The organism is Tamlana carrageenivorans (genome assembly GCF_002893765.1).
Lineage (GTDB): Bacteria > Bacteroidota > Bacteroidia > Flavobacteriales > Flavobacteriaceae > Pseudotamlana > Pseudotamlana carrageenivorans.
This window is the reverse complement of the sequence record NZ_CP025938.1, coordinates 3,590,930-3,821,615: the sequence shown is the minus strand read 5'-3', so window position 1 is coordinate 3,821,615 and position 230,686 is coordinate 3,590,930. Positions and strand designations below refer to the sequence as shown.

196 protein-coding genes (2 of these 196 cut by a window edge) are annotated in these 230,686 nt (G+C 34.4%); 85 read left to right on the top strand and 111 right to left on the bottom strand.

The window, feature by feature from the left end; genetic code table 11:
• Positions 1 to 589 carry the 5' portion of a 3-hydroxyacyl-CoA dehydrogenase family protein gene (locus C1A40_RS16790; protein WP_102996903.1) on the bottom strand. The gene continues 302 nt to the left of window position 1, outside the view, so the window shows 589 of its 891 coding nt (coding positions 1-589); the start codon lies at positions 587 to 589; the stop codon falls past the left edge of the window.
• On the bottom strand, positions 590 to 1,549 hold the full coding sequence (locus tag C1A40_RS16785) for a Gfo/Idh/MocA family protein (RefSeq protein WP_102996902.1): 960 nt from the start codon (positions 1,547 to 1,549) through the stop codon (positions 590 to 592).
• Between the two features lie 158 nt (positions 1,550 to 1,707).
• On the opposite strand from C1A40_RS16785, the gene C1A40_RS16780 reads away from it, so the two are divergent.
• Positions 1,708 to 2,349, top strand: coding sequence for a protein-L-isoaspartate(D-aspartate) O-methyltransferase (locus C1A40_RS16780; RefSeq protein WP_067145826.1), 642 nt, complete (start codon positions 1,708 to 1,710; stop codon positions 2,347 to 2,349).
• On the opposite strand, the gene C1A40_RS16775 is transcribed toward C1A40_RS16780, so the two are convergent.
• The 3 genes from C1A40_RS16775 to C1A40_RS16765 all read right to left on the bottom strand — a co-directional run bounded on the left by C1A40_RS16775 (position 2,346) and on the right by C1A40_RS16765 (position 3,719).
• Entirely contained in the window at positions 2,346 to 2,918 is a 573-nt protein-coding gene (locus C1A40_RS16775) for a hypothetical protein (RefSeq protein ID WP_102996901.1), read from the bottom strand. The two genes, C1A40_RS16780 and C1A40_RS16775, sit on opposite strands and share 4 nt — an antisense overlap.
• A gap of 53 nt (positions 2,919 to 2,971) precedes the next feature.
• Positions 2,972 to 3,430, bottom strand: a complete 459-nt coding sequence (smpB, locus tag C1A40_RS16770; RefSeq protein ID WP_102996900.1) for an SsrA-binding protein SmpB — start codon at positions 3,428 to 3,430, stop codon at positions 2,972 to 2,974.
• Between the two features lie 79 nt (positions 3,431 to 3,509).
• Positions 3,510 to 3,719: a dodecin gene (locus C1A40_RS16765; RefSeq protein ID WP_102996899.1), complete on the bottom strand. Its 210-nt coding sequence runs from the start codon at positions 3,717 to 3,719 to the stop codon at positions 3,510 to 3,512.
• A 306-nt stretch (positions 3,720 to 4,025) separates the two neighbouring features.
• On the opposite strand from C1A40_RS16765, the gene lpdA reads away from it, so the two are divergent.
• Both lpdA and C1A40_RS16755 read left to right on the top strand, forming a co-directional pair.
• A complete protein-coding gene (gene lpdA, locus C1A40_RS16760; protein WP_102996898.1) occupies positions 4,026 to 5,426 on the top strand; it encodes a dihydrolipoyl dehydrogenase in 1,401 nt (466 codons plus the stop codon).
• A gap of 225 nt (positions 5,427 to 5,651) precedes the next feature.
• Positions 5,652 to 6,272 (top strand): hypothetical protein, encoded by a 621-nt coding sequence (locus tag C1A40_RS16755; RefSeq protein WP_102996897.1) that lies wholly within the window; start codon positions 5,652 to 5,654, stop codon positions 6,270 to 6,272.
• Between the two features lie 365 nt (positions 6,273 to 6,637).
• On the opposite strand, the gene C1A40_RS16750 is transcribed toward C1A40_RS16755, so the two are convergent.
• The 4 genes from C1A40_RS16750 to C1A40_RS16735 all read right to left on the bottom strand — a co-directional run bounded on the left by C1A40_RS16750 (position 6,638) and on the right by C1A40_RS16735 (position 10,332).
• Positions 6,638 to 7,129 carry a threonine/serine exporter family protein gene (locus C1A40_RS16750; protein WP_102996896.1) on the bottom strand — a complete coding sequence of 164 codons (492 nt, stop codon included), beginning with the start codon at positions 7,127 to 7,129 and terminating at the stop codon, positions 6,638 to 6,640.
• 3 nt (positions 7,130 to 7,132) lie between these two features.
• Positions 7,133 to 7,906 carry a threonine/serine exporter family protein gene (locus tag C1A40_RS16745; protein ID WP_102996895.1) on the bottom strand — a complete coding sequence of 258 codons (774 nt, stop codon included), beginning with the start codon at positions 7,904 to 7,906 and terminating at the stop codon, positions 7,133 to 7,135.
• A gap of 93 nt (positions 7,907 to 7,999) precedes the next feature.
• Complete coding sequence (locus tag C1A40_RS16740; protein ID WP_102997251.1) at positions 8,000 to 9,355, bottom strand: DEAD/DEAH box helicase; 1,356 nt, start codon at positions 9,353 to 9,355, stop codon at positions 8,000 to 8,002.
• Between the two features lie 86 nt (positions 9,356 to 9,441).
• Positions 9,442 to 10,332, bottom strand: a complete 891-nt coding sequence (locus C1A40_RS16735) for an aldose 1-epimerase family protein (protein WP_102996894.1) — start codon at positions 10,330 to 10,332, stop codon at positions 9,442 to 9,444.
• 78 nt (positions 10,333 to 10,410) lie between these two features.
• Between C1A40_RS16735 and pabB the strand changes: the two genes are divergently transcribed.
• The 11 genes from pabB (at position 10,411) to xylE (ending at position 25,181) form a co-directional block, all read left to right on the top strand.
• Complete coding sequence (pabB, locus tag C1A40_RS16730; RefSeq protein ID WP_102996893.1) at positions 10,411 to 11,706, top strand: aminodeoxychorismate synthase component I; 1,296 nt, start codon at positions 10,411 to 10,413, stop codon at positions 11,704 to 11,706.
• Between the two features lie 79 nt (positions 11,707 to 11,785).
• Positions 11,786 to 13,099 (top strand): tRNA lysidine(34) synthetase TilS, encoded by a 1,314-nt coding sequence (gene tilS / locus C1A40_RS16725; protein ID WP_102996892.1) that lies wholly within the window; start codon positions 11,786 to 11,788, stop codon positions 13,097 to 13,099.
• Positions 13,100 to 13,105: 6 nt separating this feature from the next.
• Positions 13,106 to 14,731 carry an adenine deaminase gene (gene ade / locus C1A40_RS16720; protein WP_102996891.1) on the top strand — a complete coding sequence of 542 codons (1,626 nt, stop codon included), beginning with the start codon at positions 13,106 to 13,108 and terminating at the stop codon, positions 14,729 to 14,731.
• Positions 14,732 to 15,352: 621 nt separating this feature from the next.
• The gene (locus tag C1A40_RS16715; RefSeq protein WP_102996890.1) at positions 15,353 to 16,315 is read left to right on the top strand and encodes a YheT family hydrolase; all 963 of its coding nucleotides are present in this window, start codon (positions 15,353 to 15,355) and stop codon (positions 16,313 to 16,315) included.
• A gap of 100 nt (positions 16,316 to 16,415) precedes the next feature.
• Positions 16,416 to 16,871: a (2Fe-2S)-binding protein gene (locus C1A40_RS16710; RefSeq protein WP_102996889.1), complete on the top strand. Its 456-nt coding sequence runs from the start codon at positions 16,416 to 16,418 to the stop codon at positions 16,869 to 16,871.
• Between the two features lie 20 nt (positions 16,872 to 16,891).
• Positions 16,892 to 19,111, top strand: coding sequence for a xanthine dehydrogenase family protein molybdopterin-binding subunit (locus C1A40_RS16705; RefSeq protein ID WP_102996888.1), 2,220 nt, complete (start codon positions 16,892 to 16,894; stop codon positions 19,109 to 19,111).
• A 17-nt stretch (positions 19,112 to 19,128) separates the two neighbouring features.
• On the top strand, positions 19,129 to 20,151 hold the full coding sequence (locus tag C1A40_RS16700) for an XdhC family protein (protein WP_102996887.1): 1,023 nt from the start codon (positions 19,129 to 19,131) through the stop codon (positions 20,149 to 20,151).
• 4 nt (positions 20,152 to 20,155) lie between these two features.
• Positions 20,156 to 20,776 carry a nucleotidyltransferase family protein gene (locus C1A40_RS16695; protein ID WP_158651398.1) on the top strand — a complete coding sequence of 207 codons (621 nt, stop codon included), beginning with the start codon at positions 20,156 to 20,158 and terminating at the stop codon, positions 20,774 to 20,776.
• A gap of 183 nt (positions 20,777 to 20,959) precedes the next feature.
• Positions 20,960 to 22,453, top strand: a complete 1,494-nt coding sequence (locus tag C1A40_RS16690) for a xylulokinase (RefSeq protein WP_102996885.1) — start codon at positions 20,960 to 20,962, stop codon at positions 22,451 to 22,453.
• Between the two features lie 19 nt (positions 22,454 to 22,472).
• Positions 22,473 to 23,798, top strand: a complete 1,326-nt coding sequence (gene xylA, locus C1A40_RS16685; RefSeq protein ID WP_102996884.1) for a xylose isomerase — start codon at positions 22,473 to 22,475, stop codon at positions 23,796 to 23,798.
• Positions 23,799 to 23,801: 3 nt separating this feature from the next.
• Positions 23,802 to 25,181, top strand: a complete 1,380-nt coding sequence (gene xylE / locus C1A40_RS16680; RefSeq protein WP_102996883.1) for a D-xylose transporter XylE — start codon at positions 23,802 to 23,804, stop codon at positions 25,179 to 25,181.
• A 10-nt stretch (positions 25,182 to 25,191) separates the two neighbouring features.
• On the opposite strand, the gene C1A40_RS16675 is transcribed toward xylE, so the two are convergent.
• Positions 25,192 to 25,401, bottom strand: coding sequence for a hypothetical protein (locus C1A40_RS16675; protein WP_102996882.1), 210 nt, complete (start codon positions 25,399 to 25,401; stop codon positions 25,192 to 25,194).
• 977 nt (positions 25,402 to 26,378) lie between these two features.
• Entirely contained in the window at positions 26,379 to 27,401 is a 1,023-nt protein-coding gene (locus tag C1A40_RS16670) for a LacI family DNA-binding transcriptional regulator (RefSeq protein ID WP_102996881.1), read from the bottom strand.
• Positions 27,402 to 27,522: 121 nt separating this feature from the next.
• Here C1A40_RS16670 and C1A40_RS16665 point away from each other — a divergent pair, with 121 nt between their 5' ends.
• The 7 genes from C1A40_RS16665 to C1A40_RS16635 all read left to right on the top strand — a co-directional run bounded on the left by C1A40_RS16665 (position 27,523) and on the right by C1A40_RS16635 (position 36,457).
• Complete coding sequence (locus tag C1A40_RS16665; protein ID WP_102996880.1) at positions 27,523 to 29,817, top strand: FdhF/YdeP family oxidoreductase; 2,295 nt, start codon at positions 27,523 to 27,525, stop codon at positions 29,815 to 29,817.
• Between the two features lie 157 nt (positions 29,818 to 29,974).
• Positions 29,975 to 32,488: a nitrite reductase large subunit NirB gene (gene nirB / locus C1A40_RS16660; RefSeq protein ID WP_102996879.1), complete on the top strand. Its 2,514-nt coding sequence runs from the start codon at positions 29,975 to 29,977 to the stop codon at positions 32,486 to 32,488.
• A gap of 22 nt (positions 32,489 to 32,510) precedes the next feature.
• The gene (gene nirD, locus C1A40_RS16655) at positions 32,511 to 32,888 is read left to right on the top strand and encodes a nitrite reductase small subunit NirD (protein WP_067145862.1); all 378 of its coding nucleotides are present in this window, start codon (positions 32,511 to 32,513) and stop codon (positions 32,886 to 32,888) included.
• 24 nt (positions 32,889 to 32,912) lie between these two features.
• The gene (locus C1A40_RS16650) at positions 32,913 to 33,497 is read left to right on the top strand and encodes a DUF4202 domain-containing protein (protein WP_102996878.1); all 585 of its coding nucleotides are present in this window, start codon (positions 32,913 to 32,915) and stop codon (positions 33,495 to 33,497) included.
• A 10-nt stretch (positions 33,498 to 33,507) separates the two neighbouring features.
• On the top strand, positions 33,508 to 35,328 hold the full coding sequence (locus C1A40_RS16645; protein ID WP_102996877.1) for a sensor histidine kinase: 1,821 nt from the start codon (positions 33,508 to 33,510) through the stop codon (positions 35,326 to 35,328).
• 33 nt (positions 35,329 to 35,361) lie between these two features.
• A complete protein-coding gene (locus C1A40_RS16640) occupies positions 35,362 to 35,742 on the top strand; it encodes a RidA family protein (protein WP_102996876.1) in 381 nt (126 codons plus the stop codon).
• Positions 35,743 to 35,791: 49 nt separating this feature from the next.
• Entirely contained in the window at positions 35,792 to 36,457 is a 666-nt protein-coding gene (locus C1A40_RS16635) for a response regulator transcription factor (RefSeq protein WP_102996875.1), read from the top strand.
• 107 nt (positions 36,458 to 36,564) lie between these two features.
• On the opposite strand, the gene C1A40_RS16630 is transcribed toward C1A40_RS16635, so the two are convergent.
• On the bottom strand, positions 36,565 to 36,984 hold the full coding sequence (locus C1A40_RS16630; RefSeq protein WP_102996874.1) for a hypothetical protein: 420 nt from the start codon (positions 36,982 to 36,984) through the stop codon (positions 36,565 to 36,567).
• Between the two features lie 430 nt (positions 36,985 to 37,414).
• Here C1A40_RS16630 and C1A40_RS16625 point away from each other — a divergent pair, with 430 nt between their 5' ends.
• The 10 genes from C1A40_RS16625 to C1A40_RS16585 all read left to right on the top strand — a co-directional run bounded on the left by C1A40_RS16625 (position 37,415) and on the right by C1A40_RS16585 (position 52,956).
• Positions 37,415 to 37,696 (top strand): hypothetical protein, encoded by a 282-nt coding sequence (locus tag C1A40_RS16625; RefSeq protein WP_102996873.1) that lies wholly within the window; start codon positions 37,415 to 37,417, stop codon positions 37,694 to 37,696.
• On the top strand, positions 37,684 to 38,007 hold the full coding sequence (locus C1A40_RS16620; RefSeq protein WP_102996872.1) for a type II toxin-antitoxin system RelE/ParE family toxin: 324 nt from the start codon (positions 37,684 to 37,686) through the stop codon (positions 38,005 to 38,007). Before C1A40_RS16625 ends, C1A40_RS16620 begins: the two co-directional genes overlap by 13 nt.
• A 377-nt stretch (positions 38,008 to 38,384) precedes the next feature.
• Positions 38,385 to 39,875, top strand: coding sequence for an MFS transporter (locus C1A40_RS16615; protein WP_102996871.1), 1,491 nt, complete (start codon positions 38,385 to 38,387; stop codon positions 39,873 to 39,875).
• A 627-nt stretch (positions 39,876 to 40,502) separates the two neighbouring features.
• Complete coding sequence (locus tag C1A40_RS16610; protein WP_102996870.1) at positions 40,503 to 44,024, top strand: nitrate reductase; 3,522 nt, start codon at positions 40,503 to 40,505, stop codon at positions 44,022 to 44,024.
• On the top strand, positions 44,024 to 45,454 hold the full coding sequence (locus C1A40_RS16605; protein ID WP_102996869.1) for a rubredoxin: 1,431 nt from the start codon (positions 44,024 to 44,026) through the stop codon (positions 45,452 to 45,454). The genes C1A40_RS16610 and C1A40_RS16605 overlap by 1 nt, the downstream gene beginning before the upstream one ends.
• A gap of 331 nt (positions 45,455 to 45,785) precedes the next feature.
• Entirely contained in the window at positions 45,786 to 46,688 is a 903-nt protein-coding gene (locus C1A40_RS16600) for a DMT family transporter (protein ID WP_102996868.1), read from the top strand.
• Positions 46,689 to 47,119: 431 nt separating this feature from the next.
• A complete protein-coding gene (locus C1A40_RS16595) occupies positions 47,120 to 48,970 on the top strand; it encodes a DNA topoisomerase IV subunit B (RefSeq protein WP_102996867.1) in 1,851 nt (616 codons plus the stop codon).
• 174 nt (positions 48,971 to 49,144) lie between these two features.
• On the top strand, positions 49,145 to 49,291 hold the full coding sequence (locus C1A40_RS18250; protein ID WP_158651397.1) for a hypothetical protein: 147 nt from the start codon (positions 49,145 to 49,147) through the stop codon (positions 49,289 to 49,291).
• A gap of 3 nt (positions 49,292 to 49,294) precedes the next feature.
• The gene (locus C1A40_RS16590; protein WP_102996866.1) at positions 49,295 to 51,901 is read left to right on the top strand and encodes a DNA gyrase/topoisomerase IV subunit A; all 2,607 of its coding nucleotides are present in this window, start codon (positions 49,295 to 49,297) and stop codon (positions 51,899 to 51,901) included.
• Positions 51,902 to 51,912: 11 nt separating this feature from the next.
• A complete protein-coding gene (locus C1A40_RS16585) occupies positions 51,913 to 52,956 on the top strand; it encodes an endonuclease/exonuclease/phosphatase family protein (RefSeq protein ID WP_158651396.1) in 1,044 nt (347 codons plus the stop codon).
• A gap of 3 nt (positions 52,957 to 52,959) precedes the next feature.
• On the opposite strand, the gene C1A40_RS16580 is transcribed toward C1A40_RS16585, so the two are convergent.
• From C1A40_RS16580 to C1A40_RS16570, 3 genes are all read right to left on the bottom strand, one after another.
• The gene (locus C1A40_RS16580; protein WP_102997250.1) at positions 52,960 to 54,231 is read right to left on the bottom strand and encodes a carboxypeptidase-like regulatory domain-containing protein; all 1,272 of its coding nucleotides are present in this window, start codon (positions 54,229 to 54,231) and stop codon (positions 52,960 to 52,962) included.
• A 76-nt stretch (positions 54,232 to 54,307) separates the two neighbouring features.
• Positions 54,308 to 56,107, bottom strand: coding sequence for a cytochrome-c peroxidase (locus tag C1A40_RS16575; protein ID WP_102996864.1), 1,800 nt, complete (start codon positions 56,105 to 56,107; stop codon positions 54,308 to 54,310).
• 6 nt (positions 56,108 to 56,113) lie between these two features.
• A complete protein-coding gene (locus C1A40_RS16570; RefSeq protein WP_199287722.1) occupies positions 56,114 to 57,643 on the bottom strand; it encodes a PhoX family protein in 1,530 nt (509 codons plus the stop codon).
• 269 nt (positions 57,644 to 57,912) lie between these two features.
• Between C1A40_RS16570 and bshC the strand changes: the two genes are divergently transcribed.
• The 5 genes from bshC to C1A40_RS16545 all read left to right on the top strand — a co-directional run bounded on the left by bshC (position 57,913) and on the right by C1A40_RS16545 (position 65,252).
• Entirely contained in the window at positions 57,913 to 59,514 is a 1,602-nt protein-coding gene (gene bshC / locus C1A40_RS16565; RefSeq protein ID WP_102996863.1) for a bacillithiol biosynthesis cysteine-adding enzyme BshC, read from the top strand.
• A gap of 93 nt (positions 59,515 to 59,607) precedes the next feature.
• Positions 59,608 to 60,981, top strand: coding sequence for a pyridoxal phosphate-dependent decarboxylase family protein (locus tag C1A40_RS16560; protein WP_102996862.1), 1,374 nt, complete (start codon positions 59,608 to 59,610; stop codon positions 60,979 to 60,981).
• 62 nt (positions 60,982 to 61,043) lie between these two features.
• Positions 61,044 to 62,579 carry a glutamine-hydrolyzing GMP synthase gene (guaA, locus tag C1A40_RS16555; RefSeq protein ID WP_102996861.1) on the top strand — a complete coding sequence of 512 codons (1,536 nt, stop codon included), beginning with the start codon at positions 61,044 to 61,046 and terminating at the stop codon, positions 62,577 to 62,579.
• A gap of 291 nt (positions 62,580 to 62,870) precedes the next feature.
• Entirely contained in the window at positions 62,871 to 64,811 is a 1,941-nt protein-coding gene (locus tag C1A40_RS16550) for a PBP1 and LysM peptidoglycan-binding domain-containing protein (RefSeq protein ID WP_102996860.1), read from the top strand.
• Positions 64,812 to 65,024: 213 nt separating this feature from the next.
• Positions 65,025 to 65,252, top strand: coding sequence for a DUF3820 family protein (locus tag C1A40_RS16545; protein ID WP_102996859.1), 228 nt, complete (start codon positions 65,025 to 65,027; stop codon positions 65,250 to 65,252).
• Positions 65,253 to 65,268: 16 nt separating this feature from the next.
• Here C1A40_RS16545 and C1A40_RS16540 read toward each other — a convergent pair whose 3' ends face one another.
• Positions 65,269 to 65,508 (bottom strand): hypothetical protein, encoded by a 240-nt coding sequence (locus C1A40_RS16540; protein WP_102996858.1) that lies wholly within the window; start codon positions 65,506 to 65,508, stop codon positions 65,269 to 65,271.
• Positions 65,509 to 65,644: 136 nt separating this feature from the next.
• Between C1A40_RS16540 and C1A40_RS16535 the strand changes: the two genes are divergently transcribed.
• The 5 genes from C1A40_RS16535 to C1A40_RS16515 all read left to right on the top strand — a co-directional run bounded on the left by C1A40_RS16535 (position 65,645) and on the right by C1A40_RS16515 (position 74,210).
• Positions 65,645 to 67,600, top strand: a complete 1,956-nt coding sequence (locus C1A40_RS16535; protein ID WP_102996857.1) for a peptidylprolyl isomerase — start codon at positions 65,645 to 65,647, stop codon at positions 67,598 to 67,600.
• Between the two features lie 29 nt (positions 67,601 to 67,629).
• Entirely contained in the window at positions 67,630 to 68,457 is an 828-nt protein-coding gene (locus tag C1A40_RS16530) for a peptidyl-prolyl cis-trans isomerase (RefSeq protein ID WP_422395614.1), read from the top strand.
• On the top strand, positions 68,420 to 69,874 hold the full coding sequence (locus tag C1A40_RS16525) for a peptidylprolyl isomerase (RefSeq protein WP_102996855.1): 1,455 nt from the start codon (positions 68,420 to 68,422) through the stop codon (positions 69,872 to 69,874). The genes C1A40_RS16530 and C1A40_RS16525 overlap by 38 nt, the downstream gene beginning before the upstream one ends.
• A gap of 3 nt (positions 69,875 to 69,877) precedes the next feature.
• Positions 69,878 to 70,831 carry an AAA family ATPase gene (locus C1A40_RS16520; RefSeq protein ID WP_102996854.1) on the top strand — a complete coding sequence of 318 codons (954 nt, stop codon included), beginning with the start codon at positions 69,878 to 69,880 and terminating at the stop codon, positions 70,829 to 70,831.
• A 601-nt stretch (positions 70,832 to 71,432) separates the two neighbouring features.
• Entirely contained in the window at positions 71,433 to 74,210 is a 2,778-nt protein-coding gene (locus C1A40_RS16515; protein WP_102996853.1) for a bifunctional aconitate hydratase 2/2-methylisocitrate dehydratase, read from the top strand.
• Between the two features lie 122 nt (positions 74,211 to 74,332).
• On the opposite strand, the gene C1A40_RS16510 is transcribed toward C1A40_RS16515, so the two are convergent.
• Both C1A40_RS16510 and C1A40_RS16505 read right to left on the bottom strand, forming a co-directional pair.
• Complete coding sequence (locus tag C1A40_RS16510; protein ID WP_338418089.1) at positions 74,333 to 75,253, bottom strand: ISAon1 family transposase; 921 nt, start codon at positions 75,251 to 75,253, stop codon at positions 74,333 to 74,335.
• Positions 75,254 to 75,305: 52 nt separating this feature from the next.
• Entirely contained in the window at positions 75,306 to 75,665 is a 360-nt protein-coding gene (locus C1A40_RS16505; protein WP_102994345.1) for an ISAon1 family transposase N-terminal region protein, read from the bottom strand.
• A 281-nt stretch (positions 75,666 to 75,946) separates the two neighbouring features.
• On the opposite strand from C1A40_RS16505, the gene C1A40_RS16500 reads away from it, so the two are divergent.
• The 6 genes from C1A40_RS16500 to mazG all read left to right on the top strand — a co-directional run bounded on the left by C1A40_RS16500 (position 75,947) and on the right by mazG (position 88,901).
• On the top strand, positions 75,947 to 81,445 hold the full coding sequence (locus C1A40_RS16500; protein WP_199287721.1) for an alpha-2-macroglobulin family protein: 5,499 nt from the start codon (positions 75,947 to 75,949) through the stop codon (positions 81,443 to 81,445).
• Positions 81,446 to 81,472: 27 nt separating this feature from the next.
• Positions 81,473 to 83,797, top strand: a complete 2,325-nt coding sequence (gene pbpC / locus C1A40_RS18370) for a penicillin-binding protein 1C (RefSeq protein ID WP_338418056.1) — start codon at positions 81,473 to 81,475, stop codon at positions 83,795 to 83,797.
• 149 nt (positions 83,798 to 83,946) lie between these two features.
• The gene (locus C1A40_RS16495) at positions 83,947 to 86,214 is read left to right on the top strand and encodes an aconitate hydratase (RefSeq protein WP_102996851.1); all 2,268 of its coding nucleotides are present in this window, start codon (positions 83,947 to 83,949) and stop codon (positions 86,212 to 86,214) included.
• A 132-nt stretch (positions 86,215 to 86,346) separates the two neighbouring features.
• Positions 86,347 to 87,018: a Crp/Fnr family transcriptional regulator gene (locus C1A40_RS16490; protein WP_102997248.1), complete on the top strand. Its 672-nt coding sequence runs from the start codon at positions 86,347 to 86,349 to the stop codon at positions 87,016 to 87,018.
• Positions 87,019 to 87,086: 68 nt separating this feature from the next.
• Positions 87,087 to 87,965 (top strand): anti-sigma factor, encoded by an 879-nt coding sequence (locus tag C1A40_RS16485; RefSeq protein WP_102996850.1) that lies wholly within the window; start codon positions 87,087 to 87,089, stop codon positions 87,963 to 87,965.
• Between the two features lie 162 nt (positions 87,966 to 88,127).
• Positions 88,128 to 88,901 (top strand): nucleoside triphosphate pyrophosphohydrolase, encoded by a 774-nt coding sequence (mazG, locus tag C1A40_RS16480; protein ID WP_102996849.1) that lies wholly within the window; start codon positions 88,128 to 88,130, stop codon positions 88,899 to 88,901.
• On the opposite strand, the gene C1A40_RS18605 is transcribed toward mazG, so the two are convergent.
• Positions 88,898 to 89,050 carry an SsrA-binding protein gene (locus C1A40_RS18605; RefSeq protein ID WP_102996848.1) on the bottom strand — a complete coding sequence of 51 codons (153 nt, stop codon included), beginning with the start codon at positions 89,048 to 89,050 and terminating at the stop codon, positions 88,898 to 88,900. The genes mazG and C1A40_RS18605 overlap by 4 nt on opposite strands.
• 108 nt (positions 89,051 to 89,158) lie before the next feature.
• On the opposite strand from C1A40_RS18605, the gene C1A40_RS16470 reads away from it, so the two are divergent.
• Entirely contained in the window at positions 89,159 to 90,103 is a 945-nt protein-coding gene (locus C1A40_RS16470) for a calcium/sodium antiporter (RefSeq protein WP_102997247.1), read from the top strand.
• A 92-nt stretch (positions 90,104 to 90,195) separates the two neighbouring features.
• On the opposite strand, the gene C1A40_RS16465 is transcribed toward C1A40_RS16470, so the two are convergent.
• Complete coding sequence (locus tag C1A40_RS16465) at positions 90,196 to 91,218, bottom strand: glutamine synthetase beta-grasp domain-containing protein (protein WP_102996847.1); 1,023 nt, start codon at positions 91,216 to 91,218, stop codon at positions 90,196 to 90,198.
• 265 nt (positions 91,219 to 91,483) lie between these two features.
• On the opposite strand from C1A40_RS16465, the gene C1A40_RS16460 reads away from it, so the two are divergent.
• The 7 genes from C1A40_RS16460 (at position 91,484) to C1A40_RS16430 (ending at position 101,799) form a co-directional block, all read left to right on the top strand.
• On the top strand, positions 91,484 to 93,670 hold the full coding sequence (locus C1A40_RS16460; RefSeq protein ID WP_102996846.1) for a glutamine synthetase III family protein: 2,187 nt from the start codon (positions 91,484 to 91,486) through the stop codon (positions 93,668 to 93,670).
• A gap of 81 nt (positions 93,671 to 93,751) precedes the next feature.
• A complete protein-coding gene (locus C1A40_RS16455) occupies positions 93,752 to 94,930 on the top strand; it encodes an AIR synthase related protein (protein ID WP_102996845.1) in 1,179 nt (392 codons plus the stop codon).
• A 76-nt stretch (positions 94,931 to 95,006) separates the two neighbouring features.
• The gene (locus C1A40_RS16450) at positions 95,007 to 95,966 is read left to right on the top strand and encodes a DUF3078 domain-containing protein (protein WP_102996844.1); all 960 of its coding nucleotides are present in this window, start codon (positions 95,007 to 95,009) and stop codon (positions 95,964 to 95,966) included.
• A 309-nt stretch (positions 95,967 to 96,275) separates the two neighbouring features.
• Positions 96,276 to 98,831, top strand: coding sequence for an adenosylcobalamin-dependent ribonucleoside-diphosphate reductase (locus C1A40_RS16445; protein WP_102996843.1), 2,556 nt, complete (start codon positions 96,276 to 96,278; stop codon positions 98,829 to 98,831).
• A gap of 161 nt (positions 98,832 to 98,992) precedes the next feature.
• Positions 98,993 to 100,069 carry a peptide chain release factor 1 gene (gene prfA / locus C1A40_RS16440; RefSeq protein ID WP_068602025.1) on the top strand — a complete coding sequence of 359 codons (1,077 nt, stop codon included), beginning with the start codon at positions 98,993 to 98,995 and terminating at the stop codon, positions 100,067 to 100,069.
• Positions 100,070 to 100,162: 93 nt separating this feature from the next.
• Positions 100,163 to 100,987, top strand: coding sequence for an orotidine-5'-phosphate decarboxylase (gene pyrF, locus C1A40_RS16435; RefSeq protein ID WP_102996842.1), 825 nt, complete (start codon positions 100,163 to 100,165; stop codon positions 100,985 to 100,987).
• An 8-nt stretch (positions 100,988 to 100,995) separates the two neighbouring features.
• Positions 100,996 to 101,799, top strand: a complete 804-nt coding sequence (locus tag C1A40_RS16430; protein WP_102996841.1) for an ABC transporter substrate-binding protein — start codon at positions 100,996 to 100,998, stop codon at positions 101,797 to 101,799.
• Between the two features lie 193 nt (positions 101,800 to 101,992).
• On the opposite strand, the gene C1A40_RS16425 is transcribed toward C1A40_RS16430, so the two are convergent.
• The 4 genes from C1A40_RS16425 to purU all read right to left on the bottom strand — a co-directional run bounded on the left by C1A40_RS16425 (position 101,993) and on the right by purU (position 104,278).
• On the bottom strand, positions 101,993 to 102,190 hold the full coding sequence (locus C1A40_RS16425; protein WP_158651395.1) for a Lacal_2735 family protein: 198 nt from the start codon (positions 102,188 to 102,190) through the stop codon (positions 101,993 to 101,995).
• An 88-nt stretch (positions 102,191 to 102,278) separates the two neighbouring features.
• Positions 102,279 to 102,482: a Lacal_2735 family protein gene (locus C1A40_RS16420; protein ID WP_102996839.1), complete on the bottom strand. Its 204-nt coding sequence runs from the start codon at positions 102,480 to 102,482 to the stop codon at positions 102,279 to 102,281.
• A gap of 171 nt (positions 102,483 to 102,653) precedes the next feature.
• On the bottom strand, positions 102,654 to 103,376 hold the full coding sequence (locus C1A40_RS16415) for a DUF4197 domain-containing protein (RefSeq protein WP_102996838.1): 723 nt from the start codon (positions 103,374 to 103,376) through the stop codon (positions 102,654 to 102,656).
• A 47-nt stretch (positions 103,377 to 103,423) separates the two neighbouring features.
• Complete coding sequence (gene purU, locus C1A40_RS16410) at positions 103,424 to 104,278, bottom strand: formyltetrahydrofolate deformylase (RefSeq protein ID WP_102996837.1); 855 nt, start codon at positions 104,276 to 104,278, stop codon at positions 103,424 to 103,426.
• Between the two features lie 144 nt (positions 104,279 to 104,422).
• Here purU and C1A40_RS16405 point away from each other — a divergent pair, with 144 nt between their 5' ends.
• Positions 104,423 to 107,866, top strand: coding sequence for a methylmalonyl-CoA mutase family protein (locus C1A40_RS16405; RefSeq protein ID WP_102996836.1), 3,444 nt, complete (start codon positions 104,423 to 104,425; stop codon positions 107,864 to 107,866).
• 467 nt (positions 107,867 to 108,333) lie between these two features.
• On the opposite strand, the gene C1A40_RS16400 is transcribed toward C1A40_RS16405, so the two are convergent.
• Positions 108,334 to 108,729, bottom strand: a complete 396-nt coding sequence (locus tag C1A40_RS16400) for a hypothetical protein (RefSeq protein WP_067145954.1) — start codon at positions 108,727 to 108,729, stop codon at positions 108,334 to 108,336.
• 123 nt (positions 108,730 to 108,852) lie between these two features.
• Here C1A40_RS16400 and C1A40_RS16395 point away from each other — a divergent pair, with 123 nt between their 5' ends.
• Positions 108,853 to 109,296: an Lrp/AsnC family transcriptional regulator gene (locus tag C1A40_RS16395; RefSeq protein WP_102996835.1), complete on the top strand. Its 444-nt coding sequence runs from the start codon at positions 108,853 to 108,855 to the stop codon at positions 109,294 to 109,296.
• 62 nt (positions 109,297 to 109,358) lie between these two features.
• Here the strand turns inward: C1A40_RS16395 and C1A40_RS16390 are convergent, their stop codons facing one another.
• Entirely contained in the window at positions 109,359 to 109,736 is a 378-nt protein-coding gene (locus C1A40_RS16390) for a VOC family protein (RefSeq protein WP_102996834.1), read from the bottom strand.
• A 5-nt stretch (positions 109,737 to 109,741) separates the two neighbouring features.
• Positions 109,742 to 110,719: a YpdA family putative bacillithiol disulfide reductase gene (locus C1A40_RS16385; RefSeq protein ID WP_102996833.1), complete on the bottom strand. Its 978-nt coding sequence runs from the start codon at positions 110,717 to 110,719 to the stop codon at positions 109,742 to 109,744.
• Between the two features lie 100 nt (positions 110,720 to 110,819).
• Here C1A40_RS16385 and C1A40_RS16380 point away from each other — a divergent pair, with 100 nt between their 5' ends.
• Entirely contained in the window at positions 110,820 to 111,428 is a 609-nt protein-coding gene (locus C1A40_RS16380) for a DUF1684 domain-containing protein (protein ID WP_102996832.1), read from the top strand.
• A 164-nt stretch (positions 111,429 to 111,592) separates the two neighbouring features.
• On the opposite strand, the gene C1A40_RS16375 is transcribed toward C1A40_RS16380, so the two are convergent.
• Complete coding sequence (locus C1A40_RS16375) at positions 111,593 to 112,615, bottom strand: SRPBCC family protein (protein ID WP_102996831.1); 1,023 nt, start codon at positions 112,613 to 112,615, stop codon at positions 111,593 to 111,595.
• Positions 112,616 to 112,792: 177 nt separating this feature from the next.
• Between C1A40_RS16375 and C1A40_RS16370 the strand changes: the two genes are divergently transcribed.
• Positions 112,793 to 114,832, top strand: a complete 2,040-nt coding sequence (locus C1A40_RS16370) for a dipeptidyl-peptidase 3 family protein (RefSeq protein ID WP_102996830.1) — start codon at positions 112,793 to 112,795, stop codon at positions 114,830 to 114,832.
• A 252-nt stretch (positions 114,833 to 115,084) separates the two neighbouring features.
• On the opposite strand, the gene C1A40_RS16365 is transcribed toward C1A40_RS16370, so the two are convergent.
• Positions 115,085 to 115,270, bottom strand: coding sequence for a hypothetical protein (locus C1A40_RS16365; RefSeq protein ID WP_102996829.1), 186 nt, complete (start codon positions 115,268 to 115,270; stop codon positions 115,085 to 115,087).
• Between the two features lie 64 nt (positions 115,271 to 115,334).
• On the opposite strand from C1A40_RS16365, the gene C1A40_RS16360 reads away from it, so the two are divergent.
• Complete coding sequence (locus C1A40_RS16360; protein ID WP_102996828.1) at positions 115,335 to 115,721, top strand: pyrophosphohydrolase domain-containing protein; 387 nt, start codon at positions 115,335 to 115,337, stop codon at positions 115,719 to 115,721.
• A gap of 57 nt (positions 115,722 to 115,778) precedes the next feature.
• On the opposite strand, the gene C1A40_RS16355 is transcribed toward C1A40_RS16360, so the two are convergent.
• Entirely contained in the window at positions 115,779 to 116,846 is a 1,068-nt protein-coding gene (locus C1A40_RS16355; RefSeq protein ID WP_102996827.1) for a branched-chain amino acid aminotransferase, read from the bottom strand.
• Between the two features lie 135 nt (positions 116,847 to 116,981).
• Here C1A40_RS16355 and mnmC2 point away from each other — a divergent pair, with 135 nt between their 5' ends.
• Both mnmC2 and C1A40_RS16340 read left to right on the top strand, forming a co-directional pair.
• On the top strand, positions 116,982 to 117,686 hold the full coding sequence (mnmC2, locus tag C1A40_RS16350; RefSeq protein ID WP_102996826.1) for a tRNA (5-methylaminomethyl-2-thiouridine)(34)-methyltransferase MnmC2: 705 nt from the start codon (positions 116,982 to 116,984) through the stop codon (positions 117,684 to 117,686).
• Between the two features lie 244 nt (positions 117,687 to 117,930).
• The gene (locus C1A40_RS16340) at positions 117,931 to 118,833 is read left to right on the top strand and encodes a TIGR01777 family oxidoreductase (protein WP_102996824.1); all 903 of its coding nucleotides are present in this window, start codon (positions 117,931 to 117,933) and stop codon (positions 118,831 to 118,833) included.
• A gap of 116 nt (positions 118,834 to 118,949) precedes the next feature.
• Here the strand turns inward: C1A40_RS16340 and C1A40_RS16335 are convergent, their stop codons facing one another.
• From C1A40_RS16335 to C1A40_RS16245, 16 genes are all read right to left on the bottom strand, one after another.
• Entirely contained in the window at positions 118,950 to 120,143 is a 1,194-nt protein-coding gene (locus C1A40_RS16335) for an IS256 family transposase (RefSeq protein ID WP_102994202.1), read from the bottom strand.
• Positions 120,144 to 120,277: 134 nt separating this feature from the next.
• Complete coding sequence (locus C1A40_RS16330) at positions 120,278 to 121,396, bottom strand: ATP-binding protein (RefSeq protein WP_102996823.1); 1,119 nt, start codon at positions 121,394 to 121,396, stop codon at positions 120,278 to 120,280.
• Positions 121,397 to 121,634: 238 nt separating this feature from the next.
• Positions 121,635 to 122,087, bottom strand: a complete 453-nt coding sequence (locus tag C1A40_RS16325) for a hypothetical protein (RefSeq protein ID WP_102996822.1) — start codon at positions 122,085 to 122,087, stop codon at positions 121,635 to 121,637.
• 295 nt (positions 122,088 to 122,382) lie between these two features.
• Positions 122,383 to 123,561: a hypothetical protein gene (locus C1A40_RS16320; protein ID WP_102996821.1), complete on the bottom strand. Its 1,179-nt coding sequence runs from the start codon at positions 123,559 to 123,561 to the stop codon at positions 122,383 to 122,385.
• Between the two features lie 376 nt (positions 123,562 to 123,937).
• On the bottom strand, positions 123,938 to 124,159 hold the full coding sequence (locus C1A40_RS16315) for a hypothetical protein (protein ID WP_102996820.1): 222 nt from the start codon (positions 124,157 to 124,159) through the stop codon (positions 123,938 to 123,940).
• 10 nt (positions 124,160 to 124,169) lie between these two features.
• Positions 124,170 to 124,538, bottom strand: a complete 369-nt coding sequence (locus C1A40_RS16310) for a DUF2085 domain-containing protein (RefSeq protein WP_102996819.1) — start codon at positions 124,536 to 124,538, stop codon at positions 124,170 to 124,172.
• A 3-nt stretch (positions 124,539 to 124,541) separates the two neighbouring features.
• A complete protein-coding gene (locus C1A40_RS16305; protein ID WP_102996818.1) occupies positions 124,542 to 125,114 on the bottom strand; it encodes a DnaJ domain-containing protein in 573 nt (190 codons plus the stop codon).
• A gap of 1 nt (position 125,115) precedes the next feature.
• Positions 125,116 to 126,099 (bottom strand): hypothetical protein, encoded by a 984-nt coding sequence (locus tag C1A40_RS16300; protein ID WP_102996817.1) that lies wholly within the window; start codon positions 126,097 to 126,099, stop codon positions 125,116 to 125,118.
• A 1-nt stretch (position 126,100) separates the two neighbouring features.
• Complete coding sequence (locus C1A40_RS16295) at positions 126,101 to 127,189, bottom strand: tetratricopeptide repeat protein (RefSeq protein ID WP_102996816.1); 1,089 nt, start codon at positions 127,187 to 127,189, stop codon at positions 126,101 to 126,103.
• Complete coding sequence (locus C1A40_RS16290) at positions 127,190 to 127,666, bottom strand: hypothetical protein (RefSeq protein WP_102996815.1); 477 nt, start codon at positions 127,664 to 127,666, stop codon at positions 127,190 to 127,192.
• A 123-nt stretch (positions 127,667 to 127,789) separates the two neighbouring features.
• A complete protein-coding gene (locus C1A40_RS16285) occupies positions 127,790 to 128,794 on the bottom strand; it encodes an IS30 family transposase (protein WP_102994224.1) in 1,005 nt (334 codons plus the stop codon).
• 1,576 nt (positions 128,795 to 130,370) lie between these two features.
• Positions 130,371 to 130,658, bottom strand: coding sequence for a type II toxin-antitoxin system RelE/ParE family toxin (locus C1A40_RS16275; RefSeq protein ID WP_102996813.1), 288 nt, complete (start codon positions 130,656 to 130,658; stop codon positions 130,371 to 130,373).
• Positions 130,651 to 130,890, bottom strand: a complete 240-nt coding sequence (locus C1A40_RS16270; RefSeq protein WP_102996812.1) for a ribbon-helix-helix domain-containing protein — start codon at positions 130,888 to 130,890, stop codon at positions 130,651 to 130,653. The genes C1A40_RS16275 and C1A40_RS16270 overlap by 8 nt, the downstream gene beginning before the upstream one ends.
• A gap of 192 nt (positions 130,891 to 131,082) precedes the next feature.
• Complete coding sequence (locus C1A40_RS16265; protein WP_102996811.1) at positions 131,083 to 131,814, bottom strand: T9SS type A sorting domain-containing protein; 732 nt, start codon at positions 131,812 to 131,814, stop codon at positions 131,083 to 131,085.
• Between the two features lie 207 nt (positions 131,815 to 132,021).
• A complete protein-coding gene (locus C1A40_RS16260; RefSeq protein WP_102994224.1) occupies positions 132,022 to 133,026 on the bottom strand; it encodes an IS30 family transposase in 1,005 nt (334 codons plus the stop codon).
• Positions 133,027 to 134,990: 1,964 nt separating this feature from the next.
• Positions 134,991 to 135,233 (bottom strand): hypothetical protein, encoded by a 243-nt coding sequence (locus tag C1A40_RS16245; RefSeq protein ID WP_102996808.1) that lies wholly within the window; start codon positions 135,231 to 135,233, stop codon positions 134,991 to 134,993.
• A gap of 220 nt (positions 135,234 to 135,453) precedes the next feature.
• On the opposite strand from C1A40_RS16245, the gene C1A40_RS16240 reads away from it, so the two are divergent.
• Positions 135,454 to 136,332: an IS982 family transposase gene (locus C1A40_RS16240; protein WP_102996082.1), complete on the top strand. Its 879-nt coding sequence runs from the start codon at positions 135,454 to 135,456 to the stop codon at positions 136,330 to 136,332.
• Here C1A40_RS16240 and C1A40_RS16235 read toward each other — a convergent pair.
• The 10 genes from C1A40_RS16235 to C1A40_RS16190 all read right to left on the bottom strand — a co-directional run bounded on the left by C1A40_RS16235 (position 136,329) and on the right by C1A40_RS16190 (position 144,396).
• Positions 136,329 to 136,922: a hypothetical protein gene (locus C1A40_RS16235; RefSeq protein WP_158651394.1), complete on the bottom strand. Its 594-nt coding sequence runs from the start codon at positions 136,920 to 136,922 to the stop codon at positions 136,329 to 136,331. The genes C1A40_RS16240 and C1A40_RS16235 overlap by 4 nt on opposite strands.
• A 13-nt stretch (positions 136,923 to 136,935) precedes the next feature.
• Positions 136,936 to 137,475 carry a hypothetical protein gene (locus C1A40_RS16230; protein ID WP_158651393.1) on the bottom strand — a complete coding sequence of 180 codons (540 nt, stop codon included), beginning with the start codon at positions 137,473 to 137,475 and terminating at the stop codon, positions 136,936 to 136,938.
• Between the two features lie 414 nt (positions 137,476 to 137,889).
• Positions 137,890 to 138,075: a hypothetical protein gene (locus C1A40_RS16225; protein WP_158651392.1), complete on the bottom strand. Its 186-nt coding sequence runs from the start codon at positions 138,073 to 138,075 to the stop codon at positions 137,890 to 137,892.
• Between the two features lie 184 nt (positions 138,076 to 138,259).
• Complete coding sequence (locus C1A40_RS16220; protein WP_102996804.1) at positions 138,260 to 138,709, bottom strand: hypothetical protein; 450 nt, start codon at positions 138,707 to 138,709, stop codon at positions 138,260 to 138,262.
• A 2-nt stretch (positions 138,710 to 138,711) separates the two neighbouring features.
• The gene (locus tag C1A40_RS16215) at positions 138,712 to 140,799 is read right to left on the bottom strand and encodes a hypothetical protein (RefSeq protein WP_102996803.1); all 2,088 of its coding nucleotides are present in this window, start codon (positions 140,797 to 140,799) and stop codon (positions 138,712 to 138,714) included.
• Positions 140,800 to 141,012: 213 nt separating this feature from the next.
• Positions 141,013 to 141,336: a type II toxin-antitoxin system PemK/MazF family toxin gene (locus tag C1A40_RS16210; RefSeq protein WP_067145652.1), complete on the bottom strand. Its 324-nt coding sequence runs from the start codon at positions 141,334 to 141,336 to the stop codon at positions 141,013 to 141,015.
• On the bottom strand, positions 141,327 to 141,572 hold the full coding sequence (locus C1A40_RS16205) for an AbrB/MazE/SpoVT family DNA-binding domain-containing protein (protein ID WP_102996766.1): 246 nt from the start codon (positions 141,570 to 141,572) through the stop codon (positions 141,327 to 141,329). The genes C1A40_RS16210 and C1A40_RS16205 overlap by 10 nt, the downstream gene beginning before the upstream one ends.
• A 101-nt stretch (positions 141,573 to 141,673) precedes the next feature.
• Positions 141,674 to 142,636 (bottom strand): IS30 family transposase, encoded by a 963-nt coding sequence (locus C1A40_RS16200; protein ID WP_422395613.1) that lies wholly within the window; start codon positions 142,634 to 142,636, stop codon positions 141,674 to 141,676.
• A 258-nt stretch (positions 142,637 to 142,894) separates the two neighbouring features.
• Entirely contained in the window at positions 142,895 to 143,416 is a 522-nt protein-coding gene (locus tag C1A40_RS16195) for a ubiquitin-like protein (RefSeq protein ID WP_102996802.1), read from the bottom strand.
• Positions 143,417 to 143,517: 101 nt separating this feature from the next.
• The gene (locus C1A40_RS16190) at positions 143,518 to 144,396 is read right to left on the bottom strand and encodes an IS982 family transposase (protein WP_102996082.1); all 879 of its coding nucleotides are present in this window, start codon (positions 144,394 to 144,396) and stop codon (positions 143,518 to 143,520) included.
• A 598-nt stretch (positions 144,397 to 144,994) separates the two neighbouring features.
• Between C1A40_RS16190 and C1A40_RS16185 the strand changes: the two genes are divergently transcribed.
• From C1A40_RS16185 to C1A40_RS16110, 16 genes are all read left to right on the top strand, one after another.
• On the top strand, positions 144,995 to 147,040 hold the full coding sequence (locus tag C1A40_RS16185) for a transketolase family protein (RefSeq protein WP_102995529.1): 2,046 nt from the start codon (positions 144,995 to 144,997) through the stop codon (positions 147,038 to 147,040).
• A gap of 2 nt (positions 147,041 to 147,042) precedes the next feature.
• Positions 147,043 to 147,696: a fructose-6-phosphate aldolase gene (gene fsa, locus C1A40_RS16180; protein ID WP_102995530.1), complete on the top strand. Its 654-nt coding sequence runs from the start codon at positions 147,043 to 147,045 to the stop codon at positions 147,694 to 147,696.
• Positions 147,697 to 148,201: 505 nt separating this feature from the next.
• Positions 148,202 to 151,300: a SusC/RagA family TonB-linked outer membrane protein gene (locus tag C1A40_RS16175; RefSeq protein WP_158651391.1), complete on the top strand. Its 3,099-nt coding sequence runs from the start codon at positions 148,202 to 148,204 to the stop codon at positions 151,298 to 151,300.
• Positions 151,301 to 151,324: 24 nt separating this feature from the next.
• On the top strand, positions 151,325 to 152,890 hold the full coding sequence (locus C1A40_RS16170) for a RagB/SusD family nutrient uptake outer membrane protein (protein WP_102996800.1): 1,566 nt from the start codon (positions 151,325 to 151,327) through the stop codon (positions 152,888 to 152,890).
• A gap of 239 nt (positions 152,891 to 153,129) precedes the next feature.
• Complete coding sequence (locus C1A40_RS16165) at positions 153,130 to 154,689, top strand: alpha-N-arabinofuranosidase (RefSeq protein ID WP_102996799.1); 1,560 nt, start codon at positions 153,130 to 153,132, stop codon at positions 154,687 to 154,689.
• Positions 154,690 to 154,700: 11 nt separating this feature from the next.
• Entirely contained in the window at positions 154,701 to 156,350 is a 1,650-nt protein-coding gene (locus C1A40_RS16160; protein ID WP_102996798.1) for an arabinan endo-1,5-alpha-L-arabinosidase, read from the top strand.
• Positions 156,351 to 156,361: 11 nt separating this feature from the next.
• The gene (locus C1A40_RS16155; RefSeq protein WP_102996797.1) at positions 156,362 to 157,324 is read left to right on the top strand and encodes a glycoside hydrolase family 43 protein; all 963 of its coding nucleotides are present in this window, start codon (positions 156,362 to 156,364) and stop codon (positions 157,322 to 157,324) included.
• A 5-nt stretch (positions 157,325 to 157,329) separates the two neighbouring features.
• Positions 157,330 to 158,313, top strand: coding sequence for an arabinan endo-1,5-alpha-L-arabinosidase (locus tag C1A40_RS16150; RefSeq protein ID WP_102996796.1), 984 nt, complete (start codon positions 157,330 to 157,332; stop codon positions 158,311 to 158,313).
• Between the two features lie 44 nt (positions 158,314 to 158,357).
• Positions 158,358 to 160,736, top strand: a complete 2,379-nt coding sequence (locus tag C1A40_RS16145; RefSeq protein ID WP_102996795.1) for a glycoside hydrolase family 127 protein — start codon at positions 158,358 to 158,360, stop codon at positions 160,734 to 160,736.
• A gap of 85 nt (positions 160,737 to 160,821) precedes the next feature.
• Complete coding sequence (locus tag C1A40_RS16140) at positions 160,822 to 162,165, top strand: MFS transporter (protein ID WP_102996794.1); 1,344 nt, start codon at positions 160,822 to 160,824, stop codon at positions 162,163 to 162,165.
• Between the two features lies 1 nt (position 162,166).
• Complete coding sequence (locus C1A40_RS16135) at positions 162,167 to 163,114, top strand: family 43 glycosylhydrolase (RefSeq protein WP_102996793.1); 948 nt, start codon at positions 162,167 to 162,169, stop codon at positions 163,112 to 163,114.
• A 149-nt stretch (positions 163,115 to 163,263) separates the two neighbouring features.
• Positions 163,264 to 164,934, top strand: coding sequence for a ribulokinase (locus tag C1A40_RS16130; RefSeq protein ID WP_102996792.1), 1,671 nt, complete (start codon positions 163,264 to 163,266; stop codon positions 164,932 to 164,934).
• A 4-nt stretch (positions 164,935 to 164,938) separates the two neighbouring features.
• Entirely contained in the window at positions 164,939 to 165,640 is a 702-nt protein-coding gene (locus tag C1A40_RS16125) for an L-ribulose-5-phosphate 4-epimerase (protein WP_102997246.1), read from the top strand.
• A 21-nt stretch (positions 165,641 to 165,661) separates the two neighbouring features.
• Positions 165,662 to 167,155 carry an L-arabinose isomerase gene (gene araA / locus C1A40_RS16120; RefSeq protein WP_102996791.1) on the top strand — a complete coding sequence of 498 codons (1,494 nt, stop codon included), beginning with the start codon at positions 165,662 to 165,664 and terminating at the stop codon, positions 167,153 to 167,155.
• Positions 167,156 to 167,183: 28 nt separating this feature from the next.
• The gene (locus tag C1A40_RS16115; RefSeq protein WP_102997245.1) at positions 167,184 to 168,368 is read left to right on the top strand and encodes an aldose epimerase family protein; all 1,185 of its coding nucleotides are present in this window, start codon (positions 167,184 to 167,186) and stop codon (positions 168,366 to 168,368) included.
• Between the two features lie 54 nt (positions 168,369 to 168,422).
• A complete protein-coding gene (locus C1A40_RS16110; protein ID WP_102996790.1) occupies positions 168,423 to 169,988 on the top strand; it encodes a solute:sodium symporter family transporter in 1,566 nt (521 codons plus the stop codon).
• Between the two features lie 95 nt (positions 169,989 to 170,083).
• Here the strand turns inward: C1A40_RS16110 and C1A40_RS16105 are convergent, their stop codons facing one another.
• The 22 genes from C1A40_RS16105 to C1A40_RS16000 all read right to left on the bottom strand — a co-directional run bounded on the left by C1A40_RS16105 (position 170,084) and on the right by C1A40_RS16000 (position 188,879).
• Positions 170,084 to 172,006, bottom strand: coding sequence for a glycoside hydrolase family 97 protein (locus C1A40_RS16105; RefSeq protein ID WP_199287719.1), 1,923 nt, complete (start codon positions 172,004 to 172,006; stop codon positions 170,084 to 170,086).
• Positions 172,007 to 172,249: 243 nt separating this feature from the next.
• Complete coding sequence (locus C1A40_RS16100) at positions 172,250 to 173,266, bottom strand: glycoside hydrolase family 2 TIM barrel-domain containing protein (RefSeq protein WP_102996789.1); 1,017 nt, start codon at positions 173,264 to 173,266, stop codon at positions 172,250 to 172,252.
• A 39-nt stretch (positions 173,267 to 173,305) separates the two neighbouring features.
• Positions 173,306 to 174,268, bottom strand: a complete 963-nt coding sequence (locus C1A40_RS16095) for an IS30 family transposase (RefSeq protein WP_422395613.1) — start codon at positions 174,266 to 174,268, stop codon at positions 173,306 to 173,308.
• Between the two features lie 297 nt (positions 174,269 to 174,565).
• A complete protein-coding gene (locus tag C1A40_RS16090) occupies positions 174,566 to 175,012 on the bottom strand; it encodes a UPF0158 family protein (protein WP_068605347.1) in 447 nt (148 codons plus the stop codon).
• Positions 175,005 to 175,349 (bottom strand): DUF3024 domain-containing protein, encoded by a 345-nt coding sequence (locus C1A40_RS16085; RefSeq protein ID WP_068605345.1) that lies wholly within the window; start codon positions 175,347 to 175,349, stop codon positions 175,005 to 175,007. Before C1A40_RS16085 ends, C1A40_RS16090 begins: the two co-directional genes overlap by 8 nt.
• A gap of 292 nt (positions 175,350 to 175,641) precedes the next feature.
• Complete coding sequence (locus tag C1A40_RS16080) at positions 175,642 to 176,331, bottom strand: hypothetical protein (RefSeq protein ID WP_102996787.1); 690 nt, start codon at positions 176,329 to 176,331, stop codon at positions 175,642 to 175,644.
• Positions 176,332 to 176,333: 2 nt separating this feature from the next.
• Positions 176,334 to 177,215 carry a hypothetical protein gene (locus C1A40_RS18600; RefSeq protein ID WP_241910441.1) on the bottom strand — a complete coding sequence of 294 codons (882 nt, stop codon included), beginning with the start codon at positions 177,213 to 177,215 and terminating at the stop codon, positions 176,334 to 176,336.
• A gap of 166 nt (positions 177,216 to 177,381) precedes the next feature.
• Positions 177,382 to 177,738, bottom strand: a complete 357-nt coding sequence (locus C1A40_RS16070; protein ID WP_102997242.1) for a helix-turn-helix domain-containing protein — start codon at positions 177,736 to 177,738, stop codon at positions 177,382 to 177,384.
• Between the two features lies 1 nt (position 177,739).
• Positions 177,740 to 178,033 carry a type II toxin-antitoxin system HigB family toxin gene (locus C1A40_RS16065; protein WP_102996765.1) on the bottom strand — a complete coding sequence of 98 codons (294 nt, stop codon included), beginning with the start codon at positions 178,031 to 178,033 and terminating at the stop codon, positions 177,740 to 177,742.
• Between the two features lie 180 nt (positions 178,034 to 178,213).
• Positions 178,214 to 178,885, bottom strand: coding sequence for a hypothetical protein (locus tag C1A40_RS16060; RefSeq protein ID WP_158651390.1), 672 nt, complete (start codon positions 178,883 to 178,885; stop codon positions 178,214 to 178,216).
• A 229-nt stretch (positions 178,886 to 179,114) separates the two neighbouring features.
• Positions 179,115 to 179,546: a hypothetical protein gene (locus C1A40_RS16055; RefSeq protein WP_102996785.1), complete on the bottom strand. Its 432-nt coding sequence runs from the start codon at positions 179,544 to 179,546 to the stop codon at positions 179,115 to 179,117.
• A gap of 6 nt (positions 179,547 to 179,552) precedes the next feature.
• Positions 179,553 to 179,933, bottom strand: a complete 381-nt coding sequence (locus C1A40_RS16050; RefSeq protein WP_102996784.1) for a DUF7668 domain-containing protein — start codon at positions 179,931 to 179,933, stop codon at positions 179,553 to 179,555.
• A 221-nt stretch (positions 179,934 to 180,154) separates the two neighbouring features.
• The gene (locus tag C1A40_RS16045) at positions 180,155 to 180,661 is read right to left on the bottom strand and encodes a hypothetical protein (protein ID WP_102996783.1); all 507 of its coding nucleotides are present in this window, start codon (positions 180,659 to 180,661) and stop codon (positions 180,155 to 180,157) included.
• 31 nt (positions 180,662 to 180,692) lie between these two features.
• Complete coding sequence (locus C1A40_RS16040; protein ID WP_102996782.1) at positions 180,693 to 182,051, bottom strand: IS110 family RNA-guided transposase; 1,359 nt, start codon at positions 182,049 to 182,051, stop codon at positions 180,693 to 180,695.
• Between the two features lie 287 nt (positions 182,052 to 182,338).
• The gene (locus tag C1A40_RS16035; protein WP_102994224.1) at positions 182,339 to 183,343 is read right to left on the bottom strand and encodes an IS30 family transposase; all 1,005 of its coding nucleotides are present in this window, start codon (positions 183,341 to 183,343) and stop codon (positions 182,339 to 182,341) included.
• A gap of 207 nt (positions 183,344 to 183,550) precedes the next feature.
• Complete coding sequence (locus C1A40_RS16030; protein ID WP_102996781.1) at positions 183,551 to 184,135, bottom strand: hypothetical protein; 585 nt, start codon at positions 184,133 to 184,135, stop codon at positions 183,551 to 183,553.
• Between the two features lie 39 nt (positions 184,136 to 184,174).
• Positions 184,175 to 185,179 (bottom strand): IS30 family transposase, encoded by a 1,005-nt coding sequence (locus C1A40_RS16025; protein ID WP_102994224.1) that lies wholly within the window; start codon positions 185,177 to 185,179, stop codon positions 184,175 to 184,177.
• A gap of 216 nt (positions 185,180 to 185,395) precedes the next feature.
• Positions 185,396 to 185,674 carry an addiction module antidote protein gene (locus C1A40_RS16020; protein WP_102996780.1) on the bottom strand — a complete coding sequence of 93 codons (279 nt, stop codon included), beginning with the start codon at positions 185,672 to 185,674 and terminating at the stop codon, positions 185,396 to 185,398.
• 3 nt (positions 185,675 to 185,677) lie between these two features.
• Positions 185,678 to 185,977: a type II toxin-antitoxin system RelE/ParE family toxin gene (locus C1A40_RS16015; RefSeq protein WP_102996779.1), complete on the bottom strand. Its 300-nt coding sequence runs from the start codon at positions 185,975 to 185,977 to the stop codon at positions 185,678 to 185,680.
• 231 nt (positions 185,978 to 186,208) lie between these two features.
• A complete protein-coding gene (locus C1A40_RS16010) occupies positions 186,209 to 187,186 on the bottom strand; it encodes an AbiTii domain-containing protein (protein WP_102996778.1) in 978 nt (325 codons plus the stop codon).
• Between the two features lie 9 nt (positions 187,187 to 187,195).
• Positions 187,196 to 187,933, bottom strand: coding sequence for an abortive infection system antitoxin AbiGi family protein (locus C1A40_RS16005; RefSeq protein ID WP_102996777.1), 738 nt, complete (start codon positions 187,931 to 187,933; stop codon positions 187,196 to 187,198).
• A gap of 163 nt (positions 187,934 to 188,096) precedes the next feature.
• Positions 188,097 to 188,879, bottom strand: a complete 783-nt coding sequence (locus tag C1A40_RS16000; protein ID WP_102996776.1) for a hypothetical protein — start codon at positions 188,877 to 188,879, stop codon at positions 188,097 to 188,099.
• A 778-nt stretch (positions 188,880 to 189,657) separates the two neighbouring features.
• Here C1A40_RS16000 and C1A40_RS15995 point away from each other — a divergent pair.
• Positions 189,658 to 190,662: an IS30 family transposase gene (locus C1A40_RS15995; protein WP_102996775.1), complete on the top strand. Its 1,005-nt coding sequence runs from the start codon at positions 189,658 to 189,660 to the stop codon at positions 190,660 to 190,662.
• A gap of 49 nt (positions 190,663 to 190,711) precedes the next feature.
• Here the strand turns inward: C1A40_RS15995 and C1A40_RS15990 are convergent, their stop codons facing one another.
• The 6 genes from C1A40_RS15990 to C1A40_RS15965 all read right to left on the bottom strand — a co-directional run bounded on the left by C1A40_RS15990 (position 190,712) and on the right by C1A40_RS15965 (position 196,015).
• On the bottom strand, positions 190,712 to 191,176 hold the full coding sequence (locus tag C1A40_RS15990) for a GNAT family N-acetyltransferase (protein WP_102996774.1): 465 nt from the start codon (positions 191,174 to 191,176) through the stop codon (positions 190,712 to 190,714).
• A gap of 753 nt (positions 191,177 to 191,929) precedes the next feature.
• A complete protein-coding gene (locus C1A40_RS18365; RefSeq protein ID WP_194768792.1) occupies positions 191,930 to 192,082 on the bottom strand; it encodes a hypothetical protein in 153 nt (50 codons plus the stop codon).
• Entirely contained in the window at positions 192,066 to 192,653 is a 588-nt protein-coding gene (locus C1A40_RS15980) for an ATPase (protein ID WP_102996772.1), read from the bottom strand. The genes C1A40_RS18365 and C1A40_RS15980 overlap by 17 nt, the downstream gene beginning before the upstream one ends.
• A 350-nt stretch (positions 192,654 to 193,003) precedes the next feature.
• The gene (locus tag C1A40_RS15975) at positions 193,004 to 193,327 is read right to left on the bottom strand and encodes a hypothetical protein (protein ID WP_102088547.1); all 324 of its coding nucleotides are present in this window, start codon (positions 193,325 to 193,327) and stop codon (positions 193,004 to 193,006) included.
• A 308-nt stretch (positions 193,328 to 193,635) separates the two neighbouring features.
• Positions 193,636 to 194,106, bottom strand: a complete 471-nt coding sequence (locus tag C1A40_RS15970) for a DUF6169 family protein (protein WP_102996771.1) — start codon at positions 194,104 to 194,106, stop codon at positions 193,636 to 193,638.
• 739 nt (positions 194,107 to 194,845) lie between these two features.
• Positions 194,846 to 196,015 (bottom strand): restriction endonuclease subunit S, encoded by a 1,170-nt coding sequence (locus C1A40_RS15965; RefSeq protein ID WP_102996770.1) that lies wholly within the window; start codon positions 196,013 to 196,015, stop codon positions 194,846 to 194,848.
• Between the two features lie 251 nt (positions 196,016 to 196,266).
• Here C1A40_RS15965 and istA point away from each other — a divergent pair, with 251 nt between their 5' ends.
• Together istA and istB are read left to right on the top strand one after the other, a co-directional pair.
• The gene (gene istA, locus C1A40_RS15960; protein WP_102996769.1) at positions 196,267 to 197,820 is read left to right on the top strand and encodes an IS21 family transposase; all 1,554 of its coding nucleotides are present in this window, start codon (positions 196,267 to 196,269) and stop codon (positions 197,818 to 197,820) included.
• Positions 197,821 to 197,857: 37 nt separating this feature from the next.
• Positions 197,858 to 198,598, top strand: a complete 741-nt coding sequence (istB, locus tag C1A40_RS15955) for an IS21-like element helper ATPase IstB (protein WP_102994337.1) — start codon at positions 197,858 to 197,860, stop codon at positions 198,596 to 198,598.
• A gap of 65 nt (positions 198,599 to 198,663) precedes the next feature.
• On the opposite strand, the gene C1A40_RS15950 is transcribed toward istB, so the two are convergent.
• The 13 genes from C1A40_RS15950 to xerA form a co-directional block, all read right to left on the bottom strand.
• Positions 198,664 to 201,204: an HsdM family class I SAM-dependent methyltransferase gene (locus tag C1A40_RS15950; protein WP_102996768.1), complete on the bottom strand. Its 2,541-nt coding sequence runs from the start codon at positions 201,202 to 201,204 to the stop codon at positions 198,664 to 198,666.
• The gene (locus tag C1A40_RS15945) at positions 201,201 to 201,404 is read right to left on the bottom strand and encodes a helix-turn-helix domain-containing protein (protein WP_102996767.1); all 204 of its coding nucleotides are present in this window, start codon (positions 201,402 to 201,404) and stop codon (positions 201,201 to 201,203) included. The genes C1A40_RS15950 and C1A40_RS15945 overlap by 4 nt, the downstream gene beginning before the upstream one ends.
• 341 nt (positions 201,405 to 201,745) lie before the next feature.
• Entirely contained in the window at positions 201,746 to 202,069 is a 324-nt protein-coding gene (locus C1A40_RS15940) for a type II toxin-antitoxin system PemK/MazF family toxin (protein WP_067145652.1), read from the bottom strand.
• Complete coding sequence (locus C1A40_RS15935; protein WP_102996766.1) at positions 202,060 to 202,305, bottom strand: AbrB/MazE/SpoVT family DNA-binding domain-containing protein; 246 nt, start codon at positions 202,303 to 202,305, stop codon at positions 202,060 to 202,062. Before C1A40_RS15935 ends, C1A40_RS15940 begins: the two co-directional genes overlap by 10 nt.
• 216 nt (positions 202,306 to 202,521) lie before the next feature.
• Complete coding sequence (locus C1A40_RS15930) at positions 202,522 to 202,878, bottom strand: helix-turn-helix domain-containing protein (protein WP_102997242.1); 357 nt, start codon at positions 202,876 to 202,878, stop codon at positions 202,522 to 202,524.
• 1 nt (position 202,879) lies between these two features.
• Positions 202,880 to 203,173 (bottom strand): type II toxin-antitoxin system HigB family toxin, encoded by a 294-nt coding sequence (locus tag C1A40_RS15925; protein WP_102996765.1) that lies wholly within the window; start codon positions 203,171 to 203,173, stop codon positions 202,880 to 202,882.
• A 1,125-nt stretch (positions 203,174 to 204,298) separates the two neighbouring features.
• Positions 204,299 to 204,781 (bottom strand): DUF6169 family protein, encoded by a 483-nt coding sequence (locus C1A40_RS15920; RefSeq protein WP_102996764.1) that lies wholly within the window; start codon positions 204,779 to 204,781, stop codon positions 204,299 to 204,301.
• A gap of 2 nt (positions 204,782 to 204,783) precedes the next feature.
• Positions 204,784 to 204,933 (bottom strand): hypothetical protein, encoded by a 150-nt coding sequence (locus tag C1A40_RS18245; protein WP_158651389.1) that lies wholly within the window; start codon positions 204,931 to 204,933, stop codon positions 204,784 to 204,786.
• A 219-nt stretch (positions 204,934 to 205,152) separates the two neighbouring features.
• Entirely contained in the window at positions 205,153 to 206,223 is a 1,071-nt protein-coding gene (locus C1A40_RS15915) for a YaaC family protein (RefSeq protein ID WP_102996763.1), read from the bottom strand.
• A gap of 670 nt (positions 206,224 to 206,893) precedes the next feature.
• Positions 206,894 to 207,226 (bottom strand): helix-turn-helix domain-containing protein, encoded by a 333-nt coding sequence (locus C1A40_RS15910; RefSeq protein WP_102996762.1) that lies wholly within the window; start codon positions 207,224 to 207,226, stop codon positions 206,894 to 206,896.
• Positions 207,227 to 207,236: 10 nt separating this feature from the next.
• Positions 207,237 to 207,569 carry a type II toxin-antitoxin system RelE/ParE family toxin gene (locus tag C1A40_RS15905; RefSeq protein ID WP_102996761.1) on the bottom strand — a complete coding sequence of 111 codons (333 nt, stop codon included), beginning with the start codon at positions 207,567 to 207,569 and terminating at the stop codon, positions 207,237 to 207,239.
• A gap of 290 nt (positions 207,570 to 207,859) precedes the next feature.
• Positions 207,860 to 208,279: a hypothetical protein gene (locus C1A40_RS15900; RefSeq protein WP_102996760.1), complete on the bottom strand. Its 420-nt coding sequence runs from the start codon at positions 208,277 to 208,279 to the stop codon at positions 207,860 to 207,862.
• A 143-nt stretch (positions 208,280 to 208,422) separates the two neighbouring features.
• Positions 208,423 to 209,553 (bottom strand): site-specific tyrosine recombinase/integron integrase, encoded by a 1,131-nt coding sequence (xerA, locus tag C1A40_RS15895; RefSeq protein WP_102996759.1) that lies wholly within the window; start codon positions 209,551 to 209,553, stop codon positions 208,423 to 208,425.
• Positions 209,554 to 209,641: 88 nt separating this feature from the next.
• Between xerA and C1A40_RS15890 the strand changes: the two genes are divergently transcribed.
• Together C1A40_RS15890 and C1A40_RS15885 are read left to right on the top strand one after the other, a co-directional pair.
• Positions 209,642 to 210,034: a hypothetical protein gene (locus C1A40_RS15890; protein WP_102996758.1), complete on the top strand. Its 393-nt coding sequence runs from the start codon at positions 209,642 to 209,644 to the stop codon at positions 210,032 to 210,034.
• A gap of 124 nt (positions 210,035 to 210,158) precedes the next feature.
• Positions 210,159 to 212,669 (top strand): heavy metal translocating P-type ATPase, encoded by a 2,511-nt coding sequence (locus tag C1A40_RS15885; protein WP_102996757.1) that lies wholly within the window; start codon positions 210,159 to 210,161, stop codon positions 212,667 to 212,669.
• Between the two features lie 256 nt (positions 212,670 to 212,925).
• On the opposite strand, the gene C1A40_RS15880 is transcribed toward C1A40_RS15885, so the two are convergent.
• From C1A40_RS15880 to uvrA, 10 genes are all read right to left on the bottom strand, one after another.
• Positions 212,926 to 213,888: a D-2-hydroxyacid dehydrogenase gene (locus tag C1A40_RS15880; RefSeq protein WP_102996756.1), complete on the bottom strand. Its 963-nt coding sequence runs from the start codon at positions 213,886 to 213,888 to the stop codon at positions 212,926 to 212,928.
• Between the two features lie 305 nt (positions 213,889 to 214,193).
• A complete protein-coding gene (locus tag C1A40_RS15875; RefSeq protein ID WP_102996755.1) occupies positions 214,194 to 214,820 on the bottom strand; it encodes an outer membrane protein in 627 nt (208 codons plus the stop codon).
• A 117-nt stretch (positions 214,821 to 214,937) separates the two neighbouring features.
• Positions 214,938 to 215,612, bottom strand: coding sequence for a hypothetical protein (locus C1A40_RS15870; protein WP_102996754.1), 675 nt, complete (start codon positions 215,610 to 215,612; stop codon positions 214,938 to 214,940).
• Between the two features lie 335 nt (positions 215,613 to 215,947).
• The gene (locus C1A40_RS15865; RefSeq protein WP_102996753.1) at positions 215,948 to 216,253 is read right to left on the bottom strand and encodes a type II toxin-antitoxin system RelE/ParE family toxin; all 306 of its coding nucleotides are present in this window, start codon (positions 216,251 to 216,253) and stop codon (positions 215,948 to 215,950) included.
• Entirely contained in the window at positions 216,254 to 216,445 is a 192-nt protein-coding gene (locus C1A40_RS15860) for a hypothetical protein (RefSeq protein WP_241910440.1), read from the bottom strand.
• 139 nt (positions 216,446 to 216,584) lie between these two features.
• On the bottom strand, positions 216,585 to 217,055 hold the full coding sequence (locus C1A40_RS15855) for a hypothetical protein (RefSeq protein ID WP_102996751.1): 471 nt from the start codon (positions 217,053 to 217,055) through the stop codon (positions 216,585 to 216,587).
• A gap of 184 nt (positions 217,056 to 217,239) precedes the next feature.
• Positions 217,240 to 219,651 (bottom strand): alpha-ketoacid dehydrogenase subunit alpha/beta, encoded by a 2,412-nt coding sequence (locus tag C1A40_RS15850; RefSeq protein WP_102996750.1) that lies wholly within the window; start codon positions 219,649 to 219,651, stop codon positions 217,240 to 217,242.
• A gap of 171 nt (positions 219,652 to 219,822) precedes the next feature.
• A complete protein-coding gene (locus tag C1A40_RS15845; protein WP_241910439.1) occupies positions 219,823 to 222,579 on the bottom strand; it encodes a metalloprotease in 2,757 nt (918 codons plus the stop codon).
• A 180-nt stretch (positions 222,580 to 222,759) separates the two neighbouring features.
• Positions 222,760 to 223,449, bottom strand: a complete 690-nt coding sequence (locus C1A40_RS15840) for an LOG family protein (RefSeq protein WP_102996748.1) — start codon at positions 223,447 to 223,449, stop codon at positions 222,760 to 222,762.
• A 20-nt stretch (positions 223,450 to 223,469) separates the two neighbouring features.
• Entirely contained in the window at positions 223,470 to 226,325 is a 2,856-nt protein-coding gene (gene uvrA / locus C1A40_RS15835) for an excinuclease ABC subunit UvrA (RefSeq protein WP_102996747.1), read from the bottom strand.
• Between the two features lie 175 nt (positions 226,326 to 226,500).
• Here uvrA and C1A40_RS15830 point away from each other — a divergent pair, with 175 nt between their 5' ends.
• A complete protein-coding gene (locus C1A40_RS15830; RefSeq protein ID WP_102996746.1) occupies positions 226,501 to 227,025 on the top strand; it encodes a hypothetical protein in 525 nt (174 codons plus the stop codon).
• A gap of 112 nt (positions 227,026 to 227,137) precedes the next feature.
• Here the strand turns inward: C1A40_RS15830 and C1A40_RS15825 are convergent, their stop codons facing one another.
• The 4 genes from C1A40_RS15825 to C1A40_RS15810 all read right to left on the bottom strand — a co-directional run.
• Positions 227,138 to 227,497, bottom strand: coding sequence for a hypothetical protein (locus tag C1A40_RS15825; RefSeq protein ID WP_102996745.1), 360 nt, complete (start codon positions 227,495 to 227,497; stop codon positions 227,138 to 227,140).
• Between the two features lie 384 nt (positions 227,498 to 227,881).
• Complete coding sequence (locus C1A40_RS15820; protein ID WP_102996744.1) at positions 227,882 to 228,601, bottom strand: hypothetical protein; 720 nt, start codon at positions 228,599 to 228,601, stop codon at positions 227,882 to 227,884.
• A gap of 68 nt (positions 228,602 to 228,669) precedes the next feature.
• Complete coding sequence (gene ggt / locus C1A40_RS15815) at positions 228,670 to 230,352, bottom strand: gamma-glutamyltransferase (RefSeq protein ID WP_102996743.1); 1,683 nt, start codon at positions 230,350 to 230,352, stop codon at positions 228,670 to 228,672.
• Positions 230,353 to 230,686 carry the 3' portion of an acyl carrier protein phosphodiesterase gene (locus C1A40_RS15810; RefSeq protein ID WP_102996742.1) on the bottom strand. It continues 260 nt past the right edge of the window, so 334 of the gene's 594 nt are visible here — the last part of the coding sequence; its start codon lies beyond the right edge, outside the window — the gene reads right to left on this strand; its stop codon occupies positions 230,353 to 230,355.

Sequence of the window (230,686 nt, the reverse complement as noted above, 5' to 3'; positions counted from 1 at the left end):
TAAGCATGGGCATCAAAATGCGGTTGGCAACAAATCCAGGATAATCGTTGACTGCTACTGGTACTTTGCCCAAAGTTTCAGAAAGATCCATGATGGTTTTAGTAACCGAGTCGCTGGTATTATACCCGCGAATAATCTCTACCAACTTCATAATCGGTACAGGATTCATGAAATGCATGCCAATAACTCGCTCCGGGTTTGAAGTAGCCGCTGCAATTTGTGTAATGGAAATGGACGAAGTATTAGTGGCTAGAATGGCTGGTTCTAAGCTCGCTTCGTCTATGTCTTTAAATATTTTGAGTTTTAAATCTAAATTTTCGGTGGCCGCTTCAACGATTAAATCGGCTTTAGCAACACCTTCTTTTAGATTCGTAAAGGTTTTTATATGGTTTAGGGTAGCTGTTTTATCGGTTTCTGAAATTTTTTCCTTAGCAAGCATACGGTCCAAATTGGTGGTAATGGTTTGCATGCCTTTTTTTATGGCCTCAGGATTTACATCAATCAACTGTACATCAAAACCGCTTTGCGCAAAGGTATGTGCGATACCGTTGCCCATAGTTCCTGCACCTATAATTGCTACATTTTTCATCTAGAAACAATTTATAATTTGAGTAGCTACGCGAAGTGCTTCAGTGCCATCGTGTAACGAAACAATAGGTGTTTTATTGTTGTTTATAGCATCAGCAAAGGTTTCTAATTCGTCTAAAATCGAATTATTATCTGGAACCTCAGGGTTATCAAAGTAGATTTGTTTTTTAACACCTTCAGCATTTTGAAGAATCATATCAAAATCTCCAGGGTTTTCTGGAGCGTCTTTCATTTTTACCACTTCACATTTCTTAGTTAAAAAATCTACCGATATGTAGGCGTCTTTTTGAAAGAATCGCGCTTTACGCATATTTTTTAGTGAAATACGGCTAGCGGTTAAGTTAGCAACACAGCCATTTTCAAACTCCAACCTCGCATTAGCAATATCTGGGGTGTCGCTAATAACAGAAACGCCACTAGCAGAAATGTGTTTTACTTTGGATTTTACAAGACTAAGAATAATATCGATATCATGAATCATTAAGTCTAAAACCACGGGCACATCGGTACCACGAGGATTAAATTCTGCCAAGCGATGTGTTTCAATAAACATGGGCGCATTAATATCGTTTTTTGCGGCTATAAAAGCTGGGTTAAAACGCTCTACGTGCCCCACTTGGCCGCGTAAATTATTTTCGGCAAGCAGTTCACGAATGTGTTCGGCTTCCTCAACGGTATTGGTGATGGGTTTTTCTATAAAGATGTGTTTACCTTTGGCGATGGCCTTTTTGGCACAATCGTAATGCGAAAGTGTTGGGGTTACAATATCTACAACATCTACAGCTTCTATTAGGGCATCAATTGAGTTGAAAAATTTATATCCAAATTCGGCTTCAACCTTTTTACCATTTTCTTCATCGGCATCATAAAAACCAACAAGATTATATTTTTCAGATTGATTAAGAAGTCTTAAATGAATTTTACCTAGGTGTCCCGCACCTAGTACTCCAGCTTTTAGCATAATTTTTTAGGTTTTCAACAAAAATAAGATAATTAAAGTATGATACTGGGGATTTAAGTTTATTTTTTGGTCTGATAAAAAGTAAAAATAAAAATATAAAAAATGGTTTTGCACTTAAGCAGCTTCGCGTATTTTTGTAGACCAAACTCCCAACCAATTTGAAAGATACATACAGACATCAAGGTTTACGACAACAGCTTGTCAATGTTTTAATTAGCAAAGGCATAAAAGATCAAAATGTATTGAAGGCGATAGGAAATATTCCTCGTCATTTATTTATGGATTCTAGCTTTTTAGACCATGCTTACCAAGATAAAGCCTTTCCTATTGCGGCCGATCAAACCATTTCGCAACCTTATACTGTAGCTTTTCAATCGGAATTACTTCAAATAAAACGTGGCGATAAAATTTTAGAAATAGGCACCGGAAGCGGCTACCAAACAGCCGTTTTATGCGAGTTAGGTGCTAGGGTTTATAGCATTGAGCGTCAAAATGAACTGTTTAAGATTACCAGTCGTTTTTTACCAAAATTAGGATATCGTGCTAAAAAGTTAATTTTTGGTGATGGTTATATTGGGTTGGAGGAAGAAGCGCCTTTCGATGGCATTATTGTAACAGCCGGCGCTCCTTTTGTTCCTAAACCGTTATTGAAACAATTAAAAGTAGGAGGTAGGCTCGTGATTCCTGTGGGTGATGATGTGCAAATCATGACCATGTTTACCCGAAAAGGTCCAAAAGAATTCGAACAAGAAGAATTTGGAGAATTTAGATTCGTGCCGTTGTTAGAAGATAAAAACTAGATTTTTTTTCGAGGCGGCAAATAATCTCTAGGGATGAGGTTGCGATAAGTTTCATGGGTCCAATAAATATTGATAATCCACCAACGCTCTTCATCGTATAAAAGTTGAATGCTGTTAATGCCTCTTAAAAAAGGTTCTTCGTCTGAGGTTTTATGGTAGGCTTCAAACGTACTAAAGGCATGGGCCATATTGCCAAATATTTCAGTTTTTCTGTGAATTTCATTTTGGATGAAACCGTTGTTTTTAAACCAATCACTAGATTTTTTCTTGTATTCATCGGGTGATAAATATCCCACGTGGTAAACCCCCATTTTGTCTTTTCCGCAAGGAATTAATTTGGCATCTTTTTTAAATAAATACTTGAATTGTTTCCAGTTTCTAACCGTGTCCTTTTTAGCAGAAATGACTTTATAAAAACTTTTTATGGTGCCGTCAAGAGTTAACACGGCTTCTTTATCTATTTTGAATTCTACTTTTTTTACAGCAGTCGTATCGGTTTTGGTAGCGTCTTGGGCTTGTAAGCTAAATACTGTAGCAAAAACAAAAAGTAAGGATAGATTTTTTAGCATGAGGTTAGAATTGATTTTTTTATCCGCATCAAATTTAAAGCCAAAGGTCTGTACTACTTGTATATTTTTTTAACGCGGTCTAAGTTTCTTTTGTTATCGCGATCCTTAATTGTTTCACGCTTGTCGTATAACTTCTTACCCTTAGCTAAAGCAATATCGAGCTTAGCATACCCCTTATCGGTAATAAACATGCGCAAGGGAATAATGGTAAGCCCTGTGTTTTGAACTTCCTTTTGTAATTTTTTTAATTCCCTTTTGTTTAATAAAAGTTTGCGTTCGGCTTTGGGTTTATGGTTGTAGTAGGTACCATAAATATATTCCTCAATGGTCATATTAATCACAAAGAGTTCGCCTTTGTCATTAAATTCACAAAAACTTTCGGCTATAGACGCACGACTGTTTCTAATCGATTTTATTTCGGTACCCGTTAGCACTATGCCTGCTGTGTACTTGTCTAAAATTTCATATTGAAACCGCGCCTTTTTATTCTGTATGTTTATCTTTTTCTGCATGAAGCACAAAACTAAACAATTTTTAATTTGTGTCTTAAATATTGTGCGTTTTCATTGCATAAATTGTAATGGCTTTATTTTAATCGTTCATGGTAAAGCCTATTTTAAGCGTTACCTGCCAACGACCCACTTTGTCGTTTTCAATATTTCCTCGGGTGTTAGTCACCTCAAACCATCTTAAGTTTTGAATACTTTTTGAGGCTTTAGCTAAAGCATTAGAAACGGCATCATCGCTAGATGTGTTTGATGTTCCTACAATTTCGATAATTTTATAAATATGATCTTCCATGATATATGATTTATTTAAGGATTAATACTTGTAAAATATGAAAAAAACTGATGAATATGTTGTTTTTAAAGTTATAATAAAGAGATGCAACAATGTTTGTGTTAAAATATTAAGTTAATCACATACGAAAACGTTATAGAAATATTTTGGTATTTAGAATGATTATTAAGATAATTAGGAAAATTTATCAGCTTAAATTTAGAAATTGCCAATTCAACTTATAAACCCTTGTTTTTTATTGTTGAAGCGTAAAACATTCGTATTTTTGGTTCTGACATTAACTTAAGATAATTACAAAAATATATTATGAATTCATACGATGTAGCCGTTATCGGCTCGGGTCCTGGAGGATATGTAGCCGCAATACGTTGCGCACAATTAGGCATGAAAACGGCCATTATAGAAAAGTACGCAACCCTTGGCGGAACCTGTTTAAATGTGGGATGTATCCCGAGTAAAGCGCTTTTAGATTCTTCACACCATTATGAAGATGCCGTAAAGCATTTTGAAGAACATGGTATTGAAATTCCAGGTGACATTAAAGTGAATTTGGAAAAAATGATCGCTCGTAAACAAGCCGTTGTCGATCAAACTACAGGAGGTATCGATTTCTTAATGAAGAAAAATAACATCGATGTTTATCAAGGTTTAGGAAGTTTTAAAGATGCCACGCATATTACTATTGCTGGTGAAGAAACAACCGAAATTGAAGCTAAAAACACCATTATAGCTACAGGAAGTAAGCCATCTAGCTTACCGTTTATTAAACTAGATAAAGAACGTGTTATTACGTCTACCGAAGCTTTAAAATTAAAAGAAATCCCTAAACACTTAGTTGTTATTGGTGGTGGTGTTATTGGTTTAGAGCTTGGTCAGGTGTACAAACGTTTAGGTGCCGAGGTTACTGTAGTGGAGTATATGGACCGTATTATCCCAACTATGGATGCTGGTTTATCTAAAGAACTTAACAAAGTACTTAAAAAGGCGAAGTTTAAAATGAACTTGTCTCACAAAGTAAAATCTGTTGAAACCGTAGGAGACGAGGTTATTGTAAAAGCAGATAATAAAAAAGGCGAAGAGGTAGAAATTAAAGGGGATTACTGTTTAGTTTCTGTGGGGCGTCGTCCTTATACAGACGGTCTTAATGCTGAAGCTGCTGGTGTGAAATTAGACGAAAGAGGTCGTGTTGAAGTGAATGAGCACTTACAAACAAGTGCTTCTAATATCTATGCTATTGGTGATGTTGTTAAAGGAGCGATGCTAGCGCATAAAGCTGAAGAAGAAGGCGTTTTTGTTGCCGAAACTTTAGCAGGACAAAAACCTCACATCGATTATAACTTAATTCCAGGTGTGGTTTATACATGGCCAGAAGTTGCTACAGTTGGTAAAACTGAAGAGCAATTAAAAGAAGCTGGAGTGGCTTACAAGACAGGATCTTTTCCAATGCGTGCTTTAGGTAGAAGTAGAGCGAGTATGGATTTAGACGGATTTGTAAAAATCTTGGCCGATAAAAATACAGATGAAATTTTAGGGGTACACATGGTTGGAGCTCGTGCTGCCGATATGATCGCTGAAGCGGTTGTTGCTATGGAGTATCGCGCTTCCGCGGAAGACATCTCTCGTATGTCTCATGCGCATCCTACATTTACTGAAGCGATTAAAGAAGCAGCTCTAGCAGCTACTGAAGATCGTGCACTTCATATTTAATTTTTAGAGATTTTATTCTATCATACAAAACGAGGCAGTTTCATTGAAGCTGCCTCGTTTGTTTATGATGGAGTTTTCTATTGTTCACTACTCATAATAATTTATGAGCTGATTTATTTTGTTATATGTGATGGTTATTGGCAAGCTAAAAAAAATTAATAAGAAAAGAGAATTTAATATTTTGCATAAATCAATGTCACGTAACAAATTAATATATTTGATTCTATGAGTATACCTAATGTTCCAACCGACAACATTTATAAATTTTCCGCGATATTTGGATTGATAATTTTTGCAGCCTCAAATTATTTATATCAAGCATTCGATAGAAATATTCATGATGCTAAAATTCAAAGAGAATTATCTTATAATAAAAGAAGAACGGATAGTATCTTTTTAAATAATACTATTCAAATGTTTAACATGCGAATGGAAATGCTTAATAATAGATTAAAGAAAATATCAGAAAATAATCTTTATATTGAAGATATTTTGCCAGAAAATGCTGGAATTAAAAATGATTTTCTAGAAATACATAAAGTCTCTAAAGAATATGAAAATTCAATTATTGAGAGTTATAAGAGAGATACTGACTTAGAATATTCTAAAAATGAACAAAACAAATATAAAGTGTACGCTATTACATGCATGATTTTTGGTATTGTTCTAATCGCATGGGGGTTTTCTAGTTGGTACTTCAAGCATCAAATTTACATTGATGCAGAGGTTAAATGCAATGGTCAAACATTCAGAGATTTATTGAAGAATGCAAACAACAATTCTAAATCCAAGCCTGAACAAACTGACTCGAATGATGAAACTCCAATAGGTGAATCAATTAGCTAATTTCAACAATAATTATATTAGAATTTAAAAGTAGAACGGAATAGAGCCAGTCGCCAACAAGGTTTGTAATTAATGGCTAGTTCGAGTTTGTTTATGAAAATCTTATCAGAATTTATATTCGGTTTTATATGCTTATACACGCCACAAATCATAAACGAAACCGTTTGAAGAAATTTAAAAATGAGGAACTTTTAAAACTTAAAAGAAAATATTGTTATCGGAATTAGACTCAGAAATTAAACGGAATACCGACAATGAAATTCTGTCACCCTTGCAAAGGAATTTGGATTCTTATCTTAAATCAAAGGGCAAGTTGTTATTTTGTCAGCTTCGCAATTAATTGTTCATCACTGCTTTCAAATACCCTATTTCTTTCGCAACTGCTTAATACTCCCTTTATTCATTACTAGTAGAGGCAACGCCACTCCAAAAGTTAATCCTATTAATACATAAATCATTTTAAATCCGTGAGAAAACATGGCGTCTATGAGTAAAAGGCGCTTTTCGGGATCGGTTTCTACAAACACAAAATGCATTAAAGATAAAATGGTTTCATAGGCAAAATAACCGGGAATCATAGGAATCATGGTAGGAATAGAGAAAACTACTGGTGGATGATGAATTTTATGGGCGATAGGAATGCTTGCCCAGCCTACAAATGAAGCGGCTGCCAAACTAGCCAATGCAATATGATGACCATGGTGTAAAATGCTAAATTTGATTAATCCTGCTAAAAAACCTAAAATAAAAATGCTTAAAATGGTTTGTTTGGGTACGTTGAATAAAATACCAAAACCCACAGCGGCTACCCCAGACCAAAACGACACTTCTAATAAATGTAATAAAATTTCAGTCATACTTTAAACGCGGTTTATTGAAAAAATAGACATGGCCAAAAACAAACCTGTTGCAATGGCTAAGACGATCATTAGTCCAACTGCAAATCGAGCCAGTCCGTTTAAAATATTGTTTTCTAATAAATCGGTAAACGAATTGATTAGAGGCACTCCTGGAATTAAGAACAGGATGGAAGTGGCCAATGCGGTTTGTGGCTTAGCCCCAATATCAAATACAATACCCAATGAAGCCACTAACGAAGCCGTGAGTGAAGCCAAAAATATACGAACGTATAAATTGTAATGTCTTTTATGTACTTGTTGTGAAACAAATAGCCCTGTAAAAGCGCTCACAAAAGCGACGGTCATATTAAGGTAGTCGCCTTTAAAAATATTGCAAAACCCAGCAACAGCAAAACTTACAGCAATTAAAACGACAATGTTGGGGTATTTGTCTAAGCCTTTAATGCGTTCGATTTCAGTTGTTATTTTGTCGATGTCCCAGTCTTCGCGCTGTGCTTTCCAACTGGCTTTACTAATTTCCGAAATGGTTTTAAAGTTTATGGCATGCGGAGGTAAATTGAATACTCTGGTGTCGCTAACTTTAGAGGACTCATCCGTTAAGGTCATAATAATGGTTTTCTGATGAATCCATGTGTGAACCGTAAAGTTTAAAGCAGAGGCAAAACGATTAATACTTCTTTGTATTCTACTGGTGTTAGCTCCAGAAACCATTAAAAGAGATGCGATTTCTAAAAGTAAATAGGCAGTTTTAGCAAACTTTTCAGAATCTGACATACATTAAACGACGTTTATTTTGTGTAACATGACCTAGCTCTCTCTGTGTGTTTAGAAAAAGATAATTAAAGTTACAATAAATTAAGGAAAATGCTACTTTTTCTTATTGCGCTTATTGTAATTTTTATCGCCTCTAGTTTTAGGCTTTTTGTATTTAGCAGCGATTTTAAATTTATAAGAACCACCTAAATTTTCTTTAGAATTTTTAGCCGATTTCTCATGGAATGCAGGTCCAGGAGCATCCTCGTCTTTACGCTTTGTAGGGTTGTTGCGCTCTTTTATTTGCGGACGCTCTTCCTCAATAAGTTCTGTTGAAATTTGCACTTCCTCAGGCATTTCCAATACCGGAATTTGCATTTTCATTAAGCTTTCAATGGCTTCAATAGCATCCTGGTCTTTTTCAGTTGTAAAAACTAAAGCTTCACCCAAACGTTCAGCACGACCGGTTCTACCAATACGGTGCATGTAGTTTTCAGGATATTCTGGGGTATCAAAATTAATAACATGTGATACATTATCGATATCCAATCCGCGTGCCATCACATCGGTAGCAATTAAAATACGGTTGTGACCTTCTCTAAACTGTTCGATGCTTCGTAAACGGTAATTTTGCGTTTTGTTAGAGTGAATCACGCATAATTCTTCTTTAAAAAATTCGTCTAATTGCTCAAATAAACGGTCTGCCATACGTTTAAATGCCACAAAAATAAGCACCTTATTATACTGCTCGGTGTCTTGAAGTAAATTTGTAAGCAGGTTCACTTTTGTGTAAAAGTTAGGCACTTTGTAACGAACTTGATTGATGTTTTCTAGTGGTGTTCCTGAAACAGCAATGGATACACGTTCTGGATTTTTAAAGAAATCATTAATTAATAAATCCACATCCTGAGTCATAGTTGCCGAAAACATGATGTTTTGTCGGCGTTCCGGAAGAATATCGAAAATATTGATTAATTGGTGTCTAAATCCTAAGTCTAACATCACATCTACCTCATCAATCACTAATTTCTGAATGGATTTAAGTTGTAACACACGACTCAAAGCCAAATCGTATAAACGGCCTGGCGTGGCTACTAATATGTCTAAACCTTCGGCAATGGCTTGTTTTTGCGTGTTAATGTTGGTACCGCCATAAACCCCAAGCACACGATTATTAATGTATTTGGATAGTTTTTCAATTTCTTCAACCACTTGTACAACCAATTCACGGGTAGGCACTAATACTAAAACCCTCGGGTTTTCTTGTCTGGAATATTTTAAATTTTTTAAAATAGGCAACATGTAGGCAAAGGTTTTTCCTGTACCTGTTTGTGCGATACCAATCACATCTTTTCCTGAAGCCACCACATTAAAGGCTTGCTCTTGGATGGGCGTAGGGGTTGTAAAACCTAAATCATCAAGGGCATTATATAATGGTGTGTTTAAGTTTAAATCTTGAAAATTTGCCATAAAAAGAAGGTTTCCGTAATTATTGTGCCAACCAAACAAGGTTTTAGCGTACTATTTAGCTGGCAAAGTTACGCTTATTATTCTATTTATGTTAAATGCGTTGTGGCAATTTCAATTGAATAGCTTGCTAAGTAAGACTTCTGAGCTTCAAGTTTTATAATCCCTTCTTTGGATTTAAAATCCTGATTGGTGTTTTCATGGTCTGCAATGCCTAGCCATGGCTCGATACATACATAATCACCCGTAGGTTTTGCCCAAATGCCTAAATACGGATAGTCAGGGTAGCTAACCGTTAAAATGGGGCCATGATTCTTACTGTGCAATACTACTTTTTTAGATTTTAAATCTTTAAAAACTAGGGCATCGGCACGAAATAAATCATGAGTTAGCTGTAGTGTTTTTGTGTTTTTGAATATGGTTTTAGTTTTAGAAGAAATCAGTCCGTTTTCCATGTTAATCATATGGGTTTTGGCGTTTTCTTCTTGTTCAAATTCTAAGGTGTAATCCTCGTAATCGTCATTTTGAAAAACAGGACATTTAAAAGCAGGGTGTCCGCCAAGCGAGAAATATATGGGTGTGGAGTCCATGTTTTTAACCTCGTGCGTGAGTGTTATTTTGTTTGCCTCTAAAGTGTAGGTGAGAAAGAATTCAAACTTAAACGGATAGATTTTTAACGATTTTTCGCTGTAACCCAGTTTAAAAGTTAAGCTATTCTCAGATTGTTTGTGAAGTGTCACATCAGGGTTGTTTCTAACTAAACCGTGTTTTGGTAGCTGGAATGATTGCCCTTCAAACATATATGTGCCATCTTTTAAGGCGCCAATAATCGGAAATAAATTGGGCGCATAACTGTTCCAAATCTCAGGGTTCGCATCCCACATAAAGTCAGTTTGATGATTTTTAGCACGTATTTGGCATAATTCGGCACCTGTTTTTTTTACAGCGATTTCCAGGTATTCATTTTCTAAAGTAAACATGACAGATTATTTAAACTAAGTTACAAATCTTGCAATTTTTTAAGTATTCTAAGTAACTTTACAGCATAAATTTTAAGCTTGAGAACAAAACAAATTTATCATTTAGATGATGTTGCTTTATTTAAGGAAAAAGCCTTGCAGTGGAGTTTGCAATACGACGACTTGGTTTGGCTAGATTCTAATCAGTATGATGAAAAATATTCAAAATACGATGCGGTTTTAGCGGTTGATGCTTTTACCTGTATTCAAACCGATTATTTTCAGGCTTTTGAAAAACTGAAGGAATATCAGAGTTTAACTAAAGACTGGATTTTCGGGTATTTAACTTACGATCTAAAAAATGATGTTGAAGTACTCCAGTCTGAAAACTACGACGGCTTAGGGTTTCCCGATTTATACTTTTTTCAACCTAAAAAACTGTTTCTCTTTAAAGGTGAATCAGTTGAAATTCAATATTTAAAAGCAGTTGATGATGAGCTTGAAACCGATATAAAAGCGATTCATAAATTTGAAGACAAAAGTCAGGACAAGGCATCTGAAGCCCTAAAAATAAAATTACGCATTCATAAAGATGCTTACTGCGAGAAAGTGAATGCCATGCTAAAACATATTAAGCACGGTGCTATTTATGAAGCTAATTTTTGTCAGGAGTTTTACGCCGAAAACACGCAAATCAATCCATTAGAAACTTATAATAAATTAAATAGCATCTCCAAACCACCTTTTGCGTCTTTCATTAAAATGAACGATAAGTTTGTGCTAAGTGCCTCGCCAGAGCGTTACTTAAAAAAGGATGGTGTGCATGTCATTTCACAACCTATAAAAGGCACGGCTAAACGATCTAAGGATCAGGAAAAAGACGAACAGCTAAAAAGCGATTTGTCTAAAGACGAAAAGGAACGCAGCGAGAATATCATGATTGTCGATTTGGTGCGCAACGATTTATCTAAAACCGCCATAAAAGGCAGTGTAAAGGTTGAAGAACTGTGTGAGATTTATACTTTCGAGCAAGTGCATCAAATGATTTCCACGGTAACTTCAACGGTTGAAGCCACCACGCACCCAGTCGATATTATTAAGAGTAGCTTTCCAATGGGAAGTATGACGGGGGCTCCAAAAATTTCAGCCATGAAAATCATTGAAAATCTCGAAGAAACCAAACGCGGCGTCTATTCTGGAGCTATTGGTTATTTTACCCCGCAAAACGATTTCGACTTTAATGTGGTTATTCGAAGTATTCTTTATAACCAAAGTAATGGTTATGTGTCTTATTCGGTGGGAAGTGCGATTACAGCGAAAAGTGATGCCCTTCGTGAATATGAAGAGTGCTTGATAAAGGCTAAGGCGATGCGTACGGTTTTAGAAAAGCCATAATCATATGGGGTAAAGAGGTCGTTTTCTTTGCTAACCGATTAATCCACGAAATAATATTACAAGTTGTATATTTATTACCATGTTAGAAGGATTCAAAAAACACATTGAAAATCATTTTCATTTTTTAAAAGAGAAGAAGCTGCTTATCGCCATTTCAGGAGGTATAGATAGTGTGGTTTTAACGCATTTATGTGATAAAGCAGGGCTCAATATTACTTTGGCGCATTGTAATTTTAACTTGCGCGGAAAAGAAAGCGATGCCGATGAATCTTTTGTGAAACAATTGGCAGATAAGCTGAATTTAGAGGTTTTTATACAGCATTTTGATACTGAAAAATACGCCAAAGATGAAAAGCGTTCCATACAAATGGCAGCTCGTGAATTGCGTTATAATTGGTTTAATGAATTATCGGAACAATTGGGTTTCGACTATATTTTAACAGCCCATCATGCCGATGATAATTTGGAAACTTTTTTAATTAATTTCACCAGAGGAACTGGTATTGAAGGCTTAACAGGTATTCCCGAAGTCAACCAAAAGTTTGTAAGACCTTTATTGAAGTTTTCGAGTGCTCAGATCCACGTTTTTGCTGAGGAAAACCAGATCGCTTGGCGCGACGACAGTAGCAATGCATCGGTAAAATACCTCAGAAATAAACTACGTCATGAGGTGATTCCTATTTTAAAAGAAATCAATCCGAGTTTGTTAAATAGTTTTGAGAACACCCTTCATAATTTACAAGGCGCTTCCGATATTATTGATGAGTCTATTAATGATTTTCTGAGTAAAACGATTGAGAATATAGACGATACCACCGTAAAATTTAAAATTTCAGAATTCAAAAAAAAGGCACAACCTAAAGCCTTTTTATATGAAACCTTTAAAGATTTTGGTTTTACAGCCTGGGACGATATTTTAAATCTGCTGGATGCCGAAACCGGAAAACAAGTGCTATCAAATACATACCGCTTAATTAAGAATAGGGATCATTTATTGCTGAGCGATATAGCTCAAGATGCAACCGGAAATATTTCAATTTCAGAAGAAGAACAGTCTAAGAAAACGCCTTTTGGAACTTTAGTTTTCAGTCAGGTTGATGCCGTTTTGGAAACTTCACTAGAGGTGATTTATGTTGATCAAAACTTATTAAATTATCCTTTAACCTTAAGAAAAAAACAGGAAGGCGATGTGTTTTATCCTTTGGGAATGACGGGTAAAAAGAAATTGAGTAAGTATTTTAAAGACGAAAAAATGTCTTTGCTAGATAAAGAAAATGTCTGGTTGTTGTGCAGTGGAGACGCTATTGTTTGGGTGGTCAATAAACGCGCTGATAACCGCTTTAAAGTGACTTCAAAAACCACATCCATTTTAAAAATAGAAATTAAAAACTAAATCATTTTGAAACTACAAGGGCAGATTGTCGACATCCATCAAAAACGAATTTTTAAAGGGGAAATAACCTTCGAATCAGGAAAAATTATTTCTATAGAAGAAAAGGGTCATGAGGTGAATTATTATATACTTCCTGGATTTGTAGATGCTCATATTCATATTGAAAGTTCTATGTTGGTACCTAGCGAATTTGCAAAAATGGCAGTCGCTCATGGTACGGTTGCTACGGTTTCCGATCCGCATGAAATTGCCAATGTTTTAGGTGTTGAAGGCGTGGAATTCATGATTGAGAATGGTAAAAAAGTACCCTTAAAATTTAATTTTGGAGCGCCATCTTGTGTGCCAGCTACCAGTTTTGAATCTGCTGGTGCTGAAATTAATGCCGAAGACATCAAAAAACTTTTAGAGCTAGACGATATAAAATATTTAGCCGAAATGATGAATTACCCAGGGGTGATTTTTGATGATGAAGAAGTGCTAAAAAAAATAGCCTGGGCAAAGCATTTTAACAAACCTGTTGATGGCCATGCGCCAGGACTGGTTGGGGATAAATTAACCAAATACATTAATGCTGGAATTTCAACCGATCATGAAAGTTTTACCTATGAAGAAGGCTTAGAAAAGCTTCGAAAAGGGATGAAAATCTTAATTCGTGAGGGCAGTGCGGCCAAAAACTTCGACGCATTAATCGATTTGGTGCCTGAACATTTTGAAAATATGATGTTTTGTAGCGACGATAAACATCCCGATGATTTGATGCTTGGTCATATCAATCAATTGTGTGCTCGGGCAGTGAAAAAAGGCATGGATCTGTTTAAGATTTTACAAATGGCCTGCATAAATCCGGTTAAACATTATACCCTAGATGTGGGAACCTTGAAAGTTGGAGATGTAGCCGATTGTATCGTTGTTGAAGATTTGGTGAATTTTAAAACCCTCCAAACTTATATCGATGGGACTTTGGTGTTTAATGATGGCAGATCATTAATTTCGCCAGTTTCATTTGAAAATTTGAATAACTTCAACTGCGATTTAAAAGAAGTATCCGAGTTTAAAGTGATGTCTTCCGCAAAAGAAATACGTGTTATTGAAGCTTTAGAAGGGCAGTTAATCACGAATGAAATTATTGAATCTGTAACTATTGACAACGGAAATTTAGTTTCAAATACAGATAAAGATGTTCTAAAAATGGTGGTTGTTAATCGTTACCAAAATCAGCCTCCAGCTTTGGCTTTTATTAAAAATTTTAATTTAAAGGAAGGCGCTATTGCAGCTTCAGTTGGGCATGATTCCCATAATATTGTTGCAGTTGGTGTTAGTGATAAGGCCATTTGCAAAGCCGTTAATTTAATTATTGAACATAAAGGTGGTGTTTGTGCTGTTTCTAATTCAGATTCAAAAATTTTACCACTCCCAGTGGGAGGTATCATAAGCGATCAAGACGGCCAAACGGTAGGTAAAGCTTATGCCGAACTCGATAAAATGGCCAAACAATTAGGCAGTACCTTAAATGCACCGTATATGACGCTTTCTTTTATGGCTTTATTGGTTATTCCGTCGTTAAAATTAAGTGATAAAGGTCTTTTTGATGGAACGCATTTTAAGTTCGTTGATTTGGAAGTGGAAGGTTAAAAGGTTTTAAAGACTCAAAGTTGGATAGTTTCTTAGCCAACAGTCAACAGTTAAAAGTTTGTTTGAAAACGCATTGTCATTCGGACGAAAGGAGGAATCTTTAAGTGTCAAGCCTGAATTAGTTAATATTGGAGCTACAGAGCTACAGAGCTACAAAGTTTCAAAGTTGGATAGTTCCTGAGTCAACAGTCAAAGGTCAACAGTCAAAGATCAACAGTCAACAGTTAAAAGTTTGTTTGAAAACGCATTGTCATTCGGACGAAAGGAGGAATCTTTAAGGGCCAAGCCTGAATTAGTTAATATTGGAGCTACAGAGCTACAAAGTTTCAAAGTTGGATAGTTCCTGAGTCAACAGTCAAAGGTCAACAGTCAACAGTTAAAAGTTTGTTTGAAAACGCATTGTCATTCGGACGAAAGGAGGAATCTTTAAGTGTCAAGCCTGAATTAATTAATATTGGAGCTACAGAGCTACAAAGTTTCAAAGTTGGATAGTTCCTGAGTCAACAGTCAAAGGTCAACAGTCAAAGGTCAATAATCAACGGTCAACAGTTAAAAGTTGAAGAGTTTCATAGTTAATAATAAAAAGTTAATTTTACTTATATCTAATATCCAACAACCAATATGCCCATAATCGAATCCACATACAAACCTTCATTTCTGTTTAAAAACGGTTTCGTTTCAACGGTGTACTCTGGTTTATTTCGTCGTGTACAATTAACACAGGAGCGGGAACGCATTACTTTATGCGATGGTGATTTTCTTGACTTAGATTGGAGTTATGCTAAGGGGAAAACTGATAAACTCATCATTTTGCTTCACGGATTGGAAGGCAGTGGAAACCGACCGTATATGACGGGGGCAGCAAAGCTTTTTAATGAAAATGGTATCGATGCCGTTTGTGTGAATTTTAGAGGGTGCAGTGGTGAAACCAATTTGAAATTTAGAAGTTACCATTCGGGAGCTACCGAAGATTTGGTAGATGTGATTTCACATGTTTTAAACGAAAAAAAATATACCGACGTTTATTTAAAAGGCATCAGTTTAGGGGCAAACATGATTCTTAAATATTTAGGTGAACGCGAAGCAGTTCCTCAAGAAATTAAAGCGGCCATTGCTGTTTCGGCACCATGCTATTTATATGGTTCTGCCAAGGAATTGCATACCATCAAGAATAAATTATATCACGATAGGTTTTTGAAACACCTTTCCAAAGCCTTAAAAAATAAGCAAAAACGTTTCCAAGAAGATTTAAGTTTGGAGCAGATTGAAAGCATAAAAACCTTGTTCGATTTTGATAACATATACACCTCAAACGCTCATGGTTTTAAAAACGGATTAGATTATTACGAGCAAGCGAGCAGTTTGCAATTTCTTCCCAAAATAAAAACACCAACACTTATTATAAATGCTTTAAACGACTCGTTTCTTTCTCATGAGTGTTACCCCGTTAAAGAAGCTAAAAACAATCCGTTTTTACATTTAGAAATGCCTAAATATGGCGGGCATGTGGGATTTATTTCTAAAAAAAATGTGTATTACAACGAAAAACGGGCGCTGGAGTTTGTGCAAACTATGGTAAAATAGGTTGGTCTTTGGTTAATTTTATTACAGTTAGGTACCTGTTAATGTTATAAGTTAGCTTTTCTTAGTCTGTGATTTTTACTAACTTCAAACAAAAAGGAAAATGCCAACCTATCAGTTAAAAATAAATAGAAAAACCTATACCGTTGAAGCCGAGCTGGATACACCGCTTTTGTGGATTTTAAGAGATCACTTAAAACTTGTCGGCACCAAGTTTGGCTGCGGTATTGGGCAGTGTGGCGCTTGTACCGTACACATCAATGGTACGGCCACCCGTAGCTGTTTGTTAGAGGTGCCTTTTGCTGTAAATGTAGAAATTACAACCATTGAAGGCCTCTCCAAAGATGGTGATCATCCCGTTCAGCAAGCATGGAAAACCATGGATGTACCGCAATGTGGCTACTGTCAGGCAGGACAAATTATGACAGCTTCTGCTTTTTTACAAAGAAATCCGAATCCCACAGATGAAGAAATAAGAAACGCTATGCATGGTAATATTTGCCGTTGTGCAGCTTATAATAACATTGAAGAAGCTGTTAAATTAGCTTCAAAACAATAAATTTAACCAGTTCTAAAAACATGAAATCTTCAAACAAAAAAGTATTTAGTAGAAGGGCTTTTTTAAAATCTTCAGCATTAGCTAGCGGAGGTATGTTAATTGGTTTTAATTTGTTTCAAGCATGCAAAACAGATGCAGAGGTGCCTGTTGATATCAGTAAAATTCACTTTAACGATTTTAACGCCTTTATTAAAATTTCCGATGAAGGTATCGTTACCATATTTTCTCCAAACCCAGAAATTGGTCAGGGGGTTAAAACCTCCATGCCTATGATTATTGCCGAAGAATTAGATGTGGACTGGGAAAACGTTTATGTAGAACAAGCGCCTCTAGATACAAAAAATTACACGCGACAGGTTGCTGGTGGTAGCCAATCTATAAGGAGTTCTTGGGAGCCATTAAGACAAACGGGCGCTACAGCTAAACAAATGCTCATTAATGCCGCAGCAAAAGAGTGGCAGATTTCTCCCGAGGAATGTACCGCTAGATTGGGGGTTATTTCCAATCGAACAGGGGATACATTAGGTTACGGTGATGTCGTAAAACTTGCCGCAACCTTAGAGATTCCAGAAAATGTTAGCTTAAAAGATCCTAAAGATTTTAATATTATTGGTAAAGGCAAAGGGAATGTTGATGTCGATAAAATTGTAGTTGGCGAGCCTTTGTATGGTATGGATTATTCCGAAGATGGCATGCTTTACGCATCGGTTTTAAGGCCACCGGCATTCGGTCAGAAACTGGAATCTTATGATGCTTCTGAAGCTAAAAGATTGCCCGGTGTTGTCGATGTTATAACTATTGGGGAAAAATATAGGGCTTACAAAGCGGCCGGACACAAGAGTTGGGCAGCACAATTAAGCAGCAGTGATAAAGTCGTGGTTATTGCTAATACCACTTGGGATGCCTTTCGGGGTTTAAAAGCAATTAAAGCCAATTGGGTAGCGGAATCACCTTTAGAAAGTACCGAAGATTACGACGCTAAATTGTTAGCCTTGTTAGGAGGTAATAAATTCAATACCAGAAGGTCAGATGGTGATATTAAAAAAGCTTTCGCGGAAGCAGATAAAGTGGTAGAACGTACCTATGAGGCACCATACTTACCACACAACTGCCTTGAACCTATGAATTTTTTTGCACATGTTACCGATGAAAAAGTACGCCTCATTGGACCTACACAAACGCCTGAAGAGGCAGCAAAAAGTATCGCTCAATTATTGGAGCGGGATTTGGAAACTGTAGAGGTTAACATGACACGTATTGGTGGTGGTTTTGGAAGAAGGCTTTATACCGATTTTGTTTTTGAAGTGGCCGAAATTGCCGATACTGTTCGAAAACCCATAAAAATGGTATCTGCTAGAGAAAACGATATGACTACGGGAGTATACAGACCTGCGGTGAAATATCGCATTGCTGCAGCCATTAAAAACGGAAAAATTACAGGCTATCACCTTAAAGAGGCCTGTGCTAATGGCAGTATGTATGGTATTATTGCCGATTTTTTTCCAGCTGGCGCCATAGAAAATTATCAGGTGGATAGTGCAACCTATAAAAACAGTATTACCACCGGGGCATGGCGAGCCCCATACACGAATTTTTTGGCTAGTGCTGAACAGAGTTTTTTCGATGAATTGGCTCAGGAGTTGAACATAGATCGCATTCAATTACACTTAAATTTAATTCAAAATGTAAAAGGCACCCCAGACGAACGCATTCAATACAGTCCGGAGCGTCTAGAGGGCGTAATAAAATTGGTCGCCGAAAAAGCAAAATGGGGACAAACTAAACCAGGTGTTTACCAAGGTTTTTCAGTGTATTATAGTCATAATACCCATGTTGCCGAAATAGCTGAAATAGTTCTGGAACATGGCAATCCGATAGTTAAAAAAGTGACTTGCGCTGTAGATTGCGGCATTGTGGTAAATCCTACTGGGGCGTTGCAGCAAGCTAAAGGCGGGGTGATTGATGGTCTTGGGCATGCTATGTACGCCGATTTATCCTTTAAAGACGGCGTGCCACAATCCAATAATTTTAATAACTATCAATTAATAAGAATGGCAGAAACGCCAAAAGTTGATGTATATTTTGTAGAAAGCGATTTGGCACCAACGGGACTGGGCGAACCTACTTTGCCGCCCATAGGCGCAGCGGTTTCTAACGCCATATATGCCGCAACAGGAAAACGAATTTATAAGTTTCCGCTTATGAAACATTTTAATGAGCAAGAAAAGGTATTGAGCTAATTAACGGAAAGCATTTTATGACTCACGAATTTAAAAATATCGTAAAAGCAGCTGTCGAGGCGAAGGAATGCGGATTAAAATCGGTGTTAGCTTCTGTTGTAGATTTAGATGGTTCTTCTTATCGCAGGCCTGGGGTTAGAATGCTTATTACTGAAAACGGCACGCTCACAGGAGCGGTAAGTGGAGGTTGTGTTGAAAAGGAAATTGTTTTGCAAGCCGAGTCTATTTTTAAAACAGATATAGCAAAAATAATGACCTATGATGGTAGATACCGCCTGGGTTGTGAAGGTGTTTTGTATATTTTAATTGAACCATATGAACCGCATGTTTCTTTTGAAAGTGTTTTTAAAACTTGTTTAATGCTTAGAAAGTCTTTTCAGTTAAAATCGTATTACGAAAAAGAGGTGAAAATGTCAAAGGCCTTCGGAACTATGGTTCATATAGATGATGAAGTGTATCCTTTAAACCCTCGTTTGAAAAATCAGCAACTAGATAAGAAATCAATATTTAGTCAAACCATGCCGCCATGTTTTAAACTGATTATTATTGGTGCCGAACACGATGCTGTGCAATTGTGTAAATATGCGGCGTTAACAGGGTGGGAAGTAATTATCGTATCTAATATAAAAGAAAATAAATCAATAAAAGAATTTCCTAGTGCAGAAACCTTATGGGCAACAACACCTGAAACGGTAGATTTTAGTTTGGTAGATCAACAAACAGCTGTTGTGCTTATGACTCACAATTTCGCCTACGATTTAAGGTATTTAGTGGCACTTTCAAAATGTCATCCTAATTATATCGGTGTGTTAGGCCCAGCCAGACGACGAGAAGATTTGTTATCGCAACTTATGACTTACTGTCCCGAGTTGGATACCGAGTTTTTGGATTTAGTTCATGGTCCCGCAGGGTTAAATATAGGTTCTGAAACACCTCAAGAGATTGCTGTGTCTATTGTTTCAGAAATTTTAGCCATCACCAGGAATAAACATCCCATGTCCTTGAGTGAAAAACAGGGACGTATCCATCAAGAAAAATAAGGCTTTGCTTCAGTCAGATTCAAATATAGCCATCGTTGTTTTAGCTGCAGGGGAAGCTTCAAGAATGGGAAGTCCAAAGCAACTATTGTCGTGGGGTGAAGGGAGTCTTATTACACATGTGGTGCAACAAGCACTTTGTACGTCTTCTTCAGAAGTTATAGTGGTTCTAGGGGCGCATTTTGAGGCTGTTCATCATACCATCAGTGACTTTCCTATTACTATTTTACACAATCAAAATTGGCAAGCAGGACTTAGTGAGTCTATAGCCTGTGCTGCTCAATATCTTCTTAAAGAAAATAAAGCCTACCAAGGTGCGCTATTTCTATTAGCTGATCAACCTTTAGTGAGCTCAGAATATATAAATATGATGATTGAAAAATTTAAACCTCATCAAAAATGTATTTTGACTTCTACATACACTGATGGTAAAAAAGGGGTGCCCGTTCTGTTTGATGCGTGTTATTTTAAAGGCTTAATCGAATTATCTGCTCATAACGGCGCACATCATTTCATAAAAAATCAGGAGCTTTTTGTACAGTCGATTAATATGCCCTTTGAAAACTTGGATATCGATACCAAACAAGATTATATCACTTTATATCAGCGGTATTTCGGGTCTAAATAGCAGGCTGATTATAGAAGTTACGAAAACCTTTAAGTTATACTTGTTGGTTTATAATTGTTTGTTTTTTAGTAACTTATGTGTTTTTGGGTTTTCTCCAATTTTCTCGATTTTAGCTGTTTAAGTAGCAGTCAACGCTTCTTATAGCTAACTTTGAAACACTCCAACAACTAAACACATTATATTTTGTATTACTTAGGATACGATTTAGGAAGCTCATCTGTTAAAGTGGCCATTGTAGATGCTGCTACAGGACAACAAATTGTTTTATTAAACGAGCCTTCCAGCGAAATGGAAATATTAGCGCCAGAGTTAAATTGGGCAGAACAAGACCCCAATATGTGGTGGCATTACGTTTGTGCGGCTACAAAACGTGCTATAAAAGAAACGAAAATTGATGCTTCTAAAATTCAAGGTATTGGTATATCATATCAGATGCATGGTTTGGTTGTAGTTGATCAAGCTGGTGAGCCGCTTAGAAATTCAATTATTTGGTGCGATAGTCGTGCAATTGAAATAGGTAATAAAGCCTTCGGTGATTTAGGTACTGAAAAATGTACGGCCGATTTACTGAATTCCCCAGGGAATTTTACAGCATCAAAATTAAAGTGGGTGCATGATAACGAACCTGAGGTCTATGCTAAAATTTATAAGTATATGTTGCCTGGCGATTTTATAGCATCAAAATTAACTGGTGTTATAAATACGACTAAAAACGGACTGTCAGAAGGGATTTTATGGGATTATAAAAAGGATGAAGTAGCCAATTGGTTATTAGAATATTATGATATCGATACCGGGTTAACCCCAAACATTGTAGAAAACTTTACCGTGCAGTGTTTAGTGAACGAAAATGGAGCAGCAGACACAGGATTGCCTGTTGGAATTCCTATAGTTTACCGTGCTGGCGACCAGCCTAACAATGCCCTTTCACTAAACGTGTTTAATCATGGTGAAGTGGCCGCTACAGGAGGAACTTCCGGTGTTATTTATGCGGTAACCAATCAGAAAAAATCTAAAGAAGCCTCAAGAATAAATCATTTCGCCCATGTAAATTATACGAAAGAAAATTCCAATTTAGGGAAATTACTGTGTATTAATGGCGCGGGCATTCAATACCGATGGCTAAAAGATAATTTGGCTTCAAATACCTATGAAGCTATGAATGCGAAGGCTAGCGAGGTTCCTGTAGGAGCCGAGGGTGTTTGTATAATACCTTTTGGAAATGGTGCCGAACGCATGCTAAACAATAAAACCGTAGGTACGCAACTTTTAAATCTGAATTTGAACAAGCATCATGAAGGACATTTATGTCGCGCAGCGCTTGAAGGTATCGCTTTTTCTTTCGTTTATGGTATGGATATTTTGAAGCGTGATCATGCCGAAATTAAAGTCATTCGAGCAGGAAATGATAACTTATTTAGATCCGAAATCTTTTCAAATACCGTCGCTACATTAATTGGTCATGATATTGAAATTTACAACACAACAGGTGCCATTGGAGCCGCCAGAGCAGTAGGGTTAACTGACGGTGATTTTAAGAAATTTGGCGACCACATTACTAATAACGATCACGTGATGACTTACATACCCTTGGGGAATAAAGAGCCTTATGTTGAGGCTTATCATACATGGAAAAAACAATTAGAGCTTTTTTTACAAGAAAAAGAAAATAAATAAAAACTAAATTAATTTTGATATGGCAACTATTGGAAATACAGAATACTATAAGGGTATTGGCGAAATTAAATATGAAGGAAAGGAATCTGATAATCCTTTAGCTTTTAAATATTATAACCCAGAGCAAGTGGTGGCAGGAAAAACCATGCGCGAGCATTTTAGATTCGCTATTGCTTACTGGCATACCTTCTGTGGTACAGGTGGAGATCCTTTCGGACCAGGAACTTTAAATTTTCCTTGGGATCAACCAATCGATGCTATTGAAGCCGCAAAGGCTAAAGCTGATGCTGCTTTTGAGTTTGTTACTAAAATGGGCTTTGATTACTATTGTTTTCATGATGTAGATTTAGTGCGTGAAGGGAATTCATTTGGTGAATTGGAAAGCCGATTAGACACGATTACCGATTATTTAAAAGAAAAACAAGCTGCTTCTGGAGTGAAATTACTTTGGGGAACGGCGAACTGTTTTTCAAATCCGAGATACATGAATGGGGCTTCTACCAACCCTGATTTTAATGTGTTGGCGAGAGCAGGCGGACAAATAAAATTGGCTTTAGATGCAACCATTAAATTAAATGGTGAAAACTATGTGTTTTGGGGAGGTCGCGAAGGTTATATGAGCTTGTTAAATACCGATATGGGACGCGAATTAGATCATATGGGGCAGTTTTTAACCATGGCCAGAGATTACGCCAGAGCTCAAGGTTTTAAAGGAAATTTCCTCATTGAACCTAAACCCATGGAGCCTATGAAACACCAATACGATTTTGATACAGCAACGGCCATTGGTTTCTTAAAAGAATATGGTTTAGATAAAGATTTTAAAATAAATATTGAAGTAAATCATGCCACTTTAGCACAACACACCTTTCAACACGAAATTGCGGTTGCTGCTAAAGCAGGTATGCTAGGAAGTTTAGATGCGAACCGCGGGGATTACCAAAATGGATGGGATACCGATCAATTCCCTAATAATATTCAAGAAACAACCGAAGCGATGTTGGTGTTCTTAAAAGCTGGTGGACTGCAAGGTGGCGGTGTGAATTTCGATGCTAAAATTAGAAGAAATTCAACCGATTTAGAAGATGTATTTTTAGCACATATTGGTGGCGCTGATACCTTTGCTCGTGCTTTACTTACTGCCGATAAAATTATAAGTTCTTCGGCTTATGATAAATTAAGAACCGAACGTTACAGTTCATTCGATTCAGGAAAAGGTAAAGATTTTGAAAATGGAAAATTAAATTTCCAAGATTTATACAGCATTGCCAAAGAAAACGGCGAACTACCATTGCAAAGTGGAAAGCAAGAGTTGTTTGAAAACATTATCAATCAATACATCTAAGTCATGGGACATCACAAGTCGTTTATCTATATAGTAACACTTGTAGCAACGCTCGGAGGCTTGTTATTTGGTTATGATACAGCAGTCATCTCAGGAGCCGAAAAGTCTATACAGGCCTATTTAATAGATAGCCAGGGGTTAAGTTCTTTTTTACACGGTGTAACCGTTTCATCGGCATTAATTGGTTGTATTCTTGGTGGTGCCATTTCGGGAGTGATTTCGTCATCCTTAGGGAGAAGAAAGGCTTTAATTGTAGCGGGCATTCTATTCCTATTATCAGCCTTAGGCTCTGGTAATCCTGAATTTTTGTTCTTTGAAAAAGGTGTGCCTTCCATGGGATTGCTATGGATGTTTAATTTTTACAGAATTGTAGGTGGTATTGGCGTTGGTTTAGCCTCTGCTGTTTGTCCGATGTACATTGGTGAAATAGCACCTGCTGATATTCGAGGGAAACTGGTTTCTTTAAATCAATTTGCTATTATTTTCGGGATGCTTGTCGTTTATTTTGTGAATTGGGGTATTGCAGATGGGCAAACTACTGAATGGATTAATAATTTTGGTTGGAGATACATGTTTTTATCCGAAGCCATACCGGCTACTATCTTTGTTGTGCTCATGTTCTTTATGCCTGAAACGCCAAGATATTTAGCTTTTCAGCAAAAAGATGATAAGGCTTTGAAGATATTAACTAAACTGAATGGGGTTGAAAAGGGCAGAGAAATTTTATCTGAAATTAAAGGTTCACTAGCATCGACTTCTAAAGGCGAATTATTTTCTTATGGTAAAGTGGTTATCATCGTGGGTATTTTACTCTCTATTTTTCAGCAGTTTGTTGGAATTAATGTCGCCTTGTATTACGCACCTCGAATTTTTGAAAGTATGGGAGCGGCTAAAGATGCTTCGATGCTGCAAACCATCATCATGGGGTTAGTTAATGTTGTTTTTACGGTTGTAGCGATTATGACTGTAGATAAATGGGGCAGAAAACCATTGTTAATTACAGGTTCTATAGGTATGGCTATTGGTATGATTGCTATTTCATATTTAGCATTCCAAGATATCATAGGCATGGCAACATTGGTGTTTATTATAGTTTATACGGCTTCATTTATGATGAGTTGGGGCCCTATTTGTTGGGTGCTTATCGCAGAAATATTTCCGAATAAAATACGTAGCCAGGCTATTGCAATCGCCGTGGCAGCACAGTGGGCAGCAAACTTCTTTATCTCATCTACCTATCCGCCTATGATGGAGTTTAGTAGTGGAGGTACCTATCTGTTTTACGGTATTATGAGTATCCTTTCTGCAATTTTTGTTTGGAAAATGGTACCTGAAACTAAAGGGAAAACCCTTGAGGAAATGGAAAATGTTTGGGTAAAATAAAAGTATTAGGTTAGTGTTTGGTAAAAAAAGCTTCAACGATTTTTTGTTGAGGCTTTTTTTTAGTTTTTAAAAAAGGATAATCGGTATCCATTCGAGCTGTACCGATACCAAATAGGGGATGTGTGTCAATTATAGTATTCAATTTTGCATTTATTTTTACGCCTGTTTGGTAATCGGGGTTGGTTAAAAAGTTTCTACCAAAACCTACTAAGTCTACCAATTTTTCTCCTAATAAGGCATTAGTTTGCTCCGGAGTTTTGTTTCCTGTGACTATAATAGTATTCGTGAAATTTTCACGTAAAGTGACTCTGAAATCAGCGGGGATTTCAGGAGCATCATCCCAATCGAAAAGCTTTCTATTGCCAGATAAATCAAAATTACTTTTTTGAAACGCTTTCTACACGCTGCCTTTTTGTTCAAATTGCATGTTGGGTAATTCTTGAATGTCTCTCATAAACTCTTTAATATAGCTGCTGTCGTATTTTGTTACGGCGACTTCATGGTTAACCCTAGAACAGAATGATTTACAGTTTCTAACTTTGCGGTGGCTCCCCATGCGCTTTCTTTTAATTTGTTTCTTAATCCTCGATCTTGACCGACAACAAAGTGATAAGACTCAAATCCAAAAGAGTCAGTTTATTAATCATGGTTTAAGTTTTAAATGATAGGACAAAGCAACAGGGAGACTTAAAAGTTAATATTGTATAAATCCATTGTATGTTTGTATAATTATATGGTTATATGGTACAGCGTTTTTATATTACAAAATATTTTAATGTTATTGATTTTTATGTTGTTAGTTAATGGGATTGACCTAGGGGTAAGCTTTTTTTTTTTTTTTTTTTTTGAACTTACTATAGTGCTAAAAGGTTAGGGCCAACACTTGTTAAATGATAATATTGTGGATTATCAATCGGGTGATGTTTTCTTTTTAACGCTTAAAGATGAGCATGAATTTATTATTTCAGAAGCACAACCTTTGGTATCATCAAATTCACAGAGCAGTTGTTTCTTGAGAAATCTTCTTTTTCAACCAGTAGATATTGGCGTAAAAATTTAGAAACTGTTATTTTTCATTCAAATATTATAGCCGAAAACATAGTGCGTTATCAATCAGATAAAATCCAAATTAAAGGATTGTACCAGTCAATCAAGCATGTAATAAATAGTAACTCTCTATTTAATTGTTATGTGTTATCAGAATTGTTTGGTGCTTTCGCGTTCAATTAAGCTTGTTTTAATAATTTTGGTTTCACAAGGCTTCGGTAGGTCTTCATTTTCAATACGATCAATAAGCATTTTAGCAGCCGTTTCGCCAATGTATTTGCCATGCTGGCTAATAGCTGAAATGGAAGGAGAGAGGTGTTGCAGGAGTTTTCCGTTTGTAAAACAGGCAATAGATAATTCTTCAGGAATTTTATATGTCATACGTTTTACCAAATGCAGCACATTAACAGCGGCACTTTCTTCTAAACATAGCAAACCATCAATAGATTTATCGGCTAAAATAATTTTCATGACGGTATCAAAATCTTCATGATGCCCTATGCGCACAATTAAACGTTCTTCAATAGGTATATTAAAAGTTGTTAATGCTTTTTTGTAGCCTTCAACGCGTAGTTTGCCAACACTCAAATTATCGATAACCGAAACGAGGGCCACTTTTTTACAGCCTGATTTTATAAGATGACAGGTAGCGTGATAGGCACCTTCTAAATCGTTAACAATTACCTTGTCGCATTCTAATTCATCCGAAACACGATCGAACATCACCATAGGGACTCCTTCATTTAAGGTGTTTTTTAAGTGGGTGACATTCTGTTTTACCTGAGTTTCTTCAGCTAAAGAAATAATAATGCCATCTAGATGACCGTGCTTTAATAAATCGATGGTTTTCACCTCCTTTTCGTAAGACTCGTTAGAAATACAGGACACCAGTTGATAGCCTTTTTGGGAAGCAATGTGCTCGATACCCATAAATACTTTCGCAAAAAAAGTATTCATAATGTTTGGTATGACCACGCCTATAGTTTTCGTGTTTTTATTTAATAGATTTAATGCGGTTACATTAGGTTTATAGTGATGAAGTTTCGCGTATTCTTTTATTTTAGATTTAGTATTCGGACTAATCTCATGGCTGTCTTTTAGCGCTTTAGAAACTGTGGCTATCGAGACATTAAAGTTTTTAGCGATATCTTTTAAGGTAATTCTTTTTTTCATGTAGTAGAAAGGAAATAGGTGTACAATTTAGTACAATTATTTTTGATGATAACGAAGTCCATTCATTACTGTGTTATATTAATCATTTAAAAAAACGATATTTGAGTTAAATACAAGAAAAATGAGTTTATCTGCGAAAGAAAAAGCATTAACGCCCGAGGAGTCTAAAAACCTTAAAACCACAAAGCCACCAGTAAACAGCGTTGGTTTTGGTGGCATTGTGGCAGCCTTTAAACAAACATCAAAGTACATGAATCTTAAAGATACTTTTGTGTTGGCGAGAAAAATGAATCAGAAAGGAGGCTTCGATTGTCCGGGGTGTGCATGGCCAGATCCCGATGATGATAGGTCTTCATTAGGCGAATTTTGTGAAAACGGATTAAAAGCTATTGCTGAAGAAGCTCAAAATAAAACGATAGGTGCCGATTTTTTTAAGAAACACAGCGTTGATGCATTAGCCACATGGAGCGATTTTGAAATTGGAAAATCTGGACGATTAGCCGAACCGATGTTTCTTGCTGAAGGCGCCACTCATTATCAACCCATTTCCTGGGAAGACGCTTTTAATAAGGTTGGAGCGCATTTAAATGCTTTAGATTCTCCAGATGAAGCAGTCTTTTATACCTCGGGACGAACCACTAATGAAGCGGCTTTTTTATACCAGTTATTCGTTCGAGAATTTGGGACTTCTAATTTACCCGATTGCTCAAATATGTGTCATGAAGCGAGTGGGAGCGCCTTGTCTGAAACCTTAGGTATAGGAAAAGGCTCGGTAACTTTAGACGATTTATACAAGGCAGAATTGGTGCTAGTCGTGGGGCAAAACCCAGGAACAAACCACCCGAGAATGTTAACAGCTTTAGAAAAATGTAAAAATAATGACGGAAAAGTGGTGGCTATAAATCCGCTACCAGAAGCAGGATTAGTTAGGTTTACCAATCCGCAAAACCCTATAAAATTACTAACTGGCGGAACACAAATTGCCGATGTATTTGTGCCAATTACCATTAACGGTGATGTGGCTTTTTTTAAAGCCTTACTATTAAAATTATTAGAAGCTGAAGAAGAAAAAGGCGGTGTGTTCGATCGTGAGTTTATAAATACATTGACTAGTGGTTACGCCGATTTTATAGCCGATTTAAAAACTTATAATTTTGAAGCTTGTTTAGCGGCTTCAGGGGTTTCGTTAGATATTTTCAATCAGGTTTTTGATTTGGTTTTAAATAAAAAGAAAATCATTATTTGTTGGGCTATGGGACTTACCCAACATGAAAATGCTGTTGATAACATTCGCGAAGTTGTTAATCTTCTGCTTTTAAAAGGAAGTATTGGTAAAGAAGGTGCTGGAACCTGTCCTGTTCGTGGACATTCCAATGTTCAAGGCGATAGAACGGTAGGCATTTGGGAATCGGCACCTCAGGCTTTTTTAGATAAAATTGAAAATAAATATGGCTTCAAACCTAGCGCAAAACATGGCTATTCCGTTATCGAGGCCATAAAAGCCATGTACGAGAAAAAGGCCAAAGTGTTTTTTGGTTTGGGAGGTAATTTTATCTCGGCGGTACCCGATACTCTATATTCCGCGAAAGCGTTAGAAAACTGCAATTTAACAGTACATGTTAGTACTAAATTAAACCGTTCACACTTAGTAACAGGAAAGGAGGCACTCATATTTCCTTGTTTAGGACGTACCGAAAAGGATTATCAGAAATCGGGACTTCAAATTCAAAGTGTTGAAAACTCAATGGGTGTGGTGTCTTCAACTAAAGGTGTTTTAGAACCCTGCTCTAAAGATCTGCTCAGTGAAGTAGCAGTGGTTTGTGGTATCGCAAATGCCACTTTAAAGGAGCGCTCTAAAATTAATTGGTTAGCGTATAAAGATGACTATACTTTGGTGAGAAACGATATTGAAGAGGTCGTTGCTGGTTTCGATAGTTATAATAAGCGCTTAAATAATCCTTCAGGATTTTATTTGCCTAATGGTGCCCGTGTTAGAAAATTTAATACTTCTACAGGAAAAGCTAACTTTTCCATTAATAAAATGCCAGATTGGAAGTTAAAGGATGGCGAATTGGTAATGATGACCATACGTAGTCATGATCAATTTAATACCACGATTTATGGTTTAGACGATCGTTACCGTGGTGTATTTAACGACCGACGGGTTGTTTTTATGAACCGTGAAGACATGCAAGAACGGGGGTTAACCGAGCATCAGGTGGTTAATTTGAAGTCGGAATTTAACGGAATAACTAGAAAAGTACGTAGTTTTAAGGTTGTTGGTTACGATATTCCTAAAAATTGCTGTGCTACCTATTTTCCAGAAACGAATGTATTGGTGCCGCTAGATAGTTTTGCGCATACTGCGAAAACGCCCGCATCCAAGAGCATACGCGTCACAATTGAGATTCTTTAGGGTTTTCATCAAAACTCATCCTTTAATTTTCTTAAAAAGCAATTAATCGTAAATCAATTTGAGAAATCGACAATAATCGGCTTTCTACGAAAATTTCTTAGAAAAATACAGTGCAAAATAAGTATAAATACTTAGTTTTGTTTTCAAATACGTAATTATGAAACAAATTATTGTTGTTGGAAACGGAATGGTTGGTTATAAGTTTTGTGAAAAATTTGTAGCAAACGCTGAAAGTAAGGACTTTAAGATCACGGTTTTTGGTGAAGAGCCAAGACCAGCTTACGATCGAGTGCACTTAAGTGAGTTTTTTGAAAACCAAGATGCCGAAGCCTTAGAGATGGCTCCTAGGTCTTGGTATGAGGAAAACGGTATCGAGTTAGTGACGAGCGAGCGTGTCGTAGATATAAGTAGAGGTAAAAAAACAATTACAACAGTAAGTGATCGCGTATTTTCTTATGATTATTTGGTTTTAGCAACAGGATCGGCGCCTTTTGTACCACCAATTAAAGGAGTGGAGAAAAAAGGGGTTTTTGTTTATAGAACCATCGAAGATTTAGAAGGCATGTTGGCTTATGCTGCCGAGATTAAAGCTGAAAAACCAAGTGCTAGAGCAGCTGTTTTAGGTGGTGGTTTGTTAGGTTTAGAAGCAGGAAAAGCAGTTAAAGATATGGGCTTAGAGCCACATATTGTAGAGTTTGCAAATAAATTAATGCCAAGACAATTGGATTTGAGAAGTAGCCAAGTGCTGCAACTTAAATTGGAGTCTATTGGTTTAAACATACACTTAAGTAAAGCGACCAATCAAATTTTGGGTGATGATCGTATCACAGGAATGGAATTTGGCGAAGATGATGTTCTAGATGTTGATATGCTTGTTATTTCGGCAGGTATTCGACCTAGAGACGAGCTAGGAAAAACTTGTGGTTTAGAAATGGGTGTTCGTGGCGGCATTGTTGTAGATAACAAGATGCAAACGTCAGATCCTAATATTTATGCCATTGGTGAAATCGCCCTATATAATCAAATGATTTACGGTTTAGTAGCTCCTGGTTACGATATGGCCGAGGTTGCTGTAAATCAAATTATCGGGAATACCGAAAAATTAATGCCTGCAGACATTGATATGTCTACCAAACTAAAGTTAATTGGGGTAGATGTAGCGAGTTTTGGTGAGCCGTTTATGCCACCATCTAAAGGACATTCCATTATTTTTGAAAATAAAACACAGTATTTATATAAACGTATTAACGTGAGCCTAGATGGGAAATCACTTTTAGGAGGGATTTTAGTTGGTGATGCTTCAGATTATAGCATGTTACACCAAATCTACCTAAATGGTATGGCGATTCCAGAAGATCCTGCGCAATTAATCTTACCAGCTACCGAAGGTGGTGGTGCTTTTGGTGATGTGATGGATTTACCAGACGAGGCTCAAATATGTTCATGTGAAAGTGTTACTAAAGGTCAGATTTGTGGTGTTATTGAAAGCGGCGAGGCTAAAGATTTAGGAGATGTAGTGTCTTGCACTAAAGCAGGAACTGGTTGTGGAGGTTGTAAGCCTATGGTTAAAGATCTTACCGATGCTACCTTAAAATCACTGGGTATTGAAGTTAAAGATACCATTTGTGAGCACTTCGAATTAGGAAGGCAAGAATTATACGATATTATTAAAATTAAAGGGTATAGAACTTTTAACGAAGTGATAGATAACCATGGAACAGGTTGCGGATGTGAGCTGTGTAAGCCTCTAGTAGCATCGTTAATGGCTACGATTCATGCCGATACGGCCAATAAAGAATATGCTATTCAAGATTCAAACGATAGATTCTTAGCCAATATTCAACGTAACGGAACCTATTCTGTTGTACCACGTGTACCAGGAGGTGAAATTACTCCAGATAAACTTATTGCTCTTGGTCAGATAGCCAAGAAATACGATTTATATACTAAAGTAACAGGTGGTGTGCGTATCGATTTATTTGGTGCAACATTAAAACAGTTACCATTAATCTGGAAAGAATTAATTAGTCATGGTTTCGAAAGTGGTCATGCTTACGGTAAATCGTTACGTACTGTAAAAACATGTGTGGGCTCTACATGGTGTCGTTATGGTATGGATGAAAGTGTAAGTTTTGGTATCGAATTAGAAAACAGATACCGCGGTATTCGTGCGCCACATAAAATTAAAGGTGGAGTTTCTGGATGTATCCGTGAATGTGCTGAGGCGCGTGGAAAAGATTTCGGACTTATCGCTGTTGATGGTGGTTGGAACCTATACGTAGGTGGAAATGGAGGAGCAACGCCGCGTCACGCCGAACTTTTAGCTGAGCAAATCGATAATGAAACTGTTATTAAATATTTAGACAGATATTTAATGTTCTATATGAGAACCGCTAAGCCTTTACAACGTACTGCTGCATGGCAAGAGCGTTTAGAAGGTGGTATGGATTACTTAAAAGAAGTGATTATAGACGATAAATTAGGGATTGCTGAAGATTTAGAAAATGAAATGGAAACTCTAGTTAATAAGTTTGAGTGCGAATGGACACAAGCGGTTAATGATCCTGAAATGATGAAACGTTTCAATCACTTTGTAAATAGTGAAGACGAAGATGATAACTTGGTTTTTGTCCCTATGAGAGAACAAAAAATGCCAGAACCTTGGAATTAATAGTAATAAAATTTAAGTGAGTATGGAATTAGTTTTAGATAAATACGCAACAACCAAAGTAGAAGATGTCAAGGTTTGGTTTAAAGCCGCATCGGTAAACGATTTTCCTCAAGACGGAGGGGCTTGTGTGAAATATAAAGACAAGCAAATAGCTGTTTTTAATTTCGCAAAAATGGACAAATGGTACGCCTGCCAAAATGTTTGTCCGCATAAAATGGAAATGGTTTTATCACGAGGTATGATTGGTGATGATAAAGGAATTCCTAAAGTCGCTTGTCCGTTACACAAAAAAACTTTCTCGTTAGAGAATGGCGAAAATTTAAATGGAGATATGGATGCTATTGCTACATATCCAGTAAAAATTGAAGGAGAAAATGTGTATATTGGCTTTTCAGAATAATGAAAAGTAATATTATAAATACATATGAAGCCTACAAGATTTGAAACCGCAATAGCTTTAATAGATAAAAAAAACGCCGAAGATACTAATACATACCAAGTTGCAGGTATAGACTACCCTAAAGAATTGCTGTATTCACAGCGTATGACAAGGAAGTTATTGCAATTTAATCCTAATGCATCAAAGGCACTTCAAATCGCGGCAAGAGCACAACACATTTGCCGCTGGAAAATAGCAAGAGATGAGTACCCTATGGATCGTGTGGGGTATTTAAAATGGCGTGAAACTTTAAAGAAAATGCACGCCGAAATTACTGCTGAAATTTTAGAGCAAGTAGGCTACGATCAACAATTTATTGATAGAGTGTCTTTATTAATAAATAAAAAGCTCATTAAAAAGAATGAAGAAACTCAAATTCTAGAAGATACCATCTGTTTGGTGTTTTTAGATTATTATTTCGAAGAATTCGCAGCCAAACATGAAGACGAGAAAATTATAGATATTCTTCAGAAAACGTGGGTTAAAATGTCGGAGGATGGCCATCAAGCCGCACTGCAATTACCTTATTCAGAGAAAAGTCTTGAACTCGTTAAAAAAGCAATTTCATAAGATGTAATATATGACGAAGCACGGAAATTCATTAGACCAAAGTACGTTTGATAAATTAAGCCGGCTTTATATTATCGCTTTAAGCGCCATTGCAGTCTCTGTCATTGTTAGTCAAATTCTAATTCGAAACCACCTTTCAAATCAGGAAACAGATTCTTCGGTCATAAATGTAGCAGGGCGACAACGTATGTTAAGTCAGAAACTGACTAAAAACGTCGTGTCACTCACTTCAGAAAAATCGCTAGAAGGGCGGATAGCCTTAAAAAATAGAATAAAGGAAACGCTTAATGTTTGGGAGCTTTCGCATCATGCGCTTCAAAATGGTAATGATAGTCTAGGGCTTCCCGATACCAATTCGGCCGATGTAAAAGTCCGTTTTGCCGTGCTGAATCCGGTTTTTGATAAAATGCGTTTTGCCACGAAAACCATCATTTCAGAAATTGAAAAATCGCCCGAGTTAGACTTGTCTACATTAAATACCGAAGTAGACATTGTAAGAGATAATGAAGGTGATTTTCTCTTGATGATGGACGATATCGTAAATCAATACGATCTGGAGGCCGAGAAAAAAGTTGCTTGGTTACGTAGACTAGAATCATGGCTTACAGCGTTAACCTTACTCATATTATTGGCAGAATTTTTATTTATTTTTTGGCCTGCGGCGAAATCGGTGAGATCCACGCTTTCAGAGTTGTTGTATGCCGAAAAACGTGCCAAGAAAATGGCTTTTGATGCCGATGAACTTAGTTTAGCTAAAGAAAAATCCATTAAAGAATTGCGTGCTTTAAGTCGCGCTATGGATGATACCTTATTATTTGCTCGTATTTTACAAAATGGTCAAATCGTACATATGGGTAATAAGTTTTCACGCTTATTTGCCTATTCTAAACTTAACGATTTGGGCTTGTTTTGGAAAGTGTTGTCAACCGTAGAAAACGAACAGTTAATAATTGAAGAGTTAATTGTTAAGTCTAAAAAAACAGGTTGGCAAGGCGAAGTGAAGGCTACTACTAAAGACGGAAAAGATGTATGGTTGGAAATGGCCATCATTCCCTTTAGTCCTACCGAAGACAAATCGGAGTTACTCATTATTGCTTCCGAAATCACTGATAGAAAAGAAGCGCAACTGGAAATTGACCGACTTACTGCGGCGAGTTTCGAGGAGAAAATGAATCAGCAAAAAATCATTTCTAGTAAGATTATTGAAAATCAAGAAAAGGAGCAAAACCGTATTGCTAAAGATGTTCACGATGGCATAGGGCAAATGCTTACGGGATTAAAATATAATTTAGAAAGTATTGATACCACTGATGTGGAAAAAGCCACGGCTAAAGTTGAAAACCTAAAAATACTCGCTTCCGATATTATTAAAGGTATTAGAACAGCAACCTTTAATTTGACTCCGCCAGAATTAACCGATCATGGTATTGTACCCGCCATTACGAAGTTAACTCAAGAATTGGCTAAGCTTACAGGAAAACAAATTATGCTGTTTAATAAAACCGATTTTAATCAGCGTTTAGATTCTTTATCCGAAATTAATATTTACCGCATCACCCAAGAGGCTGTTAATAACGCGATTAAGTATGCTGAAACATCACATATTTTGGTGTCCCTGTCTCATAGTAAAGATATTTTGAGTATTGTTATTGATGATAACGGTATTGGTTTCAATCCGAGTAAGGTTAAAAACATCAAAAATGGTGATGGTGGTATGGGTATGACCTTTATGAGAGAACGCATTAAATACATTAACGGTCGGTTTTTTATAAATTCTGAACCAGGTAAAGGTACACGTGTAACGCTAAATATTCCATTAAAAGAGAAGTAAGAGGCGTTTTTATTATTTTATAGGTATAAAGATATGGAACGACGATTAATTAGTTCAAATTCCGATTTCGAAAATAAGATAGGCTATTCCAGAGCGGTGGTTAAAAATGGTTGGGTGTTTGTTTCAGGAACTACAGGATATAATTATGAAACGATGCGTATTAGTGATGATATTGTTGAGCAAACCGAACAATGTTTTGTGAATATCATAAAAGCATTAGAGGAAGCAGGGGTAAGTTTGAAAGATACGGTTCGAGTTACGTATATATTGCCGGAAGCAAAAGATTTTGAAGCCTGTTGGCCCGTTTTAAATAAGTATTTTGGCCACATAAAACCGGCAGCCACCATGTTTTCGGCGGGTTTGGCCGATGATAAAATGAAAATTGAAATTCAAATAACAGCACTAAAAGGATAAATACGTAGTTTTACTTAATTTTATTACTTTTGTGTTTTAATTAAAGGTTATGGATATTATTAATGTTGTGCTTGCCGATGATCATGTTTTGGTTAGGGATGGAATAAGAGCACTTTTAGAAGATCAATCTGGAGTAAAAGTGGTAGCTGAAGCATCAAATGGAAAGGAAGCTTTGGAGATTGTTGCTGAGACTAAACCACATGTGCTAATTGTTGATATTAGAATGCCCGAAATGAACGGTATTGAAGTGGTTGGTGTTATAAGTAAAACGTATCCTGATGTTCGTACTTTAGTATTATCTATGCACGATTCTGAGGAATATGTGTTAAAAGCCATTCAGGCTGGAGCCGATGGTTATCTGTTAAAAGGAGCCAGTAAAGAAGAGTTTATAAAAGCGCTGAATAATGTGGCGTCTGGTGGTAAATATTTTACCGGTGATGTGTCTGCAATCATTATGAATAATTTTGTTAACGGCAACACAAACGCTGCAGTAGTTCCAGAGAAAAAGGCTGTAAAAGATCCGTTTAAATTAACCAAGCGTGAAAAGCAAATACTTAATTTAGTATTGCAACTTAAAAACAATAAGGATATTGCTGAAGAACTTCAAATCAGCAAACGTACCGCTGAGGTACATCGTTTTAACTTGATGAAAAAATTGGAGGTTAAAAATTTGATGGAACTTAGTAATAAGGCTAAGGAATTCGATTTGGTATAAGTTTGGTGTAAACTTTTTAAAAATAGCAAGCGCTGCCTGTTATCTTGGTAGTTCAATGTTGCTAACTGCACATTAGAGGTTGCTTGGTAATTTATTGTTGGTAAAAGTTATTTTTTTTGATATTTATAACTGCAACCTTCAATACAAATGGGGCCACTCGTGGGTGAAACGATAAAGTAATCAGAATAAAATTCCAAATCATAAGTTATATAACCTTGTTCGTTTTCATATTCACTATTAAAATCCTGGCAGTTGTATTTCAGGAGTAATTTGTTTTCAATTATTGAAAAGGTTCCAGTAGTACATTCAGTAAATCTACTAGAAGAAAATGTTACGTTTTCCAAAAAATCAATGTCATGGCCGTTTTCAACATCTATCCAGTATTGGGGGCCACCAGCGCTTATGTATGCTTCCGTTAGTTCCCATTTACCGACTATCAAGGTTTCATTAGAAACAATGGGTTCATTCGATTTGGCGCAATTGATGAGAATTAAAAAAAGCAGTAAGAAACAATATTTGTATTTCATTTTAAGTATTTGTTTTGTAGATGAAGATTTTCAATAAAGGTTGCGTCTTAATTACTAATGATTCATTTGATTAAAACTACTAAATTCGATAATTTCAATTAAAATTCCCCGCTACCGCCAGTTTTCAACTGGTGGTCATCTAATAAGAACAAGATAAAACAGCCCTCCAAGTAGCGCAATTACCTACAGCAGATATAGTAAACCTAGTTATTAAATACAACGATAAACCCAATACAAGTCATGAATACGCCTCTAGCGTAAAGGAAGCAGCTGTTAAAATGGTAGAAACTCAAACCCCTATACCTGAAATATTAATGCTTTTCTTAAGTTTTTACAAAATGACATTATAACTTCGTACCAACAAGAGCATGACGATGTGTTTTTCTTGTTTGAAGATTGCGATGGTAGTTGTTAAAAACAATAAAAAGAAATGAAACAGAAATTGTATCTTTACAAGACTAAAATGAATATTACTATGGATTTACAAGCAGAAATAAAATGGATTGAAGCAGCACTGTCTGAATCTAAAGACCCAACATTTATAGCAGCTGTAAAGAATATGATAAAATCGATGCGTAAAGTAAAGGAAACTTTGTCCAAAGAACAGGCAAATGAGGACATGCTAATGGCAGAAGCAGAAGCAGATATAAAGTCAGTTCGTGTTTATAGTATTGAAGAGGCACATAAAATTGTGGATAATTGGGAGCTATAATCAAACCTGTAAAATGGACAAAAAGAGCTTTAAAGGATTTAAATAAAATATCGATTTTTAATGTGAAGCGTATGGGAAAACAAAAAGCCCTTGCGATTGCCCATAATATTATTGATGCCTCAAAAATATTAGAAAACACAGCATACGATTTTGAAAATATTGGCTCTGTGGACGAAGCGTTTGATCATTTAAAACTAGAGTACAGAAAGATATTTTACAAAAACTACAAAATTACCTACCGCAACGGCAAGACAAAAATATATATCACAAGGGTTTTTGATTCCCACCAGAACCCGAATAAAAACAAATGATATTCTCCGCTACCACCAGTTACAACTGATGGACATTGCAAAAAAAATACATTTACACCCCGATAGCGCGACTTTAAAGTGTAAGTCTGTGTTACATGGTTCAGGTAACTATAAGTTCGTAACGTTTTATTCTTTAAAAGTACGATGTTTTTATGTGATGCAGGCTTATTGTTTTCTTCTTAAATCTTAATATTTCCTAAATTAAATTGAAATTCCCCTTTTCTTTTAATGATTCTTCAATATCATTAAACTTAAATTGTCAAACTCATATTTCTGTTTAATTACGTAGTTTTAGATGTTTAAAATTAAGTATTTATACTTAATTTTGTTTCAGGAATTAGTTATATCTGTATTATAAATTTTAAACTATTATTGAAATGAATACAACTAAAGGTGCAAATAAAATACTCTTTATAAATACTTTAGCCTTTACTTTTTGCTTTGCAGCTTGGCTGTTAAATGGCATATTGGTGACATTTTTAGTGGACAATCAAGTTTTTGATTGGTCTGGTGTTGAAATAGGATGGTTAATAGGGATTCCTGTATTAACTGGTGCTATTTTCAGATTGCCAGCCGGAGTTTTAACCGATAAACTAGGCGGGAAGCCTTTGTTTACTGGTTTGTTGTTGCTATGTGCTGTTCCTATGTATTTGTTGTCTTATGCTAACGATTTTTGGTCTTTCGCTTTATGTAGTTTAGGTTTTGGAATTGCAGGTGCTAGTTTTGCCGTAGGTATTGCATTTTCATCGATTTGGTTTCCAAAGGAAAGACAAGGTATTGCCTTAGGGATCTTTGGTGCTGGTAATGCAGGGGCAGCGATAACTACTTTAGTAGGACCTAAACTTTTGGATTACTTAACCGATGGAAAAACCAATTTAGATGGTTGGAGAGAGATGCCTAAAATTTATGCAGCAGTATTGGTGCTTATGGCGGTTATTTTTTTCTTAACGACTAAAAATAAGAAGCCTGCTTCAAGTACTAAGAGCTTAAAAGGAATGATGGCGCCGCTTAAAAGTATCAGAGTGTGGCGTTTCGGCTTATATTATTTCTTAGTTTTTGGATGTTTTGTCGCTTTTGCTGGGTGGTTGGTGCCTTATTATACCAATGTATATGCTTTAGATTTGGCTACTGCCGGACTTTTAGCATCTTGTTTTAGTCTGCCTTCTGGGGTGATTAGAGCTTTTGGTGGTTGGTTGTCCGATCGCGTGGGTGCTAGAAAAGTGATGTATTGGGTTCTAGGGTCTTCTTTAATATTTAGTGCGATTTTAATCGTTCCTAAAATGGATATATATGCAGCCGGAAAAGGGATTATGGCTAAATCAGCAGGGACAGTTACAGACGTGAGTGCAACTTATATCGAAGTTAATGGTGTTAAATGTCCTGTGAAAAGTAAAACGGATAAATTGGCCAACGTCGATGAAGGCTTTCATATTTTTCCTGTGAAGGAGTCTTGGCAAGAGGTACTTGTACAAAAAGGTGATGAGGTTAAAAAGAAGCAGTTAATTGCTAAAGGAAACACACATATTTTCTTTCAAGCTAATTTGTGGATTTTTGCGATTATTGCGATAATTATAGGTTCTATTTGGGGTATTGGTAAGGCTGCTGTTTATAAGCATATTCCTGACTATTTTCCTGAAGAAGTTGGTGTTGTAGGTGGTATGGTAGGCGTTCTTGGTGGACTAGGTGGTTTCGTTTGCCCAATTTTATTCGGATACCTATTGGAAGGTACTGGGTTGTGGTCAAGTTGTTGGATATTAATGTTATTCTTATCAGCCATCTGTTTAATTTGGATGCATAGAGTGGTGCAAAAAATGGCCGATAAAGCAACGCCTCAACTGGTGGATAAGTTTGAAAAGGAAATGGAGTAAACGTTTAGGTTTTGTTAAGTATTTGTTATGTAGTGCTTTAGTAGGTAGCTTTTTGATATAATGATAAAACTTAAATAATTATTAGACGAATATTATAAAATCCGTAAAACGAGTATTCTTAAATTATTAATCTTACAAATTTTTCAGATTACTTAATTTTGATGCTTTAAATTAAGTATTTATACTTAATTTTACGATAACAGAGTTTGGATTTAGGCTTTGTAAATCAAAACATCTTGTTAAATCTGAAAAATTGAAAGTGTTAAGATTAACAAAACGGATTTTTGTATTTGATTAGTTAATAGTGATAAAGACTACTTAATTGGTAGTGTATACTACCGCGGTGTCTAATGGTTATTTCATAATTGGGGCCATATAGTGGTTGTGGCTGCGGTAGTTTTCTTTATCAATGGCAATGCTCTTAAAAAAAAATGAAAGTCATGTTTTGGAAATTGTTTAAACGCAATTTAAAATATATAACAGTGGCGATGTAAACCAACAAAATTGATGGTTTATTTTATTAAAATAATAAGATAAAGTGTCTTTTTTATAGGTATTCAGAATAATGAATTCAGTATTTGTTTTCTGAAATTAAAAATTATTATTTAGTATAAAATCTTTGTCTGAATGATTAAAAACGAAGTAAAAACAACGTGTTCATATTGTGGTGTAGGCTGCGGAATTATTGTTAAAAAAGACAGTAATAATAAGGTGCTTGTTGAAGGTGATAAGGATCATCCTGTTAACCGTGGCATGCTGTGTTCAAAAGGTATGAATTTGCACTACGTCGCTAACGACACCTCCGATAGAATTTTATACCCAGAAATGCGCTGGAGCCGATCGCACCCAAGAGAGCGTGTTAGTTGGGATGATGCCCTTGATCGAGCGGCAAGCGTTTTCAAATCCATTATAAAAAAACACGGTCCAGATAGTGTCGCTTTTTATGTTTCTGGACAGAGTTTAACAGAAGAATATTATATCGCTAACAAGCTTACTAAAGGTTTTTTAGGAACTAATAATATCGATACCAACTCCAGACTTTGTATGAGTTCGGCCGTAGTGGGTTATAAGAAAACTTTTGGTGAAGATAGTGTACCTATTTCGTATGCCGATATTGAGTTGGCCGATACCTTTTTAATATCAGGCGCGAATCCTGCTTGGTGTCACCCGATACTTTTTAGACGTATTGAAAAGCGTAAAGAGGATAATCCCAATGTTAAAATTATTGTGGTTGATCCGCGTAAAACAGATTCTGCTAATTTTGCCGATCTGCACTTACAATTGTTACCTGGTACAGATGTTATTTTATACAATGCCATCGCCAGATGCCTTTACAAAAGTGGTTTAATTGATGAAAAGTTTATCGCTCAGCATACCGATGGTTTTGCCGAGTATAAAGATTTAATTTTCCAAACTTCATTACGAAAAGCCTCAAGCTTATGTGGGGTTTCTGAAGATGATATAAGAAAAGCTGCCAAGTACATCGGACTTTCAAAAGGTTTTATCAGTATGTGGGCCATGGGGCTTAATCAAAGTGTGGTAGGTACTGATAAAAATGTGTCCTTATTAAACTTATCGCTTATTACAGGGCAGGTTGGAAAGCCAGGTGCAGGGCCATTTTCACTTACTGGGCAACCTAATGCAATGGGGGGTCGTGAAGTAGGAGGGATGGCGAATTTATTGGCAGTCCATAAGGATTTGATGAATGAAGAGCATCGTCGTGAGGTGGCTCAGTTTTGGGGGGTTGATCAAATTAATCCGAAACCAGGACTTACAGCTACCGAAATGTTTGACGCCCTTGAAAGTGGAAAATTAAAAGCCATTTGGATTGCTTGTACCAATCCGTTAGTGAGTCTTCCAAACTCAAACAGCATTGAACGTGCCATGAAAAACGCGAAGTTTGTTGTGGTTCAAGATATATCTCATAAATCTGATACCGTAGATTTTGCCGATTTAGTACTTCCAGCAGCCGCATGGCTTGAGAAGGAAGGGACGATGACGAATTCTGAAAGACGTATTTCATACCTGCCTAAAGAAATTGATGCGCCAGGGGAAGCTAGACCGGATGTTGAAATCTTTTGTGATTTCGCTCAGCGTATGGGCTTTAGAGGTTTCAATTTTAATAATGCTAGCGAAATTTATGATGAATACGCATCGATGACCAAAGGCACGAATATCGATGTGTCTTTCTTGAATTACGATCGATTAAAAAATGAAGGTACTTTTCAGTGGCCAGTTCCAGAATACAGACATCCAGGAACACCGCGATTGTTTGAGGATAAAAAGTTTTACACGCCTTCAAAAAAGGCACAATTCAATTTACCTAGCACCATTAAAAATACGTCGGTTCAGCCTAACGACGATTATCCGTTAATTCTTACCACAGGTCGTGTGCGTGATCAATGGCATACCATGACGAAAACCGGAAAGGTATCTCGTCTAAAAACACATTACCCAACACCTGTTTTAGAAATCAATCCAGTTGACGCCTTCTTAAATAAAATTAAAGATGGCGATATTACTGAGATTAAAGGTGAAAATGGTGAAGTTCGTGTGCGTGCAAAAATTACCGACACCATTAAAAAAGGTGTTGTTTTCTTACCGATGCACTGGGGTAAACAATTACAGAGTGATTTAAACCGCGCCAATAATTTAACCAATACGCATGTCGATCCGACATCGAAAGAACCAGATTTTAAATTTACCCGTGTAGCGGTTTCAAAATATAAAAAGCCTGTAGAAAAAATTATTATCGTAGGGGCTGGAGCAGCGGCATTCCGTTTTGTTCAAAATTATAGAGAATATAATGAGGTTGATGAAATTCATGTATTCTCCAAAGAGCCTAATTTGTTTTACAATAGGGTTTTATTACCAGAATATGTTACCGAAGAATTGACTTGGGAACAGTTGCTTAAAATTAAAGAATTAGAACTTGGTAAGCTAAATATTCATTTACATCCAGAAACGTCAATTACTAACATAGATAAAGAAAATAAACAGGTTACCGATAGTAACAATGAAACCCATAGTTTCGATAAGTTGATATTAGCAACAGGTAGTCGAGCGTTTATTCCTAAAGATGTTCAAATTGATTTACCAGGACGTTTTACTATGCGTAATAAAAGTGATGCCGATAGGTTTAAAGCTTATTTAGATGCTACCAATTTACCACCAGAAGAACAACATGTGGTTATCGTAGGTGGTGGTTTATTAGGTTTAGAGCTGGCTGCAGCCATGAAGCATAAAAACGCTAAAATTACCATTATCCAACGTGCTTCTCGACTTATGGAACGTCAGTTAGACAAAGTTTCAAGTAAGTTATTAGCTTTAGATGTGCAAGAGCGTGGTATTCAAATTTACTTTGATAACGAAGTAAGTACCGTTTTTGATGATGAAGATACCGGTGAATTAAACATCACATTAAAAAGTGGAAAATTTATTACAGCGAATGCTATTGTATATGCTATAGGAACCATTCCTAACGTGGAAATGGCAAGAGCAAACGGTATTTCTTGTAGTCGTGGCGTTAAAGTAAATCAGCATTTAGAGTCTTCTCACAAAGATATTTTTGCCATTGGTGAAATTGCTGAATACAATAACCAATTGTTTGGGATTACTTCGGCAGCCGAAGAGCAAGCGGGGATTCTAGCCAACTTTATTGCCGGAGATATTAGCTGCGCATATAACGGTTCGGTATTAATGAATATCTTAAAATTCAACGATTTAAACCTTTGTAGTATAGGTGATATTAGTGTGCCTGAAAACGATGAAAGTTATGAGGAAATCATCTTTACAGATATTAAAAAGCGCTACTACAAGAAGTGTATTGTTAAAGACGATTTATTAGTTGGCGCGGTTTTAATGGGCGATAAAAATGAATTTGCCGAATTTAAAACCATGATCGAGAGTAAAATTGAAATGGCCGATAAACGTAATACCTTGCTTAGAGGGGCTTCAAACGATACGCCTGTTATTGGTAAATTAGTTTGTTCTTGTAGTCAAGTGGGTGAAGGAAATATTGAAGAGGCCATTGCAAAAGGGTGTACCGACTTTACTGAGTTGTGCAGTAAAACAGGTGCTGGATTAGGTTGTGGAAGTTGTAAAACTGAAGTGCGTGAAATACTTCATAATTCAAAAGTGTTAGCATAATGGAAGAACCATATAGAATTAAGATAAATGGAGGTGTGTTGTCTCCAGGTGAATTAAAATATATTTGTGAAGCAGCCGAAAGTTTAGGCTTAGATGCGATTTCATTTGGTTCTCGCCAAGATATTATTTTTCCAGAGCAAATTGATGAAAGCAAATTCGATCAGTTTAGTAAAATCCAGTTTATAAAACCAAAACGCGATGGTATCCAGAATATCGCTTCATCTTATGTATCTGCCGAAATATTACCGAGTACCTCTTGGTTAACAAGTGACCGCTACCTGTATATTTTAGAGCAGTTTAAACATAAATTAAAACTAAGGGTTAATATTACCGATCCTAGACAACGACTAGTGCCTTTATTTACTGGAAATGTAAATTTTATCGCTTCCGATCATGAAGATTACTGGTATTTATATGTTAGACTTCCAGGTTGGAAAAAAACATTGATGTATCCTGCGCTTATTTATAGCTGGGATATGGATAAAATTGAAATCGCCATTGAAAATATTTTACAAGAGGAACCTGAAACCATTGAAACGGTTTTCGATTTGGTAAGTGATGCTGTCGATACGAATAATAGAACAGTTGATAAGCCGCTAGAAGTGCCTTTCTATCCTTTCCCTTATTATGAAGGGATGAATCGTATTGGTACCGATCGTTATTGGTTAGGCTTGTATTGGAGAAATAATCGCTATGATTTAAAATTCCTAAAGGCGATGTGTGAGCTGTGTTCGGATAATAAGATTGGTAAAATCTCGATCACACCATGGAAATCTTTTATCGTAAAAGGTATTCCGTTGAAAGCGAAATTACAATGGGAAAAGTTTTTAGGGAAATTCGGAATCAATGTGCGTCATTCCATGCTGGAAATGAACTGGCACTTGCCGGTAAACGATAGAGAAGCCTTAAATCTTAAAAAATACTTGGTGACTAATTTCGACCAAAATGATATTAGTACCTACGGACTCACCTTCGGAATTACAAGTTATGAAAGTGATACCTATAATTTTACCTCCATTGTTATTGAAAAAAACAAACAACCAGATATTATAGGGGATTTTAAAATTAGAGATACCTATAATTTATTATATGCTAAGAATTTCGATCCGAACACCCAACAATATATCATGCATGTTCAAGATGTAGATAAGGTGGAATTGCCTGGTTTATTAATGGAATTAAGTCAGTTGTACTTCGAACAATTAGGAACCGAACGCGAAGAGGAAGAGGTGAGCGTTATTAAAAAGGAACGTAGCGAAGAGGAGGTTTATCAATGTTCGGAATGTTTAACGGTTTACAATGAGATTTATGGCGATGTTACGCAGGATATTGCGCCTAACACCCCTTTTAAAAAATTAGAGGATACTTATGAATGTTCCCTTTGTGAGGCTCCTAAAAGTAGTTTTGAAAAGAAAGTATTAGTCAAATAGAATTTTTTTTAATCAAATATTATTGAAGTTAGTCTAAAAATTAAAAGAAATACTTTTGCTCGAATGCGATGTCTCGGATGCGTTTGATATGTTTTAAATATGCTTGGGTTTGTATTTGAAAAATCAACATTGACGCCAGAGATGTCGCATTATTTTTTAGAATAATTCACGGCGATTCTTCATGCAGCTGTTATTTATTTAAGGATTTAACAATTTTACTGCGTTTCTTTTTTTAGGGTATATAACTTAAAGTACTCTTTTTTATTCTTGAACATCGTATTTTCAGAAATTTCCTATAATTTCAAAAACTCTAGGTCGTTATTTTCGTTGTATGGAAACAACAAAAAAACAATTTTGGTACGGAGTGCTTATTGGTATTTTAGGGGTCGTCCTATTTTCATCAAAAGCGGTTATGGTTAAATTAGCCTATGGCTATCATGTTGATGCTATAAGTATTCTATTGTTAAGAATGCTGTTTTCTTTTCCTATTTATGTAGGTATTGCTATCGCTTATAGAAATAAAAACACTGAGGCCACTTTGGTGAAAAAGGACTATTTATGGTTGTGTTTTTTCGGTGTGGTGGGCTATTATTTGGCGAGTTACTTTGATTTCGTCGGACTTAAATATATTAAGGCGAGTTTAGAACGTATTATCTTGTTTTTATACCCTACTATCGTTTTAATTTTAAACCGTGTGTTTTTAAAAAGGCCTATCACTAAAATTCAGGCCATGGCTATCGCTTTAACTTACTTAGGCGTTGTGATAACGTTTTGGGATGAAGTAACTTTATCAGGAACTGAAACCTTCATCGGAGCGGCTTTTGTATTGCTTAGTGCGATTACATATGCCACTTATTTAGTAGGTAGCGGTTGGTTAATACCGAAATTTGGCGTGGTACAGTTTACGGCTTATGCCATGATGGTGTCGTGCATTTGTGTATTTGTGCATTACAGTTTGGTTTCAGAGGTGGATTTATTTAGTTTTTCATGGCAAGTGTATGTCTTAGGTTTTGTAATAGCCATGTTTGCAACGGTAATACCTTCGTTTTTAGTCTCTACGTCTATTAAAATGATTAGCTCATCAAACTTTGCTATTGTGGCGGGAATAGGGCCAATTTCAACCATCATATTAGCTGCGATCTTTTTAAATGAAATTTTAACGGGTTTACAGTGGTTTGGTGCTTTAGTGGTTATTGCTGGAATATTAATAGTGTCCTTAAAGAAAGGGAAGTGAGTTTTTAATATTGGTGTAAATCTTTAATTTAAACTGGTTTAAAAAGGATAACAGTCTTAGGGAAAAGTGTTTTTTAAGGCCTATCGAAACTTTATCGTAAAATTTGAAGTGAAGTACCTGTGAAATTTTAGGCTGTTTGAGCTAGGAAGGATTTTGGCATTTCACTGTTTTTAATGGCGAGTTCCTAAAATTTTGGGACAAACAAAAAATTTAGATAAAGTTTCGTAAGCCTAGATTTTTTTGATTCGTTTTTTTATCAATGAAATCGACATAGGAGATTCATGAACTCCTTAATTTGAAATTTAAACTGTGAAATAAAAAAATGAATAACTTAAAAATATTTTCATTGTTAATTACTTTGTTGCAATGCTGTTTTATTTTTTATTTGCTTGTGCTATATTAGCATCCTATCTTAACCACACCTCTTATTAATGGCAGAAAACTCTAACTATACCGAAGACAATATTCGTTCATTAGACTGGAAAGAGCATATTCGTATGCGACCTGGAATGTATATTGGAAAATTAGGTGATGGGTCTTCGCCAGATGATGGAATTTATATACTTCTTAAAGAGGTGCTCGACAACTCCATTGACGAGTATGTCATGGGAGCTGGAAAAACGATTGAAATTTCTATTCAAGGAACGAAAGTTACGGTGCGCGATTATGGTCGTGGTATTCCTCTAGGGAAAGTTGTAGACGTAGTTTCCAAAATGAATACTGGTGGTAAGTACGATTCCAAAGCCTTCAAAAAATCGGTGGGTTTAAATGGTGTTGGTACCAAAGCGGTTAATGCCTTATCCTCATTTTTTAGAGTAGAATCTACACGTGATAGTAAAAGCGCTTCCGCGGAATTCGAACAAGGTAACCTTATAAATGAAGAGTTTTTAGAAGAAACTTCGCGTAGAAAAGGAACCAAAGTATCTTTCATTCCGGATGATATCATTTTCAAAAATTATAAGTTCAGAAGTGAATATATAGTGAAAATGCTTAAAAATTATGTGTACCTAAATCCAGGTTTAACCATAGTTTTTAATGGTGAAAAATATTATAGCGAACACGGTTTAAAGGATTTACTGAGCGAAAATATTAATGATACCGATCGTTTATATCCTATCATTCATCTAAAAGGCGATGATATTGAAATCGCGCTTACTCATAGTAAAACGCAGTACAGTGAAGAATATCATTCATTTGTAAACGGACAAAATACCACTCAAGGTGGAACACATCTAAATGCTTTTAGAGAGTCGCTCGTAAAAACCATAAGAGAATTTTATGGTAAAAATTACGATGCTTCCGATGTAAGGAAATCGGTAGTAAGTGCCATTGCCATAAAGGTGATGGAACCTGTTTTCGAAAGTCAGACCAAAACAAAATTGGGGTCTACCGATATGGGTGGCGAATTGCCAACGGTAAGGACCTATATTAACGATTTCGTAAAGCGGTACTTAGATAACTATCTGCATAAAAATCCAGACACTGCCGATAAGCTTCAGCGTAAAATTTTACAAGCCGAGCGTGAGCGAAAAGAGTTATCGGGTATACGAAAGTTAGCTAAAGACCGTGCTAAAAAAGCCAGTCTTCACAATAAAAAACTAAGAGATTGTCGCGTTCATTTTGGTGACACTAAAAATCCAAGAAACTTAGAAACCACTTTGTTTATTACCGAGGGAGATTCGGCTTCTGGTAGTATCACAAAATCACGAGATGTAAACACTCAAGCCGTTTTTAGTTTAAAAGGGAAACCGCTAAACTGTTACGGGCTCACCAAAAAAATTGTTTACGAAAATGAAGAGTTTAATCTGCTTCAAGCAGCATTAAATATAGAAGAATCATTAGAAGATTTACGTTATAATAATGTAGTGATTGCTACCGATGCCGATGTTGATGGGATGCACATCCGTTTGTTATTGATAACATTTTTCTTGCAGTTTTTTCCAGAGGTGATTAAAGAAGGCCATTTGTATATCTTACAAACGCCTTTATTTCGTGTAAGAAATAAGAAAGAAACCATTTATTGCTATTCTGAAGAAGAACGCAAAAAAGCCATAGAAAAACTTAAACCAAAACCTGAAATTACTCGATTTAAAGGTTTGGGTGAAATTTCTCCAGATGAGTTTAAACATTTTATTGGGGAAGATATTCGTTTAGATCCCATTATGTTAGATCATAACATGTCTATCGAAGATTTACTAGAGTTTTATATGGGAAAAAACACACCGTCTAGACAGGAATTTATTATTGAAAACTTGAAAGTTGAGTTGGATATTATAGAGTAAGTTTAATCGAATTTTTATCCCTATTTTTATCAAATATAAAGGATGAAATCGTAATAAATTTTAGTTAAAATTATTTAAGTAAATTATCTTTAAATGTAACTTTGTTGCTGCTAAAAAAGATAAATTAATTTGTAAAATAATCCCTTTTTAGGGAAGCAAAAAAACTTAAATAAGATGTTATATACTAAGAAAGAAGATTTAGAAGTGGTACGTTCATACGAGTATCTATATGTACACCCTGCTATCGAACAAGTTGCAAGATTACAAGCACGTGGCGGTAGAGTGATGCTTAATGGCAAACCAAAACCAGTTAAAAAATAATTAATGATTGAAAACGGCGACGATTTAATTAACGAACAAGACGAACCTCAAGAAACCATTACCCGAGTTACGGGAATGTATAAAGATTGGTTTTTAGATTATGCTTCTTACGTTATTTTAGAACGTGCTGTTCCTGCTATTGAAGACGGTTTTAAACCCGTTCAGCGTCGTATCATGCATTCCATGAAAGATTTGGATGATGGACGTTATAACAAAGTAGCCAATATCGTTGGTCATACCATGCAATACCATCCTCATGGTGATGCCAGTATTGCCGATGCCATGGTTCAAATCGGGCAGAAAGATTTATTAATTGATACCCAAGGAAACTGGGGGAATATTTTAACGGGCGACCGTGCTGCGGCCTCCCGTTATATCGAAGCTCGAATTTCTAAGTTCGGGCTCGATGTGGTTTATAACCCTAAGATTACCGAATGGCAAGCGAGTTACGATGGCCGTAGAAAAGAACCTATTAACTTGCCCGTTATGTTTCCGTTGTTGCTGGCACAAGGCGGAGAAGGAATTGCGGTTGGACTTTCTACAAAAATATTACCACATAATTTTATTGAACTTATTGATGCTTCAATAAAACAATTACAAGGCAAACGCTTTACTATTTTACCTGATTTTCCAACAGGAGGCGTTGCCGATTTTTCAAATTATAATGACGGATTAAGAGGCGGAAAGGTGCGTGTACGTGCTCGAATTTCGCAACTCGATAAGAATACTTTAGTCATTACCGAAATACCTTTTGGAACCACAACATCTTCGTTAATCGATTCTATTTTAAAGGCGAATGATAAAGGTAAAATCAAAATTAAAAAGATTGAAGACAATACGGCGGCAGAAGTTGAAATTCTAGTGCATCTTCCAACGGGATTATCGCCAGATAAAACCATAGATGCCTTATATGCTTTTACAAGTTGTGAGTCGTCTATCTCGCCATTGGGTTGTGTTATTGAAGATAACAAACCTTTATTTATTGGTGTTACAGAAATGCTTCGTCGTTCCACAGATAATACGGTGCAACTTCTAAAACAAGACCTCGAAATTAAATTAGGTGAGTTTGAAGAACAATGGCATTTTGCATCCTTGGAGCGTATTTTTATTGAAAATAGAATTTATCGCGATATTGAAGAGGAAGAAACCTGGAAAGGGGTTATTTCAGCTATTGATAAGGGATTAAAACCACATATTAAACACTTAAAACGCGCGGTAACTGAAGACGATATTGTGCGCTTAACCGAAATTCGTATCAAGCGTATCTCTAAATTTGATATTGATAAAGCACAGCAAAAAATTGAAGCCCTAGAGGAACAAATTGCTGAAATTAAGCATCACCTGGCACACCTTACCGATTATGCTATCGCTTATTTCACTAGGCTTAAAAAGGAATACGGTGAAGGTAGAGAGCGTAAAACAGAAATTAGAGTTTTCGATGATGTTGATGCAACTAAAGTGGTGATTCGAAATACAAAACTTTATGTAAATCGTGCAGAAGGGTTTATAGGAACCTCATTACGTCGTGACGAATACGTTTGCGATTGTAGTGATATTGACGATATTATTGTGTTTACCAAACAAGGGGTAATGATGGTCACCAAAGTGGACTCCAAAACCTTTATAGGTAAAGACATTATTCATGTCGCCGTTTTTAAGAAGAAGGACAAGCGCACCATTTATAATATGATTTATCGCGATGGAAAAAGCGGCCCTTCCTATATAAAACGTTTCGCGGTGACTAGTGTAACCCGTGATCGAGAATACGATCTCACTAACGGTACTAAAGGGTCTACTTGTTTGTATTTTTCTGCAAACCCAAATGGAGAGGCAGAAGTGGTTACCGTATTGCTTCGTCAGGCGGGCAGTATTAAAAAGCTTAAATGGGATATCGATTTTGCCGATATTCTTATTAAAGGCAGGGTGTCTAAAGGTAATTTAGTTACTAAATATCCTGTAAAGCGTGTAGAACTTAAGGAAAAAGGCGTTTCAACCTTAAAACCTCGTAAAATATGGTTTGATGATACCGTTCAACGCTTAAATGTTGATGGTCGTGGCGAATTGATAGGGGAGTTTAGAGGGGAAGATAAACTACTTATTATCACGCAATCGGGCATGGTAAAAACGGTTACACCGGAAGTAACTATGCATTTTGATGATAATATGATTGTCATGGAAAAATGGCAGCCTAAAAAACCAATTTCGGTGGTTTATTACAATGGTGAAAAAGAATTGTATTATGTGAAACGTTTCGTAATTGAGCAAGAAGGTAAGGAGGAAATGTTTATTCCAGACGATCCAAAATCACAATTAGAAATCGTTTCAACAGATTGGCGTCCTATGGCCGAAGTTGTTTTTGCTAAAGAACGCGGAAAAGACCGTAAAGACAATCTAGAAGTCAATCTAGAGGAATTTATAGCCATTAAAGGTATTGGTGCTCTAGGTAACCAATTAACTAAGGATAAAGTGAATCAAGTGAATTTAATGGAACCATTGCCTTTTGAGGCACCCCAGGAGGTTCATGCCGATGATATAGAGGTGGTTGACGAAACTGAAGTGTCTGATTCTGAAAATTCTAAGGATGATGAAACCCAAACCAAATTATTCTAAAACAAAAACTTTTGAATCTCTTTAAAAGCACCTATGTCGTGCTTCGTAGTATTATTGCTATTGTAATACCGCTACTTCTTGTTTTTGGTTGTGTCATTACTCGGTATGTCGAGAATGTATGGTCTTTAATTTTTTCTGTTGTACTTCCTGTTCTTGTTGTTTTAAATGGATTCCTTTTTGTAGTATTTATTTTACTTAAATCGAAGCGTGCCTTTTTTTTAGGGTTTGCTTTAGTGCTATATAGTTGTACTCATGTGTTTTTTTTCAAATATAATTTTGATAATCAAAGTATAGAAACTGAGAATCTGTCTGTATTAACTTATAATGTGAGAGGCGGTGGTGGTGCTGGTCATACTTCCGATCGGACACAAATGAAGCCGAGAATTAAAGCGTTAACCAATTTTATCAATAATCAAGATGCAGATGTTGTCTTGTTTCAGGAGTCTTGGTCGGTACGGAAAAATAGCTTTGAAAACTACCCATATGTTTTCGTAGGAAAACGTCGCGGCATTAGCAAATCTTTACAAGTTATTCTGTCTAAGTTTCCCATTGTACATACGGGTTATATCGATTTTCCTAATACAGCTAATAATGCCATGTTTGCCGATATTCAATACAACGATGTGCTTATTAGAATTTACAACGTGCATTTGCAATCGTTTAGCATGGAAGTGGATTCTAAGTTTTTTACAAAAAAAAGCTTAGAGTCGGTTTACCCTAAAATAAATGTGGCGCAAAAAATGAAAAGCGCGCAAACCCAATTATTACTTGAAAATATAAAAGGCTTCCAAGGAAGACATATTGTAGCAGGTGATTTTAATACCACACCTTTTTCTAAAACCTATCATTCTATAAGTCAAGGTAGGCAAGACACCTTTCTCGAAAAGGGTTCTGGTTTAGGTGGTACTTATCACTTACTAGGATACCCCATGCGCCTAGATTATGTGTTGCCTGATAATAGTTTTCAAATAGTGGCTCATGAAAATTTCAATTTAAAATGGTCAGATCATGAGCCTATATTGGTTCAATTAACTGTTAACAAGTCATCAAATTAAAATCTAGGTTCGCTTCAACTGTTTCTGAATTTTTTTAATGGCCGATTGAATCGATTTTTCAGGCTCTATAATATTGTAAGCACCCCAAAATCTAGGATCTGAAAAGCCTGAAGCTTTTTCGGTTAAAATAGTGGTGGGTCTTAAAACCTGACTTCTATTTTTTGCTAGTTTCGACTCTGCAATTTCCCAATCTGTTACGGCCATTTCACTATTTAAGGTATACGTACTATTAAATAATTTGCCTTCCCAATCGACTTTAAAAGTTAATGAAATATTACTGTAAGCATAATGCCATTTACCATCCTTTGTTCTATAATTTACACGGTAAGCCGTTTCAATAGGGTAAACATCGGCTTTTCTTGGTTTTTTTCTAACAAACATTTCACTCGATAATACTTTGTTAGTTACATTTAAACTGTAAACCGCGTTTGTTAAGGCGTAGGTTTCGGCATCAATAAAAAGTTTACCGTAAAACAGTGGTGTTGTAATATCAGCCTTTTGTTTGAAGTTAATGACATATATTATACGCTCATTTATTTTTGTAGACTTATCAAAATTAAAGTCATACATAGGCATGGTTTCTGGGGTAAAAATGTATTCTGGATATTTAATCATATCGGTATACAAATTACTAAAAGGTCCGCCTTGTAATTTGAGAGCAATGGTATCCAACCTTTTGTAGTTTGTTGTTTTGCGTGCTTTCACCAATTCGATATAATCACTTTTTACATTATTATACGGTTGTTTATGGATTTGAACAACAGCTTCAGACAGTGAGGCGTTTTTTCTGCGCTTTTTTATAGTTTCGCGGTAAAATGCCGTCATTAAAGTGTTTTCATTACTATACAAACTACTCTTTTTGCTTAAACAATTTAAAACTACTGCTTCGGCTTTTTTAGGAGTGGTTAAAATTTGAACAACGTCTAAAGTGGTGTTAACGGGTTTCAGTTTTACTTTTAGGTGTTTTTCAAAATCGGAAATCGGAAGAACAATTTTTTCGTAGCCCAAGTAAGAGATGGCAATATGGCCATCAGCGTATGTTTTAGGTATTTTTAATGTGAAATGCCCGTCGCTGTTACTTACGGTGCTAATATTCGAGTTTTCGAGAACAATATCCGCAAAAATTAAATCATTATTCGTCTCTGCATCAATAACTTTGCCTTCAATTTCTTTGAAGTGTTCTTTAGTGTCGTCTTCCTGTGCAATTATGGTGTTTGCTCCAAAAAGGAAAAGAACAAACAACAAAAAGACAGGGGAATAGATTAGTTTTTTCATAGTTTCGTTTTTTGTGAAGGAACAAGGCCTAATATACGAAAAATTCATGTAAAAAACTATATTTCAATAAGTTGAGTTACTTAATAGCTTCGGTTTTTGATTGATCTGTGAGGGTTTTCATAAAAGCGATTATGGCATGTTGTTCATCTTCAGGCAATTCTAAGTTGTTAAACGGTAAGGTTTGATGTTCCAAATTAAAGCCAAATCCAACGCCACCTCCTTGGTTATAAAAATCTACTACTTCTTCCAAAGTCGTATATACACCATTGTGCATATATGGCCCCGTAAGTTCAATATTTCTAACAGTTGGAGTTTTAAAAGCACCTATGCGTTCTTTCCTTTTAAAGAGGTCGTATCGTCCTAAATCGTCGTCTAGCCCTTTGTTTTCCTTAGTTTCTGGAACGCCAATAATTTCCAATTCCGTGTCGGTGAAATTTGGAGGAACCGTACCGTTAAACATAGGTGGAAAATGACATGTAGCACAAGCCGCTTTACCCATAAATAAATTAAAACCACGTTTTTCTTCTGTGGTTAATGTATTTTCTTGGTTGTTAATGTTCTTGTCGAATTTAGAATCGAACGTATTCAAGGTTCTGATGTAGGATGCTATGGCGTGTCTTATATTGAAATCTTCTCGTTTGTTGTGGTAGAGCGTATCTAAAACATATTTATACTGTTTATCGCTTTTAACCCTTGTTATTATGGAGTCCATAGACATGTTAAACTCATCATGATTATTCACCACGCCAACGATTTGCCCTTCTAAACTGCCCACGCGTGCGTCGGTAAAGTACAATTGCTGATTAGAAGCATAGGTAAGGGTAGGGGTGTTTCTTTTTTGACGCTTATCAAAAGTGACACGTCCGTCTGTAAAAGCCTTGTCTTTAATATGGCAAGTGGCACAGGCCATGTTTCGATCTTTGGAAAGGTTTTTATCATTAAAAAGTTGTTTTCCGAAGGCTACTTTGTTTGCCAAATTGGTAGTATCACTTTTATAATCTGTAAAGAAATCCATATTAAGGGTTTCTTTTGTAAACAAAGACGTGAGTTCGTTGGATAAAGCGAGGTTAAAAGGAAAGCTTACTTGCCAATCGTTTTGTGTATCTACTAAAAGTTTCAACTGCGGATGAATATGATTTTTAATGAAGGCATAACGGTCAAAAGTATCGAAGTCGGCATTTAGAGCGGTTTTAGCCTTTTCTATAGCACCTAAAAGTGATTTATATAAAGTTTTCGAAGTGAATTTGCTTTCTGAAAGTTTTATAATAGCTTCTAAAGTTTCATACGTGAACTGACTTTCTTTTAATGATTGTCCTAAAACAGGTGAATCAAATCCTGTAATTCCTGTTGTAGCGATACGCACTATTTGGTTTCGTAATAGCCAAATAATATGATAATCTTTTAAGTTTATATGGGTGTTATGCTCTATCAGTTTTAGTCGACTACTGGTCATATTAACGATTTCAGCAATTTTGATTGTATCTATTGGGGGTTCATGAAGCAGTTCCTCAATCACTTGAAATCCAAATGGGTTTCTAATTTTTATATCGGTGGGGCTATCTTCATGAACTTGTAAAATGTTTGGCGCATTTATCGATTTGTAATTGTTTTGATCGACATACGCTAAAATAGGTTCGGCCAATTTAAAATACTGTCTCGCTTTTTTGTAGCTATTAATTTTATCATTCGTGTTTTCAAAAGTATTAATAGCATCTAGGTTTACAATACTTTGCTTTATGTTCTTTAAGTAAATCTGTTCAATGCCATTTTCTGTAGCTTTTGTGGTTTCACTTTTGCACGCTAGTCCGGATAAAAGCAAAAGACATATACCAAAAGTATATGCCTTTGCTCTTACTTGAATTAAGAATATCTTCATGTTTTTTTATCGCTCTAATCCTGTAATTGTGAATAATGTAGAACCTTCTTTTCTTGAGTTGTTTACCGAGTTTGCTGTGGGGTCTGTAAATGCAGAACCATCAGCAGGCTCCCAACCGTGGTTTTGAGTGATCACTATAAATGTGTTTTCGCCGTTGTTTACCACATCAGTAACGTCAATCATACCTGTAATTTCCCAAGTGTTAGTTGTCGTTCCATAACCAGCAGCTGCAGCAGCATCTTGATCACACTCTAAAACGGTTTTTAATTCACCAGTGTTTAAGTTGTACTGGTACATTTTAGCATACCCTGAAATATTAGCGTTTAAATAAGCGTATCCATTAGGATCTTCTTGAATGTAAGCATAATTTTCGGTAACAAGGATGTTGTCTGGAGAGTGGAAGCCATCTGCCTTTCCACCAACTTTATCGCCATCTAAAATACAAGTGATTTTCGCAGCTCCAGCTGGATCCGTTTCATTTAAAACCACCTTGTAAACACGACCTAATAATGACCCTTTCCCAACTAAGTCGGCTCTATCTCTTCCTGTAACACAAAAATAAATTTCTCTTTCAGCAGCAGCCGAACCACGTCTATAATCGATATCTTCTAACCTTGAGAAGCCCATAATGCCTTTAGCTTTCGCTTCAGCGTCTAATAGATCGATTTGTGTTTCGTTAAGTTCTACAAACTCGGCATCGTATTCAACACCTTCAGCCATATCCATTTCAAAATCAATACCAGCCGTTGTTACTTTTAATCCGTAAATCTGGCCACTGTCTAGGTTTCCTCGTTTTCCAACGTACATCCCTAATTGTCCAGAAGGTACCGAGTTATCAGAGTGATCATCACCTATAAAAACTACGGTTTTATCTGAATAAGCATCTTTTCCGAGAATAACAGCATTTTCGGTAGACCATTCACCTAAACTAGGCAGTAAGATAGCTGTGTCAGCATTGTCAGCAGATTTATATGGGTTAGTAGCAAAAACACCTTTTGAAGAACCTTCCCATTCTCCTCCAGATAGGAAAAGTGGTCCAAAACCATGTTCTTCAGGTGTGATTAAAGACCCCGAACATTGAGCCGTAAAAGCCGTAGCAAAAGCATTTACTATGTACTCACCATGCATAGGTTTTAAATCTTTGTTTAATCTAATTCTTGCAATAGCAAAATCGGCTTCAATGTTATTAATTAAAGTAAAAGTACCATCATTTTCAGCTAAAAGACCAGCACCATCTGCCATAGAACCGTAAACGAAATCTGGAGTACTTTCTAAAACATCTTCAGAAGACAAAATTGGAGTTACTTCAATTGAAGTGAAAGCGGACTCTACTTTTAAAAAGTTAGGTGTTCTTGAAGTTTCAAGCGGAATCAAGTCTTCAACCGAATAATCGGCGCCATCCTCACCGTCTTGACCATCTTGTCCGTTTGTACCGTTAATACCATCTTTTCCGTCTTCGCCATCACAAGCGACTAACACCGTACTCGTGGTTGTAAGTACTAATAAAAGCAGTAAAAGTTTAAATAAGTTTTTCATAATTAAAAATTGATAATTTGTTTGGTTTATGTTTCTATCAAATGTATTATGAGTGCACGGGAAACGTGTTAAGTGATTGATGTTGAATGTTTATCTTAGGGTTAGTTGAAAGTTAATAAGGTTAAGTAAGGATTAATACATTACTTAGACAAAGCTTTAAACGTTACCTCAGTATTAATTGGCGGTTAAGCCAAATAGAAGCATCTTAACTTAATTTTTAGATTTGTTAAAATAGAATAACAGTATATTTACGTGATTTTTTACTAAACATGCAGCATAAAACCCTTCCTTTTAATAAAACCGGCTATTTTTCATCATTAATTTGTGACTATTTAGCTGAAAGTGAAACATTACAGCCGTTTTATAACAGGTTTCCGAACTTGGATAATTTTAAACTTCAAATAGAAGAAAAAAGTAAATCCTTTAGTTTGGAGTCGCGACAAACTTTGGTTTCCGTTCTAAAAGGGCAATATAAAAACCTAGAAACGTCTAAACTGGTATTAAGTCAGATTGAATTGTTGCAAGCGGAAAATACCTTTACCGTCACTACAGGCCATCAATTAAATTTATTTACCGGCCCCTTATATTTCTTATATAAAATTGTCTCGGCCATAAACCTCGCTAAAACCTTAAAAAAGGAACACCCCGAAAGTAATTTTGTGCCTATATATTGGATGGCTACAGAAGATCATGATTTCGATGAAATCAACTATTTTAATTTTAAGGGAAAAAAAGTACAGTGGAATCGCGAATCCACTGGGCCTGTAGGCGAATTATCTACAGAAGGTTTACAAGCCGTTTTTGATGTTTTTTCAGAAGAATTAGGCTCTACGACACATGCCGAAACCATTAAGGAACTTTTTAAGAAGGCGTATTTGGATCATGGTAATCTAGCTGATGCAACCCGTTTTCTAGCCAATGCTTTATTTAAAGAGTATGGCTTGGTTATTTTAGATGCCAATAATGCACGTTTGAAAAGGGATTTTATTCCTTTTATGAAGGAGGAACTTTTTAACCAAGTGTCGTTTCAAGCGGTTTCTAAAACCAATGATGCTCTTACAGAAGCTTTTCAAGACTACAAAATACAAGTTAATCCTAGAGAAATAAATCTATTTTACATTGAAAATCAGTTACGAGAGCGTATCGTTTTTGAAGATGAGGTTTATAAAGTTTTAAACACAAACATCCATTGGAACGAAGCCGAATTGTTACAGGAATTAAATGAAAACCCTCAACGCTTTTCGCCAAACGTTATCATGCGTCCTTTATACCAAGAAGTCATTTTACCTAACTTGTGCTATATTGGTGGTGGCGGAGAATTAGCCTATTGGTTTCAGCTGAAAGGCTATTTTAATGCTGTTGATGTGCCTTTTTCCATGTTATTGTTGAGAAACTCTGTTTTAATTCAGACCGAAAATCAGCTTAAAAAATTAAATAATTTAGATATTTCTACCCAAGATTTATTTTTGAAGCAAAGTACCTTCATCAATAAAAAAGTACGTGAAATTTCAAATATCGATATCGATTTCTCTGCTCAGAAAAAACACCTAAAAGAACAATTTTTAGCTTTATACGATCTGGCCGAACAAACCGATAAATCTTTTTTAGGCGCTATAAAGGCTCAAGAAGTAAAGCAATTAAAAGGCTTAGATCATTTGGAAAAACGATTACTGAAAGCCCAGAAACGAAAATTATCCGATGAGGTTTTGCGTATGACCGACCTTCAAAATGCGCTTTTCCCTAATAAGAGTCTGCAAGAACGAAACACCAATTTTTCTCAATTTTATTTGGAGTATGGTGAAAAGCTTGTGCCTAGCCTTATTGCAAACTTGAATCCTTTAAGTGGTGCCTTTTCGATATTGACTTTATAGTTTTCTAAAAAGCTTTTCGATTAATTGCTGTTAAAATTTCACAGTTTCTAATGATAAGCTTAATTTTGGATTTTTATATAAAATATAACTTAAATGCATAAGATTGACTTTGATTTGGTAGAGATGACTATGGATACCATGAAATATGTTATCGATAGAGTGTCCTCTACAACCACTAAAATTGGAAAACCTAAAAAAGCTGAAGAATTAAAGGCCTTAGTAGGCGAAACCGTTACCGAAAAAGGAATTGGTGGCGAATATGCTTTTAAGTTGTGGCGTAAACATCTTGCAGGGGCTAATGTGCCTGTGGATCATCCTAGAAATTTAGCTTTTGTACCAGCATCGCCAACCAGAGCAGCCATTATGTTCGATTTAGTTACAGCAGCCTCTAGTATTCATGGTGCGTATTGGATGGAAGGTGCCGGAGGTATTTTTTGTGAAAACGAAGCCATGCGCTGGATGGTGTCTTTAACGGGTTTACCTGAAGGGGCTTTTGGTGTATTTACAAGTGGTGGAACCGCCGCAAACCTTTCGGCTATTGTAACAGCTCGTGAATATTGGCGTAATAGTGATGCCGAACATAAATCTCAAAAAGGACTTATTATAACCTCTATTGGTGCGCATTCTTCGGTGAAAGCCATGGCTAAAGTTGCCGATATCGATGTGGTTCTTGTTGATACCGAAGATTGTTTGGAAAAAGCAGCGTTACAAGATGCTATAAACAAATTATCGCCTTTAGAAAAACAGCGCTTATTTGCTGTTGTGGGGACTGGTGGGACTACAAATGCTGGAATTATTGATGATTTGGAAGGTATCGCTGAAGTTTGTGAACAAGAAAATTTATGGTTTCATGTAGATGCTGCTTACGGTGGTGGGGCTTTAATGGCCGACTCGGTGAAACACTTGTTTAAGGGTATAGAAAAAGCTGATAGTATTACTATCGATCCGCATAAGTGGATGTTCTCTCCCTACGATTGTGGTGCGGTAATTTATAAAAATCCAGAATTAGCAAAGGATGCGCATTCCCAGGAAGGTTCTTATCTGGATATTTTTAAAGATGAAGGCGCTCATGGCTTTAATCCAACCGATTATCAAATACAACTAACACGCCGGGTGAGAGGCTTGCCTTTATGGTTTTCTTTAGCCATGCATGGCACCGATCGTTATAAGCAAGCTGTAGAACGCGGTATAGAATTGGCACAAATAGCAGGACGTTTAATTGATGAGATGCCTCATGTTGAACTGGTAAGAGATCCTAGTTTGTCATGCGTTTTATATAGAAGAATAGGTTGGAATCCAGATGATTACAAACATTGGACTTACCAAAATCATGAATCAGGATTTGCTTTAGTAACGCCAACCAAGTGGAAAACGGCCGATACTTTTGAAACCGTTTCACGCTTTTGCTTTATTAACCCCGATACCACCGAGGAAGATATTCGCATGATTTTAGAAACCATGGCTTAAAAAAAACCTCAAAAAATTGGTTCGGTAATTCGTCAATAAAAAATCAATTCATATTTTTGCGCATGCAACATGATAAGGTACTAATTTTAGACTTCGGATCGCAATACACTCAACTTATTGCTCGTCGAGTTAGAGAACTCAACATCTACTCCGAAATACATCCATTTAACAAGATTCCAACCAATCTAGAAGAATACAAAGCAGTGATTCTTTCTGGTAGTCCAAACTCTGTAAGAGGTGAAGACGCCTTACATCCTGATTTAAAGGGGATAAGAGGGGTGAAACCAATGCTTGCCGTATGTTACGGTGCACAATATTTAGCGCACTTTTCTGGTGGCGAAGTGGCACCTTCAAATACGAGAGAGTATGGTCGTGCGAACTTGTCATTTATTAAAAGTGAAGAAGCATTTTTTCAAAATATCAGTCAAGGCAGCCAAGTGTGGATGAGCCATTCTGATACCATTAAAAAATTACCAGAAAATGGTGTGCTACTAGCAAGTACCACCGATGTTGAAAATGCTGCTTATAAAATTGAAGGTGAAACAACCTTTGCCATTCAGTTTCATCCTGAAGTTTACCACTCTACAGATGGTAAACAACTCTTAGAAAACTTTTTGGTAGGTATTGCAGGACTTAATCAAGATTGGACCCCTGATTCTTTTGTTGAAGAAACCGTTGAGGCCATACAAGCAAAAGTTGGCGGCGACAAAGTTGTTTTAGGGCTTTCAGGAGGTGTAGATTCTACAGTAGCTGCGGTACTATTAAACAAGGCTATTGGAGCTAACTTATACTGTATTTTTGTGAATAATGGCTTACTTCGTAAAAACGAATTCGAAAGTGTTTTAAAGCAATATGAAGGTATGGGACTTAACGTTAAAGGCGTTGATGCATCCGATAGATTTTTAGCCGCTTTAGCAGGAATTGAAGATCCAGAATTAAAACGTAAAGCCATCGGAAATGCTTTTATAGAAGTATTTGATGACGAAGCTCATAAATTAGAGGATGTAAAATGGTTAGCTCAGGGAACCATTTACCCAGATGTTATTGAAAGTGTTTCTGCAACCGGAGGTCCTTCAGCAACTATTAAAAGTCATCATAATGTTGGGGGATTACCTGATTTTATGAAACTTAAAATCGTAGAACCTTTAAGAGCTATTTTTAAAGATGAGGTAAGACGTGTTGGTGCTACCTTAGGAATCGATCCAGAATTACTAGGTCGTCACCCATTTCCTGGTCCAGGGCTAGGTATCCGTATTTTAGGCGATATTACAGCCGAAAAAGTACGCATCCTTCAGGAAGTTGATGCTATTTTTATCAACGGACTTAAAACTTGGGGACTATACGATAAAGTATGGCAAGCTGGCGCCATGTTATTACCTGTTAACAGTGTAGGTGTGATGGGCGATGAGCGTACCTACGAAAAATGTGTGGCACTTAGAGCTGTTGAAAGTACCGATGGAATGACTGCCGATTGGGTAAATTTACCATACGAGTTTCTTCAAAAAACATCAAACGATATTATAAATAAAGTAAAAGGTGTAAACCGAGTAGTTTACGATATTAGTTCAAAACCACCTGCAACAATTGAGTGGGAATAAAGATGATGACTGAAACCTTTAAATTTTGTGATTTAGGATTAAATACATAATTTTGGTTTCAGCATACTATATGAAAAAAGAGAGAGGCTGTACAAAAAGTAAAATTTTCGTCAACCTGAACTTGATTCAGGTTCTTATAACGACTGGTTATCAGTATGATGAGATTCTGAAATAAATTCAGAATGACGTGTTTAATACTTTTTAGACGGCCTCTTTTTTATTTACATTTAATGTAATTCGGCGTAGGTATTTACGTTTTACTATCTTTATATTAGCAGATAATAACAAACTATGAATAGAATATTATTAGTACTGGTTTTTGTATTGACATTTACAAGTGTTAAGGCTCAAAATTTTAGCACACATAACGTTAAAGAAGGTGAGACTGTTGAAAGTTTAGCCAAGCGTTATTCGGTTTCAACTTCAGGTATTTATAAGTTGAACCCGGATGCTAAAAGCGGTTTAAAAGCGAATACGATATTAATTATTCCTATTTCTAAAGCCGAAAAGCCTGAAACAACAACTACTGTTTCAAGAGTGTTTCAGGGTTTAAAACCTCACCGTGTTAAGCGAAAAGAAACCTTATATAGCTTGGCTAAAATGTATAATGTTGAGGAAGCCGATATCAAAAAATATAATACCTTTTTATACTCAAATCCGTTACGAAAAGGAGATAAGATTCAAATTCCTGTATATAAAACCGTAAAGGTCGTTGAAGAAGTGAAGCCCACTAAAAAATACATCGTATTACCTAAAGAAGGGAAGTGGCGTGTGGCTTATAAGTTTGGTATCACTTTAAAAGAATTGGAAGCGCTTAACCCAGATATGGGGGAGGTGCTAAAGGAAGGCCAAATTCTATTAGTGCCTAACCTTGACGAGTCGGAAGAAAAAGTTATCGATGAACAACAATATAGCTATTATAAAGTTTTACCTAAAGAAGGCTTTTACAGACTTAAAATAAAATTAGATTTAGAACAATCGGAATTAGAAGCGCTCAATCCTGGTTTAGCGGAAACAGGATTGAAATCTGGTATGATTTTAAAAATTCCGTTTTCTGAAGCAGTAGCTCCTATAGTGGGAGGTTCGGTAGCCGAAAAAGTAAATCTTGTGGATAGTATTTCTAATCGTAAAACAAAACACATTGCTGTGATGTTGCCTTTCCGATTAAATCGTGTAGATTTTGATTCTGTCTCACATGCAAAAAACAGCATCAAGAGTGATCCGTATCTAAATGCTTCTTTAGAATTTTATTCAGGGGTATTAGTTGCTGTCGATTCCTTGAAAAAACTTGGGATTTCTTTGAAACTTGATGTTTATGATACCAAGAATAGTGTTAGTGAGGTGACTAAAATTGTGGAAGATCATGATTTTAAAGATGTCGATGCTGTAATAGGGCCTTTAACTTCAATGTGTTTTGATAAAGTAGCTGCGGCTTTAAATGCCGATCATATACCGGTGGTGTCTCCTATAGGTTTAAATTTAAATTTACGTGATAATGTTTTTCAATCTCGTCCTTCAGATGAATTGTTAAAACAAAAAATCGTCAACTTTGTAAAAGCCGATACACTCAGTTATAATGTATTAATTGTATCCGATTCTAATTCTTCAGCTATTGCTAGAGATCTTAAAAATGATTTTCCTGCAGCCAATCATGTCGAGTCGAGAAAAGGTAAAAATGGTAAGGATGAGTTTTTTGCTACCCGAGAAGAAATTAGTAGAGGCCTTAAGCCAGGAAAAAACTATGTGTTTTTGGAAACTAAAAATGATGGATTTGCCTCAAACGTAACGAGTATTTTGGCTTCTTTAATTCGTAAAGAAAATACAGAAAATCAGCATCAAGCGGTTGATATTATCTTAGTTACTACAAACATTAATATGGCTTTTGAAAGCGACCAAATTAATAACAGTCATTTGTCTAAATTACGTTTTCATTTTGCAACGGGATTATTGGAGTATAACGAAAGTCAGTATAATTCTTTTGTAAAAACATATAACCGTATTTATAACACAATTCCTAATAAACGCGCCGTAAAAGGCTTTGATTTAGCTATGGATGTTGTATTGCGTTTGGCTTCTTCCAACGATTTGTACATGTCTACTATTAATGCCCCGCTTACAGAATACGTTGAGAATAAATTTGCATATAAAAAACAGCCTTTAGGTGGCTATTATAATGATTCGGCTTATTTGGTAATGCATGATAATTTAACCATAGTTAAAGTTCAGGACTAACAGTTTATAAATTAAAAAGAAAACGGTATAAAAAGTCAATAAAATTTGATTGGTTGGTTTGAGGAGCAGGTCGAACCCTCAATTTGTTTTCAATGAGTTAAAAAATGTTGACTTCGGGCTCCACGCGAGAATGCGTAGGCTATTCAGACCGCCTCTTTGTAGTATTCTATTTTAAGAATATAACCTTAAATTAACCAATTAGTTAAAATTATCATGGTACCCAATCAACAGTTTTTAATCGATTTAGCGCATACCAAAATGCCTTTTGGTAAATATAAAGATCGGTATTTAATCGATTTGCCAGAGTATTATGTAGTTTGGTATCACAGCAAAGGTTTTCCAAAAGGTAAATTGGGTCTTATGCTAGAGCAAGTTTACGAACTCAAATTAAATGGCTTGGAAGATATTATACGTAATATTAAAAAACAATTTCCAAAATAACTTAAAGTTACAGGGATTAATCTGGGGTGTAAACTTGGCCCCGATGTGGTTTTAAGGCATCTCGTATGGGCCTCATGTCACTTTCATCGACAACCAAAAAAGCAATACTGTGCATGTCGCTTAAGTTTGAAACGCCCGTAATAGGAATATCAAGGTTTTCAATTTTAATATATTCTTTTAAATGAATATTATGGTGTTTTGCAGTTTGTTCAGCATTTGGCCCGTGAAAATCCCAAATAAGTTTGAGTTTACGCATGTGAATAGTTTAAAAATTCAAAAGGTAAAAGTACATAAAAGGGATGAAATATATAGTCCTTTTAATCGTTCATAAAACAACTTGCAATCTAGGTTTATATTGCTATTTTTGTACCTTTTGAAAATAATTTGAATCTATGAAATTAAAATATTTTTTTTTATTTTTTTCTTCAATTATAGCCTGTAATACTTGGGCTCAATCTGCTGAAGAAGACGTTTTATTTACCGTAGGAGATGATCCTGTTTATGCTTCCGAGTTTATTAGAGTTTACCAAAAAAACTTAGATCTGGTTCAAGATGAATCACAAAAAGATGTTGATGAATACCTGAAGCTTTTCACAAATTATAAGTTGAAAATTAAAGAGGCTAGAAGTCAGGGGTTTCATGAAAATCCAGGTTATAAAAAGGAGCTCGAAAGCTATAAAAAACAACTTGCTAAAAATTATATTTCAGATCCTAAAGTTACAGATGAATTGGTTGAAGAGGCCTATCAGCGTATTACTCACGATGTAAATGCGAATCATATTCTGGTGAAAATATCTGAAGACGCAAGTCCTGCAGATACATTGGCAGCATACAATAAAATAGTAAAATTAAGAGCACGAACTGAAAAAGAAGGCTTTGAAAAAGTTAGAAAAGAAGTGCATAATGGCAAAACCATCTACGGAGAAGCTTTAGGTTATTTTTCTGGTTTTAAAATGGTTTATGCTTTTGAAAACGTGGCGTATAATACGCCTGTGGGAGCTACTTCTCAGCCTTTTAGAACCCAATTTGGATATCATATTTTACATGTTATAGACAAAAGAAAATCTGAGGGAGAACGTGAAGTAGGGCATATTATGATTGCAACTGGACCTGAAGCAAACGATTCTATAGTTCATAAAGCTGAAATAAAAATTAATGAAGTTTATGCTAAAATTAATCAGGGAGGTTCTTTTGAGGCATTAGCGAAGCAGTTCTCGGAAGATACCAGCTCGGCGGAAAAAGGTGGAAAATTACGCCCTTTTAGTCGCGGACAAATAAGTGTCGAAGCGTTCGAAAATGTCGCTTTTAGCTTAGAGAATGAAGGCGCAATTTCAGAACCCTTTCAAACAAAATTCGGATGGCACATTGTAAAATTGTATCGAATTATCCCTGTATCCGATTTTGAAACAATGAAAACAGAGCTTGCCGAGAAGGTGAAAAGAGATTCCAGATCAAAAATTATTGATCAGGCTTTAATTGACACTTTAAAGAAAAAATATGAAATTGATGACGAGCAAGTATCATTATCCTATTTTGAATCGATTTTAAACGATAATTATTTTAAAAATACATGGGTGCTTCCTAGCGATTTTTCTTCAGAAAAAGTTTTATTAAACATTAAAGAAGAGCAAATCTCTTATCAGAATTTTGGTGATTATCTTTTAAAAACACAACGTCAAACTAGAAGAAAAAAGCCTCTTAAAGACCTTGTAAAGGAAAAATATCAAGCGTTTTTAAAAGACCAATTAATGGCATATCAAGAGTCGCATTTAGAAACCGAAAATGAGGAGTATGCTTCAGTGGTTCATGAGTACAGAGACGGACTATTGCTATTCGAACTTATGGAAAATACGATTTGGAATACGGCTCAAACCGATTCTTTAGGGGTGAAAAAATATTTCGAAACACATCAGTCAGACTATATGTTCCCAGAACGTATCGATGCGGTAATTGCTTCGTCTTCTAAGAAAAAAGACTTAAAAACCGTTTCTAAATTATTAGAACAGCAGGAAAATGTGGAAACTATAAAGTCTGCCGTAAATAAAAACGGCGATGTAAATGTTATCTTTACATCAGGTGTTGTCGAGGCTAATCATCAAGGTTTACCTAAGGATTTCGAGTTTAAAAAAGGTGTTTCAAAAATATTTAAACACAATGATGCCTTTGTAGTGGTTCAGGTTAAAGACGTTTTTCCTAAAAAACAAAAAACATTTGAAGAGGCAAAAGGCTTGGTAGTTAACGATTACCAAACTTTAAAAGAAGAAAAATGGATAGATAGTTTGGAGAAAAAATATCATGTTAAAGTCAATCAGGACGTTTTCAAAAAAGTAAAAAATCAACTTAAATAAAAAAGGTGCACCATAGAATTAGCATAATATTGTTGGGGTTTTTAGTAGTTTCTTGTGGTTATTTTAACAAATCGGAAGAAATAGACGCCGTAGCTCGTGTTAATACCAGTTATTTATATCAGGATGATATTAAAGGCTTGGTTCCTGCTGGCGCTTCTAAAGCTGATAGCATCTTAATTATTCATAATTTCATTAACCGTTGGGCAACGCAAAAATTGCTCGTTGATGGTGCTATGGTAAATTTAAGTCAGGAAAAACAGGATGCTTTCAATAAACTTGTCGAGCAATATAAAAACGATTTGTACACCAAAGCTTATGTTGAAGCCTTAGTAAAACGCAGTATTGATACCCTTGTTACTATGGACGAGGCCGATACTTACTATGAAGAAAATAAAGAGGTTTTCAAATTAAATGAAGAACTTATAAAATTTCGATACATCCATGTTGATGAACACCTTATTAATTATAAAGAAATAAATGAGCGGTTCCAGAGATACTCCCAAAAGGATAAAAAAATGTTGGATTCCATCTCTATTCAATTTAAATCTTATTCCTTAAACGATTCGATTTGGATAAAGTTAAGTCAGGTGATTAACAAAATTCCAGCGGTAAATACTGAAAATAAAAACGAATTGTTAAAAAAATCTAATTTTATACAGCTCAAAGATTCATTAGGAGTATATTTGATGCAAATTAATGATGTTTTATTGCGTAATGATACGGCGCCATTAGAGTATGTTAAGCCCACTATTGATCAAATCGTGATTAATAAGCGAAAGCTGGAATTAATTAAAGAGTTAGAAAAAGATATCACAAAAGATGCCATTAAAAATAAACAATTTGAAATTTATAAATAATTTGAAGCATATATGGATTTTTAGCATGACTTTCCTTTTTGTAGGAGTTATGGCTGGCCAAGAAATAATTGAAGATAAAGTGCCAGAACAAGCTGTTACAAAGATAGATTCTATTAAAACTAAAAATGCAAAAAAGGTTGATGGTGTTGCAGCAGTGGTTGGCGATTATATCGTTTTAGATTCTGATATTAAAAAGGAAAGAGAGCAAGTTAAAGCTGCAGGAGGTTCGTTAGAAGGGGTAGATGATTGCGAATTATTTGGTTTAATGCTAGAGCGTAAGTTGTATGCACATCATGCCATTCAAGACAGTCTTCCTGTTTCTGATGCCGAAATTAGAAAAAATGTAGACTACCAGATCGAGCAGTTTTTACAGCAAACTAACGGATCTATGGAAAGACTTTTAGAATTCTATAATAAAGAGGATGAAAAAAGTTTTAGAGACGATATGTTTGAAATTAATAAGGCCAATGAGTTGGCAAATAAAATGCAAGCACATATTGTTGAAAATGTTGAAATAACCCCTGAAGAGGTTAGGACCTTTTTTAACAGCCTTCCAGAAGACGAACGTCCAACTTTTGGAGCCGAATTGAAAGTAGCCCAAATCGTTGCCGAGCCTCAAGTTTCGGAAGAAGAAAAACAAAAAATTATTGATCGTTTAAAAGGTTTTAAAAAGGATATTATTGAGAATGGTGCGAGTTTCCGATCGAAAGCCGTGTTGTATTCCGACGACCCTGGATCGGCAAGTAAAGGTGGTAAATATACACTGAACAAGAAAAAGCCTAAAATGGTGAAAGAGTTTAGACAAGTTGCTTTTTCTTTAGAGGAAGGTCAGATTTCAGAGCCCTTTGCAACCGATTATGGTTACCATATCATCATGCTTGAAAAAATTAGAGGTCAGGAATATGATGTCGCACACATTCTTTTAATCCCTAAGGTTTCTCAAAAAGCGATTGATGAAGCGAAAGAACGTTTAGAGAAAGTTAGAAAACGTATTATCGATGGAGATATTTCTTTTGCTGAAGCAGCAAAAGAAGTGAGCGATGAAAAGGAAACTAAGAATGATGGCGGACAGTTAATAAACCCAACAACACAAGATTATAATTTTGAACTAACCAGAATGGATCCCGAGTTGTATTCTCAAATTCAAAACTTAAAGGACGACGAAGTAAGTTTGGTTTTAAAAGAAGAGGATAGAACTGGAAAAGTAAAGTTTAAAATTTTGAAAGTAACCGATAGAATCGACGAACATAAAGCTGATTACGGTAGGGATTATTTAAAAATTAAAGAGTTAGCGCTAGATCAAAAGAAGATTAAAGCAATTGAAGAGTGGCAAGAAGAACATATTTTAGATACCTATATAAAAATTAGCGGAGAGTACAGGAATTGCGATTTTACTGGAAATTGGTTAAAAAAATAAAATATGTCAGACGTATTAGCACTAGAATCATTCGTTAAACAATTCAAAGATTTAAAAACTGAAATAGCTAAAGTTATTATTGGTCAGGATGAAGTTGTTACCCAAATTTTAATTTCTATATTTTCTGGTGGCCACGCTTTACTAATTGGAGTACCTGGATTAGCAAAAACCTTGATGGTAAATACCATTGCACAGACGCTAGGCTTGGATTTTAAACGCATTCAGTTTACGCCAGATTTAATGCCTAGTGATATACTTGGGAGTGAAGTGTTAGATGAAGATCGTCGCTTTAAATTTATAAAAGGTCCTATTTTTTCTAACATCATTTTAGCCGATGAGATTAATAGAACACCTCCTAAAACGCAGGCAGCATTATTAGAAGCCATGCAAGAACGCGCTGTAACTGTAGCGGGACATCATTATAAACTTAGTTTACCTTATTTTGTTTTAGCGACCCAGAATCCTATCGAACAGGAAGGCACTTACCCGTTACCTGAAGCGCAGTTGGATCGGTTCATGTTTGCGATTCATTTAGATTACCCTACTTTCGATGAAGAAGTTGAAGTCATTAAATCAACCACCACCGATAGCACGGTTAAATTGAATACCTTATTTACTTCAGAAGAAATTATCGGATTTCAACACCTTATTAGAAGAATACCAGTGGCCGATAATGTCATAGAATATGCCGTAGCTTTAGTGGGTAAAACCAGACCAAATTCTGATGCTGCTCCAGAATTAGTGAAAAAATATATCGATTGGGGAGCAGGGCCTCGTGCTTCTCAAAATTTGGTTTTAGCAGCCAAAACCCACGCCGCTATTAATGGTAAATTTTCCCCAGATATCGAAGATGTTCAAGCTGTTGCCTTTGGTGTTCTAAGACATCGAGTTATTAAAAACTACAAGGCAGAAGCCGAAGGAGTTTCCGAAGAACACATTATCAAAAGCTTATTTTAACCAATGTAAACCTTACTGGTTTTACTCTTGTTTTTATAAAGTGATAATATCTTATAATGCTCCCATTTACTTGTGGTTTACGCGAGTTAAATAAACAATTCCATTTATCTTTAAAAAACAGGTTTCTTTTTCGGTTTATTGATTTGTAAAATCTTCAATAAGTTATTTGGAGCAGTTTGTTATCTTTTTTAACTCTAAGAAGAGAGCGATAAAAAAAACAAAATAAAGGAGTTTCACTATATAAATCCCGTAGATAAGAATCGTCAAACTCGATTTAGGTTCTAAATCAAAAAAATAAAAATGAAATGGGTGTAACATTTTTATTAATTCGCTAATTATTTATGAGTATTTATGTCAAAAATTAAATGATTTCAAATAAATATGTCACAATAATAATTAGGTAGTATTACTTAAAGCATAAGAAGAATTCCTTTTAAAAATAAGCTTTTTATTTTGTATTTTGCGAAGCCTAAAAAAATAAATGGCCATGAGGTCGCTTGGTTTATTGTGTTTACAACGAATTCAAGTTCTACATATTAATAGTTTCAAAGCTGTTAAATTATGACCTACAAGTAATGCCAAACCAGATTAATTCTATTATATGAATACTTATACAGATTATCTCAAAGAGATTGAAGAAAGAAAAGAACAAGGTCTTCACCCTAAGCCAATAGATGGTGCAGAATTATTAAGCGAAATTATTGAACAAATTAAAGATGTCGATAATAAGCATAGAGAGGAATCTCTAAACTTTTTTATCTATAATGTACTACCAGGAACCACTAGTGCTGCTAGTGTAAAAGCTAAGTTTTTAAAAGAAATCATTCTTGGAGAGTCTGTTGTTAAAGAAATCACTCCTGCTTTTGCTTTAGAGCAATTATTGCATATGAAAGGTGGGCCATCAATTGAAGTGCTTTTAGATTTGGCACTTAGTGATGATGAAGCTATTGCTAAAGAAGCTGCGGAAGTTTTAAAAACTCAAGTTTTCCTTTATGAAGCTGATACGACTCGTTTAGAAGCTGCTTATAAAGCAGGAAATAGCATTGCTAAAGAACTTATTGAAAGTTATGCTAAAGCAGAATTTTTTACAAAGCTTCCTGAAGTTGAAGAAAAAATTGAAGTAGTTACTTTTATTGCCGGTGTAGGTGATATTTCTACCGATTTATTATCTCCTGGAGGTGATGCGCACTCAAGATCAGATCGTGAATTACATGGTCAATGTATTTTTGAACATAATAAAGCACAGCAAGAAGAGCTTAAAGCCTTACAAGCACAACATCCAGATAAACGTGTGATGTTAATTGCCGAAAAAGGAACCATGGGTGTAGGTTCATCGAGAATGTCTGGTGTAAATAATGTGGCTTTATGGACAGGTGTTAAGGCTAGTCCATATGTACCATTTATAAATATAGCTCCAATTATTGCTGGAACCAATGGTATTTCTCCAATTTTCTTAACCACTGTTGGAGTAACAGGAGGTATTGGAATCGATTTAAAAAACTGGGTTAAAAAGACCGATGCTGAAGGGAATGTTATCAAGGATGAAAATGGCGATCCTGTTTTAGAAGAAAAATACTCTGTAGCTACAGGTACAGTACTTACTGTTAATACTAAAGAGAAAAAATTATACCACGGAGACCAAGAATTAATTGATATTTCAGCGTCATTAACACCTCAAAAAGTAGAGTTTATTAAAGCTGGAGGATCTTATGCTGTTGTTTTTGGTAAAAAACTTCAAACGTTTGCATCTAAAGTTTTAGGTACAGACGTTATTCCGGTTTACGCACCATCAAAAGAGATTTCTATTGAGGGTCAAGGACTTACGGCTGTTGAAAAAATATTTAATAAAAATGCTGTTGGATCAACGCCAGGTAAAGTATTACACGCTGGTTCTGATGTTCGTGTTGAAGTTAATATTGTAGGGTCTCAAGATACTACAGGGTTAATGACATCGCAAGAATTAGAGATGATGGCAGCGACTATTATTTCGCCTATTGTAGACGGGGCATACCAATCGGGTTGTCATACCGCATCGGTTTGGGATAATAAATCGAAAGCGAACATTCCAAGGTTGATGAAATTCATGAACGATTTTGGATTGATTACAGCACGTGACCCTGAAAACAAGTACAAGCCAATGACCGATGTAATTCATAAGGTACTTAATGATATTACTGTTGATGACTGGGCTATTATTATTGGTGGAGATTCTCACACGAGAATGTCTAAAGGTGTGGCTTTTGGAGCAGATTCAGGAACCGTAGCTTTAGCGCTTGCAACAGGCGAAGCTTCTATGCCAATTCCACAATCGGTAAAAGTAACTTTTAAAGGTGAAATGAAACCGTACATGGATTTCCGTGATGTAGTGCATGCAACACAACAACAAATGTTAGCGCAGTTTGGTGGTGATAACGTATTCCAAGGACGTATTATTGAAGTACACCTAGGAACCCTTACTGCCGATCAAGCCTTTACATTTACAGATTGGACTGCAGAAATGAAAGCAAAAGCATCGATCTGTATCTCTGAAGATGAAACCTTAATTGAATCATTAGAAATTGCTAAGAGCAGAATCCAAATCATGATCGATAAAGGAATGGATAATAAATTAAACGTTCTTAAAGGATTAATTGCAATTGCTGATAAACGTATTGCCGAAATTAAATCTGGCGAAAAACCAGCTTTAGCTCCTGATGCTAATGCTAAATATTTTGCTGAAGTGGAAATTGATCTTGAAAAAATTCAAGAGCCAATGATTGCCGATCCAGATGTAAATAATGAGGATGTTTCTAAACGTTATACACACGATACCATCAGACCATTATCTTATTACGGCGGAACGAAGCAAGTAGATTTAGGTTTCGTTGGATCTTGTATGGTTCATAAAGGGGACATGCAAATTTTGGCTCAAATGTTAAAAAACATTGAAGCCTTACAAGGTAAAGTTGAATTTAAGGCACCATTGGTTGTTGCGCCTCCAACGTATAATATTGTAGATGAATTGAAAGCAGAAGGTGATTGGGAAGTGTTACAGAAATACTCAGGGTTTGAGTTTGATGACAATGCCCCTAAAGCTGAAGCGCGTACTAAATATGAAAATATGCTCTATTTAGAGCGCCCTGGTTGTAACCTTTGTATGGGTAACCAAGAAAAAGCTGAACCAGGTGATACGGTTATGGCCACTTCTACGCGTCTATTCCAAGGTAGAGTTGTAAAAGATTCTGGCGAGAAAAAAGGAGAGTCTTTATTATCTTCAACGCCGGTAGTAGTATTATCTACTATTTTAGGAAGAACACCTAATTTAGAAGAATATCAAGCTGCAGTAAAAGGTATTAACTTAACAAAGTTTAAACCATCAAGTAAATTGTTAGCAGTCTAATAATATATAAGTAATAACATAAAAAAAGCCTGAGTTTTTCGCTCAGGCTTTTTTTTGTATGGTTAATAGTCATTAGCCTTCATTTATTTTGGATCAAGAGCAAAAGTTGGGGGATTTTAGAATTAAGCAAAAATAGTAGTTAATCTATAGAGGAAGAATTTTACGTTTCTTACGCCTCTGAACTGTGCTCTAAAAGCCTTAATTTTAGCATTGAAAGCTTCTGCTGAAGCGTTGGTACTTCTATTATCAAAATAGTTTAGAATGTTTTGATAGTGAACAGACATGGTTCTGGATATAGTATTAAAGCTTTTAAAGGCTGCTTGTCTAACTTTTTCATCCCATTTAGCTAATCGTGTTAGTGCGGAAGTTTTATCCTGAGTATTGTTAAAAATCCAAGATAAGTTCTGGCATAGTTTGTATGCTTTTTCTATATCAGGATAGTGTTTAAATAGTATCACTGATCTTTTAGCTTGGTTTTCAGTCCACTTATTGCTTGGCTTATAGAGTAAATATCTTCCTCTTGCCAGTAGTTGTTTTAATGTATCTCCGTTTGGAAGTATTTCAGGTGTGTATTTTAAAGATTTACTTCTAGCGTCTTCTATGGCATCATTTTCAAAATCGATGGCTTCCCACCTGTGTTTTATTCTTATTTCTTGCAAAGCGTCCAATGCTAATTTCTGCACATGAAAACGGTCTATAACTAAGGAGGCATTGGGGAATGATTTTTTAACAATGAGTCCCATGTTTCCTGCCATATCCAGAGTCACTTCTTTAACTTTATTTCTTTGTTTTAAAGGAATTTCATGAAGTATTTTTATCACTGTTTCAGCTTTAGTTCCTTTAACTATAGCTACTATAGAGCCTTTCTTTCCTTTGGCATCTTTATTGGTTAAGATGGTGTAGAGTTCGCCATTGCAAAAAGCGGTTTCGTCAAGCGATAGGTAGCTTCCTAGATTCTCAGGGTACAATAGCCAATCTTTTGCATGGGCTTTTTGATCCCAAGATTTAAAATCACTTAAGTGATCTTTGTACTGGCGTTGCAGTTTCTTGCCGTTAACACCGTAGAAAAATCCAATGGTGTGGCAATCCGTAGCTTTAGTATGGACTAATTTCTTTTAAAAAATCAGCAAACTCGGCGGTCATCCGTGTTCCCTGTGCTACTAAATTCCAATCTCTATGAACCACTTCATTGGTTTGCTTATTCAGCCATCTGCGGCGTTTTATATGAAGGTAAACATTTTTACCTCGTATAGGGAAGTCTTGAACGGTAGCCTCAGAAAAGAAGCCTTTGGAATGAAGTTTAGTTCCATTAAATTCTTCGGGAATCGTGTTTAGTTCTGTAAAATAAAAATGTAGTGCTTCTCCTTTAATTTCGTGCTTGTCCAAATCAAAATACTTCATAAGTATTTCTGGAAGTAATAAATTGGCTATGGCTAATAATGAATCTGATGACATTAAAAATTTTTATTCAAAGATCTTCTTTTTTTAAATACTCCCCAACTTTTGTGCTTGATCCTTTATTTTTTAACTGTTATTAGGTTTTAAAGACTACAGTTTCCAATATATTTTCAAAATACTTATTGTTTTAATTAAGACAAAGTAGGTTTTTTCTTATTTTTGCAAACTTGTAAAATACATAGGTTTAAATGCTTATCATTTTGAAATAAAATAACAAGCTTCATTAAAGCTAATTGCCGTATTTTTAAAAACAGTTAACCCAAACTCAACCATAATTTATGAAATATTTTTCTTTAACCTTAGTGCTGGCTATTCTATTTTTTACTGGATGTAAAAACGATTCTAGTGTGTCTTTGAACAACATTCAAAAGTTTAAAGATCATATATTTGAAGTAACCACTGGAATTATTTCTACTAAATCTAATATTAAAGTGGTTTTAATAAACCCGATGAAAGATGTTTCTTCGGAAGTTGAGTTAGACAAAAGTATATTAAAAGTGGCCCCTAAGATTGCAGGTAAAGTTGTTGCACTGAACAATAGAACGATTTCCTTTATTCCAGAAAATAAATTTGAATCGGATACGAGATATACATTTACTTTAGATTTGGGAGCTATTCAGGATGTAAGCAGCGAATATGAGAATTTTGTTTTTGATGTAAAAACAATGAAGCAGGATTTTCAAGTGGTAACAAATAACTTAGAAAGTTATTCTAGAGATTGGCAATATTTAAACGGCACTTTAAGATCTAGCGATGTTATTCTAAAATCAGTAGCAGAAAAATTAATAACGGCTAAACTTAAAGGTAAAACCTTACCTGTAAAAATCCTAAATGAGAGTTTAGAGAACAATTATTTTAAATTTAAAATCGATAGTATCAGACGCTATGAAAAGGATAGTTACCTTGAAATAGAATGGGATGGTAGTGATTTTGATATCGATACTCAAGGTGATTATACCTTTAATGTCCCAGGTAAAAACAATTTTAAGGTTGTAGATATCAATGTTTTTGATGAAAAAAATAAATACATAGAAATTAATTTTTCCGATCCTATAAAAAAGAACTTTAACCTAGATGGTTTTATAACTATTGAAGGCAAAAAAGATTTGTCATTTTCATTTATTAACAATGTGGTTCGTGTTTATGTAGGTCATTTGGAAGAACCCAAAACATTAACCATTAAAAGTGGTATTATAAACCAATATGGATACAAACTAAAAACGTCTTTAACAAAGGAGGTTAGTTTTGAAGAAATTAAACCCAATGTAAAACTATTACAAAATGGTACCATTTTACCAACTTCGGAAAACCTTAAATTTAATTTTGAAGCGGTAAACTTAAGGGCTGTAGATGTTACTATTATTAAAATTTTTGAAGATAATGTATTGCAATTTCTTCAAAATAATAATTTAAGAGATAGCACCGAACTTTTGCGTGTTGCCAGACCCATAGCCAAAAAGACCATTAATTTAGCTAAATATAAAACCGATTTATCAAACTGGAAATCCTATTCAGTGGATTTAAAAAGCATCATCAATCCCGACCCAGGTGCTATTTATCGTGTAGAATTAAGTTTTAAAAAGCAATATTCTAATTATCAATGTGCAGGTGATGATACCAGCGAAATTGAAGAAACTGTTATTAACTACGATCAAGAAGCTCCAGAGAGCAGTAATTGGGATAGTTCCTATTATAATGAAGATAATGGAGGCTATAATTGGAGAGCATCCAATAATCCTTGCCAGCATTCCTATTACAGAAATAAAAAAGTTAGTACCAATCTATTATCGTCCAATATTGGTGTTATTATAAAACAAGGGGCAGATAATAATTACTTTTTAGCTGTAAGTGATATTATTACAACCAATCCCATTTCAGATGCCGAGGTTAAATTCTATAACTACCAGCAACAACTAATAGGGAAACAAAAAACAGACGCCGAAGGTAAACTTGTGTTTCCTATTACTTCAAAAGCCTATTTTGCAGTAGTTACAAAAAACAAGGTAAGTACCTATGTTAAGTTAAATGATGGAAATGCTTTATCTGTAAGTAAATTTGATGTTTCTGGAGCAGAATTAAAGCGAGGTTTAAAAGGTTTTATCTTTGGAGAACGTGGGGTTTGGCGACCAGGAGATACTTTACATTTATCCTTTATGCTCAATGATAGTAAAAACAAATTGCCCGAAAATCACCCCGTAAAATTAGAGGTTTTGGAGCCTTCAGGTGCTTTATATTTTTCAGAGATTAAAACCAAGGGATTAAATAACTTTTACAAATTTACAGTGCCCATTAATGATGATAGCTATACAGGGTCTTGGATGGCTAAAGTGAGTGTTGGTGGTGCTGTATTTACAAAAAAACTAAGAATAGAATTTATTAAACCCAATAGATTGAAAATCAAAACTTCAATCCTAGGCTATGTTTTAACCAATAAAGAGGTGCATGGAAATATCGAAGCGGTTTGGTTGCATGGAGCAAAGGCTAAAAATTTAAAGGCAGATGTTATTGTGACATACAAGTCGATAAAAACGAGTTTTAAAGCGTTTCCGAGTTATGTGTTTGACGACCCAACTAAAGTGTTTTCTGGAACAGAACAGCTGATTTTTAATAAAAATTTGGATGGTAATGGTAAGGGATTTGTAACATTTAGACCAAGCACAGGCACTAGTGCTCCGGGCTTATTAAAAGCAACTTTTGTGTCTAAAGTATATGAAGAAGGTGGTGACTTTAGTACCGATGCCTTTTCGACCGACTACGCACCCTTTGGTTCTTATGTTGGAATTTTAGCACCTAAGGGAGATGCTGCAAGAAATATGTTGCTCACCGATACCAAACATAAGTTTGAAGTGGCTACAGTTGATGCTTATGGAAAACCTAAAGCAATTAACGATTTAAAAGTGTCTATTTTTAAGGTAAACCATAATTGGTGGTGGAATGAAGATGAAGATAACTTATCGTCTTTCGATACAAGTTCGAGTAAAAATGAAGTGTTTTCAACAACGGTATCTACAAATTCAGATGGTAAGGCTGTCTTCGATTTTGAGCTAAAATATCCAGAATGGGGACGTTATTTGGTGTATGTTTATAATAATGATTCTGGACACTCAACAGGAGAAATGGTTTTTATCGATTGGCCAGGATGGGCAGGAAAGGCTCGAAAAGGAGATCCTTCAGCAGCAACGATGCTTACTTTTTCAACCGATAAAGAGCAGTATGAGGTGGGAGAAAAAGCGCTTGTTACTTTTCCTTCATCAGGTTCAGGAAGGGCTTTGGTTACCGTTGAAAATGGTACGGGTGTGATTAGTTCATTATGGATAAAGTCTAAAAAAGGAGATACGAAGTTCGAGTTACCAATTACGGAAGATATGACTCCCAATGTGTATATAAACATCAGTTCATTACAAAATCATAATAATACCCAAAACGATTTGCCTATTCGAACGTTTGGATTAAAGGGCATTCATGTTGAAAACCCTGAAACGAGACTCGAACCTAAAATTTCCATGCCAGATGTTTTAGCACCAGAAAAAGAGGTGGCTATCAAAGTTTTTGAGGCAAATGGCGCGGCAATGACCTATTCTATCGCTATTGTAGATGAAGGCCTATTAGATTTAACTCGATTCAAAACCCCTAACCCTTGGGATACTTTTTATCAAAAGCAAGCATTAGGTGTGAAAACCTGGGATATTTATGATGATGTTATTGGTGCCTTTGGAGGAAAAATTAATCAAGTTTTTAGTATTGGTGGTGATGATATGCTTCAAGCAAGTAAGAATAAAAAAGCAAATCGATTTAAGCCTGTCGTTATTTATCAAGGGCCGTTTAAACTAGATGCAGGTAAGAGTGAAACTCATAAAATCAAAATACCTAAATATATAGGGGCTGTTAAAACGATGGTGGTGGCTCATAATCCTGAAAAGGAGGCTTATGGTCATGCTGAAAAATCTACTCCAGTTCGTAAACCTCTAATGGTGTTGGCTTCTATGGCAAGAAAGGTGGTTCCTGGCGAAAAAGTTAGAATTCCAGTGACGATTTTTGCTATGGAAAATAAAATTAAAAGTGCCAATGTATACATAAAAGTTAATAATGTTTTTAAAGTAATTGGGAGGTCAACAAAAACAATATATTTTTCTGGTCCCGATGAAAAAATAGCATATTTTGATGTAGAAGTGCTTAAGGATGGAATTGGAAAAATTGATGTGAATGTTAGTGGACATGGTGAAAAAGCATCTTATAGTTTAGAGCTAAATGCCTATAATCCTAATCCAAAAACCATCGAATCTATAGGAGGTGTCATGCAACCTAATAGCTCACAAACATTTGAATTTAATACTTTTGGTGTATCAGGAACCAATGAGGTAAAATTAGAAGTTTCAGCTTTTCCTTCTATTGATTTTACCAGCAGAATAGCCTATTTAATTGCTTATCCTCATGGATGTGTGGAGCAAACAACATCTGCTGCTTTTCCGCAGTTATTTATTAATGATATTTTTAAAATTTCGGATGCCAAGAAAGATGAAACTCAAACAAACATTCAAATAGCCATAGATAAGTTATCTAAATTCCAAAAGGCCGATGGTGGCTTTTCATATTGGCAAGGTCAGAGTTTTGCAGATGATTGGGCTACTAGCTATGTTGGGCATTTCTTTTTGGAAGCTGAGAAAAAGGGATTTGTACTTCCTTTGGATTTCAAAACGAGATGGATAGACTACCAAGAAAAGGAAGCGAAGCGTTGGAGTGAGTCAGATAATCAATTGGCTCAGGCTTATCGACTGTATACGCTGGCATTGGCTCAGGAACCAGACAAATATTCTATGAATAGATTTCGTGAATTGGCCATTCAAAATACATTAAATGATGTGTCGAAATTACGATTAGCCGCAGCTTATGCTTTATCAGGGAAACATAGCGTTGCTAAAGAATTAATTGGAGATTTTGATATTCATCAAGCTTTGGACAGTATGGATATAAGTGAAACAAATTATGGCTCTAAACAGCGAAATTTAGCAATGATTTTAGAAACGTATATGCTTTTAGATGAACAATTAAAAGCCAAAACTATTGCAGATATTTTAGCAACCGAATTATCTGGTAATCAGTATATGAGTACTCAAACGACGGCATATTGTCTTCTGGCCATGTCCAAATACGCCAATTATGTCGGGAATAAGGGTATTGACTTAACGTACAGTTTTAACAGGCAAAAAATGCAATCTGTTAAAGCAGATAAAGCCTTAATACTTGAGGGTATTAAAATTAATAAGGAACATAATACCTTTAAAATTGAAAATAAAAATGATAATGTTATTTATGTAAGACTACTTAATATGGGGATATTACCTATTGGAAGTGAAAAGGTTATTCATAATAACTTGACTTCAGAAATAACTTTTACAGATAAATCTGAAAATCATATAGATATTACTAGCATCAGCCAAGGAACAAACTTTGTAGCCCATATCACATTAACGAATCTAACTTCAGCTAAAATAGATAACGTGGCGTTAAAAGCTCTTTTTCCTTCAGGATGGGAAATTATTAATACACGATTTAATACGGGAGCAAGTTTAAATTCTCAAATCACCCATGAAGATATTAGAGATGATCGTGTTAATTTTTATTTCGACTTAAATCCGAATCAAACAAAAAGGTTTAAAGTGTTATTAAATGCATCGTATTTGGGGAGTTATTATTTACCAGGGTTACAGGCAGAGGCCATGTATGATCAAAATTATTTTACCCGTGCAGAGGGGCAATGGGTTGAAGTAACGAAGTAAAGGATGTTAAGGCGTATCAAATATTTTTTGATTAAGAATAAATTTAAAGTACTAGTTTCACTGGTGGTCCTTATAGCGTATGTCTTTTGTTTACCAAATAAATTATTTGACAGTCCAACTTCTACAATTTTAGAAAGTCGTAATGGGGAGTTGCTCGGGGCTTTAATTGCAAATGATGGGCAATGGCGTTTTCCGAAGTTAGATTCGGTACCTGATAAATTTAAACATTGCATTACAACCTTTGAAGATGCCTATTTTTATAGGCATCCTGGTTTTAATCCTGTGTCAATGGTTAAGGCTTTTCAGGCCAACCTAAAAGCAGGCAAAGTTGTTAGAGGAGGGAGTACAATTACGCAGCAAGTTATCCGATTATCACGAAAAAATCAACCCAGATCTTATTTTGAAAAAGTTATAGAAATTATCCTATCCACCCGATTGGAGTTAAGAGATTCAAAAGTAACCATTTTAAACACCTACGTTTCAAACGCTCCATATGGCGGCAATGTTGTGGGCTTAGAAGCGGCATCCTGGCGCTATTTTAAAACATCTCCGCATAAACTATCTTGGGGGCAGTGTGCGTTATTGGCTGTATTACCCAATGCACCTAATTTACTTTATCCTGGAAAAAATTCTAACCAACTTATTAATAAAAGAAATGCATTATTAAAGAAATTATTTGACTCCGGAGTCATCGATCAAACCACCTATGAATTATCCATTGAAGAACCTGTGCCAACGAAACCTCAAAAGTTGCCACAAATAGCTCCGCATTTATTGCAAAAAATAGCAAAAACCCAACAAGGAGAACGTGTTATTAGCACTATAAATACGCATTTCCAAGAATTAACGCTTCAAATTGTCAACAGGCATCATAAGCAGCTAACACAAAATGGTATTCACAATATGGCTGTGTTAATTTTGGATGTAAAAAGTAAAAAAGTGCTTAGCTATATAGGAAATACAAATACAAAAAACCAGCACCAAAAAGATGTTGATATTATTCTCGCACCAAGAAGTACAGGTAGTGTTTTAAAACCACTTTTATATATGGCTATGCTAGATACTGGTGAGTTATTGCCAGAAACATTATTAGCAGATGTTCCAACTACGATTGGAAATTATAAGCCAGAAAATTTTAGTCTTAAATATTTGGGGGCTGTTTCAGCTAAAGAAGCGCTTGCTAGATCACTAAATATACCTGCAGTAAGGATGTTGCAGGATTTTGGTTTGACCAGATTTTATGATGTGTTACAAAAATTAGAATTGTCCCATATAAATAAAGGTGCAGATCATTATGGGTTGTCAATAATTCTTGGAGGTAGTGAATCAAGTTTATGGGATATATGCAATGCTTATGGCAACTTGGCAGGAACCTTAAATCATTTTAATGAAAATTCGAGTCAGTATTACACCAATGAATTTCAAAAGTCTGGTTTTTCCAGTGAATCTCATGCTAATTTAGGAAAATTAAATTTTGATAAGGCTGTTTTTAATGCTGGCAGTATTTATTATGGTTTTGAAGCGATGAAAGAACTAAATAGACCTAGTGATGATAATTCATGGCGTTATTTTGAGTCGGCTCAAGAAATCGCCTGGAAAACAGGAACCAGTTTTGGTAATCGGGATGCTTGGAGTGTGGGGTTAACATCAAATTATGTCGTTGGGGTATGGGTTGGAAATGCAGATGGTGAAGGTAGGCCTGGGTTAACGGGAGTTTCTGCAGCAGCCCCAGTAATGTTTGATGTGTTCGATGCTTTGCCAAAATCAGCATGGTTTTTAAAACCCATAGACGATTTGGTAGAAGCCAAGGTTTGTGATAAAAGCGGGCAGCTAGCCTCAGATATTTGTCCGGATACGATTAAACAAATCCCTGTAAATGGATTGGATAGTGGCTTGTGTATGTATCATAAGCTGGTTTATTTAAACCAAGATTGTACCTATAGAGTTAACGCTTCGTGTGAAAGAATAGATGATATGGTTAAAACCTCACAATTTGTACTACCTCCATTAATGGCTTGGTATTATAAAACTAATCATGCCGATTATAAATATTTACCGCCTTTAAAAATGGGCTGTGAAGGTGAAGAAACGCCTGTAATGGCGTTCACAGAGCCGTTAAATACCAATACCATAATTGTACCTAAGGGCATTTCAGGAGAAAGAAATAAAATTATTTTTAAAATAGTCCATACCAACCCGGAAGCACAAATTTATTGGTATTTGGATGATCAATTTTTAAAGGTAACCCAAAATTTTAATGAATTAGCCATCAATTTAACTTCAGGATATCGTATGGTTACTGCCTTAGATGAAAACGGGAATAGTATTGTTAAAAGAATCCGTGTGAAATAGGCAAGTCTTATGTTTTAAAATAAAGAGCGTCAAATAGTTAAGTAATACCGTTAAAAGTGGTTTCGATAAAGCAAAGGAAGCTTCTTTAATAATCTTTCTTTATTTCGTATATTGTAATATTTAATTAACCCAATATTAAAACAAATTTTATGGCATTTGATATAGACAGGATAAAAGGTGTTTACGAAAATATGGCAGTACGCGTAAATAAAGCTCGCGAAATTGTTGGTAAACCGTTAACGCTTTCAGAAAAGATTTTATATGCCCATCTTTGGGATGGTACGCCTACCAAGGCCTTTGGTAGAGGTAAGGACTATGTAAATTTTGCGCCAGATAGAATTGCTTGTCAAGATGCGACAGCGCAGATGGCTTTATTGCAATTTATGCAAGCAGGAAAAACTAAAGTCGCCGTGCCAACTACGGTACATTGCGATCACCTTATCCAGGCTAAAGATGGTGCTGAAAAAGACTTAAAACATGCTAATAGCGTAAGTAGTGAAGTTTTTAATTTCTTAGAATCGGTATCAAATAAATATGGTATTGGTTTTTGGAAACCTGGAGCAGGAATTATTCATCAAGTCGTTCTAGAAAACTATGCCTTTCCTGGTGGTATGATGATTGGCACCGATTCTCATACGGTTAATGCGGGAGGTTTAGGTATGGTCGCTATTGGTGTTGGTGGTGCCGATGCGGTAGATGTGATGGCAGGTATGGCTTGGGAATTAAAATTTCCGAAATTAATAGGAGTGAAATTAACTGGGAAATTATCTGGTTGGACGGCTCCAAAAGATGTTATTTTAAAAGTTGCTGAAATTCTTACCGTTAAAGGAGGGACAGGTGCTATTGTAGAGTATTTCGGACCTGGAGCAACGGCTATGTCTTGTACAGGAAAAGGAACCATTTGTAATATGGGAGCCGAAATAGGAGCAACCACTTCTACATTTGGTTACGATGAGTCCATGGAGCGCTATTTGCGTGCTACAGATCGTGCCGATATTGCCGACGCTGCAAATAAGGTTAAAGAACATTTAACAGGTGACCCTGAAGTTTATAATAATCCAGAGCAGTTTTTTGATGAAGTTATTGAAATTAATTTATCTGAATTAGGACCGCTATTAAACGGACCTTTTACGCCAGATTTATCTACTGAAGTTGGTGCTTCCATGACCGAAAAAGCTAAAGCCAATAAATGGCCTATAAAAGTGGAATGGGGCTTAATAGGGTCTTGTACCAATTCATCTTATGAGGATTTGTCAAGAGCATCTTCTATAGCTCAACAAGCCTTAGATAAAGGTTTGAAAATGAAGTCTGAACTAGGTATAAACCCAGGATCGGAGCAAGTGAGATATACCGCCGAACGTGACGGGATTCTTCAAGTTTTTGAAAATCTAGATGCCAAAATTTTTACAAATGCTTGTGGACCATGTATTGGCCAATGGGCGAGATATAGCGATCCGAAAAATGCACCTAAAAATAGTATCGTACATTCTTTTAATAGGAATTTCGCTAAACGTGCCGATGGAAATCCAAATACACATGCCTTTGTAGCCTCTCCCGAGATAACCGCTGCCATTGCGATTGCTGGTCGCTTAGATTTTAATCCGATTACAGATAAATTAATAAATGAAAATGGCGAAGAAGTCATGTTCGACGAACCTACAGGTTGGGAATTACCTCCAAAAGGATTTGCTGTTGAAGATAACGGGTATATAGAGCCCGAAGCAGATGGAAGTCATGTGGAGGTTGTGGTCAACGAGGATTCGGAAAGACTACAATTGTTAACACCTTTCGAACCTTTAGGAAATAACATTATGGGCGCGAAATTATTAATAAAGGCCTTCGGTAAATGTACTACAGATCACATATCCATGGCAGGTCCTTGGTTGCGATTCCGCGGACATCTAGATAACATTTCTAACAATTGTTTAATTGGAGCAGTTAATGCCTTCAACAAGAAGACTAATTTTGTTAAGAATCAACTAACTGGTGATTATGCTGGTGTTCCAGACACAGCAAGGGCATACAAAGCTGCTGGGGTAAAATCGATAGTGGTTGGTGATCACAATTACGGTGAAGGCTCTTCGCGTGAGCATGCAGCTATGGAACCACGACATTTAGGTGTGGCCGCTGTTATTGTAAAATCTTTTGCGCGTATTCATGAAACAAACTTGAAAAAACAAGGGATGTTAGGTTTAACTTTTGCAAATGAATCGGATTACGATTTAATTAAAGAAGACGATACATTTAACTTTTTAGATTTAAATGAATTTGCACCAGAAAAGCCTTTAACTTTAGAAATTGTCCATTCCGATAATTCTAAAGATACGATCTTGTTAAACCATACTTATAATGATGCGCAAATTGCCTGGTATAATGAGGGGTCTGCATTGAACTTAATTAAAAAGCAAAATGCCTAACCTCTTCATTTAAAACAGTAATTGACGCTGTTTTTATGATATGATTCATAACATTTCAAAAGATCATCCGAAAGGATGGTCTTTTTTGTAAGTAAAAACGCTTCTTTTCGTCAAAACATAAAAATAACTTTCATGGATAATTTTTGGTATTTAGACGACGTTAATGTTTTTAAAATTTTATGTCCGCATAAATTTAAAACCTTTAAGGATTGCCATAACTTTAACGTTTATAAACCAAAAGATTATATTTATTTTGAAGATGATCATTCTAATAAAATATTTTTAATCGAAAAAGGGAAAGTTAAAATTGGCTATTACACCTCAGATGGTCTGGAAGTCGTAAAAGCTGTTTTAAGAAAAGGAGATGTCTTTGGCGAAAAGGCAATCTTAGGAGAAGATGTTCGAAATGAATTTGCCCAAGCTTTAGATAAAGAAACCGTAATATGTTCTGTAAACGTTTCAGTGTTGCATGAACTTATGCGCGATAATAAAACATTTTCTTTAAAAATTTATAAACTCATTAATTTTAGAATTCGAAAATTAGAACGCCGGCTGCAGCTCTTGTTATTTAAAGATGTACGCACCCGGTTAATGGAATTTCTTCAAGAACTTTGTGAAGAATACGGCGTATGCTGCGAAAAAACAGGCAATATAAAAATATGTCACCCCTATACCCAAAAAGACATGGCTAGTTTAATAGGAACTTCTAGACCTACTATAAATTCAATTATGAATGAGCTAAGAGAAGAAAAACTTATTGACTTCAATAGGAATGAAATTTTTGTCTATAAAAAAGTGAGCTAATGTAAGCTAGCTAACTTTTTATCTTCTTTTTAGAGTTTAATTTTGAACTAAACTAAAAACATGAAATTATGATTAAGCCATTTAAACTTTTTGCCTTATTCGCTTTATCAATTGGTTTTACCAATTGTTCAAACGATGATGATAATACACCAAAAACATCCGATTTAACTTTAAACATTGAAGGCTTGGAAAACCTTGGAGATGATTACGTTTATGAGGGATGGATTATGGTTGATGGAACACCACAAACTACGGGGCGTTTTACAGTAAACGATAGTGGTGAGTTGTCGGATAACGATTTTGCTTTAAATGCGAACGACCTAGCAGAGGCTACAGCTTTTATTCTAACTATAGAACCTGCTGTTGGTGATGATCCAGCACCTAGTAAAACACACATATTAGCAGGAGATTTTAATGGAGCTCAAGGTGATTTAACCATTGCTCATGGTGCTGCCTTAGGTGATGATTTTAGCGGTATTTCAGGTAACTATTTCTTGGCAACGCCAACAAATAGTGATGATACTGATGAGAAAAGCGGATTATGGTTCTTAGACACTTCTTCAGGAAGTCCTGCGGCAGGATTGGATTTGCCTGTTTTACCTGAAGGCTGGAAATATGAAGGTTGGGCAGTTAAAGGACAACCAATTACAACCGGAACATTTTTAAAGGTTAATGAGATGGATGATTTTAAAGGTTTTAGTGGTCCCATGGCAGGCCCGCCATTTCCGGGAGAAGATTTTCTCGTAAATGCACCTGCAGGACTAACTTTTCCATTGGATTTATCGGGAGGAATAGCTGTGATTTCTATTGAGCCAGACCCAGATAACAGTCCAGCGCCATTTCTATTAAAGCCATTAGTTGGTAACATTTCCAGCAATGCCATGCAGCATGTAACTTATAATATGTCACCAAACTTAAGCTTTCCTTCCGGAACAGTTTCTAGATAAAATATTTTTTCTTTTAAATCTAGTAAAGCTGCTGTAATGGCAGCTTTATTTATTTCACCAGGTTTAAGTTTGTGTAGTGAAAGCGGTTTTAGTTTTTCCATTAAGGCAGAACAGGTGTTAAAAAAGGATATATAATCGTATTTTAGCTAAAAATAGTTACCTATGAATTCAAGAGAAAATCAACTTAAGGCTTTCGATCGTTTATTAACCATTATGGACGAACTTCGTGAGCAATGTCCGTGGGATAAAAAGCAAACCATGGAGTCTTTAAGACATTTAACAATTGAAGAAACTTATGAGCTTGGTGATGCCATTTTAGATCAAGATTTAGATGAGGTTAAAAAAGAACTGGGTGATGTGTTATTACATATCGTTTTTTACTCGAAAATAGGAAGTGAAACCAATGATTTTGATATCGCTGATGTTTGTAATACGATTTGTGAAAAATTAATTCATAGGCATCCTCATATTTATGGCGACGTTACAGTTGAAAATGAAGATGATGTTAAACGTAATTGGGAAAATTTAAAACTTAAAGAAGGTAAAAATAGTGTTTTAGAGGGCGTTCCAGATAGTTTACCTGCATTGGTAAAAGCGAATAGAATTCAGGAAAAGGTAGCTGGTGTAGGTTTCGATTGGGAGGCTCCTAATCAAGTATGGGAAAAAGTAGAGGAGGAACTTGCCGAATTTAAAGCGGAAGGGGAAAAAGGCGACCAAGAGGCTATGGAAAGTGAATTTGGTGACGTGCTTTTTTCAATGGTAAATTATGCAAGATTTTTAAAGATTAACCCAGAAAATGCCTTGGAGCGCACCAATAAAAAGTTCTCAAAACGATTTCAATATCTTGAAGAAAAGGCTAAAAGTTTAAATAAACCTTTAAAAGAAATGACCCTAGCCGAGATGGATGTTTTTTGGGAGGAAGCAAAAAACGTTTAGTCAATTGTCCGTTTTGTGACATACCATCGCCAACCTATAATGGCAAGCTGTAACTTATTCGCTTTTGAAATATCTAGCTGTTTTTTAGAGTAACTTGGTAGTACAGCCTTGTTTATCTTGGCTAAGATTTTAAAAAAATGTTTTTTCATAATTCAAAAGTAATCATAAATAAATTTATGCCTTATTAGTTTTATATGAATTGTGAGATACTTTAATTGGTTATAGGTATTATATTATATTCGCATAAAAATTATGATATGAGTATTCTATTGGTTGTTCTAGGTTTTATTTTGTTAGTGATTGGTGGCGAGTTTTTAGTACGTTCATCGGTGGCACTTTCTTTTAAATTTAATATTTCTAAAATGGTTATTGGAATGACGGTGGTGTCATTCGCAACCTCTGCTCCAGAATTACTAGTAAGTGTTCAAGCGGCTTTTTCAGGGTCACCGGCAATAGCCATTAATAACGTTATTGGGTCTAATATAGCTAATATCGGATTGGTATTAGGAATAACAGCTTTGGTGAGTACCATTGGGGTAGATCGTTCTTTTTACAGGCTTAATTGGCCCGTAATGATGGTTTTTTCAATGGCCTTATATTATTTTTTAAGTAATGATTTGGTGTTATCTATGTGGGAAGGTGGAGTGCTGTTTGCTGGGCTTATTTTATTTCTTGTGGTTTTAGTGAGGAGTGCTAGAAAAGATGTTGGTTCCGATGAAGTGGATGATACCCTAGCCGTAGTTTCAAATTTTAAGATTATAATCTGGTTATTAATTGGAGCTGCAGCGCTTTATTTTGGGAGTGAATGGCTTGTTGAAGGCTCTAAAGAAATAGCATTAGCCATGGGGATTAGTGAAGCTGTAATAGGTGTTTCCTTAATTGCAATTGGTACTAGTGTACCTGAATTGGCTGCTTCGGTTATTGCGGCTGCTAAACAAGAAAAAGCCATTTCTTTAGGGAATTTAATTGGCTCAAATATTTTTAATATTGGATCGGTATTAGGGCTAACCGCATTGGTAAAGTCTATTCCTGTAACCGCTCCTGAAATTCTTACCAACGACATTATATGGATGTTAGGTTTTGCTGCCATTTTGGTTCCGTTAATATTTCTACCTAAAAAACTTCAAATAAATAGAATAAAAGGGCTCGTTTTAGTGGGTGCCTACGGCGTGTTTATGTTTTTAATATTTACCAATAAATAATTCTTTATTTTTCATTAAGTCAAAAATAAAAGGCTAACATGATATCATGTTAGCCTTTTATTATGAACAAAACAATTGTTGTGTTGTTTGAATTAGATCTTAGCTGATTTTACAGTTTTGATAATTCTTGCAGCAATTTTGTATGGGTCACCGTTAGAAGCTGGTCTTCTATCTTCTAACCATCCTTTGTATCCTTTTTCTACAGCGATTAATGGAATACGGATTGAAGCACCTCTATCTGAAACTCCCCAAGAGAAATCTGTAATAGCAGCAGTTTCGTGTAAACCTGTTAAACGTTGGTCGTTAAACTCACCGTAAACTGCGATGTGCTCATCAACAACTGGACGGAAAGCTTCACAAATTTTTGCGTAAGTTTCTTTATCCCCACAAGTTCTTAATACATTGTTAGAGAAGTTAGCGTGCATACCAGAACCATTCCAATCCATATCTTTACCTAGTGGTTTTGGGTGGTATTCAATATAGTATCCGTATTTTTCAGTTAAACGGTCTAATAAATATCTAGCAATCCAAATTTCATCTCCTGCTTTCTTAGCGCCTTTAGCAAATAATTGGAATTCCCATTGTCCAGAAGCAACCTCTTGGTTGATACCTTCAAAGTTTAATCCAGCCTCAATACATAAATCAGCATGCTCTTCGACTAAATCTCTACCATGGGTGTTTTTTCCACCAACTGAACAGTAGTACATACCTTGTGGAGCAGGGTAACCACCAACAGGGAAACCTAATGGTAATTGAGTTGCTGTATCCATGATAAAGTATTCTTGCTCAAAACCAAACCAGAAATCATCATCTTCGTCATCAATAGTAGCTCTACCGTTAGAAACGTGAGGCGTACCGTCTGCATTCATAACTTCAGTCATTACTAACCATCCATTAACACGATCTGGATCTGGGTAAATAGCAACAGGAACAAGTAAACAATCTGAAGAGCCTCCTTCAGCTTGTCTTGTAGAAGATCCGTCAAAAGACCAGTTTCCTATTTCTTCTAAAGTTCCTTGAAAGTTTTCATGCTCTTCTACTTTGGTTTTACTTCTCATATTTTGAGTTGGGTAGTACCCATCTAACCAAATGTATTCTAATTTAATTTTTGCCATAATAATTATATAATAAATGAAATGTTAGTATTAATATCACAAATATAAATTTTTATGTATTTAATTGAAATTAATGGGGGTCTTTTAACTAAAGGGTGCTATATTTTTATTTATACCCTATTATTTTAAGGTATATTTAGAAAAAAGTTGAAATTTTTATTTAAATACTGAAAAAGTGTTAACAATAAAATTTTAGTCAGTTACTACATAATTGATAAAAGCTAACTATTTTTGTTTTTGTATTTATTTATCAAAGTTTTAAAAAATGTCGACACTTAGATTTCATGCTATAAAAGAATCACTAGCTTATAAACCTGTCAAAATTGAAGAGGTGGAGCGAAGATCTGAAATATTTGGTAAAAATGTATTTAACATGAAAACCATGCGTCAATACCTCACGAAAGATGCTTTTGTAGGTGTTGAAAATGCGGTGCAATTTGGGAAAAAAATTGACAGAAATATAGCCGATCAAGTAGCGTCTTCTATGAAAGATTGGGCGCTAGCGAAAGGAGTAACCCACTATACTCACTGGTTTCAACCTTTAACGGGGGCGACGGCTGAAAAACACGATGCTTTTTTTGAGACGGTTGGTGATGATTTGGCTATTGAACAATTTGGGGGATCACAATTAGTACAGCAAGAACCTGATGCGTCTAGTTTTCCAAACGGCGGTATTCGTAATACTTTCGAAGCAAGAGGTTATACGGCTTGGGATCCTACTTCACCCGCATTTATTTATGGAACAACTTTATGTATTCCAACTATTTTTGTGGCCTATACAGGTGAGGCTTTGGATTATAAAACGCCTTTATTACGAGCTTTGCAAGCTGTAGATACTGCGGCTACAGCCGTTTGTAAATATTTTGATAAAAATGTAAAAAAAGTAACCTCTTCGTTAGGATGGGAACAAGAGTATTTTTTGATTGATAAAACCCTAGCCGCCAGTCGTCCTGATATCATGTTAACGGGCAGAACATTGCTAGGGCATACCTCGGCAAAAGGACAACAACTAGACGATCATTACTTTGGATCAATACCTAATCGCGCATTAAATTTTATGCGTGAACTGGAAAAAGAATGTATGCTTTTAGGGATTCCTGTGAAAACACGACATAATGAGGTAGCTCCAAACCAATTTGAAGTCGCTCCAATTTTTGAAGAAGCGAATTTAGCGGTAGACCATAATTCCTTGTTAATGGATATTATGGGCAGAATTGCTTCTAAACATAATTTTAAAGTGCTTTTTCATGAAAAGCCTTTCGCTGGTGTAAATGGCTCTGGAAAACATAATAACTGGTCGCTTTCTACCGATACTGGTGTAAACTTACTCGCGCCAGGAAAAACGCCAATGAGTAGTTTACAGTTTTTAACCTTTTTTGTTAATACGATTAAAGCGGTTCATAAACACGAAGCCCTATTAAGAGCGGTGATTGCTTCAGCAAGTAACGATCATCGATTAGGAGCTAATGAAGCGCCTCCAGCCATTATTTCTGTCTTTATAGGAGAACAATTGAAAAAAGTGCTTGAAGAGCTTGAAGGTGTTACAAAAGGGAAATTATCACCTCAAGAAAAAACAGAACTTAAACTGAATGTGGTTGGTAAAATTCCGGATGTTTTATTAGATAATACCGATAGAAACAGAACCTCTCCTTTTGCCTTTACAGGGAACAAGTTTGAATTTAGAGCCGTGGGTTCTATGGCAAACTGTGGAAACCCAATGACGGTTTTAAATACCATTGTAGCAAAGCAATTAAAAGATTTTAAAAAAGAGGTTGACGCCTTAATAGATAAAAAGGACTTGAAGAAAGACGAAGCTGTTTTTAATGTGCTTCGTGAATATATCAAGTCTACCAAAGATGTTTTATTCGAAGGGAACAGTTATGGTGAGGCGTGGGAAGCTGAGGCTAAAAAGCGTGGTTTAAGCAATAGTAAATCCACACCCGAAGCATTAAAAGCAAGTATTTCAAAGGAAACCGTATCTCTGTTTAAGGAAATGAATGTGATGAGTGAAATTGAAACTAAAGCACGTTATGAGATTGAAGTTGAAGCTTATGTGATGCATATTCAAATTGAAAGTCGTGTCTTGGCAGATATAGCAAGAAATAATATTGTGCCTACAGCAGTGAAGTATCAAAATGTATTGATAGAAAACGTTAAGGGCTTAAAAGAAATCTTTGATAAAAATTTTAAAAATGTTGCTAGGGAACAAATAACGTTAATTGAAGAAATTTCAAATCACATTGAAGGCATTAATTCAAACGTCACTAAAATGATAGATGAGCGAAGAAATGCAAACAAATTACTAGAAATGGATAAGCGGGCAGAGGCATACAGTAAAAAGGTGATGCCTTTCTTTGATGAAATCCGTTACCATTGTGATAAATTGGAACTTCTTGTTGATGATGAAATTTGGCCATTAACAAAATACAGAGAGTTATTATTTACGAGGTAGTGTTTAAAACTTGTGAAATCCTGCTGTAAAAAGCGGGATTTTTTAATTCAAAGAAGTAAATTTGCAACACAATTTTATATTATGAGTCAAGAGGTTTCAAAAAGATACGCGCAGCGCGGGGTTTCTGCATCAAAAGAAGATGTACATAATGCTATTAAGAACATTGATAAAGGATTGTTTCCGAAGGCATTTTGTAAAATAGTTCCAGATTATTTAACTAATGATGAAGATTATTGTTTGGTAATGCATGCCGATGGAGCAGGAACAAAATCATCCTTGGCTTATATGTATTGGAAAGAAACTGGCGATGTTTCGGTTTGGAAAGGTATTGCTCAAGATGCCTTAATTATGAATATCGATGATTTATTATGTATTGGAGCTACCGATAATATCATGCTGTCTTCAACCATTGGAAGAAATAAAAATTTAATTCCAGGAGAAGTGCTTTCAGCAATTATTAATGGTACCGAAGAGCTGTTAGAAGATTTGAAATCCTTTGGAGTTACTATTCATTCTACTGGAGGAGAAACTGCCGATGTTGGTGATTTAGTGCGAACTATTATAGTTGATTCAACAGTTACCGCACGTATGAAACGCAGTGATGTGATTGATAATGCTAATATTAAGGTTGGAGATGTTATTGTTGGACTGGAAAGTTTCGGACAAGCAACTTATGAGAAGGAATATAATGGAGGTATGGGCAGTAACGGATTAACTTCTGCACGTCATGACGTATTTCATAAATATTTAGCTGAAAAATATCCTGAAAGTTTTGATGCTTCAGTACCAGAAGATTTAGTGTATTCAGGTGGGGTAAAATTAACTGATGCTGTTGAAAACGCGCCTATAGATGCAGGGAAACTCGTTTTGTCTCCTACGCGTACTTATGCGCCAATAATTAAAAAAATTCTTTCGGAATATAATAGCGATACCATCCATGGTATGGTGCATTGCTCTGGAGGTGCGCAAACTAAAATACTACACTTTGTAGATGAATTTCATATTATAAAAGATAATATGTTTCCAATTCCACCATTGTTTAAATTAATTCAAGAGCAATCAAAAACCGATTGGAAGGAAATGTATCAGGTTTTTAATTGTGGACATCGAATGGAATTATATGTGGCTCCAGAAGTTGCAGATGCTATTATTGAAATATCAAAATCCTTTAATGTGGATGCCAAGGTGATTGGTCGTGTTGAAGCTTCCAGTGATAAGAAGCTTACAATAAAATCAGAGTTTGGTGAGTTTACTTATTGATTCTTTTTTTGTGTGCGCTAAATGTGGAATAGTTGTTGATGAAATTAGGACTTGTATAATTTAATTTTAGCCTTTCATGAGAACTTCTGTCTTATTGATTACTTTATTTGTGTCTAATGTTTTATCAGCACAACCAGATTGGTTGTACATTGAAGAAGATAAAGATGATTATAAAGGTCCAGAATGGGTGCAAACAAATAAAGTAGCCTTAGATATTAATGAAGCTGTATTTGTTAACTGGAGTGAAGGGGGTACCAATTCTATTTCTGGTCTATTAGATTTTAAAAGTGTCCTTAACTACTCCGATAGTTATTACGTATGGAATAACGATGCGCATTTGCGTTATGGGATTAACAAGCAGCAAAAAAAGGAGGTTAGAAAAACAGATGATTTATTCGAAATCAATTCAAACTTAGGGTATAAACCAGACCAGGCTTCAGAGTGGTATTATATGGCCCGACTTAATTTTAGAACGCAATTAACAAATGGTTATACTGGGTCCAATGAGGGTGATCCAATTTCTAAATTTATGGCACCTGGCTACTTGTTTTTTGGTGGCGGAATGGAGTATAGTAAAAACAAAAAGAAGTTTTTATTATATTTTTCACCCTTAACTTTAAAAGCCACATTCGTTCTAGATGAAAAGTTAGCTAATGCAGGAGCGTTTGGTGTGACAGGTGCAGAATTTGATGATCAAGGCAATGTGGTAGTTCCTGGAGAACAATTTAGACGTGAGGTTGGTGTGTTATTAACGAATACTTACGAGAGGAAATTAGTAAAAAACATTAATGTAAAAAATCAAATTAGTTTGTATTCCGACTATATTAATAACTTCGGAAATGTAGATGTCGATTGGAGATTGGATTTCGATTTTAAAGTAAATAGTTTTGTTCGAGCTAATTTTGGAACTCATTTACGTTACGACGACGATGTAAAAACGTTAGTGCCTTCCGATGTAGAAGGGGAGTTTGATGAGGCTGGCGCCAAAGTGCAATGGAAACAGTTTTTAGGTGTTGGCGTGGCATTCGATTTTTAATTCAAATTCGAAGCGTTTTTTAATCGTTAAATATTGGTTTTTCAAGAGTAAATGGATGTGTCTTTCCTTGTATTTAGTGGGCGGTTTGCTAAATGAATGTTGTTCGGTTCTTTTTACTTGCATGTTAGTTTTGTTTTTAAAAATTGTTAACTTTCTTTTGTTGATAAATTTTTAAGTTGTTGACTGTTAGTGTGTTTGAGTATTTTTGTTGACAACTTTATGATTTGTGTCATGTTTTAAGTTGTATCTTTTTCTTTTATTTGTAAGCTGAAAAAAATATGTAATCCATCCTAATACTGCAAAAAATCCATGAACGAAAAACTAACAGAAGTACCCCAAAAAACATATACACAGGAAGAGGCCTTTCAGGCTGCTTTAAAGTATTTTAAAAATGATGATCTAGCTGCTCGTGTTTGGTTAAATAAATATGCTCTTAAAGATTCTGAAGGGAATATTTATGAGTTAACACCAAATGATATGCACAAGCGTATTGCTAAAGAAATAGCAAGTGTAGAGTCTAAGTATCCTAACCCATTATCGCAAAAAGACATATTCGATTTAATAAAGGATTTTAAATATATCGTTCCTCAAGGGAGTCCGATGGCAGGCATAGGTAATCCCTTTCAAATAGCTTCCTTGTCTAATTGTTTTGTGATTGGAAATGATGGAGAATCCGATTCATACGGAGGAATCATGAAAATAGATCAGGAGCAAGTACAACTTATGAAGCGCCGTGGTGGTGTTGGTCACGATTTGTCTCATATTCGTCCAAAAGGTTCTGCTGTTAAAAATTCAGCATTAACATCTACAGGAATTGTGCCTTTTATGGAGCGTTATTCAAACTCAACAAGAGAGGTTGCTCAAGATGGTCGACGTGGTGCTTTAATGTTATCAGTTTCTATTAATCATCCCGATTCTGAAGATTTTATCAATGCTAAATTGGAACAAGGTAAAGTAACTGGTGCCAATGTTTCGGTAAGAATTGATGATGAGTTTATGAAAGCGGTAAAAGATGGAAAGACATACACTCAAAAATACCCTATTTTTAGTGCAACCCCTAAAGTGTCAAAATCTATTGATGCTAATGCGCTTTGGAAAAAAATCGTTCATAATGCATGGAAATCTGCCGAGCCAGGTATTTTATTCTGGGATACCATTATTAACGAATCGGTGCCAGATTGTTATGCCGATTTAGGTTATAAAACAGTATCTACCAATCCCTGTGGTGAGATTCCTTTATGTCCTTATGATTCATGTCGTCTTTTAGCGATTAATTTATTTTCATATGTAGAAAATCCGTTTACTAGTTCTGCGAAATTCAATTTCGAATTGTTTAAAAAACACGTCGCAGCTGCTCAACGTATTATGGATGATGTTATTGATTTGGAGCTTCTTAAAATTGATAATATTCTTAAGAAAATAGATGAAGATCCAGAACAAGATGAAGTAAAAAGAACCGAGAAAAATTTATGGTTAAACATTCAGCGTAAAGCAGAAGAAGGCCGTAGAACTGGTGTAGGAATTACTGCCGAAGGTGATATGTTAGCTGCTCTAGGAATTAAATACGGAAGTAAAGAAGGTAATGCTTTTTCTTTAGAGGTGCATAAAACTATTGCTATTGAGGCTTATCGAGCATCGGTGCATTTGGCAAAAGAACGTGGTGCCTTTGGGATTTTTGATATAGAACGCGAGAAAAATAATCCATTCATTCAACGACTAAAAGAAGCCGATGATAAATTGTATTATGAAATGCTTGAATATGGTCGTCGTAATATAGCTTTATTAACGATTGCTCCAACAGGGACCACGAGTTTAATGACGCAAACAACCTCTGGTATTGAACCGGTATTTATGCCGGTTTATAAAAGAAGAAGGAAGGTAAACCCTAATGATAAAGATGTTCGCGTAGATTTTGTAGATGAAGTAGGGGATTCATGGGAGGAATATGTGGTTTTTCACCACCGTTTTAAGCAATGGATGGAAGTGACCGGTGTGGATACTAAGGTTAATTATTCACAAGATGAAATTAACGCCTTAATTAAAAAATCACCGTATTATGAGGCAACTTCTAATGATGTTGATTGGTTGAGCAAGGTGAGTATGCAAGGTGCTATTCAAAAATGGGTAGACCACTCGATTAGTGTAACTATTAATTTGCCAAACGATGTTTCGGAAGATTTAGTAGGAGAACTGTATTTAAAAGCATGGGAAGTCGGATGTAAAGGTGTTACTGTTTATAGAGATGGTTCGCGTTCTGGTGTTTTAATTTCTAATGATGAAAAGAAGAAGGAAGAAACCGAAGAAACTTTAACAGCATTTCCTACCAAGCGACCGCAGTCGTTAGAGGCCGATGTGGTTCGTTTTCAAAATAGTAAAGAAAAGTGGATTGCTTTTATTGGGATTATAGACGGGAAACCTTACGAAGTTTTTACAGGTCTTGCCGATGATGAAGATGGTATTTTAATTCCGCGTTGGGTAAACAAAGGTGTTATTATAAAGAATAGAGGGGAAGATGGTGTACGACGTTACGATTTTCAATATAAAAACGCTAGGGGTTATAAAACGACTATTGAAGGGCTGTCACATAAATTTAATCCTGAATTTTGGAATTATGCTAAGTTGATTTCTAGTACATTACGTCATGGTATGCCTATCGATAAAATTGTAGATTTAATTAACAGTTTACAATTGGATAGCGAGTCTATTAATACCTGGAAAAATGGTGTGGTGCGTGCCTTAAAACGTTATGTTGAAGATGGTACTAAAGCTAAAGGACAGAAATGCGATGCTTGTAAGTCTACAAACTTAATTTATCAAGAAGGTTGTTTGACTTGTAAAGATTGTGGCTCTTCTAAATGCGGATAGATTAATTTACTCTATAAAGTATTTTAAAAATGAAGAAAAGGAGGCTGTTTTTTAACAACCTCCTTTTTTGTTCAATGAAATCGACATAAATTTTAACCCCATTTCAAGGCATTGAAAATTGATAAATTATCGTATTTTTGACATCCAATTAAAAAAGGCAGATGTTAGAGAAATTACAAATAGTAAAGCAGCGTTTTGATGAGGTTAGTGATTTAATCATTCAACCCGATATTATTGCAGATCAAAAACGTTATGTCGAGTTAAATCGAGAATATAAAGATTTACGTATCCTTATGGGGAAACGTGAGGAATACATTGAGTTTACCAATAATCTAGCTGAAGCTGAAGAAATAATCGCCGATGGTAGTGATGCCGAAATGGTTGAAATGGCTAGATTACAGTACGATGAAGCAAAAGAAGGGATTCCTAAACTTGAGGAAGAAATTAAAGTGCTTTTAATACCTAAAGATCCTCAGGATACTAAAAATGCCGTAGTTGAGTTACGTGCTGGAACAGGTGGTGATGAGGCGAGTATTTTTGCCGGTGACTTATTTAGAATGTACACAAAATACTGCGAAAGCAAAGGTTGGAAGGTTGATACAGTAGATTTTAGTGAAGGAACCAATGGCGGATTTAAAGAAATTCAGTTTGAAGTTTCTGGAGAGGATGTTTATGGTACTTTAAAATTTGAAGCTGGCGTTCACCGTGTACAACGTGTTCCGCAAACAGAAACACAAGGTCGCGTGCATACATCAGCAGCAACTGTCATGGTTTTTCCTGAGGCTGAAGAATTTGATGTAGAAATTAATCCTAAAGATGTTCGTATCGATTTTTTCTGTTCATCAGGTCCTGGTGGTCAGTCGGTAAATACGACTTATTCAGCTGTGCGTTTAACACATATTCCAACAGGATTAGTGGCGCAGTGTCAAGATCAGAAATCTCAGCATAAAAATAAAGAGAAAGCTTTTAAAGTATTACGTTCGCGTTTATACGATTTAGAGTTGGCTAAAAAGATGGAGGAAGATGCCGCTTTACGTGGTACCATGGTAACCAGTGGTGATAGAAGTGCTAAAATTAGAACTTATAATTATCCTCAAGGACGTGTTACCGATCATAGAATTGGTTTAACACTTTACGATTTATCGAATATTGTTAATGGTGATATTCAAAAAATTATTGATGAATTACAACTTGCTGAAAACACCGAAAAGTTAAAGGCAAATAGTGATCAAATTTAGTGTAACCTCATACCATAAAAATTAATAGTATACGCTGTGTTTCTTAAAAAAAAGTCTTTGTGAAACACAGCGTATCTGTTCTAAATAAAAGTCATGACAACAAGTCAACTTATTCAGGAAATTAAAAGAAAGAAATCCTTTTTATGTATAGGATTGGATGTCGATTTAAATAAAATTCCGAAACACCTTCTGGAAGAAGAAGATCCTATTTTTGCCTTCAACAAAGCCATAATTGATGCGACGCATCATTTGTGCGTAGCGTACAAACCCAATACGGCTTTTTATGAAGCTTATGGGTTAAAAGGTTGGAAAGCTTTAGAAAAAACGATCAATTATTTAAATGAAAACCATCCTGAAATCTTTACAATTGCCGATGCGAAACGTGGTGATATAGGGAATACGAGTACGATGTATGCCAAAGCTTTTTTCGAAGATTTAGCCTTCGATTCGGTAACCGTAGCACCTTATATGGGCAAAGATTCCGTAGAGCCATTTTTAGCTTTTGAAAATAAGCATACCATTCTTTTAGCCCTAACATCCAACCAAGGGGCGTTTGATTTTCAAACCAAAACGGTTGATGGTAAAGAGGTTTACAAACAGGTGTTAGAAACTTCTAAAACCTGGGTAAATTCAGAAAACTTGATGTACGTGGTTGGAGCTACTAAAGCTGAATATTTAGTAGATATCAGAAAAATTATTCCAAACAGTTTCTTGTTAGTACCAGGAGTTGGAGCTCAAGGCGGAAATTTACAGGACGTTTGTAAATACGGTATGAATGACACTGTGGGGTTACTTATAAACTCATCAAGAGGTATCATTTATGCTTCAAATGATACTGACTTTGCAGCGTCAGCAGCCCAAAAATCTGAAGAACTTCAAAAGGAAATGGCTGATATCTTAGATGCGTCATCATTTTAAATGATGTCATGGAGTTTAAAGATCAACTGCATAGAGTAATTTCTTTAGAAGGGGGCTCTAAGCGAATCATTTCATTAGTGCCTAGTCAAACCGAATTGCTTTGTGATTTAGGTTTGCAAGATGCATTAGTGGGAATAACCAAATTTTGTATTCACCCCAAAGAGCTGCGTAAAAAGGTTACTGTTATTGGGGGGACCAAGCAAATTCATCTTGATAAAATCAAGTCACTAAATCCGGATATCATTCTTTGTAATAAAGAGGAGAATACTAAGGAAATTGTAGAAGCGTGTGAAGGTATTTGCAAGGTACATGTGTCCGATATCTATAATTTAGAAGATAGCTTAAATTTAATCGCACAATATGGCGCGCTATTTAATTGCCAATTAAAAGCGGAAAAAATTGTTGAAACTATTAAAGCAGAGTTTAATGAATTTCAAGACTTTGTAAAGGATAAACCTGTTGTTTCAGTTGCTTATTTTATTTGGAAATCTCCTTGGATGGCAGCCGCAAATCATACATTTATAAACTATTTATTGAACATAAATAAGTTTGAAAACATATTCGGTCACTTAGAAAGATATCCTGAAATAGAACCTAATAAATTAGATACCGGTAGAGCGCCTGAATTTGTCTTGTTATCCTCAGAGCCTTTTCCTTTTAAGGAAATTCATAAGAATAAGTCACAAGAAATTTTTCCCAAAAGTAAAGCTATACTTGTAGATGGGGAAATGTTTTCTTGGTATGGATCAAGGCTCATGGCGGCGTTTAAGTATTTTAAAACGCTCCGTTTAAATCTTCATACTCAACTTTAGTAGTATCTTCTACAAAGTTTGCAATTCTATTTTCTAATTGTTTTAAGCTGATTAATTTATTTAAATTAGGCTTAATTTTTCCTACGCGACAAAAGTGAGGGTTCATAACGTTTTAGTTTTTTTGTTTATATAAAGTACGTAATAAAAGACTGTACAGATGTTTTATTGAGGTTAATATAACAATAAATAATGATTATATCTTACAGTATATCAATTGATTTGAGTTTAAAAAGTTTAAACGATTTAATTCGTTAAGCAACTTAAGGGCTTTAAACTCTAAAATATCGCTCAGAGCAGCGTCCATTTGTCTAAAATTATAAGCTTGTTCCATAAGCTGTTTGTAAGTGTTTAATAATTTACTTTGTTGTGTTTTTATAAATGACGTATTCATGATGTTAAAATTTTAATTATAAATTAATGTATTAGCAATTTTAATGCCTCAAACATCTTTAAAAAGTTAAATAAATGGTAATTAAATGTTAGGTTATTGATTGCTGCTTTTCTCGATCTCTATATAGATATTTTAACCTGTTGAGTTTGTTTAGCAGTTTTATGGCGCGATATTCTGAAATATCACTAAGTTCTGAATCGGTTTGTCGAAAATTATACGCCTGCTCAACTAGAACCTTATAGTCTCTGTGGAGTTTATCTTGATGAAGTTTTATGGCGTCTAGACGTTTCAATGTTACAGGTTGATTTACAGTTGTTTAAATATACATCTTTTTTGTTTAAATTATAAAAAACCAACTAAAAAATTAAATGTATTTTAACTAAAATTTTAAGTGCATAAAAAAAACCGAATAAATTTTTATCCGGTTTTAAAATTATGAAGGGTAAATGGGTAATACAATATTTTAGCCTTGTAAAGCAAACACCTTCTTTAATAAATCTGTGGTTCTAGATGAGTATTGTGTTCTAATTTCTTTTTCTTCTACTTCAATCATCGTGAAAACACCTTTTAAAGCTTCACCTGTCACATAGTCGGTTAAATCGGGGTTAACGTCATCTGTAAAAGGAATACTGTTGTATTTGTTAATTAAATTAGACCAGATTTTATCGGCGCCTACTTTGCTAAAGGAATTTTTAATCACAGGATTAAATTTATTATACAAGGAGGTTTCTGTTTTAGAACTTAAGTATTGTGTTGCGGCATTGTCACTTCCAACTAATATGCTTTTAGCATCATTAAATGTAATGCCCTTTACAGCATCTACAAAGATGGGTGTAGCTTCCTTTACGGCATCTTCAGCAGCTCGGTTAAGTGCTTTTAGTCCTTCATCAGCGAGGTTTCCTAACCCTATTTTTCTTAGGCCATCATCAACCTTTTGTAATTCCTTTGGTAATAAAATTTTAACCATCTCATTTCCGTAAAAACCATTGGTTTGAGTAAGTTTTGATACTTGTTTTTCTATACCTAAATCTAAAGCTTGCCTTAAACCAGCAGCTATATCAGCGTTTCCAATAGTGCTGTTTGGAATATTGGTTTGTGTTTGAGGTAATTGCTTGGCTACTTCATGCAGTTCGGCACAAGCAGTTAGGTTTATTAACAAGGTAATGGCTAGAATTTTGCGTATCATATGTGATTGTTGTTTTAGAAAAAATGACGGGTTGAATTTGTATCCGTTTATGTGAAAATTACGGTCTTATTATTATAAACCATAACTTTTCTATTGGCGTGTAGTTTTACGGCGTTAGCAAGAACGACTTTTTCTAAATCACGCCCTTTAGCTATCAGGTCGGAAATAGCATGTGTATGCGATACGCGGGTAACATCCTGTTCTATAATAGGTCCTGCATCTAATTCTTCTGTGACATAATGGCTGGTGGCACCTATAATTTTAACACCTCGTTTGTAAGCAGAATGGTAGGGTTTAGCACCAATAAACGCTGGTAAAAACGAATGGTGAATGTTTATAATTTTATTTTGGTATTGATTGATCAGTTTGTCAGATACAATTTGCATGTACCTGGCCAATACGATAAAGTCTATTTTATGTTCTAAAAGTAACTCCAACTGTTTGTCTTCAGCCTCCTTTTTAGTTTCTTTAGTTACCGGGATGTGGTAGAAAGGAATGTTGAAATTTTTAGCGATATGCTCCAAATCGTTGTGGTTACTGATAATAAAAGGTATTTCCAGATTGAGTTCACCAGAGTTATACCTTCCTAATAAATCATATAAACAATGGTCGTATTTTGAAATAAATAAAGCCATTTTCGGCTTTTTCTCAGAAGAATAAATGCGCCATTTCATTTTAAAAGTTTCCGCTAGCTCACTTTTGAAATCAGTTTTAAAGTCTAGTGTAGAGAATGTATCAGAAACAAATTCACTTTCCAATCGCATAAAGAAAATATCTTGCTCCCGATCAACATATTGGTCGATGTAAACAATGTTACCCCCTTTATTCGCAATAAAATTTGTGATTGATGCAATGATATTTGGTTTGTCTTTACAATGTATTAATATGGTTATTTTATTCATTAGAATTTAAGCTTTAATGTTCAAAATTAGGTTAAAATTATAAAAGACTAAACTTAGAATATAGTTTTAGATAATATCAAGTAAATGGTTTAAAATTTTGATTATTTCGTAAATTGGCAGACTAAAATACGAGAATATTTACGAATGAACCAGCAAGCAATATACAAGCCAAAAAATAAAATTAGAATCGTAACTGCAGCCTCCCTGTTCGATGGGCATGATGCCTCAATAAACGTAATGCGTCGAATCATTCAAGCCACTGGTGTTGAGGTGATTCATCTAGGTCATGATCGCAGTGTTGAAGAAGTGGTTAATACCGCCCTTCAGGAAGATGTGAATGCTATTTGTTTAACCTCTTATCAAGGTGGTCACAATGAATATTTTAAATACATGTTCGATCTTTTAAAGGAAAAAGGTGCTGGACATATCAAGATTTTTGGCGGCGGCGGCGGCGTTATCTTACCTTCAGAAATTAAAGACTTAATGGATTATGGCATCACCCGTATTTATTCACCTGATGATGGCCGTGAAATGGGACTGCAAGGAATGATAAACGATTTGGTACAGCAATCTGATTTTGCGATTGGGCATGGGCTTGATGTACATTTAGAGGATATTCAAAGTAAATCGGTTAAAGATATCGCTCGTGTTATTTCTTCCGCTGAAAATTTTCCAGAAATAGCTAAAGCTACTTTAGATAAAATTCATTCTATAAATAAAACTTCAAAAACACCAGTTCTGGGAATTACAGGTACAGGAGGTGCTGGAAAATCTAGTTTGGTCGATGAACTCGTTCGACGTTATTTATTAGATTTCCCTAATAAAACCATAGGTATCATTTCGGTAGATCCTTCTAAACGTAAAACTGGTGGTGCGCTTCTAGGGGATCGTATTCGAATGAATGCCATAAATAGTGAGCGCGTTTATATGCGTAGTTTAGCCACAAGGCAATCCAATCTGGCGCTTTCTAAGCATGTAAATGAAGCCATTGAGGTTTTAAAAGCAGCAAATTATGATTTAATTATTTTAGAAACTTCGGGAATCGGACAATCAGATACCGAAATAATTGAACACTCCGATGTGTCACTTTATGTGATGACTCCCGAATTTGGTGCCGCCACACAATTAGAAAAAATTGATATGCTCGATTTTGCCGATTTAGTTGCCATTAATAAATTTGATAAAAGAGGCGCTTTAGATGCTTTACGTGATGTGAAAAAGCAATATATGCGTAATAATTTGCTGTGGGAGACGCCTCAAGAAGATTTACCCGTTTTTGGAACGATTGCCTCTCAGTTTAACGACCCTGGAATGAATACTTTATATCTGGCTATTATTAATAAGTTGGTTGAAAAAACAGAAGCAGATTTAAAATCAAACCTGGTTGAATCTCTAAGTAACAGTGAGAAAATTTTTGTAATTCCTCCTGCTAGAACCCGTTATTTATCTGAAATATCTGAAAATAATAGAGCTTATGATAAAAAGGCTAACGAACAAGTTGAAATAGCTCAAAAACTCTATGGAATTTTTAAAACGATTTGTACGGTAGTTGATGTTACTAAGAAAGAAGACGAACTATCTTTTATGGGAAAGTTGGGCCTCGGCCTCGATGAAGCTAATGTTTTAAAACTTGGCCCTGCTGAAAACCACGAGTTTTTAAAACTACTTATAGCCGAATTTGATCGCCTAAAAATGAATTTAGATCCGTTCAATTGGGAGATCCTAACGGGGTGGGATGCTAAAGTTAATAGGTATAAAAACCCTATTTATAGTTTCAAGGTGCGTGATAAAGAAATTAAAATTGAAACCCACACCGAATCCCTTTCGCATACTCAAATACCGAAGGTGGCATTCCCAAAGTACCAAGCTTGGGGTGACATACTTCGTTGGTGTTTGCAAGAAAACGTTCCAGGAGAGTTTCCTTTTACTTCTGGATTGTATCCTTTTAAAAGAAAAGGGGAAGACCCAGCGCGTATGTTTGCAGGCGAAGGAAGCCCAGAACGTACCAATAAACGTTTTCATTATGTAAGTCAGGGTATGCCAGCAAAGCGCTTGTCTACAGCTTTTGATAGTGTCACACTTTATGGAAACGACCCTGATATTAGACCAGATATTTATGGTAAAATTGGTAATGCAGGCGTTTCTATTTGCTGTTTAGATGATGCTAAAAAGTTGTATTCCGGTTTTAATTTGGCCGATGCTATGACCTCAGTGAGTATGACTATAAATGGCCCTGCACCCATGTTATTAGGATATTTTATGAATGCAGCCATAGATCAGCAATGTGAAATTTACATCAAAGAAAATGGTTTAGAGGATACTGTTGAAGCGAAATTAGAGGAATTATATAAAAAGGAAGCGCGTCCTAAATACAACGGTAGCTTACCTGAAGAGAACAACGGTTTAGGTTTGATGCTTTTGGGTGTAACAGGTGATCAGGTTTTACCTAAAGAAGTGTATCATTCTATTAAAGCCAATACCATTGCTCAAGTTCGCGGCACTGTACAAGCTGATATTTTAAAGGAAGATCAAGCACAAAATACTTGCATTTTCTCAACCGAATTTGCTTTGCGTTTAATGGGCGATGTTCAAGAGTATTTTATAGAGAACAATGTTCGTAATTTTTATTCGGTGTCTATTTCAGGCTATCATATCGCCGAAGCAGGAGCGAATCCTATTACCCAGTTGGCGTTGACTTTATCCAACGGCTTTACTTATGTGGAGTATTATTTAAGCCGTGGTATGGATATCAATAAATTTGGTCCGAATTTATCTTTCTTTTTCTCTAATGGTATCGATCCAGAATATGCCGTTATTGGTCGTGTAGCGCGTAAAATATGGGCAAAAGCCATGAAGCATAAGTATGGGGCTAATGAAAGAGCTCAAATGCTTAAATATCATATTCAAACTTCAGGACGTAGTTTACATGCTCAGGAAATTGATTTTAATGACATTCGAACCACACTTCAAGCCCTTTATGCGATTTATGATAACTGTAACTCCTTACATACCAATGCTTACGATGAAGCCATTACAACACCAACTGAAGAGTCGGTGCGTCGTGCCATGGCTATTCAGCTTATAATTAATAAAGAGCTTGGGCTGGCTAAAAATGAAAACCCCATTCAAGGTTCTTTTATAATTGAAGAATTAACCGATTTAGTAGAAGAAGCCGTTCTTGTTGAGTTCGATAGAATCAATGAACGAGGTGGCGTATTAGGAGCTATGGAAACCATGTACCAACGCAGTAAAATTCAAGAAGAAAGTTTGTATTACGAAACGTTAAAACACAATGGTGATTTTCCAATAATTGGTGTGAATACTTTTTTAAGCAGTAAAGGGTCTCCAACAGTTTTACCAGCAGAAGTTATTCGTGCTACCGAAGAAGAAAAACAACTTCAAATTAAAACGTTGAAGAACTTGCATGAAGCTCATAACACCACCGATTTGTTAAAGGATTTACAGCTAAAGGCCGTTCAAAATGAAAATATTTTTGATGCGCTTATGGAAGTATGTAAAGTTTGTTCTTTAGGAGAAATTACTGAAGCCTTATTTGAAGTCGGTGGCCAGTACAGACGAAATATGTAGTTTTTTAATATGTAATTCAAGGATTTGTTAATGGTTCTTTTTTGTGTTCTGTATTTTAACGGCTTAAAATCAGTTGTATAAGAGCCTTTTCAACCTTGTTTTTGACATTATAATACAAGTTATAGGAATTTAATAACGCTTAATCTAAAAATTAGGCGTTATTTTTTTGCTTTAACTATCTAAGTGTAAATTAATCTTCTAGAGCTATTTATTTAGTATTGTTTAACCCTAAAAACAATTTTATATTATGGAATGTACCCTCAAATACAAGTTTAAAAGGCGTTCAAAAAACTATTTAGATTGGTTATTTTATACGGTCAAATCAGAAAAATATCACTTAACTGAAGGCCATGTCTTAAATTCGAAAACAAAGTTTATCGCGTGATAGCATTACGATGAACATGAAAAAACGCTCAATAAATTTAAATTTTTTGAGCGTTTTTTATATAACCTAGAGGGGTTAAGTTCTATAATGTAAGCATCCAAGTGCTTTGTAGTTTTTTAAACTTTTTTAATTCACTTCTTAAAATCGGTAAAAAATCTTTTCCGTTACTGTTAGAACGTTCTAAACGATATGAATTTTTATAAAGCTTATTGGTTAATTTCCTTAAAGATTCAATATGCTTATATCTGCGTTCTGAATGTCTTTGTAATTCTGCGTTTAGAATTTCTGGAGCTAATGAAACAGATTGTTGAATAATATCTCCTGAAAAATAAATATGATGACTTTCACTACCATCTTGATTTAGAGAAGATAAGTCGCTATTTAAGTAAGAAGAAATGCTTTGAGACAGGGTGAAAATCTCCAAAGCTTTCTGGTAAATCGGTAATTCCGATAGATTTAGTGGGGTATTAGACGACATAATTATTTATTTCTTAGCATTTATTCAAAATTACTCACAACTCAGGAGAATCAACTTTAATCATTAAAGTAAAATTGTATATTTGCTTTAATTATTAATTAATTAGTGTTAAATTTCTTTTAAATGATAGTTGATAGTCTTAATCGAAAAATTTTAAAATGTTTACAGGAAAATGCAAGGCTTTCTAATGCCGAAATTGGAAGGCGGGTAGGTGTAAGTTCTCCCGCAGTTTCAGAGCGCATCAAAAAGATGGAAGACCTGGGTATTATAGAAGGCTACAAAACCATAGTTTCCCCTTTCGAGATCGGCTACCAACTTAAAGCGATTATCACCTTAAGAGCATTTATGGGGAAATTAAGACCCTTTTTAGATAAAGTAAAAACCTATGATGAGGTGATAAACTGTTACCGAATTACAGGCGATGAAAATATAGTGATGGAAGTGGTTTTGAAAAATCAAAAGCATCTAGAGACTTTTATAGATCAGTTGATTACTTATGGTGAATCTAAAACTCAAATTGTATTATCGAACGTGGTAAAACAAAAAGAAGTAACTCCTATTAAATAGAATTAAAGTTAGAGGGAGATAAAATATGAATATTGTTTAAATATTCACATAAAAAATCATGCCTATGCAAGGCGTCTTGGTGGATTTTTTCTGTTTTTACCAGCATGGTACAAAATAATACGGTTGCCATCTGGATCGTTAAGTTGGGCTTCTCGCCACAACCAAGACCTGTCTGTAGGCAGTTGGTTAAACTCCATGCCTTTATTAATTAAATATTCTACAGTCTCATCCAAGTTTTGTTCTTCAAAATAAACCATAATTCCAGAATTATCCGAAAGGCGTTCAACTTGGTGTATCGAGAAAGTTGCATCACCATCAGGACATTCAAACCTCGTGTATTTAGAATGTGTGAAAACAATCAACTTTAAGCCTAGCGTTTTATAAAATGCTACCGATTTTGCGACATTCAATGAGGGGACAGTAACTTGATTTAAATTCATAAGATTTATATGGATAGTGTTTCAAGATGTTTTGCGATGCGTCTGGCATGAACTCGAGAGTTTTCTATAAACCATTTATGGGTTTCGTTTCCTCCACAAACCACACCAGCCAAATAGAGGCCTTCAACGTTCGAAACCATCGTTTCTGCATCGTAATATGGTCTGTTTTTACCATCTTTTGAAAGCTTTATACCACTGCTCTCTAAGAGTTTAAAATTAGGCAGGTAGCCTGTTAATGCGATTACAAAATCGTTAGGTATAATTATTTCCTCATTAACGGTGTCGATAACCACCTCTTGCTCTTTTATTTCTTTAATAAAAGCGTTAAAATAAGCCGTAATACTGCCTTCTTCAATTCTATTAATAATATCTGGACGCACCCAGTATTTCACACGTTCCCCAATGCTTTCTCCTCTAATAACCATAGTGACACGTCCGCCTTTACGCCAAATTTCTAAAGCAGCATCTACAGCCGAATTGCTCGCCCCAACAACAAGAACATCTTGCAGTGCATATTGGTGTGCTTCTTTGTAATAATGAGTGACTTTCTTAAGATTTTCACCAGGAATATCAAGCATTTTAGGAATGTCATAAAACCCCGTGCAGACTATAGTGTATTTAGAAAAATATGTGGATTTGTCCGTTTTTATACTAAATTCATTAGGTTTTGTTTTTTCAATAGCAAGTACGGTTTCAAACAAATGCATGTTTAATTGATTTGAAGTGGTTACCCGCCTGTAGTACTCTAAAGCTTCATCTCTATTAGGTTTAGGATTATTACTTATAAACGGAATGTCATCAATTTCAAGTTTTTCTGAAGTTGAAAAAAACGTCATGTTTTTAGGGTAATTAAACAGCGAATTGGTTAAGGCTCCCTTTTCAATAACCACATAGCTCCAACCTCTTTTTTTACATTCTAATGCACAGGCGATGCCTATGGGGCCACCACCAACGATAATAATATCAAATTGATTTACTTTCAAAATATCCGTGTTTTTTAAATGCTTTTAATGTATCAAAACTATTTAAAACATTTGTAAATTGTATTTTTGAAAGGAAAAAATTTAGAAATAGTAAAGTCTAATGAAGAAATTAAAACTTGTTTTCCTTGGGGTTTTAGTCTGTTTGACAAGTTGCAACCAGAAAATACGACCTATAAAAGGGGATACGCCTTATCAAAGACAGCAAAATGCCGATTTTAAGGATGTAACCAAATCACCTTTAAAACCTAGTGACCTTAAAGTTTTTCAAGGCCTTGATTTTTTTAAGCACGATTCGACCTATAGGGTTCATGCCTATTTAAAGTGCACTCCGGATACGAAATGGTTTAAAATGAAAACGACTACAGATCGCCTTTCTGATGAGCGTATTTATGGGGTTTTATCTTTTGAATTAAAAGGGGAATCATTCAACTTAAACGTATACCAAGGGAAGGATCTCATGACTCAAGAAGGATTTGAGGATTATTTGTTTTTGCCTTTTTTAGATGAAACTAATGGGGTTGAAACTTATGGTGGTGGCCGTTATATTGATGTCAGGATTCCAACGGGAGATTCCCTAATAATTGATTTCAATAAAGCTTATAATCCCTATTGCGCTTACAATGAGGCTTATTCTTGTCCGATTGTGCCAAGAGAAAATTATCTAAAAACTAGAGTTGAAGCTGGCGTGAAAGCCTTTAAAAAGGATTAAAAATTTTTAATTAAAAAAACAAGATAAAGGACAAATATGCCTGCTATAGAGTTTTTTAATACATATAATTAAAGTTAATAAGGTGATTAAAAAGCTACATATAAAATTAGCTTCTAATGGCATCAAATGGAATATTTGTTTCTAAATTTCTGATTTTTTTTAATTTATTTCACGGCTATGTAGATTTCGGTAATCCATTCGGCTGGGTTTTCAGTATTACTTGGGTCGGTGAGGTATGCTTCAAGCATAGGGCCATTTTCAGTAAATTCGAAACCATTTTCAGGAATGTATTTCATGGCTGTATCCCATGCTTCTTTTAAGTTGTCGTAGCTGCCTTTTAAAGTCGTTTTAACAGCTTTAAATGATTCCATATGGCCTGTTAGAATATGATCTTCTGTAGTGATAACTCTTTCTGTAGTAGGAATACAACAAGAAAAGATAGCGGCATTATTTGCAACGTCCCATTTAAGATATTGAACAAAAGGCGCACCAGCCATTTTGATGTGGTGTTGCTTTGCAAAAGCACTAACTTTAGGCATCATGTCTTGCATTTTATTTGATATTTCAGAGATTTTGCATGAAGTTGTATTGTAAATGTAAAAGCCTCCTCCATGTTCTGTAATGCCATTTACCGTTACACTGTATTTTTGCATATCGGCTGTAACAATACTATCCAGTTTGAAAAGACCTCGCTCAAAATCTGGAGAAGTGTTTTCTTCAATAGAACCAGCAAAAGTGGTGTGCATTTTTGTCATAAAATCTTGTTTCCCTTGCATAGCCCAAGTTACTTTGGTGCCTTCATCTGTGTCTTCAAAAGACCAATTAATATCAGATTGGGATTTAAAAGGTTTAACGAAAGTTATTTTTTGTGAAATGGCTTTATTTTTATCAACCGAAATTGTTTTCATTTTGCCTTCGCCTAAAATCTCACCAGACCAAGAATATCCAGCATCAACGCCGGCAGTTTTATCTTCGTAAGTGAGGGTTGCGTGAGGTTCCTTTTCTATCCATGGCGAAAAGTCTGGCCAATTTTTATAGTCGTTAACTTTATTATACAGTAGTGAAGCGGGAGCTTTAATAATTTTACTTCTACTAAAACTAAATTCATTGGGTTGCACAGCAATATACATAGCTGTACCAATAAAAATAATTAATAAAAGTAAAAGAATGTATTTAAGTGCTTTCATTTGGTGTTGGTTTTCAATAAAAAATTAAATCAAAGATACTCAATTTAATTTTTTACTTTATAAATTCTTATTTTTGCGTCAAATTGATTATTCTTTTATAGGTTAAAGCTTAAAAAAGATTTTAATATTCGATGGTTTGTGGTAATATGATTTTAATTTCTAACTATATTTAATAAAATGCAACTAAAAACAATTTTAAGCTTGGCCTTAATAAGTACGCTCTTATGGGCTTGTGGCAATGAGAAGTCCCAAACCAGTATTCCTGAAATAACCGAAAAAAAGGAGGTTAAATTTGATTATAATGTAGAGCAATTTGCCGATATCAAAATTCTGCGTTATCAAATTCCAGGTTGGGAAAATTTAACACTAAAAGAGCAAAAGCTTGTGTATTACCTAACCCAAGCGGGTTTATCGGGACGTGATATTATGTGGGACCAAAACTACCGCCATAATTTATCGATTAGAAAAGCCTTAGAGAAAATATATACAACTTTTGAAGGCGATAAAACTACTGATAACTGGAAGGCTTTTGAGGCTTATTTAAAGCGTGTATGGTTTAGTAATGGTATTCATCACCATTATTCTAATGATAAGTTGAAGCCAGGTTTTTCTGCCGAATATTTAAAATCTTTACTGGAGGCTACACAAACATCTTTAGAAGGAGAAGCTTTTGCTGTTTTGTTTAATGATAAAGATGTCAAGAAAGTAAACCAAGCGAAAGGTGTAGATAATGTGGCGCTTTCTGCGGTAAACTTCTACGGACCTAATGTAACTAATACAGATGTTGAAAGTTTTTATAAAACAAAAACCTCACCAAACCCTGAAAAACCTTTGTCTTTTGGTTTAAACTCTCAGTTAGTAAAAGAAAACGGTGTGCTAAAAGAGCGTGTATTTAAATCAGGTGGTTTGTATGGTGAAGCTATCGATGAAATTATAAAATGGCTTGAATTGGCGCAAGGTGTAGCCGAAAATAAAGCTCAAGGGGATGCGCTTGGACTGTTAATTGAATACTACAAAACAGGAGATTTACAAACTTGGGATGATTATAATGTGGCTTGGACAGGTGCTACCGAAGGTAATATCGATTATATAAATAGTTTTATTGAGGTGTATAACGACCCATTAGGATATAGAGGATCATACGAGAGTATCATTCAAATTAAAGATTTTGATATGTCTCAAAAAATGAAAGTCTTATCGGATAACGCACAATGGTTTGAAGATCATTCAACGCTAATGGATGCTCATAAAAAGAAAAATGTTGTTGGTGTTTCATATAAAGTAGTAAGCGTTGCGGGCGAGGCAGGAGATGCTTCTCCTAGTACCCCTATTGGAGTAAATTTACCTAATGCAAACTGGATTCGTGCTGCTGTAGGTAGTAAATCGGTATCTCTAGGAAATATTATTAATGCTTATAACAATGCTGGAGGTTCAGAACGTTTAAAAGAGTTTGTAAACGATCGAGAAGAACTGGAACTAGAAGAGAAATACGGACAATTAGCCGATAAATTACATACGGCTTTACACGAGGTTATAGGACACGCTTCAGGACAGTTAAATCCTGGGGTTGGAGAAACTAAAGAAACTTTAAAAAATTATGCCTCAACTTTAGAAGAAGGGCGTGCCGATTTAGTAGGACTTTATTATTTATACAACCCTAAACTTCAAGAATTAGGTTTGGTTGACGATTGGAAGTCTGTTGGAAAAGCAGCTTACGATGGCTATATTAGAAATGGTTTAATGACGCAGCTTATTCGTTTAAATTTAGGTGACGATGTTGAAGAAGCGCACATGAGAAACAGACAATGGGTATCGGCTTGGGTTTTTGAAAAAGGTAAGGCTGATAACGTTATTGAAAAAATAAAAAGAGATGGTAAAACCTATTTCAATATTAATGATTACGAGAAATTACATGAATTATTCGGACAATTATTAAGAGAAACCCAAAGAATTAAATCTGAAGGAGATTATGCTGCTTGTGAAGCTTTAGTTGAAGGTTATGGCGTAAAAGTAGATCAAGAGATTCATGCTGAAGTTCTTGAGCGTAACAAACAGTTTACATCGGCTCCTTATAGCGGTTTTGTAAATCCTGTTTTAGTACCAGAAACAGATAATAATGGCGAAATCATAGCAATAAAAGTAACTCAACCAGAAAGTTTTGATGGTCAGATGTTGAACTACAGTAAAAACTACAGTTTCCTTCCTGAAGTAAACTAGAAGTTAATACATAAGTAAACAAAAAAACAGAATCTAAATCAAGGTTCTGTTTTTTTGTTTACACTAAATATGAGTAAAATGATATTAACAACAATAAGCGCACTTAAAATTAAAATAATGGTCATATTTGATTAGATTTTAGTGGTTTGCTATTAGATGGTATATTAGTAAAAAGGTTGCGTCTAAAATATTATTTTTTTTATAAATAAGTTAAATTTTTAACGATACTCTTGTTTTTTGAGGGATTGTATGCTATTTAAAAAAGAATTTAATAGCCGAAATAAAAGCGATAAAGGCAATAAAAGCAATAAGCATCCAGTAGCTTCCTGCGTAAAATCGCTTGTGTAATTTTAAGTCTTTTCTATAGGTATATGCAATAATGATTGCAAAAACGATAAAAAATAAAACACCGAAAATGATTTGACCTTTACTGAACATATGATATTTTTATGCAAATTTACGCATTTAACATGCATTTACTACCCAAATATAAAATCACATTATGAAAAATAAAATAGAAGCTGTAAAGGCGTTTCATACGGCCTTTAAAATTGGGCATTTAGAATCGCCAAAAGCAGATTTAGGTCAGGCTAAAAATAAGCTAAGATATAATCTAATGAAGGAGGAAAATGATGAGTATTTAGAAGCCGCTCAAAACAATGATCTTGTTGAGGTTGCCGATGCCCTAGGTGATATGCTTTATATTTTATGCGGAACCATTATTGAACATGGTATGCAGCATAAAATAGAAGAAGTTTTTGATGAAATTCAGCGCAGTAATATGAGTAAATTAGGAGAAGGAGGTGAGCCTATTTATCGAGAAGATGGTAAAGTTCTAAAAGGCCCTAATTATTTTAAACCTAATATCAAATCTATTTTAGAACAGTAATTTATTGGAATTTTAAATAAAAAAAAAGGTCTATTTCTAGACCATTTTTTTGTGTTATTACTTAACCTCATAGCGCCATCCAAATGGGTCTTCAGCTTTATTAGTTTGTATATCTGTAATACGCTTTTTCAAAAAGCTAGCGTAGGTATTGTCAATCTTTTCTATCTCATAATCTTCACCCTTATAACCAAATCCAGAAATAGGAGAAATTACAGCAGCGGTTCCTGCTCCAAACATTTCCTTAAGCGAACCATTTTTGGCAGCTTCAACCACTTCAGCTACGGTAAGTTTTCTAACTTCCACAGGAATGTTTTCAGATTCTGCTAACTCAATAATACTTTTACGGGTAATACCGTCTAGAATTCTATCGCTAGTAGGGCCAGTAATTAAAGTGTCGTTAATACGAACAAAAATGTTCATAGCCCCTGCTTCTTCAATATATTCGTGTGTATTATCGTCTGTCCAAATAACTTGTTGATAGCCTTTTTCTATAGCCAATTGCGTAGGGTAGAACTGTCCGGCATAATTACCACCAGCTTTTGCAAAACCAACACCACCATTAGCAGAACGCGAATACTTTTCTTCAATTAAAACCTTAACATCACCAGAAAAATAAGATCCTGAAGGTGCTGTACAAATAATAAATTTATATTCATCGGCAGGAGAAGCGTGGAATCCATTACCAGAAGCAAAAATAAAAGGTCTTATATACAAAGAACTTCCTTCGTTGGAAGGAATCCAATCTTTATCAACTTCCAATAAGGCTTTTAAACCATCCATAAAATAGTTTTCAGGAAGCTCAGGAATCGCCAAACGTTTTGATGAGATATTGATACGCTTAAAGTTATCTAGAGGTCTAAATAACCAGACTTTTTCATGAGCGTCTTTGTAGGCTTTCATACCTTCAAAAACTGATTGCCCGTAATGGAAAATTTTAGCAGAAGGATCTAAAGTAATACCTTGATAAGGAACTACTTTAGGAGCTTGCCATTTTCCATCTTTATAGTCACATTCAAGCATGTGATCAGAAAAAACATGTCCGAATTTTAAATTGTTAAAATCTACATCATTTATTTTTGTAGTTTCCGATTTTATAATCTCAATATCGTTGATTATAGCACTCATAGTCTCGTGTTTTTATGAGACAAATTTAAACAAATTCGTCTTTAAAAAATGCTATATTTACAACAAATCATGGATTCAATTATTTTTTTTGAGGCCAATTGATAAAAAAACCACTTTTTACTAGAAATTCTTAATTTGAAACGAGAAATTATAATTACTTCCGATGGTTCTTCAACCATTCATATTCCAGAATGGAATGAGCAATATCATTCAAAACATGGTGCCATTCAGGAGGCTTATCATGTATTTATAAAACATGGTCTTGAGTATGTTTTAGACAAATCGTTAACTTCTACAAAAGGTAAAAATATTGCCATTTTAGAGATTGGCTTCGGTACGGGATTAAATACACTGATTACCTTAGTAGAGGCTGAAAAAAAACAAGTTCCAATTGAATATTGTGGTGTAGAGGCTTATCCTATTTCAGATGAAGAAGTTAAGCATCTCAATTACGTTTCTGAATTACATATTGAAGAGAGATCAGACCTTTTTGAAGCCATTCATAACTCTAGTTGGGAAGAAAAACATAAGATTCAAGAGGGTTTTTCATTAACGAAACAAAAAAAGTTCTTTAAAGATATTACAGATTCTAACTTGTACGACCTCATATATTTTGATGCGTTCGGAGCGCGTGTTCAACCTGAATTGTGGACGGAAGCCATTTTCTCAATCATGTTTAATGCTTTAAAAGAGGGCGGTATTTTAGTTACCTATGCAGCCAAAGGTAGTGTGCGTCGTGCTATGCAAGCCGTTGGGTTTTTAGTAGAAAAGTTGCCTGGCCCTCCGGGAAAACGAGAAATGCTTCGAGGGGAGAAGTTGAAAGTGAAAAGTGAAAAGTGAAAAGTGAAAAGTGAAAAGTGAAAAGTGAAAAGTGAAAAGTGAAAAGTGAAAAGTGAAAAGTGAAAAGTGAAAAGTGAAAAGTGAAAAGAAGCTCCTTATAACACCCAAAATGTTAAATGGAATTTTTAAATTGACTATTGACTATTGACTATTGACTATTGACTATTAAACAATATTGTTAAACCTAATATAAATACAGGTCATTAGGTAGGGCCATTTTGTAATTTTGTAAAAAAAATAGAAGATGCGCGTTTTAATTACAGGGGCTACAGGTTTAATTGGTCAGGAAGTAGTAAAACTTTGTCACCAACAAGGTATAAAAGTAAGTTACCTTACAACGCGTAAATCTCAAATTTCTAAAGAAGAAAACTATAAAGGCTTTTATTGGAACCCTAAAACCTTGGATATAGATACCAATTGTTTTACCGATGTCGATACGATCATTCATTTAGCGGCAGCTCCCATTTCAAAACGTTGGACACCTTGTTACAAAAGGGAAATCTTAAAAAGTAGAACCGAAAGCACTAAATTATTAGTTAATAATTTAAAAGGAGAATCACATCACATTAAACAGGTTATATCTGCTAGCGCCATAGGAGTTTACCCAGATTCCATTACAAATTATTATGATGAAAATTATAAAACAAAACCAACATCATTTTTAAGTAAAGTGGTTTGTGCTTGGGAGCATGAGGTCGATGCTTTTAAAACTTTAGGGATAACGGTTTCTAAAATAAGAATTGGTTTGGTACTTTCTGATAAAGGTGGTGCTTTGCAAGAATTGGTGAAACCAGTAAATTACGGATTAGGAGCAGCTTTTGGTACTGGGAAACAATGGCAGTCGTGGATTCACGTTCACGATCTGGCTCAATTGTTTTTATATGTTTTAAAATATAGGTTGGAAGGTGTTTATAATGCTGTTTCGCCTAATCCTGTCACAAATAATGACTTGGTTAAGACCATTGCATCCATTCAGGAAAAACCATTATTTCTTCCTAATATCCCAAAAGCAGTCATGAAATTAGTTTTAGGGAAAATGCACACCATCTTGTATGAGAGTCAGCGTGTAAGTTCTAAAAAGATTGAGGATAAAGGCTTTTACTTTAAATTTCATCATTTAGAACCAGCATTATCCGATTTGTTATAAAATAAAAAAGCTACTCCCTGAAAAAAGAGTAGCTTTTTAGATTTATAGGGGAGTTTATCCAAAATTTTGTGTTTTTGAAAAATAATTTCAAAATTCATAGGTTAAAATAATATAGATTATAACCTGTTTGGAAAACAAATATACAATTGATTGTAAATTTGGCCCCATTTAAATCGTGTTTTCTTCCATTTTTTGCTGATGCTTTGAGCTGCTAAATATATGGATTTCAGTGCTGCATCATCATGAGGAAAGACTTTTTTGTTGCGTGTATATTTTCTTAAACTGGCATTAAAACTCTCAATGATATTGGTAGTATATATAAGTTTTCTAATCTCTTTTGGGTAGTTTAAAAACGCGGTCAAATTATCCCAATTGTTTTCCCAAGACTGTACGGCAGAGAGGTATTTATCTTCCCAATTTTGTTTAAAGACTTCGAAAGCCTCTAAAGCGAATTTCTCATTATCGGCTTGATAAATAGCTTTAATATCGACCATTATTGATTTACGGTCCTTATAGCTCACATATTTTAAAGAGTTTCTAATTTGATGTACGATACATATTTGACGTATACTACCTGGAAAAATAGCTTCTACAGCTTTATCTAATCCAGAGAGGTTATCCGAACACAGAAAGAAGATATCTTTTACGCCTCTAGAGCGCAGATCGTCTAAAATGGACATCCAAGCAGCTGCCTTTTCTGTCTCCACAATACTCATGCTCAAAATATCTTGTTGCCCTTCGGTATTCACCCCTAAAACTATCATACAGGCTTTAGATATTACCTTGCCTTCTTGACGTATTTTATAATGAATAGCATCTATCCAGACAATGGGATATACGTCTTCTAAAGGTCTATTCTGCCATTGTTTGATGTCTTCCAATAATTGATTGGTGATAATGGATACCTGTGATGTGGAATACTGCACTCCATAGGTACTTTCAATAAAATCAATAATATCGCTATTGCTCATACCTTTGGCGTAAAGCAGTTGAATACAATCTTCTAATTCTTGACTAATCGATTGATGTTTGGGGACAATAACAGGCTCAAAGCTCGCTTGACGATCTCTGGGGATTTTGATGCGTTGTTCGCCGTTATGAGTCTTGATAGTTTTCTCTGAGAAACCATTGCGCTGGTTGTTCTCAATTACAGAACCTCCTTTTTGAAACCCTAAGTGGGCAGTCATTTCTGCTTTTAAAAGTGATTCAATACCACGTTTAAGCAACTGTTCCTTGACCTGGTCAAAGTCCTCCTTGTTGCTGATTTTGCCGATCAAGGCGTCTAATTGTTTTTCTAAGTCTGAGTTCATAAAATAAAAATTTAAAAGTAAATTTTTTGCCTATGAATTTCAAAATCATTTTTAAACTAACTAACAGCAAAAACACAAAATAGTTTACAGTCCCAACTAGCCATTAATTATACACCGTGTTGTAAACCGGCATTTTAGATTGTTATAAATTCTCTAAAGTTAGTTCTATCAACTATTTCTTCATTTGCATTATATTCACTTACGAACGTTTTTGGTAATCTTATTTTTTTCTTCGCATTCCACTTAAATTCAAATCCGGTAATAATTCCATTATTTTCTTCAACTAAATCGACTTCTTGTTGCTGCTTTGTTCTCCAAAAATACATTTTGGTATAGGTGTTTTTGTAAGTATTTTGTTTATGTCTTTCTGATATCAAAAAATTCTCCCACAATGCGCCTGTATCTTGTCTAAGATTTAATGAATTGAAGTTTCCTAAAACCATATTTCTAACTCCATTATCATAGAAATAAATTTTCTTATTTTTTTTAATTTCATTCCTTAAATTTCTACTAAAACTGTCTAATTTAAATACTACGTATCCTTTTTGCAGTATGTCAATATAATTTGAAACAGTATTTTTATCGACACCAACAATTTGAGCGAGTTCATTGTAGTTTACTTCACTTCCCAGTTGTAAAGCAAGAGCTTGAACAAGTCTTTCTAAAACTTCAGGTTTTCTAATATTAGAATAAGCTAGTATATCTCTGTATAAATAACTGTTTACTAATTGTTTTAGAATTTCTTGTTCCTCGCCAGGATTATTTAAAACATCAGGATAGAAGCCATATAACATTCGGTTCTCGACTTGCTGTTCAGAAACAAGATATCCATGTTTGTTTTCAAGTTCCTCCCAACATATAGGAAATAATTCGTATTCCCATTTTCGACCCGTAAGTGGCTCATTAAGTTCTCTAGATAAATCAAAAGAGGATGATCCGCTTACCAATAGTTGAACATCTTTAAATTGATCTGTTATTATTTTTAGTGTTAATCCAATTCCAGGTATTCTCTGAGCTTCATCTATAAATATAATTTTATTAGAACCTATGATGCTTTTAATCTGTTCTGTGTTAGGATTACTTAAGATGCTTCTAACTGTTGGGTCATCAGCATCTAGGAAAAGGTGTTTTTTATCGTTTATTAATTTTCTAATTAAAGTTGTCTTTCCTACTTGTCTAGGGCCAATTAAAATGATAGCTTTTCCTTTACCTATTTTTTTCTCAATTTTATCTGATAATATTCTTTCATACATAACTTAAGCTTTGTTCAAATATATGAATAATAAAACATATTCACTAATAGTTATGTTTTTTAGTGAATTAAAATTGTATTTAGTAGAGTTTTTGCTTGTTTACAATGTGATTGTATATGAAAAGTAGCAGAATAAAGATACTCTTACTTTCATATTTTCAATAAAAAAAGTAGCTAAGCACAAACTTTGTAAATTGCACTTAGCTGCTATTTTTTATATATCGTGTTAGCAAAAGTGTTTACTCACAATTACTATTACAATTTACTGCGTTTTTGTAATCTTCTGCTGTGAAAGTAAATGATTCGTCAACGCCTTGATAAGCACAAATATTAATGGGGTTTCTATCTTCTCCATTACAGTTTTTAGAGTTAAAACTTTGGTGTTTAGTATTATCATAAATTACTCTAATAGAGTCTGTAACACTTCTACCACTTGGTTTTCCAAAAAAATCACTAAAATTATATCCTTTAGGAGGTGATCCATCTTCAAATTTTTTTGTCAACTCCTCGTTGTTTTGAAGTGTTATAGTATGAATTACTTCTCCAGGAGTCATACTATTACTATTAAAAGCATATATTTTTACTGGTACTCCACTTTTATTTTTGACCGTGTAAGTATAGGTTTCACCATCACTTAAATCTGTACAGGAAGCAAAAAATAAAATAATAACTAAATAAATAAATGTTCTCATATTACCAATTATTAAAAAGTTCGTCAATGTATTTGTTCGTTGGATTAGAAGGATTTTGTTGTTTGATATGTTCTTTCCATTCATTCCAACTATTGGTGTTGCTTAAACTATTTTCTATTTGTTTTATATTATAGCCTGACACTCTATCTTGAGGATATCCACTTCCATAGATTCTTTGATTGAAATTATCAATTAAGTCATAACCAACAGAAGTATAGTATGGTTGATAAATGGTGCCAAGACGTTGTCTGTTTTGATAATAATAAAAAAAACTAGAATGGCTTAAATAACTCTTTTATCTCAAATTAGTCAATACAATCTCTACAGTAGTAGCCCAAGTTTCCATAACACGTCTAGCATCTGCACCTGTAGGTCCAGGGTGGTCGCAACTTTCAGATGATGGTGTACATGGGCTTATCCAACCTTTCCAAGTTAGGTCTATATAAGCATCTCTATCAATATTTTTGTGTGAAGCATGTGCGAGTTCGTGAATAGTGGTACCATACACTAGATGAGAAGGGTCTCCCCAAGCCTTTAAAGAGATGTCTGAACCACCATAAAGCTTACGTGCTTCAGCATGTGAGGATTTTCCGTTAGCTTCCCGTGCTTTAATTGTAATTCTCCCTAAACCTCCTGTGTTAGAAGGTTTTCTTAATCCGTAATTATGTCTATAAAAATAGTCATGAGCAGCTAAAAAAATAGTTGCATAATACGCTTGTTTATCATCTTTAAGATTTAAATCCCAATTCCCTCGTTTTTTAGGGCCGTTGTATGTTGCACCATTAAGCAAACCGTCTTGTAGTGCAAAATAATGACGATCCCAATCGATACTGTAGTTGGCATCTCGTCTAAAACGACCATCGCAAGAATAACTACCGTCTGCTTTAACAAAGCCTCTGTGGGTCGTAAACCACCTTCTAGCTCTTACTTGAACGCCTTCAACACCAACAAATGTATTTTGTACATCATCCCATACTTTGATTTTACCTGCTGGTCTCCATTTGCTTGCCGAAACTTTTGAGCTTTTGTTATGTAATGCCATATCTAAATTATTGGTAATTCTTAAAGCTTCATCTACTAAGGAGTCAATCAAATCAGAAGAATATAACTTACCACTTGTTTTACCTTCTGTGCTATCAACGTTATCTTCATCAGGGATGAATAGATTAGCAATTAGCTCATATTCTACACCTTTAGGTAGTTTTTTATCAACAGGAATGGCACAATATTGGTAAGTTGGTTGGTCATCAGAAACTTCTGGGTCTCTATAATAGTAACCGATCTCAGTGATTTCATAATCTAGAGGATAATCATATAATACAAGGGTTGAATCTATTGCCAAAATATTGAGTTCTTCTTGATTTTTTGGTTTAAATCTTAGGTATAAATGTGTTGTAGTTATTTCAATGTCTTTAATAGAAGATAATTTTGAAGATGCATTTGACTTTTTTAGATTGTCTAATGCTTTTTTCATGTTTTCTACCGAATAAGGGTTTTCCTTTTTTTGCCAAGCTTAATTAAGCCCTCTGTTGATGCTTGTTTCATTGTTAGGGGAGTAATATCATCATCTTTTTGACACGAATAATTTAGTATTATGATTACAATAAATAATATTAATTTTCTCATTTTGTAGTTTATATTTCCTACAAATATAAAAGTTTTATTGTATAGTTAATAATCGACGTTATTATTTTTCCTACTTTTTTGCTAACGTGTTTGTATATGAGCCGTTGCGTGGTTTGGCACGAAACTTTGCAAGTACAAAACCAAGTTGGAAAATCCACGAGGATTTTCCAAAGTAGAACAGACCAAGCAATGGCTTATATACGGTGTTGGCAGTAGTTTTTTTATTAATTTCCAGCTCCAGCAACTGTCGCAATTATCTGAAGTACAATTCCTAATCCAATTCCCCATAATGCAGCGTGACAAGCCATTTTCGCTTTGTTTGGACTGTCACTTTTATTACTAAAGTAAATAATTGCTCCTGCTAATGGAATACAAAAAGATAAAACTTGTAATCCAGTACTTAATTTGTCGTTTGGATTTTCTTTTGGGTTCAGTTGTTCTGACATAGTTTAAAATTTAATTGATTAGTGTTAATATTTGGTTTCCTATATAAATTCCGATTATTGATACTAAAGACATTGTTCCAATTCCACTTAATAATCCAGTTATGAATCTTCTTGTATTATTACTCTCAATGTTAAAATATGCTTGAATAGTTCCGTCAATATATGTTGGAATAATTATTAAGATAGACCACAAAAGAGGGATTTTTATAAAGCCAAAAATAAAAAAAGGTAAAATACAATAACCTAAATTTATTCCTGTACATCTTGAACAAAGAGGGAATTGCTTGCCTTTCCAAAAGAAAGACCTTTCTGGTTTTTGGTGGCAAAAACTAAAATGTAAATTCGCTCCTTTAATTTTTATGTCTTTAATTCTTTTCATTGATTATTTATTGCCTAAAGCAAAAATTACTGCCAAAATCAAACCTACAAATACTCCTAAAACAGAAATACCACAAACTTGACTTGATTTTTTGTTATAGCCTTCGGCTCTATATTTAACAAACATAAATAAACCTACAATCGAGCCGACAACTGTGAAATTAGCAATAAATATCCAAGCTTTATCTTCAAATGCTAATTCAGTATTTTTCTTAATATTTGAAACTCTGCTTTTTTCAGCTTCTTCTTTTTTCTTTTGTTCCTGTTTTCGTTCTGTTTGTCTTTGGTTTGAATATGATGTATCTGTGTTTTTATATGTTGATTGTGATTGGCTATAATTTTCTTTTTGTTTGTTAGAAAAAAAAGAGTCATAAATCCTATCGTAATCGCTTTTCTTTTGCGAGTTTATTAAAACCTCATAAGATTCTTGTATTTCTTTGAAACGTTCTTCAAAATATTTGTCTCCATTATTTTTGTCAGGATGAAATTTTACTGCTAATTTTTTATAAGCTTGTTTAATTTCTTTATTATCTGCGTTTCTGTTTATCCCTAAAATCTGGTAATGATTTTTTATCATATTAAATTGGGAATTTTAATGAATTTGAAACTCGAAAAAAAACTGAACGCATATCATAAATGTCTTCTGGTTTACAGGTTGTTGTTAAAGTATAGATAACTCCATTTTTTATAAACATATAATTATTATAATACAAGGGTTCTTTGTCAATTACTTCTTTTGCAGTATAAGACATAAAGAAGCCTTTTGTGTTGTCAACAAAAACATTTCCTTTTTTTATAATTTTCATTTCAGAATACGGCATCATATTTATCCAAAAGTCATCAGATAATGACATCATATCATCGATTGAACCTTTCTCGTTTTTTGGTAATTTTTTTACGACAAGAACGATAGAATAACCCTTGTTGTTTACATACTTCAAATCAACATTTTTACCTACAATTTCTTCTTGACTATAACCTTTAGGTATTTCTATGGAATAAGAATACTTTGGACTTTTATGATAGAGTTCAAAAGAATTTATGAAAGTTGAGAATAAAGTATCTATTTCATTTTTGTTGGCAGTAATATTAAAAGTATATGCAAAACCATTACTTACAAAAATTGCTTGTTTATTAAATATATTACCAGTTGGTATTGTGTATTCTAATGCTTTAAAACCATAAATGTAAGGCTCTGAATATTCTATATTATTTGCATTAAGTTCCTTTTTATAGGTGTCTAAAAATTTAATTGAAAATAACCGTTTTTCTATGTCAGTTTTAAGTTCACTCAATTCGCCTTTTAGGTCTTTGATGGAAAAAGAATAAATTGATTCGTTGCTTTCTGAACTACAGCGATATGTGTAATAATTTTCTTGAGCATTGCTAAAATCCTTTTGTAATTTACAAGGCGATTCTATTTTGAAATAATAGTCAGAGAAAAATTGTTTGTTATCCTTTTCTTCAATCGAATTAGTGATTTCGGTTTTCTGTTCTTTCTCTTTGTCATTTCTACAAGAAAAAAACATTAAAGAAATTATAAAGAAGTATTTTATTTTCATATTAGTTGCAATATTCGTAAAAAATTGATTTTACATTCTGATTTCCTTCTTCAATAGCTTTTTTTAAATCTTCACATCCATCTTCTCCAATACTTAATTTGGCGATACCTCGATTCCCAAGAGCCATTCCTGTAAATTCTGTTTGGTAGTTGTCAAATTTAATTGTCATAGTAAAATCATAGATTGCTGTAGAGTATTTTTCCAGCATTAAATATGCAAAACCTCTATTATTATATGCTTTATAATAATCTGGACGAAATTCAATTGCTTTTGTATAATCAGCTATTGCTCCATTAAAATTGTCTAATTTTCTTTTATTTAAAGCACGATTATAATAAGCCTCCGATAATTGAAATTTATCTTCAATTGGATATGTATTTATTGCTAATGTGTAATTTTCAATTGCTTTGTTTATATTATTATTTGCTGATTGTTTTAATCCTTCATTATAGTATAAAACGGCTTGGTCGTGTTTTTTTAAATAATCCCTCATATTTGTTTTCATACCATTATCTTCAATTGAATTAATAATGTCAAGAAATTCTTTTTGGTCATATTTAAACTCATCAGCATACGTATAACATAAGATTTGAAGTGTAGCACTTTTGCCAACATAAAAACCAACCATTGCTATAAGATTGCCTTTAACATTTAAGTTTAAATCGTATGTGAAAATTAGTAGTTGTTTTCCTTTATCATAGTAGGTTTTTCCAATTTGAAGTTCCATTTTTACTTTATCTGTTTCTAAACTTTCTAAAACCTTATTGACACCAAATTTGTCCGTATAGAATTCCCTTAATTTTTCAATCTCATTTTCGTTGGTAGTTGTTGCATAGAAGTTTTTAAATAGAATATATGGATAGTCCATATCAGCATTTCCAATTTTTTGAAAACAAGCATCATATTGAATATTCCCTTTATATTCCATATAAGTTTTAATGAATTTTGTTTTTTCTTGTAAAACTTCTTTTGGTAATCTTTTCCAAGTCTTGTCGAATTTTACATTGAACCCAAGAGGGTTTTTATATATTGTTTGGCTTTGAGCCAAATATATTGTACATAGAAAAAGTAGTGTAAATAATGTTTTCATTTATTCGGTTAAAAATATAGTTTTAATGTAAATTCCTTCAGTATTAAATATTCGCCAATCTCCTCGATGATTAATTACTAAATACAATATAAGTTCATCTTTTAAGTCATATATGCCAAATGTTCTTTTATCCAACATTTTTAAGTAAGTAGTATCATTCCCATACTCATCTTCTACATAGATTCTATCAGGATATTTAATTTTTGGATTTACGTATGGTTCATTGTAAGTTTTTGGTGAATAGGTGTAATCAGTATAATAAAGTGTATTATAGTTGTTGTCCCGATTTATCCAGCCAGGTTTTCCTGTATATGGATTTGTGTTACCTACTGTTGAAAAATTATCATTTCTTGTACTATTTGGTGCTGTTCTGTAATGTGGTTGAACATATGTCCCATTTTTTTTATAATAGCCTTTAACTTTAACGTGATTGGAATTGGTCTGCGCAATTGAAGATAGGCAAAAGAATATTGCCAAAAAAAGAGTAATATTATTTTCTTAAATCGTGCTTTCAATTTTCGAATCTTGTGTTTTTATTAGTTATCTCGATGCTGCATTCAAGGTTCTAACGCAACAAACGTTGCTTTTTTTTGTATGAGTCTAAGCTACAATTTTTAGTTCTTTTATCATAACTTCATTAGGGGTTTTAAATCCAATAATTTTACGAGGTCTATTGTTTAATTTTTCTTGAATTTCGATGAATGTATTTAAGTCAATTTTGTTAAAATCTGTTCCTTTTGGGAGGTACCTTCTGATGAGTCCGTTAGTGTTTTCATTGGTACCTCTTTCCCAAGAAGAATAGGGGTGTGCAAAGTAAATTTTCATACCTGTTTTCTTGGTAATTGTTTCGTGTCTTGCCATTTCAATTCCATTATCGTAGGTCATAGATTTTTTGAATATGGGATCTAGTTTGTTAAGTTCTTTAGAAAACATTTTAGCAATTTCCTTAGAGTTCCTGGCTTTTAGTTTGATAATTAATGTATATCTAGATTTGCGTTCTACGATAGTTCCAATAGCCGATTTTTGATCCTTCCCAATCATTAAATCTCCTTCCCAGTGTCCGATTTCATTTCTTAGGTTAATATGCTCGGGCCTTAGGTCTATACTGACTTGGTTTAATATTTTAGATCCTGTTCTGCGTCTTTTTTTAGAGGGTCTACGTCTTGTTTTTTTGCGTACGAGGAGTTTAATTAGTTTTTTATTTAAACTAGCTTGAGGCTTTGCATATATGTACCTATAAATTGATTCGTGAGAAATAGACATTATAGGATCATTTGGGAATTCTTCTTTTAGTCTTCCAGCAATTTGTTCAGGAGTCCATTGTGATAATAAGCCCCTATAGACATAAATTCGAAGTCTAGGGTACTTAGATATTTTATCAATATTTCTTTTGTTTAGGTAATCATCTTTGGCGCACCAATGAGCTAGTTCTGCTGAGTATTTATCTCTATCTGTTTGCACCCATTTATTAACTTCTCTTGTAACCGTAGATCGAGCTCTGTTAATGGTTATAGCGATGTATGATTTATTCTTTTTTTCAGTTAAAAGAGTCTCAATCTGTATTCTTTCTTTAAGGGTAAGTCTACCTGTTTTTTTTCGTACCATAATTACAAATCTATTAATTTAGATTTGTTGCGTTAAGTTCTTGAATACGGAGATTTTTCTTTAAATTACTGCCAACGGTCTCGTGTATAATTAGTGGCGTTATTTAGCACGGAAGATAACAAATAAAAACCGAATAGAAAATCCGCAGGATTTTCGTAAGCTAGCTCGACCTAGCCATTAATTATACACCTTGTTGTTTACAGTGCAATTTATTTAACATTATATATTTAAACAACTTTAGAATTAAATCTTTTTTAAACGTCTTGCTTTACCGTACAGTTTTTATTTCGCTGCTCAGTAGGGTAGAATTGAGTAGTTTTAAGTGTCTGCTTTACGTTTTGTTTTGCCATGCAGCTATCAGTCCGCCGTACTGCTTGCGAATTGTTATGTGTCCGAAACCGTATGTGTGAGAAAAATTCCGATTTAATGTGTTTTGTTATGCCATGCAGCTTATCAATCCGTCGTTCTGCTTGCGAATTGTTATGTGTCCGAAACCGCAAGAGTGAGTAAATTCCGATTATTTACGTTCTGTTTTGCCGCAAAGTTTATCAGTCCGCCGTCCCGATTGCGAATTGTTAAGTGTCCAAAATCGGCTGAGTGATTTATCCGAAATATTATGAGTTTTTAGACTTAAACCACAATATTTTTTTTGGTAAAATTGAGTTATAGTTCTGTTTTGGAAACGTCGCGAAGCATTGTAAACAACGGTGTCGTGTATAATTAGTGGCGTAATTTAGCACGGAAGATAACAAATAAAAACCGAATAGAAAATCCGCAGGATTTTCGTAAGCAAGCTCGACCTAGCCGTTAATTATACACCTTGTTGTTTACAGTGCAATTTATTTAACATTATATATTTAAACAACTTTAGAATTAAATCTTTTTTAAACGTCTTCCTTTACCGTACAGTTTTTTAGTTGGCTGTTGAGAATAGTAGAATTAAGTATTTTAAGTGTCTGCTTTACGTTTTGTTTTGCCATGCAGCTTATCAGTCCGTCGTCTTGCTTGCGAATTGTTATATGTCCGAAATCGCAAGAGTGATAATTAAGTGTCTGCTTTACGTTTTGTTTTGCCATGCAGCTTATCAGTCCGTCGTCTTGCTTGCGAATTGTTATATGTCCGAAATCGCAAGAGTGATAATTAAGTGTCTGCTTTACGTTTTGTTTTGCCATGCAGCTTATCAGTCCGTCGTCCAGATTGCGAATTGTTATGTGTCCGAAACCGTATGAGTGAGAAAAATTCTGATTTATTCCGTTCTGATTTACCACACAGTTTATCAGTCCGCCGTCCCGATTACGAATCGTTATGTGTCCGAAATCGACTGAGTGATTTTACAGAAATATTATGAGTTTTTACATTTAAACCACAATATTTTTTGCGTAAAATTTAGTTGGAGTTGTGTTTTGGAAACGTCGCGCAGCATTGTAAACAACGGTTTTGTGTATGATTAGTGGCGTGTTTCAGCACCGAATTTAGTAAAAAAATCCGAATAGAATATTCCGCAGGAATATTCGTAAGTAGACTGAAACCAGCCATTAATTATACACGTTGTTGGCAACAGTTTTTTTAATTCAGATTATAGTTTTTCACTCAAATCTTGTCTGCCGACAATTGCCATTATTTCTACAATGTCCTCATTTACTTTAAAATAAATGCTATCAACTCCACAAACACAACGTCTGTAATCTTTTTTAATATAGTCAACCGATTCAAATGAAAAGGGTCTTTGTGCAATAATTTCAAAATATTTAAAAAATGATTCAAAGTATTTGTCCGCTTGAGTCATTCCAAATTTTTTTACACCGTAATGATGAATCCGTATCAAGTCATTTTTAGCTTCATTGCTTAATCTATATTTAGTCATTAAGTAAAGACTTTGATTGAGCTAAAATTTCATTTTTACTTTCACTTGTAAACCCGCTATTTTCGGCTTTCTCCAATTTAGCGCGAATCCAGTTAATTTCAACTTGTTGTTTTCGGGCTTGTCTAATTAAGTCATTTATTAATTCACTCTTACTTGAATACTCTTTTTTATCCACTTGAGTTTTTAGCCATTCATCGTTTGGCTTAGTGAATGATATACTTTGTCTTGCCATAATTCAATTATTTGATGTAAATATACACCAAATCCGAATCATCTCCAAATTGTTGCCAACGTTTATGTATATGGAAAGTTGCGTGTTTGCGTGCGAGGAATTTCTGAAGCAAATTCAGACGTAGCAAACGTGCAACGACCTTTGTTTAAGCCCAACAACAGCAATTTTTTATATACTTTGTTGTGTGTAGTTTTATTCTTTCATTACTTTTATATAAGCCCTTTCTCCGTTTACACCTAACAATTCTATAAAATAAATTCCAGCTGGTTGGTCAATTTCAAATTGAAAAAATGAAGATTGATTAATTTTTTTCAACCAAATAATCTGCCCAAGAGAATTATACAATTTAGCTTCAAATGATTTTTGAGTATTTCCAAAACTGATAGTGATTTCTTGGCTAAATGGATTAGGATAAGCTTTAATATCAGTTGAAAACAAATTTTTAATAATATTTAATATATAACAACCGCTTGTAATATTAGGCACACAGCTATATCCATCAGTAGTATTAGCTGTCCAACCACTACAAGGTGGTAAAGTGCTGTCTTCTGTATTATACGCTAATAAAAAAACACCGGTTGTGGATACTCCCGTACACTCGCTTACAAGCCAAAAACAACCTTCATTTCCACTTATCCATTCCCATCTTGTACCATTCCATCTAATAATATATCCTCTAGTAGCAGAAGTTACAGGATTACAGTCATTTTCTGTAGGAAAATCAGAACAATTAACATACGAAGACGAAGTGTAACTAGCCTTGCCATTATACATTTCATAGTAAGTGTATTCAGTAAATGCATTAGATGAATACACATAGTTAGAGCAATCACCGCCACTATTTCCGATAGTTATAGGGACTTGTGCTAAAATTGTGTTTAGTGTAAAAACAGATAAGCTAAAGTAGAGCAATAGAAATTTCATAAAGTTTTGTATTTGGTTAGATTAATTTTGTTCGTAAACAATATAATTTAAAAAGTAAAAATAATTTTTTTTCGATGTTTAATTGATTTAAAAGCAAGTATTATTAATCATTCTAATTTTCATCTTTTAGAGTTATCTAAATGGAGTAAGATTGATTGCTGCATTCAAGGTTCTAACGCAACAAACGTTGCTTTTTTTTGTATGAGTCTAAGCTACAATTTTTAGTTCTTTTATCATAACTTCATTAGGGGTTTTAAATCCAATAATTTTACGAGGTCTATTGTTTAATTTTTCTTGAATTTCGATGAATGTATTTAAGTCAATTTTGTTAAAATCTGTTCCTTTTGGGAGGTACCTTCTGATGAGTCCGTTAGTGTTTTCATTGGTACCTCTTTCCCAAGAAGAATAGGGGTGTGCAAAGTAAATTTTCATACCTGTTTTCTTGGTAATTGTTTCGTGTCTTGCCATTTCAATTCCATTATCGTAGGTCATAGATTTTTTGAATATGGGATCTAGTTTGTTAAGTTCTTTAGAAAACATTTTAGCAATTTCCTTAGAGTTCCTGGCTTTTAGTTTGATAATTAATGTATATCTAGATTTGCGTTCTACGATAGTTCCAATAGCCGATTTTTGATCCTTCCCAATCATTAAATCTCCTTCCCAGTGTCCGATTTCATTTCTTAGGTTAATATGCTCGGGCCTTAGGTCTATACTGACTTGGTTTAATATTTTAGATCCTGTTCTGCGTCTTTTTTTAGAGGGTCTACGTCTTGTTTTTTTGCGTACGAGGAGTTTAATTAGTTTTTTATTTAAACTAGCTTGAGGCTTTGCATATATGTACCTATAAATTGATTCGTGAGAAATAGACATTATAGGATCATTTGGGAATTCTTCTTTTAGTCTTCCAGCAATTTGTTCAGGAGTCCATTGTGATAATAAGCCCCTATAGACATAAATTCGAAGTCTAGGGTACTTAGATATTTTATCAATATTTCTTTTGTTTAGGTAATCATCTTTGGCGCACCAATGAGCTAGTTCTGCTGAGTATTTATCTCTATCTGTTTGCACCCATTTATTAACTTCTCTTGTAACCGTAGATCGAGCTCTGTTAATGGTTATAGCGATGTATGATTTATTCTTTTTTTCAGTTAAAAGAGTCTCAATCTGTATTCTTTCTTTAAGGGTAAGTCTACCTGTTTTTTTTCGTACCATAATTACAAATCTATTAATTTAGATTTGTTGCGTTAAGTTCTTGAATACGGAATTTTAGGTCAGAATTACACACAACGGTGTCGTGTATAATTAGTGGCGTAATTTAGCACGGAAGATAACAAATAAAAACCGAATAGAAAATCCGCAGGATTTTCGTAAGCAAGCTCGACCTAGCCGTTAATTATACACCTTGTTGTTTACAGTGCAATTTATTTAACATTATATATTTAAACAACTTTAGAATTAAATCTTTTTTAAACGTCTTCCTTTACCGTACAGTTTTTTAGTTGGCTGTTGAGAATAGTAGAATTAAGTATTTTAAGTGTCTGCTTTACGTTTTGTTTTGCCATGCAGCTTATCAGTCCGTCGTCTTGCTTGCGAATTGTTATATGTCCGAAATCGCAAGAGTGATAATTAAGTGTCTGCCTTACGTTTTGTTTTGCCATGCAGCTTATCAGTCCGTCGTCTTGCTTGCGAATTGTTATATGTCCGAAATCGCAAGAGTGATAATTAAGTGTCTGCTTTACGTTTTGTTTTGCCATGCAGCTTATCAGTCCGTCGTCTTGCTTGCGAATTGTTATATGTCCGAAATCGCAAGAGTGATAATTAAGTGTCTGCTTTACGTTTTGTTTTGCCATGCAGCTTATCAGTCCGTCGTCCAGATTGCGAATTGTTATGTGTCCGAAACCGTATGAGTGAGAAAAATTCTGATTTATTCCGTTCTGATTTACCACACAGTTTATCAGTCCGCCGTCCCGATTACGAATCGTTATGTGTCCGAAATCGACTGAGTGATTTTACAGAAATATTATGAGTTTTTACATTTAAACCACAATATTTTTTGCGTAAAATTTAGTTGGAGTTGTGTTTTGGAAACGTCGCGCAGCATTGTAAACAACGGTGTCGTGTATAATTAGTGGCGTAATTTAGCACGGAAGATAACAAATAAAAACCGAATAGAAAATCCGCGGGATTTTCGTAAGCAAGCTCGACCTAGCCGTTAATTATACACCTTGTTGTTTACAGTGCAATTTATTTAACATTATATATTTAAACAACTTTAGAATTAAATCTTTTTTAAACGTCTTCCTTTACCGTACAGTTTTTTAGTTGGCTGTTGAGAATAGTAGAATTAAGTATTTTAAGTGTCTGCTTTACGTTTTGTTTTGCCATGCAGCTTATCAGTCCGTCGTCTTGCTTGCGAATTGTTATATGTCCGAAATCGCAAGAGTGATAATTAAGTGTCTGCTTTACGTTTTGTTTTGCCATGCAGCTTATCAGTCCGTCGTCTTGCTTGCGAATTGTTATATGTCCGAAATCGCAAGAGTGATAATTAAGTGTCTGCTTTACGTTTTGTTTTGCCATGCAGCTTATCAGTCCGTCGTCTTGCTTGCGAATTGTTATATGTCCGAAATCGCAAGAGTGATAATTAAGTGTCTGCTTTACGTTTTGTTTTGCCATGCAGCTTATCAGTCCGTCGTCCAGATTGCGAATTGTTATGTGTCCGAAATCGCAAGAGTGATAATTAAGTGTCTGCTTTACGTTTTGTTTTGCCATGCAGCTTATCAGTCCGTCGTCCAGATTGCGAATTGTTATGTGTCCGAAACCGTATGAGTGAGAAAAATTCTGATTTATTCCGTTCTGATTTACCACACAGTTTATCAGTCCGCCGTCCCGATTACGAATCGTTATGTGTCCGAAATCGACTGAGTGATTTTACAGAAATATTATGAGTTTTTACATTTAAACCACAATATTTTTTGCGTAAAATTTAGTTGGAGTTGTGTTTTGGAAACGTCGCGCAGCATTGTAAACAACGTTTATGTGTAAGGAACGTTGCGGTTTTGTGTGCGAGGATTTTCCGCAGGAAAATCAGAGTTAGCAAAAAAGCAACAACCTTTCGGTTTAACTAAAATAAGCAATGTTTTTTACACGGTGTTGGCAATAGTTTTTTTTTGACTCAATTATGCTAATGAGTTTCCTAAACCCGAAATTACATGAATTATAACACAAGTAATTGCAAATATTTTACCAAAATTATTTTTTGAAAAAAGAGAAATTAGTCCAGCAACAATTGCTGGAATTAGTAATGCTCCTAATAATGAAGCTAAAAAATCAGACAGACGATTTGTGCTAAATCCATAAATTATTATTACATAAATGATTGCACTTATTAAGCCTAATATATATCCAGTTTTGTTTGTCATATTTAAATTTGTTCTAAATATTATTGTGTCGAGTTAATTATGTCATTTAATTTTTTTTCATCTTTTAAAAAATATAGATTTAAATATAGCTTGTCATAATAATCAGGATTTACATCATAAAACATTTTTGGTATAACCCGTTGTGCATTATGATTTAAAAGAAAAAAGTTGTTCATCTTACTGAAAATCAGTAAATTGATTTAATCACAAATCATTAATAATGAACAACTTGAGTGCAAATTACGAAAGAATATTGGAAGTATTAAGAAAAATATCGAAAGAACAACTTTTAAGTTATCAAAGACGACAACCAAAGCTTAGTGATTTAGAACTTATCAGCTTGAGTCTTACTGCCGAATTTATGGGAATAGATAGTGAAAATGACCTTTTTAGAAAACTTCCAGATTCCCTATTATCAAAAATAGAGAGAAGTGTCTACAATAGAAGAAGACGAAAACTAGTTAATAAGCTCAACAGTATCAGGTTAAGCTTAGCTTCCCATTTTAATGAATTTGAAGATTATTTTGTAGTAGATAGTATGCCTTTAGAAGTTTGTAAATTATCACGCAGTTCTCGTTCAAAGATTTGTAAAGAAAACACTTATGCATTTCCAGATAAAGGTTATTGTGCAGCTCAAAGTTCTAATTATTACGGTTATAAACTGCACGCTGTTTGTTCTGTAAATGGTGTCTTTCAAAGTATCGATTTGAGTCCAGCATCTGTACACGATATTAATTATCTTAAAGATATTAAGATGCAAATAAGCGATTGTACATTAATTGGTGATAAAGGCTATTTATCAACAGAAATACAGCTTAACTTGTTTGAAACCTGTAATATAACGCTAAATACACCTATGAGAAGCAATCAAAAAAATTACAAAGTACAGCCTTATGTATTTAGAAAAAAGAGGAAAAGGATAGAAACATTATTTTCACAACTTTGTGACCAATTTATGATAAGACGCAATTATGCTAAAACTTTTGAAGGTTTTAAAACAAGAATCGTAGCTAAGATAACTGCTTTAACAACTATTCAGTATATCAATAAGTTTATTTTTGGGAGAAACATTAATAATATTAAAATTAACATTATTTAAAATGCACAACGGGTTGGTATAAATAAATTAAATGTATAGTAGTAATTTCCTCTAACAGCTTGTTGCATTATACTAACGTTATCATATTCATATTCAGAATCTCTGACGGTGTGTTCAAACTTTCTTTTTAAAGATTTAACGTTTTTTATGTAAGTTTTCTTGAAAGAATAATTTTTAATATCTGTATTTAATTGACCAGTTATCATTTGGCTGAATTGCTCTTCCATGCCTTTAGGGTTTAAATCATATATTTCCCAAATATTCTTGCCAGGCTCAAAGGTGGTTTCAATAACATTAATAGTCATTCCTATTGCGCTATCTTTATCAAAAGTTCTTAAAATTGTATGTTCAGAAACGCCATAATCGGATACCCAATAATCAAGTCCATCGTAAGCGACGTTATATTTATAATTTGAATATATATTCTTAGTTTTGTCGAAATGTTCAGAATTATCTTCTAAAGAATTATTCTCTCTTTGAGTTTTATACGAATCTTCAAAAAGCTGTTCAGGGTTTAATTTATTGTTTACTTTATCTTTACAAGAGCAGAATAAAATTAACAAACTAATTATTGTTAAATTGAATTTCATTACTTTTTCGTTATTATTTAATATAAATTGAATTTTTGAACTTTTTAATGAATGGTAAATTTGTTTCAAAATCTTCAATTAGAGTTGTGCCTAAAATATTTATCATATTATTTTTGTAGAATGTAATCCAATTTATTTGTTTCTGAACATTTGCTCCTATTAATTGAACTTCTATAAATATTTTGTCGCTAAAAACAACTACCTTATATTCTAAAATTTCATTTATAGGATGCGGAAATATTTGACTAATAAATGATTTTATTGATTGCTCTGAATTAAAAAAATTTTCAGCATCTTGTTGCATTTTTGAAGGTATTGGTGTAGAGTAAATTTGTAATGCCGCTATCGGTTTAGAGGCAACAAATGAAATTACTAAATTTTTATTACCACCTTGCGATAAACTTTCATCACTCCGATTAAAGGGATAATTAGGCTTTTTAAATTGAAATTCAATATTATTTTTTGTTAATTTTATATTTTCTCCTAGTTTAAAATTTGATTGTCCAAACCCAACCATTGAAAAGCATAATAAAATAAATGTAATTTTTTTCATTCGTAATCGTGATTTTTAATTATTGCCAACGTTTAGGCTATGGTTAGTGCGGGGATTAAAAGTAGTGAACTTTCGATTAAGCACTTAGCCAAAACTTTTTGTTTTGTTTTATCTTTTTCTTTATAAAGCCAAATCAAAAGATTTGGCGGACTTCGTTTAAAGCTCTAAACTTTGGGTTAAGCACCAAAACCCGTATTAATTATAGCCATTGTTGGCATTTCGTTGTTTTTAATCCACTAAAATTTTTAATTCCGAGTATGAGTCGGCAAAAATTTCGTTTTATTTTTTTCCGTTTGAGCGGGAATTCTATAGCAGTTTTGAGTCATATTTTTATTCAGAGTTCTAATTTTAAATTCCGAAAACGAGCTAAATTCCGTATCCAGTTCGGTTAGTATAAACTTGCTCAAAATCCGATTATTTATTTTCTTTTTTATTTAAATCTCTAACACTAATTATCATTGCTAAAATCAAAAGAACATTTGAAACAATTCCGGAAAAAGGTCCATTTTTAAGATTACTAAAATCTAATTCAGATATATTTATGATTAAGAGAATTAATCCAGCAATCATAACAATATAAGCTCCTGTTTTTTTTGTCATTTTTATTTCTGTTTTTTTAAGTTCGATTGGTTTTCTCAATGAATGCCAACGGTTGGTTATATGAAAAGTAGCAGATTTATATGTGCTAATTTTCGGTTTAAAACAAAAATAGCAGAAAAGAACATACCTGTCGGTTTAACACTTAACTGCTATTTTTTATATAACGTGTTGTAGGCAGTATTTTTTAATTTCGATTAATTTTAACAAATTCATTTTTCAAATCTCCATATATAGAAAAAATTTCTTTTAATATTTCTTCAAGTTCTTCATACGATGAGTATTTAGGAATATTATAAATTTCTCTTTGAAAATTTGAGCTTAATATTTGAGCATAACCGTCAAATCTATTGTACATAATCCATTCATCATCTTTTAAATAATTAAAATGTGCTTCTACCAATCCACCATGAATAGTCAAAATTAAATCTAAAACATAATTTTTATATTTAAAAGAATACTTAAAAGTTCTATCCTTTGATGAATAAATAACGGTATCATCAATTGAATTTAAAATCTCTAAATATTTCTTTTTGTTGCTACCAGACATGCTGTTTTCAAAATTATTATGTTCTTCACATATTTTTTGATATCTATCGACAAAATTAATTTTTCTAAATAAAGGTTCTAAAATCATGATTATTCTGCTAAATATTTTATTCTTATGAGTACATTATTATCGACATTGAATTGGGTCAGTAATTGTTGAAATGTGGCACTATTTTCAAAAAATGATTTGTTTGACAACGGGATTTCTAAAAAATAATCCCCAGATAACTTTGTCCCTTTTGGTAGTTTGGTAGAGTTAATAACACTACCTTTTGGGTATTTGTTAATTAATTCCTGTAAATAACTTTTAAAGGTTTCAGGTTTAATGTCTGCCAACGTGGTTGCCTTTCTTGAAATAATTTCTAATCCCGGGATATATGAATCTAATCGTTTTCCTGTTTCCAAAACTATTTCATTATATGTATAAACAGTCCTTGCTTTTTTATTAAAATCATTCCCTCGTTTAAAAAGTACTTTAACTTCTTCCCAAGTTAGTTTTCTTCTTTTTTTATAGGAAAGGTCTCTGATTTCCTGTCCAACCTCGATAATGATTTCATCATCAAGAATATCGCCTTTTCTTAACGCTTCTTGTAAGAGGTCTTTAGCGCCTTCCACATAGTTGTCAAAATGTTGAATGGTTTCTTCTGTTAACTCTCTTACGGTTCTAGTAAAAACTTTATCTCCATTTTTAATAACAAATTTCCAGACTTTGCCAGTTCCTTTTCTAACTGGTTTTAATATTTTCCCACCCGGAATAAACCCAACAATCATAAAACCCGCTGTTTGTACTTTGCTTTGTTCTACACCGTCAAAGTCTTTACCGTCTATTAATATAATGGCGTCTTCAAGAGGTGTAGCGTAGCGCCCGACTATTTTGATACCATCCCAAAAGGCATCGAGCAGAAAATCGATATCAGCTTTGGGGTAATCAGGTTGAGGCAACCTGTATTCATAAAATAGGTCTGTGTGATAGCTATATATGTAATGATATCCATCATTGTTAACTTCTGTACTTGAAATTGAGTCAGGTATTTCTTTGTTGATTATTTTAGGGCCATCTGCTACGTAAAGTACCAACCCATTTTCAAGCAGGTACATTTTCTCTGTGCCAGCTTTAAATGGAACATCAGCCGATGCAATATATTTAAGGGGCATTCTATTTAAATAGGTTCCTGTTTTGCTAAAGTCCCATTGATAAGTTGTATAATATGTGTCATTTACCATCTCCAAGTCTAATCGCATTTTGGCCTCTGTGGTGGCTTCATCTGAGAACATTTCTAAAGTGAGAAAATTATATAATTGAAAAGCTACGCCCCCGTGTTTGTCAATCCATTGTCTTTGAGGTAAGTTTAGGCTAAGTTCCGACTTAACAGCGTCTATTTTAATCAATTCTTCTGTATCGTATGGCGAAGGTGTGGGCGAGGTGGTTGAGCCTCCCGAACCTCCATAGCTTGTTCCGCTTATGGTAACGGTAGCTGTATTGTTGTTGTAGTTGTAAGTAGTTTTGTCCTCCTCTTCATAATATACAGTTTCACAATATGAAGCGTCTAGTACCCAACCATAGTCAAATTCAATTAAATTACTGTCACCGTTTGTGAAATGTGAGCCAGTTCTAACATATTCATAGGAATAGATACAGACATAAGCCGATTTTGTTTTTGCAAAAAGGGAGTTGAAGACCAAATCGATGGGTTTCATCGAGGTCTTCAACGATAAAGAACTTAGGTCTTGGTTTTTAAACTCGTTTGCAGAATAATCGTATTTTACCAAATAGGCATCGTATTCGCCTTGGTCGTTGAGTTCGAATAGTACGTTAGTTATCTTTTCATCTGCACCCTGTACCAAAGGGAATGTATAGGAGTGGTAATCGTTATATGCAATGTAAGTAGCGGAATCCGTATATACCGTGAAGTCGTATTCTTTGTTGTAAATGCTTTTACCAGAGTATTTACCGGATTTATTTTCTAAGAGGTTGTCTTTGAATTCTTTTAGCTTTGAAACAAGTTTCGTATTATTTTCAAAATTCTTTTTTGAGTAATGTTTGAGTGTGAGAGTTGGTTCTTGGCTTTCAGCATTGGGGAGTTCTTCTTGAGGTTCATTTTCGCAGTTGGTAAGTAAAAGTCCGATTGCTAATAATGCTAATCCAAATTTTAATAGTTTCTTCAACTTGTTTTTCATAAGTTCCGTTGTTTAAATTTAATAAAAATGTTTCAATGTGGTGGCATATTGCCTACAACGGTCTCGTGTATGATTTGTGGCGTGATTTAGCATCGAATTTAACAAATAAAAACCGAATAGAATATTCCGCAGGAATATTCGTAAGCAAGCTCGACCTAGCCATTAATTATACACCTTGTTGCCATTAGTACTTTTTTTGTTCAAAATTTAGTTTTAATCAACAAAAGTTTCTCTAATAATATCTTTACAATTCTGTATTTCAGATTTCGATAATTGGTCAAAGGTTTTTAATATTCGAGATTTGTCAATTGTCCTAATTTGGTCGATTGCAATCATTCCTTTTTTTCCGCTGTGTTTTACTTTTATTCTGGTCGGATAATTTTTCAAGTTCGTTGTCATTGGTGCAACTACGATTGTTCTTAAAAACTTATTAATTTCATTTGGCGAAATAATTACACAAGGTCTTGTTTTTTTAATTTCACTACCAATTGTTGGGTCAAGATTTACCAGTACGATAGAATACTGTTCTAATTCCATTCCTCAAAATTTTCGTCCTCAAAAACATCATTGAATAATAATCGGTCGTCATTATTCTCACGCATTTCTTGAAAAGCTTTTTCCCAGTTTTTTCTCGGACTACTAATTGGTTTAAGGATTATTTGTCCTTTTTCCAAAATCATTTCAACTTTGTCTTTTATGTTATACTTTTCTAAAATAGTCTTACTTAAACGTAGACCTTTAGAATTTCCGATTTTTATAATTGCTGTTTCCATAACATTTTATTTGTAATTACAAAGTTAGTACAAACTATTCAGTCCGCAAAGGCTGCATTCAAGGTTCTAACGCAACAAACGTTGCTTTTTTTTGTATGAGTCTAAGCTACAATTTTTAGTTCTTTTATCATAACTTCATTAGGGGTTTTAAATCCAATAATTTTACGAGGTCTATTGTTTAATTTTTCTTGAATTTCGATGAATGTATTTAAGTCAATTTTGTTAAAATCTGTTCCTTTTGGGAGGTACCTTCTGATGAGTCCGTTAGTGTTTTCATTGGTACCTCTTTCCCAAGAAGAATAGGGGTGTGCAAAGTAAATTTTCATACCTGTTTTCTTGGTAATTGTTTCGTGTCTTGCCATTTCAATTCCATTATCGTAGGTCATAGATTTTTTGAATATGGGATCTAGTTTGTTAAGTTCTTTAGAAAACATTTTAGCAATTTCCTTAGAGTTCCTGGCTTTTAGTTTGATAATTAATGTATATCTAGATTTGCGTTCTACGATAGTTCCAATAGCCGATTTTTGATCCTTCCCAATCATTAAATCTCCTTCCCAGTGTCCGATTTCATTTCTTAGGTTAATATGCTCGGGTCTTAGGTCTATACTGACTTGGTTTAATATTTTAGATCCTGTTCTGCGTCTTTTTTTAGAGGGTCTACGTCTTGTTTTTTTGCGTACGAGGAGTTTAATTAGTTTTTTATTTAAACTAGCTTGAGGCTTTGCATATATGTACCTATAAATTGATTCGTGAGAAATAGACATTATAGGATCATTTGGGAATTCTTCTTTTAGTCTTCCAGCAATTTGTTCAGGAGTCCATTGTGATAATAAGCCCCTATAGACATAAATTCGAAGTCTAGGGTACTTAGATATTTTATCAATATTTCTTTTGTTTAGGTAATCATCTTTGGCGCACCAATGAGCTAGTTCTGCTGAGTATTTATCTCTATCTGTTTGCACCCATTTATTAACTTCTCTTGTAACCGTAGATCGAGCTCTGTTAATGGTTATAGCGATGTATGATTTATTCTTTTTTTCAGTTAAAAGAGTCTCAATCTGTATTCTTTATTCTTTCTTTAAGGGTAAGTCTACCTGTTTTTTTTCGTACCATAATTACAAATCTATTAATTTAGATTTGTTGCGTTAAGTTCTTGAATACGGACGATTATTCTCAAATGTGTGGTAACGTTTTGGGTATGAAAAGTAGCCTTTGTATTAGGCGACAATTTTGGTATACGCTAGTACTTTGGTTTATTGAATTAAATTTTGTTTTTAGAAATCAACTAGGCTATTTTTGATACCCAGTGTTAGCAAACGTTTTTATTCTTTTATGAATTTCAAGTTATTTCCATTATTAAATTTCAATAAATATACACCGTTGTTTAGGTTTTGTATATCAATACTTTTCTTATCAGATATTTCTCCTTTAGATATTTCTGTTCCCAAAAGACTAAAAATTGTATATTTTTCGATTTTTTTTAATCCTGAAATTTGTATAAAATTTCTTGAAGGGTTAGGGTATAAATTTAACTTATCACTACTTAATTCTATTTCCGAAATTCCAAGAGTAGAATATGTTAATTGAAGTGTACTTTCTTTTTGTATATTATAATCAATTAATGTTCGACCATCTTCAAGAATTACGTCATTAAATTTTAATACTTGATTATTAGGGGCAATTCCTTCTTTATCCTGAATTTTGGCTTTAATATTCTCAATCGTGTCATTAGGTTCAACCTCTAACGCGATTGTTTTACCTTCAGGGGTTTTTATAAAAATTTGCATTGCTTGTACATTGAATGATAAAAGCGTAAATAAGATTAGAGTGTAAATTTGTTTCATAATTTAATGTTATTTTACAAGGTTTATTTTTGAGGTTAGAATAATCGTTTAAAAGTGTAATTATACGATAAAACTAATAATTTATAAACCCGTTGTGCATTTTAAATAATGTTAATTTTAATATTATTAATGTTTCTCCCAAAAATAAACTTATTGATATACTGAATAGTTGTTAAAGCAGTTATCTTAGCTACGATTCTTGTTTTAAAACCTTCAAAAGTTTTAGCATAATTGCGTCTTATCATAAATTGGTCACAAAGTTGTGAAAATAATGTTTCTATCCTTTTCCTCTTTTTTCTAAATACATAAGGCTGTACTTTGTAATTTTTTTGATTGCTTCTCATAGGTGTATTTAGCGTTATATTACAGGTTTCAAACAAGTTAAGCTGTATTTCTGTTGATAAATAGCCTTTATCACCAATTAATGTACAATCGCTTATTTGCATCTTAATATCTTTAAGATAATTAATATCGTGTACAGATGCTGGACTCAAATCGATACTTTGAAAGACACCATTTACAGAACAAACAGCGTGCAGTTTATAACCGTAATAATTAGAACTTTGAGCTGCACAATAACCTTTATCTGGAAATGCATAAGTGTTTTCTTTACAAATCTTTGAACGAGAACTGCGTGATAATTTACAAACTTCTAAAGGCATACTATCTACTACAAAATAATCTTCAAATTCATTAAAATGGGAAGCTAAGCTTAACCTGATACTGTTGAGCTTATTAACTAGTTTTCGTCTTCTTCTATTGTAGACACTTCTCTCTATTTTTGATAATAGGGAATCTGGAAGTTTTCTAAAAAGGTCATTTTCACTATCTATTCCCATAAATTCGGCAGTAAGACTCAAGCTGATAAGTTCTAAATCACTAAGCTTTGGTTGTCGTCTTTGATAACTTAAAAGTTGTTCTTTCGATATTTTTCTTAATACTTCCAATATTCTTTCGTAATTTGCACTCAAGTTGTTCATTATTAATGATTTGTGATTAAATCAATTTACTGATTTTCAGTAAGATGAACAACTTTTTTCTTTTAAATCATAATGCACAACGGGTAGGTTTAATTTAAAAGAATCTTTATGATCTGTTTTTTTTTTTGAATAAGATATGAAGTATTAAACGCGTCATGGTATTGACTTAAAGTTGGGAGCGTGGGGTTGTTAGTTGATAATGTGCTGATTATTTGGGTTGAACAAATGGAATACAAAGGATTTAAGTCTTAAAAAATAGCTTTTCTGGAAATGTTAAATTACGTACTGTTTATTACGTATTAATAACTAAAGTTTATTTTTTTGATTGCGGTAAATTAGTGTTAATCTAATGAAGTGCTTGTAATTTTATGTGCTTTTTTTGGAAGGACTAGACAACGCGTTTGATTTATAAACTAAATAGTTGATTTTTTGTTTCCTGTTTAAATTAAATGTAAATAAATCATTTTCTTTAAGTTGAAATTATAAACTTTTTTTTTAAGTTAAATATTTTTTGCGTATCATTGCAAGTGTAAAAACAACACTTGTTTTTTGTGAAACTAAAAATTTCATTTTATAATACGTAAACTATAATTAAAAAATGAACAAACAAAATGATCAGCAAGCAGCAGATAATATTAGAGCATTAGCTGTTGCTATGGTAGAAAAAGCGAAATCAGGTCACCCAGGTGGCCCTATGGGTGGTGCAGATTTTATGCACATTTTATACTCAGAATTTTTTAATTATGACCCTACAGATATGGAGTGGCCTTTTAGAGACCGTTTCTTTATGGATGCTGGTCACTTGTCTACTTTAATGTATGCACAGTATTACCTTTTAGGAAACTATGCTAAAGATGATGTTGCTAATTTCAGACAATGGGGTTCTATCACACCTGGTCACCCAGAAGTTGATGTAAAACGTGGTATTGAAAACACCTCTGGACCATTAGGGCAAGGACACACGATGGGTGTGGGAGCTGCTATTGGTGCGAAGTTTTTACAAGCTAAATTTGGCGATTGGATGAACCATAAAGTTTATGGATTTATTTCTGATGGTGGTATTCAAGAAGAAGTTTCTCAAGGAGCAGGACGTATTGCTGGACACTTAGGGTTAAGTAACTTTATCATGTTTTTCGATTCTAACGATATCCAGTTGTCAACATCTACCGATGAGGTAACTACCGAAGATACGGCTATGAAATACGAGTCTTGGGGATGGAAAGTTGTTACTATCGATGGGCATAACCACGACGAAATTAGAAAAGCTTTAAAAGACGCTAATGCTGAAACTGAAAAACCAACCTTAATTATTGGTAAAACCATTATGGGTAAAGGTTGTGTAACTGCCGATGGAAGCATGTTTGAAGGTTATTGCGAATTACACGGTCAGCCCATTGGAGCTACTGGTGCCGATTACGAAAAAACATTAGAGAATTTAGGTGCAGATGTGAATAATCCATTTGAGATTTATCCTGAAGTAGCCGATTTCTATAAAAATATCATAGCTGAAAAAACAGCTCAGGCTGCTGAAAAGAAAGCAGAAATTAATACGTGGAGAGAAGCAAACCCTGCATTAGCAGAGAAATTAGACTTCTTCTTCTCTGGAGAATTACCAGAATTAGATTTTAATATTCCTCAAAAAGAAGGTTTGGCCACTAGAGCAGCGTCTTCTGCGGTTTTAGGATACCTTGCGGAAAACGTAGAAAACATGATTGTGTCTTCTGCCGATTTATCAAATTCAGATAAAACCGATGGTTTCTTAAAGAAAACTCACGCGATGAAAAAAGGTGATTTTTCAGGAGCCTTTTTACAAGCTGGTGTTGCCGAGTTAACTATGGCTTGTATAGCAAACGGATTAGCTTTACACGGTGGTATCATTCCAGTTGTTGCAACGTTCTTCGTGTTTTCAGATTATATGAAACCAGCCATTCGTTTAAGTGGTATTCAAGAATTGGGTGTTAAATATGTATGGACACACGATGCCTTTAGAGTAGGAGAGGATGGTCCAACACACCAACCAATCGAGCAAGAAGCGCAAATTCGTTTACTTGAAAAATTAAAAAATCATAGCGGAAACCCAAGTTTCTTAGCCTTACGTCCTGCCGATTCAGCAGAAACAAACGTGGCTTGGAAAATGGCGCTAGAAAATAAAAACACGCCTACAGGTTTAATCCTTTCTAGACAAGGTATTAAAGATGTTGCTCCTCAAGGAGAATCAAGATATCAAGAGGCTTTAGCTGCCGAAAAAGGTGGATATTTAGTGAAAGAAGTTGAAAACCCAGATGTGGTGCTTATCGCAAACGGATCTGAAGTTTCTACTTTATTAGCTGCTGCTGAAATTTTAGAAGCTGAAAAAGGCTTAAAAGTAAATATCGCTTCTGTAATTTCTGAAGGCGTTTTCAGATTACAATCTAAAGCATACCAAAACAGCGTGATCCCACAGGACAAACCATTATTTGGTTTAACAGCTGGTTTACCGGTGAACTTAGAAGGTCTTGTTGGTGCTAACGGAAAAGTGTTTGGAGTCGATCATTTCGGTTACTCTGCTCCTGCAGGTGTATTGGATGAGAAATTCGGATTTACAGGTGAAAATGTAAGCAACGAAGTATTAGAATATTTAAAAACAGCATACAAAACTGCATAATTATGAAATTTTTTATTGATACAGCAAACCTTGATGATATCGCTGAAGCACAGGCTTTAGGTGTTTTAGATGGGGTAACAACAAACCCGTCTTTAATGGCGAAAGAAGGTATTACAGGTGCTGAAAATATTTTAGCACACTATACAAAAATCTGTGATATTGTTGATGGTGATGTAAGTGCCGAGGTTATTTCAACCGATTTTGAAGGTATGGTAAAAGAAGGTGAAGCCCTTGCTGCTTTACACCCACAAATCGTGGTAAAACTTCCTTTAATTGCCGATGGTATTAAAGCTTGTAAATATTTTTCAGATAAAGGCATTAGAACGAACGTCACTTTAGTATTCTCTGCTGGTCAAGCTTTATTGGCTGCAAAAGCAGGTGCTACTTATGTGTCGCCTTTCATTGGAAGATTAGATGATATTTCTACAGATGGTTTAAACCTTATTGCAGAAATCAGACAGATTTACGATAACTACGGTTTCGAAACTCAAATTTTAGCAGCTTCAGTACGTCACACCATGCACCTTATTGATTGTGCAAAATTAGGATCTGATGTGATGACAGGACCATTATCGTCTATTAAAGGCTTATTAAAACACCCTTTAACCGATATCGGTTTAGCGAAATTCTTAGAAGATTACAAAAAAGGAAACTAAAATTTAGTACTTTTTTGAAGTGATATAAAGCTTCTCAAATTCAAGAAAACATCTTGAATTTGGGAAGCTTTTATTGGTTAAACTATTTTGGATTATTCAATTTATAACACAGGATGTTTTCTCACAATTGTTTTACATCAGGAACCTTTATTCGTTTAATTGCCCTGTAATCTCCAGTTTTGGGTTTCCTTGTTTTGAAGTTTTCCAATAAAGAGCTTATTTCATCCTGCTCAGGTATTATTTTTTTAAAATTAAAAAGTCTTTTAATATTTAGAATAAATTGAAAACTATTTTTTCAACTGTTAACTTAGTTTTATCAGTAGCTGAAACCAATAGACATCTTATTTTTTTTGGCCGTATAGAAGGCTGATTATAGGAATTATCAAAAAATAAGTGTTAATTAAACATTTATTGATAAAAATATTTGTTAATGTTAATTATTTGTTATTTATTTACAAATGTTATTTTTACACTTATAGCAATAACTAAACTAAAACTAAAAAGAATGATAACAACTAAATTTTTACCTATGAATTACAGGTGCTATTGGTCACCTAAAGACTGGTTACTAGCATTAGTATTTATGATTTTCTGTGCAAATTTAAATTTTGCGCAACAAAAAAAGACAATTACTGGTATAGTTTCGTCTGAAAATGAAGGATTGCCTTTACCAGGAGTTAATGTTTTAATTAAAGGAACAACTAATGGAACTGTAACCGATTTTAATGGAGGTTATACCATTAATGCATCAGCGAAAGACGTTTTGGTCTTTTCTTATTTAGGCTATTTGAATAAGGAAGTTCTTGTAGATGATAATAAGGCCGAAATAAATGTTAAGCTTAAAGAAGATTTAACGGCTTTAGAAGAAGTAGTCGTTGTAGGATATGGAACTAAGAAGAAATCAGATCTTACTGGTTCTGTGAGTGTTGTCGATGTAGATGATGCAAAGAAAACAATAACTTACGATGTTGCTAAAATGTTACAAGGTCAGGCACCTGGTGTAACAGTGCAATCATCTGGAGAACCTGGAGGGTTTGTTAATATTAAAATACGTGGAATTACTTCTTTTAGAAACAATAATCCATTATTTGTGGTAGATGGTGTGATTGTAGACAATCCTTACGATTTCGCAACAGGTGATATCGAGTCTATTCAGGTTCTAAAAGATGCGTCTTCTGCGGCTATTTATGGTGCACGTGGAGCCAATGGTGTGGTGATTATTACTACAAAAAAGGGGAGAGAAGGACAGTTAAGTGTTAGTTATAAAGTGACTACTGGTTTTCAAAGTTTACCAAAAAACAGGTGGTACGATTTAACAAATAGAGAGCAATACCAAGAATTGGTTAGAACCGCAGAAACAAATGCAAACAATCAAGGTTTGGGAGTAGCAACCTCGCCAGCAAACTATCCAGGTAACGCATCTTACATAGATGATATAGATACAGATTGGCAAAATGAAGCCTTTAAAACAGGTATTTTGGAAAACCATACATTAAACTTTAGTGGCGGTTCTCAAACATTAAATTATAATGTAAATGTTGATTATTTCAAAAATACAGGGTATTTAGAAACACCGCAAGCATACGAAAGATATACAGCAACCATGAACTTAAATGGAGAAAAAGGTAAGTTTACATATGGAGCTAAAATGTCGTATTCTTTATCAGATAAGGAGAGTTTTAACGAATATATTCAAGGTACTAGTTCTATTATTAATTTATTGCAAGCTATTCCAACGATGCCTGTTTACGACCCAAATAGATTAGGTGGCTATGGTGGTACCGATGGTATTACACAACGCGCTATTTCATTAAATGTTTTAGGTTTTAATAATTTGATTACTAACGAAAATAAAAGAAATCGTTTTATTGGAAATATATGGGGTCAGTATGAAATTGTTAAAGGTCTTAAATACAAATTAAGCGTTAGTGGAGACCGTACTAATTGGAGTAATAGATTCTATAATCCAGAAAGTGATCTAGGATGGTATTATGTCACTACGGCAGATGAAGCTCGTTTAGCTGTAGAAAGTGGCCATACAACAAGATCTATTGTAAATAACTTATTGACTTACGATTTTAATTTAGGTGAAAAAAATGTGTTTAGCTTACTTGCTGGTACACTACACGAACGTAATGACTTTTATAGATTAAATGCCGTAGGTACAGGATATCCAACCGGAACTATAGCGCATTTAGAATATGCAGATAATAGAGATGCATCAGAAAATGAATCTGTTGAAACCTATAAGTCTTACATTGGTAGATTGGATTACACCTTTGATGATCGTTACTTAGTAACATTTAATTTTAGACAAGATAAATCTTCTAAATTTGCGCAAAGAAATAATACAGGTAACTACTTCTCTGTATCTGGAGCATGGAAAGCCCATAACGATTTTAACTTACCTGATTGGTGGAATACTTTAAAAATACGTGGTGGTTATGGTCAGCTAGGAAATAATACTATTGGTTTGTATGAGTTTGCATTAAACTTAAACCCATTTGCTAGCTACAATTTCAATAATCAAATAGCAAACGGTACAACGGTTGTAAAAATTGTAGATAGCGATATTAAATGGGAAGATACTGAATCTTCAAACGTTGCAGCAGAATTTGGAATGTTTAATAATAGACTGCAATTTTCTGCCGAATATTTTATGAAACAGTCTACAGATTTATTAGCAGACGTTCCAATTCCTTATTCTTCTGGATCATTTCCAATTTTATTAACGACAAATGCTGGTACCATTAGAAACAAAGGTATGGAGTTTACGTTAAGCTATAGTGGAGGTAAGAAAGATTTTAGTTACAATATTTCAGGGAATTTAGGGACTTTAAAAAATGAAGTACTCAAAATTGGAACAGAGGATACACCAATTTCAGATGGAGCAGGTAGAACAGAAGTGGGACGTTCTGCAGGTGAGTTATATGTTTATGAAACCGACGGACTTTTCCAGTCCCTAGAGGATGTATCTAACCATGCTTTTCAATCTGGAGCACAACCAGGGGATGTTAAGTTTGTTGATCAATTAACAGTAGACACAGATGGTGATGGCATTCCAGATTCCGGCGATGGATTAATTACAGATGAAGATAGAACATTTAAAGGAACGGTAATTCCAAAGCTTAATTTTGGTTTAAATTTAAGCGCTAGTTATAAAAACTTCGATATATCTTGTTTCTTTCAAGGCGCTGCAGGACATAAAGTATACAATGGTTCTCGCCAAAACTTAATGTTAGGAGATTTGGTGAATAGCTCCACAGACATGTTAGATTATTGGACTCCTAATAATACAGATACTAATATACCGCGGCCTGTTATTGGAGATCCTAATGGAAATAATAGACTTTCAGATCGTTTTATTGAAGATGGAGATTATGTTAGACTTCAAAACTTAGAATTAGGCTATAACATCCCTATAAATACTAAAATATTCGAAAGAGCCAGAGTTTTTGCTTCAGGTCAAAACGTTTTCGTTATTACAAAATATAGTGGTTACGATCCAGATTTTATTAGTAACGGTTTGTTTAATAGAGGATTCGATTTTGGTTCGTTCCCTAACCCTAGAACTTTTGCATTAGGTATACAGTTAGACTTTTAAAAAAACTTGAAAATTTAGAAAATCATGAAAACAAAAAATATAATATATTCATTTGCTCTTGCTTCAGCTTTTTTAGCAACAAGTTGCGTGGCCGATGAAGACCTTAATCAAATAGATCCCAATTTTGAAACTGCAGATTCGTTTTGGGAAAATGAAACAGATGCTCTAGAGGGTGTAAATGCTGTATACGGAAGTTTATTAACCGATGGTTCTTATATGCGTAGTACCCCACTTTTATTAGATTTAAAGGGTGATGGTACGCGCAGTAATAGTCCATGGGGCGCCATGGCTAATGTGGGGCGCTTTAATACAAGTGTTGCCGATGCTTCTATTTATGGATGGGCTTTTGAAACATTCTATCAAGGGGTGTATAGAGCAAATCAAGTACTGGAAAATGTACCAGGTATCGACATGGAAGATCAAGCTTTAAAAAATAGAATTTTGGGTCAAGCTCATTTTTTAAGAGGATTATACTTTTTTCATTTAGTTAACTTATTTAAAAATGTGCCCTTGCCATTATCTAGTTTAGAAATCTATCATGAACAAAAAACACAAGAAGAAGGTTGGGCTCAGGTTATATCAGACTTTGAAGCTGCTGCTGGGTTGTTGCCAAATAATTACAACAATGTATCTGGGGCAGATCAAGGACAAGCAGGAAGAGCCACAAAGGGTGCTGCCTTGGCTTATTTAGGTAAAGCTCATTTATTTACAGCTAATTTTGCAGAAGCAAAAGTAGCTTTTGAGGCAGTTATTAACTCAGGTGAATATAGACTTGTGGATAATTATCGGGACAACTTTACCATGGTGAACGAAAATAATTCAGAGTCTATTTTTGAAGTTCAGTTTAGTAGAGAAGCTGGTGGTGTAGATTTAGGTTGGGGTGGCGCTCCAGCATCTGGCTGGGGTAAAACGTCTGCAAGGGCGATAACTTATGGACCTCCAACTTTTGGTTTTACCGATGTTCAGCCAACAAGAATCTTATTTGATGATTTTCATAAAGAAACCACAATCTCAGGTGAAGTAGATCCGCGTTTAGATGCGACCATGTTTTATAACAAACCAGGAGGCATGATGTTATATGGGGTTGATTTCGCTACGCATTATGGAGCAAATGAAACCTACTTAAATGACCTATTTGTTGCTAAATACCAAAATTCTGATGGCAGTAGAGCCGATGAGTATGATTGGAGATCTGGAATTAATGAGCGTATTATGCGTTATGCAGATGTATTATTAATGTATGCCGAATGTTTAAATGAACTGGGGCAAACCACTGCTGCATACGGTTACATTCAAGAAGTTAGAGATCGTGTTAATTTACCAGATTTAGCAAGTACAAAACCAAATATGACTCAGCAACAAATGAGAGACCAAATAGCACACGAGCGTTTCTTAGAGTTTGCTTTAGAAGGACACAGATTTGATGATATACGTCGTTGGGGATGGTTACAAGATTCTGCTAAACTCGAGTGGCTAAAATCTAGAGATCCTGAATATAATAGTTATGTGCCTGGTCGTGAATATTTCCCGATACCACAGTCGGAAATGGATAACAATCCTTTGGTAACGGATCAAAATACAGGATATTAATTTCAATGAGTTCGTTTATTTTAATGAGTTAGTTTTTCAAAAGGTAAGTGTTTCACTTGCCTTTTGTTTTTTGAGTTTATTTTATAAAAAACTACTAAAAAGATTAAATTTTATTGATGAGTCTTTTGCATATGTCAATTCCTTTGACTTTATTTGTAAGTGTTCAATACACACTTGTAAAAAATCACAATAATAGAATTGTTGTAAAAATGAATTTATAATAAATAAACTATAAGGTTATGTTTAAAATTAACACAAATGATTTAAAATATTTAGCAGTTTTTTGTATCGTTTCATTATTTGGAAATGCTCAGGATAAAAGCACTACAATTACTTTTAATCAAGACGAAAAAGCACCCGTAATTAGCAAACATATTTACGGCCATTTTGCAGAGCATTTAGGACGTTGTATTTATGATGGTTTTTTTGTTGGAGATACTTCAAAAATCGCAAATACGAATGGAGTTCGTAACGATATTGTTAAAGCTCTAAAAGATTTAAAAATACCTAATTTACGCTGGCCTGGAGGTTGTTTTGCCGATACTTACCATTGGAAGGATGGTATTGGGCCTCAAAAAGACCGTCCTACAATTGTAAACCAATGGTGGGGAGGAGTAACCGAAGATAATAGTTTTGGAACACACGATTTTTTAAACTTATGCGAATTGCTGGAAACCGAACCTTATGTTTCTGGTAATGTAGGTAGTGGTACTGTTCAAGAATTAGCCGATTGGGTACAGTATACAAATTTTGATGGTGTAAGCCCAATGAGCGATTTACGTAAACAAAATGGAAGAAAAGAACCTTGGAAAGTAAAATATTGGGGTATAGGAAATGAAGCTTGGGGTTGTGGCGGAAACATGACTGCTGAATACTATGCCAATGAATATAGAAAATACGCGACTTTTATTGCCGATTGGACAAACTCTGGTGGTTTAATGCGTATTGCTTCAGGAGCAAATAGTGATGATTACCACTGGACTGAAACTTTAATGAAAAACATTCCAAATCATATGCTTGGAGGTGTTGCTTTACATCATTATTCTGTAATCGATTGGAATAACAAAGGCGATGCCGTATCTTTTACAGAAGACATGTATTTTAAAACCATGAGCGAAGCTTTAGAAATGGAAGAACTTGTTACCAAGCATGCTGCCATTATGGATAAATATGATCCAGAGAAAAAAGTGGATTTAGTGGTTGATGAATGGGGTGGTTGGTACGCTGTAGAAGAAGGTACAAATCCTGGTTTTTTATATCAACAAAACACCATGCGTGATGCCGTTTTAGCAGGAGTTACACTTAATATTTTTAACAATCATGCCGATAGAGTTCGTATGGCAAACTTAGCACAATGTGTTAATGTTTTACAAGCTGTAATTCTAACCGATAAAGCTAAAATGATTTTAACACCAACTTATCATGTGATGAACATGTATAAAGTGCATCAAGATGCAAAGTTAATACCGTTAAAATTTCATTCACCAAAATATGAATTAAACGGAAAATCACTTCCTGCAGTATCTGTTTCAGCTTCAAAAGACACATCTGGTTTAGTACATATTTCAATGGTAAATATCGATGCTAATAAAGCCAATACTATCAATTTAGATTTAGGCGCTTTAGGAGTTAAAAATGTAACAGCATCTATAATTACTTCAGATAAATTACAAGATTATAATGCTTTCGATAATCCAAATCATATTGTTATTAAGAAGTTAGATAACGCTAAAATTAAAAAAGGAAAGCTTAACATAACAATTCCTCCATTTTCAGTAATCATGATTGAAGGAAAATAAAATAAGGAATTATGAAAAAACACAATTATTTTAACGGCATAAAATCCTTTGCTTTAACTGCGCTAGTCATTTTTTTAAGTGCATGTTCTGGTGATGATAATATTGACGATTCTTCTGAAACGCCAAAACCAGATCCCGAACCAGAAGTTGAGGTGCCTGTTCCTGAAAGTTTTGATGGTCCAACATACGCCGATGATTATTCATCAATGGCATCTTGGGCTAATAGAAGCAAATGGAATTTGGCCAATGTACATGATCCAACAGTCGTAAAACATGGAGATTACTATTATATGTATCAAACCGATGCGTCCTACGGCAATGCGCATGATGGACATGGGCATTTTCATGGAAGGCGCTCTAAAGATTTGGTAAATTGGGAATATATGGGAGCTTCAATGCCTAATCAACCTAGTTGGATAAAAGAAGAATTAAATACAATTAGAGCCAGTTACAATTTAGCCCCAATAGAAAATCTTCAAATTGGTTACTGGGCACCTGTTGTGCGTAAAGTAGGAAATGTATATCGCATGTATTACAGTATTGTCGTTGATAATTTTATTGGTAACGGACTTCCAAATTCTGCTGCAAATTTTGACAACACATGGACAGAGCGTGCTTTTATTGGAATGATGGAAACCACAGACCCGTCAGTGAATTCTTCATGGGAAGACAAAGGAATGGTTGTTTGTTCGGTTTCAGATAAAGGTAATGATTGGAGTCGTTCATCTTACACCAACGATTGGAATGGTTATTTTAAATATAATGCTATAGATCCTTCATATGTTATTACCCCAGAAGGAGAACATTGGATGTTTTATGGCTCTTGGCATAGTGGTATTGCAGCTATTCAAATTAATGAGAGTACAGGTAAACCTCTAAATACTTTTGATTATAAAGATGAAGCTACTTGGGGAACTCATATTTATACACGTACAAGTGGATCAAGATGGCAAGGATCGGAAGGCCCAGAAGTTATTTATAATGAAAATACAGGTTATTATTATTTGTTTTTAGCCTACGATGGTCTTGATGTACCATATAATACAAGAGTTTGTAGGTCTGAAAATGTTACGGGACCATACAAAGGTATTGATGGGATGAATGTAACCAATGGTGGTGATGTTTATCCAATTGTAACACACCCTTATAAATTTAACAACCATTCAGGTTGGGTTGGGTTTGCTCACAATGCTATGTTTCAAAATGAAGAAACCGGAGATTGGTTTTATAGTTCACAAGCACGTTTACCTGAAAATACTGGTGGAAATATGTACAGTAATGCCATTATGATGGGACATGTGCGGGAGGTTAGTTGGACGTCTGATGGTTGGCCTGTTGTGTCGCCAGAACGTTTTGCTAACGTGCCCCAAACAGAAATTACTGAAGAAAATATTGTCGGAACTTGGGAACAAATTACCATGAACTATGAATATAGAGTGATGCAAACTTCTAAAACTATAATTTTTAGTAAAGATGGCACCTTAGGTGGTGAAGTATCCGGTTCTTGGGAATTAAACAAGCAAACAAATACGATTTATATTAACGGTGACGAATGTAAATTGTTTAATGCTTGGGACTGGGAAGCTGCCCCTCGTAAATTAACAATTGCATATTCAGGTTTAACCACAGATGGGAAACCAATTTGGGCTAAGAAAAAATAAAAGAATGACCTATGAATCGCTTAATTAAAGTAAATATTATTTTTAATCTGTTTTGCTGTGTTGTATTAAATGCACAGGTAAATACTGTAGAAAATAACCCTATTATTAAAGATAAATTTACCGCAGATCCTGCCGCATTGGTGCACGATAATACGGTTTACATATATGCAGGACATGATGAAGCACCAAACGATTTTCATTTTTACAAAATGAATGAATGGTTGGTGTATTCTTCAAAAGATATGAAAACTTGGCAAGAGCATCCTGTGCCCTTAAAGCCAACAGATTTTAAATGGTCGAAAGGAGAAGCGTGGGCATCTCAAGTTGTGGAGCGCTACGGAAAATTTTATTGGTATGTTACGGTTGAGCATAATGATTCTAATCCAGGAAAAGCCATTGGCGTAGCTGTTGCCGACACCCCAATTGGACCTTTTAAAGATGCTTTAGGTAAAGCTATTGTTACTAACGATATGACTACCAAATATACAGATATTAGATGGGATGATATTGATCCTACAGTTTATGTTGACGATAATGGGCAAGCATATCTATATTGGGGAAACACGGTTTGTTATTATGCTAAATTGAAGGAGAATATGATTGAACTTGACGGGCCAATAGTGACCGTTGATTTACCAAATTTCACCGAAGCCCCTTGGATTCATAAAAAAGGAGATTGGTATTATTTGTCGTATGCATATCAATTTCCAGAGAAAATAGCCTACGCGATGAGTAAGTCTATTACAGGACCTTGGGAATTTAAGGGTATATTAAATGAATTAGCGGGAAACTCAAATACAAACCATCAATCCATTATAGAGTTTAAAGGGCAAGATTATTTCATTTATCATACGGGAGGTATTCAACCAAATGGTGGTAGTTTTAGACGCTCGGTTTGTATTGATAGGTTGTACTATAATGAAGACGGAACTATGAAACGTGTTATAATGACTTCCGAAGGCATTCAAAATTAAAAATCATGAAATTAACTAAAAAATTCTTCGTATTAGCTGCGTTTTTTAGCTTTCTAGTGGCTTGTGCTCAAGATAAACCCATTACCCACGACCCCGTGGTGGCCAAACAAGGCGATACTTATTATCTGTTTTGTACAGGACCTGGGATTACAAGTTTTACGTCTAAAGATTTAAAAACCTGGACCCAAGAAGCACCTGTTTTTGCTGAAAGTCCGAAATGGGCTAAGGGTGTAGCACCAGGGTTTAACGGCCATATTTGGGCGCCAGATATTACGTTTCATAACGGCATGTATTATCTGTACTACTCTATTTCAGCCTTTGGAAAAAACACGTCTGCTATAGGTTTAGTTACCAATTCAACTTTAGATTCAAAAGACAAAAATTATAAATGGGAAGATCAAGGCATTGTTATTCAATCTGTACCTGGTAGAGATTTATGGAATGCCATCGATCCGAATTTAATTTTCGACGAAGCGGGTACGCCATGGTTAGCCTTTGGTTCGTTTTGGAACGGACTTAAAATGGTAAAGTTAACAGACAATTTAAAAGACTTGGCCCAACCTGAAGTGTGGTACACTATTGCAAGACGCGATCGAGATAAGACATTAGATGATTCGGAGCCCGGAAATGCGGCTTTAGAAGGACCTTTCATCTTTAAAAAAGGCGCATATTATTATCAGTTTTTATCTTGGGACTATTGCTGTCGTGGAGAGGAAAGCACTTACAAATTAGTTGTTGGTCGCTCTAAAACAGTAACAGGACCTTATGTTGATAAAGACGGAAAAGCCCTAAACGAAGGTGGCGGATCTTTAGTTATTGAGGGCAACAAAAACTGGTATGGCGTAGGGCATAATAGTGTGTTTACTTTTGATGGTAAAGATTATACGTTTATGCATGGTTACGATGCTAGCGATAAAGCATTGCCAAAATTAATTGTTAAAGAAATAACGTGGGTAGACGGCTGGCCAACCGTAAAACCTTTGGATTAATAGCAGGCTATAAATTAAAATTAATAGTTTTTTTAAGTTAAAAAATGCAGCATACTTATTTAAAATCTTTATGGCTAGGTTTAGGATTGTTTTGTGCAGTTCACACGACGGCTCAAGAATCAGTAGCACTGTTTCCTTTAAATCAGGTTACGGTAACTTCTGGGGTTTTTAAAGATGCTGCTTTAACGGATTTCAATTACATTCAAGATTTAAATCCAGACCGATTACTTAATCCGTTTTTAAGAGAAGCTGGGTTAAAACCTAAAGCTGAATCTTATACCAATTGGGAAAATACAGGGTTAGACGGTCACACTTTAGGGCATTATTTGTCGGCTTTGTCCATGTATTATGCGTCTACAAAAGACACAAAAGCCAATGCATTAATTATTTATGTTTTGGCTGAATTACAAAAAGTACAGCAGGCTAATGGAAATGGTTATATTGGTGGAATCCCCGAAAGTAATACGCTTTGGTCAGAAATTAAGCAAGGGCATATTAATGCTGGTAGTTTTAGTTTAAATGATAAGTGGGTGCCACTTTATAATATTCATAAAACATTTGCTGGTTTAAAAGACGCTTGGGTGTTTGCAGAAAAACCTGAAGCTAAAACCATGTTAATCGCTTTAACAGATTGGTTTATAGGGGTTACAAAAAACCTTTCAGAATCACAAATCCAAGATATGTTGCGTTCGGAACACGGTGGTTTAAATGAAGTGTTTGCCGATGTGTATCAGATTTCAGGAGAAAAGAAATATCTAGATTTGGCTAAACGTTTTTCCGAACAGGCGCTGTTGAATCCTTTATCTGCAAATCAAGATGTTTTAACAGGCATGCATGCCAATACACAAATTCCGAAGTTTATTGGTTTCGAGCGTATTTCGCAACTAGATCATGACCAAAAGTACCATCAATCGGCTTTAAACTTCTTTAATAATGTTGTAAACCAACGTACTTTAAGTATTGGAGGCAACAGTGTGCGAGAACATTTTAATCCTATTGATGATTTTAGTGAAGTTTTAAGTGGCGAACAGGGGCCAGAAACCTGTAACACTTACAATATGCTCAAATTAAGTAAAATGCTTTTTGAGGATACAGCTAATTCAGGGTACATCGATTTTTACGAACGCGGACTCTATAATCATATTTTATCATCACAAAATCCTAAAGGGGGCTTTGTTTATTTCACACCAATGCGTCCAGGGCATTACCGCGTGTACTCGCAACCAGAAACTAGTTTTTGGTGCTGTGTAGGCTCGGGCATGGAGAATCATACCAAGTATAACGAATTAATTTACGCAAAACATAAGGATGCTTTGTATGTAAATTTATTTATACCTTCTCAGGTTTCTTGGAATGAAAAAGGAGCAACCCTAACACAAAATACAGACTTTCCAGAGGTGCCTTCAACCGAGTTAGTTTGGTCGAGTAAAAAGAATGTTCAAACGACACTCATGTTACGCTATCCGGAGTGGGTTACCGCAGGAACGCTAAAATTGTATTTAAATGGTAAACTTCAAAATATAGCTGGAACTCCTGGATCTTATATTCCTATTCGAAGAATTTGGAAAAACGGCGATACCATCAAAATGGAAGTGCCTATGCATTTAAGTGTTGAAGACATTCCTGATCAATCGGGTTATGTGTCTGTTAAATATGGCCCCATTGTTTTGGCAGCTGTTACAGGTGACGCCAATCAAGACGGACTGTTTGCAGATGATAGTCGAGGCGGGCATGTGGCTTCAGGACCATTTTTACCTTTAACGGAATCACCTATGTTTGTAACTGAAAAGAATGAAAATATCTTAAATAAAATTAAAGCAGTTTCAGGAAAACCATTAGAATTTTCAGCTGAAGATTTAATACAGCCTTCAGCATATAAACATTTAATATTGCAGCCTTTTTATAAAATTCACGAAAAGCGTTATGCCATATATTTCAAAAAAGAAAGCCCAAGAGGGCTTGAGAAAATGCAACAAACATTGGCAGAAAAACAAAAGGCTGAAGCCTATTTAAGAACCATAACGGTAGATTTTATTGCGCCTGGAGAACAACAACCAGAATCCGATCATGGCATTGAATCTAATCAGTCTCATACAGGAGTAAACCAAAACAGACATTGGCGTGATGCGACCGGTTGGTTTAGTTATCAGTTGAAAAATAATGATAAGGCTGCTAAAGCTTTACGTGTTACTTATTTTGGTAAAGATGCCAATCGAAATTTTAAAATTTTAATCAATGGAAAGCAAATTGCTAATCCCAAACTAAAAGGGGGTAAAGGCGATGTGTTTTTTGATGTTGATTATGAAATTCCAGCAGATTTAGCGAAGTCAAGCGACATTTTAAAATTGCGTTTTGAAGCTGAATTAGGCTCGGTAACAGCAGGTATTTATGGTGTGCGATTAATAAACGTAGCTATAGATTAAAAAAAATGGAGTTAAAAATATAAGTATTAATCACTAATCGGGGACAGATTTAAAAAAGGTTAACGGTAGTATTTTTTTAAAACATATGAAATCAGAAAATCAAAAATTAAGCGTGCTTGAAAAAGTTGGATATGGTTCTGGGGACGCCGCTGTAAATGTGGTGATATCATCCATGTTCCTTATTATTACTTTTTTCTATACCGATGTATTTGGATTAAAGCCAAAGGATATGGCGGTTTTGTTTCTGCTGGTAAGGCTTATTGATGCCATTACCGATCCATTAATGGGACTTATTACCGATAAAGTATCAACCAAATGGGGGCGGTATAGACATTATTTCTTGTTTTTAGCCGTGCCTTTTGGGATTTCAGTTTTCCTAACCTTTTCTACACCAGATTTCGATTATGCAGGTAAAATGATTTATGCTTATGTAACCTACATATTTGTAACCATCATGTTTACTTCGGTAACCATACCCTATATTTCTTTAATTGGTGTTTTAACTAGCGACCCTAAAGAGCGGTTATCTGCGAATGGTTATCGTCTATTTTTTGCTAAAATTGCGGCGTTTTTAGTGTCGATTGTGGTACCCATTTTAGCTGAAAAACTAGGTAAAGATGATATAGGCAAGGGGTATCAACTGGCTATGGGTATTATGGCATTATTGGGCACAGCATTATTGCTATTTTGTTTTTTTACCACTAAGGAACGTGTAGCGCATAAAGTTGAAGATAAACCTTTAAAAGAACAGTTTAAACTGCTCATTAAAAATGGGCAATGGACTTTATTGTTTGGGGTTTGTTTTTTTGGTACCGTTGGTTATGTTATTCGTAACTCGGTTGCCATTTTTTATGCTAAATATTTTTTAGGTGGCGATGCGAGCGTACAATCTACTTTTATGGCAACAGGGGTTACAGCAGCCATTTTGGCCATGCCGGCCTCTACGTACATAACAAAGCGATATTGTAAAGTAAAATTGTTTAGATGGTCCCAATTAGCCGTTGGAGTTATTAGCTTAATAATGTTACTTTTTGTAAAACCAGGCGATATCATGATTGCTTACGTTTTGTATTTTATCTTATCGTTTGTGGTGGATTTACATGCACCCGTTTTTTGGTCGGCTATTGCAGAAGCGGTTGATTACGGTCATGCAGAATCAGGGAAACGTGTATCGGGCTTGTCTTTTGGAGGGATTTCTTTCGCTCAAAAATTTGGAATGGGCATCGCAGGTGCTGTGGTAGGGTATTTATTAGACTTTTTTGAATATGTACCAAAAGCAGATACACAAAGTGATTATGCGCTTTGGGGAATTGCGTTAATGTTAACAGTTATCCCAGGAATATTTCACGTGATTATGGGCGGATTAATGTTTCGTTACAAAATTACAGACACCTACTATGAGACTATAAAAACGAAATTAAACATATAAAATGGATACTACTCGAAACAACAACCCTGTCGTTGAGCAACGTGCCGATCCGTTTATTTACAAACATACAGATGGGTATTACTATTTTACAGGATCGCTGCCTGCTTACGATGCTATAGAACTTAGAAGGTCTAAAACTTTAAATGGCTTGCAAGATGCCGAAACGTTTATAATTTGGGAAAAACATGAAACAGGACCCATGAGTAAGCATGTTTGGGCACCAGAAATACATTATTTGGATGGTAAATGGTACATTTATTTTGCTGCCAGTGAGGTCGATGATATCTGGAAATTACGTCCGTATGTTTTAGAATGTAAAGGTCAAGATCCTTTAAATGATGACTGGATAGAGCTAGGACAAATGCAAGCGGCAGATGGCGATAATAAAACCTTTGTCGATTTTTCTTTGGATGGTACTGTGTTTGAAAATGCGGGTAAACGCTATTTTTGCTGGGCAGAAAAGACCGGGGGGCAATTCGCTGCTTCAAATTTGTATTTAGCAGAAATGGAATCGCCTATTAAATTAAAAACAGCGCAATTCATGCTAACAACGCCAGATTACGATTGGGAGCGTGTTGATTTTTGGGTGAATGAAGGCCCTGCTGTTATAAAAAATAAAGGAAAGATTTATATAACCTTTTCGGCAAGTGCAACAGGAGCTTGCTATTGCATGGGCTTAATGGAAGCCGATGAAAATGCCGATTTATTGGACCGAAATTCTTGGTCAAAATCAAGATACCCTGTGCTTCAGTCCGACTATAATAAAAACATCTACGGTGCTGGACATAACAGTTTTACCCTAGCCGAGGATGGTACGCCAATTTGTGTTTACCACGCTAGAGATTATGAAAAAATAGAAGGAGACCCCTTATACGATCCCAATAGGCACGCTAGAATTATGGAAGTGACATTTGATAATACAGGAAAACCCATTTTTCAGTTTTATTGAATCGTTGATTTAACATATTAAATTAAATCGAGTGCAAATATTAAGTTGGAAGAACTTAAGAATATTGTCATATACAAAAACACAAGTGTAAAAAAAACATTTGTTTCAAATTATCGTTTATATTTGTAACGTAGCAAAGGAAAAAAGATATGAAAACATACGTAATAGGCTTAGATTATGGCTCCGATTCTGTAAGAGCCGTTTTAATAGATACTCAAAATGGTGCCGAATTGGCATCGGAAGTTTACTGGTACCCAAGATGGAAAGCACAGCAATATTGCAACCCTAGTGAGAACTTGTTTAGGCAACATCCATTAGATCATATTGAAGGTTTAGAGCACACCATAACTTCAGTTGTCAAGCAAAGTGAAGTAAACCCAGAAACCGTTGTGGGGATCTGTATCGATACCACGGGTTCGTCACCAATGCCATTAAATGAAGCCGGGGTGCCCTTAGCTTTGGTTGATGGTTTTAAAGAAAACCCAAATGCCATGATGGTGCTTTGGAAAGATCATACCTCGGTAAATGAAGCCAATGAGATTAATGAATTGGCTAGATCTTGGGGAGGTGAAGATTATACAAAATATGAAGGCGGTATTTATTCTTCAGAATGGTTTTGGGCAAAAATATTACACATTGCGAGAGAAGATAAAGCCATTAAGAATGCTGCTTATACTTGGATGGAACATTGCGATTTTATCACCTATTTATTAGCCGATAATAAGGATTTAAAAAGCTTTAAAAGAAGCCGTTGTGCAGCAGGACATAAAGCCATGTGGCACGAAAGCTGGGGAGGTTTACCTGCTAAAGAATTCCTATTTAAATTGGATCCGTATTTATCAGATTTAAGAGACCGTTTGTATGATGATACGTTTACTTCTAATGAAACCGCTGGACATTTAAATGAAGCTTGGGCTACAAAATTAGGCTTGACTACAAAATGTGTGATTGCTGTAGGTACCTTCGATGCACATTCTGGAGCTGTGGGTGCCAAAGTAGATAACAATACTTTAGTGCGTGTTATGGGAACTTCAACCTGCGATATAATGGTCTCTTCGTATGAGACACTGGGCGATATCTGTGTGAAAGGAATTTGCGGCCAAGTTGATGGTTCGGTAATTCCTGGCATGATTGGTTTAGAGGCAGGACAATCTGCATTTGGAGATGTATTGGCTTGGTTTAAAGGTATCTTGTATTGGCCAATAGATAATTTGGTTTTGACTTCAGCCATATTGACCGACGATCAAAAGCAGAAACTTCAAGAAGAACTGGATGCTAAATTCATTAGAACTTTAGCTGAACAAGCTGAAAAAATACCACATGCTGTAGCAGTACCTATGGCATTAGATTGGGTTAACGGAAGGCGCACGCCCGATGCCAATCAAGAGCTTAAGGCTGCATTATCAGGGCTGTCATTAGGGACTAAAGCACCGCATGTTTTTAAAGCTTTAGTAAATGCCATTTGTTTTGGTTCTAAAATGATTGTAGATCGATTTGAAAGCGAAGGCGTGAAAATAGAATCTGTTATTGGTATTGGCGGTGTGGCTAGAAAGTCGCCATTCATCATGCAAACTTTAGCCAATGTATTAAATAGACCTATAAAAGTTGCCGAATCCGATCAAGCACCCGCTTTAGGAGCCGCTATTTATGCCGCTGTTGCCTCTGGTATTTATAAAGATGTCATTGAAGCTAGTAAGGTTATGGGAAGCGATTTTGAAGCTGAATATTATCCTAAAGCTAATGAATTTGAAACTTATGCTGCCTTAATGGAATCGTATAAGGAATTGGCAGAATTTGTTGAAAAAACGATTAAAAAGTAAAATTATGAGTTCTAAATATAAATTACTTAAGGAAGAATGCTACGAAGCGAATATGCAATTAAATGCTTTGAATTTAGTCGTGTATACTTTTGGAAACGTAAGTGCGGTTGATAGAGAAAATGGTGTTTTTGCTATTAAACCAAGTGGTGTTGCCTACGAGGTTTTAAAACCAGAGGATATCGTGATTGTCGATTTTGATAATAATATTATTGAAGGGGCAATGAGGCCTTCTTCAGATACCAAAACACACGCATATTTGTATAAAAATTGGGCAGAAATTGGAGGTATTGCGCATACACATGCGACCTATTCTGTGGCTTGGGCACAATCGCAATTAGACATTCCCATTTTTGGTACTACGCATGCCGATCATTTAACGGCCGATATTCCTTGTGCGCCACCCATGCGGGACGACCTTATTGAAGGGAATTACGAGCACAATACGGGCATTCAAATTTTAGAGTGTTTTAAAGATAAACAGCTTTCTTATAAAGAAGTAGAAATGATACTTATTGGTAATCATGGCCCTTTTGCTTGGGGAAAAAATGCAGCAAAGGCTGTTTATAATAGTAAAGTATTGGAGGTCGTTGCAGAAATGGCTTATTTAACAAGACAAATTAATCCCAATGCCCCAAGATTAAAAGATTCATTAATTAAAAAACATTATGAACGTAAGCACGGTGCAAACTCATATTACGGTCAGTAACAATAAAAAAAATAGTCAAAAATGATAGATATTTCTAAAAAGGAAGTTTGGTTTATAACTGGAAGTCAGGATTTATATGGTCCAGAAACTTTAACTCAAGTGGCCAAAAATTCAACCATTATAGCAGAAGCTTTAAATGACTCTAAAGCAATTCCTGTTCAAATTATTTTTAAGCCAACAGTAAAATCTTCTGAAGAAATTTACGAAACCTTAACCGCTGCAAATCAAGAAAAAAATTGCATAGGAATCATCACTTGGATGCATACCTTCTCTCCGGCAAAAATGTGGATTCGCGGACTTACGGCACTTCAAAAACCCATGTTGCATTTACATACTCAGTTTAATCGCGATATTCCTTGGGGAACCATCGATATGGATTTCATGAATTTAAATCAATCGGCGCATGGCGATCGCGAATTTGGATTTATGGTGAGTCGTTTGCGTAAAAATAGAAAAGTGGTTGTTGGCCATTGGTCTACAGATGCTGTACAAAAGAAAATCGGAGATTGGACGCGAGTTGCCGCTGGTTGGGATGATTGGCAAGGTGCAAAGTTTGCGCGTTTTGGAGATAATATGCGTTATGTTGCCGTAACCGATGGGGATAAAGTGGAAGCAGAAACAGTGTTTGGTTTTTCAGTAAACACGTATGCTGTAGGTGATTTAGCAGCCGTGATAAATAACATTTCCGATGATGCTATAAATGCACTAATTAAAGAATATGAAGCTTCTTATCACATGGCAGATTCTTTGTTAGAAGGCGGGAAAGACAGACAATCTCTTATAGAATCGGCACGTATAGAATTAGGACTGGAGAAGTTTTTAGTAGATGGAAATTTTAAAGGTTTTAGCGATACGTTTGAAGATTTACACGGTATTAAACAATTGCCAGGCATCGCCGTACAACGTCTTATGCAAAAAGGCTATGGTTTTGCTGGCGAAGGCGATTGGAAAACAGCAGCATTAACCCGTGCCATGAAAGTGATGGGATCTGGTTTAGAAGGCGGTAATGCTTTTATGGAAGACTACACTTATCATTTAGATCCAACAGCACCAAGAATTTTAGGGTCGCACATGCTAGAAGTCGATCCTGTTTTGGCAGCAAATAAACCAACCTGCGAAATTCATCCTTTAGGAATTGGCGGAAAAGCAGATCCTGTGCGTTTAGTTTTTAACGGAAGAGCAGGCACTTCACTTGTAGCTGGTTTAATGGATTTTGGAAATCGATTTAGATTATTAATCAATAAAACCATTGGAGAAGAAGTGGTAGAAGCCTTACCTAACTTACCAGTAGCTCGAGTAATGTGGAAACCATTACCAGATTTTGAAACAGCTTGTACGGCATGGATTTTAGGTGGCGGAGCGCATCATACCTGTTACAGTGAAAATATTTCGGTTGAACAGATGGAAGATTTTGCTGAAATGGCCAACATAGAATCCTTAGTTATTGATGAAAATACAACGCTAAGTAATTTTAAAATGGCTATTAAAACCAACGAAGCGTTTTATAATCATTAAATTGTTCACCAAACCAAATGACAGGAAAATGAAAATTTTAAAGACCAGTTTCTCTTGTGCTTTATTTTTATTAATGAGTATTGCAACGCTGAGTTGTAAAGAGACAAAAAAAGAACATGATAGTGACCAAAAAGAAATAGCAGTGAAAGCACATTTAACTATTGAAAAATCTAAATTTGGTGTGATGCCAGATAGTACAATTATAGATCAATTTACACTCAAAAACACTAATGGAGTTACATTGAATGTGATCACTTACGGAGGTAGAATTACTTCGTTAAAAGTGCCTAATAAAAATGGTGCCTTTGAAAATGTTGTTTTAGGTTTTGATAATTTAGAGGATTATTTAAAAGATAATCCTTTTTTTGGTGCGTTAATTGGTCGTTTTGGAAACCGTATTGCTAAAGGGAAATTTACTTTAAATGGAAATGAGTATACCTTAGCAACTAACGATGGGCCTAATCATTTACACGGTGGTGTTGATGGATTCGATCGTGTGGTTTGGACCGCAGAACCTATTGAAGATGAAGAGGAATCATCGTTAAAATTAACCTATTTAAGTAAAGATGGCGAAGAGGGGTATCCTGGAAACTTAGAGGTAACTGTGGTTTACACGCTTACTAAAGATAATGCTTTGGAGGTTTCTTATAAAGCTACGACCGATAAAGCTACCGTGGTAAATTTAACCCAGCATGCATATTTCAATTTAACAGGAGATTTTACCAAAGACATTTTAGATCATGAAGTGGTGATTAATGCTGATGCTTATTTGCCTGTTGATGCGACTTTAATCCCAACAGGAGTGATTAAAAATGTTGAAGGAACACCTTTCGATTTTAGAAAAGCTAAAACCATAGGAAAAGACATTACTACGCAAAATGAGCAATTAATCTTAGGAAAAGGTTACGACCATTGTTGGGTGCTAAATGGCGAAAAAGATAGCATGAGACAAGTGGCTTCAGCTTACGATAAAGCAAGTGGTCGCCTTATGGAAATTTATACTGATGAGCCTGGAATTCAATTTTATACGGGAAACTTTTTAGATGGCACCTTACCAATGCCTGAAGGAGGAACTTATGGACACAGAACAGGTTTTTGTTTAGAAACGCAACACTTTCCAGATGCGCCTAATCAAAAAAACTTTCCTTCGGTGGTTTTAAATCCTGGAGAAACTTATACAACAAAAACGACTTTTAAGTTTATTGTGAAATAAGAATACCGTAGTATTGTTTACATAACTATTTTATACTAACTAAACACATTAATTATGGATATTATTTCTTTTGTTGCCTTTACTTTATTGGTGGCAGTAATCGCATGGTGGTCTACACGAAAGACAGATGAAACGTCTTCCGATGGTTACTTTTTAGGCGGACGAAGTCTAACAGGCCCTGTAATCGCAGGGTCATTGTTGCTTACTAACCTGTCTACCGAGCAAATTGTAGGAATGAACGGTGTGTCTTTTAGAGACGGAATACCTATTATGGCTTACGAAGTTGTAGCGGCTATTGCCATGGTTTTTACAGCATTTGTATTACTTCCAAAATATTTAAAAAGTGGTATAGCAACCATTCCGCAGTTTTTAGAAAATAGGTATGGGAAATCAACTAAAACCATTGTTTCTTTACTTTTTCTTTTAGGATATGCTATTTCAATGTTGCCAACGGTGCTTTATTCTGGCGCCTTAGCGATAAATACCATGTTCGATATTCCTGAAAAGTTAGGTATGAATCCAGAACCAGCACTTTGGGTTACCGTTTGGGCTATTGGTATTATAGGTAGTATCTATGCCATTTTTGGGGGATTGAAAGCTGTTGCTGTATCCGATTCTATTAATGCGGTTGGTTTGATTATTGGTGGTTCGTTAATTCCCATTTTTGGTTTAATGAAAATTGGAGATGGTAATGTTTTAACAGGCTTAAAAACATTAACCACAGCGCTTCCTGAAAAGTTTGATATTATAGGAGGACCAGATTCCGATGTGCCATTTTGGACCCTTTTTACGGGAATGATTATTGTAAATTTTTATTACTGGGGCACCAATCAAGCTATTATTCAAAGAGCGCTTGGTGCTAAAAACTTAAAAGAAGGTCAGAAAGGGCTTTTAATAGCCGCTTTTATAAAAATATTAGGACCTTTTATAGTGGTACTACCAGGAATTATTGCGTTTTATATTTTTAATGGCGATTTAGCCAATGCAGATGAAGCCTATCCTATGGTGGTTAAAGCCGTACTTCCCGTTGCGTTTATCGGTTTTTTTGCTGCTGTATTATTCGGCGCTATTTTAAGTTCGTTTAATAGTGCATTAAATAGTTCGGTAACCTTATTCGGACTTGATTTTTACAAAGAATACATCAATAAAAATGCCTCAGAAATTCAGGTTGTTAAAGCAGGAAAAACCTTTGGTATTATACTAGCCCTATTTTCTATGGGCATTGCGCCATTACTTTATGGGGTACAGGGAGGAATTTTTACCTATTTACAAGAATTAAATGGTACACATAGTGTCCCTATTTTGGCTATTGTCATAGTAGGGATATTTTCTAAACGTGTTTCTGGAAAAGCAGCTAATATTGCTATATTGTTTAGTGTGGTAACCTATTTAGTCACACTTTATGTAATTAAACCAAATATTAGCTTCTTGCATTTAATGGGGATTTTATTTGTGTTAACAATCATTATTATGTTTGTAGTAAGTCATTTTGTGCCTAGAGAAACAGATTATAAACAAGAGTATACAAAGCAAGTAGATATCACGCCTTGGCAATATGTTAAACCTGTTGGTTATTTAGTTGTTGCCGCAGTAATTGGGCTATATATTTATTTATCTTAAGTAGAAAACTTATAAATCTAAAAGGTCTTAAAAGTTAAAACAATCGTCAATAAATTCAGATGACGTAAATTTTACTTTTAAGACCTTTTTTTTGTTTAAAATTTCATCACAAAGCCGCCATGTGCTTGCATGTTTATAGACATATTAGCGCTTGGTTCTAAAGTGGTTTGGCTAAAACCATTGTTATCATTATCAGTAATTATAAAACCCTTTTCTTTAGTAATAAATGATAAATCTATAGAGATTTTTTTGACTGTGTTTTCTCCATTTATTCCAGTAATAAACCAGCTATCACCTTTCTTTCTAGCCATGATTACATACTTACCAGGATATCCTGCAATAAATTTCGACTCGTCCCAGTTGGCTGGAATGGCTTTTATATAATCGCGAACAAATTGCGGCTGTTTTTCCATGCCTTCTGGAATTTCGGCAATATGCTGAATTCCAGATAAGAATAGTGTAGGTAAAGCCAATTCGAATGCTGGTGTCGTTTTTCTAGTGATATTAGGGATAGAATCTAAAACCATTGGGGTGAAATCCATGGGATCGAAAGCATTACGAGCAAAAGGTAACATGGCACAGTGGCTGGGTTGTAAATCGGCATTTTCCTGAACAAACGTGATAAATTCTTCACCTTTAATCGCTTCAACAGTTACTAAATGCGGATAGGTGCGTTGCCAACCTCTAGGTAGTGTTGCGCCGTGAAAATTAACCATTAATTTATGGGCTGCAGCATCTTTTAAAATGTCATGATAATAAGCAATCATAGATTGTCCGTCACCACCAAAAAAGTCGATTTTAACACCAGAAACACCTATATCATTTAGCTTTTTGAATTCGCTTACACGATCTTCATGGGTTAATAATTTACCTTTAGGATGGTATGGCGTGGAATTCCATGAACCTGAAGAATTGTACCAAACGTTTATTTTTACATTTTTGGTAGCTGCATAATCAACAAGGTTTTTCATTTTTTCAAAACCAATTTTTGTGTCCCAATCGGCATCAATAAGGCAAAAAGGCCACTTCATATCCGAAGCGTAATCAATAAATTTCATGGAAGTTTCAAAAGTGGTAAAATCATCTTTCAATAACACCCAACTCCATGAACTTAAACCTGTTTCAATAAATGAGGTATCCATATCGATTGCTTTTTCAGCTAAATCGGTACCCAAAGTGCTTTCTGTAATTGTTTTTAAGTCACCAATTGCAATGATACGCCACGGGGTAAACCAAGGTAATTTAGACTCAGGGTTTAATGCGCCATTAGGGAAAATTTCTTCGGTTTGCGGAAAAGTAACTTGTAATGCATGCGCTTTGGTATTGTATTTTAGTCGTGTACCGCAGTAGGTTTTTCCTAGAGCTGCCTCCGAAACTAACAACCAAGTATCTGCCGTGTTAAATAGGGCAGGGTAAACCCAACCTTCACCAATTGGAGAGGGCGTGTTTACCGGAATTTCCATCAAATAATTTTCTTCGTAAGACGGATTGGTTTCACTCCAGCCTGTTTTTGCTTTCGACATAGGTTGTAACCACGATTTTGTTTGTGTACTAAAATTATAGGTGGTTTTTTCTTCAACAATTTTTTTTATTTCTGAAGAATTTTCAGGAAAATGATAGCGAAAAGCAACACCGTTTTCAGAGATTTGGAAAATAATATCGATACGATTTCCTAAATCATTTTTTAATTGTGCCTTGTATTCGTTTGCCGAATAAGACCTGTTTTTACGTTTTCCTTGAAGCATCGTATAATGGTCTGTGACTGGTTTAGGACTAGAAACTGAAATGATTTCAAGATTGTTGTAAAAGGAAGCATCTTCTCTTATGATGCCCAAAAGAGATGAATCAATGACTGTTTTGTTTTGATAAAGCACCTTATAGCTTGCAGCTTTTTCTGCGTTGAGCTTAAATTCAACCGAAATACTTTTTGAAGGATTTTCAAAAAAATGTTCTTTTTTTTCTGCAGAACATGAGCAGAGCATAACCATTAAAACAGTTAGAATAGTGTAGTTTTTCATATTTAAGTGTTTATTTTACACTTGTAAAAATATGAAAAATAATATGGCTTTTAAAATTTAAGCTAATTAATTGATTGTCTAGAGTTTGGGATAGCTATTTCTTGTAGTGTAGCTGAATGATTTTATAAATTAATGAGATAACCACTGTGAATTTTCATTTCATAATGATTTTAAAGGTTGGTTTATTGAGATATACAATGGTTTACTAATGTAGTATGCTAGTTTTCGAGAATTATACTATGCTCACTTTGTGTTGTAATATGATTGTAAAACATAAAAGGCTTTTTTCTTAATTCCTTTTTCTGAAATTAAACCTTTTCTATTCCAGCCATCTTGAATATCTGGTAATTGCCTAAGTGGAGACATGAAATCGGCAAGAATCCAAGGAGTCATTCCTGCCAACCCATCTATACGATCGAAGATCGCAATATTTTCTTTATATAAATATTCTTGGTATTCTTCACTCCACCTAGTAAGCTTGTCGGCATAAAAACCTTGTAATGCACCTCCACCAAATTCACTTACTATTATAGGTTTATTTGTACTTGATGTAAATGTTTTTTTTCTGCATTCCTTAGGTAAGCCTCCGTACCACCCTAAATATTCATTAAAACTAACAATATCAAGATATTCCATTATTGGGTCGCTAATGCTGTAATTGTTTTCTGGATTACCATCTCCAGCCTGATCCTTTTTACATGCGGCACTTAATAAACGTGTACTGTCAATAGATTTTATATGCCCTGCTATGGCTCTTAAAAAATCATTTCTAGCGTCAGTTGGAATGGTTTCATTAGCGATTGACCAAATTATTGAGCTTGCTCTGTTATAATCACGATTTATAAGTTCTGTATATTGTTTTTTTGCTTTTTGAAGTACTTCAGGATTGTCCCACTCAATGCCCCAATACAATGGTAATTCTTCCCAGAGCATAATGCCCATTTCATCGGCTAATCTAACTATGTTTTCTTGATGCGGATAGTGTGCCAAGCGTATAAAGTTACAGCCTAATTCTTTTGCCCATTCTAACATTAATTTGGCATCCTCAATAGAGTTAGCTCGATCGCGTCGAAGTGGATTTTCGTCGTGAAGCGAAATGCCTTTTAAGAATACAGGTTTCCCATGTAATAGAATTTGTTTGACTTTTGTTTCAATGGATCTAAAACCTATTTTGTCGCTTATTTTTTCAGATTCAGTTTCAATGGAAACTTTGTAAAGCTTTGGCGTTTGTGGAGCCCATAGTTCTAAGGCTGCATTCAAGGTTCTAACGCAACAAACGTTGCTTTTTTTTGTATGAGTCTAAGCTACAATTTTTAGTTCTTTTATCATAACTTCATTAGGGGTTTTAAATCCAATAATTTTACGAGGTCTATTGTTTAATTTTTCTTGAATTTCGATGAATGTATTTAAGTCAATTTTGTTAAAATCTGTTCCTTTTGGGAGGTACCTTCTGATGAGTCCGTTAGTGTTTTCATTGGTGCCTCTTTCCCAAGAAGAATAGGGGTGTGCAAAGTAAATTTTCATACCTGTTTTCTTGGTAATTGTTTCGTGTCTTGCCATTTCAATTCCATTATCGTAGGTCATAGATTTTTTGAATATGGGATCTAGTTTGTTAAGTTCTTTAGAAAACATTTTAGCAATTTCCTTAGAGTTCCTGGCTTTTAGTTTGATAATTAATGTATATCTAGATTTGCGTTCTACGATAGTTCCAATAGCCGATTTTTGATCCTTCCCAATCATTAAATCTCCTTCCCAGTGTCCGATTTCATTTCTTAGGTTAATATGCTCGGGCCTTAGGTCTATACTGACTTGGTTTAATATTTTAGATCCTGTTCTGCGTCTTTTTTTAGAGGGTCTACGTCTTGTTTTTTTGCGTACGAGGAGTTTAATTAGTTTTTTATTTAAACTAGCTTGAGGCTTTGCATATATGTACCTATAAATTGATTCGTGAGAAATAGACATTATAGGATCATTTGGGAATTCTTCTTTTAGTCTTCCAGCAATTTGTTCAGGAGTCCATTGTGATAATAAGCCCCTATAGACATAAATTCGAAGTCTAGGGTACTTAGATATTTTATCAATATTTCTTTTGTTTAGGTAATCATCTTTGGCGCACCAATGAGCTAGTTCTGCTGAGTATTTATCTCTATCTGTTTGCACCCATTTATTAACTTCTCTTGTAACCGTAGATCGAGCTCTGTTAATGGTTATAGCGATGTATGATTTATTCTTTTTTTCAGTTAAAAGAGTCTCAATCTGTATTCTTTATTCTTTCTTTAAGGGTAAGTCTACCTGTTTTTTTTCGTACCATAATTACAAATCTATTAATTTAGATTTGTTGCGTTAAGTTCTTGAATACGGAATTTTAGGTCAGAATTACACACAACGGTCTCGGCTATGATTAGTACGGGAATAAAAAAGAAATTAACTTCCAATTAAACACTTAGCCAAAACTTTTTATTTTGTTTTATATTTTTTGTTCTAAAGCCAAATCAAAAGATTTGGCGGACATTACAAAAACATACTAAAATTTAGGTTAAGCACCTAACCCCGTATTAATTATAGCCATTGTTGTGAGCTGGCTTTATTTGTTTTTAATTCAGTTTCTACTTTTTTCTCAATTTTTTTTTGCTTGAAATCAAACCAATTTTGTCTAAAATTTGATTGGTCTACTTTACTTTTAAAATTCTGAAATGGCTTTTTGTTTTCCAATACTTTTCCCAATTCTGCCTTAAGATTTTGGTCAGTTAATTGTTGTACAAATAATTCCATAATTTTAAATGACTCAAAGCTTTCCAAAACAGCGAATTTTATAAAATCTGTTGTGTTATTTTCTATGCTTTTAAAATCCTGTTCAAAAGATTTTTTAAAGTCATCTTGGTCTGATACATAAGAAATCCCTGGAATAGATATAATTTCACTTGTTTTCACATTAAAATAGCAGTCGAATCCACAATCCAATTCCTGCGCAATATTTTTGATGATATTTTGTTTCAGATTATCCAAAAAAACAACCGTGTTTATCTTCTTTAATTACGTTAACTATTTTTTCTAAGTGTGTTGATTTTGGAAAAGGGTCATAAATTTCCCATTTCCCACTTGCTCGCATCCAATATAAATTCCATTCCTTTCTGGACTTATAAAATCTGATTTTAGCAAATTCAATATTTTCTATTTCTTCTGGATTGTTCCAAAAAGGTCTAATTTCATAAAGAATTACAACTTTTCCATCATAAGAATACCCAAAATCCAACTTTTTGCGGATTTCATTATCTTCAGGCCGTAATGATTCTATATATTTTTTTATTGTAGATTCATTTATATCGATTGCAGTATTTTTCATTTATTTCGGTTCTTTTTTCAACTTCTGACTAATGTAAAAATATGATCCTGAAAATCAGTAGTTTATAAATGTTCGATTTTCTCATATTTATTAAAATTCTTAGAGGCAATTTACTCAATTTTTCGTTAGCCAACATACCAAGGAATTTTTGGGTTTCTATGAGGGATTGCTCACGGTCTCGGCTATGAGTAGTTGCGTGAGTTAGCGGTTAATTTTGCAAATACATACCGGATTGAAAATCCGCAAGGATTTTCAGAAGTAGGCGAGAACAAGCAATTACTTATAGCCATTGTTAGCAAACGTTATTTTTTTTAAATGGATTTGGCTCGTTTTCTAAATGATGAACTAACTTCTCAAAATTCTCTTTAATTTCATGAGTATATTTATCTGGTTTTTTAATTGCATATTTTTCAATTAATATTTTTGTTTCTTTTTTGTATTCAAAATATCTTTCAGTTTGATTTCCCCATTTTAAAACAGCTAATTTCTTAAATAAATGCACAGGAAAACTACCACCAATAGGAATTTCACTTTGGTGTTCAAAAGGAACTGAGCCTACATATTCAGCTAAAAATTTAATATCTAAAAGTTTTGGAAAAATTTCTTTTTCGTGATATTCTAAACATTTTATAAATTCATTTATAAATTCAGTTAGTTGTTCTTCCGAATTTATTTCTTGTGAAAAATTATAGTTGGTTTTATAGAAACGTATTGAACTAAAATAAAAATTATTAGAGTAATAATTTTTTAATGGCTCAATTATTAAATTAGATATCTCCTTCTCAATCTTTTTTGATGAAAAAATTGAAAAACCTTCAAAAGTTAGTAGTCTAAGGTATTGAATCCTAATTCTAAATTCAACATTATAAATTTCATTTTTATTATTGTAAATAAGATAATCAGAATCTCCGTAGCTTGCAGTATATTTATCACTAATTTTGTCCAATATTAAAGACTCAAGTAATTTTTTATTTATTTCCATAGTTATAGTTTTATTACCCCTTCAAAATTTTGGTTACCATCACCATAAAGCTTATAAAATCCAGATATGGGTATTGCATCTCCTTGATTAATTTTGGTTGGTAACTCTTGGAAATTTATATCTAATCCTTTTGAATCTTTCGGTTTATACGATAAGTTTCCTTTAGTTACTTGATTTTTAGCGGCATTCTGTCCACTTGTTAGAGCAGTGGTTTCACTTAATTTTGCGTCAACGATTATCATATTTTCAATATCGTCAAATTCATCATATTTTATCCAAACTTGGTCGGCAATAAAATATTCTCCTTTAGCATTGCAAGGTGGACTTTTTCCTGGAATGCAAAATTGCATTTGGCTAATTAATTTTCTTTGGTCTATATCAGGAATTAATTCTTTCAGTTTTTCATATTCTCTGCCAGTTCTAGTTTTAACTTTGTTAAGCATAGCTATTTCAAAGTCAGTTCCTTTTTTTGTTACTGCTTTGAAAAATTCTGTTTTTTTGAAATTATTCCAGCTAGGTAATTCCTTAGCATATTCATAAGCTTTAAATGGATTTTCTTTTATTTGTTTCCATAAATAATAATCCTCTGGAAAGTCCCTCAAGTGTTCAAAAAGACCAGAATAATTGGGGTTTTTTAAATCTTTTCCTAAAGACTTTAATAACTCCAAATTAGTCCTAGTTGCAAAGTCTTGTCCACTTTCACGTAGAACTACCCATGCTTCTGTGACTTGGTCATATAATTTTTCATCAGAAGTTAACTGTCTAAATATTTTACTCTCACTTAAGTCTCTTGCATAATCATCTTTTAATGTACATTGCGCTCTAACATAGCTAAAAGATTGTACAGATAAAATTATTAATATTATAATTATTTTTTTTATCATAGTGGTGTTCAATGTTTGCTAACGGTCTCGTGTATGATTAGTGGCGTTATTTAGCACGGAATTTAACAAATAAAAACCGAATAGAATATTCCGCAGGAATATTCGTAAGCAAGCTCGACCTAGCCATTAATTATACACCTTGTTAGCACTAGTAATTTTATTTTGTTTAATAATCTTGGACTAAAACCTCTGTCGGAATATGCAGAGTGACATTTAGTTTTCTAATCATTTCTAAAGTCAGTTTACGCTTCTTGTTTAGGATTTCACTTACTCTACTTTTAAATCCGACAACTTCGGCTAAATCCTTTTGTTTCATTCCCATTTGTTCCATTCGAAATTTTATTGCCTCTATAGGATCTGGCATTCCGATTGGGAAATTCTCATTCTCGTATTTGTCAATCAAAATCGAAAGTATTTCAAGTTCATCACCTAGTTCAGTTCCTTTTTTTGAGTCAAAAATTTCCTCAAGTCGCTCAAGAGCATTTTGATAATCTTTTTCGTTATGTATTGGAGTTATTTTCATTTTAAATTTCGTTAGCGTTAATTTTATCATATTGCGCGTGAGTTCCTATAAATCGTATCCAACAGATTTGAAACTCGAAATTGAATTTTACAATTAATCTGTAGTTGTTCCCTTTTATATTAAAGACTATTCTATTGTCTTTTAAAATACTCGCATTTGGGTATTCTGTTTTAAGTTCGTTTATGGAATTCCATGCAGCTTTTTCGGTTTCTCGATACCACGATGTTAATTGTTGTTCACTATCAGGGTGTTTTATCCAAAAATCACGTAAAGTTCGTTTTGCAATTACTCTCACATTTTATTATTTTGTTGCAAATATATGAAAAAGTTACCAATACGGTAACTTTTCCTAGTTTTTTTTATTTGTGCTAACGGTCTCGGCTATGAGTAGTTGCGTGGTTTAGCGGTTAACTTTGCAAGTACACACCAAACTGAAAATCCGCGAGGATTTTCAGAAGTAGGCGAGAACAAGCAATTACTTATAGCCATTGTTGCCAGTAGTTTTTTTTCCGATTAATATTTTTATGTCACTAAATAAATAAGTTCCAGCTATAGCAAGACAAGCAATTGCATAAATTATTTTTCCATCTGGGAAAAGTAAGAATATGGCCAAAAGTATAAGTCCAATGCAAAAAGGATACATAAAAATCCGAGTAATTATTTTTTTATAACTCCATTCTTTTTCAGCAATCTTTTCTTCTGTTTCTATATCTAAAAGGGCATAAATTTTTTCAAGTTGGTTTTGTTTTTCAAAATTATAGACTTTTTGAACAATCAAAATAAGTAACAATAAAATTATACCAAAAAGTGTAAACGGTAACCAGTTATCAATTAAATTACTGCCATTTATAAATTGTATGACAATTAAAAAAATTATAGGTATTAATATTATTAGATTAAATATTTTACCAATTGGATTTATTTTATCAGTAATGTTTATTAAATGATTTTCTGAGTTAAATTCAAATATAAATATAGGATAAGTTGACATATTCCAAAATCCTTGTTTCCAGAATTTTATTTTATTCGAAGTTATTTCACCTTTTGCCTGAAAATCACGTGAAATGACTGTAAGAAAATGATTTTTAACAGTGTCATTTTCTCTTATTTTAATTAATTTTTCAACTTCTTTTTTCGTTATCTCCAAGGTCATTTTAAATTACTGGCAACGGACTTGTGTATGAAACGTAGCGTGTAAAAAGACACTAACTTTTCGGATAAACACAGAGCCGAATTTTTATATTTTGTTTTTAATTTTCTCTTTTTAAAAGCCAAATTAAAAATTTGGCGGACTTTCTAAATATACGCAAACCTTTCGGTTTAGCACTTATTAGCTATGTTTTATACACCGTGTTAGCAAACGTTGTTTATTCGAATTAGGTTTCCTCACTATTCATTAGTCTTTCGATTTTCCATTCAGAAACTTTACGTATTCTTTTAATTCTGTCCGACAATTCTTGATTGTATTCACAGCGTTTTTTTTCAAATCCAATCCAGTTAGGGAAATATTTTTTAGCTAATTCAAAAGTTCGTTTTCCAATGCTGTTCGAGTTCTTCTTTTTAATTTCAAAGTTCTTGTCAACAATCAAACTTGTTCGATAATTAAGAGCGTATCTTAATGCATTTTCCAATTCAGGATTACATTTTTTAATTCCCTCGTCATTCCAAACTACAGCATCAGCTAAAACGTGATAATCCATTTTTGGTTTTTCAGAAACGGATTTGGTTGGAAGACTGTTTTTGTACTTTTTAAAAACTCTCCTCATTAATAATTCCTGTGTAATCCGTTCAACTATTTTGCGCATCATTATTGTTTACGGCACATAAACCATTCTAATATCAAATAGATATTCAGTGTTATTTTCCCTTACTTCTGCTTTAAGTACTAAATCACTCAATCCTTCTCCTTCTGTATATAAGTCAATCAGCACATTCCAATAGTTTCCATAACATATATAAACAGATGTATTCCAAGTTTCGTCTGGTAGTTCAATTAACACTTCTCCATAATCCTCAATATATTCCTTTATTTGTTCAGCCGTATTTTCTAAAACTGGGTTTACATTATTTATTCCAGAGCTAAGTTCATAGTTTTTTTGAACAAACGCATTCACAATAGCTTTAAAAGTCGGTCTCCATAAATCCGGTATAGGAAGCTCTTCTTCTTCATTTTTTTCAACTTCTATTTTGTTCATTTTTATTTTTAATGTTTGCTAACGGGTTTGTGTAAGCGTCAGTAACGGGAAAATACGCGAGTATTTTCCGCTGACGCAACCAAGTTAATAAAAAGGCGAGAATTTTCGGTAGAAAATTCCGCCGTTATTGCGCTTACACGTTGTTGTGTGCAGTTTTTATTCCGTTTTTATTTGTTCCGATAAATATGAAATTTTTGGGTTTCTCTTATTAACTAATATTTTTATTCTATTCTCTTTTTTAATTCTCCTATTTTTTCTAGAATAACATCTCGGTCATATTTTTTGTTGTTAAAATTATAAGAGAATGATAAAACACTCAAACGTTCATTTTCAAAAGTTTTGGTTACAATTCCAACGAGAGTGTCAAAATCGGAATTTTCTATTATGATTGGTTTTGAATAATTAACTTCTGAAATTTCAGGTTTAGATTTAGAATATTTAATACTATAAAATTCTCCAATATTAAAAATCCGAGAACTTAAAGGTCGAATTTCATATTTTATTCCGTTTACTTTATACTCAATAAAGTTTTGTGTCGATTTATAAGTGCTGTTTCCAATAATTTTACCGAAAGTAAAGCCTGTATTTTCGTTTAATAAATTTTCTCTGTAAGTTTTGTCAAAATGTTTATAAATGAAAAATCCGCTGATAATTATTATTAGAAATAATATTTTTAGATATGCTTTCTTTTTCTGTTCTGGGGTTAAATTATCTTTCTGGATTTTCATTTTCTCAAATTCTGACTAACGTAAAATTAAATCACTGTATTTCAGGTAGTTGTAAATCTTGATTTGTGAGTCCATATTTATCAATTTGCTTGCGCATTCTTTTTACGAGTCCGAGTTTTCTTTTTTGGTCAAGGTAAAGATAACCCTCTGGGTTATGGTATGCAACCCCCTTTACAATCATATTCCAAATAATTACTGCTAATTTTCTTGCAGTTGCTGTAATAGCAGATACTCTTCCTTTTCTAAAATTGATTCTATGAAAAAAATCTCTAAGAGGCGTACTGTCTTTTAGATTACCAATAGAATTTGCCGCATTTCTTAGCGCTATTTTTAATCGGCTACTGCCTTTACCAATTTTACTAGACAGAACTTTTCCACCGCTTACTTTGTTATTAGGAGCTAGTCTGAGCCAAGATGTAAAATGTTTAGCAGTTTTAAATTTTTTAATACCATCATACCCAACTTCACTCATTATAGCTAGGACAGTATTATAACTCATTCCCTCTATGCTCATTAAATCTATGCCCTTGAACATTTGGTATGATTTTAAATTGATATCAATATTTTTAGGCGTGTTTTTATTGAGTCTTTTGTAAGGTTTTTTATCAATATAATGTTCGGCTTTTTCAGGGTCTTTACCTATAATTTCATCTAGTTTAGCAGCTATTTGATCATCACATTCTCTGATTTTTTTTTGAATAAATTCATAAGTCTCTAATTCATCTTTTAGAGCGTATAAAAAATCTTTACGTCCATTACTGTGTAATGCTTTAGCAATTTCTTCTTCACTTTTTTTACAATTGTAATGTCTTAGACTAGCAAGTTTATTAGGGTCAGATTCACCTAACGCTATAGCTTTTATGATTTTAAGACCTGTAAGCCCTACAACATCTTTAACAACAACATCCAGTCTAATATTCATAAGTCTGAGGTATTTTTGCATTTTTTTAGTTGCCGAAGCCGCTTGCTTAATAAGATTATGTCTGTGTCGTGTAAAAGTTCTAAGAATTTCTGTGTCCTCATCTGGTAGAAAACTGGAAGATAAAAGACCTAAGCTGTTTAGTTTTTGTATCCATTGACAATCTTTTACATCTGTTTTTTTGCCTTTAATATTCTTGGTAAACTTACCATTACATAAGGTCACTTCAAAGCCTCTAGAAACTAGCACGGCATGTAAATTTTGCCAGTAATTACCAGTACTTTCCATAGCAATAGTTTTAATTCCGTGTCCATCAAGCCAATCGGCTAATTGATAAAGATTTTCATTGTAGACACCAAACTCTTTAATTTGAGAATCTTGCTGCCCTACGGCTACCCAATGACTCCGGCTACCTATGTCAATTCCAGCAGCATTTTTGTTGATTACATCTAGTGTGATTTTATCATCCATAAAACTTAAATTTAAAAAGCTCTAAGAGAATGTGCTTTAGGCAAAGAGATTATTCTGAACGGGATCCACACAGAAAGCGTGGTCGCCAATGTACTGATGGCAAACATTCTAACCAGGATTGCGCACGTGCTTACATAAAGCAGCAACACTTTGAAAAACGGCCTTGCAAAGAGCTAAATATTAGAATAGTAATTTACAAATTTTACGTTAGCTTACGTACTGAGGAGTTTTTGGGTTGCTGCATTCAAGGTTCTAACGCAACAAACGTTGCTTTTTTTTGTATGAGTCTAAGCTACAATTTTTAGTTCTTTTATCATAACTTCATTAGGGGTTTTAAATCCAATAATTTTACGAGGTCTATTGTTTAATTTTTCTTGAATTTCGATGAATGTATTTAAGTCAATTTTGTTAAAATCTGTTCCTTTTGGGAGGTACCTTCTGATGAGTCCGTTAGTGTTTTCATTGGTACCTCTTTCCCAAGAAGAATAGGGGTGTGCAAAGTAAATTTTCATACCTGTTTTCTTGGTAATTGTTTCGTGTCTTGCCATTTCAATTCCATTATCGTAGGTCATAGATTTTTTGAATATGGGATCTAGTTTGTTAAGTTCTTTAGAAAACATTTTAGCAATTTCCTTAGAGTTCCTGGCTTTTAGTTTGATAATTAATGTATATCTAGATTTGCGTTCTACGATAGTTCCAATAGCCGATTTTTGATCCTTCCCAATCATTAAATCTCCTTCCCAGTGTCCGATTTCATTTCTTAGGTTAATATGCTCGGGCCTTAGGTCTATACTGACTTGGTTTAATATTTTAGATCCTGTTCTGCGTCTTTTTTTAGAGGGTCTACGTCTTGTTTTTTTGCGTACGAGGAGTTTAATTAGTTTTTTATTTAAACTAGCTTGAGGCTTTGCATATATGTACCTATAAATTGATTCGTGAGAAATAGACATTATAGGATCATTTGGGAATTCTTCTTTTAGTCTTCCAGCAATTTGTTCAGGAGTCCATTGTGATAATAAGCCCCTATAGACATAAATTCGAAGTCTAGGGTACTTAGATATTTTATCAATATTTCTTTTGTTTAGGTAATCATCTTTGGCGCACCAATGAGCTAGTTCTGCTGAGTATTTATCTCTATCTGTTTGCACCCATTTATTAACTTCTCTTGTAACCGTAGATCGAGCTCTGTTAATGGTTATAGCGATGTATGATTTATTCTTTTTTTCAGTTAAAAGAGTCTCAATCTGTATTCTTTCTTTAAGGGTAAGTCTACCTGTTTTTTTTCGTACCATAATTACAAATCTATTAATTTAGATTTGTTGCGTTAAGTTCTTGAATACGGAAAGGTTTTTTCAATATTGTGGGTAACGGTTATGGCTATGGTTTCGTTGCGTGAAAATCCGCGAGGATTTTCCACCGTGCACCGAAGATAGCAAATTTGCGAGGACTTTCCGCGAGGAAGGTCAGAAGCAATGAACTATAGCTGGTGTTACCCAAAGTTATTTTTGTTTTCTTGCAATATCGATTGATTTAATAACATCATAATTCCAAAATCCTTCTTTTACTCCGATATATGCATTTCTAATTGTTATATTTTTTGAGTCTACTGGACTTAAAGTGAAATTTTTATTTGTTCCCTTAAAATCAATTGAAATAATAGGTTTCATTGGACTTGTTCTACTACCTCTAGAGGTAATACCATGAACAAATCTTACATCAGTTATTCGGTAATTGTTATATACTATTGGTTTTGAAGATAATAAATCATTACTTTTTAAAAACAAGAAAGCAAAAATTAATCCAATACCAATATTATGAAAGAATGACCAATAAAAACCCAAATTATTTTTATAAAATTTTTTAAACCAAAAAGTTATTATGGCACTTACGGTTATAGTAAAAGAAATAATTAATTTAATTGGTATCCAATTTCTTTCTAATCCGAGATAAGTAAACCATCCCAATATAAGTCCAACAATTAAAATATTTTGATATGGAATATTTCCTGCGTATCTAACTTTTAAAAATTGAAAGAAGTCTATGGTTTTTAATATTGAACTCAATTGTATAAAAGCTGCATTCAAGGTTCTAACGCAACAAACGTTGCTTTTTTTTGTATGAGTCTAAGCTACAATTTTTAGTTCTTTTATCATAACTTCATTAGGGGTTTTAAATCCAATAATTTTACGAGGTCTATTGTTTAATTTTTCTTGAATTTCGATGAATGTATTTAAGTCAATTTTGTTAAAATCTGTTCCTTTTGGGAGGTACCTTCTGATGAGTCCGTTAGTGTTTTCATTGGTACCTCTTTCCCAAGAAGAATAGGGGTGTGCAAAGTAAATTTTCATACCTGTTTTCTTGGTAATTGTTTCGTGTCTTGCCATTTCAATTCCATTATCGTAGGTCATAGATTTTTTGAATATGGGATCTAGTTTGTTAAGTTCTTTAGAAAACATTTTAGCAATTTCCTTAGAGTTCCTGGCTTTTAGTTTGATAATTAATGTATATCTAGATTTGCGTTCTACGATAGTTCCAATAGCCGATTTTTGATCCTTCCCAATCATTAAATCTCCTTCCCAGTGTCCGATTTCATTTCTTAGGTTAATATGCTCGGGCCTTAGGTCTATACTGACTTGGTTTAATATTTTAGATCCTGTTCTGCGTCTTTTTTTAGAGGGTCTACGTCTTGTTTTTTTGCGTACGAGGAGTTTAATTAGTTTTTTATTTAAACTAGCTTGAGGCTTTGCATATATGTACCTATAAATTGATTCGTGAGAAATAGACATTATAGGATCATTTGGGAATTCTTCTTTTAGTCTTCCAGCAATTTGTTCAGGAGTCCATTGTGATAATAAGCCCCTATAGACATAAATTCGAAGTCTAGGGTACTTAGATATTTTATCAATATTTCTTTTGTTTAGGTAATCATCTTTGGCGCACCAATGAGCTAGTTCTGCTGAGTATTTATCTCTATCTGTTTGCACCCATTTATTAACTTCTCTTGTAACCGTAGATCGAGCTCTGTTAATGGTTATAGCGATGTATGATTTATTCTTTTTTTCAGTTAAAAGAGTCTCAATCTGTATTCTTTCTTTAAGGGTAAGTCTACCTGTTTTTTTTCGTACCATAATTACAAATCTATTAATTTAGATTTGTTGCGTTAAGTTCTTGAATACGGAAAATGATGTTTTAATTTTGGGTAACGGTGTCGTGTATAATTAGTGGCGTAATTTAGCACGGAAGTTAACAAATAAAAACCGAATAGAAAATCCGCAGGATTTTCGTAAGCAAGCTCGACCTAGCCATTAATTATACACCTTGTTGTGGAGCGTTACTTATAAGGCTTATGCTGGATTCACTTGGATTTGTCCTCCAATAGCTTTTAGTACTTTCATAATTGTAGCAAATTGAGGTTTCGCTCCATCGGATAATGCTTTATACAAACTAGGTCTACTTAAACCAGTTTCTTCCGCAATTTTTGTCATTCCGATAGACTTTGCAATATGTCCAATTGCATTAATGATATCCGCATTATTTCCTTCTTCGAGAACTGAATTTAGATATTCCGCAATCATTTCTTTACTATCTAAATAATCAGCAATTTCAAATTTTGAAGTTCCCATATTCTATTTATTTAATTTTTTCCAAATTTCTTTAGCTTTCACAATATCCTTTTGTTGAGTTGATTTATCTCCACCAATCAAAAGGACAATAATTTTTCCGTCTTTTTCTTTGAAGTAAATTCTGTAACCTTTCGCAAAATTTATTCGCATTTCACGAATTCCGTCGCCTACCGTTTTACAATCTCCAAAATGTTCATCCGTTTCTAATTTTTGAATTCTGAATAAAATCTTTGCTTTTGCCTTAAAGTCTTTTAACTTTTTTAGCCATTTGTCAAATTCAGTTGTTTTTTCAATAAAGAACATAAATACTGTATCTACTTGGATACAAAAATAAGAATAATTTATGATTTAATTGCTTAGAAATTCGATTTTTAGCAGAGTGAATTTTAATGCACCACAACGGTCTTGTATATGAAAAGTAGCGGATTTTTAAGCACTAACTTTTCGGATTATAACTGACCTTTATTTTATTATTTATCTTTTGTTTAAGCACCAAAACTGCTATTTTTTATATACGTTGTTGTGCTTAGTTATTTAAAAATTCGATAGTAGAGTTTCAATTTCTGTTATAATAGGTTCCGTTATAGGATTTGAATCCGTTTTAGATAAAATGTCATAAGTAGTATTTAAAGATTGACTTATTATATTTTTCTTTGGATTTTCTCTTTTTATTTGGGTTAATATTCTATCTGTTTCATCAATTATATCTTCCTTGTCGTCTTGCTTTAATTGTATTTTGTCAACTATATTTTTAATTTGTTCGGCAAGTTTTTTTATCTCCTCTTTTTTTAAACTACTCGTTTCGATTTCTTGATTTATGTTAGTTCCAGTTGCTGTATTAATTTTTGCATCATTACCAGTATTTATAGTATTACTGTTACCAGTATTTGTAATACTGTATTGATTACCCATTATAATATTAACTGTATTGGTTATATCATCTTTAATATCTTCGCTGATTTCTTCAAAATTACTAGGTAAATTGGGATATTCTGATTCTAATTTTAACATTAAATCTAAAAATTCACTTCTGATTTCTGTAAGAGTTTGAGTTATGGTAGAAATATGAGACATTTTTTTTATATCTCTTATTTCCCCTTTAAACCCAGATTCTCTCATAGCCCTAGTTAGAACAGCCCAAAAGTCTATTGGTAACACTTTCATTATTGTATCATTATCTTTATTGCTTAAATAGCTTTCTAAAGTTTTAACGCTATCTCTAAATTCAAACTCAACAAAGAAATTTCTCATTTTTTCATTATCTATAAATGAAATAGGAACAGGTGTATTCTCTTGCACAGCATAACCTTGTCTTAAAGTACAAGAGGAAGTCGCACTACCAATTCTATATTCTGGAAGTGAGTCATTTGTAGAATAGCCATTAATTTCCCTATTTACCCATTCAAGTAATTTTTTGTTTTTTATTCGAGAAGCAAATACTTTAGTTTTAAGCAATGAGCTAACTAATGATTTATCATCATTTGTCAAATCAGATATAATTTGTTGAATCATATATTTTTTTTAAAAATCATTAATTATTCTTTCACAGGAAATAATTCTAGTAGTCAACCTATCAACTTCATCCATTGTGTAGTTTTTACCTTTTACTTGTCTAATGTGGTTTATTAGTTCATTTATTTCACTTTCTTCTTTTACGATTAGATACATAATATTATTAGCGTTGAAATAAAGTCTTTCATCTTTTAATTTAGCATTAGCTTTTTGCTTTTTTTCTGTTGTATCATAATCTTTTTCATTGATAAAATCAGGAATGTCTTTTTTTAAAGTCATTTTTGGCACAAATCTCCATTCTCTTTCATCAGCAAATCTATATTTTTCTATAGTTTCAGTTTTTCTAATTAGTTTACCTTCATATTCTTTAGAGAGTCGCAACAAATCTATAATTGTTCCTTTATGTTTAATGTCAATGTTTTTGTCAGCGAGAAATTCTTTAATATTTGCTCTAAAGTTTGTTGAAAATTCAGATTTTAAGTTTTGATAAAAAACAGGGGAAAGTTTTTTTTCATTTGCCCAATCTTTACTCAAACCAATTCCATACTCTCCATATTTTTCAATGTGTTCTGTTATTTCTGATATCTTAATATCACAAAATGAAACCATTGGTACAGCAATTTTTCCTTCCTCTTTGTCATTTGGTAATTTTTCCAAACAATACTTTAATTTGAAGTTATCTCTAAGTATATCAAATAGTGCTTTTTTGTTTGTAAAATGGAAAAGTGTTGATGGTGAAATACTCATTTTCGATTGATGGTTTTAATTAAGCACAACGGTCTCGTGTATGATTTGTGGCGTGATTTAGCATCGAATTTAACAAATAAAAACCGAATAGAATATTCCGCAGGAATATTCGTAAGCAAGCTCGACCTAGCCATTAATTATACACGTTGTTGCCAGTAGTACTTTATTTTTGTTCATTAGATTCCTTTGCCAATGATAGATTAAATAAATCATATCCTATTCCAAATCCAAACCACATATTCCCGTTGCTTTCCCATTGATAATTACTTTGGTTATTAATATGGTCAACGCCAATATAAATTCCAGCTTGAACTTTATTATATTGAAGCATAAGTCCACTTAAGAAAGTTATTGTTGATACATCTTGGGCTTCGTCATCTGCAAGTCCAGCAGAATTACTTGTATTTAGACCAACTGTTCCAATTCCAGCGCCAATTTGCCAATTTATTGAAACATTGTTTGAGTATGCAAATGACCAATTAAGTGTCGAGTTTAAATTAAATTCCGTATCAAATGAAAAATCATTTTGCGGGCGAGCTTTAAACGGTAAAGTCAATAATCCAATACTTAATCTTTCTCTCGGTTCAAATTTTTCAGCGTTTCCGTCAAAATCAACTCTCGAAATTGTATATATTTTATTATTGTAAATTTCACTTAAGTCAACTTTTCCTTTTGCTTCATAGTCTTTTTTTTGTTTTTCTGTCAATTTCCCAAAATTAAGTGCTTGAAGTTGAACAACATTATCTAATTTGCTAACAACTTTAAATTTGATGCCTGATTGAAGAAAATCTGCGTTTTTCTTTAGTGTTTCTCCAGACACTAATCCTTGTACATTTGAAGTTGTTGTAGGTACATCAAGAATAATAATATCTCCTTTCTCTTGAGCATTAATTGATAGACTAAATAGTACAAAAACAATTAAAAGATAAATTTTAGAATTTTTCATATTTGGTTGGTTTTAAGTTAGTTTCTCGTATTACTGGCAACGTCTACATGTATGATTTAGTTGCGTATTTCGGGACTAATTTAGTAAACAAAACCGAGAACGAGAAAATTCCGAAGGAATTTTCTAAGTAATCACAGGCCAAAGCAATTAATTATACATATTGTTAGCGTACGTGTAATTTTTAGAATTGTATTATAACTATATTTAAACAACTGATTTTCAGGTTTTAATTTGCCGTCCGGTTTGCGTTTTGCTTGGAATCCGAAATCGTCTGAGTAATTAATTCCGAATTATAGCATTTTGCTTTTCCATGCAGTTTATCAGTCCGCCATCCAGATTGCGTATTGCTATGGTCCGAAATCGCAAGAGTGAGTGAAATCCGAATTATTCCGGTTTGTTTTGCCGCAAAGTTTGTTAGTCTGCCGTATTAGTTGCGCATTGATTTTGTCCGAAATCGTCTGAGTAAGAAAGTCCGATTTGTTACGTTTTGCTTTGCCACAAAACTTATAATACTATATATATATTAAACACCTTTTTAGCTTGGATAGAGTAGGGTACTGCCTTGATTTTTAGTATTTAAACCACTTTTTTTTAGATTTGAGTAAACCATGTACGCTAACGGTTTTGTGTATGATTAGTGGCGTGTTTCAGCACGGAAGTTAACAAATAAAAACCGAATAGAATATTCCGCAGGAATATTCGTAAGCAAGCTCGAACTAGCCATTAATCCGTATTCAAGAACTTAACGCAACAAATCTAAATTAATAGATTTGTAATTATGGTACGAAAAAAAACAGGTAGACTTACCCTTAAAGAAAGAATACAGATTGAGACTCTTTTAACTGAAAAAAAGAATAAATCATACATCGCTATAACCATTAACAGAGCTCGATCTACGGTTACAAGAGAAGTTAATAAATGGGTGCAAACAGATAGAGATAAATACTCAGCAGAACTAGCTCATTGGTGCGCCAAAGATGATTACCTAAACAAAAGAAATATTGATAAAATATCTAAGTACCCTAGACTTCGAATTTATGTCTATAGGGGCTTATTATCACAATGGACTCCTGAACAAATTGCTGGAAGACTAAAAGAAGAATTCCCAAATGATCCTATAATGTCTATTTCTCACGAATCAATTTATAGGTACATATATGCAAAGCCTCAAGCTAGTTTAAATAAAAAACTAATTAAACTCCTCGTACGCAAAAAAACAAGACGTAGACCCTCTAAAAAAAGACGCAGAACAGGATCTAAAATATTAAACCAAGTCAGTATAGACCTAAGGCCCGAGCATATTAACCTAAGAAATGAAATCGGACACTGGGAAGGAGATTTAATGATTGGGAAGGATCAAAAATCGGCTATTGGAACTATCGTAGAACGCAAATCTAGATATACATTAATTATCAAACTAAAAGCCAGGAACTCTAAGGAAATTGCTAAAATGTTTTCTAAAGAACTTAACAAACTAGATCCCATATTCAAAAAATCTATGATCTACGATAATGGAATTGAAATGGCAAGACACGAAACAATTACCAAGAAAACAGGTATGAAAATTTACTTTGCACACCCCTATTCTTCTTGGGAAAGAGGTACCAATGAAAACACTAACGGACTCATCAGAAGGTACCTCCCAAAAGGAACAGATTTTAACAAAATTGACTTAAATACATTCATCGAAATTCAAGAAAAATTAAACAATAGACCTCGTAAAATTATTGGATTTAAAACCCCTAATGAAGTTATGATAAAAGAACTAAAAATTGTAGCTTAGACTCATACAAAAAAAAGCAACGTTTGTTGCGTTAGAACCTTGAATGCAGCTAATTATACACCTTGTTGGCATTAGTTTTATTCGACATTTTCATTTGGTAAAGGTCAAAATTTTTCGCCCAAAAATCCTTTTCAATCTTTTCTAATTCAAATCCCTGTTTTTCATAAAATTTATGCACAAGTTGAGTTGTTCTAACGATAATTACTTCAATGTTTGTGTTTTCATTTATATGACTAATTCTATATTGAGTTAATTTCTTTCCGATTCCGTTTCGTTGCGAATTCGGGTCAATCATATCCCAAGAAATTCGAGCGATTTTTTGTTCAGTAAAATAGTTAATTCCGCCAGCTCCAATAATTTCTGAGTTAATCTCATAAACAAAATAATCTTCCACTTCGTTGACAAGGTAATTTTCAAAATCCTTTTCCTCTGAAGAGTCAAAATATTCAGGCGTATTTTTCCTAAATAATTCTAATATTTTTGGTTTATCAGAATTTGAATATTTTCTTATCATTCTTTACTAGTTGCGATTTTTTTCAAATTAATGCCAACGTCTACATGTATGATTTAGTTGCGTATTATGGGACTAATTTAGTAAACAAAACCGAAAGCAAGAAAATTCCGCAGGAATTTTCCAAGTAATCACAGGCCAAAGCAATTAATTATACATATTGTTAGCGTACGTGTAATTTTTAGAATTCTGTTAAAACTATATTTAAGTAACTGATTTTTAGGTTTTAATTTGCCGTACAGATTGCGTTTTGCTTGGAATCCGAAATCGTCTGAGTAATTAATTCCGAATTATAGCGCTTTGCTTTGCCATGCAGTTTTTCAGTCCGCCGTCCAGATTGCGTATTGCTATGGTCCGAAATCGCAAGAGTGAGTGAAATCCGAATTATTCCGGTTTGTTTTGCCGCAAAGTTTGTTAGTCCGCCGTATGAGTTTCGCATTGATTTTGTCCGAAATCGGCTGAGTAAGAAAGTCCGATTTGTTACGTTTTGCTTAGCCACAAAACTTATAAAACCATTTATATTTTAAACACTTTTTTAGTTTGGAAAGAGTAGGGTACTGCTTTGATTTTTAGTATTTAAACCACTGTTTTTCGGAGATTTGAGTGAACCATGTACGCTAACGGTCTCGGCTATGAGTAGTTGCGTGGTTTAGAACTTAACTTTGCAAGTACACACCAAACTGAAAATCCGCTAGGATTTTCAGAAGTAAGCGAGAACAAGCAATTACTTATAGCCATTGTTGTGCATAGTGCTTTTTATTCGGGTTTTATTTTTACTATTTTCCCGTCTTGCATTATTACAAGTTCACTATTTTTTTCTTTCTTAAATTCGATTAATCTTTCGTAAACCTTTTCAAGTCCTTTAACCACTTTATCTTTAAGCTCTATTTGTTTATCTTTTTTTGTCATAATATGCTTTTAATAAATTAAATTTTTCCGAATCGAGATTTGTTATTTCTTCATTCCCAAATTTTTGAGCGATGAGATTATGTTTTCCATAAGAGTTATCGAAAATTAGTGCTATATCGACTATTTCTAGATAAATTTCGAATAGGTTTTTTATGCCTTTTATATATCTTCTCTCAATTACGTCTTTAGGAATATTGTGTCCGCCTTCCTTTACTCTTATTTCTACACGTTCTTTAGCTAGTTCTATGTTCTCTAACCAAAAGAATAGTAATGTCACGGAATAACCTTGTTTTTTAGCTTGAAGAATTTTGTTTTTATAACTTCTTGTTGATAATGTAGTTTCGAAAGCGAAACTTTCATTTTCATCTAGGAGTTCATTAATTCTATTGAGCATAATTCTTCCAGCTTCAAAAGATACTTTTTCAGGTTGGAAAGGTGAAAGTCCTTTAGCAATTTCATCAGCGTTTACGAATTCTTTACATTCAATAATTTCGGGTAAAATTGTAAATGAAGCGGTTGTTTTTCCCGCTCCGTTGCATCCTGCAATAATGTAAAGGTTTTTATCTTTCATATCTATACAAAATTAGTCATTTTTTCTATAGTTGAAAGGTGATGGTGGTTTTTTCTGCATTATGCACAACGTTTATGTATATGGAAAGTTGCGTGTTTGTGTGCGAGGATTTTCCGAAGGAAAATCAGCAGCTAGCAAACAAAGCAACTAACTTTGGTTTAAGGTAAAACTAGCAATTTTTTATATACTGTGTTGTGGTTAGTTTTTTATTCGTTTCAATATTTCTGTCAACTTAAGGAATTCTAAATCATATTTTTTTATAGCAGTGGTTGTTTTCATATTCAAGTCCGACTACTATAATTAGTCCTTTTTTTAATTCGTTCTGATTTCGGAATTTTTCAAAAGACATATTACTTTTTTCTGTCTTGATACTCTTTCATTGCATAATTTATTTCTTCCTGACTCATTTGGTTTCCACAATAACGACAAATTTGAGCTTCCATCTTAATTGATTCTTTGCATTTATAGCACTGTTTTCTAGGTTCAACTCCGTATCTTAAGATTAAAAATGCAATCCATCCAAAAAACGGGTGAATTCCAAAAAGCATCCAAAGTTTAGAAACTCCTTTAATTTTTGCCCATTTTAACCCTAACCAAATAGGAACAACCCAGAGTATAATAATAAATAGTATAACAACTATAAAACCAATTACACCTTCAAATATATTTTCCATAAACTATTCTTTATCCTTTTAAATAATTAATTTTAATCTTCACTTTTCAAGTGTTTTTTTCGTTTTTTTAGTAATTAACAACAACGTCTACATGTATGATTTAGTTGCGTATTTCGGGACTAATTTAGTAAACAAAACCGAGAGCGAGAAAATTCCGCAGGAATTTTCCAAGTAATCACTAACCAAAGCAATTAATTATACATATTGTTGCCAACAGTACTTTTAACGAGTTTTGAGGTTCAATAATTTACTTAAGACTTAATTTTTTAAAAACCAGTAATTTGTAATGCTTTCGAAGCAAAAGAATATTAATCATCCTTTGCTCTTTCATATACGTCTAATGTCAAAAGGATTTCAGTTTCCATTATTGCTGTTTCATAAATATTTGAGCAGAATATAAAGGAAACATTATAATCTGCAGAATCAAAATCATAGTCATATTTAACCCATTGTTCCATTCCACAAATTGAAAACCAACGACTAAACAATCTTTTTCTGTTCAATTGTCTTGAATCTGCACTATCGCATAAAAAGTGCAACACTAGCGATTTGTCAGTTTGTAAAAATTCAATTATGATTTTTAATATGGTTAAAGATATTTTTGTGTCCTTTTTTCCTTTTAGTCCATTTATTTCACCAAAATCTAGAGAATATAAATTATTTAACGGAAAAGTTTCCTGAGACATATTTCTAAATGCTACATAGTATGTAAGATTGAGCTCAGTGTAGAAATAAAAATAGGGGCCATCAGCCCCTTGTTCTTTATAATATTTATACATAACTATCTGTTATCCTTAGCCTTTTCTTTTATTTTAGCTATGATTTTCTTTCTGTGCTCTTCTTTATCAAGAGCCATTCTATCCAATACTTTCATTGTATTGTGATTAGCTTTTATTGTTGTTGAGCGTATCATTGCATTATACTTTATTGGTTTATATCAAACAAAATTACAATAAGTATTCCAAAATAAGTATATACTTTATATAATATGTACTTATGGTGTATTTACTAATTATAGTTTTTAGTTATGGTGTGTTAGTCATTTAATCTTAGTATAGCTTACAGGTTTATAACGAAATAACTTAATATTTTAATAAAAATAACAAACTTATGTAAGGTGAAAAAAGATTCTAATAAGCTTGACTTTTTAATACATAAGAGTGAATTTGTATTGTTGGCAACGGTCTTGTGTATGAAACGTAGCGTATAAATAAACGCTAACTTTTCGGATTTAACACGAGCCGAATTTTTTATTTTTATGTTTAATTTTCTTTTCTAAATATAACCAAATAAAAAATTTGGCGTACTTTGTAAATATACAAAAACCTCTCGGAAAGCCTATAATAGCTATGTTTTATACACGTTGTTAGCCACTGGCTTTATTCCGCAAACTTGCTAGCGTTGGCGTTTAAGCTCTTTTAAATTTGTGAGGCACGAGCAAACTTTAAATGTGCTTGAACTTGCGTTGGCTTTACAGATACTTTTTCAGAATATTTTGTTTTTGTTCAGATATTGATTCTAATAATGTTTTTTCTTTTTAATTATTGACTCTTGTTTCTCTATTAGTTTTATAATTCTTTTTTGTTCTTTGATTGCTACGAAAGGAATTAAAAGGTTCTTAATCCTTGTTAAATTAGCCATTGTGAATTTTCCTTTGTCTTTGTTAAAATTAGATTCATAAGTAGCTAAAAGAACATAAAATAAATATTTAGGTAAAAGAACGCTTTTGTCTTTTGGATTTATTCCGGCAATATTTTGATTTGTTGTTGTTTCAAAATTAAGGAAAGCCACTTTACCAATTGTAGCACCTACTAATGCAATTAAAGTTGTTTCCTTTGAAAATAATCGTGCGGATGAATTTTTTAATCCTAATTCGGTTATTTTTTCCTCAACAATACTTTCCGAAATTATTCTATTCTGGCAAACTCTTGAGCCAACCCAATTTATATTACCGTTCCAATATTCACTTACATTTCTTTTTGGTGTTCCACCACTTTGAACTACACATAAATCTCCTATTTTTTTAGGTGAACTATCTTTAAAAGTATCGTCAATTATTTCTTCGATTGTTTTTTTAGCTACTAAAATTTTCTGTAGTGATTTCTCTTTGTTTTTTTCAATTTTATTACATTCTGTAGCAATCTCTTTTTGCACGTCAATTGTTGGTAAAGGTATTTTGAAATTTGTTATGTCCGTTTTGTTAATACTTGGATATTGACCTTTTCCCATAGTACTTTCTATTTGGGACATTAAAGGTTCAAATTCCATAAATAGATTTAAAAGATATTGATTAGAATATAATTTTTTATCCTTTGTACTGATTACAAAAAAGCCTGTTGAAAACAAACAATCTTTTACATCTTTATCCACTAAAGCAAAAGCTTTTAAATATGGACGTACAGATGAAATTATAATATCATTTTTCTCTGCAATTCTTCTTGCTCTAGAAGGTGCATCTTTACCAAGAATTTTATTGTTATATTCTATAATACCAGTTCCTTTACCTACCGAATCAATGTCAACATATATAAATTCTTGGTTAGGTTTCGATTCTGGATTAAATGATGTTTTATTTATGTCAAAGCAAGATTTGATTTTAGCTAAAGGCCATTTAGTTGCTATATGCTGTGATTTTTTTGGTGTTAATGATATTTGTTTAGTAAAGTTTGTCCTTGAAAAGTCTAGCATATTTACTAAAGGACTTTTAGTTACAAAATCATTTAATTTTTCAGGTATATTAATTGGTTTTCCTAAATAATGGCTAACACGGTTCGATTTGTGCCAGTGATTTCGGAGTTACTGTGCCGTTGATTTCGGTTTAAATTGTGCCACACGGAAATTGAGTTAGCTAAAAACGGTTTGATTTGTGCCAATGTTTCCGTTTCGATTTGTGCCACTTTAAGAGATCAAGTAATTACCTTATTGCTCTAAAAAGCGATATGGCCAACACACTTGATCCAATGGACCTAAAACAAATTATCAACTTAAAACAAGATGGTTATAGTAACCGTCAAATTGGAGCCACACTTGGCATTTCCCGCAACACTATAAATAGCTATATACACCTATTTAAAGGTAGTGGTTATAGTTTTAAGGAGTTATTAAAGCTAGACAACCATACCCTAGAAAAGCTCTTTACATCTCATACAACCATAAATAACAAACGCTATGATGAATTGATGCTTTATTTTGAAAGTATTAATAAGGCTCGGAACCACCCAGGATTTACTTTTTTGTACCACTACACAGAATATAGTCAAAAGGTTAAAGACCCTTATAGTTACACTCAATTCATGGAGCATTACCATCGTAAATATGCCAAGATCAAGGGATCTATGAAACTTGAACACGAGGCAGGGAAAGAGATGTTCGTGGACTTTGCTGGAAAAAAACTTCAGATAGTAGACAAAATCACAGGCGAGATACTTCCAGTAGAGGTCTTTGTTGCCATGCTCCCTAACAGTCAGTATACCTATGTTGAGGCTTGTATGAGCCAAAAGCGTGAAGATTTTATAAGTTGTTGCGAAAACGCCCTTCATTTCTACGGGGGAGTACCCAAGGCCATCGTATCAGACAATCTAAAATCAGCCGTTACCAGATCTAGTAGATACGAAGCTCAGGTTAACCGTAGTTTTAAAGACTTTGCCCGCCATTACAACTGCGTGGTCAATCCAACGCGTAGTTACTCCCCTCAAGATAAAGCGCTGGTGGAAAACGCGGTGCATCTAGCTTATCAACGGATTTATTATCCCCTTCGGGAAATGACCTTTTTTTCTTTAGCAGATCTAAACAAAGAGATAAAACTTCTGCTAGAGTGCTACAACAACCTATTATTCCAACGCAAAGAAGCTAGTCGTCTGGAGCTCTTCCAAAGCGTCGAACGAGAGTATCTAAAACCCTTAAGCAGTACACGCTACGAGATAAAAGAATATAGAAGAGCTAAGGTTCAGAAAATAGGCTATATCTATTTTTCACCAGATAAGACTTACTACAGCGTTCCATATCGTTACATTGGCAAGGAAACCACGCTACACTATACCAAAGGCATGGTAGAGGTGTATTATAATCAACAGCGCATAGCTATACACCAACGTAGCGGTTCCAAAGGCGCATACATAACCAACAAGGATCACCTTAGTAGTTCTCATAAACAATACAGCCAGTGGAGTCCGCAATACTTTAAGAACAAGGCAGCTGTCCATGGTAGTTATGTTGCAGCATGTGTCGAGCGGATTATTGCTGCGTTGGATTATCCTGAAACAGGGTATAAAAGAGCTATGGGCGTTATACAACTCCATAAGTCTTATGGCTCCCAAAGGTTAGATAATGCTTGCAAAAGAGCCATACAGGCTGATGCTGTAAGCTACAACAGGATAACCAACATACTGAAGAATAATCTAGATCAAAGCTCCTTATTCCTACAAGAAGAAACAGACCGAGGTTCTCATATCCCCAAGCATGCGAACATCCGTGGGGCATCCAATTATAAGTAAAAACAACACGAAAAAATCACTTAAATTTTATACATATATGAATACAAATCACACCATCGAAAAACTCAGAAAAATGAGATTAACAGCTATGGCTGAACTCCATCACAACCACCTTAGTGATAACCGAATAGAGGGTCTTACGCCAGATCAATATCTAGCATTGCTTACCGATCACCAATGGGAAGACCTTCAGAATAGAAAGATAAAAAGGCTTACAACGCAAGCAGCCTTTAAGCAGGGAGCTACACTTACAGATATTAATTACCTGCACAACAGAAGCTTGGACAGAAATATGTTCGAGCGTTTGGCTACTCTAGATTTTGTACAAAAAAAGGAAAACTTGATTATCACAGGATCCTCTGGAGTGGGTAAAAGTTATATAGCTCAGGCATTGGGACATCAAGCTTGTATGATGAATAAAAGAACCCTATACACAAATACTGCTAGACTGATGAAACGATTAAAACTAAGTAAAGTAGATGGCACTTACCTTAAAGAACTTGCAAAACTATTAAAAGTAGATCTGCTTATCCTTGATGATTTTGGTTTACAGAGCTTCGACAATCAGGACAGAGAGGCGCTTATGGACATAATCGATGAAAGACATGATAAAAAAGCAACGATTGTAGCTTCACAAATACCTGTATCCGCTTGGTACGATATTATCGGCGAAAGCACTATCGCTGATGCGATACTAGATCGTATTGTAAATTCATCGCATAGGATAAACCTTACTGGAGAATCCTTGAGAAAAGGTAAGTTGAAAGAACAGTATTAATTAAATTTAACTATTATTGTATGATCTCTTAAAGTGGCACGGTTTGACCGAAATACGTGGCATGGTCACTCCGAAATAGCCAAATAAGCTTCTTGGATATAATTATTTATTTTATCAGGATTATTTCTGTTATCTTCATCATAAAGAGGCGTTATATGTTTGCCTTTAGCATTTACATTAAGCTTAATTCCTTCATTACCTTTTGCAGTACTCCAATCATAACCTAGAAATTTTTTATTTTCCTTATTATCATTTGGTGCTTTTACGATTACGACTTCAGTTGGGTTTTGACTTGCTAAAACATAATAGTAAAGTTTCTCTTTTTCAATTTTTGCTATATAAGATATAAACAAAGAATTTAATTCTTCCTCCTGTTTTGTTTTCGAAAGCTTTTTGAAATTAGTTTGCTTTTTCTTATTTTTTATACTGCTTAATTCATCAAAACTATTCTTATAATCTTTGAATTGCGGATTCTTTAAAAGTTCATCACTTGGCTCTGATTTTAAAAGTGTTTGATATTGTAAAAAATCAATTTCAATATGATTACAATAGTCTTTAATAAAATGTTCGTCTTCAAAAACTTTTTGTTTCTTGTCTATTGAACTAAACCAAGACTCGATTCGGTTTTCAAAATGGTCTGCCTGTTCTGGTTTGTTACCTTTTCTTCTAATAAATAAGGTTGCCGTATTTGTACCTGTTTTACCAAAAGTACCAGACCCAAATTCAGTAATTGCTATTATGTCAAAATATTTTAGCAAAATACTACGAGTAGCGACATAGGTGCTATCATCTTTTGTTAATAGAGGTGAAGGCAGAATAATACCAGCTACTCCATTACCTGATAACATTTGTTTAGCACGTTCTATAAAAAAACATTCAATAGAGTTGTTAGTTAAAATTTGTTTGTCATCTATCGTACTTATTAATTCATAACTTTCTTTACTTTCCTGGTCGAGTGTACTTAAAAAACCTTTTACACTATATGGCGGATTCGCAACTAAAATTTGATAATCATTAGAATTAAATTTTTCGTTTTTAGTTAAAGCATCAGCATAAGTAATGTCAATATTATCTTGACCGTACATAAATGCAGAAACTTTTGCAACTTTTGATAAACGATATTCTTTTTCAATACCGTGAATTTCTTTGTGATATTCTTCAAGACTAACTTCTTTATTGGCTTCTATAAATGGTCGCATTTGTGAAGCTAATTCGTTTAAGAAATGTCCAGAACCACAAGCGTAGTCCAATGCTTTTGGTATTTGTTGACTTTCAGTTATTATACTTTCTAAAGGCAATGATTGAATTAAAAATCTAGTAATAGGCATTGGTGTAAAAAATTGCCCTTCTGATTGTTTAACACCTCCATCCAAAAAGTTTTCAAACATATCTCCCAAAAACTGATTTTTGGTATTACTTTTTATTTTGGTGTCTTGAAATAATCGAACGATTTCAATTAGTACTTCTGCATTTTCATAAAATAAACGTTCGTTGTGAACGTCTATAAATGCAAAATCATTATTTGTAAAAAATTTAAGTTGTTTAAAATAATCTTTTATCGTTTCTCTTGTTGCATCTGGGTCGTTTTTAAAAGCCCAAAATGCTTTATCTATTTGTTGATTATCTATATAAGTCACATCTTCTTTTAGGAATTCATTCATTCCTGTTTGATATAACTTTTGCAATCTGTCTTGAAGTTCAAATGGTGTGTCATATGCGACACCTTTCCAGTAGAACTGTAAATCTGTTGGATTATTCTTTTCATCAACAATTTTGCACAAAAATAAATTGACGAGCTTGTCAAAAGCATTCTCACGACCAGAAACATTATACTTTCTTAAAATGGTAGCAAAGGCGTGATGTTTACTTTGTTTTGTTGAACTATCAACTAATCTTAAATCGTCAATAGAGTATTTTTTCTTACCAATATTATATGGTTGAATATCTTTTTCAAAAAGTCCTTTAGTAGTAAAGTCTTTTTGATATGTGTTTTTCCAAACTCGATATAAATCTTCTCTAATTTTAGCATCTACGAAGCTCTCAAATTTTGGATTGTCTTCTAGATATTGTTTGTTATCTAATAATGTAATTAAACGATAATTTGCTTTTACTTTCTTGTCAATAAAATCAGAAGCGTATAAGCACAAAAAAGAAGCATCTTTTTCTTGTTGTGCATAACCAAAAAGTTGACTTCCATTTTCTAATGTTTCGTTCCAATGTTTTGTAAATTCAGTTCCTGCGTTTTTACATTCTATGATTAGCAAAGATTTCCCCTTATTATCTCTTACTAAAACATCTGCTCGTCCGCCACTTGCTCCGTGACCAACTTTCCATTTTGGTTCTAATTCTATATGTGCAGGATTGTAGCCTTGTTCTAGAAGTCGGTTTACACATTCTAGAACTACAAAGTTTTCGTTTGATGAAAGATTACAAGTTTGTCTTTCATTTATTTTTAAGCCTTTGTTTTCTGGGTAAACAATTACTTTCTTTTTGAAATCAATTTTTAATAAACAATCAAAGGATTCAAATTTTTTAGTATAAATTTCTCCTTTAGAAGTAAACTCTAAATTTTCTAAAACTTCTTTAAAATTCTTAATTGTTATCATTTATTCAATTTAGTTCTTTCAATTAATAATTCTTTTACTTCTACATTTAGAATTTCAGCAATCTTGTATAAATCTTCTAAACTTGGTTGCCTTTTATTTTGGGCGTATGAGTGTACCATATTGTAACTCTTCCCAAGTTGTTCAGCCAACCAGATTTGTTTTATTCCTTTCTGTTCTAAAACCTCTTTAATTCGGTTCATTTTGAATTTTTTTTAATTCAGTTTACTAATGTAAGAACATTTTTAAATATACTCACTAAATGAGTATTAAAATTATCATTCCGTAAGAGTGAGTTGTGGGAAAAGGCAAGCTCTTTTTATTTTGTGAGGCACGAGCAAAATAAAATGTGCTTGACTGCGCGTTGGCTTTTCAGAGCTTGTGGCTAACGGTCTCGTGTATGATTTGTGGCGTGATTTAGCATCGAATTTAACAAATAAAAACCGAATAGAATATTCCGCAGGAATATTCGTAAGCAAGCTCGACCTAGCCATTAATTATACACCTTGTTGCCATTAGTACTTTTTTTGTTCAAAATTTAGTTTTAATCAACAAAAGTTTCTCTAATAATATCTTTACAATTCTGTATTTCAGATTTCGATAATTGGTCAAAGGTTTTTAATATTCGAGATTTGTCAATTGTCCTAATTTGGTCGATTGCAATCATTCCTTTTTTTCCGCTGTGTTTTACTTTTATTCTGGTCGGATAATTTTTCAAGTTCGTTGTCATTGGTGCAACTACGATTGTTCTTAAAAACTTATTAATTTCATTTGGCGAAATAATTACACAAGGTCTTGTTTTTTTAATTTCACTACCAATTGTTGGGTCAAGATTTACCAGTACGATAGAATACTGTTCTAATTCCATTCCTCAAAATTTTCGTCCTCAAAAACATCATTGAATAATAATCGGTCGTCATTATTCTCACGCATTTCTTGAAAAGCTTTTTCCCAGTTTTTTCTCGGACTACTAATTGGTTTAAGGATTATTTGTCCTTTTTCCAAAATCATTTCAACTTTGTCTTTTATGTTATACTTTTCTAAAATAGTCTTACTTAAACGTAGACCTTTAGAATTTCCGATTTTTATAATTGCTGTTTCCATAACATTTTATTTGTAATTACAAAGTTAGTACAAACTATTCAGTCCGCAAAGTTTTTTCGGTATTAATGGCAACGGTCTCGTGTATGATTAGTGGCGTTATTTAGCACGGAATTTAACAAATAAAAACCGAATAGAATATTCCGCAGGAATATTCGTAAGCAAGCTCGACCTAGCCATTAATTATACACCTTGTTAGCACTAGTAATTTTATTTTGTTTAATAATCTTGGACTAAAACCTCTGTCGGAATATGCAGAGTGACATTTAGTTTTCTAATCATTTCTAAAGTCAGTTTACGCTTCTTGTTTAGGATTTCACTTACTCTACTTTTAAATCCGACAACTTCGGCTAAATCCTTTTGTTTCATTCCCATTTGTTCCATTCGAAATTTTATTGCCTCTATAGGATCTGGCATTCCGATTGGGAAATTCTCATTCTCGTATTTGTCAATCAAAATCGAAAGTATTTCAAGTTCATCACCTAGTTCAGTTCCTTTTTTTGAGTCAAAAATTTCCTCAAGTCGCTCAAGAGCATTTTGATAATCTTTTTCGTTATGTATTGGAGTTATTTTCATTTTAAATTTCGTTAGCGTTAATTTTATCATATTGCGCGTGAGTTCCTATAAATCGTATCCAACAGATTTGAAACTCGAAATTGAATTTTACAATTAATCTGTAGTTGTTCCCTTTTATATTAAAGACTATTCTATTGTCTTTTAAAATACTCGCATTTGGGTATTCTGTTTTAAGTTCGTTTATGGAATTCCATGCAGCTTTTTCGGTTTCTCGATACCACGATGTTAATTGTTGTTCACTATCAGGGTGTTTTATCCAAAAATCACGTAAAGTTCGTTTTGCAATTACTCTCACATTTTATTATTTTGTTGCAAATATATGAAAAAGTTACCAATACGGTAACTTTTCCTAGTTTTTTTTATTTGTGCTAACGTCTACATGTATGATTTAGTTGCGTATTATGGGACTAATTTAGTAAACAAAACCGAGACCGAGAAAATTCCGAAGGAATTTTCCAAGTAATCACAGGCCAAAGCAATTAATTATACATATTGTTAGCGTACGTGTAATTTTTAGAATTCTGTTAAAACTATATTTAAGTAACTGATTTTTAGGTTTTAATTTGCCGTACTGATTGCGTTTTGCTTGGAATCCGAAATCGTCTGAGTAATAAATTCCGAATTATAGCGCTTTGCTTTTCCATACAGTTTATCAGTCCGCCGTCCAGATTGGGTATTGCTATGGTCCGAAATCGCAAGAGTGAGTGAAATCCGAATTATTCCGGTTTGTTTTGCTGCAAAGTTTGTTAGTCTGCAGTATGAGTTACGTATTGCTATTGTCCGAAATCGTCTGAGTAATTGATTCCGAATTATAATGCTTTGCTTTGCCATCCAGATTGGGTATTGCTATGGTCCTAAATCGCAGGAGTGAGTGAAATCCGAATTATTCCTCTTTGTTTTGCTGCAAAGTTTGTTAGTCTGCAGTATGAGTTACGTATTGCTATTGTCCGAAATCGTCTGAGTAATTGATTCCGAATTATAATGCTTTGCTTTGCCATCCAGATTGGGTATTGCTATGGTCCTAAATCGCAGGAGTGAGTGAAATCCGAATTATTCCTCTTTGTTTTGCCGCAAAGTTTGTTAGTCTGCGGTATGAGTTTCGTATTGCTATTGTCTGAAATCGGCTAAGTAAGAAAGTCTCATTTGTCACGTTTTGCTTAGCCACAAAACTTATAAAACCATTTATATTTTAAACAGTTTTTTTAGTTTGGAAAGAGTAGGAGAGTGCTTTGAATTTTAGTAGTTAAACCACTGTTTTTCGGAGATTTGAGTGAACCATGTACGCTAACGTTTTTGTATAACGAAAGCAAGGGTTTAAAAATAATTTACTTTCGGTTAGTCGTTGTGTTTGTTTTGCTTCTAATTTTGGGCTTAGAAACTTCGCCCTTATTTTTGTTATACATTGTTGTGTACAGTACTTTTATCCGTTATTGCACTCTTTACATCTGTAGTTAAAACTTTCAAATATCTCTTCATAGTTCAAGCATCCTTTATCAACCAAAACATAGTATTTATCACAAGCGTATTCATCACAAAAGTCTTGAGCGAAACGGTCTATTTTATCATCAGAGTTAAAATCCTCGTACCATCTGTTAAATTGTATTTCTCTTTTGCATTGTCTACCATCTGAATCATCACATCTGTACATTATTCCGTTACAACTTTTTCTTAAAATTTTATCAAATATTTGAAATATTGTAGCTCCAACTCTATAGTCTTTCGGACAATTTTGGTCAGTACATATTACATCAACTTCTAAAATATCTCTACATTCAGAGCAATGTTCTTCGAAAAACCTATCGCTGAATTTAAACACTACTCTGTATAGATTGTGGTTGTCAGTCACAAAAGAATAGTTTAGTCCAGAGACTTCTTTGATTTCGTAAGGTTCGTAGTTTTTCATTTTTACACACTTGGTTTTTCTCCAAAATCAGGTCTATCTTTTTGATTGAAATAAGTTGTTTTTTTATGTTTTGGATGCATTTTTCCATTTATTTCCACCCATTCCAAAACCTCGACTACTTTCTTTTTGTCTTTATATATGATGTATGTCATTTCGTTTTTCGTATTGTGCACAACGTCTCCGTATATGAAACGTAGCGTGTAAAAAAAACACTATCGTTTCGGATTATACACGAGCCGAATTTTTAAATTTTTCTTTTTATCTCTATTTTACTAAAAGCCAAATTTAAAAATTTGGCGGTCTTAACAAATACACACAAACCTTTCGGAAAGCCTGTAATAGCTATGTTTTATATACATTGTTGTGCCCAGTTATATTTTAGCTTTCGGAACAGCACAAACACTTTCGGTTATTAAACTTACAATTTTATAAAGAAACTGTCTTGGACAAGTATCTATTATTTCTGTTATTAACGGATACATTTCTCCACTTAAAATTTCTTGAGTTTTTGTCGGTCGGTATCTTGCTAAACTGCCCATATAAAATGTCATCATTAATAAATTCGCAAGTTGATGATATGCATTTGGTTTTAAATTCACATAATATTTATAACCATCTCTGGTCAGCAGAATTGATATGTCAAGTTCTTTATATTCTTTACAAATATTTTTGTAAATACGAGGAAAATTGTCGTGAGTATAATTCTTTCTTTTAGCACTTCTGTAAATGGAATCTCCGTTGTCTTCAGTTTCTCTTAGTTTGAAGTATTTTTTTCTGTTGTTTTTGTAAAATTTATCGATTTGTAATCTTGCGTCATTTTCTTTTCTAAAGCTTAATTCTGTAAATAATTTTGTTTTGTCTTCATTGGTTAAAAAGTCAATCGATACAGGAAGATATTTCCTTTGCGAGATTTTCCCTAAAGTATATCCTAATTCGTGTATTTCTGGAATATCACAAATAATATCTTTAATATTAATCTTATGTTTTCCTATAATGGGTTTGCCTAAATGTTTAGAGAATTCAAGGAAAATATTTGTGCAATTTTGAAGAGGACCAAAAACTGTCAATTCATCAGGATTATGTCCTAAAGAAATTCCGTGACTTTCTTCTTTCTTTTCTAATTCAAGCCCTTTTACAGATAAAAATGCTTTAGTCAGATTAAGTAAGGAATAATAGCAAAGAGTTGCCTTAGTCGGCAATCTTGTTTTTTCAGCAGCAATCTGAAAACTTTCCGCTTGTTCTGAAAAATATTTAGCTTTAATCAATCTTTTCTTTTTGTCTCCTTGTGAACTATTGATTTGTTGGTCAATCCAAGCTCTTAAATATGCCCAAGGGTCAGAAGTTAAAACATATGAAGTTCCAGGCTCGGAATTAAATGGAAAATACTTAACTCCTTGGTGTTTGTAGGTAGCTTTTATTCCATTTTCATATTGTCTTGGCATAGTTTGGTTTTAATTGGGCACAACGGTCTCATGTATGGGAAGTTGCGGACAAAAGGAGAATGATTTTCCGCAGGAAAATCAGCCGTCCTAAAATGCACTTGCCATTAAGTTTTGCCTAAAATAGCAATTTTTTATACATATTGTTGGCGCACGTGACATTTTTAAGCAACTAATTTTTGCATTTTGCATTGCCGCATAGTTTATCAGTCTGCCGTCCAGCTTGGGCATTGTTATGGATCCGAAATCGTAAGAGTAATTAAATCCAATTATTGCGCTTTGTTAAGCCGCACAGTTTGTCTGTCCGACGTAATGCTTGCGTATTGCTTGGAATCCGAAGCCGCATGAGTGAGTGAAGTCCGATTTATTAGGTTTTGATATACGCACTGTTTATCAGTCCGCCGTAATATTTGCGTATTGCTATGGTCCGAAATCGGCTGAGTAAGAAAGTCAGATTTACACGATTAGATTTGCCGTAATATTGGTTTTTAGGAATATTTAACCGTTATTTTTATTACGCTGGGCAATCATGAGCGCCAACGGTCTCGTGTATGATTTGTGGCGTGATTTAGCACCGAATTTAACAAATAAAAACCGAATAGAATATTCCGCAGGAATATTCATAAGTAAGCTCGAACTAGCCATTAATTATACACCTTGTTGCCAGTAGTTCTTATGCTACTTTAAATTCCGATTCATTCATTTCGATACTAAATCGAACGTTTGCTTTCAATGCTCTGAACACTTTTAAAATCGTTTCTATAGTTACGTTTTTAGTATTTCTTTCCAATTTTGATATTTGCGATTTTTGAACACCGATTAATTCTCCGAGTTGTTCTTGAGTCAAATTTCGTTCTTTTCGGACTGACTTTATCATATCTCCAAGCACTTCCATTCGCAAGTCAAATTCGTATTTGTCTCGTTCTGGTGTTCCAACTTTTCCAATGTCCTTGTCCTTCATTTGGTCAAGTGTCATCATTTTCATTTTTTTGTTTTTCGTTGCCATAATTTCAAGTTTATTCGTCAAAATATTCAGCTCTAATTTTCAATGCTTTCTCAATTTCTGATTTAGGAACTTTACTAACTTTTTTTACCATTCCGTGTGTAGATAGCACAAGAGTTTCGGTTTTATCTGTTTTGTCCCAAAATGCAAAGAGTCTGTATTGAATTCCTTGATAAAGTGTTCTAAATTCCCAAATTTCGTCTGTTAATTTTTTAAACAGTTTTGGGTCATTTTCGAGTTTCGCTTTATCCAAATTGTAATAGATTTTCTTTTTTGCTTTATCGTCCAATTTGGACATAAATTCTATAGCTTGTTCAAGAAAAACTACCTCAAATTTTGGTTTCATTTAGTTTTTTTTGTCATTATATTTTAGCAAAGATAACAAAAAAAGTTGAATTATATGGAAACTTTTAATGGTTTTGTCTGCATTACTGGCAACGGTCTCGTGTATGATTTGTGGCGTGATTTAGCATCGAATTTAACAAATAAAAACCGAATAGAATATTCCGCAGGAATATTCGTAAGCAAGCTCGAACTAGCCATTAATTATACACGTTGTTGCCAACCGTTTTTTATTCAGATTATTAATTTTAAAATCAAATATCATGAGAAAATTTAAATCAGACATAGATGAAATTATATTTTATCAGAAGGGAACATTATGGGTATTAGGAATTTTATTAATTCTAAAATTGCTAAACCTATTCCTATGAAAAATCCAACTCTAGCAAACCATTTAGTTCTAGGAAATTCCTCTAAAGTTTTTTTTGCTAATTCAAAATCAACCTCTGTTTTTTCTAAACTATCTAAATATTCAATTCCAGACAATTTTATTTTACATTTTTCTGGTTTGTCAGATGGCACAACTCCAATCCAATCGCCTACCATTGGACTAGATGGATATGGTTCTGTTAAAATCAATTCACGCTTTTTTAAATCAGATATTACACTTTTTAAAAAATCAAAATCAGATTCTATTTCAGAAACATCCATAAATCTACCATTATTATTTTCAGATAAATGCTTTAATATTTTATATTCTAAAGTATGTTTCATTTTTCAGAGTGTGACTGGTAAATGGTTGGCAACAATAGTATATAGAACATTATGTTCTATATGTGACCAAATATAGGGATATGAATGTAATGTTTTATAAATCTTTTATATCAAAATGTAAAAATAAACGGTTTTTAACTAAATCAATCGTCTAACGGATTTTTTATAGCCTTAAAAGTAGTGGTGGCTACATGCGTGTAAATTTCAGTGGTCTTGGTCGAACTATGACCAAGTAAAACCTGAATCTGTCTGATATCAACACCATCTTCTAACAAGTGAGTTGCAAAACTATGTCTTAAAATATGAGGAGAGACTTTTAGGCGGATGCCCGCTTTCTTTGCGGCTCTTGATACAATTTGTGCAACACTTTGAGCTGAATATTGCTGGCCATACGTGCCTTCTATTAGGTAGGTTTTAGGCCGCCATTCTTTGTAATATTGACGTAAATCCACCAGTAAGTTTTCAGAAAGTATCGTAAACCTGTCCTTTTTCCCTTTACCTGCATTAACTCGAATTACCATTCTAGAGCTGTCAATATCTTGGAGTTTTAAATTAATCAATTCGCTGCGTCTCATACCCGATGAATATAAAATAGAAACAATACATTTATGTTTTATGTTATTCGTATTGGCAATAATGCGTTTTACCTCAGCTTTAGAAAGTACCGTTGGCAACTTCTTTTCTTTCCTTGGCCGCTCAATTTGATAAAACCGATTAGGCATGCCTAAAACCATTTCATAGTAAAATTTAATACTGTTTATGGCAATGTTAACAGAGGAATCCGATTTACCTTCCTGAACTAATTTTAATATATATAGCCGCACATCATTTTCATTAATCGCGTCTATCTCCTTACTGTAGTAATAATTAATAAAGGCTTCAAAAGCCGAAATGTACGATTTGGCTGTGTTGTTAGCATATTTTTTAATTTCCAATTTGTCTAAATATGAAGTAGGGCATAAGCGGTAGTTTTGTGGTATCGCACGATTTCTAAACCAAGTAATATCCAAAGGTTCCGTGTTTTCATTAATTGGCTTGTTATCAAAAAAATAATTCGCATTTACCCAGGCAACACCCGTAAAAATTTTATAAATGAAATCAAGGTTTTCTTTTGTGTTTTTAACATAAGCCATATTAAACTCCTTGCTCCATTTTACCTCAGGCAGTTCTTTAACCAAGGCGTGAATAACCTTATCTGTGTTAAACTGCAATCCTATAAAACGCTCTTCCCTAATTAATAAATGCTTTAAAGTAATGCTTCGTCCCTTGTACATGTTTTTTTTGGCAATATATACGACAAAAAAACATTAGTAGTATATTATATAAACAATATTCGTATATTATGCTTTTAATGTGAAATTTATGAGGTTTTATAAAAATTGTTTGTATTGTAATGAAGCTTTAAGCGGAAGAACCGATAAAAAATTTTGTGATGTGCAGTGTAAAAGTGCTTATCAATATCAGCAATCAAAATTACAGCCCGAACGGTTCTATAATAAAGTAGATAATCAGCTGAAGCTTAATCGAAAAATTTTAAAAGAATTCAATAAAGGCGGAAAAGTAACGCTTCGAGCGGAGCTGCTCATGGATCAAGGTTTTAACCCAAATTTCTTTACCCACTATTGGAAAAATCATAAAGGTGAAGTGTATCTGTTTGTATATGAATACGGATTTCTTAAAATTAAAGAGAACAATAAAACCAAATACCTCTTAATTTTATGGCAAAATTATATGGAGCATAAATTACACGAATAGTTTATAAATAACCATTCCTAACCGGTCTTGGTGAATTTCATAGGACACCAATTTTAATGATACTTTTGATATCAAAAAGCTATTACAAATAATCGGTGATTATTAATTGTTTAATCTAATACTAATGAAACATACATATAAAATACAAGGAATGAGCTGTAATGGGTGTCGTTCGCATGTGGAAAAAACACTATCAGAAGTAGAAGGTGTTTCTGAAGTTTCCGTGGATCTTGAAAAAGCCGAAGCGACTATAAACATGGTCAACCATATACCTCTTGAAACATTTCAGGAGGCTTTAAAAAATGATGGCGGACCGTATGCCATTCATAACCTCCATGAAAAACCCTGCTGTAGTAGTCAGCACAAAAAAGAAACGGTAACGCCACCTCCAGGGCAGGGTACAGGTGTATTTTACTGCCCCATGCATTGCGAAGGAGATAAAACCTACGATAAACCCGGCGATTGTCCCGTTTGCGGTATGGATCTCGTAGAAGAGCAAAACCTTTCGCTAGGGCATACTAATCAGTATACTTGCCCCATGCACCCAGAAGTCATCAAAGATGAAGCTGGCGATTGCCCCATTTGTGGGATGGATTTAGTGTCTTTGGAAGCTGATTTATCTTCCGAAGAGAAAACCTACAAAAAATTACTCGGTAAATTTAAAATAGCTGTGGCCTTTACTTTGCCCATTTTTTTAATTGCCATGAGCGAAATGCTTCCAAACAATCCATTGTACACGTTTCTCGATCAAAAATATTGGAATGTGGTACAGTTCTTATTGTCCATTCCTGTCGTTTTTTATGCAACATGGATGTTTTTTCAGAGGGCTTATAAAAGTATCCTAACATGGAACCTAAACATGTTCACCCTTATTGGTATTGGCGCTGGAATATCCTGGCTATTTAGTGTATTCGGATTAATTTTTCCTAACATTTTTCCAGATCAATTTAAAACCGAATTAGGTGCTGTTCATGTGTATTTTGAAGCGGCTACAGTTATTTTAACCTTGGTGCTTCTAGGACAGCTTTTAGAAGCTCGAGCCCATAGTAAAACCAATGCGGCTGTTAAAGAGTTGCTTAAACTAGCTCCCAATAAAGCCGTTAAAGTAATTGATGGCCAGGATGTTGAAGTGCGTATAGATAACATCGCCACCCAAGACATCTTAAAGGTTAAACCTGGAGATAAAGTACCTGTTGATGGCGTTATTACCCAAGGTGAATCTCGCATTGATGAATCCATGATTACCGGCGAGCCCATGCCGGTAACTAAATGGGTTGGCGATAAAGTGAGTAGGGGTACTATAAATGGTAATCAAATGTTCCTTATGAAAGCCGAAAAGGTGGGCAGTGACACCTTGTTATCGCAAATCATTCAAATGGTTAACGATGCCAGCCGTAGCCGCGCACCCATTCAAAAATTGGCCGATAAAGTCTCAGGGTATTTCGTTCCCGTAGTCGTAGCTATTGCCTTAATAACTTTTGTGGTTTGGGCTCTTTTCGGGCCAGAACCTGCTTATGTTTATGCCTTGGTTAATGCTATTGCCGTGTTAATAATTGCTTGTCCGTGTGCACTTGGTTTGGCAACGCCCATGTCGGTTATGGTGGGCGTGGGTAAAGGTGCTCAAAACGGCGTGCTCATTAAAAATGCAGAAGCACTCGAAAAAATGGATAAAGTCAATACCCTAATTATCGATAAAACAGGAACCATTACAGAAGGGAAACCCAGCGTCGAAAAAATCGAGGTTTTTAATAGCGATTTCTCGGAAGAAACCCTGCTTCAATTCATGGTATCGTTAAATACCAATAGCGAACACCCATTGGCTGAGGCGACCATTGCCTATGGCAAAACAATGAATGTTCAGGTTTTGAAATCTGAAAACTTTAATGCGGTAACAGGAAAAGGTGTTGAAGCCACCATTGAAGGTAAAAAAGTAAGTCTTGGAAATCCTAAAATGATGGACCATGCCCATGCTGAAATCACTTCCACAATGTTTGAAAAAGCTAAAACCTACCAACAACAAGGCAAGACCGTGTCGTTTTTAGCGGTTGATAAAAAAGTAGTTGGTTTTGTGGTGATAGCCGATAAAATAAAGGAAACAAGCGCTCAAGCTATCAAAGAACTGCAAAACAAAGGAATTGAAGTGATAATGCTTACAGGTGATAATTTTGATACGGCTCAGGCTGTGGCACAAAAACTAAAACTTGACGATTTTAAAGCCGGATTGCTCCCTGAGGATAAACTCAACCTGGTTAAACTTTTACAGAAACAGGGTAAAGTGGTTGCCATGGCTGGCGATGGTATTAATGATGCTCCAGCACTCGCTAAAAGCGATGTAGGATTAGCCATGGGAACAGGAACCGATGTGGCCATAGAAAGCGCCATGATAACCTTGGTTAAAGGTGATCTACAAGGTATTGTAAAAGCCCGAAACCTTAGTGATAAAGTGATGCAAAACATCAAGCAAAATTTGTTTTTCGCATTAATCTATAACACCGTAGGAGTGCCAATCGCAGCAGGGGTATTATTTCCGTTTTTCGGAATCCTTCTCTCACCCATGATTGCAGCTCTAGCCATGAGTTTTAGCTCGGTTTCGGTGATAGCTAATGCCTTACGTTTAAGAAATGCTAAAATTTAGAGCTTTAAAAAATATCTTTTTTTGTAATGTTTAATTGTGGAATAGTTAAATCCTGTAATATAGCACCAACTCACAACCGACGCCGTATCCCCTAAAAAAGGGATCATAGGGGTGTTTTTGTGAAGTTGAATCGTCGAAATGTTTACCCGCTTAATCGAAACAGCCATTCATTAAGTTAAATATCAATGATTATGAGAATCTGAAAGAAATTCAGATTGACGTAAAATCAACTTTTAAGATAGTTTTTAGAGAAGCGTTACCCAATTACATTCACAGAATTTCCCGCTATAAAGGCCTCTAAATTTTCAATAGCAGTTTTCATCAAACGCCTTCGCGCTTCTATTGGTGCCCATGCAATGTGTGGAGTAATGATGCAATTTTTAGCCGATAATAACGGGTTATTTGCATCAATAGGTTCAACCGAAGCGACATCAATAGCAGCGGCGAAAACTTTATCATTGTTAAGTGCGGTTTTTAAATCTTCTTCATGTATTAAGGGACCACGGGAGGTATTAATAATCATAACACCATCTTTCATTTTGGCAATATTGGCTTTATTGATAATGTGCTTCGTTTCTGGGAATAAGGGACAATGAAGGCTGATGATATCGGAGTTTTCTAACAATTCATCTAGAGATACAAATTTGCAGGTTTCCGATTCTAATTCCGGGTACTTTGTTCGGCTGTAAGTCAGTATGTTTAATCCAAATGCTTGTGCTATTTTTGCTGTAGCTTGTCCAATATTTCCGAAGCCTATAATACCTAAAGTCTTCCCATCCAATTCAATGAGGGGATGGTTCCAAAAGGAAAAATCGGGACTGGAACTCCATGCACCATTTTGTACCGCCTGGTTGTGATTACCAACATGATGACACATTTCAAGCAACAAAGCCATGGTAAATTGCGCCACAGATTTCGTGCTATATTCAGGCACATTGGTTACTGTAATATTATGATTTACAGCAGCTTCAATATCAACAACATTATATCCCGTAGCTAAAACACCTATGTATTTTAAATTTGAAGCCTTTTCTATAACCTCTTTTGTAAGTGGTGTTTTATTGGTAAACACAATTTCGGCATCACCAATGTTTTTTAATACAGTTTCCGCTTCTAATCTGGTACGATCATAAACGGTTAAATCTCCAATTTTCTTTAAATCTTCCCAGCTTAAGTCTCCCGGATTTAAGGTATATCCATCTAAAACTACAATTTTCATGATTTTATATTTTACAGCAATATACAAAGCATATTGTTATTATTTCAATTGTTGTACTAAGTAATTACTCGTGAAAAAGGAGGGTATAATTGTGTTTTTTACGTTTAATAGTAGAAATGTTGAACTGTGTTAATATCCCCTAGAGGACTATCGAGATGCAAACACCGTTTTTGTCGAAGATACCCAGCGTAGCTGATAGGGGTGTCATTTTTGGCAGATCACACAAAAAAATCACACAAAAAAAAGAGTTAAATTGTAACACGAATCATGTTATAATTTAACTCTTCAGTATAAACGACATGCGCTTATGCTCCAAGCTTAAATACTAGTCCGGTGCTAATGCCTGCTAACACAACTGTGCTTTGTGTATTAACACCGCTACCTCCAGTGCCTATGTAAAAGCCACCGTATTCAATTGGTAAAAATAGATTTCCTTGAACATTTAAACCTAATCGATCAGTAAGCATAAAGTTTGCGCCTCCTTTAAAAAAGAAAGTAAAGCGTGTAGAGTTATCTAAATAATAATTTCCGTTGTTATTATCATTTTCAGGTGATATAAAAACAACACCCAAACCGCCTCCTAAAAAAGGCTTAATGTGCTGGTTATTTCCTAAGTAATGATTAGCTCCTACAAGTAGCCAATCCATGTTTAGGGTTGATGTGGTATTTAAATTAGGTCTGTTGTAATACACATCTTTTAATTTAGTTCCGTGGCGGTAATAGCTTATTTCACCTACCATATTAGGTCTTACTTCCATGCCTAAAGAAATCCCATATTGATCACTATTGTCTACTTTTAAGTAGCCATTAGGGAAATTTAACTTAGCTCCAAATTGAGCTCCGTAAGAAGCCGTAATCTCAAAGTTTTGAGCGAATGCAGTGTACAAGGGAACAAGCACTAAAAAAGTAAATAAAATGGTTGTTTTTTTCATAGGTTTAAATGGTTTAAGGGTATGTTAATTTTAATGATTAGATGTAATCATGCAAATACAAGGATTACCATATAGGTTAAATCAATTTCTATTTAAAGTAGTAATAGGTTAAAATTATTATTTCTTTTTAACCCCATTAATAATGGTTTTTGCGTAGTTTTTAGCCAAATTATGCCCGGTTTCTAAATTATCAATTTTAGAGGTTACCGAGGCTACCAACTGTTCTTTTTGAGGTAAGTCTAAATTATAAACAACAGTTTCTAGAACATAAATTTTTGCTGTTTGGGTATTCACTTCAACTGGTTCGTATACCCCTTTAAAACTCGGACTTGGTAGCGGGCTGCTGTAAAAACCAAAAAAACCGATGTTATATAAATTAGAATAACTGTTTAATGTAGCTCCCGCTTCGTATCCACCGCTGGCAGTCGTTTTTGAAATTTCCTCCACACCAATAACTCTACTAAATACTACGCCATTAAATCCATCTTGAGTGAGTTTCTCCTTAATTTTAGAAACAGCTTCTTTAGAAACGGAATCACTAGAATTAATATCAGGGTATTGCTTATAACTAGATGTGGCTTTTATTTTTTCGGCCTTCAATTGTTTTGTAATTTGATCTTCATAAGCCGCTCTAATGTCTTGGTTTTTAACCTTTACAATCACTAAAACATTTTTAGATTTTATGGTAGCAGCATTGCCCGAAGTCCAGTGGTTTACTTCTTGTACACTTGAACATCCTGAAAGAATAAAGATTGTAGCGAGAGTTAATAATTTGTAAATTGAAAGCTTCATATTTATATTTTGTAGTTAATGAAATGATGTTTTAGTTTGTGAGGGTAATAATTCCTTAAACTTAGCACAAATATAAACTTTGCTTTGTATTTATATGATGGCCTTAGTTATTTAATTGTGATGTTTTTTAAAAGAAAGGTATTTTACGTGATTTTAGTTTGAAACTAGTCTATTCTTAGGACAAGAGGAGGTAATCAGTTTTTTTTAGAAACTTTAGAACGGGGATTAAAGCAGAAATAAGTCAAATAAAATACTTAGTAAACAAAGAAAAACTACTATTTTAAACTTATTGGTTACCCCTTATAACATGAGTTAATATTGACCTTTAGTAGATTTTATTTAATATCTTTTTTTAAGTTTTTAGGATTTTGTCTTGTATCAAAAATTGTGATGATTTCAATTTCCTTTTTATCAAATTTTATTCTATAATAAAGCGTTGTTTGTTTTGTTACTACACATTTATATAGGTTATGAAATTCAGATGATTTTGGACAACTTTCAGGATGAGTTGAAATTTTTTCAATTTTATCAGTTAATTTAGAAATAAATTTACCTCTAGTATTTAGGCTCCAATTTTCTAATAGGTATTCTGAAAGCTTTAGAAGTTTTTTTTCAGCAACTTCTGATAAGTATACCTTCATTTAGGATAAAATTTTCTTTAAAAAAGATTCATAGGAAACCCTTTTTCCATTGTCAAGATCTTCAATTCCTTTTTTTAATTCTTCTTGTTCAGTCAAACTTAACTCATTCCAAAAGTCCTTTTTCTCCTTGTTTACGAAATCGGCTATACGTTGGATGAACTCAGTATTATCATTTTCCAAGATAATCTTCATTAACTCTAGTTTTGTAGTTTGAATGTCCATTGTGAAGTCTTTTAAACAAATTTACGAAAAAAAATCTTCCAAAATTTTTGTGAGATAAAGGTGTAGATCATTTTCACTTTTAGATAATTAAGGTAAAATGTTTTTACCATTATAATTCCTCAATCATCAAATTAAAATCATACTGTAAATCCTCGTGAAGTGTACTTATAATTTTCTTTGCAAGTGCTAACTGTCGGTTATATAAATTCTGAAGTTGCACACTCTTAGAAATGGAAGGTTTAAAAGCTTTGAGTTGTTTGCAAAAATAGAGCAGTAGTTCCACTTCCGTTTCTTTTTTCGGGGAGTAGCGAATAAATTTTTTAACGTTACGAAGTATTTTTCGTGTGCTTTTTCTAATGTAAAAGTAGCTGGTACGGTTTATAGTTTTAAACTCGTCATCCATATAATGCTTAACACTTTCAATATAGTCATCTTCATGATGAGACTCGAAAAGTAAATAGGTGAGGAGTTCCTTGTTTTCTTTTTTAAAACGTGACAAGCGTAAACAAAGGGCTTGTAGTTCTTCTGAAGTTAAGGTATCTAGCTCTTTTTTTATTTCTCTAACGGAAATAGCTTTCATGGGTTGCTTGGAGTGGAATTGGTTAATGGTTTTTAGTTTTCTAAAAACGAGATGTTTGGTTTCAGAACCATTGCCCCCTTTGACATGCCCGCGGTGCCAATTGTCTGAAATTTCAATACTAAAATAAATGATAAATCCTGAAATTTAACCAATCTAAAAATTTAATTAACCGAAAGTTGCCTACTTACCTAAGTTTAGGGTATTTTGTAGGGTTGCTTTCGTGCATAACTTCATAAATACCTTCAAAAATATCCTCGGCTGAAGGTTTAGAGAAATAGTCACCATCATTCCCATAGGCAGGTCGGTGTGCTTTTGCAGATATGGTTTTAGGTGCACTATCTAAATATTGAAAAGCTTTTTGATCGTTTAAAAGGTTATCTAGAATATAAGCCGAAGCGCCACCAGGAACATCCTCGTCAATAACAACCACACGGTTTGTTTTGGCTATGCTTTTTACAATATCATGATTTAAATCAAAGGGCATTAGGGATTGTACATCAATAACTTCAGCATCAATGCCAGCAGCTAGTAATTCTTTGCTAACCTGTTCTACAATGCGTAGCGTAGAACCGTAAGAAACTAGGGTAATATCTTGACCTTCTTTTAGCTTTTCCACAACACCAATAGGCGTTTTCATAACTCCTAAATTATTCGGCATTTTTTCTTTTAAACGGTAACCATTTAAACATTCCACTACAATGGCAGGATCGTCACCTAGTAATAAGGTGTTATAAAATCCAGCGGCTTTGGTCATGTTTCTAGGTACTAAAAGGTTTACTCCTTTTACAAGGTTTAAAATACCACCCATTTGTGATCCTGAGTGCCAAATTCCTTCTAAACGATGGCCACGGGTTCTTATAATTAAAGGGGATTTTTGTTTCCCTTTTGTTCGGTAATGTGTTGTTGCTAAATCATCGCTTATAATTTGTAAAGCATACAGGATATAGTCTAAATATTGAATTTCAGCAATTGGTCGTAAACCTCTTAACGACATACCAATGCCTTGTCCTAAAATTGTGGCTTCACGAATGCCAGTGTCGGCAACACGAAGTTCGCCATATTTGGCTTGTAAGCCTTCTAGTCCTTGGTTTACATCACCAATATTACCAGTATCCTCTCCAAATATTAAAGTTTCGGGATAGTTTTTAAAAATGGCATCAAAATTATCACGTAAAATGATGCGTGCATCAACCATTTCAGCATCATCATCATAACTGGGCTTAACTTCTTTTATACGTGTATTAGCCCCTTGCGTTTGTGAATATAAATGTGAGCTAAATGCAGGCTGAACATTTTCAAAAATAGAATCAATCCAAACCTGAAGTTTACGTTTTTCTTCAAAATTTTCAAATACAAGATATCTTAATACTTTGCGAGCATTAGAAAGTAGGTCTTTGCGCGTTGGCTCATCTATACTTGTAAGGCTTTCAATTATTTTAGATATAAAAACACCATTAGCACTTAATTTTGCTATAGGTTTTAAAAGCGTAATTAATTCCTGATGTTCTCTACTAATTGGCTTTAAAAAAGTATTCCAGGCATTTTTCTTGGCTTCACGAACATCACGTTTTGCAGCGCGATCAATTTCAATAAGCGCTTCATTTGTTGCAATACCACTTTCTATAATCCAGTTACGAAATTTGAGATTACAGTCATTGTCGGATTCCCATTCTAATCGTGCAGCATCCTTATATCTTTCGTGCGACCCTGAAGTAGAGTGTCCTTGAGGCTGAGTTAATTCTGTAACATGTATTAAAACAGGCACGTGTTCATCTCTAGCAATTTTTCCGGCTTCTTGGTAGGTTTCAACTAAATTCGCATAATCCCAACCTTTTACACGTAAAATTTCAAAGCCTTTATTTTCGCTATCACGCTGAAAACCTTTTAAAATTTCAGAGATATTTTCTTTGGTCGTTTGGTGTTTGGCGTGTACCGAAATACCGTACTCATCATCCCAAACGCTAATCACCATAGGTACTTGAAGCACCCCTGCTGCGTTAATAGTTTCAAAAAACAAACCTTCACTGGTACTGGCATTACCAATAGTTCCCCAAGCGACTTCATTGCCATCAATTGAAAAATTACTAGTATTTATACCTTTTACATTTCTAAATATTTTTGAGGCCTGAGCTAAGCCTAACAAGCGTGGCATTTGTCCGGCTGTAGGAGAAATATCGGCACTGGAATTATATTGCTCGGTAAGGTTTTTCCAGCTTCCGTTTTCATCTAAACTATGTGTTACAAAATGACCACCCATTTGGCGGCCAGCAGACATGGGTTCTAACTCTAGATTGGTGTTGGCATAGAGTCCTGAAAAAAATTGTTCGGCAGTAAGTTCACCAATGGCCATCATAAAAGTTTGGTCTCTGTAATATCCCGAGCGCCAATCGCCTTTTTTAAAAGCTTTAGCCATGGCCAATTGCGGCACTTCTTTACCATCACCAAAAATGCCAAATTTAGCCTTTCCCGTTAGCACTTCACGTCTACCCAAAAGACTACATTCTCGGCTTATTGTGGCTATTCTATAATCATTTAATACTTCAGTTTTAAAATCTTCAAATGATAGGTTATTGCTCAAATCTGATAAGGTTTGCATAGAAGCCGTGCTTTTAAGTTGTGGCAAAAATAGTTAATTTTTGGCTTTTTTGCAATTATAAAAGATCTTAAGTTATTGAGAATAATTAAATATGTTGACTTATTTGTGTGTTTTTATTAGAATAAATGAATAAAAATTATGGTTTTATTGATTATTCTTAAAATTTAGTCGTTAAAACCAACGCCTTCGGAATAAACCGAGAAGGGATTGTGGGTCTACGGTAAAAATAAATCTAATATGCTGACTGTAATGGGGTTGAGATATTTCCCAGCCTAAATTTGAATATATTGGAAAGTATAGTTCAAAATAGTCGGTTACTAAATTAACACGAATTCCGGTGCCATAAACAAACTTAGGGTCTTCAAATTTGTTTTTTACAAAGCCGACATCGCCATAAAGTAATATGTAACGCCATAAGGTTGTGCTAGCGTTCAAAGTTGTGATCCATTGATTAGCAAATGCTGGTTCTAATTTGGATTTGAAGCCCCCTTCGGCAGGAATGTATTGCTGACTGAATATTCCAGTAGTTTCTGAACGCCCTAAGTAATTATAATCGAATAAATAATCGGTGGGACGGTTTAACGCAAAGCTGAAATAATCGGAATTAGGATCGTTATTATTCTTTAAAAAAGTACCAGCAAAGGCTCTTAAATTAATCTGACGGTTGTTTTCAAAAAGATGTCTGTACTCGTAATTTAAAGACAGTTTGCTAAATTCATTACTAAACTGTAAATCGACATACCATTTATAAAAGTTGATGAGGTTGTCGTTCGAATAAACAAACCTTGTGTTAAACAGAGAATAATTGGGTTCGTCTGTAGTTATAATGTGTTGCTCGTCTTCGTCTCTATGAATATCAACGAATCTAAAGTACAAACCGCCTCGTTTATTCGATCGAAAATCCTTATTATCGCGATATAATAAAGATACTGAAGGGCTAACACGTCGCACGAATAAATCTTCTGCATAAGACATATACGAACCAGTAAATCCGTAATTGAGATAATATAAGTTGCGATCTTGAATATTATGGGTTTTTGAAACCGTTAGGGAACCTGTTACCGAGTTAGAGCCAAACGAGTACTGTGGCGCAACTTTATAATAAAACATACGACGTAAAACCGTTTTGTTATACGCCTTTAATCCCAGGTTAATACCGTCGTAAATGTTATTGAATTCTAAAATAGGCATTATAAAAACCTGACTGTAATTCGGATCTTCAATATCTTTAAATAAACGTATTTGTAAAGGTTTGTTATTTGAAAGTGGTCCTTTTATAGATTTCCAATTGTCTCTTAAGTTAAATTCTGGTATGGTATTATCGTAATTTAACACCAATTTATCGCCATCATTTCTAGGAATGGTGAGGGTTTTGTACTCTTTAATATTTTCTACCCATTGTTTAGCAACGACACTATCGTTTTTAAGTGTGTATAATGAAACGGGCATATTATTCTTGCCTTTGTTTTTAATCGTTAAGGTGATGGAGTCTTCGGTTTTACTGACTTTTTTAATCTTGTAGTCCATCACTTTTCTAGTCGCCAAGTAATCTGTAAAAAACCAATCGATGTTCTTATCAGTGTGTGATTTTAAATGCTCTTCAAATGCAGAAACAGACGTGTTTTTAAGCTTTGATGTTTTTACATAATTTTCTATGCTTTCTTCAACCATTTCTTTGTCAGTGAAATCGTCTAGATATTTAAATCCGATACCAGCTTTGTATTTATTAGCGATGTTGGCGTTAAATTTTAAAAGCGAATCTTTTGCTGTAGTTAAGGCTTGATCTCGATTGGTTCGAGCCATAATCATAAATGCAAGAATGTACTTATCATTGTATATCATATCGGAAGCATGGAAGGGTCTGGCAGCCCAAAAATCGGCGAGAGAACCTAAAAACTTCATGTTTGGATAAAATTGATCTACATATTGCATCATGTAGTAAATTTGAATCCCGTCAATGAGCCATTGTTCGGTTCTCGGATTAAGAAGTAAAGTGTTTTCTAAATAATTATATAAAGCAACCTTTAAAATTTTAAGCTCATATTCGAAGCTTACAGGGTGTGTTTTTATAAATTTTGGAAGAAAATTTAAACCATAAATAGGATCTTTGTCGTAATCAATTTGTGAGAGTAATAATTTTTTATGAGGATATGCTCCAAAATTATCTGTAATGAATTTGGCCACTTTCTCTTTGATGACGACCTGGTCTAGTAGTTCTACATCTTTACCTGAAATATCTGAAACTAAGGACAGCGTATCGGTTTCAACCGTATCAAAATGTGAAAATTTTTGAAGAAAAATTTTGTTTGAATTTCTATTCTCTCCTTGTAATCTAATAATTTGATTTTTAGGTGCTTCATGCAAGTCAACTAAATCTAAATCTGAAGTAAGATGGTATTTTTTAGGGAAGGAAATTTCTAATGTAATATTGGCTTTAGGAATGAATAAATCGTCTAAATTCTTATTGCTGTAATAATGCCAAGTACCGTCGTAAACCGCAGGCGTGATATACCAATACCTTAAGCTAATATCGCCTGTATCACTTATACCATATCGCGTAAATTGTGCATGCGGAATCCTTACCGTGTATTCCAGATCTAAGATGTAGCTTTCATGTGGTTGTAAAGGTTCTTCTAAATAAACTTTTAGAATGTCTTGTTGATTTTTCAACTCATGGTAATCTAAATGCTTTCCGTTTTGACTAATATATTCAATGCTTGAAAAACCACGATCTTCATCTTTAACTAACTGAAATTCGTCTTTGTATTCTTCAGCTAATCTTTTCGCTAATGGGGTGTTTTTCGAGGAATAACTGTTGTTCCAATCATTAAGATAGATGCTTTCTAATACCTTATCAGAATCATTATAATATTGTATCGTTTGGGATATTTTAATGGTTCTATTTTCTACATCGAAATCTGCCTTCACCTTAATTTTATTTTGACTAAAACTAAGAAGGCATGATAAGATGAAAATACAATTAAAAAGTCCTTGTCTCAACAATAATGGCATTTGGGTTATTATATAATGTGTAATTTATGATTACTTCTACAATCTATCATTTTAATATTAATAATGAATGAACTTCATTATCATACTAAACTTGGTTTAAAAATTCGGACTTAAGTCTGAACTCTTATAAAATTCATCAAGGATATCGATAACTTCATCTTCGTTATCAACTAGATGAATGAGGTCTAGATCTTTCTCACTAATATTGGCATAACCATCTAAAAGGGTAGCCTTAATCCAATCGAGTAATCCAGCCCAGAAATCCCTTCCGACCAAAATAATAGGGAATTTTCCAATTTTATGAGTTTGTATTAAGGTGATGGCTTCAAAAAGCTCGTCTAAAGTACCAAAACCTCCTGGCATAACCACAAAGCCTTGTGAGTATTTTACAAACATCACTTTACGTACGAAAAAGTAATCAAAATCTAGGTTTTTGTCTGCATCAATATAAGGATTGTCATGCTGTTCAAAAGGCAATTCAATATTCAATCCAACAGAAGTTCCTCCGGCTAAATGCGCGCCTTTGTTTCCTGCTTCCATGATTCCTGGTCCGCCACCAGTAATTACACCATAGCCACCCTCAACAATTTTTTTAGCCACATTTTCAGCCAATTTATAGTACTTATGATCTGGTTTTGTTCTAGCAGATCCAAAAATAGAGACACAAGGGCCTATTTTGCTCATTTTTTCAAAACCACTTACAAATTCTCCCATAATTTTAAAAATGGCCCAAGAATCATTGGTTTTAATTTCGTTCCATCCTTTTGGGTGTTTTTCTGTTCTCATAATTTGATGTTTTTTATGCTTTACGCTGTAGGCTTTATGTTTACCGCCTTTAATTCTTTTTTTAAAAATTTAGCCGTATGGCTTTTTTTGTGTTTGGCTACTTCTTCTGGTGTGCCTTCAACGATGACTTTTCCGCCACCTTTTCCGCCTTCATAACCAATATCTATAATATGGTCTACTGTTTTAATAACATCTAAATTGTGTTCAATAATGAGTACGGTATTACCTTTGTCGGCAAGTTTGTTAAGTACTATCATCAATACACGAATGTCTTCAAAATGTAAGCCCGTAGTTGGTTCGTCTAATATGTAAAAAGTGTTGCCCGTGTCTTTTTTAGACAACTCGGTGGCTAGTTTAATACGTTGTGCTTCACCACCAGAAAGCGTGGTACTTTGCTGTCCTAGCGTGATATAACCTAATCCAACATCTTTTATCGTTTTTAATTTTCGGTGTATTTTAGGAATGTGCTCAAAGAAATCGACCGCTTCATTTATGGTCATCTCTAACACATCACTTATGCTTTTTCCTTTATATCGAATTTCTAAAGTTTCGCGGTTAAAACGTTTGCCTTGGCAGGTTTCACATTCTACATACACATCGGGCAAGAAATTCATTTCAATAACGCGTAAACCGCCGCCTTGACAGGTTTCACAGCGGCCGCCTTTAACGTTAAAACTAAATCGGCCTGCCTTATAACCCCTTACCATAGCTTCAGGAACTTTAGCAAATAAAGCTCGAATTTCGCTAAAAGTACCTGTGTAAGTGGCAGGATTACTTCGTGGGGTTCTACCTATGGGTGATTGATTAATATCAATAACTTTATCGATGTGCTCTAAACCTTTAATACTTTTATAAGGCATGGGTTTTTTAACCCCATTAAAATAATGCGCATTTAAAATAGGGTAGAGGGTCTCGTTAATTAAAGTGGATTTTCCACTACCAGATACCCCTGTAACTCCTATCATTTTTCCCAAAGGAAACTTAACGGAAACGTTTTTTAAATTATTACCCGTACATCCTTTTAACTCTATAAAATGCCCGTTGCCTTCACGGCGTTTTTTAGGGATTTCAATTTCTTTTTTGCCGTTTAAATAATCGGCAGTTAAAGTGTTGTGGGTTTTTAGTTCATCAGGATTACCTATACTAATGATTTCTCCACCATGTTTTCCGGCTTTAGGGCCGATATCAATAACGTAATCGGCACGCTCAATCATATCCTTGTCGTGCTCCACCACAATAACAGAGTTTCCAATATCACGTAAAGAGACTAAGGAATTGATGAGTTTTTCGTTATCACGTTGATGCAGGCCTATACTAGGTTCATCCAAAATATAAAGCACACCCACCAATTGCGAACCAATTTGTGTGGCTAGTCGGATACGTTGTGCTTCACCACCAGAAAGTGATTTTGAACTTCTATTTAAACTCAAGTAGTCTAAGCCTACGTCTAATAAAAACTGCAATCTTGATTTTATTTCTTTAAGAATTTCTTCTGCAATTTTTAGTTGTTTTACCGAGAGTTTCTCGTTTAGCGCATCAAACCATTGAGCTAATTCTACAATATCGGTTTGGGCTAATTCGGCAATGTTTTTACCGTTAAGTTTGAAGTAAAGTGACTCTTTTCTTAATCGTGAACCTTCACAAACAGGGCAATCAACCTTATCCATAAAATCTTTTGCCCAGCGTTTTATAGAGGTTGATTCGGCATTGTTATATTGATTTTCTATAAAATTGGCAATGCCTTCAAAATCTATTTTATAATCTCGCGTAACCCCTAAAGTTTTACTTTCTATAGAAAATTTTTCATTGCCTCCGTACAAAATCATTCGTTTTGCTTCTGCAGGAATATCTTTATAAGGATCTGTTAAACTGAAATTAAAGCGTTGTGCAATAGTTTCCAGCTGTTTAAAAATCCAACTGTTTTTTTTAGGGCCCTGTGGTGCTAAGGCGCCGTTATGAATGGAAATAGAATCGTCGGGAATAATTTTGGCTTCATTAACCTGATAAAGGTTTCCGATACCATTACAATTTGGACATGCTCCTTTTGGGGAGTTGAATGAGAAATTGTTAGGTTCTGGATTCGGATAGGATATACCAGAACTGGGACACATTAAATTACGACTAAAATAACGGGTTTCCTGAGTGTCTTGATCTATAATTAGTAGCACATTGTCGCCGTGATACATGGCTGTATTTATGGTTTCAGAAAGGCGCTTGTCGTTATCGGCCGTATTGTTAATTACCAATCGATCTATAACTATTTCGATATCATGATTTTTGTAACGATCTAATTTCATGCCTTTAGTGATGTCTTTAATCTCACCATCGGTGCGCACTTTTACAAAGCCTTGTTTTCCTATTTGCTCAAATAACTCGCGATAATGCCCTTTTCTGGAACGTACCACTGGCGCTAAAATATTGATGCGCTTTCCTTTAAAATCACTGTAAATCAGCTCTTTTATCTGGTCGTCGCTATAACTCACCATTTTTTCGCCCGTGTTAAAGCTGTAAGCATCAGAAGCACGAGCAAATAGTAAACGCATGAAATCGTAAATCTCAGTAATGGTACCAACGGTAGATCGTGGCGATTTACTGGTTGTTTTTTGCTCTATGGCAATAACGGGCGATAAGCCATCAATTTTATCAACATCCGGTCGTTCCAAACCACCTAAAAACTGTCTGGCGTAAGCCGAAAACGTTTCTATATAGCGGCGCTGACCTTCAGCATATATGGTATCAAAAGCCAAAGAAGATTTTCCGCTCCCCGATAAGCCTGTAATAACTACAAGTTTTTCTCTAGGAATGGAGACATCAATGTTTTTAAGATTGTGAACTCTAGCTCCTTTAACTTCAATAAAATCGTTGAATTGGCTCATAAATTTGCAAAAGTGCAAAGTTACAATTTTAGTTGTTAATTTCTTGTGAAGTTTTATGGTCTTCCGCGAAAGCGCTATTTAAATTTTAGCTTTAGTTTTCCGCTTTAATTTCTTTAAAATTTCTGCTGAAGACCTTATATTTAGCTGAATAAAACTATTAAGATAATTTAGACTTATGAAAATATTAGGAATAGGATCACGCATCAATCATTCTGAATTTGGTAAAGGCGTGGTAACCAATGTTACAGCACAATATTATTGGGTGACTTTTATAGATAGTGGCCTAGAAACCATTGAAATTGACAGCGATTTTGAGGTTATTGAAGCTGCCGATGGCGATGTAGATACCATTAGTTTTGCTGAAGTTGAAAGTAGCTTAGTGCGTATATTGAAAAAATATAGTGATGTGAGCGAAGTGGTACCAATTGCAGATAAATACAAGGGCGGTAAAATAATTCTTGAACCTGGCGATACCAATTTAAAAGCTTACGAATTGCCAATAGATAAGTTTTTTAATAAGATTATTATGGTTAGAGATCGCTTGCGAGTTATGGAACAACGTATTAACTCAAGCGATTTGGATGAGCAAAATAAAGTGGACTTGCAGCAGTACATTACCAGAATTTACGGGAGCTTAACGAGTTTTAATGTGCTTTTTAAATCTGATAGCCATAAGTTTGTGGGGCAGCGCAGTAAGTAAAAATGCTGGACTTAACTTCAAAAAAAAAGGATTACCTTATTTGGAAATAAAGTAATCCTTTTTAAAGTTTATGTGGTATATGAGGACTAATTCTTATAATTTAAAACTTTAATTATTTTTTAGATATTTCGCCAGAATTTAGGGCTTTAGTAAAATCGGCTTCTACGGTATTTAAAAATCCGAAAAACTTTCTTCCATTTTTAGGTTCTAAAGTAACCTGTGTATTTCCTTGACTATTAGTAGTTACGTTTTTTACAACAACGACTTTTCCATCTACACTGTTATAATTTGCAAGTCCTCCACGTTTAACAATAAAATTAAGTCTAGGGAAATCAACATGATTAAACTTGTCTGCTTTTTGAACGTTAATCACAAGCTCATCACCAACTTGAACATCTTGACTAATTGGATTTGTAGTGTTCGCAAAAGAAAAACCAAAGGCTAAAAACAATAAAAAAGTTAATTTTTTCATAGGATATAAATTTTAAATTTAATGGTCTGATTTAAGTGTTTTCCTTAAATCTTCAACTAAAATAATGAAGTGAAATAGGTTGAAAAAATTCGTTTTGAAGTCCTTAACAATTGTTGAAATTGGTCTGTTTTCAGAGGAAGGATATAAATTTAAGGGTACTATATTCTATAAAAAATGTTTTATAAATTTTAGGGGGTGTTTTTTAAAGGGTAGCTGTGTTTAATACCATAAAAAAGACATGGAGGTGTGTTAAATTTTAGGGTTGATATTTTTTTGAAAATTGTAAAAAATTAACAAAATTTAACGATTTAGCGACTTATATCTGCTTTGCTTTTTGAGCTTTTAATAAGCTTAAATAAGGGTAGAGCATGTGAAGCTACTGTTTTAGTTGTACCCCTTAATATCGGTGATTTCTATTCCTAAAAACAGCAGTTTGTGAAACTCTGGGAGTTGGGCTCCGGTTTCGGTTGTTTTCCAATGATCCCAAGACGCTTCTAAACCATCGATAGGTAAAATGGACGTCCACATTTTAAAAGCTGTAGGTTTTTTGTTTTTATCTAAAAGCCATAAATACGAATCACCAGGAGTAGTACCTCCAGTAGTGTATGTTACTAAAAGCGCGTCTTTACCGTTTTCTTTTATCAAACGACGTTCAACACCTTTATCGAATACTTTGTATGGAGCTACCAACCAAAAGGAATCGTTATTAAAATACATGGTGGCTTTTTCAATAAGTTCTGGTGCTAATTCACTCTGATTTATAAAGCCTTGAATATAAACTTTAGTGTTTTCTTTATTATTTAAATCTAAAACCACTCGATAGGATTTCCAGTATACCTCACAGATGTTATTTTTTTTGTCCCACTTATAATGATGACGCTTTTTAAAGGTCCATTCAATATAGTTGGTGTTTTTGTAGGCCTCGTAGTTTAAAGCTTCTAACATGTTATGAGCTAACTGGTCGGCTGTTTCTCCTTGAACCCCGGTAGGTAAATCTTCATTATATTTAAAATAAAGGAAACCAAAAAAAAGTAAACTTGGAAGAGTGAAAAAAATAATGACACCAGCTATAATTTTAAATACTTTAGTAGATTTTTTAGTCATAAATTGTTTGTTTAGGGCTTGGTTGCCCTTAATTTATTAATAACGTCATTTTAAAGATAGTAAATTAATTAAAACCCAACAGCGGTATCGTCACCTCGATGATCGGCACCTCCTTCGTAAGTATGTTCTTCTGTAACCAAAATACCGTCTACTTTACCTATAATAATAGATTCTTCTTCAATTGTTTTATAGCCTAAAGTTTCGAGTTTATTTATAATTTTTTTATTAAAAGCATTTGGTTCCATGGTAATTTCGTCTGGTAGCCATTGGTGGTGAAAGCGTGGGGCATTAACGGCTTCCTGCATGCCCATACCAAACTCATGAACATTAAGTATGGTTTGAAGTACCGATGTAATTATGGTAGAACCTCCAGGGGTACCAACAGCCATAAATAATTTACCGTTTTTTTCAACAATGGTAGGGGTCATAGAGCTAAGCATACGTTTTTCGGGGGCAATACTGTTGGCTTCAGCTCCAATGAGTCCAAATAGATTAGGAATGCCAGGTTTACTGCTAAAATCGTCCATTTCGTTATTTAAAAAGAATCCCAATTCACTGCAATAGAGTTTGGAACCATAATATGAGTTTAAAGTGGTTGTAGTGGAAACGGCGTTGCCAAATTGGTCGATTATAGAATAGTGTGTGGTTTCATTGCTTTCCGTAATCTGAACATGACCATGTGAAATAGCTGCAGAAGGCGTTGATTTGTTAAATGAAAAATCAGACATTCTATGATTAAGATACGAGGTGTCAAGCAGTTTTTTAGTGGGGATATTAACAAAATCGGGGTCTCCTAAGTAAAAACTTCTATCGGCGTAAGCCCGTTTTTCGGCTTCGGTAATTACCTGAATACTTTTTAGACTATTGTGCCCCATGTTATGAAGATCATATGGTTCTATCATTTTCATAATTTGCCCCAAACAAACACCGCCACTTGAAGGTGGTGCCATAGATATAATTTTTAAATCATCGTAATTAAAAGTGATAGGCTTGCGCCATTGGGCTTCATAATTAGCCATATCTTCCAAGGTAAGTATGCCACCGTTATTTTGAATAAACCTAACCAAAGTTTTAGCTGTTTCACCTTTATAGAAGTCTTCCTTACCATGATTCATAATCGCTTTTAAGGTTTGGGCTAAGGCAGGTTGCTTTAAAGTGTCTCCGGGCTTAAAATTGTTAATGAATATTATGGAGTCTTTATTAACGTCTCTAAAATCATTTTGTTTGCTTTTAATTCGTTCTGCTTGACTTCTAGAAATGGCATACCCTTTTTCGGCAAGTTCTATAACCGGTTTTAGAATGGTTTCAAGTGGTAATGACCCCAGCTTTTTATGTACAGCCATAACACCGGCTACGGTGCCAGGAACCCCAATAGCCATAGCGCCTTTAGTGCTCTTATCAGGAACTATATGGCCTAGCGAATCTAAATACATGTTTTTTGTTGCTGCTTTGGGGGCTTTTTCTCTGTAATCGAGGCTTCCAATGGCGCCATTAGCTTTTCTGTATACCATAAAGCCACCACCTCCAATATTACCAGCACAAGGGTATACCACAGCTAAAGCAAGTTCTGTAGCAACCATAGCATCAAAGGCATTGCCGCCTTTTTCTAAGATATCACTACCTATTTTAGAGGCTTCTACACGAGCAGAAACCACCATGGCATTGTTAGTAACCAGACCTCTTTTAATGTCCTTTTTACAGGAAAATAAAAAAGTGAGAAACACTACTAAAACAATAGGCGCTTTTTTCATCTATATGCTTTTTAGCTCCTTTAACTTTTGTTTTGAAAAGCAAATTAATTCATCAAAAAACGAAGTAAACTCAGTTTCAAACTCTTCATAATATTCTTGTAGTTCAAAGATGGCTTCATTCATACCCGATCTGTTTTTGGTGCGTCTATTCATGCCGTCTAAAACTCTAGAAATACCATCAATAGAAGCATAACTTAATAACCAGTTATCGGCAAGCATGTAGGGTAGTAGCTTTTGAATATTAAGCGGTAATATGTCGTAATGGACTTCCAAGGCATTGTAAAAACTCTCTGTATAATCAATAAGCGGTGTATTGGAATATTGCTGCCAGTTT

Bases quoted from the DNA above. Each gene is read 5' to 3' on its own strand.
- C1A40_RS16785 (WP_102996902.1), bottom strand. From the start codon at position 1,549: ATGCTAAAAGCTGGAGTACTAGGTGCGGGACACCTAGGTAAAATTCAT.
- C1A40_RS16775 (WP_102996901.1), bottom strand. From the start codon at position 2,918: ATGCTAAAAAATCTATCCTTACTTTTTGTTTTTGCTACAGTATTTAGC.
- smpB (WP_102996900.1), bottom strand. From the start codon at position 3,430: ATGCAGAAAAAGATAAACATACAGAATAAAAAGGCGCGGTTTCAATAT.
- C1A40_RS16765 (WP_102996899.1), bottom strand. From the start codon at position 3,719: ATGGAAGATCATATTTATAAAATTATCGAAATTGTAGGAACATCAAAC.
- lpdA (WP_102996898.1), top strand. From the start codon at position 4,026: ATGAATTCATACGATGTAGCCGTTATCGGCTCGGGTCCTGGAGGATAT.
- C1A40_RS16755 (WP_102996897.1), top strand. From the start codon at position 5,652: ATGAGTATACCTAATGTTCCAACCGACAACATTTATAAATTTTCCGCG.
- C1A40_RS16750 (WP_102996896.1), bottom strand. From the start codon at position 7,129: ATGACTGAAATTTTATTACATTTATTAGAAGTGTCGTTTTGGTCTGGG.
- C1A40_RS16745 (WP_102996895.1), bottom strand. From the start codon at position 7,906: ATGTCAGATTCTGAAAAGTTTGCTAAAACTGCCTATTTACTTTTAGAA.
- C1A40_RS16740 (WP_102997251.1), bottom strand. From the start codon at position 9,355: ATGGCAAATTTTCAAGATTTAAACTTAAACACACCATTATATAATGCC.
- C1A40_RS16735 (WP_102996894.1), bottom strand. From the start codon at position 10,332: ATGTTTACTTTAGAAAATGAATACCTGGAAATCGCTGTAAAAAAAACA.
- tilS (WP_102996892.1), top strand. From the start codon at position 11,786: ATGTTAGAAGGATTCAAAAAACACATTGAAAATCATTTTCATTTTTTA.
- C1A40_RS16715 (WP_102996890.1), top strand. From the start codon at position 15,353: ATGCCCATAATCGAATCCACATACAAACCTTCATTTCTGTTTAAAAAC.
- C1A40_RS16710 (WP_102996889.1), top strand. From the start codon at position 16,416: ATGCCAACCTATCAGTTAAAAATAAATAGAAAAACCTATACCGTTGAA.
- C1A40_RS16705 (WP_102996888.1), top strand. From the start codon at position 16,892: ATGAAATCTTCAAACAAAAAAGTATTTAGTAGAAGGGCTTTTTTAAAA.
- C1A40_RS16700 (WP_102996887.1), top strand. From the start codon at position 19,129: ATGACTCACGAATTTAAAAATATCGTAAAAGCAGCTGTCGAGGCGAAG.
- xylA (WP_102996884.1), top strand. From the start codon at position 22,473: ATGGCAACTATTGGAAATACAGAATACTATAAGGGTATTGGCGAAATT.
- xylE (WP_102996883.1), top strand. From the start codon at position 23,802: ATGGGACATCACAAGTCGTTTATCTATATAGTAACACTTGTAGCAACG.
- C1A40_RS16670 (WP_102996881.1), bottom strand. From the start codon at position 27,401: ATGAAAAAAAGAATTACCTTAAAAGATATCGCTAAAAACTTTAATGTC.
- C1A40_RS16665 (WP_102996880.1), top strand. From the start codon at position 27,523: ATGAGTTTATCTGCGAAAGAAAAAGCATTAACGCCCGAGGAGTCTAAA.
- nirB (WP_102996879.1), top strand. From the start codon at position 29,975: ATGAAACAAATTATTGTTGTTGGAAACGGAATGGTTGGTTATAAGTTT.
- nirD (WP_067145862.1), top strand. From the start codon at position 32,511: ATGGAATTAGTTTTAGATAAATACGCAACAACCAAAGTAGAAGATGTC.
- C1A40_RS16650 (WP_102996878.1), top strand. From the start codon at position 32,913: ATGAAGCCTACAAGATTTGAAACCGCAATAGCTTTAATAGATAAAAAA.
- C1A40_RS16645 (WP_102996877.1), top strand. From the start codon at position 33,508: ATGACGAAGCACGGAAATTCATTAGACCAAAGTACGTTTGATAAATTA.
- C1A40_RS16640 (WP_102996876.1), top strand. From the start codon at position 35,362: ATGGAACGACGATTAATTAGTTCAAATTCCGATTTCGAAAATAAGATA.
- C1A40_RS16635 (WP_102996875.1), top strand. From the start codon at position 35,792: ATGGATATTATTAATGTTGTGCTTGCCGATGATCATGTTTTGGTTAGG.
- C1A40_RS16630 (WP_102996874.1), bottom strand. From the start codon at position 36,984: ATGAAATACAAATATTGTTTCTTACTGCTTTTTTTAATTCTCATCAAT.
- C1A40_RS16625 (WP_102996873.1), top strand. From the start codon at position 37,415: ATGAAACAGAAATTGTATCTTTACAAGACTAAAATGAATATTACTATG.
- C1A40_RS16615 (WP_102996871.1), top strand. From the start codon at position 38,385: ATGAATACAACTAAAGGTGCAAATAAAATACTCTTTATAAATACTTTA.
- C1A40_RS16610 (WP_102996870.1), top strand. From the start codon at position 40,503: ATGATTAAAAACGAAGTAAAAACAACGTGTTCATATTGTGGTGTAGGC.
- C1A40_RS16605 (WP_102996869.1), top strand. From the start codon at position 44,024: ATGGAAGAACCATATAGAATTAAGATAAATGGAGGTGTGTTGTCTCCA.
- C1A40_RS16600 (WP_102996868.1), top strand. From the start codon at position 45,786: ATGGAAACAACAAAAAAACAATTTTGGTACGGAGTGCTTATTGGTATT.
- C1A40_RS16595 (WP_102996867.1), top strand. From the start codon at position 47,120: ATGGCAGAAAACTCTAACTATACCGAAGACAATATTCGTTCATTAGAC.
- C1A40_RS18250 (WP_158651397.1), top strand. From the start codon at position 49,145: ATGTTATATACTAAGAAAGAAGATTTAGAAGTGGTACGTTCATACGAG.
- C1A40_RS16590 (WP_102996866.1), top strand. From the start codon at position 49,295: ATGATTGAAAACGGCGACGATTTAATTAACGAACAAGACGAACCTCAA.
- C1A40_RS16580 (WP_102997250.1), bottom strand. From the start codon at position 54,231: ATGAAAAAACTAATCTATTCCCCTGTCTTTTTGTTGTTTGTTCTTTTC.
- C1A40_RS16575 (WP_102996864.1), bottom strand. From the start codon at position 56,107: ATGAAGATATTCTTAATTCAAGTAAGAGCAAAGGCATATACTTTTGGT.
- C1A40_RS16570 (WP_199287722.1), bottom strand. From the start codon at position 57,643: ATGAAAAACTTATTTAAACTTTTACTGCTTTTATTAGTACTTACAACC.
- bshC (WP_102996863.1), top strand. From the start codon at position 57,913: ATGCAGCATAAAACCCTTCCTTTTAATAAAACCGGCTATTTTTCATCA.
- C1A40_RS16560 (WP_102996862.1), top strand. From the start codon at position 59,608: ATGCATAAGATTGACTTTGATTTGGTAGAGATGACTATGGATACCATG.
- guaA (WP_102996861.1), top strand. From the start codon at position 61,044: ATGCAACATGATAAGGTACTAATTTTAGACTTCGGATCGCAATACACT.
- C1A40_RS16550 (WP_102996860.1), top strand. From the start codon at position 62,871: ATGAATAGAATATTATTAGTACTGGTTTTTGTATTGACATTTACAAGT.
- C1A40_RS16545 (WP_102996859.1), top strand. From the start codon at position 65,025: ATGGTACCCAATCAACAGTTTTTAATCGATTTAGCGCATACCAAAATG.
- C1A40_RS16540 (WP_102996858.1), bottom strand. From the start codon at position 65,508: ATGCGTAAACTCAAACTTATTTGGGATTTTCACGGGCCAAATGCTGAA.
- C1A40_RS16535 (WP_102996857.1), top strand. From the start codon at position 65,645: ATGAAATTAAAATATTTTTTTTTATTTTTTTCTTCAATTATAGCCTGT.
- C1A40_RS16525 (WP_102996855.1), top strand. From the start codon at position 68,420: ATGCCATTAAAAATAAACAATTTGAAATTTATAAATAATTTGAAGCAT.
- C1A40_RS16520 (WP_102996854.1), top strand. From the start codon at position 69,878: ATGTCAGACGTATTAGCACTAGAATCATTCGTTAAACAATTCAAAGAT.
- C1A40_RS16515 (WP_102996853.1), top strand. From the start codon at position 71,433: ATGAATACTTATACAGATTATCTCAAAGAGATTGAAGAAAGAAAAGAA.
- C1A40_RS16505 (WP_102994345.1), bottom strand. From the start codon at position 75,665: ATGTCATCAGATTCATTATTAGCCATAGCCAATTTATTACTTCCAGAA.
- C1A40_RS16500 (WP_199287721.1), top strand. From the start codon at position 75,947: ATGAAATATTTTTCTTTAACCTTAGTGCTGGCTATTCTATTTTTTACT.
- C1A40_RS16495 (WP_102996851.1), top strand. From the start codon at position 83,947: ATGGCATTTGATATAGACAGGATAAAAGGTGTTTACGAAAATATGGCA.
- C1A40_RS16490 (WP_102997248.1), top strand. From the start codon at position 86,347: ATGGATAATTTTTGGTATTTAGACGACGTTAATGTTTTTAAAATTTTA.
- C1A40_RS16485 (WP_102996850.1), top strand. From the start codon at position 87,087: ATGATTAAGCCATTTAAACTTTTTGCCTTATTCGCTTTATCAATTGGT.
- mazG (WP_102996849.1), top strand. From the start codon at position 88,128: ATGAATTCAAGAGAAAATCAACTTAAGGCTTTCGATCGTTTATTAACC.
- C1A40_RS18605 (WP_102996848.1), bottom strand. From the start codon at position 89,050: ATGAAAAAACATTTTTTTAAAATCTTAGCCAAGATAAACAAGGCTGTA.
- C1A40_RS16470 (WP_102997247.1), top strand. From the start codon at position 89,159: ATGAGTATTCTATTGGTTGTTCTAGGTTTTATTTTGTTAGTGATTGGT.
- C1A40_RS16465 (WP_102996847.1), bottom strand. From the start codon at position 91,218: ATGGCAAAAATTAAATTAGAATACATTTGGTTAGATGGGTACTACCCA.
- C1A40_RS16460 (WP_102996846.1), top strand. From the start codon at position 91,484: ATGTCGACACTTAGATTTCATGCTATAAAAGAATCACTAGCTTATAAA.
- C1A40_RS16455 (WP_102996845.1), top strand. From the start codon at position 93,752: ATGAGTCAAGAGGTTTCAAAAAGATACGCGCAGCGCGGGGTTTCTGCA.
- C1A40_RS16450 (WP_102996844.1), top strand. From the start codon at position 95,007: ATGAGAACTTCTGTCTTATTGATTACTTTATTTGTGTCTAATGTTTTA.
- C1A40_RS16445 (WP_102996843.1), top strand. From the start codon at position 96,276: ATGAACGAAAAACTAACAGAAGTACCCCAAAAAACATATACACAGGAA.
- prfA (WP_068602025.1), top strand. From the start codon at position 98,993: ATGTTAGAGAAATTACAAATAGTAAAGCAGCGTTTTGATGAGGTTAGT.
- pyrF (WP_102996842.1), top strand. From the start codon at position 100,163: ATGACAACAAGTCAACTTATTCAGGAAATTAAAAGAAAGAAATCCTTT.
- C1A40_RS16430 (WP_102996841.1), top strand. From the start codon at position 100,996: ATGGAGTTTAAAGATCAACTGCATAGAGTAATTTCTTTAGAAGGGGGC.
- C1A40_RS16425 (WP_158651395.1), bottom strand. From the start codon at position 102,190: ATGAATACGTCATTTATAAAAACACAACAAAGTAAATTATTAAACACT.
- C1A40_RS16415 (WP_102996838.1), bottom strand. From the start codon at position 103,376: ATGATACGCAAAATTCTAGCCATTACCTTGTTAATAAACCTAACTGCT.
- purU (WP_102996837.1), bottom strand. From the start codon at position 104,278: ATGAATAAAATAACCATATTAATACATTGTAAAGACAAACCAAATATC.
- C1A40_RS16405 (WP_102996836.1), top strand. From the start codon at position 104,423: ATGAACCAGCAAGCAATATACAAGCCAAAAAATAAAATTAGAATCGTA.
- C1A40_RS16400 (WP_067145954.1), bottom strand. From the start codon at position 108,729: ATGTCGTCTAATACCCCACTAAATCTATCGGAATTACCGATTTACCAG.
- C1A40_RS16395 (WP_102996835.1), top strand. From the start codon at position 108,853: ATGATAGTTGATAGTCTTAATCGAAAAATTTTAAAATGTTTACAGGAA.
- C1A40_RS16390 (WP_102996834.1), bottom strand. From the start codon at position 109,736: ATGAATTTAAATCAAGTTACTGTCCCCTCATTGAATGTCGCAAAATCG.
- C1A40_RS16380 (WP_102996832.1), top strand. From the start codon at position 110,820: ATGAAGAAATTAAAACTTGTTTTCCTTGGGGTTTTAGTCTGTTTGACA.
- C1A40_RS16375 (WP_102996831.1), bottom strand. From the start codon at position 112,615: ATGAAAGCACTTAAATACATTCTTTTACTTTTATTAATTATTTTTATT.
- C1A40_RS16370 (WP_102996830.1), top strand. From the start codon at position 112,793: ATGCAACTAAAAACAATTTTAAGCTTGGCCTTAATAAGTACGCTCTTA.
- C1A40_RS16365 (WP_102996829.1), bottom strand. From the start codon at position 115,270: ATGTTCAGTAAAGGTCAAATCATTTTCGGTGTTTTATTTTTTATCGTT.
- C1A40_RS16360 (WP_102996828.1), top strand. From the start codon at position 115,335: ATGAAAAATAAAATAGAAGCTGTAAAGGCGTTTCATACGGCCTTTAAA.
- C1A40_RS16355 (WP_102996827.1), bottom strand. From the start codon at position 116,846: ATGAGTGCTATAATCAACGATATTGAGATTATAAAATCGGAAACTACA.
- C1A40_RS16340 (WP_102996824.1), top strand. From the start codon at position 117,931: ATGCGCGTTTTAATTACAGGGGCTACAGGTTTAATTGGTCAGGAAGTA.
- C1A40_RS16335 (WP_102994202.1), bottom strand. From the start codon at position 120,143: ATGAACTCAGACTTAGAAAAACAATTAGACGCCTTGATCGGCAAAATC.
- C1A40_RS16330 (WP_102996823.1), bottom strand. From the start codon at position 121,396: ATGTATGAAAGAATATTATCAGATAAAATTGAGAAAAAAATAGGTAAA.
- C1A40_RS16325 (WP_102996822.1), bottom strand. From the start codon at position 122,087: ATGAGAACATTTATTTATTTAGTTATTATTTTATTTTTTGCTTCCTGT.
- C1A40_RS16320 (WP_102996821.1), bottom strand. From the start codon at position 123,561: ATGAAAAAAGCATTAGACAATCTAAAAAAGTCAAATGCATCTTCAAAA.
- C1A40_RS16315 (WP_102996820.1), bottom strand. From the start codon at position 124,159: ATGTCAGAACAACTGAACCCAAAAGAAAATCCAAACGACAAATTAAGT.
- C1A40_RS16310 (WP_102996819.1), bottom strand. From the start codon at position 124,538: ATGAAAAGAATTAAAGACATAAAAATTAAAGGAGCGAATTTACATTTT.
- C1A40_RS16305 (WP_102996818.1), bottom strand. From the start codon at position 125,114: ATGATAAAAAATCATTACCAGATTTTAGGGATAAACAGAAACGCAGAT.
- C1A40_RS16300 (WP_102996817.1), bottom strand. From the start codon at position 126,099: ATGAAAATAAAATACTTCTTTATAATTTCTTTAATGTTTTTTTCTTGT.
- C1A40_RS16295 (WP_102996816.1), bottom strand. From the start codon at position 127,189: ATGAAAACATTATTTACACTACTTTTTCTATGTACAATATATTTGGCT.
- C1A40_RS16285 (WP_102994224.1), bottom strand. From the start codon at position 128,794: ATGGTACGAAAAAAAACAGGTAGACTTACCCTTAAAGAAAGAATACAG.
- C1A40_RS16275 (WP_102996813.1), bottom strand. From the start codon at position 130,658: ATGACTAAATATAGATTAAGCAATGAAGCTAAAAATGACTTGATACGG.
- C1A40_RS16270 (WP_102996812.1), bottom strand. From the start codon at position 130,890: ATGGCAAGACAAAGTATATCATTCACTAAGCCAAACGATGAATGGCTA.
- C1A40_RS16265 (WP_102996811.1), bottom strand. From the start codon at position 131,814: ATGAAATTTCTATTGCTCTACTTTAGCTTATCTGTTTTTACACTAAAC.
- C1A40_RS16260 (WP_102994224.1), bottom strand. From the start codon at position 133,026: ATGGTACGAAAAAAAACAGGTAGACTTACCCTTAAAGAAAGAATACAG.
- C1A40_RS16245 (WP_102996808.1), bottom strand. From the start codon at position 135,233: ATGACAAACAAAACTGGATATATATTAGGCTTAATAAGTGCAATCATT.
- C1A40_RS16240 (WP_102996082.1), top strand. From the start codon at position 135,454: ATGAACAACTTGAGTGCAAATTACGAAAGAATATTGGAAGTATTAAGA.
- C1A40_RS16235 (WP_158651394.1), bottom strand. From the start codon at position 136,922: ATGAAATTCAATTTAACAATAATTAGTTTGTTAATTTTATTCTGCTCT.
- C1A40_RS16230 (WP_158651393.1), bottom strand. From the start codon at position 137,475: ATGAAAAAAATTACATTTATTTTATTATGCTTTTCAATGGTTGGGTTT.
- C1A40_RS16225 (WP_158651392.1), bottom strand. From the start codon at position 138,075: ATGACAAAAAAAACAGGAGCTTATATTGTTATGATTGCTGGATTAATT.
- C1A40_RS16220 (WP_102996804.1), bottom strand. From the start codon at position 138,709: ATGATTTTAGAACCTTTATTTAGAAAAATTAATTTTGTCGATAGATAT.
- C1A40_RS16215 (WP_102996803.1), bottom strand. From the start codon at position 140,799: ATGAAAAACAAGTTGAAGAAACTATTAAAATTTGGATTAGCATTATTA.
- C1A40_RS16210 (WP_067145652.1), bottom strand. From the start codon at position 141,336: ATGGAATTAGAACAGTATTCTATCGTACTGGTAAATCTTGACCCAACA.
- C1A40_RS16205 (WP_102996766.1), bottom strand. From the start codon at position 141,572: ATGGAAACAGCAATTATAAAAATCGGAAATTCTAAAGGTCTACGTTTA.
- C1A40_RS16195 (WP_102996802.1), bottom strand. From the start codon at position 143,416: ATGAAACAAATTTACACTCTAATCTTATTTACGCTTTTATCATTCAAT.
- C1A40_RS16190 (WP_102996082.1), bottom strand. From the start codon at position 144,396: ATGAACAACTTGAGTGCAAATTACGAAAGAATATTGGAAGTATTAAGA.
- C1A40_RS16185 (WP_102995529.1), top strand. From the start codon at position 144,995: ATGAACAAACAAAATGATCAGCAAGCAGCAGATAATATTAGAGCATTA.
- fsa (WP_102995530.1), top strand. From the start codon at position 147,043: ATGAAATTTTTTATTGATACAGCAAACCTTGATGATATCGCTGAAGCA.
- C1A40_RS16175 (WP_158651391.1), top strand. From the start codon at position 148,202: ATGATAACAACTAAATTTTTACCTATGAATTACAGGTGCTATTGGTCA.
- C1A40_RS16170 (WP_102996800.1), top strand. From the start codon at position 151,325: ATGAAAACAAAAAATATAATATATTCATTTGCTCTTGCTTCAGCTTTT.
- C1A40_RS16165 (WP_102996799.1), top strand. From the start codon at position 153,130: ATGTTTAAAATTAACACAAATGATTTAAAATATTTAGCAGTTTTTTGT.
- C1A40_RS16160 (WP_102996798.1), top strand. From the start codon at position 154,701: ATGAAAAAACACAATTATTTTAACGGCATAAAATCCTTTGCTTTAACT.
- C1A40_RS16155 (WP_102996797.1), top strand. From the start codon at position 156,362: ATGAATCGCTTAATTAAAGTAAATATTATTTTTAATCTGTTTTGCTGT.
- C1A40_RS16150 (WP_102996796.1), top strand. From the start codon at position 157,330: ATGAAATTAACTAAAAAATTCTTCGTATTAGCTGCGTTTTTTAGCTTT.
- C1A40_RS16145 (WP_102996795.1), top strand. From the start codon at position 158,358: ATGCAGCATACTTATTTAAAATCTTTATGGCTAGGTTTAGGATTGTTT.
- C1A40_RS16140 (WP_102996794.1), top strand. From the start codon at position 160,822: ATGAAATCAGAAAATCAAAAATTAAGCGTGCTTGAAAAAGTTGGATAT.
- C1A40_RS16135 (WP_102996793.1), top strand. From the start codon at position 162,167: ATGGATACTACTCGAAACAACAACCCTGTCGTTGAGCAACGTGCCGAT.
- C1A40_RS16130 (WP_102996792.1), top strand. From the start codon at position 163,264: ATGAAAACATACGTAATAGGCTTAGATTATGGCTCCGATTCTGTAAGA.
- C1A40_RS16125 (WP_102997246.1), top strand. From the start codon at position 164,939: ATGAGTTCTAAATATAAATTACTTAAGGAAGAATGCTACGAAGCGAAT.
- araA (WP_102996791.1), top strand. From the start codon at position 165,662: ATGATAGATATTTCTAAAAAGGAAGTTTGGTTTATAACTGGAAGTCAG.
- C1A40_RS16115 (WP_102997245.1), top strand. From the start codon at position 167,184: ATGAAAATTTTAAAGACCAGTTTCTCTTGTGCTTTATTTTTATTAATG.
- C1A40_RS16110 (WP_102996790.1), top strand. From the start codon at position 168,423: ATGGATATTATTTCTTTTGTTGCCTTTACTTTATTGGTGGCAGTAATC.
- C1A40_RS16105 (WP_199287719.1), bottom strand. From the start codon at position 172,006: ATGAAAAACTACACTATTCTAACTGTTTTAATGGTTATGCTCTGCTCA.
- C1A40_RS16085 (WP_068605345.1), bottom strand. From the start codon at position 175,349: ATGAAAAATACTGCAATCGATATAAATGAATCTACAATAAAAAAATAT.
- C1A40_RS16080 (WP_102996787.1), bottom strand. From the start codon at position 176,331: ATGGAAATAAATAAAAAATTACTTGAGTCTTTAATATTGGACAAAATT.
- C1A40_RS18600 (WP_241910441.1), bottom strand. From the start codon at position 177,215: ATGATAAAAAAAATAATTATAATATTAATAATTTTATCTGTACAATCT.
- C1A40_RS16070 (WP_102997242.1), bottom strand. From the start codon at position 177,738: ATGAAAATAACTCCAATACATAACGAAAAAGATTATCAAAATGCTCTT.
- C1A40_RS16055 (WP_102996785.1), bottom strand. From the start codon at position 179,546: ATGATGCGCAAAATAGTTGAACGGATTACACAGGAATTATTAATGAGG.
- C1A40_RS16050 (WP_102996784.1), bottom strand. From the start codon at position 179,933: ATGAACAAAATAGAAGTTGAAAAAAATGAAGAAGAAGAGCTTCCTATA.
- C1A40_RS16045 (WP_102996783.1), bottom strand. From the start codon at position 180,661: ATGAAAATCCAGAAAGATAATTTAACCCCAGAACAGAAAAAGAAAGCA.
- C1A40_RS16040 (WP_102996782.1), bottom strand. From the start codon at position 182,051: ATGGATGATAAAATCACACTAGATGTAATCAACAAAAATGCTGCTGGA.
- C1A40_RS16035 (WP_102994224.1), bottom strand. From the start codon at position 183,343: ATGGTACGAAAAAAAACAGGTAGACTTACCCTTAAAGAAAGAATACAG.
- C1A40_RS16025 (WP_102994224.1), bottom strand. From the start codon at position 185,179: ATGGTACGAAAAAAAACAGGTAGACTTACCCTTAAAGAAAGAATACAG.
- C1A40_RS16020 (WP_102996780.1), bottom strand. From the start codon at position 185,674: ATGGGAACTTCAAAATTTGAAATTGCTGATTATTTAGATAGTAAAGAA.
- C1A40_RS16015 (WP_102996779.1), bottom strand. From the start codon at position 185,977: ATGTTCTTTATTGAAAAAACAACTGAATTTGACAAATGGCTAAAAAAG.
- C1A40_RS16010 (WP_102996778.1), bottom strand. From the start codon at position 187,186: ATGATTCAACAAATTATATCTGATTTGACAAATGATGATAAATCATTA.
- C1A40_RS16005 (WP_102996777.1), bottom strand. From the start codon at position 187,933: ATGAGTATTTCACCATCAACACTTTTCCATTTTACAAACAAAAAAGCA.
- C1A40_RS16000 (WP_102996776.1), bottom strand. From the start codon at position 188,879: ATGAAAAATTCTAAAATTTATCTTTTAATTGTTTTTGTACTATTTAGT.
- C1A40_RS15995 (WP_102996775.1), top strand. From the start codon at position 189,658: ATGGTACGAAAAAAAACAGGTAGACTTACCCTTAAAGAAAGAATACAG.
- C1A40_RS15990 (WP_102996774.1), bottom strand. From the start codon at position 191,176: ATGATAAGAAAATATTCAAATTCTGATAAACCAAAAATATTAGAATTA.
- C1A40_RS18365 (WP_194768792.1), bottom strand. From the start codon at position 192,082: ATGACAAAAAAAGATAAACAAATAGAGCTTAAAGATAAAGTGGTTAAA.
- C1A40_RS15980 (WP_102996772.1), bottom strand. From the start codon at position 192,653: ATGAAAGATAAAAACCTTTACATTATTGCAGGATGCAACGGAGCGGGA.
- C1A40_RS15975 (WP_102088547.1), bottom strand. From the start codon at position 193,327: ATGGAAAATATATTTGAAGGTGTAATTGGTTTTATAGTTGTTATACTA.
- C1A40_RS15970 (WP_102996771.1), bottom strand. From the start codon at position 194,106: ATGTATAAATATTATAAAGAACAAGGGGCTGATGGCCCCTATTTTTAT.
- C1A40_RS15965 (WP_102996770.1), bottom strand. From the start codon at position 196,015: ATGCTAGACTTTTCAAGGACAAACTTTACTAAACAAATATCATTAACA.
- istA (WP_102996769.1), top strand. From the start codon at position 196,267: ATGGCCAACACACTTGATCCAATGGACCTAAAACAAATTATCAACTTA.
- istB (WP_102994337.1), top strand. From the start codon at position 197,858: ATGAATACAAATCACACCATCGAAAAACTCAGAAAAATGAGATTAACA.
- C1A40_RS15950 (WP_102996768.1), bottom strand. From the start codon at position 201,204: ATGATAACAATTAAGAATTTTAAAGAAGTTTTAGAAAATTTAGAGTTT.
- C1A40_RS15945 (WP_102996767.1), bottom strand. From the start codon at position 201,404: ATGAACCGAATTAAAGAGGTTTTAGAACAGAAAGGAATAAAACAAATC.
- C1A40_RS15940 (WP_067145652.1), bottom strand. From the start codon at position 202,069: ATGGAATTAGAACAGTATTCTATCGTACTGGTAAATCTTGACCCAACA.
- C1A40_RS15935 (WP_102996766.1), bottom strand. From the start codon at position 202,305: ATGGAAACAGCAATTATAAAAATCGGAAATTCTAAAGGTCTACGTTTA.
- C1A40_RS15930 (WP_102997242.1), bottom strand. From the start codon at position 202,878: ATGAAAATAACTCCAATACATAACGAAAAAGATTATCAAAATGCTCTT.
- C1A40_RS15920 (WP_102996764.1), bottom strand. From the start codon at position 204,781: ATGAAAAACTACGAACCTTACGAAATCAAAGAAGTCTCTGGACTAAAC.
- C1A40_RS18245 (WP_158651389.1), bottom strand. From the start codon at position 204,933: ATGACATACATCATATATAAAGACAAAAAGAAAGTAGTCGAGGTTTTG.
- C1A40_RS15915 (WP_102996763.1), bottom strand. From the start codon at position 206,223: ATGCCAAGACAATATGAAAATGGAATAAAAGCTACCTACAAACACCAA.
- C1A40_RS15910 (WP_102996762.1), bottom strand. From the start codon at position 207,226: ATGGCAACGAAAAACAAAAAAATGAAAATGATGACACTTGACCAAATG.
- C1A40_RS15905 (WP_102996761.1), bottom strand. From the start codon at position 207,569: ATGAAACCAAAATTTGAGGTAGTTTTTCTTGAACAAGCTATAGAATTT.
- C1A40_RS15900 (WP_102996760.1), bottom strand. From the start codon at position 208,279: ATGAAACATACTTTAGAATATAAAATATTAAAGCATTTATCTGAAAAT.
- xerA (WP_102996759.1), bottom strand. From the start codon at position 209,553: ATGTACAAGGGACGAAGCATTACTTTAAAGCATTTATTAATTAGGGAA.
- C1A40_RS15890 (WP_102996758.1), top strand. From the start codon at position 209,642: ATGAGGTTTTATAAAAATTGTTTGTATTGTAATGAAGCTTTAAGCGGA.
- C1A40_RS15885 (WP_102996757.1), top strand. From the start codon at position 210,159: ATGAAACATACATATAAAATACAAGGAATGAGCTGTAATGGGTGTCGT.
- C1A40_RS15880 (WP_102996756.1), bottom strand. From the start codon at position 213,888: ATGAAAATTGTAGTTTTAGATGGATATACCTTAAATCCGGGAGACTTA.
- C1A40_RS15875 (WP_102996755.1), bottom strand. From the start codon at position 214,820: ATGAAAAAAACAACCATTTTATTTACTTTTTTAGTGCTTGTTCCCTTG.
- C1A40_RS15870 (WP_102996754.1), bottom strand. From the start codon at position 215,612: ATGAAGCTTTCAATTTACAAATTATTAACTCTCGCTACAATCTTTATT.
- C1A40_RS15865 (WP_102996753.1), bottom strand. From the start codon at position 216,253: ATGAAGGTATACTTATCAGAAGTTGCTGAAAAAAAACTTCTAAAGCTT.
- C1A40_RS15860 (WP_241910440.1), bottom strand. From the start codon at position 216,445: ATGAAGATTATCTTGGAAAATGATAATACTGAGTTCATCCAACGTATA.
- C1A40_RS15855 (WP_102996751.1), bottom strand. From the start codon at position 217,055: ATGAAAGCTATTTCCGTTAGAGAAATAAAAAAAGAGCTAGATACCTTA.
- C1A40_RS15850 (WP_102996750.1), bottom strand. From the start codon at position 219,651: ATGCAAACCTTATCAGATTTGAGCAATAACCTATCATTTGAAGATTTT.
- C1A40_RS15840 (WP_102996748.1), bottom strand. From the start codon at position 223,449: ATGAGAACAGAAAAACACCCAAAAGGATGGAACGAAATTAAAACCAAT.
- uvrA (WP_102996747.1), bottom strand. From the start codon at position 226,325: ATGAGCCAATTCAACGATTTTATTGAAGTTAAAGGAGCTAGAGTTCAC.
- C1A40_RS15830 (WP_102996746.1), top strand. From the start codon at position 226,501: ATGAAAATATTAGGAATAGGATCACGCATCAATCATTCTGAATTTGGT.
- C1A40_RS15825 (WP_102996745.1), bottom strand. From the start codon at position 227,497: ATGAAAAAATTAACTTTTTTATTGTTTTTAGCCTTTGGTTTTTCTTTT.
- C1A40_RS15820 (WP_102996744.1), bottom strand. From the start codon at position 228,601: ATGACTAAAAAATCTACTAAAGTATTTAAAATTATAGCTGGTGTCATT.
- ggt (WP_102996743.1), bottom strand. From the start codon at position 230,352: ATGAAAAAAGCGCCTATTGTTTTAGTAGTGTTTCTCACTTTTTTATTT.